Raw genomic sequence first — 222,028 nt, forward strand, 5'->3', positions numbered from 1 at the left:
ACCATAGCGTGCGGGAACCACCTGATCCCTTGCCGAACTCAGCAGTGAAACCGCTCAGCGCCGATGGTAGTGTGGGGCCTCCCCATGCGAGAGTAGGTCATCGTCAGGCACTTATTCTGAAACCCCGGCCATTGGTCGGGGTTTGGCATGAAAAACCCCGAGTTCATTAGAGCTCGGGGTTTTTTCATGCGCGGCCCGTGAAAGTGTCACCTGTTATCATGGCGTTGCGAATCACAACCGGAGATCGTACGTGACGCTGACCACCCCGGCCCTGCTCTTTCCCGCCATCTCGCTGCTGCTGCTGGCCTATACCAACCGCTTCCTGGTGCTCGCCCAGCTGATCCGCAAGCTGGCGGACGAGGAGCGTGACCGGCATCAGACCGGCACCGCCCGACAGATCGTGTTGCTGCGTCGGCGCATCTCCCTGACCAAGCGCATGCAGGTGGCGGGGGTGCTGAGCTTCCTGCTCTGTACGCTGTCGATGTTCGCGCTCTTCCTGTCGCTCGAACTGCTGGGCATGCTGCTCTTCGGCGTGAGCCTGGTGACCCTGTCCATATCGCTGATCTACTCGCTCTGGGAGGTGACCATTTCCACCAATGCACTCAATGTCCAGTTGCAGGATATCGAGGATCAGAGGAAGGGCACTTCCCCGGTGGCGCCCGAGGAGGCCAGCCCATGACAGTGCCCGGTGAGCTGCTGCTCTATTGTCGTCCGGGGTTCGAGCCGGACCTGGCGGCAGAACTCGCGGAGAAGGCCATGGCGCTCGGCTGGCAGGGAGAGGCCGACGTCAGCCCAGACGCCGGTTTCGTGCGCTTCATCGCCGCCGGGGATGCACCGGCCAATGCCCTGCATCGGGCATTGCCGCTGGAAAGCCTGGTGTTTGCCCGCCAGAGCCTGCTCGCGCTGCCGCCCCTTTCGCTTCTGCGCGAGGATCGCCTCACCCCGATCATCGAGCAGGTGGTGGCGAGCGGCTGGAGCTTCGATTCGGTCTGGCAGGAGACACCGGACACCAACGAGGCCAAGGCCCTCGCCGGCCTGATCAAGGCCCTGAAGCGGCCGCTGGAGTCGCTGCTCAAGAAGCGGGGCGCCCTGCGGCGCAAGGCCGGCGGGCGCCGGCTTCACCTGCTGTGGAGTGACGGGGACCGCGTGCAGCTGGGCATGAGCTTTCCCGGCAACCGCAGTGAACTCCTCGGGGGGATTCGCCGGCTGCGCTTTCCCCATCGTGCGCCCAGCCGCTCCACCCTCAAGCTGGAGGAAGCCTGGCACGAGTTCATCCCGCGAGATGAATGGGACGAGCGCCTGGGGGAGGGTATGCAGGCGGCCGACCTGGGCGCCGCCCCCGGCGGCTGGACCTGGCAGCTGGTGCAGCGCGGCATGCATGTCTATGCCATCGACAACGGCCCCATGGACAAGGGGTTGATGGCCACGGGGCTGGTGGAGCACCTGTGCGAGGATGGCTTCGTCTGGGAGCCGCCGGGTCGGCTCGACTGGCTGGTGTGCGATATCGTCGACAAGCCGTCGCGCGTGCTGTCGATGGTCCAGCGCTGGCTGGTGCGTCGCTGGTGCCGGGAGGCGGTCTTTAACCTGAAGCTGCCCATGAAACGGCGCTGGCAGGAGGTCTCCCGCTGCCTGTCGGGCCTAGAGTCGGCGCTCGCCGAGGCCGGCGTCCGTGCCGAGGTGGCGTGTCGCCACCTCTACCATGATCGCGAAGAGGTGACGGTACACGTGCGGATCCTGGACTGACGCTGATCCGCGAGCCGTCAGTGGGTCGTCGGCTCGTAGATGCGGATACGTTCCTCCTCGGTCAGCAGCGGCAGCAGGCTCTGCATGACCCGGGCGCGTGTCTCGCTTTGGTACCACTCCTTCCAGGCGCGCATGTCACGCCACTTGGTGATCATCAGACGGCGATCGCTGTGGCCAAGCTCGACGAGGCTCTCGCCGCCGACGAAGCCACGCGCGCCGAGAGAGTGGCGCATGGCCTCCCGGGCGGCTGCCTCGTATTCCTCCTCCAGGCCGGGCATGATACGACGTTCGATAATGATCTTGATCATCCGTTACTCCCTTACTTAACTGTCCTGCAACGAGGTCATCGATGGTTGATTCCGCGGATTCCCTGCCGGCCTGTGATGTGCAACTCGATACCACGGGGCTCTACTGCCCTGAACCGATCATGCTGATGCACAACAAGGTGCGTGACATGCACTCGGGAGAGGTGCTCAAGGTGATCGCCAGCGACCCGGCCACGACCCGTGACATCCCCAAGTTCTGCAGTTTCCTCGGGCATGAGCTCCTGCATCAGCAGGAAGACGACGGCCGCTACCTCTACTTTATCCGTCTCGGCTGAGCCGCGACCAGCCCGTCAGTCGGTCGACGAGTCAACGTCGCCGCCGGGCATGACCATCAGCGCCAGGGCCTCGAGGGTGGTGGGGTCCTCGTGGCGGATGCGGTTGGCGATCTGCCGCTGGAAGAAGTAGACCACCTGGTGGCGGCTGTGGCCGGGATAGAGGCAGGGGTCGCCGGGAAGGATCGGGGTGGTCTCGATCAGCCGCTCGTCGACGAGCAGGGCCTCCACGGTGCCGTCGCTGTAGAGGCGCCAGCCGAAGACCTGCTTCAGCTGCCAGGGAGCATCGCTCTCGTCCATGCACAGCGCATGGGTCCCCTGGGTCTCGGGCAGCTGCTGGATCAGCGTGGTCTCGTCGGTCTCCTCGTAGTCGAAGTAGGCGGCGGCGTGCTCGAGTTCCAGCACCTTGTGCTCGGGGGGCTGCTCGAAGAGCTCCTCGGTCTCCGGGTCGCGATAGCCGATGAAATGGCCATGCTCGGCGTCATCCAGGCGACGGCAGGGCGTGAGGGCCTCCATCCAGGGCACCAGGCCGACTACCTCGCCATCTTCCTGCAGCCCCCAGGCCAGCAGAGGCATGCCGTACAGGGTGTCGGTATCTGAGGCGAGCCGATAGACCATTTCCAGATTGTCCAGCTCGGGCGAAAGGCGAACCAACCGGCGCCGGGCCAGTTGACGTTGGCGCATGGCCTCGAGGTCGATGACCCGGGCGGAGCGGGGTGACTGCGGGATTCCCATGATGTCCCTCCAAGTGCTGCGTGGTCACGGCATCGGCCTGGTAAGCAGCGCACTGCGTCACTATTTATCTCATCAATAGCACAGAGTGATTGCCAAGGTTAAGTCCCGGCGGCTCATCTGCAGTGACGGGCGAGACGGTTGCGCAGTGCAGCGTGGCGCTCGCGGGCCGCCGCGAAGGCCGGCAGCGGGGCTTCGGGGGCGCTCAGCGACAGCCAGCGTCGCCGGTAGTCGGCCACCGCCGGCGGGGACGCCACATGCACCTCGAGGAGGGCGTCGATGGCCCCGAGCCAGTGCCGGGCGGCGCGGTCGAGGTCCTCCAGCCAGGTCGCCAGTCGGGTCGCCTCTGGCGATCCGGCCAGGCGGTCGGCCGCCCCGCGACAGGCTGCGCGGTCCTCGCGCCTCAGGGCGCCCTCGATCAGCGTCGAGGCCTCGGCCAGGCGCTGTTCGGCGAGCAGCAGGGTGCGCAGCAGCTCGGCAGACAGCGGGCGTTCCTGCAGGGTCTTGAGGTGGCCCTCGAGGGTGGCCGAATCGGCCATCCAGTCGCGGTCGAACTGATGCAGGGTCGTCTCGCGCAGGTAGCGCAGCGCGGCACTGCGCGGCTCGATCTCGTCGAGGGCCTCGGGGGAGAGGGGAGAGCTCGCCCGGGAGAAATTCTTGACCCACTCCTCGGAGGCAAACAGGGCGTTCCAGCTGACACGCGGCAGCTGGTCGGTCTTGGTGGCGGTGAGCCGGGCCAGGCGTTCACGGCCGTCATCGGAGAGGTTGTCCGGCACGTCGCCGTTCCAGCAGCCGCTCAGCCTGCGCCACAGCTGGAGTTCGTAGAGCCAGCGCTGGCTGGGGGCCGCCACCTTGCCGAGCTGGTTGTTGCGTGCCGCCACGAGGTTGGTGATATGGCACTCGCGCAGGGCATAGATGTCGAGCATGCCCTCGCGGGTCTCGGCGACTTCGAACAGCCGCTGGTCGTGTTCGGGGAAGGCCGCGATGTTGTCCGGGGTCGAGCGCGGCGGCGCCTCGAGCGAGACGGTCTCGGCGAGGCGCTGCTGGTAGTCGCTCAGCAGGGCCTCGCTGTCGCCCTCGCCGCAGCCGGCCAGCAGCAGTAACGGCAGCGCCATCAGCCTCCGGATCCCGCGGCGGCGGGATGCACGGCCGGCGTCACTCGGCAGGAATCTCGATCTGTCCATGGGTCGTCGCCTTGCTGATGCGCCTGAGTCGCTCGCCCAACAGCACGGCTGCCGTGGTCAAGCCGGCAATCAGGCCGATCCAGTAGCCGTACACGCCCAGCGGGCCGAGCCATCCGAACAGGCCATGTGCTCCCAGCCAGTGGCCTCCGCCGAGCCCCACCAGCCAGTAGGCCAGCAGGGTGATCAGCATGATGATGCGGGTGTCCTTGTAGCCGCGCAGGGCCCCGGCCAGGTTGACCTGCAGGGCGTCCGACACCTGGTAGAGCATCGCCAGGCCGACCAGCGTCAGGGTCAGGCGCTGCACCTCGCTGTCATGAGTATAAAGCCCGATCACCGGCTCGGCGGTGAGCCATAGCAGCAGGCTGTTGAGCCCCGCCACGGCCAGCGCCACCAGGATGCCATGCCAGGCCACCAGGCGGGCGGCATCGGGGCGGCCCTGCCCCAGGGTGTGGCCGACCCGCACGGTCAGGGCCATGCCCAGGGAGAGCGGCAGCATGAACAGGATCGAGGTGTAGTTGAGCGCCACCTGGTGCGCCGCCACGGTGATCTCGCCGAGGCTGGCGATGAACAGGGCGATCAGGGTGAACAGCGTCACCTCCACGAAGATCGCCACGCCGATGGGCACGCCCACGTGCAGCAGCTCGCCGATCAGCGGCCAGCGCGGAGGCGTGGGCGAATGCCACAGCGCGACGTCACCATAGGCCCTGGAGTGCCGGGTGTAGGCGATCATCGCCAGGCCCATCACCCACATGGAGAGCGCCGTGGCAATGCCGCAGCCCAGGGCGCCGAGGGCCGGCAGGCCTTGCACGCTGCCGGGTAGCCAGCCGCCGAACAGCCCCGCCAGCCCCTCGCCGCCGTAGATCAGCACGAAGTTGCAGGGGATGTTTACCCCGAGGCCGACCAGGCTGATCCACAGCGACGGTCGGGTATGGTTCATGCCGTCCGAGAAGGCGCGCAGCGCCTGGAAGAGCGCCACCCCGGGCATGCCGAAGGCCACGGCGGCCAGGTAGGCGGCGGCGCGCCCGGCGACCTCCTCGGGCACCGCCATCAGGCGAAAGATCGGCATCACCGTGAACCACAGCAGCGCCGCGGCGACCATGCCCAAGGCGAGGGCGATCCACAGCGCCTGGTGGACGCTGGGGCGAATCCCCGCCGTGCGGCCGCCACCCAGCAACTGGGCGACGATCGGCGTCAGTCCCATCAGGGTGCCGGTCATGAACAGCATCAGCGGCAGCCACAGGCTGGAACCCACCGAGACGGCCGCCAGGTCGGTGGCACTGAGTCGCCCGGTCATCATCACGTCGACGACGCTCATCCCGGCCTGGGCCAGCTGGGACCCGCAGATGGGCAGCGCCAGGCGCATCAGGGGGCGCGTTTCCTGGCGGCTGGTGGCCAGCAGACGTGAGGCGAACGAGGCCAAGGCAGCAGCTCCATGCGTCGAGGGTGAGTCGGCAGCGTCCGGCCCGGGACGAGCGCCGGCAGGCCGTCCAGTCTATCAGGAGGCAACGATTTTCGCGCCGCGCGGCCTTGCCTCTATAATGGCGCCCTTTACGCCTTCCAGGAGCCTGCGTGAGCCACCGACTCGAGGATGTCATTGCGCTGTTCGACGGTCTCTTCCTGCCCCGCTACCAAACCCGCCTGGTGCGCGGCGGAGACGAGCCGCTCTACCTGCCGGCAGACGAGGTCTCCCCCTGGCATCGGGTGATCTTCGCCCGCGGCTTCTACGCCAGCGCCCTGCACGAGGTCAGCCACTGGTGCATCGCCGGAGCCCGGCGGAGACGGCTCGAGGACTACGGCTACTGGTACCTGCCCGACGGCCGGGATGCCCGCCAGCAGCGCGTCTTCGAGGCGGTGGAAGTGGCGCCCCAGGCGCTGGAGCGGCTCTTGTCGCAGGCCTGTGGCCTGCCCTTCAACGTCAGCGTCGACAACCTGGGCGAGGTGGAGGTCGACCGCGAGGGCTTCCAGGCGCGGGTCGAGGCGCGGGCCGAGCGCTACCTGCGCGAGGGTCTGCCGGGGCGCGCGGCGGCCTTCCGGCAGACGCTGGCGGCCTTCTACCGGGAAGGGGCCAGCCTCGAGCAAGCCGTGGCGGCCGGGCACCGTCGGCTCGAGTCGGCAGGATCGCGGCCCCTCGGGGTGATCGACTAGGCTGTAGGGCAATGTCCCGCCGACCGGAGGCCGACCGTGGCCGACTCCCTGCCCCAGGAACAGCGCTTCCTCGCCGCCCTGCATGACGACACCTGGCCCGCCCCGTCACACGACGGCTCCCTGGAGGCGGCCGGGCTCGACACCGAGGGGCTCGTCGAGCTCTTCGAGTCCCAGTTGACCAGCCGCCACCTCGACCTCCAGGCCCGGCGGGTCCAGGCACGGGGCGAGGGCTTCTACACCATCGGCAGTGCCGGCCACGAGGGCAACGCCGCCATCGCCCGCGCCTTCCGCCCCGATGATCCCGCCTTCCTGCACTACCGCGATGCCGCCTTCCTGATCCAGCGCAGCCGCGCCGTGCCGGGCCAGACGCCGATCCGCGACCTGCTGCTGAGCTTCACCGCCTCGTCGGAGGACCCGATCTCCGGTGGGCGCCACAAGGTGCTGGGCTCCAGGGCGCTCAGCATCCCGCCGCAGACCAGCACCATCGCCTCCCACCTGCCCAAGGCGGTGGGGGCGGCCCACAGCCTCGGCCTGTGGCGTCGCCTGGGCGGTGGCGGCGAGTGGCCGCCGGACAGCGTGGTGATCTGCAGCTTCGGCGATGCCTCCTTCAACCACTCCACCGCCCAGGGCGCCCTCAATGCCGCGGGCTGGGCCGCCTGGCAGGGCGCGCCCATGCCGCTGGTGATGGTCTGCGAGGACAACGGCATCGGCATCTCCATGCCCACGCCGCCCGGCTGGATCGCCGCCAGCATGCGTGCCCGCCCCGGCTTCCACTATCTCGCCTGTGACGGTCTCGACCTGCTGGACACCTGGCAGGTGGCCCGCGAGGCGGCGCACCTCGCCCGCAGCCGTCGCCAGCCGGTGTTCCTGCACATGCACTGCGTGAGGCTGTTCGGCCATGCCGGCTCCGATGCACAGCAGGCCTACCTGTCGACCGCGCGCATCGAGGCCGACGAGGCCCGCGACCCGCTGCTGGTCAGCGCCGGGCTGCTGCGTCGCCACGGCGTGCTCTCCGTGGAGGAGATCGCCCAGCGCTACCGGGCGATCGGCGAGCGGGTGGCCCGGGAAGCCGAGGCGGTGATCCAGCGACCCAGGCTCGAGAGCGCCGCGCAGGTCATGGCGAGCATCGTGCCGCCGCCGCGCCCCGGCCGGCAGACCCCCTGGCAGGGGGAGGTCGATGCCACCCCGTCCCCCATGGCCAGGCTGATCAACCAGGCGCTGGCGAGGCTGATGACCCGCTACCCGCACCTGGTGATGGCCGGCGAGGACATCGGCCGCAAGGGCGGCGTCTACGGGGTCACCCAGCGCCTGCAGGCGCAGTTCGGCCCGCACCGGGTGATCGATACGCTGCTCGACGAGCAGAGCATCCTGGGGCTGGGGATCGGCCTGGCCCAGAGCGGCCTGGTGCCGATCCTGGAGATCCAGTTCCTCGCCTACCTGCACAACGCCGAGGACCAGCTGCGCGGCGAGGCGGCCACGCTTAGCTTCTTCTCCGCTGGCCAGTTCACCAACCCGATGGTGGTCCGAATCGCCGGGCTCGGCTACCAGAAGGGCTTCGGCGGCCACTTCCACAACGACAATGCCATTGCTGTGCTGCGCGACATTCCCGGGTTGCTGGTGGCCTGCCCGTCCAGCGGGGCCGAGGCGGTGGGGCTGCTGCAGGAGGCCGTCCGCCTGGCCGACGAGGAGCAGCGGGTGGTGGTGCTGATCGAGCCCATCGCCCGCTACCACGCCCGGGACCTGCTGGAGGAGGGGGATGATCGCGGCTGCTGCGCCGACCCGGGGCCGGACTACCGCCTGGCGGTGGGCGAGCTCGGCCAATGGGGGGAGGGACGCGACCTGGCCATCGTCAGCTACGGCAACGGGATGCACCTGTCACGGCAGGCGGCCACCCGCCTCGAGGCCGAGGGCATCGCGCTGCGCCTCATCGACCTGCGCTGGCTCACCGCCATCGACCACGATGCCCTGCATCGCCGGGTGGCGGATTGCTCGCGAATCCTGGTGGTCGACGAGTGCCGGCGGTCGGGCTCGCCGAGCGAGGAGCTGATCACCGGCCTGGTCGAGCGCGGCGTGGCGGGCCAGCGCCTGGCGCGGCTGACCGCCGAGGACAGCTTCATTGCCCTGGGGCCGGCCGCCACGGTCACGCTGCCCTCGGTGGCGGGTATCGTCGAGCGGGCCCTGGCGCTGCTGGGACGCTCGGGGGCGTAGTTGCCGTGGGGCCCCTCAGTCGTCGACGTCATCGCCGTCCAGCAGACGGCCATCGAAGGGACTGGCCTCGGGGGGTGCGACGCCCGGGGCGAGGCGCTGGTGCAGGTTGAGCATCACCGCCACCTCGTGCTCGGGGCGCAGTGGCTCGAGGCCCAGCTCGCCGAAGAGTTCGCCCCTTGCCCGGGCCCAACCGCCGGGCTCGAGGTCATCGTAGAGGCTCTCGGCCGGGGCCAGTTCGACGAAGGGGTCGAGGCCGTAGGTGTCGAAGAGTCGCGAGATCGTCGCCTCGTCATCACTCACGCCGGCCGTGAAGAGGGTTTCGCTGAAGTGGTCGTTCTCCAGCTCGCGAATAACGTCCAGCGGGCTTACGCCCATGCTGTTGAGCTCCTCCAGGCTGTACTCGCCCAGCGAGACCATCTCGCTGTCCAGCCAGTCGTCGTCCGGCTGGATCAGGGTGTGCTTGACCCGCCCGTCGGGCAGCGTCCAGGCGATGGCCAGCGGCAATCCGCCGTCCTCGCCGGTCTCGACGGCGATGAAGCCGGGGATCTCTTTGCTCTCGGGGCCGGCCATGTCAGGACTCCTCGTGTTCGGTGGCTGGGCGCGCCTCGCCTGCCGGCAGGCGGAAGAAGGCGAGCGCGGTCGCGGTGGTGGCACGGGCCAGTTCGGCCTCGTCCATGCCCCGCCAGTGGGCGATCTCCCGCACGATCCAGGGCAGCAGCGCCGGTTCGTGGCGTCTGCCCTTGAGTTTGGCAGGTAAATTGCGCGGCAGCAGGTACGGGCAGTCGGTTTCCACCATCAGCCGGTCCAGGGGGATCTCGTTGACCAGCTCGCGCAGGTGGTGGCCGCGACGCTCGTCGCACAGCCAGCCGGTCAGGCCGATATGCAGGTCCAGGTCCCGGTAGCCGTAGAGGGTCTCGCGGTCGGCAGTGAAGCAGTGCACCACGGCGTCGGGGATATCGTCTCGCCAGGCATGCAGCATCTCGCGCATGCGGCGCCCGGCGTCCCGCTCATGGAGGAACAGCGGCTTGCCGCTCTGGGCCGCCAGGCCGAGCTGGGCCTCGAAGGCACGCTCCTGCTCGGCGGGGGTGGAGAAGTTGCGGTTGAAGTCCAGGCCACATTCACCCACCGCCACCACCTCGGGCTGGCAGTGCAGGTCGCGCATCGCCCGCTCCAGCGCCGGGTCCCAGCGGCTGGCGTCGTGGGGATGCACCCCGGCGGTGGCGAAGAGCCCCGGGTGGCGGCGGGCCAGCGCCACCGCCTGTTCGGCATGCTCACGGTCGGTGCCGGTGAGGATCAGGGTGGTGACGTTCGCCGCCCGGGCGCGGGCCAGCACCGCCGGCAGGTCCCGAGCGAAACTGTCGTGGGTCAGGTTGGCGCCGATGTCTACCAGCGGCGCGGGCGAGGTGAAGCGCAGGGCCTCGGGCAGGACGTCGTCGCAGGTGTCGGTCGGGGCAACCAAGGCGGAACTCCTTCAGGGATCAGGCGCGTATTGTACCCGTCGCCACGCCGGGCCGGCCATGCGTTACACTAGCGCCCTTGATGAATGAAGAGGTGAGCGCGTGACCCTGCTACGTCTGGAACAGCTGCAACTGGCCTATGGTACCCAGGTACTGCTCAACGGCGCCGATCTGGTGCTGGAGAAGGGCGAGCGCCTCGCCCTGGTGGGGCGCAACGGCACCGGCAAGTCGACCCTGCTGAAGCTGGTGGCCGGCGAGGTCCAGGCCGATGGCGGCAACATCTGGCGCGCGCCGGGGTTGAAGATCGGGGTGCTCGCCCAGGAACTGCCGGATGCCACCGGCCAGACCATCTTCGACGTGGTGGCCCAGGGCCTGCCTGAGGCCGGTGAGTTGCTCTCCGAGTATCACCACCTGATCCACGACGAGGACCCGGACATGCGGCGCATGGCCGAGTTGCAGACGCGGATCGAGGCGATCGACGGCTGGTCGTTCCACCAGCGCATCGACGTGGTGCTGACCCGGCTGGGGTTGCCGCCCGACGCCGAGATGGCCGCGCTCTCCGGTGGCTGGCGCCGCCGCGTGGCGCTGGCCCGGGCGCTGGTCGCCGAGCCCGACCTGCTAATGTTAGACGAGCCCACCAACCACCTGGATCTGGACACCATCGCCTGGCTGGAAGAGCAGCTGCTGGACTTCAATGGCGCCGTGCTCTTCATCACCCACGACCGTGCCTTCCTCTCGAAGCTCGCCACGGCGATCCTCGAGCTCGACCGCGGCCGCCTGGGCCGCTACCCCGGGGATTATGCCGCCTACCAGGAGCAGAAGAACCACGAGCTGGAGGTCGAGGCCCGCGAGCATGCCGAGTTCGACAAGAAGCTCGCCCAGGAGGAGGCCTGGATCCGCCAAGGCATCAAGGCACGCCGCACCCGCAACGAGGGCCGGGTGAGGGCGCTGGAGCAGCTGCGCCGGGAGCGCAGCGAACGCCGCGAACGCCAGGGCAAGGCCTCGCTCGCCGTCGATAGTGGTGGGCGCAGCGGCAAGCGGGTGGTGGGTCTCGAGCACGTCACCCAGCGCTTCGGCGATGAGGTGGTGATCGACGACCTCAGCCTGGAGATCCAGCGCGGCGACCGCATCGGCTTCATCGGCCGCAACGGTGCCGGCAAGACGACGCTGCTCAAGATTCTGCTCGGCGAGCTCGATCCGACCGAGGGCAAGGTGCAGTTCGGTACCAAGCTGCAGGTGGCCTATTTCGACCAGCTGCGTGCCGGCCTGGAGCCCGAGAAGAGCGTCTACGACAACGTCGCCCAGGGCAGTGATCGCATCAGCGTGGGGGGGCGCGACCGTCACGTGATGAGCTACCTGCAGGACTTCCTGTTCACCCCCGAGCGGGTGCGCCAACCGGTCAAGGCGCTCTCCGGTGGCGAGTCCAACCGCCTGCTGCTGGCCAAGCTGTTCACCCAGCCGGCCAATGTCCTGGTGCTCGACGAGCCGACCAACGACCTCGACGTCGAGACCCTGGAACTGCTCGAGGAGCTGCTGCTCGACTTCGACGGCACCCTGTTGCTGGTCTCCCACGACCGTGCCTTCATGGACAACGTGGTGACCAGCGTGCTGGCCTTCGAGGGCCAGGGGCGGGTGCGCGAGTACGTGGGCGGCTACAGCGACTGGGTGCGCCAGGGTGGCCGGCTGCCCCCCGCGCCCTGGGAAGGGGCGGCGCGTCAACATGCCGAACCCGTGGCCCCGGCGGCGAGCGACACGTCGGCACCGGCCAGGGCGTCCTCCGGCGCGAGCTCGGCGAATCGGCCGGTCAAGCTCTCCTACAAGCTGCAGCGCGAGCTCGATGGCCTGCCGGCCGAGATCGAGCGCCTCGAGGGAGAGGTGGCCGCCTTCGAGGCACGGGTGGGCGACCCGGCCTTCTACCAGCAGGAGGCCGAGACCGTTTCGGCAACCCTGCAGTCGCTGAACGACACCCAGGCCACGCTGGAAGCGGCCATGGAGCGGTGGATGGAGCTGGAGGCGATGGCGGCCGGGGAGTGATACCGGGCACCGCATCCGCACGGCGATGGTCGCGGTGGTGGTCCGCCGTCGCCTCACCTGCGGGCATCAACACCAAAGAAGGCGCCCTCGGGCGCCTTCGCAGTGGAGCGGGGCGAGGCGCGTTATTCCTCGCTCTCCTCGCCCTTGGCGCCGACCCGCACGGCCAGCACGTCGCACTGGGCGCCGTGCAGCACGCCGGTGGAAGTGGAGCCGAGCAGGAGGGCGAAGCCATGGCGGCCGTGGGAGCCGACCACGATCAGGTCAACGTCATGCTCCTCGGCGAAGCGGTGGATCTCGGTGTCGGGCATGCCCACCACCACGTGCTGGTTCTCGCGGGGCACATGGGTGTCGGCGATTTCGGCCAGGCGCTGCTTGGCATGTTCGTCGAGCTGGTCCTGGATGCTGGTGAGGTCCATGGGGATGTCGCCGCCATAGGCGAAGCCCAGCGGCTCCAGGGTATGCATGATCGACAGCGTGGCCTGGTTGCGGTCGGCGATCTGCATCGCCCGCTCCAGGACCTTGTGGGAGTCCTTGGTCAGGTCGACGGCGACCAGGACATGGCGATATTCGTTGCTCATGGTGTGACTCTCCGTACAGCATCCAGCGTGTTGGGGGATGCTTCCACTCTAGGACGCCTTGCGTGACAAGACAACGACTTGCATCAAGATTCACAGGGAGAACCGCATGGCCTGGTTGATCATTCTTGTCTCGGTGATGCTGGTGATCTCACCGGCACTCTGGCTCAAGCCGAACCCGCGCCAGAAGCGGGTGGCACGGATGCGCACGGCCATGAACCGGGCTGGCGTCACCGTCAAGCTGGCCCGGCCACCGCTGCATGATATCAAGGGCGTCATGCCCCACTACCGTTGGCCCTATCCGCCGCAGCAGCCTGGGCCCGACTTCATGCTGGTGCGGGACACCGAGGCCGGACCGGCGCTCAAGCCGTTCCGGCATGGCTGGTACTGGCGCTTCGAACCGCTGCGGCCGCTGCCGGCGGGGGCCGAGGCGCCGCTCGAGGCGTTGCTGACGCGCCTGCCCCTGGATGCCCTGGTGCTGGAGTCGAACCGGACGGCTCTCGGCCTCTGGTGGTGGGAGTCACAGGATGCCGAGCGTTTCTCCCGCTACCTGGAGGACTTCACGGCCCTGCGCGACGCCCTGGCCGGGCATCCCGACTATCCCGGGAGGGACGTGCCCCTGGAGGGGCCGCGCGCCTGAGGGCGATCACTCCGCATCCTCGCGGGCCTGGATCGCCAGGCCGTTCTCCTCGATGCGCGACAGCAGACTCGCCAGCTGGCCGACCTCCGCATCGTCGAGGCTGGCCAGCATCTCGCTGCGCGCCTGGCTGACCACCGTATCGATCTGCTCCAGCAGCGGCGTGGCCTTGGGTGTCAGGTAGATGCGCTTGGTGCGGCGGTCCTGCTCGCAGCCGCGCCGCTCGATCAGCCCCTGCTCGGAGAGCTGGTCCAGGGTGCGGACCAGAGAAGGGGCCTCGACGCCGATGGCGCGGGCCAGGTCGCACTGCGGCTGGCCGTCACCGAGCTGCCAGAGGTGGTAGAGGGTGATCCAGCGGGTCTGGGTCAGGCCCAGCGGCGCCAGTCGCCGGTCGATGACCGCGCGCCACAGGCGCGGCACGCGGGACAGCTGGAAGCCGATGTTCTGGTGCATGGTCTGTGCATCCGGGAGAAGCCTGACCGGATTGTCCGAACCGGCGACGTGGAATGCAAGCAGGCTTATCATTGCAGGTCATCGGCCATCCCCGCGTCATCCTCTGCCTCGCCTGCCTCGCCTGCCTCGCCTGCCTCGCCTGCCTCGCCTGCCTCGCCTGCCTCGCCTGCCTCGCCTGCCTCGCCCTCGGCGTTTCTCGGTTCATCCGTCGAGTCTAACAGCGCCCGTCCCGCTGGGGTGAGCCGTCGGGACCTGCCATGATGTCGGTAGGGGCTTGACGTTCGGGCTCGGCTGCACCAAGCTGTCGAAAATCAAACGACCGTATGAATTTCTGTAGGGAGGTTCGTGGATGATCTATCAAGGCAATGCCATCACGGTGGCGCGCGGTCTCGAGGACGGGGGCGATGCCATCGCCACGCTCACCTTCGACCTGAAGGATGAGTCCATCAACACGCTCTCCAGCGCCGTGGTCGCGGAACTGGGCGAGGCCGTCGCGGCCATCCGCGCCGAGAAAGGCCTCGAGGGCCTGGTGATCGGCAGCGCGAAGGAGGCGTTCATCGTCGGTGCCGACATCACCGAGTTCCACGGCATGTTCGAGCAGGGCGCGGAGCAGATCGAGGCCATGCTCGAGCGGGTGCACGACATCTTCAATGCCATCGAGGACCTGCCGTTCCCCACGGTCACCGCCATCAATGGCCTGGCCCTGGGCGGGGGCTGCGAGATCACCCTGACCACCGACTTTCGCGTCATGGCCGAGTCCGCCAGGATCGGCCTGCCCGAGACCAAGCTCGGCATCCTGCCCGGCTGGGGCGGCTGCGTGCGCCTGCCGCGGCTCATCGGCGCCGACAACGCCATCGAATGGATCGCCGGCGGCACCGAGAACCGCGCCGAGGCCGCCCTCGAGATGGGGGCGGTGGACACCGTGGTGCCGGGCGAGCAGCTGCAGGCCGCGGCCCTGGACATCCTGGCCCGCGCCCAGGCCGGCGAGCTCGACTATCGGGCCCGCCGTGCCGAGAAGAGCGCGCCGCTCACGCTCGGCCCCATCGAGCAGATGATGACCTTCGAGACCGCCAAGGGCTACGTCAAGGGCAAGGCGGGGCCGCACTACCCGGCACCGGTGGAGGCGATCAAGGTGATCCAGAAGGGCGCCGGCGAGTCGCGCGCCCGGGCCCAGGCCATCGAGACCAAGGCCTTCGCCAAGCTGGCGCTCTCCGAGGTGGCCTTCAACCTGGTCGGCCTGTTCATGAATGACCAGGTGGTCAAGAAGAAGGGCAGCCAGTACGCGAAGCAGGCGCGGCCGGTCGAGCAGGCGGCGGTGCTCGGCGCCGGCATCATGGGCGGCGGCATCGCCTACCAGAGCGCCTCCAAGGGCACGCCCATCCTGATGAAGGACATCAAGGAGGAGGCCATCGAGCTCGGCCTCAAGGAGGCCCGCAAGCTCTTCGCCAAGCAGGTGGAGCGGGGCAAGCTCTCCACCGGGCAGATGGCCGAGAAGCTCAGCAACATTCGCCCGACCCTCTCCTATGGCGATTTCGGCCACGTCGACCTGGTGGTCGAGGCGGTGGTCGAGAACCCCAAGGTCAAGGGCAAGGTGCTGGCCGAAGTGGAAGAGGCGGTCGGCGAGGAGGCGATTCTTACCACCAATACCTCGACCATCTCCATCACCCGCCTGGCCGAGAACCTCAAGCGGCCGGAGAACTTCTGCGGCATGCACTTCTTCAACCCGGTGCACCGCATGCCCCTGGTGGAGGTGATCCGCGGCGAGAAGTCCTCGGATACCGCCGTCGCCGCCACCGTGGCCTACGCCCGTGCCATGGGCAAGACGCCCATCGTGGTCAACGATTGCCCGGGGTTTTTGGTCAACCGCGTGCTCTTTCCCTACTTCGGCGGCTTCAGCCAGCTGGTGGAGCAGGGCGCCGACTTCCAGCGCATCGACAAGGTGATGGAGACGTTCGGCTGGCCCATGGGCCCCGCCTATCTGCTCGATGTGGTGGGCATGGACACCGCGGTGCACGCTGGCGAGGTGATGGCCGAGGGCTTCCCGGAGCGGATGGCCGGCATGGCCGGTGAGCGGGGAGACGGCCAGGGCAAGAGCGCCATCCAGGTCATGGTGGAGAACGACCGCCTGGGCCAGAAGAGTGCCAAGGGCTTCTACGCCTACGAGGAGGATCGCAAGGGCAAGCCCCGGAAGGTCACCGACGAGGCCGCCATCACGCTGGTCAAGGGCGTGGCCGGGGAGCGCCGCGAGTTTTCCGATGAGGAGATCATCGCCCGCATGATGGTGCCGCTGTGCCTGGAGACCGTGCGCTGCCTGGAAGACGACATCGTCGGCAGCCCCGCCGAGGCCGACATGGCGCTGATCTACGGCATCGGCTTCCCGCCGTTCCGCGGCGGCGCGCTGCGCTACATCGATGCCATGGGCGTCGACGCCTTCGTCAGCCAGGCGGAGCGCCTGGCCGAGGAGCTCGGCCCGCTCTACGCGCCCACCGAGAAGCTGCGCCAGATGGCCGCCTCCGGCGAGACCTTCTATGCCAGCAAGGCCCAGGGCTGACGCGTCCCCAGGATATGCCACGCAACGGTCAGGACGTTCCGGACACTATTTAAGGAGTTATCGATGAGCTTGAATCCGAGAGACGTGGTGGTGGTCGACTGTGCCCGTTCCGCCATGGCCAGGGCGAAGCAGGGCGCCTTCCGCCATGTGCGCGCCGAGAACCTCTCCGCCGCGGTGATGCAGGCACTGTTCGACCGCAACCCGGGGCTCGACCCGGCCGAGGTCGACGACGTGATCTGGGGCTGCGTCAACCAGACCCTGGAACAAGGCATGAACATCGCCCGCAATGCGGCGATCCTCACCGGGATCCCGCACACCGTGCCGGCGCAGACGGTCAACCGCCTGTGCGGCTCCTCGATGAGCGCGCTGCACATCGCCGCCGCCAACATCCGGGCCGGCATGGGCGAGTTCTACATCATCGGCGGCGTGGAGCACATGGAGCATGTGGGCATGACCCATGGCGTCGACGTCAACCCGGCGGCCAGCAAACACGTGGCCAAGGCGGCTATGATGATGGGGCTGACCGCGGAGCTGCTGGGCAAGATGCACGGCATCTCCCGCCAGGAGCAGGACGCCTTCGGCGTGCGCTCGCACCAGCGGGCCCAGGCGGCCATGGAGAACGGCGGGTTCGACCGCGAGATCATTGGCATCGAGGGCCATGACGCGCGCGGCTTCCGGGTCCGGGTCGATCGCGACGAGGTGATCCGCGGCGACGCCAGCCTGGAGAAGATGGCCGAGCTCAAGCCGGCCTTCGACCCCCGCGGCGGCACCGTCACCGCCGGCACCTCCTCGGCGCTCTCGGTGGGGGCGGCCGGCATGGCGGTGATGAGCGGCGAGCGCGCCCAGGCCCTGGGCCTTGCGCCCATCGCCCGGGTGCTCTCCACCGGCCTGGCGGGCTGTGATGCCTCCATCATGGGCTACGGCCCGGTGCCGGCCTCGAAGAAGGCGCTGAAGAGCGCGGGCCTGACCATCGACGACATCCAGACCGTGGAGCTCAACGAGGCCTTCGCCGCTCAGGCGTTGCCGGTGCTCAAGGACCTGGGCCTGCGCGACGCCATGGACGATAAGGTCAACCTCCACGGCGGCGCCATCGCCCTGGGCCACCCGCTGGGCTGCTCCGGGGCGCGCATCAGCACCACCCTGCTCAACGTGATGCAGGAACGCGATACCACCCTGGGCCTGGCCACCATGTGCATCGGCATGGGGCAGGGCGTGGCCACGGTGTTCGAACGCCTCAGGTAACCCGCCCGGCCTGATAAGCGTCGCGGTGATACGCACAACGGCACCCCTCGGGTGCCGTTGTGCATTGCGCGCTCGAATCTCAGTCGGGACTTGCCGCGTCGTGCACGGCCAGGCGGGGTTGCGCGTGGCGTTCGGACATCATGCTTTCGGCCTCGACCCATCCCTGTTCGCGGTAGTAGCGCAGCGCCCCTTCGTGCAGAGGGGCGCTGAGCCCTTCCTGGATCATCGCCTGGGGCGTCAGCTCGCCCAGGGCGGGATGGGCCGCCTGGAAGCGTGCGAAGTTGTCGAACACGTTGGAGACCAGCCGGTAGACCAGGTCGGGGTCGGTGTCCGCCGTGGTGACCAGGGTGGCCTTGACCCCGAAGGTCTCCACTGCCTGCTGGTCCGGGCCGTAGAGGCCGGCGGGGATCGAGGCCCGCGTGAAATAGGGGTAGGCATCCACCAGCAGGTCAACGAAGTCGCCCTTCACGTCGACGATCTCGGCATCGCACAGCCGGATGGCCTGGGCCACCGAGGCGTTGGGATGGCCCACGGTATAGACCATGGCGTCGATGTTGCCGTGGCAGAGCTCCATGGACTGCTGGTCGGCCGGCAGGTCGTGGGTCTGGCGGAAGTTGGTGCGGCTCCAGCCCCGGGCATCCATCAGCCTGAGCATGGTGCCGCGCTGGCCGGAGCCCGGGTTGCCGATGTTCACCGAGCGCTGCTGCAGGTCCTCGAAGTCCCGAATCTCGGCATCACGGCGCACCACCAGGGTGAAGGGCTCGCTGTGCAGCGAGAAGACCGAGCGCAGCGCCTCGTTCGGGCCGTCATTCCGGAAGCCCTCGGTGCCCAGGGTGGCATACAGGTGCAGGTCCGACTGGGCCATGGCGAGCTGCAGGTCACCGCGTCGCAGCCCGCGCAGGTTGGCACTGGAGCCCTCGCTGGGCTGCGCCCGGCAGGGCGTCTCGACGACACGGCACAGCGCCCGGCCGACCACGTGGTAGACCCCGGCGGGGCTGGCGGTAGCGATGATCAGGGGGTCGTCGGCCTCTGCCGACGGCGGGTTCCAGAGGAACAGGCTGGTCAGGCCGATGCCCAGCAGCCTTGCGGTTGTTTTCATGACTCACCTCGCGTCAGTGAGTCGGCCAGAGGCACTCCAGGTCCAAGGGGGGCTGGGCGGAAGCCGAAAGGAGGGACTTCACATCGCGTCTGGTCGACGTGTCGTGTTGTTCTGTTGATCTTGTTGTTGTCTTGTTGTCGCGCGATCAGCCGATGCGGCGTTCGACAAGGCCCGAAAGTCCCTGAAATTGGACGGGCCTCCTCGAGGTATAGCAGCTGTTCAAGGATCGGAAGGGACTATCAACGGAATTTAATCGTATATGGTTAGAGCACGCCGGCGTCGAGTCCCGCAGCCATCGCCATGCCCAGCTCCTCCACCTGGTCGACGAACCCCTGCTGCCATTCGCCGCGCAGGAGCAGCGGTTCCTGCACCCACTTCCAGCGCAGGCCGGTGACGATCCCCTCCACGGCCCGGCGGGTGCCGGTGCCGTCATGGCCGGCGCGGATATAGAGGGCACAGGGCAGACCCTGTTTCTCCTCCAGCACCGGGTAGTAGCTGCGGTCGAAGAAGTCTTTCAAAGCGCCGCTCATGTAGCCCAGGTTCTCGGTGGTGCCGAGCAGGATGGCATCGCAGGCCAGCACATCCTCGGGGCCGGCCTCCAGCGGCGCCTTGACGGTGACCTCGACGCCCTCGATATCGGGATGGCGTCCCCCGCGCTCGGCCGCCTCGCGCAGCCGCAGGGTATTGGGCGAGGGGGCATGGGCGACGATCAGCAGGCGAGGCATGGCGGTCTCCCGGGTTGAGCTCGTGGCTGTCGGTCATCATGCCATGGTCAGGTGGCGTTGACAGGCGTCGAGCTTTCTCCGACGCTGAGTCAGCGCTGTCGCACCGTCACGCCGAAACGTTGACATCTTGAACATCCAGGGAGGTTGATCACCATGGCCTTTGCACTCTCGACCATGCAGCTCGAAAGCTCCGCCTTCGCGGCGGGGGGTGCCATTCCGACGCAACACACCGGCGAGGGGGACGACATCTCGCCGGCCCTCTCCTGGCAGGGCGCCCCGGAGGGCACCAAGGGCTTCGCGGTGATCTGCCACGACCCGGATGCCCCCCTGGTGCAGAACGGCAGCTACGGCTTCGTGCACTGGGTGCTCTACAACCTGCCGGCCTCCACCAGCGCGCTCAAGGAGGGTAGCGGCGAGGGCACCGCAGGGCTCAACGATTTCGGCAAGACCGGCTACGGGGGCCCCATGCCGCCCGACGGTCACGGGGTGCACCAGTACTACTTCTGGGTGCTGGCGCTGGACAAGGCCACCGACCTGCCGGGGGGCTTGTCGCTGCCCGAGCTGCTCAAGCAGGTCGAACCGCACCTGATCGGCATGAACCGCCTGGTGGGCACCTACCAGCGCGACTGATCCGGGCGGCGTTGCGTCGTCCCTGCCGAGCCAGAAAGCAAGCGAGCCCGCGTCGATCGTCGACGCGGGCTCGCGGCGTCTAACGCCCATGGCTCAGGTGACGGCCTCGCTCGGCGCCGGGGCGGCCACGTCGTGGTGGTCGATCACCAGGTACTCCAGTTCCTCGCAGAAGGCGTCCAGGGCCTCGCTGGTATGCCCCGGCCGGCGGTGCAGCTCGATCTCCACCTGCCCCAGGGGCGGCAGGCCTTCCGCTTCGCCGACGATGCGACACCCCTCGGGCACGCTGCGCGGGGTCTTCACCGTCATCGCCAGGCCCGCCTGGACCGGCAGGTTGATGCCGGTGGGCGACTGGCTGGAATAGTGGACCTCCCAGCGCCGCTCCTCGCGGCCCAGGGCCGAGAGGGCATGGGCGCGGAAGATGCATCCCTCCGGGTTGAGCGCCAGAGGCAGGGTCGCCCAGCCGGCCGGCGAGATGCCCTCGGCCACCACCCAGACCATCGGCTCCCAGCCGAGCAGCTGGCCCGACTGGGTCGGCAGGTGGCGGATCGACAGCACCACGTCCAGCAGCCCCTCCTGGAAGCGCTTCACCAGGCTGGCGCTCATGTCGCAGTGGATCTCCAGGCGCGTGTCGGGGAAGCGCTCGGCATAGCGGGGCAGCAGGGCGGGCAGGTAGGCGGCGGCCTGCTCCTCGGAGGTGGCGAAGCGGATCAGCTCGCCGCGTTGTGTCTCGCCCAGGGCCTCCCGGGCCTCGTCCTCGAGCTTGAGCATGTGACGGGCATAGGGCAGCAGTCGCTCCCCCGGGGCGGTCAGCAACACGCTGCGGCTGGTGCGCTCCAGCAGCGCCTGGCCCATCTGGTCCTCGAGACGCTTGATCTGCAGGCTCACCGCCGACTGGGTGCGGTGCAGCACCTTGCCGGCGGCGCTGAAGCCCTGGCACTCGGCCACGGTGACGAAGGTGCGAAGTAGCGCGGTATCCATGATCAATGAGCTCTTGAAATTAGTTGTATCTCAATCATTCATTTTTATTATGAATGAGGCGTCACTATGCTGTCCAACATGTACTCGAAACCGGAGCCATCAATGTCTGTGGACACCTCGGTCAACGCCAGCAACGCTTCCCTGCAAGGCCTCATCGACCTGGCCCGCTATCCCGTCGATGACCTGGACGGCGAGGCCGGCCGCGCCCTGATCGAGCAGTGCCGTCACCAGCTCGACGAGGACGGCTGCGTGGTGCTCAAGAATTTCGTCCCGCAGGACGCCCTGGCCCGGCTCGAGCGCGAGACCGAGCGCCTCTCGCCGGAGGCGCACTACAACCAGACCGAGACCAACCCCTACAACAGTGCCGGTGATCCCGAGAAACCGGCCCACCATCCGGTGAACCGCTTCGACGACCGCACCAACGGCTTCGTCGCCGGCGACCGCATCGATGGCGATACCATCATCCGCCAGGTCTACGAGCATCCCGGTTTCCAGCGCTTCATCGGCGCCGTGGTGGGCATGGAGCAGATCCACCAGTACGCGGACCCGCTGGCCGACCTGGTGGTCAACGTGCTGCGCGAGGGCTGCCAGCATCCGTGGCACTACGACACCAACGAGTTCATCGTCACCATGATGACCCGCCAGTCCCACGCTGGCGGCCGCTTCGAGTACGCCCCGGGCATCCGCAGCCCCGAGGGCGAGAACTTCGACGCGGTCGAGAAGGTGATCGACGGCGACCGCACGCGGCTCAAGAGCCTCGACCTGTCGCCCGGCGACCTGCAGGTGTTCTTCGGCCGCTACTCGTTGCACCGGGTCACCCCGGTGGAGGGCGACAAGGAGCGCCACACCGTGATCTTCGCCTACGCCAAGGAGCCGGGCTTCATCGGCCGCCCCGAGCGCGCCCAGCGCATCTTCGGGCGCATGGCGCCGATCCACGAAAGGCTGCTCAAGGACGGCATGAACCGCAGCGACAGCCTGGCCGACTGAGCCCCCGCCCTGAACCAACGCCTGGACCGCCACTTCCAGCGGCCAGGCCCCTGACGACACCCGCAAAGGCCTGACATGAGCATCGTCGAATCCGAGAAGCTGACCGATAACGAGCCCGATCAGATCCCCGTCGTCCCTTCGGCCCCCATGGCCAATGGCGACAGCATCCCCACCGCTTTCGACCCCAAGCAGCTGCGCGCCGGGCGCCTTGAGCGCCTGCGCGCCATGATGGCCGAGCAGGGCTATGCCGCCCTGGTGCTGTTTGACCCCAACAACCAGCGCTACGCCACCGGCTCGCGCAACATGTTCGGCTATTTCCTGCGCAACTCCTCGCGCTACATCTATGTGCCGCTGGACGGGCCGGTCATCCTCTTCGAGTACCCGGGCAGCGCCCACGTCTCCACCTGGCTGGAGACCATCGACGCCTCGCGCACCTCCAAGGTGGTCTGGTCGGCGGTGAACCAGCGCGACAACCTCTCCTCGGATCCCTTCGGCGTGGAGATCGCCGAACTGGTGGAGGAGCACGGCCGCGGCAACAGGAAGGTCGGCATGGACCGCTGTACACTGAACCTGGCCCGTTCGCTGGAGGCCCAGGGCCTCGATGTGTACGACTGCATGCAGGACACTCTGTACTGCCGGCGCATCAAGACTCCCGAGGAGATCGCCTGCCTGGCCCAGTCCATGGCCGCGAGCGAGGCCTCGGTGGCCGAGGTGGAGGCGGCCATCAAGCCCGGCGTCACCGAGAACGAGCTGTTCGCCATCATGTACGGCGAGGTGATCCGCGGCGGCGGCGAGTTCATCGAGACCCGCCTGCTCAACTCCGGGCCGCGCACCAACCCCTGGTTCCACGAGGCCAGCGACCGCAAGATCCGCCCCGGCGAACTGGTGGCGCTGGACACCGACACCATCGGCTGTCACGGCTACTACTCCGACTTCTCGCGCACCTTTCACGTCGGGCCGGGCCGGCCCAGCGCCTACCAGCGCGAGCTCTATCGCATGGCCTATGACCAGGTGCACCACAACATGGGCATCCTCAAACCCGGCATGAGCTATCGCGAGATCGCCGAGCAGGCCTGGAAGATCCCCGAGCGCTTCCTCGACCGGCGCTATCCCTCGATCATCCACGGGGTGGGCATGCACGGCGAGACGCCGCTGGTGGCGCACCACATGGATTTTGACCGCTTCTCCAAGGACGGCGTCCTCGAGCCCGGCATGGTGGTCTCGGTGGAGAGTTACATCGGCGAGGTCGGTGCCGCCGACGGCGTCAAGCTCGAGGAGGAGGTGCTGATTACCGACACCGGTATCGAGAAACTCAGCCGCTACCCCTTCGACGAGGCATTGCTCGGCCGTGAATTCTGAACCACAAGGACACGAGATGCAGACCCTGAAGACCGGCCCCGGCACTGAGAAGGGCCTCGACATGGGCGACCTGGCCAACGCCGCGCACCGCGACAAGGTTGCCGGTTATACCGAACAGGGCGAGGCTCCACGGCGCGTTGCCGATGCCATCGAGGTTGGCATGGTGGGCACCAACGTGCCGGCGCCCACGGTCTGATGACGTTGAAGTGGGCCGCGTGAATGCACTCGAAGGCGATAGATGCCTTGACAACTATCGCTGCCGGCTCAAAGCCGAAGCGGGCAACCCAGCAAACGAAGTCACATTGATGGACGGTGTTGAAGTGCGACCAAAGATTGCTTTGTTGTTCTGATCAATTCGATCGTGCTCGTTATTTGATCAACCGAGTCGGCACCCAGCGCAGAAAAGCCACCATCCCAAGCAGCTCCACCAGCGATTGCAGCACGATCACCACGACCGCTGCGCTCCAGGCTTCCGGCAAGGACAGTGCCAGTGGCAGCATGACGAAGGAGTTGCGTGTGCCCAGACTGAAGGTTAGCGTACGCCCCGTGGCAGCAGGGAGCCGGAACACCTGGCTGAGCAGTTTGCCGATGGCCGCGGCGACCACCAGGTAGAGCAAAAAGACCATCACGACCCGCCACAGCAAGGTGCCGTTTTCGATCACTAGGCTGACCTGGGAGCCGGCGATCAGGAATACCGCCAGTGCCAGCAGGGGGATGGGGAGCCAGCCCACCTCATCGATGATTCCCTTGATGGCGACGTGTCGCTCGGCCAACCGTTCGGTCAGCCAGGCCAGCACCAGAGGAGTGACGATCAGCCCAAGGAAGGCGGGCAGCAGGTGGCCCCCGGTAGTCAGTTCGATGGCCAGATCCCCCATGAACCACCACACATACACCGGCAGCATCAACAGCTGAACCAGCAGCAGCAAGGGGGCCGCTGCTATCGCCCGCGCGCTGTCTCCTCTACCCATATGGGCAAAACTGATAAACCAATCCGTGCAGGGGACCAGCAGCACCAGGAGTACGCCGAGCCGAATGGCGGGCTCCTCCGGCAACAGCAGTAGCAGGGCGCCGACGGCCAGCGGCATCAGCAGGAAGTTGCCTACCAGTAGCGCGGTCATGAAACGCCGGTCACGAAAGGCATGGCTCAGATGAAGCAGTGGCACCTGGGTGAAGGTGGTATAGAGCAGCACGCCCAGCAGTGGCCAGAGGAATGTCTCCCAGCCTTGAGTGATATCTGGCGAGTCCCACCCGATCGCCATGCCGATCAGAATGGCGATGAGATAGATCCAGACCTGATGCTGCTCCAGTGTGGCGCGCATGGTGTAAGCGATGGCCTCGTCGAGGGCGGAACTGCTACTGCGGCAAAAGGCCCATCAGCCTAGGTATCACCGGCAAGCCTTTCAAGGTCGGCAACCATGGCTTCCATGGGGTCGCTGTCGCGGATCAACAAGCGGGCCTCTCCCTGGTCATTGAAGGCGAAGACGGCGCTGGAGTGCGACACATCGTAGTTGCCGTTGCTGTCTTCTTCGCCGTACCCGTAGGTAACCCGATAGCGACGTGTCAACTCTTCGAGGGCCTCTTTATCACCCGTGAGACCGATGAACCGAGGACCGAAGGCATCGGTGTAGGTGCGGAGCGTCTCGGGGTCATCGCGGCGGGGATCCACCGAAACGAAAAGTACCTGGATGTCATCGCGGGCCGCCTCATCCATGCGTTGAGTGGCGGCGTCGAGGCGCGCGAGGGTGGTAGGGCAGACATCGGGACAGTGGGTAAAGCCGAAGAACAGCAGAGTGCTCTTGCCGAGGAATCGTTCGGCGTTCACGGTATTGCCATTCTCGTCGACAAGCTCGAACGCCAGGGGTGGCATCAGCCCGGAGATATCCTTGGTCTGCCATGCTTGTTCGCCGCATCCCACCAGCCATAGCGATGCGAATGCTGTCATGATCCATCGGCGCATCCTGCTACTCCTACTGTATTGTCGGTGATACGGCGCGAAACGTGATGCTCTGTTGCTGCCCGTTGGCGAAGAAAAGGGTTACCTCGATGTCGTCACCGATGGCGAGGGAGCGGGTACGCTTCATGAGCATGAGATGATACCCGCCCGGGGCGAACTCGATCTGCTCACCCGCCGCCAGTTCTATCTGGGCGACGGGCTGCATGCGGGTGACGCCATCCTGATTGACGGTGCGATGCATCATGACGTTGCCGAAGGCGGGGCTATCCGCCCCTGTCAGGGTGATATTCGTCTCACTGGGGTTCACAAGGATAAAGTAGCCCGCCGCGGGAAGATCTCCCGGCAACAGTCGCAGGCGAGCCTCGTTGACCTTCAATTCTGCAGCGGATAGCGTGCCGGACGTCCCGATCAGCAGCAGAAAGATCCCGCACCAGGGGCGCGCCATGCGCGGTAGCCTAGCGAGTGGGGTGAGTGACATAAGCGGCATCCTCATTACGGGCGTCACGGTTAAGCAAGCCGAGAATGATCAGAACCCCGATGGCACTCATCATCGTGGCCGGAATCCAGGTCAGTAGACCGCCGAGGCGCTGATCATCCAGGGGATCAAACGGCCAGGCACGGCCGCAAACCTCATAGACATCGAAAATCACCTCCTTGCCGAAGGCGATATAGGCGCCCAGGAGAATCTGCGGCGGGATCACCGCCAGCATAATGGCGATTCGCTTGCCATAGCCCAGACCGCCCTGTTGCGGCGAGCGGCGATCCAGGATCAGCCACCAGAACAGCAGGCCATCCAGCGCCATGCTCCAGTTCATCACCTGATAGAGATCAGCACTGAGCATGGCGTCGAAGTGAATCTCGGGAATCAGCCAGAAATAGATTAGCCCGACGAACAGCACGGGGGCGATCAGCGGATACTGAAGGGTCCGATAGACGGGGCGCAGCAGGCGCGTAGCCAGGCTCCGCCCGGGGAATTGCCTGATTCGCGTCGGTAGGCCATCGGCCAGTACCGGCAGGGGTGCGGCCAAGGCGATCAGGAAGGGGCCGGCGTGATGCAGTACCAGGTGCTGGGCCCGATGGGTAAAGAACATGTACTGGGCGAGGTAGTCGTAATGCGTCTGGGTGACGCCATAGATCGCCACGACCCCCAGCAGGTAGAGTAGGATTCGGCCCACGCCAGTGGCCTCGCCTCGCCGTTGGCGCTGCCGCAGGCCTCGCAGGTAGATCACGATGGCCAGCAGGCAGGTCGCAAACCAGGTCAGTGAGAACTCCCACGGCAGCAGGTAGCGCAGAGCGACGTCGAGCTCGATAGCCCTTCCCTCCCCAGAATTGGCACGCCAATAATGACCTTAGGGGCCAAACGTAGCGTGCGGCAAGGTGGGCCTGTAAACGCAGGCGTCACCGGTGTTCGCGCTTCTTTGCCAGTAGCCTCGCTCTCTCATGCCGCTGCGGTACCGTGCTGCTGGCTCGTCGGGGCGGTGCCGGGGGAAAAGCGATAGCCCAGCAGCCGCATGGCATTCAGGGTCACCAGCACGGTGGCACCGGTATCCGCCATCACGGCAATCCACATGCCGGTGATCCCCAGCGCCGTGGTGACCAGGAAGATGGCCTTGAAACCCAGGGCCAGCACCACGTTGGTCTTGACGTTGCGTAGGGTGGCGCGGGACAGATCGATCAGTTCGGCAATCCCGGTGACGCGGTTCTTGAGCAGTGCCGCATCCGCGGTTTCCAGTGCCACATCCGTGCCGCCGCCCATGGCGATACCCACCTCTGCCACGGCCAGTGCCGGCGCATCGTTGATGCCGTCGCCCACCTTGCCGACCGGGCCCCGGCCGGCGGCTTGCCAGTCGCGAACGCGCTGGGCCTTGTCCTCGGGCATCAGTTCGCCGTACGCCTCGATGCCCAGGCTGTCACCGATGGCCGCGGCGGTCCGGGCGTTGTCGCCGCTGAGCATTACCGCTTGCACGCCCAGGCGCGACAGCGCCGCCAGGCCATCGCGGGTATCTTCACGCGTTTCATCGCGCACGGCGATCAGGCCCAGCGGACGCTCGCCTTCGAAACGCTCACTTTCAACCAGGACGGCCAGGCTCTTGCCGGCTTCTTCGAGCTCGGCGATTCGGGCGCTGAACGCGTCATCGAGCGTGACCTGGTCTGCAAGGTGGCGAGGAGTGATCAAGCTCAGCTTACGCCCCTCGACCTGGCCGGCGATCCCACGCCCGGCCAGGGCCCGGCTGTCGCTCACCCTGGCCAGTGTCAGGCCAAGCTGCTCGGCCTGCGTCAGGATGGCCATGGCAATGGGATGACTGGAGTCACGCTCCAGCGTGGCCGCCAGCCTCAAGATCTCGTTTTCGCCCTGACCGGTGGCCCAATCTTCCACGTCGGTGACGGTTGGGGAGCCTTCCGTGAGCGTGCCGGTCTTGTCCAGGGCGATCAGGCGCAGCTTGCCTAGCTGTTCAAGCACCGCGCCGCCCTTGATCAGCAGGCCCCGACGGGCACCCGCCGAGAGACCTGCGGCGATCGCTGCGGGGGTCGAGATCACCAGCGCGCAGGGGCAAGCGATCAACAGCAGGGCCAGGGCGCGGTAGATGGATTCCGACCAGGCCATGCTCCAGACCAGCGGCGGCACCACCGCCATCAGCAGGGCGAGCCCGACCACCGCAGGCATGTAGTAGCGAGCGAAGCGGTCGATGAAGCGCGCCACCGGTGCCTTGGCGGCCTGGGCTTCCTCGACCAGGCGGATGACCCGGGCGATGGTGTTGTCCTCGGCGCCGCGTGTTACCTCTACCTCCAGGGCGGCATCGAGGTTCACCGTGCCGGCAACGATGTCATCGCCAGGCGCACGCGAGCGGGGCATGGATTCACCGTTCACCGGTGACTCATCCAGGTCGGATTCACCGGCCAGGATGCGACCATCGCAGGGAACGCGGTCGCCGGGGCGCACCAGCACTCGCTGCCCGGGCTTGAGAGAGGCAGCCGAGACCTCGCGGGTACCTCCCTCTTCCATCAGCCTCGCCGTTGACGGGGTCAGATCCGCCAGGGCCGAGATGCTGCGTCGCGCCCGTGAGGCGGCCACGCCCTCCAGTAGTTCACCCACGGCGAACAGCAAGACCACCACCGCCGCCTCGGCGGCGGCATCGATGGCCAGTGCGCCCAGGGCGGCGATGCTCATCAGCATCTCGATGGTGAAGGGGTTGCGCATCTTCAGCGCGCCCCAGGCGCCCTGTGCGATGGGCACCAGGCCGACCAGGGTGGCCGCCACGAAGGGCCAGTTGCCCAGGGTTGGCCAGACCCAGCGGAGGACCAAGGCCAGAGCCAGCAGGCCGCCTGTGACGAGCACCAGGCGTCCCTTGGCGGTTCGCCACCAAGGCGCTGGAGACGCATCTGCGTCATCCGTCTCATCATTGTCGGCAAGCTGGTAGCCGAGCTCGTTAAGGGTCCGCTCGATCGTCTCGTGAGAGGGCGCCGTGTGCTGTTGGGGATGGATCCTCACTGAACCGGTGACCGAGCTGGCCGACACCGCCTCGATGCCCTCCAGACGGCCCAGGGCGGCTTCGACCTTGCGCTCGCAGCCGCCACAGTCCATGCCCTCGATACGGAACCGATAGGGCTCACCAGCGGGAAGGTTTCGCGATTGATCGACCATGGAAATTCTCCAGGCATTCGTTCAGGGTCATGCCTCACAGGGTATTCCCTACAGCGACTAGAGGTTCAAGCCGTGATTGGAGACGCGCTCCGCCGCACGCTCTCGAGCCTGACGATCGAGGGAATGGCAAATGAATCGCCCTGCATCGGCTAAGCCTGGGGAGGTGGAGCGGGGAGTTGCCGGATAGCGAAGGTACGGTCTGCATCAGGAGATGGAATAAAGGCGGAGCGCTTCGATGGTCCTGTCTTGAAGCCTCATATCGGCACCAGAAAGGCCGTGGTGTACATGATCACCACCCCCAAGGCAAAACCGGCCGACGATATGCCTGAGACAAGGGAGTTCCCACTAGTCCCACTCATACGTCGCAAATAGTCTCCAACTTCCACCAAAACCTGCAGGATGGCACCAACACCAAGGCCGAGGAAGAGTGCCGACCAGTGAGGGGCAAATGCATAGGCACCCATCCAGATGCCCAACACCGCGGGCAAGCCGGCAACAGCGACCAGGCCCCCCCATACTCTGGCGGGTACGGGTTCGTGGGTCACAGGGGCGGCGATGGCAATCCCTTCTGTTAGATTATGCAGCGTAAAGCCTATCACCAGGAAGGTGCCGAGTGCCCCAGCACCGGCGGCGAAGGCCCCGCCGATGGCAAGGCCCTCACCAAGGTTGTGTAGACCGATACCCAGGGCAATATACCATGCGAGGATCCTGCCATTCGGCGGTCGACCGTGGCGCCGACCGATCGCCATCAGCATGAAGAAGGCCACCAAGGCCGCCAGCCAGACGGTAACTTGCCCCTGGAACAGAGAGGCCGCTTGTGCCCCCAACTCGAGCCCCGCGTCGAGGGTATCCACCAACAGGAAGGTGAGTAGTCCCAGCGTCAACGCCAGGACGAATTGAAATGCGTTCCGCCCGGCTCGTTGTAATGCAGGACGGAAGCACAGCCCCAACGCCACGGGAAATACCCCGACGAAGAGACCGAGCAGCCCGTATCCCGATAGTTGGCTGGCATTCAGCCGCGGTGTCGCCTCAGCCACCTCGATGGTGTGTCCAAACGTCATGCCGGTGTTGGTGACAAAGGTGATTTCGTGCAGCTCGTCTTCCACCCAAGAATAGGCAAGACGAACCCACGTCACCTCGCCTCGGGACAAGGCACCAGGAGGATCCAGGCTGAATCGCCAGTAAGCCCCGTCAACCATTACCTGTCCTATCCGCATGGACTCGGATCCCACCGCGCGTATTTTCAAGGCAATGCCGTCACCATCGAGCACCGTACGTTCCACCGTGAGCTCTTCCAATGGCGGTGGTGACACGCCAAGCAATGCGAGCGGATTCGCCAGTTGAAACAGTGCGATGGCCGCACCGAGTATCACCAGCGGAAGCAGCAGCGAGGACCACCGACGCAGATCCATCAGACCACCTCGAAATGGCTCATCCAACCGAGTTCCACGAATTCGCTCTGGTGAGCATGGAACATATACAGGCCCGGTTCATGATCGGAGAAGGAAAATTCCAGAATCCCGCGCTGCGCCTGACACTGCATTACCGTATCCACGGTGCGCAGGGTCGGCGTCAGCGTCGTCCCATGGTCATAATAATCGAAGAAATTCGCGTGCAGGTGCAGCGAGTTCACCGGATCGAATTCGGTGACGTTGATCAGATAGATCCGTACCGGTCGGTCACGCTGGATGCGGATTGGTCGATTGACATAGGCATGGGCAACGGTGTTGACCGCATAGACTTCGTTTTCCTCATCGAAGTTGGTGTCGAAGCCATTCATGACCATTACCAGCTCCTGCCAGCGCATATTTTCCGCACTGCCGAGCAGGCGTGATGAGGCTGCCACTCTGTGCTCAGCATGAAGCTCTGGAGCCGGATCGACGATGAAGGCGCCATACAAGCCCTTGTGTATATGACGTTTCAGCGGTACAGAATGACAATGATACAGATGGCAACCGAAGGGCTTGGCATCGAATTCATAGGTGAAGGACTCACCGGGCGCTACCTCTCCGGCTCCCGGGACGCCATCCATCCGCGCCGAGTGGATGCCATGAAAATGCAGGGTATGCGGGTGGCTGCCATAGTTGATGAAGCGGATACGAACGCGGTCTCCCTCGGTAACCCGCAGGGTCGGTCCAGGTACCCGACCGTTGTAGGTCCAAGCGGGGAAAAAGATCCCGGGTGCAATCTCGATCTCCTTGTCCACGGCAATGATCAGGAACTCCCGCAAGCGCCGTCCATCAGCCAAGCGGCTTGTCTTGCCTGTCGCCCAACTGGAAAGGATGTCACTCGGATCGAAGCCGTTTCGCACATGGTCTACCTCGCCCACCGTGACCATGCCTCCGGTACGACCCTCATGGGCGCCGGGATGATAAGCGCTTGTTCTCCCTGGACGCTCGGTCTCGGCGACAGCGGGTCGCAATGTTGTCACGCTAAGCGTCGAGGCCAGGCTCCAACCCCATGTCTTGAGGAAATCACGACGATTGAGGCGCGGTATCTTCATGGAAGTGTTTCCTGATTGCTTCCTTATCTGATCACACTATAGGATAGCCTATGAGAATAAGTATCAATGTTCTTAGCATCCGCTGTTAACGCCACTGAAAGCTGGCGGTGATTCGCCAGCTGGCCGCCGCAGTCCTGGCCGAATCCAGGGGGCACCTGCCTTGACGGACGCTTCCCCAGCGTGGCGACATCGGGTGATAACCCGGGATAGGAGAGAAGCCCGATGTGTGAGTTGCCACCGCTGAAGGTCTACTACGACGGCATCTGTCCCGGCTGCCGGCGGGATCGCGCCCGGTACGAGCGCTGGGCAGGGGAGGCCGGTCGTCAGGTGACGTGGTGCGACGTGACCGAGTACCAGGCGACGCTGCGCGAGAAGGGCGTCGACCCCCAGGCGGCGCTGCTCTCGCTGCATGTGGAGGAGGAGGGCGGGCGCATCGAAGAGGGTATCGACGCCTATGTGCTGCTGATGCGCCGGGTGCCACGCCTCAAGCCGCTGGCCTGGCTGATCGGCCTGCCGGGGCTCAAGCCGGCGCTGCGCTGGTGCTATGACCGCTGGGTGCGAAAGCGCCTGGCGCGAGAGGGGCGCCTGCCCTGAGCCGGTGCATGCAGCACGGGGTAGCATGCTCCTCGCCGGGTCTCGCTCAGCGCTCCTGCCGGGCCGACCAGTGACGCTGCATTTCGAGGAAGGTCAGCGAGGCCGACCAGGTGATCAGCATGAAGCCGGTCAGTGCCTCGGTGCCGGTGACGAAGCGGATAGGCCCTGTGGCAACGAGATCCCCATAGCCCAGGGTGGTGTAGGTGATCGCCGAGAAGTAGACGTAGTCCAGGAAGTCCATCGTCTCGCGGCCCACGACCTCTCCTGCCAGGGGGTGGGCGCTGAGCAGGGCCATGGCGGTGGCGAAGATCCATATCTCGACCACATGGGTGCAGAGCAATCCGACATTGAGCTTGAAGAAACGCCGGCGCAGGCTGCCGTGAGACTGCTCCAGGCGCCGCCAAAGTCGCAGCGATACCTCGTAGTGCAGCAGGATGCAGATCAAGACGGCGATCAGGGTGATGGCCACGGCCCAGAGGTGGCCGGCATCCAGGGCAGCATCGAGCACGGGCGGTGGTCCTTCTGTCGAGATGTGACAAGCCTAGCGCGATCCCGGGGCCGCCGTCACGGCTCGAGCCGCGCCCGAATGACGCCTCGGCGGGGCGCTGCTAGGATGGGCTATTCGTCACTCGTGTGACGCGCGGTCGGCAGGCCAACACCCGCCGCAAGGAAGGCTGTCATGAAGACGACCCATGCCACCCGGGCGGAAGCCCTGGACGATACCCTCTCGCCGCTCTCGCTCAAGCGGGTCGGCATCGACACCTACCGCGAGAGCGTGGCCTACCTGCACCGCGAGTGTGACCTCTATCGTGCCGAGGGCTTTCAGGCGCTCTCCAAGGTGGAGATCCGCGCCAACGGCCAGCGCATCCTGGCGAGCCTCAACGTGGTGGACGATGCCGCCATCGTCGACTGCCAGCAGCTCGGCCTCTCCGAGGACGCCTTCGATGCCCTGGGCGTGGAAGAGGGCCATCCGGTCAGCGTCTCCCAGGCGGAGCCCCCGGCGTCGATTCCCGCCCTGCACCGCAAACTCGCCGGCGAACGGCTCTCCCGGGACGACTTCCGGCACATCATCCGCGACATCGCCGAGCTGCGCTATTCCAAGATCGAGCTGACGGCCTTCGTGGTTGGCTGTGACCGCGGCGAGCTCGACCGCGAGGAGGTCTTCTACCTGAGCGATGCCATGAGCCGAGTGGGGCGCCGCCTCAACTGGCACGAGCATCCGGTGGTCGACAAGCACTGCATCGGCGGTATCCCGGGCAATCGTACGTCCCTGCTGGTAGTGCCCATCGTCGCCGCCCACGGACTGCTGTGCCCCAAGACGTCCTCGCGGGCCATCACCTCACCCTCGGGCACCGCCGACACCATGGAGGTGCTGGCCAACGTCGATCTGCCCTTCGATGTGCTGGGCGATATCGTGCGCACCCACCGCGGCTGCCTGGCCTGGGGCGGCACCAGCGAGCTCTCGCCCGCCGACGACGTGCTGATCTCGGTGGAGCGCCCGCTTTCCATTGATTCGCCGGGCCAGATGGTCGCCTCCATTCTCTCCAAGAAGGTAGCTGCCGGTTCCAGCCACCTGCTGCTCGATATCCCCGTGGGCCCCAACGCCAAGGTGCGCTCCATGCCCGAGGCGCGGCAATTGCGCCGGCTCTTCGAGTTCGTGGCCGGGTGCATGGGCCTGACCCTGGACGTGGTGATCACCGACGGCAGCCAGCCGGTGGGGCGCGGCATCGGTCCCGTGCTGGAGGCCCGCGATGCGATGCGAGTGCTCACCAACCACCGCGAGGCGCCCATGGACCTGCGCCTGAAGGCGCTGCGCCTGGCCGGGCGAATGCTGGAATTCGACCCGGACGTGCGTGGTGGCGCCGGTTTCGGCATCGCCCGGGACATCCTCGACGACGGCCGGGCTGCCGAGAAGATGCAGGCGATCATCGCGGCTCAGGGCGCCAAGCCCTTCGACCCGGACAACCCGCCGCTGGCCCCCCACAGCTTTGAAGTGCTGGCCGCGACGGACGGCGTGGTTACCGGCATCGACAACCTCAAGCTGGCGCGTATCGCCCGCCTGGCGGGTGCCCCCAAGGCGGCCGGCGCCGGGGTCGACCTGCTGATGCGCATCGGCGACCCGGTGGCCACGGGCCAGCCGCTCTATCGTGTCCATGCCGCCTATCGCAATGAGCTGACCTTCGCGCACCAGTCCACCGAGCGGGAGTCCGGCATCGCCATCGGCCGCGCCGAGGAGATCACCCGGCTCAACGTCGAGTTCTGAACAGGGAGGCCCGATGACCCGCGCACTGCTGCATTTCCCGGACGAAATGGCCCCCGCACGGCGCCTCGCCGAGGCGGCGGGCCTGCCCCCCCACGCCGTCGAGCGCCACCGCTTTCCCGACGAGGAGCTCAAGCTCCGACTTCCCTTCGCCGAGACGGGCGCCTTTCCCGAGACCCTGGTGCTCTATCGCAGCCTCGATCGGCCCAACGACAAGCTCGTCGAACTGCTGCTGCTGGCACGACACGCCCGACAGCAGGGCGTGACCCGCCTTGTGCTGGTGGCGCCCTATCTCGCCTACATGCGCCAGGACATCGCCTTCCACCCCGGCGAGATCGTCAGCCAGACCATCGTCGGTGGTTTCCTCGCCGAGCTGTTCGACGCCGTGATCACCGTGGACCCGCACCTGCACCGCATCGCGAGCCTCGACCAGGCGATTCCCCTTAAACACGCCATCGCGCTCTCCGGCGCCCCGCGCCTGGCCGAGCTGATCGCCGAGAAGCGTCACGACCCCCTGCTGCTGGGCCCGGACGAGGAGGCCCTGCAGTGGGTTCAGCAGGCCGCCGAGGTCACCGGCTTCGATGTTGGCACCTGTCGCAAGACCCGCAACGGCGACCGGAACGTACGGGTCGAGCTGCCGGACATCGAGGTCGCCGGCCGCCAGGTGGTGCTGATGGACGACGTGGCGAGCTCCGGCCACACCGTCGCCCGTGCCGCCGAGGCGCTGCTCGATGCCGGGGCCGCCTCGGTGGACGTGGCGATCACCCACGCGCTGTTCGCCGGCGATGCCCTGGCGGTGATCCAGGCCGCCGGCGTCGGTGAGGTATGGAGCACCGACTGCATCGCCCACGACAGCAACGCCATCGCCATGGCGCCGGTGCTCGCGGAGGCGCTGGCAGGGCTTTCAGAACGAGAAGGATGGGCAAGACAGGCCAGCCGCAGGCCCGGTAAGCGGTAGCCTACCGGGCGGGCCGCGCCGGATGCGCCTTCGGCGTATCCGGCCTACTCGCATGCCAGGTGTTTGCCAGGAGCGCTTATTTCTCTTTCTCCTGTTTCTCTTTCTCCTGGGCTTCCGGCTTGTCGCCGCCGCGGTGGGCGAGCGCCCCGGCCTGGTCCAGTCGCGGGTGGTTGTCGCGGAACTCGCGGTGCGGATCCGGCAGGGCGTCCAGCGCCTGCACGGTATGGGTGATGGCGTGGATCGCGGCCAGCACGTCCTTGGTGTAGCCGGTCTCGGAGATGGTGTGCATGTTGCGGATCGGGAAGCCGATCGAGGTGGCGACGCAGTCCACAGCGGCGAGCACCCCGGCCATGCCGTCGGTGCCGGTGTCGGGCCCCACGATGTCGCGCTGCATGGGAATGCCCCGCTCCCGGGCGGTGGTCTCGACGATCCGGTTGAGCTGTTCGCTGGCGATGGCGCCCACCGACAGGGTGAATCCCTTGCCCATCTCCAGCGGCTGCATGCGCCGATCTCCGATGCCGGGGGCGGCCACGTAGTCGTGGTTCACGTCCACGGCGATGATGGCGTCGGGGCGCAGTTCACCGGCCAGCACCCGACTGCCGAAGCGGCCGATCTCCTCGTAGCTGGCGATCGCGAACAGCACGCGCACCTGCTCGGTGCCGCCCGCCTCGGCGATCAGCCGCGCCACCTCGGCAGTGACGAAGCAGCCCAGGCCGTTGTCCAGGTAGGCGCCGTAGAAGGTGTCCGGGCTGAAGCCGGGGCGGATGGGCCGGTCGAGGAGGATCGAATCCCCGGGCCGCACGCCAAGGTTCTCCACCTGCTGCTTCTTGTTCTCGCCGTGGATCTGCAGGTCGAGGTAGATCTGCTCCTTCTTGATGCCCTTCTCGCCGGAGCGCTGCGCCGGGTCGGAGAAATGAATGGCGCCCAGCGCCTCCACGGTGCCGCCCTCGATGCGTCGGTAGCTACCGGGCGCCTCGGGGTCCTCGCTGAACAGCGTGACCTCGTGGCCGATCAGCACCGTGGGCAGGAAGGAGTCGGTGTTGATCCAGATCTTGCCGTCCTCGCCGATGGAGCGGACCTGCATGCGGATCTTGTCAGCATGGCCGATGATCATCACCTTGAAGAGATCGTCGCGGCCCGGGTGGGTGTCCAGCACCACGCCTGCGTGGCCCATGAACTGCTGCAGCTGCCAGCCGGCGGGGGCAAAGCTCTCGAAGTGGGGCTTGAGGACGCCGTAGGTCATGGCGGCCTCGAGCCCCACCGGGCTGGGCGCGGAGAGGATGCGCCGCATCAGGTCGAACTGCGGCTCGGGCATGGGGCTGTTCCAGGGCTTTGGCGTATCGCTCATGGCGTTCTCTCGCTCGTTCAGGAAGTGGGGGAAAATAGGGTAAGCGCATCAGCACTGGCGACGCATCCAGTAGCGCCGGCCCATCGGGCCCAGGTGCGCGTTGATCACCGGGGGCTCGTGGGCGTGGTCCTCGTGGTGATCATGCAGGGGCGGTTGCGGTGGCTCGTCGACACTCATCAGCCGGCGAATGCGCTCCTCCGTCGGCGGGTGGGTACGCAGCCAGTCGAACCCCGTGGGCGGATGACGGCCGAACAGCGTGGCCAGCCAGCGGCCCACGACGCCGAACCCGCCGGCCAGCAGGTAGCCGGGCACGGACAGAATCGGGGCCAGGCCCGCCATGATCAGCAGGGGCTGCAGGCCGTTCTTCATGCGGCTTCGCCAGAGTCGTTGTGTCCCGATCGGCATGGCGCCCTTCGTCACTCCCAAATCTCGGCAATGACCTCGCCGGTCTCCTCGCTCAGCCCCGTCTCCTGGAAGCCGAGGCTGGCGTAGAAGTCCCGGGCGACCTGGTTGGTGGCCACATAGCAGATCGCGATGCGCTCGAAGGGGCCCTGTGCCCGGATCTCGTCCAGCACGCACTGCATGGCCCGGTATCCGATGCCTCTGCCCTGGTGGTGTCGGTCGACCATGAGACGGAAAATGTTGTAGGCCGGCGGCTGGTCGTCGTGGTCGAAGGATTCGTACATGAGAAAGCCTACCACCTCCCCATCGCAATAGATGGCGCGAGGCCGGTAGGTCGGATGCAAGCTCGATTCGGCAATGGAATAGAGGTTGTCAGCGACATAGCCACGCTGTGATGCCGCGACCTCCAGCGCAATGACGGCCTCGAAGTTCTCGCGGATGACGTCCTTCAGTGCGATGTCCATCGCCTGCTCCTCCCGTTGGGGGGCATGACCCGTCGCATGGGGTGAGGCGTCGCGGTTGCTCAGCCAGGGCCCGGGGCACCGGGCTCCCCGGGGATCGGGATCGTCTGGTGCACCTCACCCAGCCGCGGGCTGCCGACCCGCACGGTCACCTCGCCCTCGCCCAGTATCACCCAGAGGATCGGGGTAGCGCCACCAGTCGGGCAGCGGGTCCTCCACCCGGCGCGGTAGCATCAGCCCGGGGTAGTCGGGAGACGCGACGAAATCGCCCGCCTCGCCGTGCCGTATTGCGCTGTCAGTATGGTGCATCCTTCGGGAACGGGATGTCGGCTTACCCGTCTCGGGCCGGCTGTGCCAAGCTGAAGCCAGGATGAATCACCCAGCGATGGGAGGCCCCATGAACGATCGGCGGCGCGAGGCGCTGGAGCACGAGCATCGCCCGGAGGTGATCGAGCGACGGCTGCGCGCCCCCTCAAGGCTCCGGCACCTGCCCGATGCCATCCTTGGCGGCATCGATGGCTGCGTGACCACCTTCGCCGTGGTCTCCGGGGCCTTCGGCGCGGGGTTCTCGTCCACGGTCGCGCTGGTGCTGGGGGTCGCCAACCTGCTCGCCGACGGCTTCAGCATGGCGGTCAGCAACTACGAGGCGATTCAGGCCCAGCGCGAACATGTCGACGGGGTGCGTCGCACCGAGAACCACCATATCGACGAGGTGCCGGAGGGCGAGCGCGAGGAGATCCGCCAGATCTTCCAGCGCAAGGGGTTCTCCGGCAAGACCCTGGAGCGGGTGGTGGAGACCATCTGCAGCGACCGCGAGGTGTGGGTGGAGACCATGGTCTCCGAGGAGCACGGCCTGCAGACCGTGGGGCTGAGCCCGCTGCGCTCGGCGCTGGCCACCTTCCTCGCCTTCCTGGTGGTGGGCGCCATGCCGCTGCTGCCCTATGCGATGCCGGGGCTGGATACCACCCGGCAGTTCCTGGCGAGCCTGGCGGTGGCCGGGCTGATGTTCTTCCTGATCGGCATGGGCAAGAGCCTGGTCTACCACCAGCCGGTGCTGACGTCGGGGCTGCGGACCCTGCTGATCGGCGGGGCCGCGGCGGGGCTGGCCTTCCTCACCGGCCACCTGGCGCAGGCGCTGTTCGGCGTGGCCCCGTAGCTCTCCCCTGACCACGTTGGGTTCAGTCGATTTGGTCTGCGGGGTCGCGCTGGCGACGAACCGGCCACCCGAGTCACTCACGAGCCTCGCGAGGGTGAGCGGGACGGGGTGGCCTGGTGGCTGGCATGCTCCGGCCAGGGCGGCGTAGGCTGGGTGGTACCGCCACGCTAGGGAGTCAACGAATGGATCGCTTCATGCAGGCCGCGCTTGAGGAGGCCCGCCATGGCCTCGAGGAGGGCGGCATCCCCATCGGCTCGGTGCTGGTGCACCGCGGAGTGGTCATCGGCCGTGGCCACAATCGTCGCGTGCAGCTGGGCAGCGCGGTGCTGCACGGCGAGATGGATGCCCTGGAGAACGCCGGGCGCCATCCGGCCGAGACCTACCGCGAGAGCATCCTCTACACCACCCTCTCGCCCTGCCCGATGTGCAGTGGCGCCATCCTGCTCTACGGCATCCCCAAGGTGGTGGTCGGCGAGAACCGCACCTTTCTGGGCGAGGAGGCCCTGCTGCGGGAGCGCGGCGTCGAGGTGGAGGTGCTCCAGGATCCCGAGTGCATCGCGCTGATGGAGGGCTTCATCGCCGCCTCGCCCGAACTGTGGCACGAGGACATCGGCGAGTAGCGCCTGCTCGCAAGGGCATGACGAGAATCATGCTGATCTGGGTCAAGTCGGCCGGGCAGGGCTGGACTACCTTTGAGGATGAGGCGGGCCTGCTCGAGGAGTGACAGCTGGTGATTGCCGGTATCCGGCTCCTCGAGTTCCCATGGGCCACGCCATTCCTGATCCGAATTGCTGACCTGCATCACAGGAGTCATCGCCATGGCCAAGAAAGCGTCCAAGGATGTCCCGGTCTCGACCGAGAAAACTTCCCAGCCGTCGGAGTCCCGGGCGATGAGCCCGTTCCGGGAGTTCGATCGGATGCTCGATAGTTTCTTCGACCGCGGCTGGATGCCCTCGCGCTGGGAGCATCCCCTCTGGCAGCGCTTCGCCGCCTTCGAGAAGGGCATGCCGAAGGTCGATGTCATCGACCGCGATGCCGAGGTGGTGGTGCGCGCCGAGGTCCCGGGCTTCGAGCGCGAGGAACTCGACGTCTCGGTGACCGACGGCGCGGTGACCCTCAAGGGCGATCACCGTGAGGAGAGCAAGAAGGAGGAGGGTGAGTACTTCCACTCCGAGATCTCCCGCGGTTCCTTCACCCGGACGGTGGCCCTGCCCAGCGAGATCGATGCCGACAAGGCGGCTGCCAGCTTCAAGAACGGCGTCCTCGAGCTGACGCTGCCCAAGCTCAAGCAGGCCAATCGCCGCAAGATCGAGGTCAAGTAACCATCCGGGATGACCGGCAGGCCCGGGACCCCGGCCTGCCGGCTCCCCTCGCGTGAGGGAACGACATGGATACCATCTGGGTAGTAGTCGCCGATCAGGCACGGGCACGGCTCTTCTCGGCGTCCGACCAGAGAGGGCCGCTGGAGGAGGTGGAGGACCTGGCCAATCCCGAGGGCCGCCTGCATGACCAGGACTTGAATGCCGACAGCCCGGGACGCGCCTTCGATTCCATGGGCGAGGGGCGCCATGCCATGGGCAAGCACCATTCGCCCAAGGAGCAGGAGGCGATCCGCTTCGCCCATGAGGTGGGGGAGCGCCTGGCGGTCGGCCTGCATGACGGCGCCTACCGACACCTGATCATCAGCGCCACGCCGCGCTTCCTGGGGCTGCTGCGCGAGACGCTGCCCGAGGATGTCGCGAAGCGCGTCGTGCTCGAACTGCACAAGGACCTCACGGCACTGAGCCGCGACGAGATCCGGGCCCACCTGCCGGAGCGACTGCCCCGGGCCCCGCTTTCCTCGCAGGGCTAGGGGCCGAGACCCGGGTACGGCACGATGGCCCTGACCGGCGGGTGCTCGAATGGCAAGCCGAGCAATGAAGCCGCTCAACTCATGTCGTGCCTGATGGCCCGTCCGGACCGGCGTCGGGTGGAGTGCTCGATGCATCCGGTTCGGTGACGAAGTCACTGCGATGGAAGGCCGCCGCGGCCTCCACCTCGACAAGACCGCGCAGGCCGGGTTCCCGTGGCTCATCGCCGGCCAGCACCTGGAGTACCGACCTGACGCCGCGTGACAGCGATATCAGGTTGTAGCCGCCTTCCAGCACGAAGACCAGCCTTCCTCCGCACTGCCGGCGTGCCAGGCGCTGCAGGATGCCGGTCATGGCGGAAAAACCGTCATAGGACACGTTCAGCGCCAGGTCATGGCTGTGGGGATCGAACCCTGTCGAGACCAGGATCAGGTCGGGACGGAACCACTCGGCCGCCGGTACCAGGATCTCGCGGAAGGCCTTGAGATAGGCGGCGTCGCCGGCATCGGCAGGCAGCGGCACATTGACGATGGCACCTTCCCCGAGGCCCACCCCGACCTCCTCGAGACTCCCCGTGCCGGGATAGAAGGGAGAGGCACGGTGGATATCGAAGAACAGCACATCCGGGTCGGCCCAGAAGATGTCCTGGGTACCGTTGCCGTGATGGGCATCCCAGTCGACGATCATGACCCGCTGACAGCCCAGCGCCGCCCGGGCATGGGCGGCCGCCACCGCCACGTTGTTGAAGAGGCAGAAGCCGCGGGCCCGCACCGGCTCGGCATGGTGGCCGGGGGGCCTGACCAGCGCGAAGCTGCTCTCGGCGCGCCCCGCTACCACGGCCTCGACGGCGGCGATCGCCGTGCCGGCGGCCACCTCGGCGGCATCGACGCTGCCGGGTGACACGGCCGTGGTATCCACGTCCAGCCAGGCGCTCTTGCCGCGCAGCTGGTAGATGCTGTTCAGGTAGGAGTTGGTGTGGACGCGCCCCAGTTGCTCGCGAGTGGCCGGCATGCCGGTCTCGAAGGTCACCCCGGGGAGCGGTTCGAGTTCCAGCAGGTGCCGGATGGCGGTGAGACGGGCGGGGTGTTCGGGATACTTCCAGGGGACGCCCAGGCCCGACAGCAGGGAGCGGACTCGCTTGTCCATGCGCCCCGGCAGGAAGGGCACCTCGATATCCGGTTCATGGGCCAGCATCCGCTCGTCATAGAAGGCGATCACGCTGTTCTGTTCGGCCACTGCAAGGCTTCCTGTTGTGCGCAACATACGGGCGAGACCTGGCTACAGCATATCAGGGGGATGGCACCGGGGGGGAGAATGGCCCGTCACATCAGCGCGCGGCATCGAGCAGGCGTTCCACCGCCAGCAACAGCTGGCGGCGCGGCTGGGCACCCTCGAGCACGCCGGCGTGCTCGCCATCCAGCGAGAAGCGCAGGCCCGGCACGCCGCCGATGGCGAGCTCCCGGGCGGTCTGCTGCTCGGCCCGTACCTGTTGACGAAAGTCGCCCTGGGCCAGGGCCTGGCCCAGGGCCTGGCCATCCAGCTCGAGCGGCTGCGCCACGCGGACCAGTGCCTCGGGGTCGGCCAGGTCGAGGCTCTCCTCGAAGAAGCCGCGGAACAGCGCCCTGCGCATGGCGCCGTCGGCCCCGGGCCGGACGACCTCCTGCGTCCGGGCCCAGGCACTGGCCTCGTGGGCCAGCCGCGAACGGGGCTGCAGGCGGGGCAGGCGCAGGGTCATGCCGCGCTCCGCGGCCATCGGATAGACCGCCCGTTCCCAGGTGTCGTGCAGGTAGTCGCCGTCGGGGTCGAGGGTCGGCTCGGGCTCGGGGCGCAGCTCGAAGGCGCGCCAGCGGATCGCCACGACGTCGCCGAAGTGCTCTTCCAGGGCGTCGAGCTCCGGGACCTCCAGGTAGCAGAAGGGGCAGACGAAGTCGCTGAAGACGTCGAGGGTGATGCGCGGCCGGGTCATCGGGCCTCCTGGGGCGTTGCGGCAGGGTACGACAGGGTAACAGCCGGTCGCCCACAGGCAACCCCGGCAGGAGGGGCGGGAAGGGCGGTCTCAGGCACTGCAGGCGGCGGGTTCGGCGCGAATGTGCAGGTGCACGGCGCAGGCGACCCGCAGCATGGAGGTGAGGTTGGGCACCGCACCCTTGGTCGCCATCACCTCGCCGTAGAGCTCGCTGATGAACTGCCCGGTGGAGAGCTGCTGGTCGTGGGCAAGGTGGTCGAGGATCTCCCAGAACTCGTTCTCGAGCCGCACGCTGGTCACGCTGCCCTGCAGGCGCAGCGAGCGGGTGGTGCATTCGTAGCGGTGGGGGTCGGTGGAGGCATAGACGTGGCACATGGTTTTCACTCCGCAGGAAACAAGGTGCCGGATCCGTCCCGGCTCGTTCGACCTTGCCTGCTGTGGCCACCCATGAGCATTAGACCATCGTCGATGTAGTAACCCGCTGTTACCCGGCCGACACCGCTTGCGCCTACTCTCAAGTTAGGTGGTCGGTACCTGGGCCACCCTACAACAAGAGGCAAGGCGCGGCTCACCTTCTGGGGGCGCTGCGCCATCCACCCCGGAGAGGTCAGCGATGAGTTCACCCAATATTTCCCGCCGCGTCTTTCTCAAGGCGAGTGGCGGCGTTCTGGCCGGCACCCTGGCCTTCGCCAGCGGCCCCATCGCGCTGCTGGCGCCCTCGCGCAGCTGGGCGATGCCGCTCGACAACCTGACGTCCCGCCAGGGCGAGGTCCTGCTGGCCGTCACGCGGCAGATCTTTCCCCATCCCGATCTCGAGGACGCCGTCTACGCCTATGTCGTAAAGAGCCTGGATCGCAAGACCCAGGCAGCGGATAACCTGGACCAGAGGAGCGTCCTGGGTCATACCCTTGACGAAGGCATCGCTGAGCTGGATGCCGCCGCCGGTGGTGACTTTCTGGCGCTGGACAATGCCGGGCGGCTCGAGCACCTCGCTCCCATGGCCGGCACGCCCTTCTTCGAGGCCATCCGTGGCGATGCGGTGGTCTCGCTCTACGACAATCCCCTGGCCTTCGCCCACTTCGGCTATGAGGGCGCGGAGGGCGACGGCGGCTACCTGACCAAAGGCTTCAATGACCTCACCTGGCTGCCTGACCCGCCCCAGCCCGAGGGCGGCTACCTGCCCTTCGAGGAACCCACGGCCTGACGGGGCCGCCGAGCGATCGACGACCAGAACAACAACGCATGTGGAGACGCCAAGATGGCAATGACCGACAACCAGAAGACCTTCGCCCACGACGACGACAGCGTCGTGTTGGTGATCGGATCGGGTGCCGGGGGCGGGACCCTGGCCAACGAGTTGGCCCAGCAGGGCATCGACGTGGTGGTGCTGGAGGCCGGTGCCCTGCACACGACCGGTGACTTCCTGGCCGACGAGTGGGCCTCCTTCGCCCAGCTCGCCTGGCTCGATCCCCGCACCACCTCGGGCAGCTTCCGCCTGGCCAGGGACTTTCCCAACCTGCCGGCCTGGATCGTCAAGTCGGTGGGTGGCACCACCGTGCACTGGGCGGGGGCGAGCCTGCGCATTCAGCCCCATGAGTTCGCGGCACTGACGAATTACGGAAATATCGAGGGTGCCAACCTGCTCGACTGGCCGCTCACCTACGACGACCTGGCCCCCTACTACGACCGCGCCGAACGGCGCATGGGGGTGACCCGGACCAACGGCAACAAGGGGTTGCCCGGCAACAACAACTTCAAGGTGATGTATAACGGCGCCAAGAACCTCGGCTATTCGTGCAACACCGGCCATATGGCCATCAACAGCGCACCGCGCGACGGACGTGCCGCCTGCCAGCAGCGCGGCTTCTGCTTCCAGGGCTGCACGACCGGCGCCAAGTGGTCGACGCTCTATACCGAGCTGCCGGAGGGGATTGCCACCGGCCACCTGGAACTTCGGCCCGAGTCTCACGTGGCGCGCATCGAGCACGATGACACTGGCAAGGTCACGGCGGTGGTCTACTTCGATGCCGCAGGCAAGGAGCAGCGTCAGAAGGCGCGGCTCGTGGCGGTGGCCGGCAACTCCATCGAGACGCCGCGCCTGCTGCTCAATTCGGCCAGCACGATGTTCCCGGAGGGGCTCGCCAACTCCTCGGGCCAGGTGGGACGCAACTACATGCGTCACATGACCGGCTCGGTCTACGCCACCTTCGAGGAGCCCGTGCACATGTATCGCGGCACCACCATGGCCGGCATCATCTCCGACGAGGCCCACCATGACCCCGCTCGAGGCTTCGTCGGTGGCTATGAGATGGAGACCCTGTCGCTGGGCCTTCCCTTCATGGCGGCCTTCCTCGACCCTGGTGCCTGGGGGCCACGCTTCACCGGCGCGCTCGACCAGTACGAGAACATGGCCGGCATGTGGTTGGTGGGCGAGGACCTGCCCCAGGAGAGCAACCGGATTACGCTCAACACCGAGGTGACTGACCGCTACGGCCTGCCGGTGGCCAACGTTCACTACGACGACCATCCCAATGACATCGCCATGCGCGAGTACGGCTACCGTCAGGGCGCCGAGCTCTACCGCTCGGTGGGCGCCAGGGACATCTACGAGGTGCCGCCGTATCCCTCGACCCATAACCTCGGCTCCTGCCGGATGAGCGAGCGACCCGAGGACGGCGTCTGCAATGGTTACGGCCAGGCCCACGAGATTCCCAACCTGTTCATCTCGGATGGCAGCCAGTTCACGACCTCTGCGTCGGAGAACCCCACCCTGACCATTGTCTCGCTGGCCATCCGCCAGGCCGAGCACATCGGCCAGCGGATACGGCAGGGCGAGGTCTGACGCGCGCCCGTGACGCGCCTGGCAGCATCAGGCGCGTCTCTCGTCAATTCACGTCATCGATCAAGGAGTTGCGACATGAGCTTTGCAGGTGAGCAGTATCCCGGCGTCCAGGCGCCGCCCCCCGAGGCCGAGGGCTTTCGCCTCAACCACACCATGCTCAGGGTCAAGGACCCCGAGGCATCGCTGGGCTTCTATACCCGGGTGTTCGGCATGCGCGTGCTGCGCCGGCTCGACTTCGAGGAGATGCAGTTCTCGCTCTACTTCCTGGCCCAGCCGGAAGCCGGCGAGGCTGTTCCCGAGGATGCGGGCGAGCGAACCGTCTGGACCTTCAGCCAGCGTGGCGTGCTGGAACTGACCCACAACTGGGGGACCGAGAGCCAGGAGGGTCGGATCTATCACGATGGCAATGCCGAGCCCCAGGGCTTCGGCCACATCTGCTTCTCGGTGCCGGACCTGGAGGCGGCCGAGGCCTGGTTCGACGCCAACCAGGTGGAGTTCGTCAAGCGCTCGGACCAGGGCAAGATGAAGGACGTGGTCTTCGTCAAGGATGTCGACGGCTACTGGATCGAGGTGGTCCAGGCTGATCGGCTCGCCGCCCTGGGCGACTGAGCCCGGCCTACCTGGCGGCAACGTTCTGGGCTTCCAGCTCGGAGGGGCGGCCCGCCATGGGCGCGCCCCGGCGATGGCCGGACTGGAGCGGCGGGGCCGGTCGGTGTAGGCTTGCCGCCCTCGTTCACAGCACAGGACCCGATCATGAGTGACCTGCCCAACTGCCCCGAGTGCGGCTCCGAATTCACCTACGACGACGGCCTCCAGCTCGTCTGCCCGGAGTGCGGCCACGAGTGGTCGAGGGATGCCGGTGCCGAGCCAGCCGAGGACGAGGCGGTGGTCCGCGATGCCAATGGCAACCCCCTGGCCGACGGCGACACCGTCACGGTGATCAAGGATCTCAAGGTCAAGGGCAGCTCCTCGGTGGTGAAGGTCGGGACCAAGGTCAAGGGCATCCGCCTGGTCGACGGCGACCATGACATCGACTGCAAGATCGAGGGCATCGGGGCCATGAAGCTCAAGTCCGGGTTCGTCAAGAAGGTGTGATACCCTCTCGCCACGACGGGAGGTGCCCCCCCATGGCCGAGGATTCACTCCACAAGGCTGATGCGGCCGCAAACGATGTCTCGCTCCGGGACAAGGTCGCGTTCCTGTCGAGTGCCCGGGCTTACCCCGGGTTCGAGGATGAGGTCGATGTCCGGGAGACCCACATGGCCTGGGTCTTCCTGGTGGGGGAGCGCGTCTACAAGCTCAAGAAACCCGTCGAGTACAAGCATCGTGATTGTCACTTCCTGCGCGACCGCGAGCTGCTCTGCCACGAGGAGGTCAGGCTCAACCGTCGCCTGGCGCCGGAGGTCTACCTCGGGGTGGCGGCCTTGCGGTTCGATCCCGCGGGCCGGCTGGTGCTCGATGGTGAGGGCGAAGTGGTCGACTGGCTGGTCGTGATGAAGCGGCTGCCCGAGCACCTCATGCTGGATGTGGCGCTATCTCGGGGCACCGTCACCGGGGCCAGCGTGACCCGGGTCGCTCGACGGCTCGCCGCCTTCTATCAGGGGCTCGAGCCGGTCGAGATGCCGGTAGCCTCCTACCTTGACCGTTTCAAGCGCGAGCTCGACCGCAACCGCGAGGTCATCGCCGATACCCGGTTCTCCCTGGCAAGCGATGGAGTGGCGGCCATGCTCGACCGTCTCGGCCGCCTGCTCGAGGAAGAGCCCGACCTGCTGGGGGATCGCCCTCGCCAGGGACGGATCGTCGAGGGGCATGGTGACCTGCGCCCCGAGCATGTCTGCCTCTCCGAGCCCCCCGTTGTCATCGATTGCCTCGAATTCAGCCGTCCCCTGCGGCTGGTGGACCCCTTCGACGAACTGTGTTTCCTGGGCCTGGAGTGCGAGCGACTCGGGGCTGCCTGGATTCTCGAGCGACTGGTCAGCGAATGCGCCCGGACGCTCCAGGACCGGCCAGAAAAGCGGTTGCTGGCCTTCTATACGGCCTATCGTGCCTGCCTCAGGGCACGACTGTCCCTTTGCCACCTGCTCGAGCCGGACCCGCGCACCCCGGAGAAGTGGGAGCCGCAGGCCAGGGAGTATCTGGCGTTGGGGCTGCGGGCCTGTCGTGAACTGGACTAGCAAAGAATCCGCATAGATGTCCTGCCACTCGGGCGGGGGGTGCTTGCTGGCGTTACGAAGGGCCCTCGAGCAGTTCGGTGAGCGAGCCATTCTCATGGACGCGGCGAATCGCCTCGGCAAAGAGCGGGGCGGCGCTGACCACCTCCAGGTGTCGGCTGGCCACCCCGGCATCGAGGCGGGTCGGCGGTACGGTGTCGGTAACGACGAGCTTTGTCAGCTGCGGGTCACTGACCACCCGGTCGGCATCACCGACGAAGAGGCCATGTGCCGCCAGGCCGTATACCTCCTTTGCGCCCCGGTCCAGGCAGGCCCGGGCGGCGCGCAGCAGGGTGCCGCCCGTGCTGATCAGGTCATCCACGACCAGCACCCTGGCCCCTTCGACCTCGCCGGTCAGCAGGGTGCCGCTGACCTTGCCCTCGCTGCGGCGTTTCTCCATGTAGGCCGAGCCGACCTCGCGACCCAGCATGGGCTCGAGCATTTCCCTGAAGCCCTGCGCTCGCTTCACGCCGCCCGGGTCGGGGGAGGCCACCACCACCGGCCCGTCGCCGCAGCGCTCCCGCATGTGATCGGCGAACAGGCGACGGGTATCGAGGGTATGGGTGGGGCAGCGGAAGGCGTTCTGGAAGGCCGCGGGATTGTGCACATCCAGTGTCATGACGGCGTCGATGCCCATGGCCTCCAGCAGCATGGCCAGATAGCGGGAGGTGAGCGGGTCGCGGGGCTTGGTCCGGCGATCCTTGCGCGCATAGGCCATATAGGGAATCACGGCAGTCACCCGCCGGGCTCCCGCGTCGCGGACGGTGCCCAGGAAGAACAGCAACCGGCAGAGCCGTTCGTTGACTCCCTGCTCCGGGTCGCCATTGAGGCTCTGCAGGACGTAGACATCCTCGCCACGCACGCTTTCCAGTGGTCGCGCCTTGTGCTCGCCGTCCTCGAAGTCGCGTTCCTCGTGTTCGGCAAGCGAGATGCCAAGCGCCTGTGCCACCTTCTCGCCGAAGGCTCGGCTGGGATTGAGGGAGAAGAGTTTCATGCCCTGCAGCATAGACGCTGGGTCCCGAACCTGGCGAGCACGCAGTTGGGTGGGGATCAGGAGCCGGAAGCGGACAGGCAGCTTGGCAGGCTCTCGCGCAGCGAATGGGGCAGGATGCCCAGGTCGTGGAAGCCGCCGATGTCCTCGTCGGCGACGTTGTCCGTCTGCATCAGGATCACCTGGTCGCGCGTCAACGGCGGGCCGGGCAGCCAGGCGGCCAGGGCCGCCATCAGTCGCCAGGCGAGGAAGGGGAGCGGCACCAGCGGCCGCTCGCGCTGCAGGTGGGCGAGCAGCGTCGCGAGGATCTCGCGGTAGCTCAGTACCTCGGGGCCGCCGAACTCGAAGAGGCGCCGTGCGGTGGCGGGGTGGCCGGTGAGCCGGGCGATGGCCCGCGCCACATCTGTTACATGTACCGGCTGCAGCCGGGTCGTGCCGCGACCGAAAAGCGGGACCAGCGGAAGCCGGGTGAGGCCCTCCAGGCCGGTGAGGAAGGCATCCCCGGGGCCGAACAGCACGCTGGGCCGCACGATGATCGCCTTGGGCATGGCCTGGAGTACCGCGTCCTCGCCCCGGGCGCGGGCCCGCACATAGGCCGAGGCCGAGTCGCGACGAGAGCCGATCCCCGAGACCAGCACCAGCCGCTCGATGCCCGCCGCCCGGGCTCGGCTGGCCAGCCGCTCGGCCCCCGTGACATGGATGGCCTCGAAGCTGGCGTCGCGTGTTTCCACATAGAGGCTGACGGCATTGACCACGGCGCTGGCGCCCTCGAGGGCCGCATCGATGCTCGCCTCGTCGCGCAGGTCGGCGGTGGCGAGTTCCACCGGATCGCCGTCTTCCAGCCAGGCGGGCAGGGCCGGGTGGCGGGCGGCGATACGCACCCCGCGGCCGGCCTCGACCAGCTCCCGGGCGATGGCGTCGCCGAGAAAGCCGGTGCCGCCGAAGACCGTGACCGGACCCTCGCGCATCATCGCCCTCCAGCGTGGCCGCTCAACGGTAGCCGGCCATCAGCTCGCGCACCAGCGGCGTATCGGCATCGCGGTGGGTGGGCAGCTCGAAGCGGGCCCGGGCGATGGCGGTGCGTGATAGCTCGGCGGTGATCAGCATCTCGCCTTCCTCGGCCTCGGCGAGCAACTCGCCGCGCGGGCCGAGGATGCGCGACCCGCCCCAGAAGTGGCTCTGGCCCTCGGGGCCGAAGCGGTTGGCCATGATCACCGGCGTGCCGTAGGTCATGGCGTAGAAGCGCACGTTCAGGGCCCAGTTCTGCTCGTTGGAGAAGTCATCGCTGACGATGCCCGAGGCCGAGTTGATCGGCGCGCAGAGCACCGTGGGACGGGGCAGCAGGGCGGCATGGACCAGTGCCGGGTTCCACAGGTCGGCGCAGATCAGCTGGGTGGCCGACCAGCCGGGGCGCACCGGGGTATGGGTGAGCGCGCTGCCGTGGGTGAACCACTTGCCCTCCTCGAGACCGCCGTAGGTGGGCAGGTTCAGCTTGCGGTGCACCGCGGCGATCTCACCGTCCTGGAGGATGGCCAGGGCGTTGTAGTACTCGCCGGGACTCGCTTCCTCGACGAAGCCCACCACCGTCTGCATCTCGCGGCAGGCCAGGGCCAGCTCGCGCAGGCGCGGGTCCTCCAGTGGCATGGCCACCTGCATCACCCGGCTGCCCAGGCCGTAGCCGGTCAGCGAGAGCTCGGGGAAGACCAGTAGCTCAACGCCTTGATCGCAGGCGTCCTGAATGGTGTCGAGATGCTGCGCCAGGTTGGCATCCACCTCGCCAAGGGTGGTGTTGATCTGGGCGGCGCCGACCCTGAGTCTGTCCTGATAGTGCATCTCATCCCCCTAGAAAGAGGGAAGGCCACCCGTGGGCGGCCTTCCTTGCCGTAGGCAATGGCCGGCATTATGCCAGCCATGTCGGGGCGCGTCACAGCAACTCGTTGTCCTCGAGGAAGGACTGGGACACGTCTTCGATGTTCTCCCGTTCGACGTCGACCCGTGCGTTGAGCTCGGCCATGGTCGCGTCGTCAAGCAGCGCCGACAGCGCGTTCATCTGCTCGGCGAGCTCGGGATTTTCTTCCAGGGTCTCCTGGCGCACCACCGGGGTCAGGGCATAGGCCGGGAAGTAGCCCTGGTCGTCCTCGAGGACTCGGAAGTCGAAGGCGGGGATGCGACCGTCGGTGGCGAAGACCAGGCCGACCTCGACATCGCCGTCGCGCAGGGCCGGGTAGACCAGGCCGGAGTCCATGCGCTTGACGTCGCCGCGGTCGACGCTGAAGTCATAGGCCTCCTGCAGCGGCCGCCAGCCGTCCTCGCGGGCATAGAATTCCGCGTTCAGGGCGAAGGTCAGCTCCTCGCCGTCATTGACCGCCTGGGCCAGGCCGGAGAGGGTGGCGATGCCACGCTCCTCGGCGTCCTCCTCGCGCATGGCCAGGGCGTAGGTATTGTTGGCATTGGAGGGCTCCAGCCATACCAGGCCCTTCTCGGCGTCGAGCTCCTTGACCCGCGCGTAGGTCTCCTCCGGCGACAGGCGCTCGGTGACGTCGTTGTAGTTGATCAGCGAGGTGCCGGTGTACTCCCAGTAGAGGTCGATCTGGCCATTCTCCTGGGCCTGTCGCAGCACGGCGGAGCCCATGCCGGAGCGATTCTCCACATCGTAGCCGAGCCCCTCCAGATACTGAGTGGTCATGTTGGAGAGGATCTGCTGCTCGGTGAAGTTCTTGCCCCCGACGGTGATCTCGGCGGCGCCGGCGGTGGTCATGGCACCGGCCAGGGCCAGGCCGGACAGGGTGGTCATCAGGCGTTTCATGGGGTCTTCTCCTCGTGTGCCTTGAAATGGTGTAGCACGTTTCGAATGATCAGGCGCGCGACGGGTTGACCCCGCGCGGCACCACTAGATAGGCGACGGTGGCGATCAGGGCATCGACGATGATCGCCAGCAGGGCGGTGGGGATGGCACCGGCCAGCATCATCACCGGATCGTACAGGTCGATGCCGGTGAAGATCAGCTCACCCAGCCCCCCGGCACCGATCAGGAAGGCCAGCGGCACGGTGCCCACGTTGATGGTCAGGGCGGTGCGCATACCTGCGAAGATCACGTAGAGGGCGTTGGGCAGCTCCACGCGGAGCAGGCGCTGGTTCGACGACATGCCAATGCCGGCGGCGGCCTCCATCAGCGCGGGATCGACCCCCTTGAGCCCGGTATAGGTGTTGCGGGTGATCGGCAGCAGGGTGGCGACGAACAGCCCGAAGACCGCCGGTACCGTGCCGATGCCCAGGAAGCTCATGGAGAGTGCCAGCACCGCGAGTGTGGGGATGGTGGTGCCGACGTTGAGCACCTGCATCAGCGATTCCGCCCAGCGGGTCATGCTGGGGCGCGACAGCACGATGCCCAGCGGGATGGCTGCCAGGATCGCCAGGCTGCCGGAGATCACCGTCAGCCACAGGTGCTGGACAGCCAGGTACTGCACGTCGGGCAGATAGAAGATGAAGTCATCGATGACCCCGGTCGATTGGCTCCACACCCCGGCGAAGAAGATCGTCACCAGCAGGAGTGCACGCAGGGCCCCTTTCAGGCTCTGGATGGGCATCGGCTCACTCCTTGACGGCGCTGTCGGGATTCCGGGTGGCGGCCTCGCGGGCACGGAAGCGTGAACCGAGGTGATGCGTCATGGCACGCTGGGTGATCTGGCCGCAGACACGACCGTCATCGTCCACGCAGGGCAGCCAGGTGGCGTCCTGAGAAAACATCAGCGAGGCGACCTTGCGCAGGTCGTCGTCCAGGGTCACCGTGCCCGGGACGTTCTCGTAGTGGTCACGACAGTAGCCCTTGGTGGTGCGCGCCTTGGCCCGGGTGATCAGGCCCACCGGCTGGCGCTGGTCGTTCACCATCAGGATGGCGTTCTGGTAGCCGTAGTCGTCGATGCGGGCCAGCGCCGTCTCCAGGGTGTCGCCGGGGCTCACCGTGGCGATCTCGTCGGAGACCACCTCGTGCACCTTGACCAGGTTGAGCCGCTTGAGCGCGCGGTCCTCGCCGAGGAAGGACTCGACGAAGGCATTCTTCGGCGCGGCCAGCAGGTCGTCGGGCGAGGCGTGCTGCACCAGCTTGCCCTCGCGGAATATCGCCACCCGGTCGCCCATCTTGATTGCCTCGTCGATGTCGTGGCTGACGAACATGATGGTCTTCTTCAGTTCCTGCTGCATCTTGAGGAACTCGTCCTGTATCACGGCCCGATTGATGGGGTCGATGGCGCCGAAGGGCTCGTCCATCAGCATCACCGGCGGGTCGGCGGCGAGCGCTCGAGCCACCCCGATGCGCTGCTGCTGGCCGCCGGAGAGCTCGCTGGGAAAGCGCTTGAGGAAGGCGTCGGGTTCCATGGAGATCATCGCCATCAGTTCCCGGGCACGCTCCCTGTAGCGCGCCTTGTGCCAGCCAAGCAGCTGGGGGACCACCGTGATGTTCTCCTCGATGGTCATGTTGGGGAACAAACCGATCTGCTGGATCACATAGCCGATGTTGCGGCGCAGGTCCTGGGTGTTCATGCCGGTGGTGTCCTCACCGTTGATGAACACCTTGCCGGAGGTCGGCTGCACGATGCGGTTGATCATCTTCAGGGTGGTGGTCTTGCCGCAGCCCGAGGGGCCGAGCAGGATGCAGATCTCGCCGCTGGGCACCTTCATGCTGATGTGGTCGGCGGCGACCACGGCGCCCTTGGGCGTGTCGAAGACCTTGGTCAGGTTATCGAGTTCGATCATTGGGATGTCCTTGTCGTCTCGGTCGTCAGGGGCTTGTCCTCAGGCGGTGGAGGTGTCGAGCTCCATGCCCCTGGGCGTCAGGCGCTTCTGAACGTAGAGCAGGCTGTAATCGACGATGATGGCCAGCAGGCTCACCGCCACGGCGCCGACGATCAGCTGGCGCGGATCCGACTGGGAGATTCCCCGGCTGATGAAGGTGCCCAGGCCTCCGGCGCCGATATAGGCGGCGATCGCCATCACGCCGATGTTGAGCACCACGGCGGTACGGACCCCAGCCATGATCACGGGTACCGCCAGCGGGATCTCCACCCGCCGCAGCCGCTGGTTCGGGCTCATGCCGATTCCCCGGGCCGCCTCGCGCAGGGCCGGGTCGACGTTGTTGATGGCGGTATAGGTGTTGCGAATGATCGGTAGCTGGGAGTAGAGCAGCACGGCGATGACCGCCGGCACATAGCCGATACCGTGGCCGATCAGGGAGAGCACTGGAATCATGATGCCGAACAGGGCAATGGAGGGGATGGTGACGATGATCGAGGCCACATACAGCACGATACGTGCGGCTTGCTCGTTCTTGGTGATGGCGATGCCGATCGGCACCCCGGTGAGGGTGGCAATCCCGACGGCCACGCCCACTAGGGAAATATGCTCGAGGCTCCGCGTGAGCAGCACGTCAATGTTGTCCAGTGCGTAAAGAATCAGTTCCACGTCGTTTCTCCTTGCGAGCCCCGGTCCCTTGGCAAGCATAGCCGCCGGGCAACGACCCTGCGGTGCCAAGGTGTGACGATGTTGCGGAAAGGGGCGAGGGGGGCGACGAATTGCCCCATGCGAGGCGTCACAGCATAGCAGAGCGCCCTATCTATTTGTTTTTCCGAGAATGAGGATGCGCAATGAGTCGAATTGGGAGTACTGATGCCTCCCGGGAAGCCGGCTGCGCCTGCTAGATCCTTCAAATGGGACTGATTATCGTTATTGTCGGCAACGTCCGTGAACGTGCTGCGATCCGCTCGATTTAGCGGCGGGGCTTCACATCAAAATCATACAGGACTAAAATGGTCCCCAATCGAATCTGAGGGGGAAATGCCCCCGGGGAGTCAGGCCTTGCTCAAGCTTTCGCGGCTGACCGACTACGCCGCCGTGGTGATGGCGCAGATTGCCCGTCACCCGGAGCAGCCCCAGGCCGCGGCGGAGCTCGCCGAGGCGGTCCAGCTGCCCCATCCCACGGTCAGCAAGACCCTGAAGATGCTGGTGCGTGCCGGGCTGCTGGAGTCGCGACGCGGCGCCCAGGGCGGCTACTCGCTGGCGCGTCCGGCGTCCCGGATCACCGCCAGCGACATCATCTCCGCCATCGAGGGGCCGGTGGCGATGACCGAGTGCAGCCAGGCCGGCGGCGACTGCGACCTGGCCGCCACCTGCGGGGTCGCCGACAACTGGCAGCGGGTCTCGCTGGCCATCCGCACCCTGCTCGACAGCGTGACCCTGGCCCACCTGGCCGACACCAGCCCGATCAAGCTGCCGGTGCAGCTGCCCATTCAGAGCGTGAGTCTGGCCGCCGAGGCCTGACGCACTCGAGCATTTCACTACCCGTGGCGAGCCTCGCTCGCCGACCCAACCGCCCGGGAGGGGACACATCATGGCAAGTCAGGAAATGGAACAGCTTGTCCGTCGCGAGTACAAGGAAGGCTTCGTGACCGACATCGAGAGCGACACGGTACCGCCCGGCCTGGACGAGAGCACCATCGCCTTCATCTCGAACAAGAAGGGCGAGCCGGCGTGGATGCTGGAGTGGCGCCTGAAGGCCTACCACCAGTGGCTGAAGATGACGCCGCCCTCCTGGGCTCACCTGGACTATCCGCCGATCGACTACCAGGCGATCTCCTACTACAGCGCGCCCAAGCGTGATGAGGACCGTCCCCAGAGCCTCGACGAGGTGGATCCCAAGCTGCTCGAGACCTACGAGAAGCTGGGCATTCCCCTGCACGAGCGGGCGGCGCTGGCCGGCGTGGCGGTGGATGCCGTGTTCGACTCCGTCTCGGTGACCACCACCTTCAAGGAGAAGCTTCACGAGGCGGGCGTGATCTTCTGTTCCATCTCCGAGGCGATCCGCGACTACCCGGAGCTGGTCCGGCAGTACCTGGGCAGCGTGGTGCCCCAGGGCGACAACTACTTCGCGGCGCTCAACTCGGCGGTGTTCACCGACGGCTCCTTCGTCTTCGTCCCGGAAGGCGTGACCTGCCCGATGGAGCTCTCCACCTACTTCCGCATCAACGCCGCCAATACCGGTCAGTTCGAGCGCACCCTGATCGTCTGCGAGAGCCGTGCCCAGGTCTCCTACCTGGAGGGCTGTACCGCGCCGCAGCGCGACGAGAACCAGCTGCATGCGGCGGTGGTGGAGCTGGTGGCGCTCGAGGATGCCTACATCAAGTACTCCACGGTGCAGAACTGGTACCCCGGCGACGAAGATGGCAAGGGCGGCATCTTCAACTTCGTCACCAAGCGTGGCGATTGCCGCGGCGACCGCTCGCGCATCAGCTGGACTCAGGTCGAGACCGGCTCGGCGATCACCTGGAAGTACCCCTCCTGCGTGCTGCGCGGCAAGGACAGCATCGGCGAATTCTACTCCGTGGCGGTGACCAACGGCCGCCAGCAGGCCGATACCGGCACCAAGATGATCCACATCGGCGAGGGCACCCGCTCGAGCATCATCTCCAAGGGCATCTCGGCCGGGCGCAGCAACCAGTCCTATCGCGGCCTGGTGAAGGTGGGTCCGCGGGCCAAGGGTGCGCGCAACTACACCCAGTGCGACTCGCTGCTGATCGGCGACCAGTGCGGCGCCCATACCTTCCCCTACCAGGAGATCGGCAACAGCACGGCCACCGTCGAGCACGAGGCGACCACCTCCAAGATCGGCGAGGACCAGCTCTTCTACTGTCAGAGCCGGGGCATCTCCGAGGAAGATGCGGTCAGCATGATCGTCAACGGCTTCTGCAAGGACGTCTTCCAGGAGCTGCCGATGGAGTTCGCCGTGGAGGCCGAGGCGCTGCTCAATGTCACCCTCGAGGGTGCGGTGGGTTAGGCGCCGCTCGCGCATTTCTCCGGATTCGCGAAAAGGTCAAAACATTCAAGGAGTCGCGCCGGCGGCTCACCACGAATCAAAGGTAGTCAACATGCTCGAAGTCAAGGATCTGCACGTCACGGTCGAGGGTTCCGAGATCCTCAAGGGCCTCAGCCTGACCATCAACGCCGGTGAAGTCCACGCCATCATGGGCCCCAACGGGGCCGGCAAGTCGACCCTCTCGGCGGTGATCGCCGGCAAGGACGGCTACCAGGTGACCCAGGGCTCGATCACCTTCGAGGGCCAGGACGTGCTGGAGATGGAGATCGAGGAGCGGGCCCGTGCCGGCCTCCTGCTGGGCTTCCAGTACCCGGTTGAGATTCCGGGGGTGAAGAACATCTACCTGCTCAAGGCAGCGCTCAACGCCCAGCGTGAGGCGCAGGGCCTGGGTGAGATCCCGGCACCGGCGTTCATGAAGCTGATCAAGGAGAAGGTCGCTTCCATGAAGATGGATACCAGCTTCCTGCAGCGTGCCGTCAACCAGGGCTTCTCCGGCGGCGAGAAGAAGCGCAACGAGATCCTGCAGATGCTGGTGCTGCAGCCGAGGCTCGCGATGCTCGACGAGATCGACTCGGGCCTCGACATCGACGCCATGAAGGTGGTCGCCGACGGCGTCAACTCGCTGCGCGCCGAGGACCGGGCCATCCTGCTGGTGACCCACTACCAGCGCCTGCTCGACTACATCGTGCCGGATCGCGTGCACGTGCTGGTCGATGGCCGCATCGTCAAGAGCGGCGATGCCGAGCTGGCCCGCGAACTCGAGAGCCGTGGCTATGACTGGGTGCAGGAGGAGACCGCCGCATGAGTGAAGAAGTGCAGAGCGATGTGAAACGTTTCCTCGACCGGCTGGACGAGCGCGTTGCCGAGCGCCTTGCAGCACAGGGAACTGAGCCGAGCTGGATCGCTGCCCGGCGCCAGGCGGGGGCCGCGCGCTTCGAGGCGCTGGGCTTTCCCCACCGGCGCATCGAGGCGTGGAAGTACACCGACGTGCGGGCCATCGCCCGCGGCGACTTTCGCCTGGCCACGGATGCCGACTTCTCCCCGGCCACGGCGGCGCGCCTGACCCTGCCCGTGGAGGCCCACCGCCTGACCTTCGTCGATGGCGTCTTTGCCCCGGCCCTGTCGAGGCTCGATGACCTGCCCGGCGGCGTGCAGCTGGTGCCGCTCTCCCGCGCGCTCGAGGAGAACCACGAGGCGGTGGGCGGCCCGCTGGGCCGGCTCACCGGGGTCGAGTTCTCACCCTTCGCGGCGCTCAACACCGCCTTCATGGAGGAGGGCGCCGTGCTTCGCCTGGCGCCGGGCACCGTGGTGGAGAAACCGATCATCCTGCAGTTCCTCTCCCGTGCGGGCGAGGCGCCGGTGATGAGCCACCCGCGCATCCTGCTCGAGATGGCCGGGCGCAGCCAGGCCACGGTCATCGAGCATCACGTGGGCGAAGAGCAGGCCGCCAACTTCACCAACCTGGTGGAGGAGATCATCCTCGATCGCGGTGCGATCCTCACCCACTACAAGCTGCAGGAGGCGCCGCTCGGTGACCTGCACGTGGCCAGCATCCACATCGAGCAGGCCCGCGACAGCCGCTACACCTCGTTCAATCTGAATCTGGGCGGCGGCCTGGTGCGCAACGACCTGGTGGCCGAGCTCAACGGCCAGGGGGCCGAGACCCACTTCAACGGCCTCTTTTACGGCCAGGGGCGCCAGCACGTGGACAACCACACCCTGGTCAACCACAACGCGCCCCACACCTTCTCCCACGAGAACTACAAGGGCATCCTCGACGACCGCGCCCATGGCGTGTTCAACGGCAAGGTGATCGTCAAGCGCGACAGCCAGAAGATCGAGGCCGAGCAGAGCAATGCCAACCTGCTGCTTTCAGACCGCGCCGAGATCGACACCAAGCCCGAGCTCGAGATCTACGCCGATGACGTCAAGTGCGCCCATGGCGCCACCACCGGCCAGCTCGACGAGGAGGCGGTGTTCGCCCTGCGCACCCGCGGCATCGACGCGCAGACGGCCCGTGGCCTGCTGACCCTGGCCTTCGCCGGCGAGGTGCTGGAGCAGGTCGACCTCGACGCCATCGCCGAGCGGGTCGAACTGGCCGTGGCGGGCAAGCTCCCCGAGCGCTTCAACCTGGCCGGCCTGGTGGAAACCGCCGCCGCCCTGAACGAGGAGTGAACCATGGCCGACTTCAGCGACCTGACGCTGGATGTGGCAAAGGTGCGACGCGACTTCCCGATCCTCGACCGGGAAGTCCACGGCAAGCCGCTGGTCTACCTGGACAACGCCGCCACCAGCCAGACCCCGCGGCAGGTGATCGCGATGTTCGACGACTACTACGCTCGCTACAACGCCAACATCCACCGCGGGCTGCATACCCTGGCCGACGAGGCCACGGCGGCCTTCGAGGGGACCCGCGAGACGGTGCGTGCCTTCCTGAACGCGGGCGAGGCCCGCGAGATCGTCTTCACCCGCGGCACCACCGAGGCGATCAACCTGGTGGCCAACAGCTGGGGGCGCGCCAACCTCGGCCCCGGTGACGAGGTGCTGATCTCGCGCCTCGAGCACCACTCCAACATCGTGCCCTGGCAGCTGCTGGCCGGCGAGCGGGGGTTCACCATCAAGGTGATTCCGGTGGACGAGCGCGGCGTGCTGGACATGGCGGCCTATCGCGACCTCGTCACCGAGCGCACCCGGCTGGTAGCGGTGAACCATGTCTCCAACGCCTTCGGCACCGTCAACCCGGTACGCGAGATGGCGCGGGTGGCCCACGAGCAGGGCGCGCGGATCCTGGTCGACGGTGCCCAGGCCGCACCCCACCAGACCATCGACGTGCGCGACATCGATGCCGATTTCTATGCCTTCTCGGGCCACAAGGTCTACGGGCCCACCGGCGTGGGCGTGCTCTACGGCAAGGCCGGGCTGCTCGAGGCGATGCCGCCCTGGCAGGGCGGCGGCGAGATGATCCGGACGGTCTCTTTCGAGACGCCCACCACCTTCGCCGACATCCCCCACAAGTTCGAGGCCGGGACCCCGGCCATCGCCGAGGTGATCGCCCTGGGGCGCGCCCTGCAGTGGGTCCAGCAGATCGGCCTCGAGCTGATCGGTGCCTGGGAGGCCCGGCTGCTCGAGCATGCCACCGAAGGCGTGCTGGGCATCGAGGGGCTGCGCGTGCTGGGGACCGCGCCGGACAAGGCGAGCGTGCTGTCGTTCGTGGTCGACGGGGCGCACGCTCAGGACATCGGGCTGCTGATCGACCAGCTCGGGGTGGCGATCCGCACCGGCCATCACTGTGCCCAGCCGCTGCTGGCCCAGTTCGGGCTGGACGCCACCTGCCGGGCATCCTTCGCCGCCTACAACACGCCCGAGGAGATCGAGGTCTTCGTCGAGGGGCTCGAGCGTGTCGTCGGCATGCTGCGCTGAGGTCTATCAAGGAGCGACATGAGCGATATCGAGCAGATTGCCACCCTCCACAAGGGCCAGCAGCTGCCCCTGCAGCGTGACGTGGAGGCGATCTCCATTCCCTTCGGCAAGACCGTGACCCTGCCGGAGGACAGCATCGTCAGCGTGATGCAGGCCAAGGGCAGCACGGTCAGCGTGGGCTTCGAGGGGCGCCTCTACCTGATCGAGGGGGCCAACCTGGATGCCCTGGGCCTCGAGGCGCTGCCGCGCCCGACCCTGCCCGAGGATGCCTCGGAGGACGAGATCGAGCAGTTCGTGTGGGACCAGCTGCGTACCTGCTTCGACCCCGAGATTCCGGTCAACATCGTCGACCTGGGTCTGGTCTATGGCTGTCGCATCGAGCGGCTGATCAGCGGCGAGCGCATCGTCACCATCCGCATGACCCTGACCGCGCCGGGCTGCGGCATGGGCGACGTGATCGCTGCCGATGCCCGCAACAAGGTCCTCGGTGCCCCGCAGATCAGCAAGGTCCATACCGAGATCGTCTTCGATCCCCCCTGGAGTCGTGAGATGATGAGCGACGAGGCCAAGCTGGAACTCGGAATGTTCTAGCGCCTCCTCCGGGGAGAGCGATGCACCGGCCATTCTGGAAGGTCTTCAAGGCGGTACTGATGTCGCTGGGAGCGCTTGCGCTGCTGGCGACGTTGCTGTTCGTGCTGGCCAATCTCTATGTGCTGGGCCGCACCCAGGGGAAGATCGAGGCCGAGCTGTCGCGCTGCGGCAGCGAGCCCGTGGGCATCGTCTTCGGCACCTCCCACTGGACGCGCAGCGGGGCGCGCAATCCACACTTCGAGGGGCGCATGGGCGCCGCCGCCCAGCTGATCCATCTCGGGCGGGTCGACCACCTGCTGATCTCCGGCGACAACAGCACCCGTTACTACAACGAACCGGTGACCATGTGGCGTGACCTGCGCGACCGCGACGTGCGCGACGCGGACATGACCCTTGACTATGCCGGCTTCAGTACCTTCGACACCCTGGCGCGGGCGCGAGACGTGTTCGGCGTGGAGCGGGCGCTGCTGATCACCCAGGACTGGCACCTGCCGCGGGCGCTGTTCATCGGCGAGGCGCTGGGGCTCGAGGTGAGGGGCTGTGCGGCGCCCGAGCGCGTCGTGGCCGGGCTCTGGCGGCTCAAGCTGCGCGAGTGGGTGGCGCGGGTGGCCACCCTGGGGGATCTCTACCTGTGGGAGCGCGAGCCGCATTTCCTGGGGCCGCTCGAACCCCTGCAGATCATGCCGCGGGAGCGTGACCGCCTGCGGCTCCCGTCGGGGATGTTCAGCGCTTCGGATGCTGCTTCTGAAGACGATACAGCTCGCGGATCAGCGCTCGACAGCCCATCCAGCACTCCTCGATGACCGGCTCCATCGGCTCGGGCAGGGGGTGGGTGAACAGCGTCGAGAGCGACTGCATCAGCACCCGCTCCTGTTCCAGCAGCTCGCCGATCACCACCTGGCTTTCGTTGCCGACGAAGCTCTTCAGCCGGCTCCACAGCCACATGTAGTCGTCGCGCTCGACATCGGCGTCGCGGGGCAGCAGGTTGAGGTGTTTGCGCGACAGCTCCTGGAGCTTGTGCATCGACGTCGCCCGCGCCTCGTAGTGGGGTTTCAGGCTGTCGCGCAGCGCGGGACGCAGGCGCTCCAGGTTGTCCTGAAAGTAGTCGATGCTATCAGCCATCGCCTCTAGGGCGCTGTCCATCGCCACCTGGCGATTGTCGAGAAACATGAGCGGTCACCTCCTCCGGTGACGCAGATTGTGGGGCTGTCGCCGCCCATTTGCCACCCCCGGGGATCAATAATTTGCCGCTTCCCCGTTAGCCTTTGGGCTGAGGATTCAGCCCCTGGGGCGAGGCGGGACCTTGCGGCGCGGGGCGGCATTCTTCTCCAGGTGCTCGATGACCAGCCCGGCGATGTCCTTGCCGGTGGCCGTCTCGATGCCCTGCAGCCCCGGCGAGGAATTGACCTCCATGATCACCGGGCCGTGGTTGGAGCGCAGCAGGTCGACGCCGGCCACCCGCAGCCCCATGGCCTTGGCGGCGCGGATCGCCGTGGAGCGCTCCTCCGGGGTGATGCGGATGACGCTGGCACTGCCACCGCGATGCAGGTTGGAGCGGAACTCGCCCTCGGCGGCCTGACGCTTCATCGAGGCCACCACCTTGTCGCCGATCACGAAGCAACGGATATCGGCGCCCTTCGCCTCCTTGATGTACTCCTGCACCATGATGTTGGCCTTCATGCCCATGAAGGCCTGGATCACGCTCTCGGCGGCCTGGTTGGTCTCGGCCAGCACCACGCCGATGCCCTGGGTGCCCTCCAGCAGCTTGATGACCAGCGGGGCGCCCCTGACCATGGTGATCAGGTCGGGAATGTCGTCCGGGGAGTGGGCGAAGCCGGTGATCGGCAGTCCCAGCCCCTTGCGCGACAGCAGCTGCAGCGAGCGCAGCTTGTCGCGGGAGCGGGTGATGGAGACGTTGTCGTTGAGCACATAGGTGCCCATCATCTCGAACTGGCGCAGAACCGCACAGCCGTAGAAGGTGATCGAGGAGCCGATGCGCGGGATCACCGCGTCGAAGGGCTCGAGCTCCTTGCCCTTGTAGTGGATCGAGGGGTGGTGCGAGGCGATGCTCATGTAGCAGCGTAGGGTATCGACCACCCGTGCGGTGTGGCCGCGCAGCTCGGCCGCCTCGATCAGGCGCCGCGTGGAGTAGAGGTTGCGGTTGCGGGACAGCAGCGCGATATGCATTCGGGGCTCCAGGGTCGATGGCCGGGAAGGGTCAGGGTTCGCCATGCAGGAAGGCCACGCCGGGCGCCACCAGCAGGCGGCGCAGGGCCCGACGGCCCAGCAGCATGGGGTGGCGCATGTCGCGGCGGTCGGTCAGGCTCAGCTCCACCGGGAACGCCAGGCTGCCCAGCTGCATCGTCGTGCGGATCACGTAGCGCCATTCGGCCTGGCCGTTGGAGCTGGTCACCCGCCGGCGGTCATGCAGGTGCATGCGGTGGACGTGGGACGGCGTGCCGGGGCCACCGCTGCGGGTCGTGAAGCCGACCCAGAGATGGCCATCCTCCTCGTAGGATTCGATGTCCTCGGCATGCAGCGCCGAGGTCCGGGCGCCGGTATCGGCCTTGGCGCAGAGCGTCAGGTGCAGTTCCGGCAGGGTGACCATCTCGCGGCGGCCGATCACCGCCTTGGGCGTGTAGGGCAGTTCTTTCATCATTTCCTCCCAGGTCTCTGCACTCAACGTGACAGGCCGGCCAGACGGCGGCCGATGGCGGAGTCCGCCCCGGCCTCGCGCAGCGTCATCAGCAGCGGCAGGCGCAGTCGCGGGATCAGCGCCAGGTCACGGGCCACAGCCGTGAAGTCGGCCCCGGGGATCTCGGCCAGGCGGTTGAGGAAGCGGGGCAGGCGCTCGGCATCCTCCAGGTGGTGCCAGCCGCGTCCGGCGATGGCCGCCAGCAGGTCGGGGCCGCAGGCGTCCGGGTCATCGAGCAGCACGTCGAACCAGGAGCCGGCCAGCTCGCTCGAGGCGCCGCCCATGGCCCGCACGCAGGCGCAGAAGGTCTCGATGTCCCCGGCGCGGCCCGCCGCTTCTCCGCGACGGCGCAGGGCGCGGGCCAGGTCGTCGGCAATCGCCACATGCTCCAGACAGTAGCACAGCGAGGTCAGCACCTCGCCGGGCAGGGTGTCGAGGCGCGCGGCCAGCGTTCGGCTCGTGTCCGCGTCCAGGCGCACCGCGACATCGGCCAGGCCCTGCAGGCCCAGAGCGCGCCAGTCGATCGCCTGTTGCCCGGTCAGGTAGGCCTCGGCCGGCTCGAAGTGCTGGCTGGCGGGAAGGCCCGCATCCCGGCTGGCGCGCGCATGCAGCACGGCCTGGAAGGGCAGCCTGGGGCTGAAGGCCAGGGGGTTGTCCTGCATCAGGTTGTCGATCCCGGCACTCTGCGTGCGCCCCAGGTCCTGCACGCTGTGGCCGAGGGTCTCCAGCAGGCGCTGCACGAAGGCGTCCCGCGGGGCCGGGTCGAGATGGCCCTGCTCGTCCAGCGGCAAGGCCAGGAACCAGATCAGTGGGTCCTCCAGGTCGCCCAGGCGGAACACCATGGCCAGGCGTGCCGTTCCCCGCCAAGGTGCCGGCCAGGCCAGATCGCCGGCCTCGAAGGCGGCCAGGGTGTCGAGCGAACAGGGCTCGACCCGGCGGCCCAGGTGGTAGAGCCTCACCTCGGCACCGCTGCGCAGGAAGAAGTCGTGAAGGCTGTGGATCGGTTGCATGCTGTCTCCCGGTCAGGAACCGTGCACTCTACCGCGGTGTCGGGGTGCTGTCAGCCGCCCGTGAGGGTCGTCGTCGCGACCCGTCGTTGGTCAGTTGTTGACCAGTCTGCCCCACGGCCCATGGGAAGCGGCCAGGGGAGATCTTTCCAACGTTTATCCACAGGCCCGTTCAGGATATCTGTGCACTGTGCACAAGGCGGGTAACGGGGACGCTTCCGGATGGGCCAAGGCCCGCGGGGTGGCCAGCGGCGGGGCCGAACGGGGATAATGGCCCCACATGCACCGAAGAGATTGCTCATGACCGTTCACGACGAACTCGGCGCCGCCCTGCGCGAGCTCGAGGCCACCATGAAGGCCGCCGACCTGTGGCGCATGGAGCGACCCGACCCGGAGGCCTACCGCAGCGTCCAGCCGTTCTGTATCGACACCATGACGCTGCCCCAGTGGCTGCGCTTCGTGCTCATCGTGCGCCTGGAGGCCCTGGTCGAATCGCGCTCGCCGATGCCATCGACGTGCGACGTGGCGCCCGCGGTGGAGGCCTGGCTGACGCAGGAGGGCGCGCGCGCCAGCGACCGGCTGCTGCTATGTCGCGTGGTTGAGGAGATCGACCGCCTGGTCACCGAGAACTGAGCCATGCCCTGGTCCTTCGCCTACGGCAGCAACATGAATCCTGGCCGGGTCGCGGCTCGCATCGGCTCTGCCCGCCGGGCGAAGTGGCTCGGCGGTGGAGGCGGTCACCGGGCTCGACGAGGCGACCCTGGTAGAGTTGGATCTTTCGCGGCATTCGCCTCGCTAGGCGCCTGAAGGCACCGAACGCAATGAGGCCCGCCGAATGGCGGGCCTCGTGGTGTCGGGCGGAGCGATCAGAAGCGGAAGCTGAGGCCCGCCATCACCACCACCGGGTCGATCTCGACCGTGCCGATGTCGTCACCGTCGAGGCTGGCATCGGTATCGATATCCAGGTACCAGGCGGCGGCGTTGAGCGCCCAGTGGTCGTCGATCAGCAGGTCGACGCCCAACTGGCCGGCGGCGCCCCAGGAGTCATCCAGCTCAAGGTCACCGCCGCCCACGATCTCTTCATCGGAGAACGTGGTGTAGTTGACGCCGATGCCGGCATAGGGCTGGACGCGGGCCGCGGTGCCGCCCAGCGGGTAGTACTGCACGGTCAGGGTCGGCGGCAGATGGTCGGTGGAGCCGGTAACAGCCCCGTCGGCGATGTTGAAGTTGTGGTCGAAGGGCTCGGCCGCCAGCAGCTCGACGCCCAGCTTGTCGGTGAAGCGATAGCCCAGGGTAAAGGCAAAGGCGCTATCGTCCTCGACATCGATCTCAAGATTGTCTGCGGTGAGTTCGCCGTTGTCGCTCTTGGGCTCGACCTTGGCCACGCCCACGCGGGTGAAGAAGTCGCCGGCGCCGTAGGCGAAGGCCTGGGTGCTGGCGGCGGTGAAGGCGGCCGCCGCGATGCCGGCGGCGAGCAGGGTGGGGAGGGCGGTCTTGTGCATGGGTCGACTCCTGGTTGACGAAGGTGCGGCCGCTTGCCGCAACGGAACATGCCGGCAGTCTATCGCGGCAGGGGTGGGGAGTTATTGATCCAGCGCAAGGGTCGGTTGTCAGTGCCATGAAGGTGCGAAAGGTAAGACGCCAGGGGCGGTGGCATGCCGCGCTGGGAACTCGCATCCTGGCCGTGAATCGTCTTGACTGGGAGCAGGCGACAAGGAGAGCCGAGATGGAGATCAAGATACGTCGACGCCTGCCCGGCGTGACCCTGGGGGCGATGCTGCTGGCGGCGGCGCTGGCGCTGTGGCTGCTGTGGCAGCCCGCCCTGATCAGCACGCTGCCGATGGGGCTACGCCTGCCGCTGATCGGGCTGGGCGTCTGGGCACTGGGCGCGGCCTTCATGGCACCGATGGGGCTGGAGGCGCGCCAATACTGGCTGCGGCGGATGACCACGCCCCCCTGGAGCCTGGTGGCGCTCGGTGCCTTCACCCTGGTGCTGCTGGTCCGGGCGGCCATGGCCTGATCCGTCGCGACGGGCAGCGCCGCTTTCGAGCAGAAGGCCAGCCAGAAACGAGAAAAGCCGCCCGAAGGCGGCTTTTCTGCGTGTGCGCCAGACAGTCGCGGACAGCGATGCCTGTCGCCCCGATAACGGCAAGGGCTCCCGCAGGAGCCCTTTCTTTACCTTCAGTGCGTTAGACGCGCTCTCGCGCTCTGTTAGCGAGTGATGTGCTGATACTCACCGGCGTCGGCAGTCACGCTGCTCACCACCAGGATGGCGATGAAGGAAGCGATGAAGCCAGGAATGATCTCGTACACGCCGGGTCCCCCCATGAACTCTCCGTTCCAGCCCAGTGAGATCCAGAGCATGACGGTGAGGGCACCCACCACCATGCCCGCGAGGGCGCCAGCCCCATTGGTGCGCGGCCACATCAGCGACAGGATAATGAGCGGGCCGAACGCCGCACCAAAGCCTGCCCAGGCGTTACTGACCAGCCCCAGAACCTTGGAGTTCGGATCGGATGCAATGATGGCGGCAACCAGACCCACCAGTACGACACAAGCCCGGCCGATGGCGACGACCTCCTTTTCCCCAGCCTTTTTACGCAGGAACAGGCGGTAGAAGTCCTCGGTCAGCGAGGAAGACGACACCAGGAGCTGGCTGGAAATGGTGCTCATGATCGCAGCGAGCAGTGCCGCATAGAGGAAGCCGGTAACCAGCGGATGGAACAGCAGGTCCGCCAGGATGATGAAGATCGTTTCCGGATCTTCGACATTCATGCCGTTGCGTACTGCATAGGCACGCCCGAAGATGCCAAGAGAGATCGCGCCGATCAAGGAGATGAGCATCCAGCTCATGCCGATGTTACGGGCAATCGGAACATCCTTCTGAGACCGGATGGCCATGAAGCGCACGATGATGTGCGGCTGCCCGAAGTACCCCAGACCCCAGGTCACCGCAGACAGCCAGCCGACAATGGTCAGTCCCTCCGTCCACGAGAGTAGCGTAGGATCGACCTCGTTCAGGGTTTGTGAGGCCTGGGAGAAACCCCCGCCACCTTCGCCAAAGAGCACCACCGCCGGCATGATCACCAGGGCCAGCATCATGATGCAGCCCTGCACGAAGTCCGTCATGCTCACGGCCAGGAAGCCGCCAACTACCGTATAGGCAAGCACCACGCCCAGTGTGATGACAACGCCCGACGCATAGTCACTCATGCCACCAATGTTGAGAACGCCGGCAAACGCACTTTCGAACAGCTTACCGCCTGCCACCAGGCCAGAGGCCGTGTAAACCGCGAAGAAGATCACGATGACGATAGCGGATACCGTTCTCAGCGGAATGGCCTGAGTCGGGAACCGGTTCCCGAGGAATTCCGGAATGGTTATCGCATCATTATAGTGAAGCGTCTGCTCGCGAAGGCGGGGTGCGACCAGCGTCCAGTTGAAGAACGCACCCACGAGCAGGCCGATACCGATCCAGGCAGACCCCAGCCCCGATACGAACATCGCCCCGGGGAGGCCCAGCAGCAACCAGCCACTCATGTCCGACGCGCCGGCCGACAGGGCCGCCACTTGTGGGCTGAGGGCTCGGCCACCCAGCATGTAATCCTCAGAGGTGGACGTGGACTTGCGCATGGCATAAAAGCCGATGGCGATCATGAGCGCAAAGTAAGCGAAGAGACTGATCCAAACGCCAGTAGCCATAAAAACTTCTCCCGTTTATTGGGCCGGATGTAGCTCCGACATCTTGTTGGTAGGCGTGCCGGCCAGAACACTGGTGGCGAGCACCACGATCGGGTCGGGCGCTAGCGTGAGGCCGTTATTGGCATTGTTTTCAATCATTAGGGGGTTCCTTCAGTTTCTTGTTGATGATGAGTGAGGTTCACTCGTCTCCCAGCGCAAGCAGTGACGCATTGCCACCCAGGGCGGCGGTATTAACGGTCACTGTCTTCTCGGTGGCGAAGCGCAGCAGGTAGTGCGGCCCGCCGGCCTTGGGTCCGGTGCCGGAGAGACCCTGGCCGCCGAATGGCTGAACGCCGACCACGGCACCGATGATATTGCGGTTGACGTAGACATTGCCAACACGAACCTTCCGGGCGATCTGCTCGGCGAAGGATTCGTTGCGACTGTGCACGCCGAAGGTCAGGCCATAGCCCCGCCCGTTGATGGCGTCGACCACCCGGTCGATCTCGCTGGCCTTGTAGCGCACGATGTGCAGCACGGGGCCGAACTGCTCGCGCTCCAGCGCCTCGATGCCATCGATCTCGAAGGCCGCCGGCGCAACGAAGGTGCCGTCGGCGGTCTGTGCCGGATCCAGCCGCGTTTCGGCCACCAGGCGACCCTCGCCCTTGAGTCTGTCGATATGGGCGGTGAGTCCCTGGCGGGCGTCTTCGTCGATCACCGGGCCCACGTCGGTGCCCAGGTCGCGCGGGTCGCCGACCTGCAGCTCGTCTATGGCCCCTCTCAGGATCTCGATGACCCGGTCGGCCACGTTCTCCTGGAGGTAGAGCACCCGCAAGGCCGAGCAACGCTGGCCGGCACTCTGGAAGGCCGAACGGACTGCGTCCACCACCACCTGCTCGGGCAGGGCGGTCGAATCGACGATCATGGCGTTCATGCCGCCGGTCTCGGCGATCAGCGTGGGCAGGGGGGCATTGTCGCGGGCGGCCAGGGCGCGGTTGATGATCTGGGCGGTGTCGGTGCCACCGGTGAACACGACCCCGGTGATGCGCGGGTCGCTGGTCAGCACGCTGCCCACGGTGGGACCGTCGCCCGGCAGCAGCTGTACCACGTCACGGGGCATGCCGGCCTCAAAGAGCAGTTCGATCACCCGATGGGCGATCAGCGAGGTCTGCTCGGCGGGCTTGGCGAGCACGGTGTTGCCGGCCACGGCGGCGGCGACCAGCTGGCCGCAGAAGATCGCCACCGGGAAGTTCCAGGGACTGATGGCGGCGAACACCCCCTTGCCGCCCATCATCAGGTCGTTGGACTCGCCGGTCGGCCCGGGCAGGCGGGTCGGTTCGGCGAAGAGCTCCTCGGCCTTCATGGCGTAGTAGCGGCAGAAGTCCACCGCCTCGCGCACCTCGTCGATGCCATCAGTGAGCAGCTTGCCGCCTTCCCGGGAGCAGAGCGTCATCAGCTCGGCCATGTGTTCTTCCATCAGGTCGCCGAGGCGCCGCACGATGGCGGCGCGTTCGGCCACGGGCGTGGCCTCCCAGCGCGGGAAGGCGGCCCAGGCGGCGTCCAGGGCCTTGCCGGCCTGCTCTCTGGTGGTCCACTGGATGGTGCCGACCTGGTGGCGGCGGTCGTAAGGGCAGGTCACCTCATGGGTATTGGCCGGGTCGGCCTTCACCTCGAAGGCCAGCAGGGGGGCGGCCTGCCAGGTCTTGTCCATGGTCGTCGCCATGGCGTCCATCAGCGGCTGGTACTGGCTGCGAATGTTGAGGTCGAACCCGCGGGAGTTGCGACGCTTGGGTCCATAGATGTCGGTCGGCAGCGGAATCTGCGGGTTCGCGTAGCTGCCGTATTGGCGCAGGGTATCCACCGGGTGCACGCAGAGCGACTCCACCGGCACCTTGGGATCCACCAGCTGGTGCACGAAGGAGGAGTTGGCGCCGTTCTCCAGCAGGCGGCGCACCAGGTAGGGCAGCAGCTCCTTGTGGGCCCCCACCGGCGCATAGATGCGGCAATAGGTGCCCTCGGGGGCGCGCTTGAGGGCGGCATCATAGAGCGCCTCGCCCATGCCATGCAGGCGCTGGAACTCGAAGGCGCGGGTGGCCTCGTTGGCCAGCTCGAGGATGGTGCTGATGGTATGGGCGTTGTGGGTGGCGAACTGCGGGAAGATGCGCCCGCGGGTCTCGTCGGAGAGCAGGAAGCGGGCGCAGACCAGGTAGGCGACGTCGGTGGAGGCCTTGCGGGTGAAGACCGGGTAGCCGTCGACGCCGAGCTGCTGGGACTCCTTGACCTCTGTGTCCCAGTAGGCCCCCTTGACCAGCCGCAGCGGGATCTCGTCGCCCTGGGACTCGGCCAGGCGATTGATGTAGTGCAGCACCGGCAGGGCGCGCTTGGCGTAGGCCTGCACCACCAGGCCGAAGTGGCCCCAGCCCTTGCAGGTCTCGCTCTCGTAGACGGCGCGGAACACCTCCAGGGAGATCTCCAGGCGGTCGACCTCCTCGGCGTCGATGGTCACCGCGACGTTACGCTCGCGGGCCAGGGCGGCGAGTTCACGCACGCTGTCGACCAGTTCACGCAGTACCTGCTCGCGGCGGCCGAACTCGTAGCGCGGGTGCAGGGCCGAGAGCTTGATGGAGACCGACGGCGAGGGGGTCTTCGAGGACAGCGTCTTGCTGGTCTTGCCGACCTGTTCGATGGCGCGGGCATAGTCCTCGAAATAGCGCTTGGCATCGGCGCGGGTGCGGGCGGCCTCGCCGAGCATGTCGTAAGAGTAGGTGTAGCCCTTGTCGAACAGCGGCTTCGAGCGCTTCAGCGCCTCGTCGATGTCACGGCCGAGCACGAACTGCCTGCCCATGATCTTCATGGCCTCGACCATGGCGCGGCGGATCACCGGCTCGCCCATGCGGTTGACCATCTTGTTGATGAAGCTCGACGGCTTGCCCTCGCGTGGCTTGTCCATGGTCACCACGCGCCCGGTCATCAGCAGGCCCCAGGTGGAGGCGTTGACCATCCAGGACTCGCTCTTGCCGATGTGGGCCTGCCAGTCGGCGGGGCCCAGCTTGTCCTCGATCAGGGCATCGGCGGTGGCCTTGTCGGGGATGCGCAGCATGGCCTCGGCCAGGCACATCAGCATCAGCCCCTCGTGGGTGTCCAGGCTGTACTGCTGGAGCAGTTCGTCGATGGTGTCGACGGCGGTCTCCATCTCGCGGACTTCGCGCACCAGCTCGGCGGCCTTGCCGGCGATGCGCCGGAAGTCTTCGTTGTCGGCATCGAGGACCTTGACCAGTTCGCCGACGAAGGCATTCTCGTCGACGATGTAGTGGTCACTGATGCGTACGAAGAGAGTGTCGAGCTCCTGGCGCCAGGTGCTGGCGTCGAGCATGTTGTTGGCGTTGAGCATCTAGGTCCCCTGGTTGTCACCCGTCGTCAGAGGGCAGGACCCGGCCGCTATGGCGAAGAGTTGCAGGCGGGCGCGGGGCATTCAATGAGGGTAGGGCGGTAGGCGCTGTCTTGCTTGCCGAAATCCCGGCCCGATTTCACGATTCCACGGTTTTTGGCCGCGGCAGGATTGAAGTTTCGACCTTCGTCTAGCGACATGGGGCGGGCGAAGCGAGCCGTTGGCCCTGGACGCGGCGCAACTGGCTGGGAGGGTGACCGAAGGCCTGGCGGCAGGCCCGCGACAGGGCGCTCTGGCTGGTGAAGCCGGTCAGGGCGGCGATCTCGGAGAGCGGCAGATGGCTCTGCTTCAGCATCTGCCTGGCGCAATCCAGTCGGCGGCGCATCACGTACTGCCAGGGGGAGAGGCCCGTGCGTTGGCGGAAGCGTTCGCTGAAGTGCGTCTCGCTCAGGCAGGCCACGGCGGCCAGGTCGGCCACGCGCAGTCGGCTGCCCAGGTGGTGGTCGATGAAGCGGTCGAGGGCAGCCAGGTCGAGGGCGCGACCCGGCGCCGGCGACTCGGCAGCCAGCCGGGCATGCAGGGAGCCCAGCAGGGTGCCGGCCAGACGCTCGTTGTGGATGGGGTCGATGGGCGCCTGGCGAGAGAGCAGGCTCAGTTCCTGGAGCAGGAAGTCCAGGTAGTGGCGCAGCGAGGTGTCGAGCGCAAAGAAGCGCGGGGCATCGAACAGCCGCACCAGTTCGTGGTGATGCCCGGTGACCGCGAAGGCATCGCTGGGCAGGTCGAGGATCAGCTGGCGGTTGTCGCCGGTCCCGGCATAGTGGTGCAGGTGGTTGGCCGGCACGATACATCCCGAGCCGGCCGCGATGGAGCCCCCGAGCCCCTCGATCTCGAACTCCGCCTCGCCGCGTAGGCCGATCACGATCTGATGGAAATCGTGGGCATGGTGGTGGATCGCGGTGTCGAGCGGGATCTGGCGGATGGCACTGGTCATGGATGGCCTCCGGCTGGGCATGTCAGGGGCATGACACCACAGTCTACCGGATGCTTCATCAACGCTGGGCTCAGTCCTGGCGGCGCTGCAGCGAGGTATGCGCCGCCAAGTGGTCGCGGAGTGCCGCGAGTTCCTCCTGGCCGATGGTGTCGAGCAGCGGCTTGCCGCGGGTCACACGGCCATGTCGCCCGTGTTCGTCCATCAAGCGCTGGGCGCGGCGACGGATCCCGTCCAAATAGTCGTTATGCCGGATCGGGTAGCCGATGATGGTGTTCCATTCGGTCTCGCCGACGCGACTCTCCAGGGCCTTGTCGAATAGCTCCAGCAGGTGCTCGGGCTCGGTGCGGTAGCGCGGAGTCCCGGAGAGCATCAGCAGGGCGATCATGCCGCCGAAGATGACCAGGCAGACGACGAGGACCAGCAGGAACAGGGCCATGGTTCGCGACTCCGGATGGCCGGGCCCGGTCGCTGCCGGGCCCGGTGGTGCGCGGGGTGTCAGGGCATCGGGATGTCGAGGATCTGGCGGGCCTGCTGCCAGGTGGCGACAGGTCGACCATGTTGCTCGCACATCTCGGCGACGCGTTGGACAAGGGCCGCATTGGAGGGTGCCAGGGTGTCCTTGTCAAGGCGCACGTTGTCTTCCACTCCCGTACGGGTATAACCAACGGCGGCGATCGACCCCTCGTTGAGGGTCTCCTGGTGGGCGCCTATCTCGGCGCCGCACCACCGGGAGTCAGGTGCCATGCTCGACACGCATCCTTTTTTGATGGTATTTGCTCGGCAGCGCGCTTGTGATGCTAACGGAAAAAAAATCAATAGCTTATGGCCATCGAGAATGGCATGGCGCAAGGCGAGGAAAGAAAGCGGTGCGGGTAGGGTGGGCCTGGAGCGGGTGAAGGGAATCGAACCCTCGTCTTAAGCTTGGGAAGCTTCTGCTCTACCATTGAGCTACACCCGCGAGGCGATTTCGATAGTAAAACCAATCGGTTAGCCTTTGCAAGCCGTTGCGGAAGTTTTTTGCTTCCTCCCCGCTAAGTCGCTGTTTTTCTCTGTCTTACCGATAGGTATAAGAGGTTGGTGCGCCCGGAGAGCGTCCCGTCACCGATATTTTATGACTGCCTGACGAACTTTTCTCCGTGGCGCTGTCTGAATGAGCGTAGGCAGCAACGCGATAGCAGTCGCTAACACTGTTGCCTCAGCTTGCACTTTCGATTTTGCCGCCCCATGCCTCATGGGGCGGCTTTTCTTTGTCGCCGCCCCTTTCCGTATCCCGGAAACGACGACACCCGGCGCCGGGCCGGGTGTCCAGGGAGAGGGGCAGGGCGGTTCAGGTGTGGCGCATGCGCAGCAGCGCGCTGAGCACGTCGCGGCGGGTGACGATGCCCACCAGTCGGCCTTGCTCGACCACCGGGTAGACCTTGGGCTTGGCGCCGAGCATCTCCTGGGCCAGGTCGGTGATGCTCTTGTTGGGCGGTACCGAGAGCACCTCGTTGCGCATCAGTTCCCGAACCAGCGGCGGCTCATCGTTGAGGTAGGAGCTTTCCAGCACCTTGCCCATCACGTCCTGTTCGGAGATGAAGCCGATCAGGTGGTCCCGCTCGTCGACCACGGGCACCCCGGGCAGGCGATGCAGCGCCAGGCCCTCGGCCAGGGTGGAGACCGAGGTCTTGCCGGTGACCCGGTAGCAATCGCGGGACATGATCTCGCGCACGATGGTAGGGGCCTTGTTGGGCATGGCGTGTCTCCTTGTGCCGGACAGTAATGGCCTGGGCTGCAGCCAGCGTTCGCGATGCCAGGCACGGGCCGCAGCCGTATCTCGTCTCCAGCATAGCCGACTCGCGGGAATCGCCGGTACGCGAGCCGCCAACGTTTCTCCACGCTGGCCAGGGCCTTGGGCCAGCGGTCGGGAACCCGGCCTCGGTTACCGGTTCCAATGTGTCACACTCTGGAGAACACGGGCCGGCCGTGGCGCCGGCATGCAACGATCAATGGAGCTGCCTCATGGATGCTCGGGAGTACATGGCCAGAAAGGGGCTGGACGGCGAGCGTGACCAGGAGCGCCCCAACACCCTGGAGGAGAAGGCCTGGTCGCGGGCACGGGAAGCCGGGGAACACCGCCCCCGTGCGGGGACACCCTTCGACTGGGAGGAGTGGGAGCGCTACCACGAGACCCTGGCCGAAGGCGCCGGCACCCTCGACCAGAAGATCGACCACGAGGCTCATCGCCGGGCGCTCGAACACGAGTCCCGGGAGGCCGTTCAGCACTTCACCCCGGCGGCGGGCGACCGGGCCCGGGTCGACCGGACACCGGCATCGTCTGAGCGGGACGAAGGGCAGGCGCCGGCCGCCGAGCCGCGGCTCGGCCTGCATGTCCTGGCGGTGCTGCTGCCGCCGCTGGCCGTCGGTCTCTCGCAAGGTGGCAAGGGGCGGGTGGCGGCCAGCCTGGCACTGACCCTGCTGGGCTGGCTGCCCGGGGTCGTGCATGCGCTGTGGTGGCTGCGCCGCGCCCCGCATTGATGGGGCGGATCACGCCGACGGGCTTTGTTCTGCGCCCACGCCGGGTATAATCGGTGTCAACTCACTAATCAGCAGGAGTTGACCTTGGGTCTTCTCGTCGGTGTCACCGCCCTCTGGGCGTTCTCGTTCTCGTTGATCGGCGTCTACCTGGCCGGCCAGGTGGACAGCTACTTCGCGGTCCTGATGCGGATCGGTTTGGCGACGCTGGTCTTCCTGCCGTTCCTGCGGCCCTCGCTGCTGCGCGGCCGCCAGCGGCTCGCGCTGATGGGGCTGGGGGCGGTGCAGTTGGGCGTGATGTATATCTTCTTCTATCAGTCCTTCCTGCTGCTCTCGGTGCCGGAGGTGCTGCTGTTCACCATCTTCACGCCGATCTACATTGCCCTGCTCGACGATGCCCTCTTCGGGCGCTTCACGCCCTTCTATCTGGTGACCGCATCGCTGGCGGTGCTGGGCGCGGCGATAATCCGCTACCAGGGTCTCGATAGCGGTTTCTGGACGGGCTTCCTGGTGGTCCAGGGGGCCAATCTCTGCTTCGCCCTGGGGCAGGTGGGCTATCGGCGCCTATCGGCGGGCCTGCCCGCCTCGCTGCCCCGTCACAGTGTGTTCGGATGGTTCTACCTCGGCGCGCTGGCGGTGGCCGTGCCTGCCTTCGCGCTGCTGGGCAATGCCGCGGCACTGCCGGCTTCCGGGGTCCAGTGGGGCGTGCTGCTGTGGCTGGGGCTGGTGGCCTCGGGCCTGGGCTACTTCCTGTGGAACCTGGGGGCCACCCGGGTCGATGCCGGAGCCCTGGCGATCATGAACAATGCCCTGATCCCCGCCGGCCTGCTGGTCAACCTGGTGATCTGGAACCGCGATGCCGACCTCGCGCGCCTGGGACTGGGGGGGGCCATCATCGTCGGCTCGCTGGCGCTCAACGAGTGGTGGCTGAAGCGCCGCAGCCTCAAGGCAGCCTGACCAACGCGTTTGCCCGCCTCGTGGCCAGTCGCCATACTGAGCGGCCGCGAAGCGAGAGGCCTGCGCATGCCAACCTTCAAGAACATCGGTCTGATCGGTCGCCTGGGCAGTGCCAATGTGGTCGACACCCTCAAGCGCCTGATCCGCTTCCTCGACGCCGGTGGCTATCATGTCATCATCGAGGACAGGACCGCCACGGTACTGCTTGACCATGGCCATCCCGAGGCCAGTCGACGCCTGCTCGGCGAGCTCTGCGACCTGGTGATCGTGGTCGGTGGCGACGGCAGCCTGCTCGGCGCCGCCCGTACCCTCTGCCACAGCGGCACCCTGGTGCTGGGCGTCAACCGCGGTCGCCTGGGCTTTCTCACCGACATCTCGCCCGACGAGATCGAGGCGCGTGTCGGCGAGGTGCTCGAGGGCCGCTATGAGCTCGAGGAGCGCTTCTTGCTGGATGCCGAGCTCTACCGGGGCGACGTCCAGGTCGGCAATGGCGATGCCCTCAACGAGGTCGTGCTGCATCCGGGGAAGGCGGTGCGCATGATAGAGTTCGAGCTGTTCATCGACGACCAGTTCGTCTACAGCCAGCGCAGCGACGGCCTGATCATCGCCACGCCCACCGGCTCCACGGCCTATGCGCTCTCCGGCGGCGGGCCGATCATGCATCCCAAGCTCGATGTCATCACCCTGGTCCCGATGTTCCCGCATACCCTGTCGAGCCGCCCCATCGCCATCGATGCCGCCAGCGAGATCCGCATCCATATCGGCGAGACCAACCAGACCTATCCGCATATCAGCTGCGATGGCCAGACCCGCGCGGTGGCCAAGCCCGATGATGTGCTGGTGATCCGGCGCAAGCCCCGGCGGGTGCAGCTGGTCCATCCGCTGGGCCACAACTTCTACGAGGTCCTGCGCAGCAAGCTGGGCTGGAGCAATCGCCTGGGGGACTGAGGTGAGGAGAGCGACGTGAGCATGCAAGGTGGCCTCGAAGGCTACGACCTGATCGGCGATGTCCACGGCTGCGGTGCGACCCTGGGCTCACTGCTCGAGCGGCTTGGCTACCATCGACGTGGCGGCGTCTATCGCCATCCGCGCCGCAAGGTGATCTTCCTCGGTGACCTGATCGACCGGGGGCCGCGCATCCGCCTGGCGGTCAGCATCGCCCGGCGGATGGTCGAGGAGGGGGAGGCCCACATCGTCATGGGCAACCACGAGGTCAATGCCCTGGCCTACTGCCATCGAGCCCCGGGCGGCCTGGGGCGCGAGTGGCTGCGCGAGCACACGCCGCGCCACAATCGCATCATCCAGGAGACCCTGGAGCAGTACCGCGACCATCCCGAGGAGTGGGAGGAGGCGCTCGCCTGGTTCCTGGACATTCCCCTGTGTCTCGAACTCGACGGCCTGCGGGTGGTGCATGCCTGCTGGGACCCGCCGCTGGTGGAGGCGCTGCGCCGCGAGCATCCCGACGGCCGCATCGATGAGGCGTTCCTGGCCGCCTCTGTCGTGCCGGGAACCCTGGAGTTCCGCATCCTCGACCGCCTGACGCGGGGCACCCACCTGCCCCTGCCGGAGGGCATGGAGATCCAGTCGGGCGACGGCTTCACCCGGCGCAGCTTCCGGGCCCACTTCTGGGCCCGGCAGCCGCAGACCTGGGGCGACGTCATCTTCCAGCCGGACAACCTGCCCGATGACCTGGAGCGTCGCGAGCTCTCCGCGGAGGAGCGTTTGCGACTGAGTTACTATGGGCCCGAGCAGCCGCCGCTGTTCATCGGCCACTACTGGTGCGAGGGTATCCCGGCCCTGCCTGCCGCCAACGTCGCCTGCCTGGACTACAGCGCGGTCAAGTTCGGTCGCCTGGTGGCCTACCGCTGGAGCGGTGAGCCGACCCTCGATGCCAATCACTTCGTGTGGGTCCGCGTGCCTCGCGAGGAAGAGGCCCGGCCGCAGCCCTGGGAGATCGATTTCGATTGATACAATTCATTACAAGAAAGTCATGTCATCGGGCTGAACTCTCGCCCACCCACGCCATCAGAGTAGGTGTTCCCTTGAATGATCCCTTGCTCTTGTCCGGCGGCCCCCTCCGCCGGACTTTTTCTTTGTGTGGCCTGCACGCGCCGTCACGCCGGGCTCGTCACCTGCTGGAGAGGCCATGTACCGGGTAATCCTGCTGCCCCACGATGTCGACACCCGTGAGCTGCGGCGTGCCCTGTGGGCCCATCGCATCGGCCACCGCGTCACCGAGGAGAGCGAGGGGCAGGTGCTGTGGCTGGTCGACCCCGAGCAGCACGAGGCGATGCTCAGGCTGCTAGAGCACTGGCGGCAGGGCGAGCCGCTGATGCCCGAACAAACGCCGGCCGCGAGGCGCTCGCCCGGCGAGCTGCTCGGCCCCTTTCGCCAGGTGCCGGTGACGTCCCTCGCGCTGGTGCTGTGCCTGATGGTCTTCGCCGCCATGGGGGTACTCGGCGACCGCGTGGTCGCGGCGCTGACCGTCGTGCCGGTGGTCGTGGCCAATGGCGGCCTGGCCTTCGGCAACCTCGGTGAGGCGCTCGCCTCGGGCCAGGTATGGCGGCTGCTGTCACCGGCCTTCCTGCACTTCGGCTGGATGCACCTGATCTTCAACATGCTGTGGCTCTGGTACTTCGGTCGCCAGGTGGAGGCGCTGCAGGGCAGCAGGCGGATGTTGACGCTGTTGCTCGTCGCCGGCATCGGCGCCAACCTGGCCCAGTACGCCGCGGGGACCGTGCTGTTCGGCGGCATGTCCGGCGTCGATTTCGCGCTGCTGGCCTATGTCTGGCTGATGTCGCGCCGCGCGCCGCGCAGCGGCTTCTTCGTGCCCCAGATGCTGGTGGTCTTCATGCTCGGCTGGCTGGTCTTCGCAATGACTGACATGGCCGCCATGGTCGGGTTCGGCAACGTGGCCAACGAGGCGCACCTGGGCGGGCTGGTCGTGGGCCTGGCGCTGGGCTGGTATCATTCCGGCCGCGCCCGCCGTCAATCCTGAGAGACCCCGTCATGAGCGAGATGTCCTTCGATCGCATGATCCAGCAGATGACCCCCTCCATCTACGAGAGCCTCAAGCGGGCCGTATCGCTGCGCAAGTGGCCGGATGGCCGGATGCTGACGGCCGAGCAGACCGAGCTGTGCCTCGAGGCGGTGATGCGCTATGAGGCGGAGAACCAGGTGCCCGAGGAACAGCGGGTCGGCTACCTTCAGCGACGCACCTGCGGCAGCGCCAGCAGCGGGGTTGACGTGCCCCCCGAACGGGCCGGCCTGGCCCGGGATGCCAGCCGTGACTGAGCCGATCGATACTGCCACGGTGGTTCAGGGTTGCCTGAACAAGATGGCTGTCGAACCAGGGACTCCGGCCCGCTACATGCTGCGCGCCGGCGAGGCGAGAATCGACCTCAATGCCTGTCTCGGCAAGCCCTTGCGGCTGGAATGGACCGGGGCCATCGCCTGCACGCACTGTGGCCGGGCCACCCGGAAGAGCTTCGCCCAGGGCCACTGCTACCCGTGTTTCAAGCGGCTCGCCCAATGCGACACCTGCATCATGAAGCCGGAGCTCTGCCATTTCTTCGAGGGCACCTGTCGCGAGCCCGATTGGGGCGAGCGTCACTGCTTCCAGCCCCATGTGGTCTATCTGGCCAACGCCTCGGGCCTCAAGGTGGGCATCACCCGCTCAAGCCAGATGCCGACCCGCTGGCTCGATCAGGGCGCCGTGCAGGCGCTGCCGATTCTCGAGGTGGACACCCGCCAGCAGTCGGGGTTCGTGGAGGTGCTGTTCAAGGAGGAAGTCTCCGACCGCACCAACTGGCGGGCCATGCTCAAGGGCGACACCCTGGCCCTTGACCTGGTGGCCGAGCGGGACCGCCTGCTGGCGCGCCTGGAGGCTGGCCTGGCCAACCTGCGCGAACGCTTCGGGGCCGACGCCATCCGCCTCCTCGACGAGGCGCCGCTGAGCTTCGACTATCCGGTGCTGGCGTTTCCCGCCAAGGTGGTCTCCCACAATCTCGACAAGAATCCTGTGGTGGCCGGCATCCTGCTGGGCATCAAGGGCCAGTACCTGATTCTCGACAGTGGCGTGATCAACCTGCGCAAGTTCACCGGCTACGAGGTCAAGGTCGCCGCCTGATCCCTGCGCTATGCTTCTGGTACCCCAGGCATTTTTCTGCAGGAGAGCAACCGATGAGCGAGTCCATGCGTGCCATGTGCCTGCATGCCCCGGGCAGGCCACTCGAACTGGAGCGGGTCGCGCGCCCCGTGCCCGGGCCCGGTGAGGTCGAGGTGCGCGTGCTGGCCTGCGGGGTCTGCCGGACCGACCTTCATGTCCTCGATGGCGATCTCACCGAGCCCCGCCTGCCGCTGATCCCGGGCCACGAGATCGTCGGTGAGGTGACGGCGCTGGGGGAGGGCGTCCAGGCGCCGGCCCCGGGAACGCGGGTCGGGGTGCCCTGGCTGGGCTGGACCTGCGGCGAGTGCGAGCCCTGCCGGGCCGGTCGCGAGAACCTCTGCGAGCGGGCCGAGTTCACCGGCTACACCCGCGATGGTGGTTACGCGGAGTACTGCGTGGCCGATGCCCGCTACTGCTTTCCCCTGGATGTCGAGGATGCCCAGGCCGCCGCCCCGCTGCTGTGTGCCGGCCTGATCGGCTATCGCACCTGGCGGCTGGCCGGTGGCGAGGCGAACCGCCGGCTCGGCATCTATGGCTTCGGTGCCGCGGCACACATCCTCGCCCAGCTCGCCGTCGCCCGGGGGCAAGCGGTCTATGCCTTCACGCGCCCCGGGGACACCCAGGCCCAGGCGTTTGCCCGTCGCCTGGGTGCCGTCTGGGCCGGCGGCAGCGACGAGGCCCCGCCCGAGCGCCTGGACGCCGCCCTGCTCTTCGCTCCGGTGGGTGAGCTTATCCCCACGGCACTGGCCGCGGTGCGTCCCGGCGGGGCGGTGGTCTCCGGGGGCATCCACATGTCCGATATTCCTTCCTTTCCCTACCGCCTGCTCTGGGAAGAGCGCTCGGTGAAGTCGGTGGCCAACCTGACTCGCCGCGATGGCGAGGAGTTTCTGACGCTCGCGCCCGAGGTGCCCATCAACACCGAGACCCAGGCCTACCCGCTGGAACAGGCCAACCAGGCACTGGAGGATCTGCGCGAGGGGCGCCTCTCCGGGGCCGCGGTGCTGATTCCCTGAACCGTTCCCTGACCCGGTGGCCCACGCCGAGTCTGTTCTCGAGGTGTCAATCGAACAGATCTCCCTGGGCATGGGGCGGTCGGAAGGCCGAGGTATCCAGTCTCTGGGCCGCCTCGGCCGCCGGGTCATTGAGGCCGAAGCGGCGGCAGGCCTTGCGGAAGCGTTGCTCCAGCAGCTCCGCGAACACCCCCTCGCCGCGCATGCGCTTGCCGAAACGCGAGTCGTAGTCCGCGCCGCCGCGGTACTGGCGGATGAGGCTCATCACCTTGCTGGCCCGTTCGGGGTAATGCGTCTCAAGCCACGACTCGAACAGCGGGGCGACCTCCCGGGGCAGGCGCAGCAGCATCCAGCCGGCGGTGGTGGCTCCGGCGTCCGCGGCGGCCTCGAGCAGGCGTTCGAGCTCGTGGTCGGTCAGCCCCGGAATCACCGGCGAGACCAGGGCACCCACCGGAATGCCGGCGTCGGCCAGGGTGCGGATCACTCTGAGCCTCGTGGACGGGGAGGCGGCCCGCGGCTCCAGGGTTCGCTTCAGCTCGGTATCGAGGCTGGTGAGGCTGACCATCACCCGCACCAGGCGCTGTCTGGCCAGGGCCCGCAGCAGGTCGAGGTCGCGCAGGATCAGCCCGCCCTTGGTCACCAGGGTCACCGGATGGCGGCACTCGAGCAGCAGCGACAGGATGGCGTGGGTGGTGGTGTAGCGGGCTTCCAGGGGCTGGTAGGCATCGGTGTTGCCGGCAAGATTGATGGAGCGGCACTGGTGGCCGGGCCTGCACAGCTCTTCTCGCAGTCGCTCGACCAGCCCGGTACGGGCGATCAGCCGGGTCTCGAAGTCCAGACCCGGCGAAAGATCCCAGTAGGCATGGCTCGGCCTGGCGAAGCAGTAGATGCAGCCATGCTCGCAGCCACGATAGGGGTTGATCGAGCGGTCGAAGGGCAGGTCGGGGGAGCTGTTCCAGGACAGCGCGCTGCGAGTGCGTTCCTCGCGCACCTCGGTGGCCAGGCTCGTCGGCGACTCCTCCTGCCACCAGCCGTCGTCGACCGGCTCGCTGGTGGTCGGGGCGAAGCGGTTGTGGGGGTCGAAGGTGGCGCCGCGGCCCTTGCGCGCCACCCCGTCGCAGTTCGGCTGATGGACCATCGGGGGTGCCTGTTTGCTGTATTTATAAACAGTATATGTGCACAGTGATGGCCTGTCAGCTCATCGGCAAATCGGCTGCGCCAGGTCAACCTGGCGCATGATGCGCGTTGACGCTTCATCGGAGGGTTGCTAGCTTACGCGCACTCTCAGGTGCTGGTGGATGCTTCTGCCAGTGAAACGGGAAGTCGGTGATCTCATTCCGACGCTGCCCCCGCAACGGTGATCGAGGAAAGAACGGCCATCACGCCACTGTGTTGCTGCACGGGAAGGCGGTCGTTCGGGACGTCGGGCCTGCTTCATGCCCGGCACTCACTCGTCAGCCCGGAGACCGGCCCGAGAGTTCATGCCGAGTTGCGGTGGGCAACCTCGAGGCAGGGCCGGCGCCACTTTTCCGTTTGTCCTTCTTCCTCGACCCCTTGCCGCCTCGGCGCTCAATACGCCATCACGCCGTGCGGGTGAGTACGGTGAGCAAGGGACACACCATGAAAACCAGACACCACGCCGTCCAGGGCCTGGCCGCCGTTGGCCTCGCCGCACTTCCGCTGGCCGTCCACGCCCAGACCGATAACACCGACCAGACCCTCGATCTCAATCCCATGGTGATCACCGCGGCGCTGGCGCCGCGTACCGCCGACCAGAGCCTCTCCTCCGTTACCGTGATCGACGAGGCCACCCTGCGCCGCCAGGATCCCGCCAGCATCACCGATGTGCTGCGTGGCCAGCCCGGGGTGGATGTCAGCACCAGCGGGAGCTTCGGCAAGCAGAGCAGCGTCTTCATCCGCGGGACGGGCAGCAATGCCAATGTGCTGCTGATCGACGGGATCCGTCTTCGCTCGGCGACCACGGGGGCGGCCTCCTGGGAGTTCCTGGATCCGCGCATGTTCGAGCGTGCCGAGATCGTGCGCGGGCCGCGTGGCAGCCTCTACGGTGCCGATGCGGTGGGGGGCGTGGTCCAGTTGTTTACCCCGGAAGGGGAAGAGGGCGAGCCCATGCCGAGTATTTCGGTGGGCGGCGGCTCCTTCGAGACCCAGCGATACAGTGCCAGCCTCTCCGGCGCCGAGGACGGCACCCGCTACCACTTCGCCGCGAGCCGTTTCGATACCGAGGGCGCACCGGTGCGCCGCGATGGGGACGACAAGGGGTATGACAATACCAGTGGCCTGGTGAGGCTTTCCCATACCTTCGAGAGTGGAGGGGAGGTCGGCATGCTAGCGCTGCGCTCTAAGGGGAGTACGGAGTTCGATAGCTTCGGTGCTCCGGCAGAAGATGATTTTGTACAGCAGGTGGCGGGAATCTATGGTGAACTTCCGGTCACCGATATTTGGCGCAGCCGCCTGACGCTAAGCGAGTCACGGGACGAGCGCGATACGGTGGCGCCAACTTATACAGCCTTGTATGAGACTCAAACTCGAACTGCACGCTGGGAAAATACCTTGTACGTGGGAGTCCATGAACTTGTTGCAGGAATCGAACATAGTGAAGACAGTGTCAGCAGCAGTGCAGACTATGACGAGGATAGTCGAGACAACACGTCGGTCTTCGCTCAAGGCTTGCTGGACTTTACACCGCTATCCCTTCAGGCCAGCCTTCGTCATGACGACAACGAGGCCTATGGCGAGGAAATCACCGGTAGCCTGGCGCTCGGTTACGATTTGGACGACTCCCACACGCTGAGAGCGAGTTACGGGACGGCATTTAGAGCACCCACCTTTAATGATCTGTATTTCCCCGGTTTCGCGAATCCAGATCTGGAAGCGGAAACATCCGAAACTTTTGAATTGGGGATCCATGGCCAGTATGACGCCTGGTTCTGGGATCTTGCCGCCTACCAGACCGATATCGAGAATCTGATAGACAATGTGGATACAACGGGAGATGGCTGGGTCGACACTCCCGAAAACATAGCTGAGGCACGTATCCGAGGTGCAGAACTGTCCGCCGGTACCGAGATCGATGACTGGACCCTTCAGGCGGCACTGACCTATACCGACCCGGAAAACCGGAGTGGTGAGAATGCCGGCAACCGACTTGCCCGCCGTGCCACCCAGAGCCTGCGCTTCGATGTCGACCGAGAGCTGGGGGACTGGTCGCTGGGCGGCTCCTGGATCGCCCAGAACCATCGCTACAACGATTCCGACAACGAGCAACGCCTAGCCGGCTTCGGCATCGTCAACCTGCGCGCCGGCTGGGAGTTTGCGCCGATGTGGTCTGCCCGTCTGACAGTCGATAACGCCCTGGACAAGGAGTATGAGACCGCGAAGGACTTCATCAATGCCGGCCGGGCGGCCTTTGTCAGCGTTCACTTTGGCCAGTAGGACCTCGTCAGTGCCCCGCCGTCTGTTCGGCTGGCCTGGGCTCTGGTTCGCGCTGCTGTGCGGCCTGGCCGGGCAGGCGTTTGCCGATGAGGTCTGCGCCATCGATGATACCGACCGCGAGGTCTGTCTGGCGGCGCCGGCCGAGCGGATCGCCGCGTTGTCCCCCGGCGCCACCGAGCTGCTTTTCGCCGCCGGGGCGGGGGAGCGGGTGGTGGCGGTGGTGGATCACAGCGACTATCCGCCCGAGGCCAGCGAGCTGCCCACGGTGGGCAGTCATGCCCGCCTGGACCTGGAGCGGTTGGTGGTCCTGCAGCCGGACCTGGTGATCGGCTGGGTCACCGGCAATCCCGCCGAACAGGTGGAGCGCCTCGAGCGGCTGGGGGTGCCGGTGTTCCGCATCGAGCCTCGGGACTTCGAAGGCATCGCCTCGGCCCTCGAGCGGCTGGCGCGTCTGGCCGGCAGCGAGGCGCAGGGACGCCTGGCCGCCGAGCGTTTTCGCCAGGGGCTCGCTGAGCTGGCGGCGCGCCATGCAGCCGCGCCTCCGGTGCCTGTGTTCTACCAGGTGTGGGACGCGCCGTTGATGACCGTCAACGACGACCATCTGATCGGCAAGGCGATCACGCTGTGTGGCGGCGTGAACATCTTCGGCGGCTTGTCGCGACTGGTGCCGCGCATCGACGATGAGGCCCTGCTGGCGGCCGATCCCGAGGTGATCCTCGCCGGTGGGCGGGGGGAGGAGAACCGCAGCTGGCTGGAATACTGGCAGCGCTTTCCCGAGCTGACGGCGGTGGCCCGTGACAACCTCTTCTTCGTGCCCCCGTCACTGCTCCAGCGCCCCACGCCGCGCCTGCTCGAGGGCAGCCGGCGGCTCTGTGACAGGCTGGAGGTGGCCCGTGGGCGGCGCTAACCCGAGCCAAGGCCAAAGTGCCAGGGCCCACGGGCACCTCACGCCGGGCCAGCTGGCGTTGCCCCTGGGCGTGCTGGCCGCGCTCGCCCTGGCCGCCCTGGTGCTCGCCGTTGCCCTGGGCAGCGCCGATGTATCCCTGGGGGAGAGCCTCGCCGTGCTGGCGGGCGGTGGCGAGGTCCTGTCACGCACCCTGATCCTTGAGCTGCGCCTGCCGCGGGCCCTGGCCGCCTTTGCCACCGGCGGCCTGCTGGCAGTGGCCGGTGCCCTGATGCAGGTGTTGCTGCGCAACCCGCTGGCGGACCCCTATGTGCTGGGGCTTTCCGGCGGCGCAGCGGTGGGCGCCCTGCTGGCGATGCTGGCGGGGCTGGGCAGTGCCCTGATCTCGGGATCGGCCTTTGCCGGCGCCCTGACGGCGACCCTGCTGGTGTTCGGCCTCGCCCATGGGACCGGCAGCTGGACCCCCTCGCGGCTGCTGCTCACCGGGGTGGTCGTCGCGTCCGGCTGGGGGGCTTTGATCACTCTGATCCTGTCGCTCAGCCCGGCCCGGCAGCTGCCGGGCATGCTCTACTGGCTGATGGGCGACCTCGCCCATGCGCGGGGCCCCGGCGCCGCGCTGGGCCTGCTGGCCCTCGTCTGCCTGCTGGTGGTGCCCCTCGGGCGAAGCCTCAACGTGCTGGCCCGGGGCGGGCTGCAGGCCGCGGCCCTGGGCGTGGCGGTCCGGCGCCTGGAGTGGCTGATCTACCTGCTGGCGAGCCTGGTCACCGCCGTGGCGGTGACGACGGCGGGGAGCATCGGCTTCGTGGGGCTGGTGGTGCCGCACATGCTGCGCCTGGTGCTGGGCAACGACCAGCGGCTGATCCTTCCCGCCTGTGCCCTGGCCGGCGGCACCCTGCTGGTGCTGGCCGATACCCTGGCGCGGACGGTGATCGCCCCCGAGCAGCTTCCGGTGGGGGTGATCACCGCCCTGCTCGGGGTGCCGACCTTCCTCTACCTGCTGCATCGGAGCCGCTGATGAGTCGCCTGGAGACCCGCGGGTTGGTCATCGATATCCCGGGCCGCGACGGGGGAGATCCCCTGGACCTTGCCGTGCTGCCGGGCCAGGTGTGGGGGGTGCTCGGCCCCAATGGCGCGGGCAAGACCACCCTGCTGCATACCCTGGCCGGACTGCGCTCGCCGCGGGTCGGCCGGGTGGAGGTGGATGGCGTGCCCTTGACGCGCCTGCGCCGCCGCCGACGGGCCCAGTGCCTGGGGCTGGTCTTCCAGGAGCATCACGACGGCTTCCCCGCTACGGTGGAGGAGAGCGCCCTGATCGGCCGCCATCCCTGGCTTTCCCCGTGGCGGATGGAAACCGCCGAGGACCTGGCACTGGCCCAGCGTGCCCTGGCGCGGCTCGACCTGGCCGCGCTGGGCGGTCGCCAGGTGGCCACGCTCTCGGGTGGTGAACGCCAGCGGCTGGCGATCGCCACCCTGCTGGCCCAGGATCCGGGCGTCTGGCTCGCCGACGAGCCCACCAATCATCTGGACCTTCACCACCAGGTGGCGGTGATGCGGCTGCTGGCCGAGCAGGCGGCCGGCGGCCGCGCCGTGATGATGTGCCTGCATGACCTCAACCTGGCCGCTCGCTGGTGCGATCACCTGCTGTTGCTCTATCCGAACGGTGAGGCCTGCTGGGGCCCGGCGGAGAGCATGCTGGTCCCCGCGGCCCTCGAACGGCTCTATGGCCAGCGCCTGGCCAGTGCCGAGGTGGAGGGCTCGAGGGTGTTCGTCGCCGTTCCCTGAAGCCTGGTGCCGGGCCAGCTCAGGCGGGCAGGTGGCCGGCGAAGCGCGCCGGGTCGTCGCTGATCACCGCCTCGACGCCCCATTGCCAGCGCGGGGCGAAGGCGGTGGGATCGTTGGCCGTGTAGCAGAGCAGCCGGTAGCCCGCCGCGACGACCTCGCGAACGCGTGCCGGCTTGAGGCGCTTCCAGTCGGCATGCACGCTGTAGGCCTGCACCGGTTCGCAACGCCGCCGCCAGTCGCGGGAGATGCCCTCGAAGAGCACGCCCAGCGCAAGCGTCTCGGGCCCGGCCAGCGCGCGTGCAAGGGCCAGGGCGGTGTCGTTGAAGGAGGAGACCAGGCACCGCGCCGGTGGCAGTGCCTCCATCACCGCGGGCAGGGCGGTTTCCACCAGAGCCCGGGGGTCCCGGCCGCGATTCACCTTGAGCTCCAGGTTCACCCCCATCTCGAGCTCGTCGAGCAGGATGAGCATCTCCTCGAGGGTGGCCATGCGCTCGCCCAGGAAGTCATCGCCGAACCAGCTGCCCGCGTCGAGCCGGCGGGCCGCGGCCAGGTTCAGGTTGGCCAGTCGGCCGCGGCCATCGGAGCAGCGCCGGATGTTGGCGTCGTGCCAGATCACCGGTGTCCCGTCGCCGAGCAGCTGCACGTCCAGCTCCACCCAGGAGACGCCCGCGGCGTGGGCGGCGCGCACGGCGGAAAGCGTGTTCTCCGGAGCGTGGGCGGAGAGGCCGCGATGGGCGATCAGGCGGGGCAGGGGGATGTCGGGATAGGGCATGCACAGTCGTCCTGGTCAGCGAGGCGCCGTCCACTGGCGGCGAGGAAGCGGCCTACAGCGTATCGCCATCCGCCATGGACTGGATATGGTAGGCTGCGCGATTTCGACGCCGGTGATGGTGCCGGACCCGACGATGCGAGGACAGTGAGATGAGAGTCGTGCATATCAACAATCCCCGGCAGCGCGAGGCCTGCCTCGCTCGCCTGTGTGCCGAGGCCTATGGCCAGGAGGCGGGTCTCCGGCCGCTGGCGACCTTCGCCGGCACCTTGGGGGTGCTGGTCAAACAGGAGGCGGCCAGGGTGCTGGCGCTGGTGGATGACCAGTCGCATCCCGTGGCGCTGGCCCTGCTCGTGCTCGATGAGCTCGGCAGCAGCATGACCGTGATGCTGCTGGCCGAGCTTGACCAGGACCCGCAACAGGAGGGCGTGGTGCGGCCGGCCGAGCGCCTGGTCGCTGAGCTGGCGCTCAAGGCCCCCCTGCGGGTCGATGCCGTGGACGCCGAGCAGGTGGCTCGCTTTCGCGACGCCGGGATCACGCGCTGGCTGGACGGCAAGGCCGGGGTGCGGATCGGGCTGGGCCCCAAGCATCCGGCCACGTCTGTCGAGGACCTGCCTCGGGCCTTGACCTTCGACGAGGAGGCGGTAATCCAGTCCTTCAAGCGCGACCGCCCGCAGTTCGATGACTACAAGGCGCGCTTCATCCGCGGCCTGGAAACCTTTCCCGCCACGCTCTGACCGCGGCGCGACTTGACCCTGGGCAGCCACGGCGCTTGACTGGTGGGCCCATCCCGCAGGCAGCACAAGGAAAGCACTCCCATGGCCAAGCGCATCCAGTTCGCCCGTACCGGCGGGCCCGAGGTCCTTGAACTCGTCGACGTCGCCCCGGCCGAGCCGGCGCCCGGTGAGGTCCGCGTCAGGAACCAGGCCGTCGGCCTCAACTTCATCGACATCTACTTCCGCACCGGCCTCTATCCGGCGCCGTCGCTGCCCTCCGGCCTGGGCACCGAAGGGGCCGGCGTGGTCGATGCAGTGGGCGAGGGCGTCACCCATCTCAAGGCGGGGGACCGGGTCGCCTATGCCCAGGGGCCGCTGGGCGCCTATGCCGAGCAGCATGTGCTACCGGCGGAGAAGGTGGTCGCGCTGCCCGCCGCCATCGACATCGAGACCGCCGCCGCCAGCATGCTCAAGGGGCTGACCGTGCAGTACTTGCTGCGCCAGACCCACGAGCTCAAGGGCGGCGAGACGATCCTCTGGCACGCCGCTGCCGGGGGCGTGGGCTCCATTGCCTGCCAGTGGGCGAAGGCGCTGGGCGTGAAGCTGATCGGCACCGTGAGCTCGCCGGAGAAAGCAGCACTGGCCGAGCGTAACGGTGCCTGGGCGACCATCGACTATTCGCGCGAAGACGTCGTCGAACGGGTGCGCGAGCTGACTGGCGGCGCCATGTGCGACGTGGTCTATGACTCGGTGGGAAAGGACACCTGGGAGACCTCGCTGGACTGCCTGAAGAAGCGCGGGCTGATGGTCAGCTTCGGCAACGCCTCGGGCGCCGTGGAGGGGGTCAACATCGGCATCCTCAACCAGAAGGGGTCGCTGTTCGTCACCCGGCCGAGCCTCAACGGCTATGCCGACACCCGCGAGCGGCTGGAGTGGATGGCCGGCGAGCTCTTCGAGATGCTGGAGAGCGGCAAGGTGAGGGTCGATATCGCCCAGCGCTACCCGCTGGCGGAGGCCGGAAAGGCCCAGGAGGCCCTCCAGGGGCGCCAGACCACCGGGTCCACCATCCTGCTGCCCTGAAGGCCTGCGGGCAGCGCCAAGCTGCAAGCGCCGAGCGCCCAGCTGCTCAGTGACGGGCGGCAGGTGTTGAGGTAGACAACGAGAACCCCCGCCGGATGTCGAGTCCGGCGGGGGTTCTTCGTTGACGCCGCTAGCGTAGAGGCATCAACTTGCGGCGCTCGGCGCTCGGCGCTCGGCGCTCGGCGCTCGGCGCTCGGCGCTCGGCGCTCGGCGCTCGGCGCTCAGCCGTTCTCTACATAGGCCCCCATCTCCCGCATCCGCGACTCGAAGCGTGCCACGTTGTCGACCAGGTCGTCGGGACCGAAGGCCACACACTCGGCCAGCAGCACCTCGATCAGGGTGATCGCCGAGAGGATCGAGGGGAAGAAGTGCGGCGTGGCATTGGCCACCGGGAAGGTGATGCTGGCGCCGGGGACCAGCGGCGAGCGCAGGGTGTCGGTGACCACGATGGCATTCACGCCGTTGGCGCGGGTGATCTCCAGGGCGCGCATGGTCTCGGCACAGTATGGCTCGAAGCCGAAGGCGATCACCACGTCCCCCTCGCCGAAGGGGGCCAGCTCGGTGAGCAGGCCGCCCTCCTGCCCGCGGATGAGGTGGATGTCGGGCATGGCGATGCGCCCCACGTAGGCGAAGTGGTAGGCGCAGGCGAAGGTGTCGCGAAAGCCGACCACCGCCACCTTGCCGGCGCCCAGCAGTAGCCGGGCCGCCTCGCGGACCTTCTTCTGGTTGTCGGCGGTGAACAGCCGGCCGATGTTGTCGAAGGCCGCGTCTCCCACGTCCAGGAACACCTGATCGTCGGTCTGGCTGGCCAGGCTGCGCAGCTGGCTGGCCCGCCCCGAGAGTTCCACCGGGCCGGCCTGTACCGCCGACTGGAACACCTCGCGAAACTGCTCATAGCTCTCGAACTCGAGCCGCTTGGCCAGTCGCATCAGCGTCGAGGGGGTGACCTCGGCGGCGGCAGCCGACTTGCGGATCGACTGGAAGGCGATCTCCACCGGGTGTTCCAGCACGTAGCCGGCGGCCAGCTTGAGCTGCGGGCTCAGTTCCGGATAGGCCTCGGCCAACTGCTGGTTGACGGCATCCAGTCCCGCCGGGGCCTCCAGCGCAGCATCCGGGCTCGGGGTCTGCGGTTCCAGCACGCGGTTCTCCTCAGCTGTTCATGTTGATGGCATCCGCCCATCGCGCAAGCGCGCATTGTACCGCAAGCGGACCGGTATGAATGAAACGACTGTGTCTCATGACAAAAATAATGGCACATATGTGTTGACGCCTGTCGGGACCTTCGTCTAGGATTTCCGCAAAACAGGCGTGCCTCATTGTCATGGTGACTGATACGTTTGTTTCGTCTATCGTCAACCACGCCCAGGAACCACCGAACCCGACATGAGCCACTCCGCCAAACATCCCGCCTACGAGACCCTGATCACCCAGCGCCACGGCCAGGTGATGGAGATCCGCTTCAACCGGCCCCATCGCCTCAATGCCGTGGTCGAAGCGCTGTATACCGAGCTGCTCGATGCCCTCGCCGTCGCCTCCGCCGATGTCGATATCCGTGCCGTGATCCTCACCGGCGAGGGGCGCGCCTTCTGCGTCGGCGCCGACATGAAGGAGCATGGCAGTGCCAAGCGTTCGCTGTTCCAGCGCCGCCAGTACCTGCAGCTGGGCAACGACGTCTGCGAGGCGATCCTGCGCCTCAACAAGCCCGTCATCGCCGCCGTCAACGGCTATGCCCTGGGGGCCGGCGCCGAGATGGCGGTCTCCTGCGACTTCATCCTGATGGCCGACGACGCCCAGATCGGCTTCCCCGAGACCAGCATCGGCACCTGCGTGGGTGGCGGCGTCTCCAAGCTCCTGCCCGAGCTGGTAGGCCTGGCCCAGGCGCGCCGGCTGCTCTTCACCGGCCGACGCATCGATGGCGAGGAAGCCGCCCGCATCGGCCTGGCAACCTCCAGCTGGACCACCGACTCCCTGCTCGACGAGGCCCGGGCCCTGGCCGGCGAGCTGGCGAAGCAGGCGCCGGTCTCCATCGCCATGCTCAAGCGGCTGGTCAACCAGGGCAGCGACACGAACCTGGAGAGCCAGTTGCAGCAGGAGCTCGATGCGGTCTTCACCTGCTCCACCACCGAAGACTGGCAGGAGGGCGTCGACGCCTTCGCCGAGAAGCGCGCGCCCCTGTTTCAAGGGAAATGAGTCCAGGGCAAGTAATCCCGATCTCTCGTGCCCGGCCATTCCCCGGGCCCGTTGTCACCGTTCAACGACCCTTGCGGTCAAGGTCAGCAGCACATGAATCCCATCGAAGGACACCTCCCGACCCGCAGCCCGCTGCACGACATCCTGGCGCCCACCGGCATCGCGGTGATCGGTGCCTCCGCCGACCCCACCAAGCGGGGCTACAAGGCCATGGTCGGCCTGATCAAGGACGGCTATCGCGGCGACATCTATCCGGTGAACCCCAAGGCCGACCTGATCCTCGGGGTCAAGGCCTGGCCCTCGGTCACGGCGATCCCCGGCAACCCGGAGCTGGCGCTGATCTGCACGCCGGCGCCCACGGTGCCCGGGCTGATCGCCGAGTGTGGCCGCCGCGGCATCAAGGGGGCGGTGATACTGGCCAGCGGCTTTGCCGAAGTCGGCGGGGAAGGTGCTGCCCTCGAGCGCGAGATGATGGCCAAGGCCGAGGCGCACGGGGTGCGCATCATCGGCCCCAACACCTCCGGCATCTTCAACCTGCACCACCGGATCAACCTGCTGGCGCTGGACAACGTCAAGCCGGGCGACGTGGGTATCATCTCCCAGTCTGGCAACATGCTGCTGTCGCTGGCCCTCGAGGCCCAGCACAACGGCCAGGTGGGCTTCTCCACCTACGTGGGCCCCGGCAACCAGAGCGACATCGGCTTCAACGACTACCTGCGCTACCTGGGCGAGGATGAGCACACCCGGGTCGCCACCCTCTACGTGGAGGGCTTCCGGGACGGCCGCAAGTTCCTCGAGGTGGCCCGTGACGTCACCGCCATGAAGCCGGTGGTGGTCTACAAGTCCGGCTCCACCGAGCAGGGCCAGAAGGCCGCCAGCTCCCACACCGGGGCCCTGGCCGGCAGCTACGCCATGACCGTGGACCTGCTCAGGCAGTCCGGGGTCAGCGTGGTGCAGTATTCCGACGAGATCCTGCCGGTGGCCGAGGGCCTGGGGCTGCTGCAGAAGTCCCGCGGCAAGCGGGTGGCAGTGATCTCCGACGGTGGCGGCCAGGCCACCATCGCCTCCGACCGCCTGGCCGAGGCGGGCCTGGAGCTCGCCGAGCTCTCCGAAGCCACACGCCAGAAGCTGCGCGAGGTGCTCTTCCCCCAGGCATCTACGGTCAACCCGGTCGACGTGGCCGGCTCCACCGATGCCAACCCCTCGCTGCTCGCCACCTGCATGGAGATCGTCGCCGCCGACGACAACGTCGACAGCGTCTTCCTGGTGGGCATGTTCGGCGGCTACAGCATCCGCTTCGCCGAGTCGCTGCTGGGCGACGAGATGCGTGGCGCCGAGGCGATGGTGGATCTGTCCAATGCCACCGAGAAGCCGCTGGTGATCTACAGCCTCTATACGCCGATCAAGCCGCCGGCGCTGCGTCGCCTGCACGAGGCGGGCCTGCCGGTCTATGCCTCCATCGAGCAGTCGGTCCGGGTGCTCGCGGCGCTGGGCGAGCGCGGCCAGTACCTGGCGCAGTCGCATGGCCAGTCCCGCGAGACGCCGGTGGAGGCCCGTCTCGAGCTTACCGCCATGTTCCGGCAGGCCCGGGCCGAGGGGCGTGACCTCTTCGAGTACGAGGCCAAGCAGCTGCTGCGCGATCACGGCGTCGATGTGCCGCTGGAACTGGTGGTGCGCAACGAGGCGGAGCTGGCCGAGGCGGCGAGCCGGTTTGCAGGAGAGAGTGGCGAGACGCCGCTGGCCATGAAGGTGGTCTCGAAGGACATCCTGCACAAGTCCGACGCCGGCGGCGTGATGCTCAACGTGGTGGGCGAGGCTGCCATGCAGGATGCCCGCGAGGCGATCCTTGAATCCTGTATGGCCTACGACGCCAATGCCGAGATCGAGGGCGTGCTGGTGGCGCCCATGGCGAAGAAGGGCGTGGAGGTAATCGTCGGGGTGATCCGCGACCCGATCTTCGGCCCGGTGCTGATGTTCGGCCTCGGCGGCATCTTCGTCGAGATCCTCGAGGACGTGGCCTTCCGCGCCATTCCGCTGTCGCGCCACGACGCCCGCTCCATGGTGGAGCAGATCAAGGCGAAGCGGATCCTCGAGGGGGTGCGCGGCGAGTCCGCCGTGGACAAGGAGGCGCTGGTCGAGCTGCTGCTCAAGGTGTCGAGCATCGTCGCCGCCTACCCGGACCTCAAGGAGCTCGACCTCAACCCGGTGATCGTCAATGCCGACGGCTATGCGGTGGTGGATGCCCGGGTTATCGTCGACCGTGACAGCGATGCCACCGACAAGGACGCCCGAGCATGAGCATGAGCCTGCCGTCACTGACCGATGCCCGCCTGACGCTTGAGGGACGGGTGGCCACCCTGACCCTGGACCGCCACGACGTGCGCAATGCCCTGACCGGCACTGCCCTGGTGGATGACATCGTGGCCGTGGCCGACTGGGTCAATGCCTGCGACGAGGTCTCCGTGCTGGTCATCACCGGGGCGGGCTCGGCGTTCTCCGCGGGAGGCAACGTCAAGGACATGGCCGAGCGCGACGGCGACTTCGCCGGTGACGTGGCCGAGGTCGCCAGCCGCTACCGGCGTGGCATCCAGCGTATCCCGCTGGCTCTGCAGGGCGTGGAGGTGCCGATCATCGCCGCGGTGAACGGCCCGGCGATCGGGGCCGGCTTCGACCTGGCCAACATGGCCGACGTGCGCATCGCCTCCCGCAAGGCCAAGTTCGGCGAGACCTTCCTCACCCTGGGCATCATCCCCGGCGACGGCGGCGCCTGGTTCATGCAGCGCCTGATCGGCTACCAGCGTGCCTTCGAGCTGACGCTCTCCGGCCGGGTGATCGACGCCGAGGAGGCGAAGGCGTATGGCATCGTGCTGGAGGTCACCGAGCCCGAGGCGCTGCTCGAGCGGGTCGGCGAGATGGCCGGGCAGATGGCGGCCCAGCCGCCCAAGGCGACGCGCCTGACCAAGCGGCTGATGAAGATGGGCAGCCGCATGGAGCTGCCCGACTTCCTCGACCTCTGTGCGAACTTCCAGGGCATGTGCCATAACGAGCCCGAGCACCTCGAGGCCGTCAATGCCATGCTGGAGAAGATGGCCAGGAAGTAGGCGTTGCGGCCAGTCAATCTGCGCAGAGCCCGGCATCGGCCGGGCTCTGCGCATCCGGTCGGGGGCGAAAGGTCTGGCTTTTCTGTCCCGCGGCTGATGTGCTTGAATCTCCATGAAGGGACAGGGAGGTGTCATGGCCGACAGCACGCTGGTCTTCATTGTCCTGGGGCTGACGCTTGCCGCCTTCGTCTGGGGGCGCTTCCGCTACGACCTGGTGGCGCTCTCGGCGTTGCTGGGCTCGGTGATCCTGGGGCTGGTGCCGGGCGATGTTGCTCTGTCGGGACTGGCTTTCATCGTGATCGTGGGTTGAATCATTAACCTCAGGCAAAATCTAGCTCCCAGGAATGTACTAATGACCATCGAAATCGCGCTCGTTTTTCTGATTACAGCTGGTGGACTATATCTGTTCGCCTCACAGAAACTACCGATCGATGTCACTGCCATGACCATCTTGACCACCGTGATGGCCATTCCTCAGCTTTTCCATTCGCAGTGGCTTATGGAGAGAGGGGTCGACCTGAAGTCTTCATTTCCGAGCATATCCGAAAGCCTGTCGGGTTTTTCCAGCACGGCAACGGTGACGGTGTTGTGTATGTTCATCCTGTCGGGCGGCATCCAGCGTTCGGGAATGGTCAATCTGCTGGCCAAGAAACTTATACCCCTGATCGGCAATTCCGAGACGCGACAGATTATTGTCGTGGGCGTGATGATCGGCTTGGTATCAGGTTTCATCAATAATACGGCTGCGGTGGCAATGGCCATCCCGCTGATGCTGAATCTTGCCAGAAACAGCGATTTCAAGGCCTCCCGGGTGCTGATCCCTCTCAGTTTCTTCGGCATGATGGGCGGCACGTTGACGCTGGTCGGTACCTCTACGAATATCCTGACCTCTTCCATTCTCGCCGATGCCCCGTCGTTCGGCCGGCCGCTGATGATGTTCGAGTTCACACATATCGGCACTCTGGTCCTCCTTAGCGGACTGGTCTACTTCCTGTTTATCGGGCGCTGGCTCTTGCCAAAGGAGGATGCCAACCCGGTGGTCAACGAAGAGGAACAGGAATTCGTCACTGAACTCACGGTTAACCATGACAGCAAATTGGTCGGCAAGACGCTGGAAGATGCAAATTTCGAGGCTATCAGCGGCGTAGAGGTCAAGCGGCTGATCCGTGGTGGAAAGACCTGGACCGATAAGGCGACCGAAACTGAAATAAAGCCTGATGACGTCATCATAGTCTGTACTTTCGCGCACCAGATCATGGATCTGATCAAGGAAGACGGGGTAGATGTGCTTTCAGAATTCAACGATAGCGGTAAGGCACGCACCGATACTCAGGTGGTACAGGTGCTGCTGCGCAACCGGCTGCTGTTCGACGGACGCAAGGCGAGTAAAGTAGATCTCTGGAGGCGTTTCAATGCGCACCTGATCGGCCTGGGTACCAATGAAGTGACTTCCACGCGCCTGGCTGACCAGGAACTCCATGTCGGGGAGGTCGTCTTGCTCGACATCTCGAAAACCGCCCTGAAACGGCTGCAGAGGAGTTACGATGTCGTTCTGCTCGATCAGTTCGAGGATGAATTCAGCTCACGCCGCATGATCACCGCCGGTGGCATCGTGGCAGCCGTGATCTTCCTGGCGGTTCTGACGCCGATGCCTATCGTGCTGACTGCGATCGCTGGCGTTATCGCCATGGCCGTGACAGGTTGCATCCCCTATCAGGAGATGTATGAGGATGTTTCCTGGAGTGTGATCTTCCTGCTCGCCGGTGTGATTCCCCTGGGTATCGCGATGACCAAGTCCGGGGCGGCCGACTGGGCGGGTTCCCTGATCGCCCAGTATGCGGGGGCCTGGCACCCTATATTCATCCTGATGGCCTTGTATGCCATGACCACGGAGCTAACTGAGATCGTCAGTAACAATGCGTCCGCCGTGATACTGGTGCCGGTTGCCATCTCGCTGTCCCAGCAACTGGCACTGGAGCCACTGGCCCTGGTGATGGCCATCATGTTCGCGGCATCGACCAGCTTCCTGTCGCCTATTGGTTATCAGACCAATACCATGATTTATGGCACGGGGGCGATGAAGTTCACCGATTTTGCGCGCGTGGGTGCGCCACTGAACCTGATGCTGATGGTGGTAACGAGCTGCGCGATCTACTGGACAATCTAAGTCGTTCTCCACGCGCCGCCTATCTTTTCGCCGAAGAAACCCTCACCGGCAATGCCACCTCCTTTCCGATGTATTCTCCTCTTGAAGATGGCATTGACTCGCGCGGGCTGGTTGATGTGCTTCAGGCGGCGTTATGGCGCGGTACCTGGCTCTTGTCGATGACGAAGGCATCGTACTCGAAGTCGTCCACGCTGAGCAGTTCGAGTACCTCGGCCTCGCGCTCGCGCATGAAGGTGGCGTCTTCCTCGGAGATCAGCCCCTTCTCCCGTGCAGCCTCCACCTTCTGCTCGGGGTGCAGGGCGTCAGCCGGCAGCTCGCCCTTGGCATGGGCCTTCTGGACCTGGCGGTAGAGTTTTTCGGCGCGCTCCTGGGTGGCGAGCAGGGCGTTGTAGTGGGCCAGCGGGTTGTCGCGGCTGCCGTCGTTCTCCTGCCAGGTGGTTTCCAGCAGGTAGCGGCGCAGCGCCGTGTCGCGGGAGACGGCTTGGGCGATCTCGCGGGTCAGGTCATCCTGGGGGCGCTTCCAGCGGCGCCCGGCGGGCATGACCACGACGCGCAGCAGCCGACCCAGGGCACGGCTCGGCAGGTTGTCGAAGAGCTCGTCCAAGGCCTGCTCGGCACGACCCAGCAGGAAACGGCAGCCATAGTGCAGCAGGGCGGCCTCGCCCTCGACCTTGTCGCCCTCGTGCCACTGCTTGAGCGTCATCGAGGCGAGGTAGAGGTTGGAGAGCACGTCGCCCAGGCGCGCCGAGAGCATCTCCCGCTGCTTGAGGGTCGAGCCGAGGCTCGCCATGGCGGCATCGGCGCACAGCCCGAAGCCGGCGGAGAGGCGGGCGACATCCCGGGCATAGGGCGCGGCGACCTCGTCGAAGGGCACGCCTGGCCGGCCGAGTCCCAGGCCCTGGGTGAGAGCACGGGCGGCGTTGCCGAAGATCAGCCCAGCATGGCCGAAGAAGGCGCGGTCGAAGGCTGGCAGGTCGTCGGCCTCCTTGGCGGCCAGCTCCTCGAGCACGTAGGGGTGGCAGCGGATCGCCCCCTGGCCGAAGATCATCAGGTTGCGGGTCATGATGTTGGCGCCTTCCACGGTGATCGCCACCGGGTTGGCGCTGTAGCCTATTCCTAAGTAGTTGCGCGGCCCCAGGGTCACCGCCTTGCCGCCGTGGATGTCCATGGCGTCGCTGAGAATCTGGCGCTGGAACTCGGTGAGCTGGCTCTTGAGGATCGCCGAGGGCACCGCCGGCTTCTCGCCGTGGTCGATGGTGTTGGCCGTCTGGTAGACCGCGGCCCGGGAGACGTAGGCCAGCGCCGCCATGCGCGCCAGGGGCTCCTGGACCCCCTCCATCTCGGCCACCGGCACGTTGAACTGGCGACGGATACGGGCGAAGCCGCCGCTCCAGCCCAGGGCGTAGCGGGCGGTCCCGGTGGCGCCGGAGGGCAGGGTGATGCAGCGGCCGATGGAGAGGCACTCCACCAGCATACGCCAGCCCTGGCCGATCATCTCGGGTCCGCCGATGATGGTATCGAGCGGCACGAAGACGTCCTTGCCCTTGATGGGGCCGTTGAGGAAGGGGCTGCCGATGGGGTGGTGGCGGCGGCCGATCTCCATGCCCGCGGTGTCGCGCGGAATCAGCGCCAGGGTGATGCCGCGATCGCTCTCCTCGCCCAGCAGGTGGTCGGGGTCGAAGAGCCGGAAGGCCAGGCCCACCACGCTGGCGATGGGCGCCAGGGTGATCCAGCGCTTCTCGAAGTTCAGGCGCAGGCCCAGCACCTCCTCGCCGTCGACCTCCTGCCGGCAGACCACGCCGGTATCGGGGAGGGCCGTGGCGTCACTGCCGGCACGGGGGCCGGTGAGGCCGAAGCAGGGGATCTCGCGCCCGTCGGCCAGCCGCGGCAGGTAGTGGTCCTTCTGGGCCTCGGTGCCGTACTTGAGCAGCAGCTCGCCCGGGCCCAGGGAGTTGGGCACGCCCACCGTGACCATCAGCGTCTCGCTGACCGAGAGCTTCTGCAGGACCAGCGACTGGGCCTTGGCGGAGAAGCCGAGGCCGCCGTACGCCTGGGGGATGATCATGCCGAAGAAGCCTTCCCGCTTGAGGTAGTCCCAGAGTTCCTGGGGCAGGTCGGCGCGCTCCCGGGCGATCTCCCAGGCGTTGCACATGCCGGCGGCCACGCTGCACTGGTGGTCAAGGAAAGCCTGCTCCTCCGCCGTGAGCCCCTCATCGTGGAAAGCGAGCAGCGTCTGCCAGTCGGGGCGCCCGGTGAAGAGTTCGCCGTCCCAGGCCACGGTGCCGGCCTCGAGCGCCGTGCGTTCGGTCTCCGAGACTCGGGGCGCGACCTTCTTGAACAGGGCGAAGAGGCGCGGCGAGAGCCAGCGGATCCGCAGGGCGGGCAGGCCCGCCACGGCCACCCCGGCGGCGGCCAGGAGCAGCAGCACGCCGAGCGCCGGCGAGCCCAGCAGCAGGCCGGCGAGGCCCGGCACGGCCAGCGCGCCGAGGGCGGGCAGGGCGCCGGCCTCGCGGCGCAGCACCGCGAACAGGCCGACGATGGCCGCGAGCAGCAGGATCAGGGTGAGCATGGGGAGACTCCGGTTGTTGTCGACGGCAAGAATTCGAACAGATGTTTGAATTCTTGCAGACTAGCCCACTTCGGTGCAACCGGCCAGTGGCGCGACTCGTAGTTAAAGCTTTCAGCAAGAGCGAGAGGCGCCGGAAAAGCCTCGAGCGTGGTAGTCATCCGCGATGGTCTGTAATCCAAAAACGCCCCGCGCTGCAGGGCAGGGCGGGGCGCATGGGAGCCGAGGCACTGGCGCTGTCAGTCGAGGCGGCGCTGGGGCTCGCCGCGGGCGGGGGTGTCACCCGCCACGTAGTAGGGGGCGTCCGAGCGCGGCAGGGGCTCGCGGCCGCGAATCCTGTCGGCGATCTTCTCGGCGAGCATGATGGTCGGCGCGTTGAGGTTGCCGGTGGGGATCATCGGAAACAGCGAGGCGTCCACGACCCTGAGCCCCGCCACGCCGTGCACCCGGCCCTGGCCGTCCACCACGGCATCGTCGCCCTCGCCCATGCGGCAGCTGCCGCAGGGATGGTAGGCGGTCTCGGCATGGGCCTTGACGAAGGCATCCAGCTCGGCGTCGGAGGCCACGTCCGGCCCCGGCGAGATCTCGCGGCCGCGATAGGGGTCGAAGGCGGGCTGAGCGATGATCTCGCGGGTCAGGCGGATGGCATCGCGGAACTCCTGCCAGTCCTTCTCCCTGGACATGTAGTTGAAGAGGATGCTCGGCGCGGCCTCGGGGTCGCGCGAGGCCAGGCGGATGCGGCCGCGGCTCTCGGAGCGCATGGAGCCCACGTGGGCCTGGAAACCGTGAGCCTGCACCGCGCTCTTGCCGTTATAGCTGATGGCGATGGGCAGGAAGTGGTACTGCAGGTTGGGCCACTCCTCCTGGTCATTGCTGCGGATGAAGCCCGCCGCCTCGAACTGGTTGCTCGCCCCCACGCCCTTGCCCAGGAAGAGCCACTCGGCGCCGATCTTTGGCTGGTTGACCCACTTCAGCGCCGGGTAGAGCGAGATCGGCTGGGTGCACTCGTACTGGATGTACATCTCCAGATGGTCCTGGAGATGGGTGCCGACGTTGTCGTTGACGTGCACCGGGGGAATGCCGAACTCGTCCAGGACCGCCTTCGGCCCGATGCCGGAGCGCTGGAGGATCTGCGGCGAGGCGATGGCCCCGCCGCACAGGAGCACCTCGCGGCGGGCGCGGGCCTGGCGCGGCTCGCCCTTGCGATCGCCGTTGAGAAAGTAGCGCACGCCCACGGCACGCTTGCCCTCGAACGCGATGACGTCGGTGAGCGCGCGGGTTTCGATGGTCAGGTTCGCCCGCCCCTTGGCCTGGTCGAGGTAGCCGCGGGCCGTGGAGGCACGCCGACCGTTCGGGGTGACGAAGCGGTCCATGGGACCGAAGCCCTCCTGCTGGTAGCCGTTGACGTCCTCGGTCTCCGGGTAGCCGGCCTGCTTGCCCGCCTCGATAAAGGTCCGATAGAGGGGGTTGTTGCCCTCTTTCGGGGTGGTGACACTCACCGGCCCGTCGCCGCCATGGTAGTCATCGGCGCCGATGTCGCGGGTCTCGGACTTCCGGAAGTAGGGCAGGCAGTTGGCGTAGCACCAGTCCGCAAGGCCCGGCGCCTTGGCCCAGTGGTCGTAGTCCAGGGCGTTGCCGCGGATGTAGCACATGCCGTTGATCAGCGAGGAGCCCCCCAGCCCCTTGCCACGGCCGCACTCCATGCGTCGGCCATCCATGTGCGGCTCGGGGTCGGTCTCGAAGGCCCAGTTGTAGCGCTTGCCCTGCAGCGGATAGGCCAGCGCCGCCGGCATCTGAGTGCGGAAGTCGAAGCGGTAGTCGGGGCCACCGGCCTCGAGCAGCAGCACCGAGACATCTTCGTCTTCGGTCAGGCGCGTGGCCAGCACGTTGCCGGCCGACCCGGCGCCGATGATGATGTAGTCGAATTCGCGGATCTGGGACATGGAGTCTCCCGAGGCAATATCTATACGGGGCTGTTCCGGCGGCAGGCCTTCGCGAGGGCGCTGTGAACGCATCCCTGGGCGCTACCGATGCCGTCCCTGGCATAGGACCCTCGCTACGACCTGCCCCCGGCGCCCCGGCAGGTGGGGTAGGTAGGCGGCACTAGAGGTGACGGAAGGCTTAGAACACCGATTCGAAGGGGCCCATCTCGATCTGCACCGACTTGGTCTGGGTGTAGTGGGCCAGGGTCTCGAGGCCGTTCTCGCGGCCCACGCCGGACTGCTTGACACCGCCCACCGGCATCTCGGCGGGGGACTCGCCCCAGGTATTGATCCAGCAGATGCCGGCCTCGAGGCGATGGATCACCCGATGGGCGCGGTTGAGGCCCTCGGTGAAGACCCCGGCGGCCAGGCCGTAGTGGGTGGCATTGGCGCGCTCGATGACCTCCTCCTCATCGTCGAAGGCGAGGATCGCCATTACCGGGCCGAAGATCTCCTCGCGCACGATGCGCATCTCGTCCGTGCAGTCGGTGAACACCGTAGGGGCCGCCCAGGCGCCTCTTGACCATTCGACCCCGCCGTGCTCGCCCTGGTCCCAGGCCTCGCCGCCGGCCAGCACCGTGGCTCCTTCCAGCTTGCCCAGGGCGATGTAGGAGAGCACCTTTTCCTGGTGCTCGAAGCTCACCAGAGGGCCGAAGTTGACGTTCGGGTCCAGCGGGTCGCCGGCGCGGATGCGCGCCACGCGCTCGGTGATCTTCGCCTCTAAGGCTTCCTTCACCGAGCCCTCGACGAAGACCCGCGTGCCGTTGGTGCAGATCTGCCCGCTGGAGTAGAAGTTGGCCATCATGGCGGCGTCGGCGGCGCGATCCAGGTCGGCGTCGGCGAAGACGATCAGCGGCGATTTGCCGCCCAGTTCCATGGTCACGTCCTTGAGGGTGGAGCCCCCGGCGGCGGCCATCACCTTCTTGCCGGTGCCCACCTCGCCGGTGAAGGAGATCTTGTCGATGCCGGGATGTCCGGTCATCAGCGCACCGACGCGGCCGTCGCCGTGGACGACATTGAAGACGCCGTCGGGCAAGCCGGCCTCGGTGAAGACCTCGGCGAGCTTCATGACGGTGAGCGGAGTGACTTCGCTGGGCTTGAAGACCACGGCGTTGCCGGCGGCCAGCGCCGGGGCAGTCTTCCAGCAGGCGATCTGGATGGGGTAGTTCCAGGCGCCGATGGCGCCGATCACGCCCAGTGGCTCGCGGCGCGTATAGACGAAGGAATCCTCGCGCAGCGGGATCTGGCTGCCCTCGATGGCGGGTACCAGGCCGGCGTAGTACTCGAGAACGTCGGCGCCGGTGACGATGTCCACCGCGGCCGTCTCGCTGATCGGCTTGCCGGTGTTGCGGGTCTCGAGTTCGGCGATCTCATCGTTGCGTTCACGGAGCAAGGCCACGGCGCGATTGAGGATGCGGCCGCGCTGCATGCCGGTCATCGCCGCCCAGGTCCGCTGGCCCTTGCGGGCAGCGGCCACGGCGGTGTCCACGTCGGCCTCGGCGGCCTGCTGCACCTCGGCGAGCGGTGAGCCGTCGAAGGGGTTGACCACGGTGAAGGTCTCGCCGGAAGTGGCGGCGGTGTGACGGCCGTCGATGTAGAGGGTCTGGGTGTCCAGAGATGGCATGTGGCTATCCCTTCAAGAAGAAGTTGTGTGTTGGGTATCCAGCAGGCGATCGAGATAGTCCCGGGCCAGAAGGCGCGCCTCGTCGCTGTCCAGGCCTTCGTGGGTCAGGGCGCCGCGTAGCCAGAGGCCATCGATCAGCGCGGCCAGCGCTCGGGCACAGGCGCGGGCCTTGTCACGGGGCATCACGCGGCGGAACTGGTGGCAGAGGTTGGCGTAGAGGCGCCGGTCATTGACCTGCTGCAGGCGCGCCAACTCCGGCTTGTGCATGCTGCTGGCCCAGAAGGCCAGCCAGGTCTTGGCCACCGGCCCGGTGACCTGGCTGCGGTCGAAGTTGCCGTCGATGATGGCGCCGATGTGGTCCCGGGGGCTCGTGGTGGAGAGCTCGCGGCGCCGCGCCGCCACCGCTTCGCCAAGATCGCTGAGGATCTGGCGCATGGTGGCTTCCAGCAGGCCGTCCTTGCCGCCGAAGTAGTGGCTGATGATGCCGGCGGATACGCCCGCGTGGCGGGCAATACGCATCACCGTGGCATCGGCCAGGCCGACCTCGTCGATCGCCGCCATGGTGGCCTTGATCAGTTGCTGGCGGCGGATGGGTTCCATTCCAACCTTGGGCACCGTTGCTGGCTCCTTTCCCGGGGAATTGATCTTGCAACCACCACATGAAGCATGGTTACCATGTGCACAGCTTGCCAGACCTTTATTGAACGTTCAATCAATAAAGGTCTGGCAGACCAACCCGCTGACCGGTGGTACTGCCACTGCGGCTATACTTCAAGTCCCACAAGAGGAGTGTCTTCATGCTCACCCGCAACCTGAATCGTCGCCTGACCCTGGGGCTCGGCGCCGCCGCCCTCGGTCTCTCCGTCTCGCCGCTGCAGGCCGCCGAGCCCGAGAGCTGCGAGACCGTACGCTTCGCCGAGGTCGGCTGGACCGACATCACCGCGACTACCGCGCTCACCACCGAGGTACTCGAGGCGCTGGGCTACGACACCCGTATCGATACCGTCTCAGTGCCCATCGCCTACCAGGGCATGAAGAACGGCGACTTCGACGTCTTCCTGGGCAACTGGATGCCCTCCATGGCATCGATCAGTGACCCCTACGTTGAGGATGGCGATATCGATCGCCTGGGGGCCAACCTCGAGGGCGCCAAGTACACCCTCGCGGTACCGCAGTATGTCCACGATGCCGGCGTCACCTCGGTGGCCGATCTCGCCGAGCATGCCGAGCAGTTCGACAGCCGGATCCACGGCATCGAGGCCGGCAACGACGGCAACCAGCTGATCCAGCAGATGATCGACGATGACGCCTTCGGCCTGGGCGACTGGCAGCTGATCGACTCCAGCGAGGCCGGCATGCTCGCCGAGCTGAGTGCCCGGGTGCCGGAAGAACAGTGGATGGTGTTCCTCGGCTGGGAGCCGCATCCGATGAACACCAACTTCGACATGGCCTACCTGGAAGGTGCCGATGATTACTTTGGCCCCGACCTCGGCGGCGCCACCGTCTACACCAACACCCGTAGCGGCTATGTCGAGGAGTGTGCCAACGTCGGTGCGCTGCTGGAAAACCTCGAGTTCACCCTCGAGATGGAGAACCAGCTGATGGGTGAGATCATGGACGCGGGCTCCGATCCCCGCGATGCCGCCCGTGCTTACCTGCAGGCCAACCCCGAGGTCCTGGAGGCCTGGCTCGAGGGCATCGAGACCCGTGAGGGCGAGCCGGCGCTGCCGGCGGTCAAGCGCGCCCTCGACATCGAGGCGTGAGGGCGCGCGCGGGCTTGCCATGCGGCGGGCCCGCGTGCATAATCCTTCCCCGTTGCCCGGCCTCGGCCGGGCAAGCCGTTGATAAGGCTACGTAGCTCAGCTGGTTAGAGCACATCACTCATAATGATGGGGTCCCCTGTTCGAATCAGGGCGTAGCCACCAGGACACACAAAAAAACGCCCGCCAGGCCTCGCCCTGGCGGGCGTTTTTTGTGTGTCCCGGTGCTCCTCGCGAGGGGGCAGAATGCCAATCCCCGCTTGACCTTGCGGGCCCGATCCGTATAATACTGCCCGTGCTTGAGGTCGTTCCCCGATAGCTCAGTTGGTAGAGCAAATGACTGTTAATCATTGGGTCGCAGGTTCGAGTCCTGCTCGGGGAGCCAGCTTCGCTCATGCGGCGAAGGATCTCGTGAATGTGAAGAGCACAGTGCGGCATGCGGTCATTCCCCGATAGCTCAGTTGGTAGAGCAAATGACTGTTAATCATTGGGTCGCAGGTTCGAGTCCTGCTCGGGGAGCCAACCGCTCCTAACTGCCTGCCGCATCATCCTGCATCGTTCCCTGATAGCTCAGTTGGTAGAGCAAGTGACTGTTAATCACTGGGTCACAGGTTCGAGTCCTGTTCGGGGAGCCAGTCCTGTCTGGCCGTCATCCCTTCTCATCTTGCCTGTCGCACCGATGCCTCGCCGGCTTCTGGCCGGGTAGCGTCTGCCCTTTATCACGCCGCATTGTCACCGGGGCCGCCTGCGGCCTGATGTCTGCCGCCGTGGCGCTTGCCTGCGAGGCGAGCAGACAAGGACGCCGGGCTCGAGGCCCGGCGTCGCATGTCGCACCCGCTGACAGGGGAGGGGAGGTCAGCTGCCTTTCGCGTAGCGCCAGGTGCCCTCGAGCTGGGTGTAGTCGAGCAGGATCTGGGCCGTCTCCAGGATCTGGACGCGGTCGACCGGTTCCTCGTCGCGCGCATCGTTTTCGGTATCCGCCTCGTCGCGGGCATCGACCCACTCCTCCAGCGGGTCCAGGCCAAGGGCGCGTCGGCGCTGGTTCTCCAGGGCGAGCTGTTCGGCCTCCCGGGCTTCCACCTCGCGCTGGCGCTGCTCGCGATTGAGGCTGACGCTGGTGTGCTGCTCGCGAAGTCGGCTGGCCAGCGCTGACTGCTGCTCGAGGTAGTGGAAGTTCGGCTGCTGTTCGGCACGCTCGCGATGGCGGCTGCGAAGCGTCTCCAGGTACTGTCGGGGCTCGCCGTAGGTGCGATACTGCACCTCGCGCACCGTGTCCCATTCCAGGGCGTTGTCGAGGCTGCTCTCGCCGATCAGTTGCGGGTCGATCAGGCTCGGGAAGCGGATGTCCGGCTCCACGCCACGGTGCTGGGTGCTTTCCCCGGAGATGCGGTAGAACTTGGCGCGGGTCAGCTTGATCTCGCCATGACTGAGCTCGTTGAGAGTCTGGACCGTGCCCTTGCCGAAGGTGTCGGTGCCCACCACCAGGCCACGGCCGTAGTCCTGGATGGCCCCGGCGAAGATCTCGGAGGCCGATGCCGAGAGGCGGTTGACCAGCACGGCCAGCGGGCCGTCGTAGAGGGTGCCGCTCTCGGTATCGCCGTAGAGGCTGATGCGGCCGCGGGCATCGCGGACCTGGACGGTGGGGCCGCGGTCGATGAACAGGCCGATCAGCGAGTTGGCTTCCTGCAGGGCGCCGCCGCCGTTGTTGCGCAGGTCGAGCACGATGCCCTCGACGCCCTCGGCCTGGAGTCGCTCCACTTCCTTGGACACGTCGCGGGTGGTGCTGCGGTAGTCCTCCTCGCCGGCCTGCCAGGCATCGAAGTCCACGTAGAAGGTGGGGATCTTGATTACCCCGAGGCGGTGGGTGCCGTCGTCCCGCGCGATCTCGACTACCTCGCCCTGGGCGGCCTGGTCCTCCAGGTCCACGGTGTCGCGGGTGATCTCGATGACCTTGGAGCGCGTCATGTCGACGGCCTGGGCGGGCACCACGTCGAGACGCACCACCGAGCCCTTGGGGCCGCGAATCATGTCGACCACGTCATCGAGGCGCATGCCCACCACGTTGACGATCTCCTTGCCCTCCTGGCCCACGCCGACGATGCGGTCGGCCGGCTGCAGGGCCCCGGCCCGCTCGGCGGGGCCACCCGGCACCAGGCTCGATACCTTGACGTACTCGCCGTCGGCCTGGAGCAGGGCGCCGATGCCCTCCAGGGAGAGGCGCATCTGGATATCGAAGGATTCGCCCTGGCGCGGCGAGAGGTATTCGCTGTGGGGGTCGATGCTGCCGGTCACCGCCGACATGAAGAGGCCGAAGACATCCTCGTCGTTGGTCTGGCGCAGGCGCGACAGCTGCCCCTCGTATCGCTGGCGCAGGGTGGCTTCCACCTGCTCGGCGTCCTGGTCGCTGATGGCCAGGGTCAGGGCGGCGTTCTTTAGCCGCTTCAGCCACAGCTCGTCCAGGGCCGCCTCCCGGCCGGCCCAGGGGGCTTCCTTACGCTCCAGCTCCAGGCGCTTGTCGCTGTCGAAGGAAAAGTCGATGCCCTCGTCGAGTCGGTCGAGCAGCCATTCGAAGCGTGACTCGGCGCGCTCGTGGTAGCGCTGATAGAGGGCAAAGGGGCGTGCCAGGTCGCCGTCGAGCAGCGCCTCGTCCATGCCCGTTTCCAGGTCGCGGAACGTGGCCACATCGCGGTCGAGCAGGTAGGCGCGCTGGCTATCGAGGATGTCCAGGAAGCGCGAGAAGGCCCGCCGTGACCAGTCGTCGTCGAGGCTGACATCTGCATAATGGCCATAGCGCAGCGACTCGGCCACTTCCACGGCCACCTGGCGCTGGGCGTCGCTCGGCTCGACGGCGGCCAGTAGTGGCGTGGCCAGCAGCAGGGCCAGGACCGCTGAACGCCCAAGGGTGACTAACAGGCTCATCGATGAAGCACTCCCCGATTCGTGTACACTCACTCTCAATCCAGACCTCGACTCGGTCGTCGAGTTGCATGGACCGACAAATCATTGTATCAGCTTGGTCGTGCCGCCAAGACCCCTGAAATGCCCCGCGATAGAGGAATTCCATGTCCCAGGATGCCCGACTCGAGCGCCTGCTCGACTTCCTGCGTCGATCCCCCACGCCCTGGCATGCCACGGCCAACATGGCCAGGCGCCTGGAAGAGGCCGGCTACCGGCGTCTCGAGGAGACCGAGGCCTGGCGGCTGTCGCCCGGCGAGCGTGTCTACGTCACCCGCAACGACTCCTCGATCGTCGCCCTGCAGCTGCCCCGCGAGTCACTCACGGCGCTGCGCCTGGTCGGTGCCCATACCGACAGCCCCGGCCTGCGCCTCAAGCCCAACCCCGCGCAGAGCGCGGCGGGCTGGCTCCAGCTCGGCGTCGAGGTCTACGGCGGGGCCCTGCTGGCGCCCTGGTTCGACCGTGACCTGGGGCTCGCCGGGCGGGTGCACCTGCGCCACGCCGACGGCCGCATCGAGGGTGTGCTGCTCGACGTGGAGACGCCGCTGGCGATCATCCCGAGCCTGGCCATCCATCTGGATCGCGAGGCCAACAACGGCCGTGCCATCAATGCCCAGACCGAGATGGCCCCGGTTCTCCTGCAGGGCGGGGAAAAGCCCGACCTCGAGCGGCTGCTCGCGGGCTGGGTCGCCGAGCAGCACGGCCTCGAGGACGTCGAGCTCCTCGACTTCGAGCTCGCCTTCCGCGACATGCAGCCGCCGTCACGGGTCGGCGTCGACGGCGAGCTGATCGCCGGTGCCCGCCTCGACAACCTGCTCTCCTGCTTTATCGGCCTGGAGGCCCTGCTGGAGAGCGACGGCCAACAGGGAGCGGTGCTGGTGGCCAACGACCACGAGGAGGTAGGCAGCGCCAGCGCCTGCGGCGCCCAGGGGCCCTTCCTCCGCGACGTGCTGCGGCGGGTGAATGCCCAGCTCGGCGAACCCGGCGACGAGGGCTTCATCCGCCTGGTTCAGGCCTCGCGGCTGATCTCCTGCGACAACGCCCACGCCCTGCATCCCAACTTCCCGGACAAGCACGATGCCGGCCACGGCCCGGTACTCAACGGCGGGCCGGTGATCAAGGTCAACGCGAGCCAGCGCTATGCCACCAACAGCGCCACGGCGGCGCTGTTCCGGGATCTCTGCCGCGCGGCCGAGGTGCCGGTGCAGAGCTTCGTGACCCGGGCCGACATGGGCTGCGGCAGCACCATCGGCCCCATCACCGCCACCGAGCTCGGCGTGCCGACCCTGGACGTGGGCGTGCCCCAGTGGGCCATGCACTCGATCCGCGAGACCGCCGGCGCCCGGGACGTGGAGTCCCTGACGCGGGTGCTGACCGCCTTCTTCGATCGCCCCGAACTGGTCTAGAGCGGTATGGTATAGAGGAAGACGAAAAAACCCGGCGCCAGGGGCGCCGGGTTTTCGGTATCTGGTGGCTACGCCCTGATTCGAACAGGGGACCCCATCATTATGAGTGATGTGCTCTAACCAGCTGAGCTACGTAGCCGAACAACGGGGGCGAAGTCTATGGAGTTTGCCCCCTCGGGTCAAGGCCTGCGTGTCTCAGACATTGAAGCGGAAGTGGATCACGTCGCCATCCTGTACGATGTACTCCTTGCCCTCCAGGCGCCACTTGCCGGCGTCCTTGGCCCCCTGTTCGCCGCCCAGCGCGACGAAGTCGTCATAGGCGATGACCTCGGCGCGGATGAAGCCCTTCTGGAAGTCGGTGTGGATCACCCCGGCCGCCTCGGGAGCGGTGGCCCCGACCTTGACCGTCCAGGCACGGACTTCCTTCACCCCCGCGGTGAAGTAGGTCTGCAGGCCCAGCAGGGCATAGCCGGCGCGGATCACCCGGTCGAGACCGGGCTCTTCCATGCCCATCTCGTCGAGGAACATGGCGCGCTCCTCGTCCTCCAGCTCGGCGATCTCGGCCTCGAGCTGATTGCACACCGGCACCACCACGGCGCCTTCCTCGGCGGCGATCTCGTTGACTACCTCGAGGTAGGGATTGGCCTCGAAGCCGTCCTCGTTGACATTGGCGATGTACATGGTGGGCTTGAGGGTCAGGAAGCCGAAGCTCTTGAGCTGTTGCTTCTCCTCCTCGTCGAGGCCGACGCTTCGCAGCGGCAGGCCCTCGGCCAGGTGGGGCTGGATGCGCTCGAGGATCGCCTTGGTGGCAATGGCCTCCTTGTCGCCGCCCTTGGCCACGCGTACCAGGCGCTGGATGGCGCGCTCGACGGTGTCGAGGTCGGCCAGCGCGAGCTCCATGTTGATGATCTCGATATCGGCCCGCGGGTCGACCTGGTTGGCCACGTGGATCACGTTGTCGTTGTCGAAGCAGCGCACCACATGGGCGATGGCCTGGGTCTCGCGGATATTGGCCAGGAACTTGTTGCCCAGCCCCTCACCCTTGGAGGCGCCGGCCACCAGGCCGGCGATGTCGACGAACTCCATGGTCGTGGGCAGTACCTTCTGTGGCTTGACGATCTCGGCCAGCCGGTCGAGGCGCGGGTCGGGCATCGGCACGATGCCGACGTTGGGCTCGATGGTGCAGAAGGGGAAGTTCTCGGCGTCGATGCCGGACTTGGTCAGCGCATTGAACAGCGTGGACTTGCCGACGTTGGGTAGGCCGACGATACCGCAGTTGAAACCCATGGGATCTTCCTGGAAAGCGTGTTCGGGAATGGAGAATGGCCGGCATTCTACGCGACCAAGTGGTAAGCCATAAGCTGTAAGCCGTAAGAAAACCATCCCGGCCAGCAGTCGGGGTGACTTACAGCTTAACGCTTCAAGCATACAGCTAGCTTTTCCGCGTCAGGCGGAAAAGCTGTGCAGCCGGTTCATGGCCTTTGCCCAGTCGCCGGCCATGGCTTGGGGCAGGGTGGCCAGGCATTCGTCGATGGCGGCGTCGATAGCGCTACGCTCGGTCTTGCCGGGCCGACCCAGCACGTAATTCGTCACCTGACGGCTATCGCCGGGATGACCGATGCCGATGCGCAGGCGATGGAAGGCCCGGTCGTTGCCCAGGGCGCGGATGATGTCGCGCAGTCCGTTGTGCCCGCCGTGCCCGCCGCCGGTCTTGTAGCGTGCCGTGCCCGGCGGCATGTCGAGCTCGTCGTGGGCCACCAGCAGCTCGTCCGGTGCCAGCTTGAAGAACTGGCAGAGGGCCGCCACGGCGCCGCCGCTGCGGTTCATGAAGGTGGTGGGCTCGAGCAGGTGCAGCTCCTGGCCGTCGAGCCTCACCCGCGCGTGCAGGCCCAGGAACTTCCTGTCGGGGCGCAACTCGCCGCCCGCCGCCCTCGCCACGGCCTGCACTAGCCAGGCACCGGCGTTGTGGCGGGTGGCCTCGTAGTCGGCCCCGGGGTTGCCCAGGCCGATGATCGCCTTGACCTGGCTCATCTCGTGTCTCCAAAAAAAATCAAGCGCCGAGGCGCTTGATCGATGAAAGGAGGGCCATGCCGCGCATGGCCCCCGGCAGGCGCGATTACTCGGCGCTGCCTTCGCCTTCTTCGCCCTCGGCGGCTTCACCGCCTTCCTCGTCCTCTTCCGTACCGCGGACCTTGGGCTTGGTGATGCTCAACACGGCGTTGTCGTGATCCTCGCCATGGCTGAGCGCGACCAGGGTCACGCCGGCCGGCACGTTCAGGTCGGAGAGGTGCAGGGTGGTGCCCAGCTCGACTTCGCTGATGTCGATCTCCAGGAAGTCGGGCAGGTCCTTCGGCAGGCAGCTGACTTCCACCTCGTTGGAGAGCACATGGAGCTCACCGCCCTCGTCCTTGATGCCCTTGCACTGGTCCTCGCCCACCACGTGCAGTGGCACGCGCAGGGAGATCTCGTGGGTGGCATCGACCCGCAGGAAATCGGCATGGGTGATGAGCGGCTTGTAGGGGTGACGCTGCAGGTCACGCACCACCACCTGCTGGGCCTTGCCATCCACGTGAAGGTTGATCACGGAAGAGAAGAACGCCTCGTCTTCCAGCGCCTTGTAGAAGCTGGTCTTGTCGACGGCAATGGGCTGCGGCGCCTGCTCACCACCATAGATGATGGCCGGCACCTGTTCGTTCGCACGACGCAGGCGGCGGCTCGCACCTTTCCCCAGGTCGTTGCGAACGCTGGCATTGAGTGTGTAATCGGACATGGAATTGCCTCTTTCTGGAAGTAAGGAAAGCGCCGTGGCCCGCGACCAGACCACGACGTTTCCGGGAGCCCCGCAGGGCATGTGTCCCGCGCCTCGTCCCACCGAGCGAGTCCCGGCGGGCCCGCGTTCAGTGGAACATGGCGCTGACGGATTCCTCGTTGCTGACCCGGCGGATCGCCTCGGCGATCAGTCCGGCGACGCTGAGCTGGCGGATCTTGCCGCTGCGCCGCGCGATCTCGGAGAGGGGGATGGTGTCGGTCACCACCACCTCGTCGAGCACCGAGCCGGTAATGTTGTCCACCGCCGGGCCCGACAGGATCGGGTGGGTGGCGTAGGCGACCACGCGTCGGGCGCCCCGGGCCTTGAGGGCCTCGCCGGCCTTGCACAGGGTGCCGGCGGTATCGATCATGTCATCCACCACCACGCAGGTGCGGTGCTCGATCTCGCCGATGATGTGCATCACCTGGGCCTGGTTGGCCGAGGGGCGACGCTTGTCGATGATCGCCAGGTCGGCGTTGAGCTGCTTGGCGATGGCGCGGGCCCGCACCACGCCGCCGACGTCCGGCGATACCACCACCAGGTCGTCGTAGTTCTGGCGCTCGATGTCGTCGAGCAGGATCGGCGAGCCGTAGACGTTGTCCACCGGCACGTCGAAGAAGCCCTGGATCTGGTCGGCGTGCAGGTCCATGGTCATGACCCGGTCGACGCCGGCCTTGACCATCATGTCGGCGACGATCTTGGCCGAGATCGGCACCCGCGCGGAACGCACGCGGCGGTCCTGGCGAGCGTAGCCGAAGTAGGGCACCACGGCGGTGATCCGGGTGGCGGAGGCCCGGCGCAGGGAGTCCACCATCAGGATCAGTTCCATCAGGTTGTCATTGGTCGGTGCACAGGTGGACTGCAGGATGAACACATCCTTGCCGCGCACGTTCTCGTTGATCTCGACCGCGACCTCGCCGTCGCTGAACTGGCCGACCGTGGCATTGCCCAGGTAGGTGTCCAGACTCTCGGCGACCTTTCGGGCGAGTTCGGGATTGGCATTCCCGGCGAAAACCATCAATTTTGACACGCGCAGCCACCTTTGCTGTGTTGGGTCTTCAGGGATTCGGGTCGATGGTTGTTCCGGGGTGTTCAGGGATGCCTCGGCGCCCGTGGGCGGGTGAGGGTCATCGACCCAGCGCAGCATGGAGAGGTGAGCGATTCAGCCCGTGGGCCTTGAAGGCTTGCCAGCCCTCGGGCGTCTCGGCCAGGAGTTGGTCGGCCTGCGCCTCGCTGCCGAGCCGGGCAAAGACACAGGCGCCGGTGCCGGTCAGCATGGTCGGCGCTCGGGTCGCCAGCCAGTCGAGCGCATGCGCCACCTCGGGATACAGTTCCCGGACGGTGGGCTCGCAGTCGTTGCTCCAGCTCTCCGCTCCCCCCTGCAGTGCGCGCGCCATGGTAATCGGGGGGGTGTGGCGTGTCAATTGCGGCGCCCCGAACACCGCCGCGGTGGCGACCGTCACGCCCGGGTGGATCACCACGAACCAGGGAGTGTCGAGCGCGACCGGGGTGAGGCGTTCGCCGACCCCCTCGGCCCAGGCGGCACGGCCATGCACGAACACCGGGACGTCGGCTCCCAGGGCGAGGCCGAGGCCGGCCAGGTGCGCGAGGCCGAGGCCGAGTCCCCAGAGGGCATCCAGGCCGAGCAGGGTGGTAGCGGCATCCGAGCTGCCGCCGCCGAGCCCCCCGCCCAGGGGTAGACGTTTCTCGAGGTGGATGTCCGCGCCCAGGCGGCAGCCGCTCTCGGCCTGCAGCAGGCGAGCGGCGCGCACGACCAGGTTGTCCTCGGCCGCCACCTCGGGCAGGCGGGGGGAGAGGCGGATCTCGCCGTCCTGACGGCCGCGCAGGGTGAGGGTGTCGCCGTGATCGAGGAACTGGAACAGCGTCTGCAGCGTGTGGTAGCCATCCGGCCGGCGGCCGGTGATGTGCAGCAGACGATTGAGCTTGGCCGGCGCCGGTAGCACCAGCGCCTCGGCAAGGGGAGGGGGCCGTGGCATGTCAGTCGTCGAGGGCCGGGCGCCAGTCGGTGACCACCAGGGTGACCCGCAGGTCGTCATAGGTCATCACCAGGCGCCTGGGCAGCCAGAGGTCGGCGACGCGCACCCAGTCGCGGTACGCGATCTCCCAGCCATCCTGCTCGAGGCGAAGCGGGAAGCCCAGTTCGTCCTTCTCCAGTCGGTGGGCGCTGTCGTCCGCCGGCAGGCCGCGGATCCAGTCGGAGAGTGCGCTGACCGGCAGCGACCAGCCCAGCTGCTGTTCCATCAGTGCCTCCGGGGTCTCGGCCTCGAAGCGCCCCTCGGCGGTGGTCAGCGAGAAGCGCCCCTCGCGTCCCTCCAGGGTGCTGCGCCCGCTGCCGAAGGGCCCGCTGATCAGCAGCCGGTAGTAATGGGGGTGCTGGCTCCAGTCCAGGTTGGCGCTGGTGGAGTCCTCGGGGGTGCGCAGGCCGGCCTTGCCCACCAGTATCCAGGTGTCGAGTTCGGCCAGGCGCTCGGCCTGGGCCTGCCACTGGCCCGCGGCGCGTTCGCCCTCGGGAGCGGGCGCCCGGCCGGCACAGCCGGCCAGCAGGGCCAGGGCGAACAGGGGGATCAGCAGTCGCGGCAGTGTCGTCATGGCGAGTTCCGTTCGTCAGGGTCAGTCGTCACGCCCGGGAACGCCGAGCTCTGGGTAGCGTTGCAGCAGTTCGTCGATCAGCGGGCGCTCCTCGAAGCGTCGCTGGGATTCCTCGAGCAGGTCGCGTGCGCGCTCCTCCTGGCCCAGCGCCCAGAGCACCTCGATGAGGTGGGCGGCGATCTCTTGGTCGGGCATCGCCGACCAGGCGCGCTCGAGCCAGGGCAGGGCGCCCTCGGGGTCGCCCTGGCGGTAGCGGACCCAGCCCTGGCTGTCGAGGATCGCCGGGTTGCCCGGTTCGAGGGCGTGGGCCCGCTCGATCAGCTCGCGTGCCTCCTCCAGACGGCCCTCGAGGTTGGCATCGGCGAGGGTGTAGCCCAGGGCGTTAAGGGCATGGGCGTTGTCCGGGGCGGCCTCGATGACATGGCGAAGGTCCGCCTCCATGGCGGCGAGGTCACCGTCGGTGAAGGCACGCATGGCCCGCTGGTAGCGCAGCTGCTCGTCGTCGGGGCGCCGGGAGAGCTCACTGTCGAGCAGGGCATCGGCCTGCTCGTCGAGTCCCGCCTCGTCGAGCAGCTCGACCTCCAGGGAGACCAGTTCGCTGTAGTAGGTCTCGTGGCGCAGCCGCTCGAGGCGCAGGAAGGTGCGCGCGTCGAGCAGCCGGTCATCGGCGATCAGCATCCGAGCCGCACTCAGGCGGGCGTTCAGGAACTGCTCGCCCTCGGGCACCTGGCGATAATAAAGCAGGGCGTTGTCCACCTCGTCCTCCTCCTCGGCGATGGCGCCCAGCAGCAGGAAGGCCAGCGGCGGGGCCTCGTCATCGCCGACCAGAGGCAGCAGCAGGCGGCGCGCCGGGGGCAGGTGCTCCTCCTCCAGGAACAGCCGTGCCAGGCCGAGGCGAAGCTCGGGATCGTCACCGTGGTCGTCGAGCAGGGCGTCGGTGGTGGCCTCGGCGGCCTCGATGCGGCCCAGCCGGATCTCGGCGCGCGCCAGCAACAGCATCAGGCGCGGGTCGCCCGGTGCCACCTCCAGGCCGCGCCGCGCCGCCGACCGAGCGCTCGCCGGATCGTCGGCCTCCAGCGCCAGGCGGGCACGGATCTGCCATAGCTCGGGAAGCTCCGGAGCCGCCCGGGCCAGTCGCGCCAGGCGTTGCTCGGCCGCCCCGCGCTCGCCGGTGGCGGCCTCCAGCAGGGCGGTGGCCAGTTCGCTGTCGTGGCGTGTCTCGTCGAGGTTGGCCAGGTGTTCACGCATCCTCGCCAGCAGTGGTGCCGGGTCGGTCCCGGCCTCGAGGGCGCTCTCCACGAAGCCGGTCAGCTCCTCCTGGGCGCCACGCGAGATGGCGGCCAGGCGTTGCGCCAGGGCGGCGTCCCAGTCGCCGCGCTGGATGGCGAGGCTGGAGAGCAGGCGCGCGGGAGCATCGCTCTGGGGGGCCAGGGCCTGCCAGCGTCGTGCGGTGTCCTCGAGCAGCCGGGCATCCTCGCTGAAGCGGGCGGCCAGGGTGGCGCGCTCGGCGAGGGCCGCGGAGCCGTAGCGCTCGGCGACGTCGAGAAAGCCGCGGGTGGCACGCGGATAGTCGCCGCGCTGTCCGGCCAGCTCGGCCTCCAGCAGGCCCGAGAGGCTGTCGGCATCCAGGCCGCGGGTGACCGGGGGCGCATCCGCCATCGGGTCCTCGGCGGGTTCGGCGGCCGAGGAGGCCCCCGGCATGCCTTGGCAGCCGGCGAGCAGAGTCGCCAGCACCAGCGGCGCCAGGGGGAAGCGGCGAGTGATTCGGGGGAGCGTTACGCGGGGCATGCGCGTCTCGTGCCAAAGGACGAGTGGCCAGCATAACGGCTCGCCTCCCCCGGGCAAAGCATGATCCTGATCACGGGATGCCATTGCGCCCCGGATGGGTGGCCTGTGGTAGAATGCGGCGCTTCGAGGATGGGCGGTCCGCGTCGGCGGACATCACCACTGCGCCCCTGCCGGAACCACGACTCGCGAAGACCCCGAACGCATGACGCTTCTTGCCCTGGGAATCAACCACCGGACTGCCACCATCGAGGTGCGCGAGCAGGTCGCCTTCTCGCCGACTCAGCTTGAGGCGGCGCTGGTCGAGCTGCGTGCCCTGCCGGAGGTGCGCGAGGCGGCGGTCCTTTCCACCTGCAATCGCACCGAGCTCTACTGCGTCACCGATGCCGTCGGCGAGCGCGAGATCCTCGACTGGCTGGGTCGTTTCCATGGGCTGAGGGTGGAGGACCTCACGCGCTGTGCCTATCACTTCCACGAGAATGACGCGGCCCGACACCTGATGCGGGTGGCGGTGGGGCTGGACTCCATGGTGCTGGGCGAGCCGCAGATACTGGGCCAGCTCAAGGAAGCCTACCAGACGGCCCGCCGGGCCCGTGGCCTGGGCGGTGAGCTGGAGTGCCTGTTCCAGAACACCTTCGCCGTGGCCAAGCAGGTACGCACCGAGACGGGCATCGGTCGCAACCCGGTGTCGGTGGCCTATGCGGCGGTGAGCCTGGCCAGCCGTATCTTCGGCGACTTCACCCGCTCGCGAGCGCTGCTGATCGGCGCCGGCGAGACCATCGAGTTGGTGGCGCGCCACCTTCACGAGGCCGGCGTGCGCCGGCTCACCGTGGCCAACCGCACCCGCGAGCGGGCCGAGGCGCTGGCCGGCCCGCTGGGCGGCGAGGCGATCACCCTCGATGCGATCCCCGAGGCCCTCGTCGAGGCCGACATCGTGATTTCCTCCACCGCCGCGCCGCTACCGATCCTCGGCAAGGGCATGGTCGAGCGGGCGCTGAAGAAGCGCCGCCATCGCCCCGTCTTCATGGTCGACATCGCCGTGCCCCGGGATATCGAGCCCGAGGTGGGCGAGCTCAGCGATGTCTTCCTCTACACCGTCGATGACCTCCAGGAGGTCATCGAGGAGAACCGCCGGCATCGCCAGGTGGCCGCCGACCAGGCCGAGTCGTTGATCGAGCACGGCGTGGGCAACTGGCAGCACGAGCGGCGGATCCGCAGCGGCGGCGAGCTGATCCGCGACGTGCGCGCCCGCGGCGAGGCCATGCGCGAGCTCTCCGAGCAGCAGGCCCTGGCGCGCCTGGCCCGCGGCGAGGACCCCGAACTGGTGATCCGCCGCCTGGCCCACCAGCTGACCAACCGGCTGATGCACCGTCCCACCGTGGCGATGCGCGAGGCGGCCTCCCTGGAGCGTCGCGACCTGCTGGAGGCCGCCACCGCCCTGCTGCTGGATGAATCCACCGACCACTCCCGATAGGATGCGCCGATGAAAGCCACCCTGCGCCAGCGCCTCGATGCCTTCGTCGAGCGCTTCGAGGAGCTTTCCGCCCTGCTGGCGGAGCCCGAGGTGATCAGCGACCAGACCCGCTTCCGCGACTACTCGCGGGAATATGCCGAGCTCGAACCCCTGGTGGAGGCCTGGCGCGAGTATCGCGCCGTGGAGGCCGACATCGCCTCCGCCGAACAGTTCCTCGGCGATGCCGACGCCGAGATGCGCGAGCTGGCCGAGCTCGAGCGGGACGAGGGGCGCGACAGGCTGGAGGCCCTCGAGGTCCGGCTCAAGCAGCTGCTGGTGCCGAAGGACCCCGACGACCGGCGCAACGTCTTCCTCGAGATCCGCGCCGGCACCGGCGGCGACGAGGCGGCGCTGTTCGCCGGTGACCTCTTTCGCATGTACTCGCGCTACGCCGAGCAGCACGGCTGGAAGGTGGAGGTGGTGAGTGCCAGCCATGGCGAGCAGGGCGGCTACAAGGAGATCATCTCGCGGGTCAGGGGCGAGGGGGTCTATGCCCGGCTCAAGTTCGAGTCCGGCGCCCACCGGGTGCAGCGCGTGCCGGCCACCGAGTCCCAGGGGCGCATCCACACCTCCGCCTGCACGGTGGCGGTGATGCCCGAGGCCGACGAGGTGGGCGACATCGATATCGACCCGGGCGACCTGCGGGTCGACACCTTCCGCTCCAGCGGGGCCGGCGGCCAGCACGTCAACACCACCGACTCCGCGATCCGCATCACCCACCTGCCCAGCGGCGTGGTGGTGGAGTGCCAGGAGGAGCGCAGCCAGCACAAGAACCGCGCCAAGGCGATGTCGCTGCTCGCCGCGCGGCTCAAGCAGTCGGCCGTGGCCAGCCAGCGGCAGCAGCAGGCCGATGCCCGGCGCAGCCTGGTGGGCTCGGGTGATCGCAGCGAGCGCATCCGGACCTACAACTTCCCCCAGGGCCGGGTCACCGATCACCGCATCAACCTGACGCTCTACAAGCTCTCCGAGGTGGTCAGCGGCGAGCAGCTCGACGACGTGATCGAGCCGCTGATCCACGAGTACCAGGCCGAGCAGCTGGCGGCCCTCCAGCAGGACGCCGGATGACCCTCGACGCTCTGCTGGCGCGGGCGGCTCGGCGCCTCGTTGATGCCGGCTCGCCGAGCGCACGGCTCGATGCCGAGGTGCTGCTCTGCCACGTGCTGGGCGTCGATCGCACCTGGCTCTACACCTGGGGCGACCGCGAGGTGCCGGTCTTCGAGCGGGCCCGCTTCGAGGCGCTGCTGGCGGCGCGCGCCGCCGGCCAGCCGGTGGCCTACCTGACCGGTGAGCGCGAGTTCTGGGGGCTGCGGCTTTCCACCTCGCCGCACACCCTGATTCCCCGCCCCGATACCGAGCGGCTGGTGGAGGCGGCCCTGGCGCATGGTGCCTCCCCGCAGGGACGGCTGCTGGACCTCGGCACCGGCACCGGCGCCATTGCCCTGGCCTTCGCCAGCGAGCGACCCGGCTGGTCGGTGGTCGGCATCGACCTTAGCCCGGAGGCGGTGGCCCTGGCCCGGCACAATGCCGAGCGCCTCGCCATCGGCAACGTCGACTTCCGTGCGGGAGACTGGTTCGCGGCGCTGGACCGCGAGGCCGGCGGCGAGCGCTTCGCGCTCATCGTCTCGAACCCGCCCTATATCGCCGCGGACGACCCGCACCTGCGCCAGGGTGACCTGCGCTTCGAGCCGCACAGCGCCCTGGTGGCCGCCGAGCAGGGGCTGGCCGACCTGTGCCACCTGGTGGGCGAGGCCCGTGCCCACCTCGTCCCCGGTGGCTGGCTGCTGCTCGAGCATGGCCATGGCCAGGGGGAGGCGGTGCGCGACGCCCTCGCCGCGGCCGGCTATGGGGAGGTCGCGACCTTACGCGATTTCGGCGGTCACGACCGGGTCAGCCTGGGGCGTCACGTTGAGGGCGAGACTGGAGGGGAGGGGGCGTGATGTGGTACATCTTGGTCAGTAAAAAACGCCACGTCTCGTTGACTTTGCATTCATGAAACCCAAGACCCGCTCGCTCGACCGCATCGACCTCAAGATCCTGCGCTGCCTGCAGGAGAACGCCCGCATCTCCTATGTCGACCTGGCCTCACGGGTCGGGCTTTCCACCACGCCCTGCCTGGAGCGTGTCAAGCGTCTGGAGCGCGCCGGCATCATTCGCGGCTACAAGGCCCTGCTCGATCCCCGGGCGCTCAAGGCCAACCTGCTGGTGTTCGTCGAGATCAGCCTGGAGACCCAGTCGCCGGCGGTGTTCGACGAGTTCCGTCGCGCCGTGGCCAAGCTGCCGCAGATCCAGGAGTGCCACCTGGTGTCGGGGCAGTTCGACTACATCCTCAAGTGCCGGATTCCCGAGATGTCCGCCTATCGCCAGCTGCTCGGCGACGTGGTGCTGACCCTGCCCGGGGTGAAGGAGTCCAAGAGCTATGTGGTGATGGAGGAGGTCAAGGAGGACTTCAGCCTCCACGTACCCGAGATCGAGGAGTTCGAGGAGAAGTGAGCCCCGCGATGGATGACCAGGCCCTGCTGCGCTATAGCCGTCAGATCATGCTCGACCCGATCGACATCGACGGCCAGGAGCGGCTGCTGGCCGGCCACGCCCTGGTGGTCGGCGCCGGCGGGCTGGGCTCGCCGGTGGCCCTCTACCTGGCGGCCGCGGGCCTCGGCCGGCTGACCCTGGCCGACGCCGACCAGGTCGAGCTCTCCAACCTGCAGCGCCAGATCGCCCACGCCACCGCCGACCTCGGTCGCAACAAGGCCGAGTCGGCCCGGGAGGCGGCGCTCGCCCTCAATCCCGGCTGCGCCATTCAAGCGATCACCGAGCATCTCGACGGCGCGGCGCTGGCGCGGGCGGTCGCCGAGGCGGACGTGGTGCTCGACTGCACCGACCGCTTCTCCAGCCGCTATGCCATCAACGCCGCCTGCTGTACGGCGCGGGTACCGCTGGTCTCCGGGGCGGCGATCCGCTTCTCCGGCCAGCTCGCCGTCTTCGATGCCCGCGACCCCGACTCCCCCTGCTATGCCTGCCTCTATCCGCCTGGGGGAGGGGAGAGTGGGGAGAGTGGGGAGGGCGACGAGGCGCTCAGCTGTGCCGAGAGCGGTGTGGTCGCGCCGCTGGTGGGGCTGATCGGCAGCTTCCAGGCACTGGAGGCGATCAAGCTGGTCAGCGGCGCCGGCACGCCCCACCGCGGGCTCTCCACCTTCGACGGCCTCGGCGGCCAATGGCGCCACTTCCGGGTGCCCCGCGACCCCGCCTGTCCGGTCTGCTGCCCGGCCTGAGGCGAGGTCGATGGTCGATGCTCCCCGGGGCTGCTCGTCACGCCAGCCGGTCCAGGGTCGTGGCCACGGCATCGAAGAGCCGCTCGAGCTCCGTCTCCGTGCTGGCGAAGGGTGGGCCGAACTGCAGGGTGTCGCCGCTGTAGCGCACGTAGAAGCCCGCCTCCCACAGCGCCAGGTGGGCATCCCGCGGGCGGATGGTCGGGTCACCGTCGCGGGGAGCGAGCTGCACGGCCCCGGCCAGGCCGTGGTTGCGGATATCCACCACATGAGGACGGCCCCTGAGGGCGTGGAGCTTCTCCTCGAACGCCGGGGCGATGGCTCGTACCTGGCCGGGGAAGTCCTCGCGCTCGAACAGATCCAGGGTCGCCAGCGCCGCGGCGCATGCCACGGGATGGGCGCTGTAGGTATAGCCGTGGGGGAACTCGATGGCATGCGCCGGCCCGCCTCCCGCCGTGAAGGTGTCGAAGATCTCGCGGGAGGCGATCACGGCCCCCATGGGCACCGCGCCGTTGGTAAGCTGCTTGGCCACGTTCATGATGTCCGGGGTGACGCCGAAGGCCTCGGCCCCGGTACGCGCCCCGGCGCGGCCGAAGGCGGTGATCACCTCGTCGAAGATCAGCAGGATGTCGTGGGCGGAGCAGATCTCGCGCAGCCGTTCCAGATAGCCCACCGGCGGCACGATGACCCCGCCCGAACCGGACATGGGCTCGACGATCACCGCGGCGATGTTTGAGGCGTCGTGCAGGGCGATCTGGTCGAGCAGGGCGTCGGCGAGCTCCGCCCCGCTCTCCGCCTGGCCGTGGGTGAAGGCGAGTGCCGGCTGGAGAGTGTGGGGCAGGTGGGTGACGTCCAGCAGCTGGCCGTAGGGCTTGCGGTTGGCGCCGATCCCGCCGAGGCTGGTGCCGCCCACGTTGACGCCGTGGTAGCCCTTGGCGCGGCCGATCAGCCGGGTCTTCTCCGGGCGCCCCTGGAGTCGCCAGTAGGCACGCGCCATCTTCACGGAAGTGTCAGCGGACTCGGAGCCGGAGTCGGTGAAGAACACGTGGTCCAGCCCCGGCGGGGTCAGCGTCGCCACCCGTTCGGCCAGCTCGAAGGCCAGCGGGTGAGCGACCTGGAAGCCCGGGGCGTAGTCCAGCCGGCCCAGCTGGGCCGCCACCGCCTGCTGGATTTCGGCGCGGTTGTGGCCGGCGCCGCAGGTCCAGAGCCCGGAGAGGGAGTCGAACAGTCGCCGTCCGCGGTCGTCGATGAAGTGGCGTCCCTCGGCGGCCGTGATCACCCGCGGATGGGCATGGAAGTCGCGGTTGGCGCTGAACGGCATCCAGTAGTGGTGGTTCAGCGGGCTGGCTCCCTTGCCGTTCTCGACGGCATGGGGGGTAGGGGCAGTCGACGTCTTCATGGTGGTCTCCTCGGTCGGGGCGTGGTCTTGATGAGAGGATGGGGGGTGTGTCGAGTCGATGAAAGGGATTTCTGCTGAGCCTTGCGTGCTGAGCCACGCCTGGGTGATGGTGATTAATTGACGACACCTGCCTGGATTTGCGGATGCCTGCCTGACGTTCACCTGTCTTTTCTTTCTGTGACTTTCGTTATTTTACTTTGGAAACAAAGTTTTGTGAAAATATCGTGGAGTTGCCATCTGATCTCGTGTGGAGCCCGGCATCCTTCAAGGTATTAAATACTTGACAGCTGTTGTGGTGCTGGTGTCAAACTGAGGTGGCCTGCCCGGGCCCGTTCGCCGGGCGAGTGATCCAATAACAACCAGCGCACCGCGCATCACAGACAGGTGTCACGCATGACGACCCCGCCACCACCACCCGCCTCCTGGTATCGCGACTCCATCGCCGTCGAGCTCGGTGACTGCCCTCCGCTCGAAGGCGAGGTGCGGGCCGATGTCTGCGTGGTCGGCGGCGGCATCACCGGCTGCTCGGCGGCACTGCACCTCGCCGAGCGGGGTTACTCGGTGGTGCTGCTGGAGGCCGGGCAGATCGGGCATGGCGCCTCCGGGCGCAGCGGGGGGCAGATCCTCCCCGGCCTGGGTACCGACATCGGCACCGTGGAGAAGGCCCTGGGCCGAGAGCGTGCCCGGGACATCTGGGAGATGAGCCGCGAAGCGGTTCGCCTGACCGCCGAACTGGTCGAGCGCCATGCGATTCCCTGCGAGTTGGCCTGGGGCTACCTGCATGCCGCGGTCAAGCGGCGCCACGTGCACGAACTCGAGGCCTTTCGCGAGCGCATGGCGCGCGATTACGGCTACTCGGCGCTCACCATGCTCCAGGGCGATGCGCTGCGCGAGCATGTGGCGACCGAGGCCTATCCGGCCGCCCTCCACGATGCGGAGGGCGGCCACCTGCACCCCCTCAATTACACCCTGGGCCTGGCGCGGGCGGCCCGCCAGGCCGGGGTGACCATCCATGAGCGAAGTGCCGCCGTGGAGATCCGCCACGGTCAGCCGGTCAGCGTGATCACCGCCGCGGGCCGTGTGACTGCCGACTTCGTTGTGCTGGGTACCAACGCCTATCAGGCTGGCCTCGTGCCCGAGCTCTCCGGCCGCATCATGCGCGCCGCCAACTACATGATCGCCACCGAGCCGCTCTCGCCCGAGCGGGCGGCTCGGGTGCTGCCCCGCAATGATGCCCTGTCGGATGCCAACTTCGTGCTCGACTACTATCGGCTCTCGGCCGACCGGCGCCTGATCTATGGTGGTGAGGTCAGCTACGACGGTCGCGAACCGCGAGGCCTCGAGGCGCGCATGGACGCCAAGATCGCGCGGATCTTTCCCGTGCTCAAGGGCGTGCGCATCGACTACCGCTGGGGCGGGGACGTGGCCATCACATTCGATCGGGCGCCCGACTTCGGCCGGCTTGGCAGCAACGTCTATTACGCTCAGGGCTACTCCGGACATGGAATGGCCCTGGCGGGGCTGGCGGGCAAGCTGTTGGCCGAGGCTATCGCCGGGCAGAGCGAACGCTTCGACGTCTTTGCCTCCATGCCCCACCGGCACTTTCCGGGCGGTGCCCTGCTGCGCAAGCCCCTGCTGGTGCTGGCCACCAACTTCTACAAACTGCGAGACCGGCTGTGAACCGGGCCATCGAGAACCGAGAGGGCACGCCCATGAGCGACACCATCGCGACGGAAGCCACCGAGTCACCGGGAGCGCGCCCGGCTGGGGAGACGACGCAAGCCGAGGCGACCCGAGAGGCCTCCTCCATCGAGATGAAGGGCCTGCACAAGCGCTTCGGCCGCGACACCGTGGCACTGGACGGCGTGGATCTGACCATCGAACCTGGCGAGTTCTTTACCCTGCTCGGCCCCTCGGGCTGTGGCAAGACGACCTTGCTGCGCATCCTCGCCGGCCTCGAGGAGGCCGACGATGGCCGCCTCGCCATCGGCGGCAGGGACATCACCGAGGTGCCGCCCCACAAGCGCAGCGTCAATACCGTCTTCCAGTCTTACGCGCTCTTCCCGCATCTGTCCGTACGCGAGAATCTGGCTTTCGGCCTCAAGATGCGCGGCATGTCCCCCGCGAGACGCGAGGCCCGTGTGGCGAAGATCGCCGAGTTCATCCAACTGGGCGATCTGGTGGACCGTCGCATCGACCAGCTCTCCGGTGGTCAGCGCCAGCGCATCGCACTTGCCCGCGCCCTGGTCAACGAGCCCGACGTGCTGCTGCTCGACGAACCCCTCTCGGCCCTGGACGCCGGCCTGCGTAGCCAGTTGCAGGTGGAGCTCTTGCGCGTCCAGAAGCGGCTGGGGATGACCTTCGTCTTCGTCACCCACGACCAGCAGGAGGCGATGGTGATGTCGGATCGCATCGCCGTGCTGAACGGCGGGGTCATCCAGCAGGTCGGGCCGCCTCGCCAGGTCTACGAACATCCGGTGAATGCCTTCGTCGCCCGTTTCATGGGCCACGACAACCTCTACCCGATTACCGCTCGCGACGGCGACCGGCTGACCACGTCGCTGGGCGAACTCACCGCCGAGGAGGCCGGGCAGGGCGAGCTCTTGCTGATCCGTCCCGAGACCCTGGACCTGCTGCCCGGCGAGGTGGCGGGCGAGAACCACCTGCCCGCCGTGGTAAGCGAGCGGCTCTACCGCGGCAGCCATGCCGAGTATCGCCTCGAGATCGGCGCAAGCACCCTGCAGGCAACCCTCAACAACCGGGGCAGGCACCTGCCCGAGGTGGGGGACCGGGTCACGGTCTCGGTGGCCCCCGAAGACCTTGTCACCCTGAGCGAGTGAGGAGACGCACATGGCCTACACCGGCGTAACGCCCTCCGCCCGCAGCCGTGGCATGGTGCGGGAATCACGGCACCTGCTGTTCACCGTGGCCCCGGGGGCCACCTGGATCGTCATCTTCCTGGTGCTGCCCAGCGCCTACCTGATGGGCGTGGCCTTCATGACCAACGGCCCCTATGGCCTGCCGGAGATGCCGCTGTCGCTGGAGTCCTTCCGGCGCCTGGCGGGCTTCGGTTTCCTGGGCTGGAGCCCCGGCAACCTCTATACCCTGCTGCGCTCGCTGTGGCAGACGCTGGTTTCCACCGGCCTGGTGGTGGTCGTCGCCTATCCCATCGCCTACTACATCAGCACCTGCCGCGCCAGATGGCGGCCGATCATGCTGCTGCTGGTAGTGGTGCCGAGCTGGACCAACCAGGTGATCCGCACCTTCGGCTGGATGAACCTGCTCGCCCCGGGCACGCCGCTGTCCAACCTGGCCGAGAGCCTCGGTTTCATTGCCCCCAACATGGGGCTCTACCCGTCGAACTTCGCGGTGACCCTGGGCCTGGTCTACAACTTCCTGCCGTTCATGGTGTTGCCGCTCTACGCCGCCTTCGAGAAGCTCGACACCGCCCAGGTGGAGGCCGCCCAGGACCTCTTCGCCTCGCCGGTGCGGGCCTTCTGGCACGCCGTCTTCCCCCAGACCCTGCCGGGGCTGCTGGCCGGCATCGTGCTGGTGGCGATCCCTGCCTTCGGCATGTACGTGATCCCCGAGCTGCTCGGCGGCGGCAAGGGCATGATGCTCGGCAACCTGGTGGCCAACCAGTTCGCCGGCGGGGCCAACTGGCCGCTGGGCGCGGCTGGCGCGATCCTGATGCTGATCGCCACCTTCGTGGGGCTGTTCGCCATGCGTCGCATCGGCAAACGCCTGGGTGGCGGCGAGGAGGTGGTGATATGAGAAAGCGCACGCTCAAGCGCGGCCTGACCGGCTTCTGGTGGTTCACTCTGGCCTTCCTGTATCTGCCGCTCGCCGTGGTGGTGCTGTTCTCCTTCAATGCCTCCAACAGTGCGGCCACCTTCACCGGCATCTCGCTGCGCTGGTATGGCCGCCTGATGGGCAACGAAGAGATCCTCTCGGCCTTCGCCAACAGCATGATCCTGGCGATCACTTCGTCGGTGATCGCGCTGGGGGTCGGCTGCCTGATCGGCTACGGCATGTATCGCCATCGCCACCGCAAGCTGGGGTGGCTGATCGTGCTGATCTACCTGCCCATCGTGCTGCCCGACATCGTCTTCGGTATCTCGGAGATGACCTTCTTCGTGCAGATCCATCGCCTGACGGGATTGCTGCAGCCGGGCCTCGGCACCATGATCATCGCCCACATCACCTTCCAGATCCCCTTCGTGGCGCTGATCGTCTACTCGCGCTTCGTGGGTCTGGATCCGACGCTCTTCGAGGCCGCCAAGGATCTCTACGCCACGCCGGTCAAGCGGGTCGTGCATTTCATGCTTCCGACCATCAAGCCAGCGTTGATCTCGGCGTTCTTCCTCTCCTTTACGCTGTCGGTGGATGACTTCGTGATCAGTTTCTTCACCGCGGGGCCGGAGAGCGCGACCCTGCCCATCTACATCTGGGGAGCGATCAAGAAGGGCGTGTCGCCCGAGATCAATGCCATCGCCACGCTGATGATCGGCGCGGTGGCCCTTGCCGCCCTCATCAGTCTGGTGTTCAGCCGTCGCCGGCAGGCATGAGCCGGCCAACCCTTCCCTTAGGGGAAACGAGGAGAGTCCGAGATGACAATCAACAAGACCGCACTTGCCCTGTCCGTCGGCGCTGCGTTGCTGGCCGGCAGCGTCCAGGCCCAGGAGAACAAGCTTTACCTGTTCAACTGGACCGAATACATGGACCCCGAGATCATCGAGGCCTTCGAGGAGAAGTACGACGTCGACGTCGTGCAGAACTACTTCAACTCGCTGCCCGAGATGTTCGCCAAGCTCAATGCCGGCGGGGTCTCGCAGTACGACATCATCGTGCCGTCCAACTACTATGTGCCGCGTCTGATCCAGACCGGCCTGGTGCAGAAGCTCGACAAGTCGAAGCTCGATAATCTCGACAACGTCATGCAGCAGTTCCAGGATCCGGCCTACGACCCGGGGGCCGAGTACACCGCCCCCTACCAGTGGGGCACCACCGGGGTGGTCTACAACACCGAGACCTTCCCAGACGCGCCCAAGAGCTGGTCGCTGCTGTTCGATCCCGAGGTCAATCCCGACCATCCCTTCGCCCTGATGGGCGATGGCCAGGTGAGCCTCGGTGGCGCCTGCGCCTACCTGGGGCACGGCTACGACTGCACCGATCCTGAGGCCTGGAAGGAGGCCGCGCGCCTGCTGATCGACACCAAGGGGCGCGACACCTTCAGCGGCTTTACCGATGGCACCCCGGCGCTGCAGCAGCTGGCCCGCGGCGTCACCCATGTGGGGCTCTCCTACAATGGCGACTACCTCTTCTTCAAGGATGAGAACCCGGAGTCCTTCGAGAACCTCGCGTTCATGATCCCCGACGAGGGCGCCGAGATGTGGGTGGACTCGATGCTCATCCCCGCCAAGGCCCCCAACCCGGACATGGCGCACAAGTTCATCGACTTCATCCTCGACGCCGAGGTGGGCGCCCAGCTCTCCAACTACAACTACTACGCCAGCCCCAATGCGGCCGCCAAGCCCTACCTGGACGCGGTGCTGATCGAGCCGCCTGTCCAGCCCAGTGAGGCGGACATGGAGCGACTGCGCTTCACCCCCAGCCTGGAAGGCGATGCCCTGCAGACCTTCCAGCAGCTGTGGTCCGAGGTCCAGTCTCGCTGAGCGCAGGGCCCCCGGCATCGGGCCGGGGGCTCGCCATTCCGAGCAAGGAAATTTCCCATGAGTAACCGACAGGAGCAGCCGCTCCTCAACGACTGGTTCCAGAGTTACGGCATCACCGAGGTCGAGTGCCTGGTCAGCGACCTGACCGGCATCCTCAAGGGCAAGATCATGCCCGCCGGCAAGTACCTCAACGGTGGCCGCCCGCGGCTTCCCGACTCGATCTTCATCCAGACCGTCACTGGCGGCTATCCGGACGACGAGGACATCCGCTTCTGGAATCCCGCCGAACGGGACATGGAACTGGTGCCCGATGCGAATGCCATCTATCTGGTGCCCTGGGCCGAGGATCCCACGGCACAGATCATCCATGACTGCTTCTACCTGACCGGCGAGCCGGTGGAGCTGGCGCCACGTTATGTGCTCAAGCGGGTGCTGGAGCTCTATGCCGCTCGCGGCTGGACGCCGGTGATCGCCCCGGAGGTGGAGTTCTACCTGGTCAAGACCAATACCGACTCCGACTACCCCCTGGAGCCGCCGATCGGTCGTACCGGTCGCCAGGAGAGCAGCCGCCAGTCGTTCTCCATCGACGCGGTCAACGAGTTCGATCCGCTGTTCGAGGAGATGTACGACTACTGCGAGGCCATGAACCTGGACCTCGACACCCTGATCCACGAGGAGGGGGCCGGTCAGATGGAGGTCAACTTCCAGCACGGCGACCCTCTCTATCTGGCCGATCAGGTCGTGATGTTCAAGCGCACCCTGCGTGAGACCGCGCTGCGCCACGGCATGTATGCCACCTTCATGGCCAAGCCCATGGCCAATGAGCCGGGCAGCTCCATGCATATCCACCAGAGCCTCCTCGACGCCAAGGATGGGCACAATGTCTTCGCCGACGCGGACGGCCAGCCCAGTAAGCTATTCCACCACTTCATCGGCGGCCTGCAGCGCTACCTGCCCGCGGTGATGCCGCTGCTGGCGCCCAACGTCAACTCCTACCGCCGGCTGATGCGCACCGAGACCAGCGGCTCGGCACCGATCAATGTGGAGTGGGGCATGGACAACCGCACGGTGGGGCTGCGGGTGCCGGTCTCCACCCCCGAGGCGACGCGGGTCGAGAACCGTCTGGCGGGCGCGGATGCCAACCCCTACCTGGTGATGGCGGCGTCGCTGGCCTGCGGCTATCTGGGCCTGATGGGACACCTCGAGGCGCGCCCGCCGATGGTGGGCTCCGCCTGGTCCGGCGGCAACAAGCTGCCCGACGACATCGGCCCGGCGCTGGACCTGCTGCACGACAGCCAGCCCCTGGCCGACATCCTCGGCGAGCGCTTCATCCATAGCTACCTGGCGGTCAAGCGTGCCGAGCATCGCGCCTACTTCCAAGTCATCAGCTCCTGGGAACGCGAGCATCTGTTGTTGAGGGTATGACCCATGTCCATGTCATTAATCAGTGATCACGCCGCGTCCTGGTACGCTGCCACCGCCAACGCCGCACCCGAGCGAGCTGCCCTGGAGGGCGAGGTAGCCTGCGACGTCTGCGTGGTGGGCGCCGGCTTCACCGGTATTTCCGCCGCCTTGCACCTGGCCGAGTGTGGCCTCTCGGTGGTGGTGCTGGAAGCGGTGAGGGTCGGCTATGGCGCCTCGGGTCGCAATGGTGGCCAGATCGTCAACAGCTACAGCCGCGACCTGGACGTCATCGAGGAGAAGTACGGCGCCGATACTGCCCGAGCCCTGGGCGACATGGCCTTCGAGGGCAACCGCATCATCCGCGAGCGGGTCGAGCGCTACGCCATCGACTGTGACCTCAAGGACGGCAATCTCTTCGCCGCCTGCAACGTCAGGCAGATGCAGGGGCTGCGCGAGCACAAGGCGCTGTGGGAGCGCTATGGCTATCGGGAGCTCGAACTGCTGGAAGGCGAGGCAGTGACGCGCGAGGTCAACTCCCAGCGCTACACCGGCGCCCTGGTGGACCACGGCGGCGGCCACCTGCACCCGCTCAACCTGGTGCTGGGCCAGGCGGCGGCCGTCGAGTCGCTGGGCGGGCGCATCTTCGAAGCGTCGCCGGTCACTGGCGTGGAGCACGGCGAGCCGGTGCTGGTGCGCACCGCCCGCGGCCGCGTGAGGGCCGAGCGGGTGGTGATGGCCGGCAATGCCTACCTCAAGGGCGTGCTGCCGGAGATCGAGGGCCGGTCGATGCCCTGCGGCACCCAGATCATCACCACCGAGCCGCTGGGCGAGGAGCGGGCCCGCGCCCTCATCCCCAATGGCCTGGCGGTGGAGGACTGCAACTATCTGCTCGACTATTACCGCCTCACCGCCGACAACCGACTGCTCTATGGCGGTGGCGTCAATTACGGCGGCAGCGACCCGGCCGACATCGAGGGTGTCATCCGGCCCAAGTTGCTCACGACCTTCCCGTCGCTCGACGACGTCAAGGTGGACTTCGCCTGGAGCGGCACCTTCCTGATGACGCTCAACCGCCTGCCGCAGTTCGGGGTGGTCAACGACAACGTCTACTATGCCCAGGGCTACTCGGGGCACGGCGTCACCTGTACCCACCTGGCCGGGCGGCTGATCGCCGAGGTGATGACGGGGCGCGAGGAACGCTTCGATGCCTTCGCCGGCCTGCCCCAGCTGCCGTTTCCCGGCGGCCGCCTGCTGCGGGTACCGCTGTCGGCCATCGGCGCATGGTACTACCAGACCCGCGACAAGCTCGGGGTCTGAGCACCCCCCCGTGCCTTGCCTCGGCGTTGGCCTCCTTGAACCCGGGACAACGATCGATCCGTATAACGATCGAATACCAGGCGAGGAGCTGGCGATCAGGTGAACTTGCGGAAGAAATGGGTCATGTCGAACAATTCATCCAGTCGTTCATAGCGATCACGGGCTTCGGGCCAGCGCTGCTCCTGGACGGCGGCGATCATGGTTTCCAGCAGCATCATGGTCGCCACGCTGGAATCCCATCCTGAGGGAATCTCACCCCAGCAGTTGAAGGTGAAGTCGGCCAGTGACGAGATGGGGGATCCCCACTGATCGGTGAATAGCACCACTCGCACGCCGCGCTTGCGCACCATTTCCGTGAGGCGCAGCAGGTTGGTCTCATAACGCCGGATATCGAAGATCAGCAGGGTTTCACCCGGCTCCATGTCCAGTACGTAATGTGGCCACGTGCCCGAAGACGAGGTCATGTGGGTCACGCGGGGGCGCACCGCCTGGAAATGCGTGAAGGCATAATCGGCGAGCGCCTGGGTGATGCGCCCGCCGACAATGTAAAGCCGTCGGTCGGTATCGGCCAGTTGGCTGGTTGCCTGATCGAAGCGTTCCGTCTCGATATGCGCAAAGGTCTGCTGCAGGTTGCTCGTGACCGCCTGAGCGAACCGGTTCAGCAGATGCGTTTCGGGGGCTTCGGATGACCAGTTGGCGCGCCTCTGGGTGGGCCCGACCCCCGTTGCCTCCAGCTCGCGCAAGAGGGCCTTGTGGAACTCCGGATAGCCCTTGAACCCCAGCTTCTTGACCATCCGCGCCACCGTGGGAGATGACACGCCCACCTTGCTCGCCACGATAGTGATCGAGGCGAGGCCTGCCGCTGGGTAGTTGTCGAGCAGCGCGTTGGCAAACTTTCGTTCCGACTGCGTCAGCGCCGGGTAATGCTGCCGGATCAGTTCGCGCACGGTGGAGGTAGAGTCGGTGGTCGTCATAACGCCCCCTTCATAACGAGTCCTCCGGCTATGCCCGGGCCTTCGATTGCGGCTGCGGATCGACGTGGAAACGGTATTTGAAGAAATATTGACACAGTGGCTTTTCGACGTCTATATCTTTACAGGACCGTGGAGGAGTCCTGATGGCCAGCAAAATCGAGCAGTCGTCCCCGAGCGTCGAGATCCACAATCGTCAGGCCAACGGCCCTGTCGTTATCCTCTGTGAGCATGCTTCACATCATATACCCGAGCCATATCATGACCTTGGTCTGAATCCCGCGCATCGGTGCAGTCATGCGGCATGGGATCCCGGCGCCCGCGCCGTGGCCGTGAAGTTGTCGGAGATGCTGCATGCACCGCTGGTGGCGAGCCGGATCTCGAGGCTTGTTTACGACTGCAATCGCCCCCCCGAGGCAGCCAGCGCGATGCCTCAGCGCGTGGAAATCATCGACGTGCCGGGCAATCACAAGCTGACCGCAGCGCAGCGTTCTGCCCGGGTCGAGGCGTTCTATCGTCCGTTTTGCGACGCCGTGACGAGCGTGCTGGTAGAACGAGAAGCGCACGATATCCCGACGGTGCTGATCACCATTCACAGCTTCACACCGAACTTTCATGGTCGGGTCCGTGCGGTCGAGATCGGCATTCTCCATGATGCCGACCAGCGGATGGCCGATGCGATGCTGGCGCATTCCCAACTCCTGCCGCATCGAAGGATTCAGCGCAACGTCCCTTATGGGCCCGAGGATGGCGTGACCCACTCCCTGAAGCTCCATGGTATCGACAACGGGCTGGCGAATGTGATGATCGAGATTCGCAATGACCTGCTGGCCACGCGGGAAGGGGAAGACACCTTGGCCAGGGAGTTGTCGCAGCTGATCCTGCCCGCGCTGGTCACCCTGGGATTCGAGCCATCGCCCCGGGAGGGCAAGCCAGATGCCTAGGGCCATCCTGATCTATATCAGTGCCATCGATGCGATGAACCGCGTTATCGGTCGAATGGCGATGTACCTGATATTTGTCCTGATGGGGGTGCTGCTGTGGTCATCGGCCTCCAAGGTGTTCATGACACCATCGATGTGGACGCTGGAAACCGCGCAATTCGTCATGGTGGCGTATTTCGTGTTGGGTGGACCCTACTCGATCCAGCTGGGGTCGAATGTTCGCATGGACCTCTTCTATGGTGAATGGAGCCCGAAAACCAAGGCATGGGTCGATGCCATCACGGTCTTCTTCCTGATCTTCTATCTCGGCGTCCTTCTCTATGGCGGCCTGGTGTCGACGGCATATTCGCTTGGGTACTTTGGTAGTGAGCCATTCACTTTCTTCCTCGATCTCATCGGTACCTTCTTCACCGAGGGTCCGTCAGCGGCTGGAGAGGAGCTTGGCTTCATGGAGCGAAGTCCTACGGCTTGGCGGCCCTGGTTGTGGCCCATCAAGACGGTACTTTGTCTCGGAGTGTTTCTGATGATCCTTCAATCTCTTGCCGAGTTTTTCAGGGATATCGGCCGTCTCCGCGGGGTGATCGACTGATGCCGTATGAGATGATCGCAATCGTGATGTTCAGCGCGATGATGCTGATGCTGCTCACTGGTCAGCGTGTGTTTGGCGCTATCGGATTTGTCGGGGCGTTAGCGGGTGTCCTGTTGTGGGGGACCGGTGGGGTCGATATTCCATTCTCATCCGCGATGAAGTTGATGAAATGGTATCCACTACTGACCCTTCCGATGTTCATCTTCATGGGCTATGTGCTGTCTGAAAGCCGTATTGCAGATGACCTTTATCGGATGTTCCATGTCTGGATGGGGCCGGTCAGGGGTGGCCTTGCCATCGGCACGATCGGGTTGATGGTGCTCATCTCGGCCATGAACGGGTTGTCGGTGGCCGGGATGGCGATTGGCGCCACCATCGCCTTGCCCGAATTGCTGCGGCGGGGCTATGACAAGATCATGGTCACTGGCGTCATCCAGGCGGGCTCCAGTCTCGGGATTCTCGTGCCGCCTTCGGTGGTGCTGGTGCTGTATGCGATGATCGCGCGCCAACCCGTGGGGCAGCTGTGGCTTGCCGGGGTGTTGCCGGGGCTGATGATGGCGACGCTGTTCATCATCTATATCTATGTCCGTTGCCGCCTGCAGCCATCTCTGGGCCCCGTCCTGCCCGCCGAAGAGCGCGATGTGTCCCTTTCCGAGAAGCTACGTCTGCTGAGAGCCGGTTTGCTGCCGCTGGCGATCTTTGCGGTGATGATGGTCCCCTTCGTCAAGGGCTGGACATCACTGGTCGAGAGTTCGGCTGTCGGGGCGATGGCCGCGTTACTGGCCGCAACGCTCAAGGGGCGAATGACGCGCAAGGTGTTCGAGGTGTCGGTACGACAGACGCTGGCCATCTCCTGCATGTTCATGTGGATCATCCTAGCCGCGCTCGCCTTTGGTGCCATCTTCGACGGGCTGGGCGCGGTCAAGGCCATCGAGGACCTGTTCACCGCTCGCCTGGGGCTGTCGCCCTGGATGATCCTGATCCTGATGCAGCTCAGTTTCATCGTGATGGGCACCTTCTTGGACGATACTGCCATGCTGGTGATCGTGGCGCCGCTTTATGTGCCGCTGGTCGATGCGCTTGGTTTTGATCTGATCTGGTACGGGGTGCTCTACACGATCACGACACAGATCGCCTACATGACGCCACCGTTTGGTTATAACCTGTTTTTGATGCGTGCCATGGCGCCGCCCGAAATTGGGCTTCGCGATATTTACTGGTCGATCCTCCCCTTCGTATTGGTGATGACGGCTGCCCTGAGCCTGGTGATGGTCTTTCCGCAAATCGCACTCTGGCTTCCGGGCTACATTTATGGGAGTTGACCACAGCGGGAATGAACAACAAGAGCCTCACCAAGGGCCGAATCCATGTCACATCCGGTAGTTAACACCAGGAGAGCGAGAAAATGACAACAAGACGCAAGTTTCTGATCACGGCCGCGACCGGTGCTGCCATCGCGCCGCTGGCTTCAAGGGTCATGGCCCAGTCGTCGTCCGAGCCCGCCATCACGTGGCGCATGCAGACCTATGCCGGTGCCGCCTTGGCCGAACATGTCGCCAAGCCTGCCATCGACCTGTTCAACAGGATCGCCGGGGATCGTATGCAGATCGAGCTGTACTATGCCGATCAGCTGGTGCCGACGGGCGAACTCTTCCGGGCGATGCAGCGCGGCACCATCGATGCTGTGCAATCGGACGACGATTCGATGGCATCTCCCACCGAGGTCGCCGTCTTTGGTGGGTATTTTCCCTTTGGCTCACGTTACAGCCTCGATGTGCCGGTGCTGTTCAACCAGTATGGGCTCAAGGAAATCTGGGAGGAGGAGTATGCCAAGGTCGGTGTCAAGCATGTCAGTGCCGGCGCCTGGGATCCGTGCCATTTCGTCACCAAGGAGCCGATTCGCAGCCTCAAGGATCTGGAGGGAAAGCGCATCTTTACCTTCCCCACCGCGGGGCGCTTCCTGTCGCAGTTCGGCGTGGTACCGGTAACCCTGCCTTGGGAGGATATCGAGGTTGCCGTACAGACCGGCGAGCTGGACGGCATAGCCTGGTCCGGTATCACCGAGGATTACACGGTGGGTTGGGCCGATGTCACCAACTACTTCCTGACCAACAACATCTCGGGTGCCTGGATCGGGCACTTCTTCGTCAACATGGAGCGCTGGGAAGAGTTGCCTGAAGATCTCAGGCTGCTGTTCGAGGTGTGCTGTGAACAGTCCCACTATTATCGCCAGCATTGGTATTGGGGCGGCGAGGCCAGTCTGCGCGTCCATGGTGACAAGCTGGAACTTACCACGATTCCCGATGCCGAGTGGGATCAGGTGGAAAATGCCGCTCATGAATTCTGGAACGAAATTGCGGCGCAATCCGAGACCAAGGCCAAGGTGGTCGAGATCTTCAAACAATACAATGCCGATATGCGCAAGGCTGGCCGGCCCTATCGCTACAGCGATGCGTGACCAGATCACATGCCCCGGCGCATGCCGGGGCATTCCGCTTGGGAAAGGTTCCTGACTGAGCGCTGGGCCTTGATATCTTGATGCGATGAGGAGCGTCGGTAATGACCAACGCGCTGGCTTTGGATGCCCTGGAGGACCTGAAGGCCAAGGTGGGGAGTGGTGAAGTGGATACGGTGCTCGTGTGCATCGTCGACATGCAGGGGCGCCTGATGGGCAAGCGACTCCATGCGCGTCACTTCGTGAATGATGGTTGGGACGAGACGCATTGCTGCAACTATCTGCTGGCCACCGATCTCGAGATGGAAACGCCTGATGGCTATGCCAGCACCTCCTGGAGGGCCGGCTATGGTGATTATGTCATGAAGTCGGACCTCGCCACGCTACGACCCGTGCCATGGCTTGATGGCACGGTCATGGTGCTGTGCGATGTGCTGGATCATCACACCCATGCCCCGGTGCCCCATTCGCCGCGCGCCATTCTCAAGCGCCAGCTCGCACGGCTGGACGAGATGGGGTTCGACGCGGTAATGGCAACCGAACTGGAGTTCTTCCTGTTCGAGAAGAGTCTCGACGAAATTCGCAAGAATGGGTTCCGCGATATCGAGCCGATCAGTGGATATAACGAAGACTATCACATCTTCCAGACCACCAAGGAGGAGCACGTATTGCGCCCACTTCGCAACCATCTATACGCGGCTGGCATCCCTGTAGAAGGTACCAAGGGTGAAGCCGGCTCGGGTCAAGGGGAGCTCAATATCCGCTATGCGAAGGCACTCGATACGGCGGATTATCATACCATCGCCAAGCATGCGACCAAGGAGATTGCTTGGCAGCAGGGGCGCGCGGTAACCTTTCTGCCTAAATGGCATCACGACCATTCGGGTAGTTCCACCCATATCCACCAGTCGCTGTGGCAGGGGGGCTACCCCACCTTCTTTGACGAAAGCGATGTGCATGGCATGTCCCCGCTGATGAAGCATTACCTGGCCGGCTTGCTCAAATACGCGGCTGACTATACCTACTTCCTGGCCCCTTATATCAACAGCTATAAGCGTTTCCAGAAGGGCTCCTTCGCTCCCACACGTACGGTTTGGTCGGTTGACAATCGCACCGCGGGGTTTCGTCTGTGCGCCGATAACACCCAGGCGGTGCGTATCGAGTGTCGCATCGGTGGGTCAGACTTGAACCCCTATCTGGCCATGGCCGGACAGCTGGCTGCCGGCATCAAGGGAATCGAGGAACGGCTGGAATTGCCCCCACCCGCCGAGGGTGACACCTATGAAGGAGAGACTGGCCTGATCCCGAAAAACCTGCGCGATGCCATGCAGGCCCTGAAGGATTCCGCCATGCTGCGCGAGGCCATGGGGGATGACGTGGTCGATCACTATACCCGTGCCGCCGAAGTGGAGCTGGAAGACTTCGCACGGGTGGTGACCGATTACGAGGTGGCACGCGGCTTCGAGCGTTCATGACGAGAGCCCATGACGAGAGCTCATGACGAGCCCGTTACGAGAGCCCGGTGACATCGGGGGCCTGGCGGACGAGAGCTGCCGGAGCGCACCTTCCACAAACTGGAGAAGACGATGGGTCACATTCTGACATGTATCTCACCGATCGACGGGTCGGTCTTCGCCGAGCGTGACGCCCTGTCGCCCGAGGCCGCGCAACAGGCGGCCGCACGGGCGCGGTCGGCTCAGGCGAGCTGGGCCGCACGGCCTATCCGGGAGCGTATCGAACTGGTTCGGGCCGGCATCGCCGCCGTGGGTGGCATGAATGACGAGGTGGTGCCGGAGCTGGCGCACATGATGGGCCGCCCGGTTCGTTATGGTGGCGAGTTCGGCGGCTTCGAGGAGCGTGGTGGCCACATGGCGACCATTGCCGAGGAGGCGCTGGCCGATATCGCGGTGGGTGAGGATGCCACGGTCAAGCGCTATATCAAGCGCATCCCACACGGCGTGGTGCTGGTGGTGGCACCCTGGAACTATCCCTACATGACGGCGATCAATACGGTGGCGCCGGCGCTGATTGCGGGAAACACGGTACTGCTGAAACATGCCACCCAGTCCCTGCTGGTCGGCGAGCGAATGGCGCGTGCCTTCCATTCGGTCGGCGTGCCCGAGGATGTGTTACAGAATGTTTTTCTGGATCACGATACCACCTCGGCCTTGATCGCCGATCGGGCATTCGATTTCGTGAACTTTACGGGTTCCGTGGGCGGCGGGCGCACCATGGAACAGGCGGCAGCTGGCACCTTTACCGGGCTTGGCCTGGAGCTGGGCGGCAAGGATCCGGGCTATGTCATGGACGACGCCGACCTCGATGCAGCGGTCGCGACCCTGATCGACGCAGCGATGTTCAACTCGGGGCAATGCTGCTGCGGGATCGAGCGCATCTACGTGCATGAGAGCCTTTATGAGGCCTTCGTCGAAAAGGCAGTGGCGATCGTCGAGGGCTACAAGCTGGGCAATCCTCTGGCCGCCGATACGGATATAGGCCCGATGGCAAATATCCGCTTTGCCAAGGAGGTTCGTGACCAGATTGATGAGGCCTTGGCCGCCGGTGCGAGGGCCCATATCACGCAGAAGCTCGAAGATGACGGTGGCGCCTATCTGACCCCGCAGATCCTGACCCAGGTGACCCATGACATGCGCGTGATGCGCGATGAGAGCTTCGGTCCGGTGGTCGGCATCATGAAGGTGGCGGGAGATGATGAGGCGATCCAACTGATGAACGACAGCCGGTTCGGCCTGACGGCCAGCCTGTGGACGGCCGATATCGAGCGCGCCCAGCGTGTGGGTGACCGCGTCGAGACCGGTACCGTGTTCATGAACCGCGCGGATTACCTTGACCCGGGCCTCTGTTGGACCGGCTGCAAGGATACGGGCCGCGGCGGCGGCTTGTCGGTGATCGGCTACCACAACCTGACAAGGCCAAAGTCCTACTACCTGAAGAAGGTGACGAAATGATGCTGACGGGAAACTGGACCTATCCCACCGCCATCAGATTCGGCGCGGGCCGTCTCGATGAGTTGCCCGAGGCCTGTGCCGAGGCGGGCATCACCCGTCCTCTGCTGGTGACGGACCGAGGCCTGGCCGATCTGCCGATCACCCGGGCCGCGCTGGACATCCTCGAGGCATCAGGCCTTGGCCGTCGTCTGTTTGCCGAGGTCGACCCCAACCCGAATGAACAGAACCTGGAGGCAGGGGTCGAGGCCTACCGGGCGGGGGGCCATGACGGGGTGATTGCGTTCGGCGGCGGCTCGGGGCTGGATCTGGGCAAGATGGTAGCCTTCATGTCCGGCCAGACGCACCCGGTGTGGGATTTCGAGGATATCGGCGACTGGTGGAGGCGGGCCGATGCCGATGCGATCGCGCCCATCGTGGCGGTGCCCACTACCGCCGGGACCGGTGCGGAAGTGGGCCGGGCCAGCGTCATTACCAACTCCCGAACCCATGAGAAGAAGATCATCTTTCACCCCAAGGTGTTACCCACTGTGGTGCTCTGTGATCCCGAACTGACGGTAGGCATGCCCAAGCCGATCACCGCCGGTACCGGGCTGGATGCCTTTGCCCACTGCGTCGAGGCGTTCTCGAGTCCGCATTATCACCCGATGAGCCAGGGCATCGCGCTGGAAGGCATGCGGTTGGTCAAGGATTACCTGCCGCGCGCCTATGCCGACGGCACGGATCTGGAGGCACGTGCTCACATGATGAGCGCGGCGATAATGGGCTCCACCGCGTTTCAGAAAGGGTTGGGGGCCATCCATGCGATGAGCCATCCCATCGGCGCGGTGTTCAACGCCCACCACGGCACCACCAACGCGATCTGCATGCCGGCGGTGCTCGAGTTCAACGCCGACAAGATCCGCGCGCGATTCGACATGGCGGCCGATTACCTGGGTATCGAAGATGGCTTCGATGGTTTCAGGGCTTTCGTGCAGGAGCTCAACGATCAGATGGGCATCCCACGCACCCTTTCGGAGATCGGCGCCACACCTGACCGCATCGACGATCTGGCCGAAATGGCCATTCAGGATCCCAGCTGTGGCGGGAACCCGGTGACGTTGACTGTCGAGGATCTCAAGGCGCTGTTCCGCCAGTGTATGTGACTGTCGCTCGACAATATGCACTCTTCTCAGCCCCTTGGGAGCCAGCGCCACCCGTTTACCCCCTGTGACTGCAGAGGTCAGTACAGTCCCGTGATCTCGCCGTTGTCGTCGATATCGAGCCGCGTGGCGGCCGGCGAGGCGTTGAGCCCGGGCAGGGTGCGGATGTCGCCGGCCAGGGCGTAGACGAAGCCGGCACCAGCGGAGAGTCGCACCTCGCGCACCGGCAGCCGCCAGCCGGTCGGGGCGCCGAGCCGGCTCGCATCGTGGGACAGCGACATGTGTGTCTTGGCGATGCACACCTGAAAGGACCCGTACCCCTGGCGCTGCCAGGCCTCGAGCCGCTCCCGGGTGCCGGGGGCGAAATCGACCCCCTCGGCGCCGTAGAGGCGCGTGGCGATGCGCTCGATCTTCTCCGCCAGGGCCATCTCGGCGGAATAGAGGAAGTGGAAGCCGTTGCCGGCCTCGTTGGCCTCGTCAATCGCCTCGATCAGCGCCTCCGCGAGGGCCAGGGCGCCCTCGCCGCCGTCGCGCACATGGCGGGAGACCTCGGCGCGTACCCCCACCGAATCGCATAGCTCGCGGATGGCGGCGTATTCGCTGGGGTGGTCGCCGGGGAAGGCATTGATCGCCACCACGGGCGAGAGGCCGTGGGCGCGCACGTTGTCGATCTGCTTGAGCAGGTTGGCGCCGCCTTCCCGGACCTCGTCGGGGGACTCCGTCAGCAGCGAGTCGGGCAGCGGCTGTCCGGGCACCACCCGGTGGCGGCCGCTGTGGTACTTCAGCGCGCGCACCGTGACCACCAGCACCGCGGCATCGGGGACGAGGCCCGAGGCCCGGCACTTGATGTTGAAGAAGCGCTCGGCGCCCATGTCGGCACCGAAGCCCGCCTCGGTGACCAGGAAGTCGCCGGCGTGCAGGCCGATGCGGTCGGCGACGATCGAGGAGTTGCCGTGGGCGATGTTGCCGAAGGGGCCGGCGTGGATCAGCGCCGGGGCGTGCTCCAGGGTCTGCAGCAGGTTGGGCTTGAGCGCCTCCTTGAGCAGCACCGTCATGGCGCCGGCGGCGCCGATCTGCTCGGCGGTGACCGGCTCGCCGTCGCGGTCCAGGCCCACGATCAGCCGGCCCAGGCGGCGGCGCAGGTCGGCCAGGGAGTCGGCCAGCGCCAGCACCGCCATCACCTCGGAGGCGGCGGTAATCTCGAAGCCGCCCTGGCGGGGCACGCCGTCGCCGCGCCCGCCGAGACCCAGTACAAGATGCCGCAGGGCGCGGTCGTTGAGGTCGATGACCCGCTGCCAGCACACCTCGCGAGGATCCAGCTCGGGCTCCAGGCGATGGTGCAGGTGATTGTCGACCATGGCCGCGAGCAGGTTGTGGGCCGCGCCCACCGCGTGAATGTCGCCGGTGAGATGGAGGTTAATGCGCTCCATGGGCAGCACCTGGCTGTAGCCGCCGCCGGTGGCGCCGCCCTTGAGCCCCAGGGTGGGGCCCATGGAGGGCTGTCGCAGGGCCACGGTAGCGGTGTGGCCGAGCCGCTGCAGCCCCTGCACCAGGCCGATGGCGGTGGTGGTCTTGCCCTCGCCGGGCGGGGTCGGGGTCATCGAGGTCACCACCACATAGCGTCCTCGCGGGCGCTCGGCCAGGGTCGCCACGGCCGCCAGGTCGAGCTTGGCGATGCCGCGGCCGTAGGGCTCCACCGCCTCGCCGGGTAGACCCAGGCGATGGGCGATCTCCTCAATGGGCCAGAGGCGCACCGCGCGGGCGATGCTCAGGTTGTCGGCGGGCCGGGATGGGGCCTGCTGGGTCGCTTGGGGTGCCATCACCGTCTCTCCTCCTGGGCGTCGGCGGATCATGCCTCGCATCTCGTTCAGTATCGTGCGCCTGACGCTGCCCTCTTGCCTGTCGACGTCCGCGGCCTTGGGCGCAGCGACACGCGGCGTAAACTCGCTGCCCTTGCCGAGGGTCGAAGGGATGGACTATTCCTGATGACAACGTCGCCCGGCCGAGCGCCGGCGAGGGGAAGGAGGGGTGATGGAAGCTCCCGTACCGGCCAAGGACCACCATGACATCGGTTTCCTGCTGCTGCCGGGCTTCTCCCAGCTCGCCTTCTCCGCGGCGCTGGAGCCGTTGCGCATGGCCAACCACCTGGCCGACCGACCCCTCTATACCTGGCACCTGGTGAGCGCTGACGGTACTGCGGTGACGGCCAGCAACGGCCTGGCCATGGCGGTGGATCAGGCGCTGGAGCCCATGCCGGCCCTGGACCTGCTGCTGGTGTGCGGTGGGGTCGAGGTGCAGCGCCACGACGATCGCGCGACCCTGTCCTGGCTGCGGCGCCTGGCCGAGCGACACATCCCCTTGGGGGCGGTGTGCACCGGCGGTTATGTGCTGGCCCGTGCGGGGCTGCTCGACGGCTATCGCTGCACCCTGCACTGGGAGCATATCGGCAGCCTGCACGAGGCGCGGCGCTTCCCCGCGGTGACCTTCACCTCCCAGCTCTTCGTCATGGATCGCGACCGCTACACCTGTTCGGGCGGCATTGCCCCCCTGGACATGATGCTCAACCTGATCGGCCGCCAGCAGGGGCTGGCCGTGGCCGAGGCGATCGCCGAGGAGTTCATCCACGAGCGCATCCGCGGCGTGGGCGACCGCCAGCGCAGCCCGCTGCGGGTGCGCCTGGGCCACAGCCATCCCAAGCTGGAGGAGGTGGCCACCCTGATGGAGGCCAACCTCCAGGAGCCGCTGGCCCTGGACGAGCTGGCCCGCTATGCCGGGCTGTCGCGACGCCAGTTGGAGCGGCTCTTTCAGCGCTATGTGGGCTGCTCGCCGCTCAAGTACTACCTCGAGCTGCGCCTGGCCCGGGCGCGGCTATTGCTGCAGCAGACCCATATGCCGATCACCGAGGTGGCCCTGGCCAGCGGCTTCGTCTCGCCGCCGCACTTCACCAAGTGCTACCACGACCATTTCGGCCACTCGCCGAGCGGGGAGCGCAAGCGCCGCCACGACCGCCAGGCCGATCTGGCATCGCCGCCCGGCGATCGGACGCTGGACGGCTGAGCCCTCAGCCGCGCGGCCGGGCGTTGTCCGGATCGTAGAGTGGCCGGTAGCCCACCGCTGCCACCCGCATCGGATAGTGCTCGGCGAAGTACTCCAGCAGCAGGGTGCGCCCCTCCTCGGCATAGTCGACGGGCAGATAGCCCAGGGCGATGTTGCGCCCGATGGATGGCCCGTAGGCGATGCTGGTCACGTAGGAGCGTCGGCCCAGGGCGTCCACCGGCACCTCGCCGCTCTCGGGGTCGAGCAGCGGCGACTGGCCGACCGGGAAGCGCTGGGTGCCGGCGGCATCATGGTGATCCTCCATCACCAGGGTACACAGGGTGGCCGGCTGGCCGTGCCGTTCGCGCTGTTCCAGGTAGGCGGCCTTGCCGTGGAAATCCGCGGCCTTGACCCTGGGCCGTGCAAGGCCCGCTTCGACGAGGTTGTAGTCGGTGAGCAGGTCGACGTTCTGCAGGCGCAGGCTCTTCTCCAGGCGGCGGCTGTTGGCGTAGGCCTCGATGCCCACCGGCGTGACCCCGGCTTCGAACAGCCGATCCCAGAGCGCCAGACCGTAGCTGAAGGGCACATAGAGCTCCCAGCCCTGCTCGCCCACGTAGGAGATGCGAAAGGCCCATGCCGGCAATCCCTGGATGCGGATCTCGCGGGCGGTGGCGAAGGGGAAGCGGGCGTCTTCCAGGCCCTCGGGATCGTCCGCCAGGGCCTGCAGGGTACGCCGGGCGTTGGGGCCCCACAGGCCCAGGGTGGCCAGGCCGTCGCTGCGATCCTCCAGGTGCCAGCGGGTCAGGCCGGCCGCCTCGGCGCGGCGGGTGATCCACATCAGGTCGCGGTGGCCGGTGTCGCCGCCGCAGATCACCCGCCAGGCGTCCCTGGCCAGGCGCACGATGGTGAGGTCCGAGTGGACGCCGCCGGCGGCATCGAGGAAGTGGGTATAGACCCCCTTGCCGACGGGGGTGTCGCCGCCCACCCGGGCCACCGAGAGCCACTCCAGCAGCGCCTCGGCATCGCGGCCCGCGATATCGTAGATGGCGAAGTGGGAGAGGTTGATCATGCCCACGTCGTCGGACAGCGCCAGGTGCTCGGCATTGGATACCCGCCAGAAGTGGCGGGCGTCCCACTCGGCCGGACGCTCGGGCACCCGCTCGGCATAGCGCTCCAGCAGCGCCTCGTTGGCAGCGTAGCCGTGGGCGCGCTCCCAGCCGGCGGCCTCCATGAAGTGGCCGCCGAGCGCCTTCTCGCGGGGCCAGAAGGGGCCGCGGCGCAGGTCGCGGCCGCTCTCGAAGGGCTCGCGGGGGTGCACCGGCGGGTCGTAGATCTTGCGGGCGATCTCCCGGCAGCGGCCCAGGACGTGGTGGGGCGTCTTCTGCACCGGGTAGAAGCGCGCGATGTCGATGCCGCAGGGGTCGAGCTCGGGGCGGCCATGGGTCAGCCAGTCGGCGAGCAGCTTGCCCATGCCGGGGCCGTCCTTGACCCAGACGGCCTCGCAGAACCACAGGCCGCGGGTCTCCGGCGACTCGCCCACCAGGGAGCCGCCGTCCGAGGTGACCGAGAGCAGGCCGTTGAAGGAGTGCTTCTCGTCCCAGCCCAGTTCGCCGAGCACGGGGGCGAGTTCGATGGCCCGCGCGAAGGCCTCGGCCACCTGGTCCAGCTCGAGGTCGCGCATGGAGGGCGAGAGGCGTGCCCGGTCGCGCGGGAGGATGGCGCGAGGATCCACCAGCCGCGGCTCGCGGGACTCATAGTAGCCCCACTCCAGCTGGCCGCCCTCGGTGCTGGTCGGGTCGCCGGTATCGCGCAGGTAGGCGGAGTTGCCCTGGTCGCGCAGCAGCGGGTAGCCGATCTCCTTGCCGGTGCCGGCGAAGGTCTCGAAGGGGCCGAAGAACAGCAGCGGATGCTCCACTGGCATCAGCGGCAGGGCCGCGCCACCCATGGCGGCGGGGATCGGCCCCCAGATGCCCGAGGTGATGATCACCCGCGGGGTGGCGACATAGCCCCTGGGCGTCTCGACGCCGCACACCCGGCCGTCCTGGACGTCGATATCCAGCGCCGGGGTCTCGGCGAAGGCGCGCAGCTGGCCGCCCGCCACGGCGCGTTCGATCAGCTCGCCGGCCACCCGCTGGGAGCGCGGGATCACCAGGCCGGCGTCGGGGTCCCACATGCCGCCCAGCACCTGGTCGCGGTCGAGCAGGGGAAAGCGTGCCACCACCTCGTCGGCATTTACCATGCGGACGTTGGTGCCGAAGGCCTTGCCCGAGGCGACCTTGCGCTGCAGTTCGGCCAGGCGCGCCTCGTCGCCGACCCGGGCGATCTCCAGGCCGCCGACCTTGTGGTAGTGCCCCAGGGCCTCATAGAAGCGCTGGCTGTAGGTGGTGGTGTAGCAGGAGAGCCGATCGTGGGCGGTCATGAAGCAGAAATCGGAGGCGTGGGCGGTGGAGCCGATGTCCGAGGGGAGGGCGGAGGTCTCGAGCCCCACCAGGTTCGTCCAGCCCTGCTCGATCAGGTGGTGGGCCACCGAGGCGCCGACGATGCCGCCCAGGCCGATGATCACCGCGTCTGCCTGCGAGGGTAGGGTCGCCATGGTCGTCCTCCTCATTTCGAGGGTTTCCCGCAGGATAAGGCAGGCCCCGGGCGGCACGCTGTCCCGCGGCGACGCCCCCTTGCCTGGCGGCGACAGGCCGCGGCCGGCCCTGTCGCCCACGCCAAAGAGCGGGGCGTCCATGGCGAGATGGGCCGTCGCCACCGGGGCTAGTGTCGAAGGCAAGGGCGGCCGGCGGGCGCCGGTCCCCGCCAGCGAGACAGGGGAGGAGACGGTCATGTCCCAGGCCATTGAGAGCATCCAGAGCACTCAGAACACCCCATCGGCACCGGAGATCCTGCTCTATCCGCGCATCCGCAAGTCGCCGTTCTTCTATGCCTCGCGGCGACACGGGGTGCGCAAGTACAGCGTCTATAACCACCACTACCATCCGCGCCTCTACACCGATCCGGTAGACGAGTACTGGGCCCTGGTGCAGGGCGTGACCCTGTGGGACGTCGGCGTCGAGCGCCAGATCGAGATCGCAGGCCCCGACGCCTTCGCCTTCACCCAGCGGCTGGTCCCCCGGGATATGCGTCATTGCCAGGTGGGGCAGTGCAAGTACGTCTTCGTCACCGCCCCCGACGGCGGCATCCTCAACGACCCGGTACTGCTGCGTGTCGAGGAGAACCGCTTCTGGCTCTCGCTGGCCGACAGCGACATCCTGCTATGGTGTCGCGGCCTGGCGGTCAATTCCGGCCTCGACGTCACCCTCCAGGAAGTGGACGTGGCGCCGGTGCAGGTCCAGGGGCCGAAGGCCAAGGCGGTGATGGTGGACCTGTTCGGTGAGGCGGTGCTGTCGATGCCCTACTACCACCTGATGGAGGCCGAGCTCGACGGCATGTCGTTGGTGATCTCGCGCACCGGCTACTCCGGGGAGATCGGCTACGAGATCTACCTGCGCGAGGCCAGCCGCTTCGGCGAGGCGCTCTGGCAGCGGGTCTTCGAGGCCGGCCGCCCCCACGACATGCAGGTGATCGGCCCCTGCCACATCCGCCGCATCGAGGGCGGCATCCTCGCCTTCGGCTGCGACATCTGGTACGACACCAACCCCTTCGAGGTGGGCATGGGCTACGACTGGATGGTCGACCTGCGTGGCGACGACGACTTCATCGGCCGCGCCGCCCTGGAGCGCATCAAGGCCGAGGGGGTGTCGCGCAAGCTGGTGGGGGTGGAGATCGACGGCCCGAGCGTCGGCTACTTCACCGACGGCGCGATGATCGATGTCTTCCCGGTGTTCGCGGCGCACGGCGAGCGGATCGGCAAGGTGACCTCGGCCACCCGCTCGCCGCGCCAGGAACGCAACATCGGCTACGCCATGGTGCCGTTCGAGTACACCGAGCTGGGCACGCCGCTGCGCATCGAGGCCAATACCGGCCCCCAGGACGCCGTGGTGGTGGAGAAGCCCTTCCATGATCCCAGCAAGGCAATTCCCAAGGGATAAACCGCCATGAACGATGCCAATCGGGCCGTCCTGACGGCGGCCCTCGCCCGCCCCGTCTGGCAGGCGAGCCGCTACGAGCTGTTGCCCATCACCGGCCTGCAGGACACGGCCCGGGCCCTGCCGTACGGCGCCGTGGTCACCGTGACCTGCTCGCCGCGCCACGGACTCGAGCGCACCCTGGCGGCCAGCGAGTGGCTGGTCGGGCGGGGCTTTCGGGTGGTGCCGCACCTCGCCGCCCGGATGGTGCACGACCGCGCCCACCTGGAGCGGCTGTTGGGGCGCGTGGCGGCGCTGGGCATCGATGACGCCTTCGTGGTGGGCGGCGACGCCGAGCGAGCGGTGGGGGCCTACCCCCACGGACTGGCGCTGCTCGAGGCCATGGCCGGCCTGACGCTGCGCCCGGCGCGCCTCGGCGTGCCCGCCTATCCCGAGGGTCACCACCGCATCGAGGCGGCCGACCTGCAGCGTGACCTGGAGGCCAAGGCGGCGCTGGCCGACTACGCCGTGACCCAGCTGTGCTTCGAGGCGAGGCCGCTGCTGGCCTGGCGCGAGCGGCAGCGGCGGCTCGGCCTGCCGCTGCCGGTCCATGCCGGCATTCCCGGGGTGATGGAGCCCAGACGACTCCTCGCCATCGCCCTGCGCCTGGGGCTGGGCCCCTCGGTGCGCGCCCTGCGCCGCCAGTCGGGCTGGATGGCACGGCTGCTGAGGCCCTCGCCCTACTATCCCGATGCCCTGCTGGAGGGGGTGGGGCCGGTCCTGGGCGATCCCGGTGCCGGCTTCGTCGGCCTGCATGTCTTCACCTTCAACCGGGTCGCCGCCACCCGCCGCTGGCTGGAGACACGTCAGGACCTGATGCCCGATCGGCCGGCGGTCGATGCGCCGAATGCCCAGCTCGTCACCTCCGCCAGCGAGCCGCTGGCTTGACCGCCGTGGCTGTCTCCATCGGGCGACAGCCAGGGAGAGAATGTGGAAGCCGTCTCCCTCGCCACCTCGAGAGGGCATGTCGGCCTATACTGGACCTCGTCGGGTGGTGCCGGATTGCGCGACCCCTCTCATCGCCCCAAGCCGTCATGGTCACTCACGCCTGGAGTCCGATGGTATTTCAGCAGTGGCGTCCCGCGCCCTTCAGGAGGTGACAGATGAGCAAATCGATCGTGGTGGGGTCTACCCTGGCCGTGCTGGGGCTGGGCGGGCTGGCCTTCGGAGCCTGGCAGATCCAGGACCAGCAGCGCGGCCCCGAGTACGCCGAGATTACCAGCGTGGAGACCCTGACGCGCACCGTGGAGACCCCCCGCGAGGTGTGCGAGCAGGTGGTCGTGCAGCTGCCACCGGAAGCCCCGACGGGGCAGGGCGCCAGCCGTGATCCCCATCGCGTGGTGGGCACCGCCGCCGGGGCCATCGTCGGCGGCCTGCTCGGCAACCAGGTCGGCGGCGGCAGCGGCAAGAAGATAGCCACGCTGGCCGGGGCCATCGGCGGCGGCTTGGCCGGCCGTGAGGTCCAGGAGCGCGTGGAGGCACGCCAGCATGCCCAGGCGGCACAGTCCCAGCCGCGTACCACCACCCGCCAGGAGTGCCGTACCGTGGTCGACACCCGTCAGGAGACCGAGGGCTACCAGGTCACCTGGCGCCACGGCGAGACGGTGCAGACCAGCCGCCTGGACAACCCGCCCCAGGGCGACCGGGTGCTGATCGAGGAGGGGCAGCCGCAGTGGAGTGCCGTCTCCTCGCAAGGTGGCTGAAGGAGCGCCATCTCGTCATGAAAGACAGCGCCCCGGCCATCACTGGCCGGGGCGCTGTCGTTGTCGGGGGCAAGGCGCCTCAGGCGTCCGCCGGTTGATCGCGTTGGCGGTGGCCGTGCTTGAGGTCGCAGGGAATGGCGTATTTCTCGACACGTTCGCGAATGATGCGCTGGCCGCGCCAGCGGAGATCCCAGACGAAATCGGCGGCCTCATCGCCGAGGGTGCGACGCATCTGGCGGCGCATGGCGTCCTCGCCGGACAGGCTGCCGGTGACCTGGCCGCCGTTGCGTCCACTGGCCCCCCAGCCGATCTTGTTCGCCTCGATCACCGCCACCCGATAGCCCCGCTCGCTCAGCTCGACGGCCGTGGCCACGCCCGTGAAGCCGCCACCCACGATAGCGACGTCGACCCGGTGATTGCCCTCGAGAATGGGGTAATCGGATTTCCTGATGACGGACGCAGAATAGTAGGACGGGGGCGCGACTGGGTCATGACAATGCTCGCTGCAAGGTGTGATCACACTCTCAGGGCCTCATGGAGGTAGCAACCGGGTGATGGGCGGAGCTGCATATGAGTCTGTTTGGGGTATGGTGACGTGACCCTGGCCCTGTCCCTGGGAGACAGGGAAGGGTTCTGCCACGCCATCGCCGTCGATATCGAACAGGGGATGCGTCTCCTCGAGTAGGCCTGCCGGGTCGCGCGATCGGTGTCGTGACGGCACGACAACGCTCTCCCGGTGACCATGGAGTCGAGGGCACTCGAGGTCACACGTGGCGCAGGTACCAGTCGTACTCGAGCTTGCTGACCGCCTGCAGGGCCTGGTCGCGCTCGGCACGGCGATTGGCCAGGAAGACCGCGAGGAAGTCCGCGCCCAGTGCCTCGGCCAGGGGCTCGCTCTGCTCCAGCAGGTCCAGGGCCTGGCACCAGCTGTTGGTCAGGCTGGGTGCGGCCTGGTCATAGGCGTTGCCGGTGATGGCCGGCGGTGGCGTCAGCCGCTGCTGCAACCCATGGTCGATGGCCCCGAGCAGGGTCGCCAGCAGCAGGTAGGGGTTGACGTCGGCGCCGGCCACCCGGTGCTCGATGCGCCGCGCCGCATTGGGTCCCGAGGGGATGCGCAGCGCCACCGAGCGGTTGTCGTAGCCCCAGGTGGGGGCCATCGGCACATAGAGCCCGGGCTGGAAGCGGCGGAAGGAGTTGAGGTTGGGGGCGAAGAGCGCCATGGAGGCCGGCATCAGCTCGAGCAGCCCGGCCACGGCGTGCTGCATCCGCGGCGTGCCGAGCGGGGCGCCGTCCTCGGCCGCGAAGACGTTATTCCCCGCCTCGTCGAGCAGGCTGATATGGACATGGGTGCCGTTGCCGGCCTCCTGGCCATAGGGCTTGGCCATGAAAGTGGCCTCAAAACCATGGTGCAGGGCCACGCCCTTGATCAGGCGCTTGAGCAGCACCGCGCTGTCGCAGGCCGCGAGGGCATCATCGCAGTGGATCAGGTTGATCTCGAACTGTCCCGGGGCGCACTCCTTGAGGGCGGTATCCAGCGGCAGCCGCTGGGTCCGGGCGGCGGCATGGATCTCCTCTAGCAGGTCGGCATACTCGTCGAGCTCGTTGATCGAGTAGAGCTGGCTCTGCGCGGCGCGCTCGCCGGTCGCCGGCGAGCAGGGCGGCTGGACCATGCCCAGGGGGTCCCGGCGGCGATCGACGAGACTGAACTCCATCTCCACGGCCACCACCGGCGTCAGCCCGGCGCGGAGGAAGCGCTCCAGCACCCGGGCGAGCACCTGGCGCGGGTCGGCGAAGAAGGGCGCCCCGTCGGCCTCGGTCATGGTCATCAGCAGCTGCGCCTGGCGGGCGTCGCGCAGCCAGGGGCTCGGCATCAGGCTGCCCGCCACCGGGCGGCAGACCCGATCGCTGTCGCCGATCGAGAGGCCCAGACCCGTGGCCTCGATGGTGTTGCCCAGGATGTCCAGGGCGAACACCGAAGCGGGCAGGTTGACCCCGTCGCGGAAGGCCTTCTCGAGGTTGTCGCGGGGGATGCGCTTGCCGCGCAACACGCCGTTCAGGTCGCTGATCAGCAGGTCAATGCTGTCGACGTCGGGATGGCGGTCGAGGAAGTCGCGGGCTTCATCGGCAGAGGAGGGCATGGGGCCACCTATCGGCTGTGGGTCATTGTTCGATGGCTGTCATCTTTGAATCACACGTCTATGTTGTCAAATCTTTTACGCATGGTGGTGGGTGCTGATGGCTACAGGATCATCGATATCTCTTTCTTTTCAATAAAAAACAATGGGTTGATGGGTATGGGCGCCGGCCGGGCTTCGGCGGGGGTTGGCAAGGTTAATCAACGACGTTATGTTGAGCAAAGCATAACAATCATCATGCGTGTTCCAAGGAGACTGCCATGCGCACTCGACCCCTGGTAGGCGTGATCGCCTGTCGGCGCGAGGTGGAAGGCCACCCCGCGCACATGGTCACCGACAAGTACCTCTCCGCCCTGCGCGACTATGGTCTGGCGCCGGTGATCCTGCCGGTGTGGGAGGACGCCGTGGAGAGCGAGCTGCTGGCGTCGCTGGACGGCCTGCTGCTCACCGGCAGCTACACCAACGTGGAGCCGCAGCGTTACGGGGCCGAACGTGCCCCGGAGAACACCCGGGATGACCCCCATCGCGATGCCGCGGCGCTGGGCTGGATTCCCGCCGCCCTGGACCTGGGGCTGCCGCTGCTGGGCATCTGTCGCGGCTTCCAGGAGCTCAACGTGGCCTTCGGCGGCACCCTTCACCAGGCGGTGCAGCGGGTGCCGGGCATGCTTGACCATCGTGAGCCGGAAGGCGACCGCGAGGCGAAGTATGCCCCGAGCCACGACATCACCCTGGTGCCCGGCGGACGGCTCGCCGCGCTCTACCCCGAGCCGCTGTCCCGCGTCAATTCGCTGCACCAGCAGGGCATCGCCGAGCTGGGGCCGGGGCTCGTCGCCGAGGCCGTGGCCCCGGATGGGCTCGTCGAGGCGATCTCGGTGACCGGTGCTCCTGGCTTCGCCCTGGCGGTGCAGTGGCACCCCGAGTGGAAGCCCTGCGAGCACCCGCTGTATGACGCCCTGTTCCGGGCCTTCGCCGCGGCCTGCGACGTCCATTGCGGTGCCCGCATCCCGTCACCCGCCGTCGACGCCTGAACTCGTCGACCCGACCCGGAGAGCCAGCATGTCGCAGTCGCTTCAGGCACTGGATCGTGCCCACCACCTGCACCCCTTCACCGACTTCAAGGCACTGGGCGAAGAGGGCAGCCGCCTTATCGAACGCGCCGAAGGGGTCTACATCTTCGACGCTGAGGGCAACCGGATTCTCGATGGCATGGCGGGCCTGTGGTGCGTCAACCTGGGCTACGGGCGCGAGGAGCTGGTCACGGCCGCCACCGAGCAGATGCGCCGGCTGCCCTACTACAATACCTTCTTCAAGACCACGCACCCGCCGGCGGTGAAGCTCGCCGAGAAGCTCTGCGCGCTGGCGCCGGCGCACCTCAACCACGTCTTCTTCACCGGCTCCGGTTCCGAGGCCAACGACACCGTGCTACGCATGGTGCGCCGCTACTGGGCGCTGAAGGGCAGGCCGGAGAAGCAGTGGGTGATCGGCCGCGAGAACGGCTTCCACGGCTCCACCGTGGCCGGCATGAGCCTGGGCGGCATGGCGCCCATGCACGACCAGGGCGGCCCCTGCGTGCCGGGCATCACCCATGTGCGTCAGCCCTACTGGTTTGGCGAGGGTCGTCCCGAAGGCCAGGATCCCGAGGCCTTCGGCCGTGAGTGCGCAGTGGCCCTCGAGGCGAAGATAGAGGAGTTGGGGGAAGATCGGGTGGCGGCATTTATCGCCGAGCCGGTGCAGGGCGCCGGCGGTGCCATCATGCCGCCGGCGAGCTACTGGCCCGCCGTCAAGGCGGTCCTGGCACGATACGACATCCTGCTGGTGGTCGATGAGGTGATCTGCGGCTTCGGTCGCCTCGGCGAGTGGTTCGGCAGCGTCCACTTCGATCTCGCCCCCGACCTGGTGCCCATCGCCAAGGGGCTTTCCTCCGGCTACCTGCCGATCGGCGGGGTGCTGGTCGGCGATCGGGTCGCCGACACCCTGATCGAGGAGGGCGGCGAGTTCTTCCACGGCTTTACCTACTCGGGTCACCCGGTATGTGCCGCGGTGGCGCTGAAGAACCTGGAGATCATGGAGGCCGAGGGCGTGGTCGAGCGGGTGCGCGACGACCGGGGGCCCTACCTGGCGCGTCGCTGGGCCACGCTCGCCGACCATCCGCTGGTCGGCGAGGCCCGCTCGCTGGGGCTGATGGGGGCCCTGGAGCTCATCGACCCTGCCAGCGGCGAGCGCTTCGACAAGGCCCTCGCCGCCGGCAACCTGTGCCGCGACATCAGCTTCCGCCATGGCCTGGTGATGCGCTCGGTGGGTGATACGATGATCATCGCCCCACCTCTGGTGATCACCCGCGAGCAGATCGATGACCTGGTGACCCTGGCCCGCGAGGCGCTGGACGAGACCGCCCGGTGCCTGGCGCCGCGGGTCGCCTGCGAACCGCAACCCGAGGAGAGACCCGCATGAGCCGTCCCGACAAACCCAAGACGCTGGCCGACTGGCAGGCCCTGGCCGCCGACCTGACCCTCGAGTCGCGTGCCTTCATCGACGACGCCTTCGTCGATGCCGAGAGCGGTGAGACCTTCGACACCCTCAACCCGGCCACCGGCGAGCGCCTGGCTCGGGTCGCCAGCTGCGACGGCCCCGATGCCGAGAAGGCGGTGGGCTATGCCCGCGCGGCCTTCGACGGCGGCGCCTGGTCGCGCCTGGCGCCGGGGCGGCGCAAGAAGGTGCTGCTGCGCCTGGCCGACCTGATGGAGGCCAACAAGCACGAGCTGGCGCTGCTCGATACCCTGGACATGGGCAAACCGGTGAATAGCTCGTTGGGCGACATGGCCGGGGCCATCGGCTGCCTGCGCTACCAGGCGGAGTGCATCGACAAGCTCTACGGCGAGGTCGCCCCCACCGGCGAGGAGACCCTGGCGCTGGTGCTGCGCGAGCCGCTGGGGGTGGTGGCCTCCATCGTGCCCTGGAACTTCCCGCTGATGATGACCGCCTGGAAGATCGCCCCGGCGCTGGCCGCCGGCAACAGCGTCATCCTCAAGCCCTCGGAGAAGTCGCCGCTCTCGGCGTTGCGCCTGGCCCAGCTGGCCCAGGAGGCGGGCCTGCCCCGCGGGGTCTTCCAGGTGCTGCCGGGCTTCGGTCACACCGTCGGCAAGGCGCTGGCGCTCTCCATGCAGGTCGACTGCCTGGCCTTCACCGGCTCCACCGGGGTGGGCAAGCAGCTGATGCAGTACGCCGGCCAGTCGAACCTCAAGAAGGTGTTCCTGGAGTGCGGCGGCAAGAGCCCGAACCTCGTCTTCGCCGACTGCAAGGACCTGGACGGGGTGGCCCAGCACGCCGCCGAGGCGATCTTCCACAACCAGGGCGAGGTGTGCATCGCCGGTTCCCGCCTGCTGGTGGAGAACTCGATCCGCGAGGCCTTCGTCGAGAAGGTGCTGGCCGCCGCCGAGGGGATGCAGCCCGGCGACCCGCTCGACCCGGAGAGCTTCATGGGGGCGATCGTGGATGAAACACAACATCGGCGCGTCATGGACTATATCCGCCGCGGGGTGGAGGAGGGCGCCCGGCTGCGCACCGGGGGCCAGGCGCTGGAGGGGAAGGGGCTGTTCATCTCGCCGACGGTGTTCGATGGCGTGACCCCGGCGATGGCCATCGGCCGCGAGGAGGTCTTCGGGCCGGTGCTCTCGGTGTTCGGCTTCGACAGCGAGGAGGAGGCCGTCGCCATGGCCAACGACAGCGACTTCGGCCTGGCCGCGGGCCTGTGGAGCCAGGACATCGACCGCATCATGCGCGTGACGCGGCGGCTGGCCTCCGGCCAGGTGTTTGTCAACAACTGGGCCGGTGGTGACCAGACGGTCCCCTTCGGCGGGGTCAAGCAGTCAGGCAATGGCCGGGACAAGTCCCACCACAGCCTGGAGGAATACTCCGAGCTCAAGATGGTATGGATGTCGCTTTCGACCTGATGAAAACGCTCTCGGTCTTCGTGTACGAAAATTTATAAGTGTACAACTATTGCATCGCTTTATGCCGGCGAGACGCGTAGCCTGTCGGGACATTCCCGGCAGGAGCCACCGCCATGTTCGGACTCTTCAAGAGCGATCCCTCCAAGAAGCTGCAGAAGACCTACGAGCGCAAGCTCGAGCAGGCCATGCTGGCCGCCCGAAACGGCGACATGCGCGCCAACGCCTCGCTGACCGAGGAGGCGGAGGCGCTGCGCGAGGAGATAGAGAAGCTGAAGGGCGCCTGAGGCGGCGGGTCAGAAGGTCCGCGCCGGGGTGGCGCAGCTGACCAGCCGGCAGGGCTCGCGGCCTGGATTGCGGAAGCGGTGGGGGACGTTGGTGTCGAAGTAGTAGGCCTCGCCGACCGTGAGCAGACGCGTCTCGGCGCCGATGGTGATCTCGATTTCGCCCTCCAGTACCACGCCGGCCTCCTCGCCCTGGTGGGCGATCATCTCGCGGCCGGTATCGGCGTCGGGCGGGTAGGTCTCGATCATGAAGGCCAGGGCGCGGCTGGCGCGGTTGGCGCCTACCAGCTTGTAGATGACATCACCCGAGCCCACGTCGGCCAGCTCGTCGGCCGAATAGAACACCTGGTTGCGACTCTCCAGGTCCATGGTGAAGAAGTCCCCGACGCTCATCGGAATGGCGTCGAGGATCTTCTTCAGCGAGCTGACCGAGGGGCTCACCTTGCCCTGCTCGATCAGCGACAGGCTGGAGTGGGTGACGCCGCAGCGCTTGGCCAGCTCGCGCTGGGAGATGCCCTTCAGGGTGCGCAGGGCACGCAGGCGCGCGCCGACATCGTCTGCCATGGGTCGTCCTTTGAAATCGGGGGGGCGGGCGCGAGGCCCGCCCCGATGCTCAGCACAGGGCGTCGAGCTTTTCCTTGAGCAGGTCGTTGACCTGCTGGGGATTGGCGGTGCCCCGGGAGGCCTTCATCACCTGGCCGACGAAGTAGCCGATCATCTTGCCACGCTTGTCGGGTTCGGCATCCCGGTATTGCGCCACCTGGGCGGGGCTGTCGGCGATCACCCGGTCGATCATCGCCTCGATGGCGCCGGTGTCGGTGACCTGCTTGAGTCCCTTGGCCTCGATCACCTCGTCGGCGGATTGGCCCTCGCCGTTCCACAGCGCCTGGAAGACCTGCTTGGCGGCCTTGCCGTTGATGGTGTCATCCATCACCCGACTGACCAGCTCGCCGAGCTGGGTCGCCGAGACCGGGCTGTCCTGGATCGGCAGGCCCTCGCGGTTCAGCGCGCCGGAGAGCTCGCCCTGGACCCAGTTGGCGGCCAGCTTGGCATCGCCGCAGACCTCCTTGACCGCCTCGAAGTACTCGGCCATCTCGCGGCTCGCCGAGAGCACCCCGGCGTCATAGGCGGAGAGCCCCAGCGCCGTCTGGAAGCGGGCGCGCTTGTCGGCGGGCAGCTCCGGCAGGTGGTCGCGCAGGTAGTCGACATAGGCCCGATCGAGCACCACCGGCAGCAGGTCGGGGCAGGGGAAGTAGCGGTAGTCGTTGGCCTGCTCCTTGGTGCGCATGCTGCGGGTCTCGTCGCGCTCCGGGTCGAACAGGCGGGTCTCCTGGACCACCTCGCCGCCGTCCTCGAGCAGCTCGATCTGGCGCTCCACCTCGAAGGCGATGGCGCGCTCGACGAAGCGGAAGGAGTTGACGTTCTTGACCTCGGCGCGGGTGCCGAAGCTCGCCTGGCCCCGCGGGCGCACCGAGACATTGACGTCGCAGCGCATCGAGCCCTCGGCCATGTTGCCGTCCGAGATGCCCAGGTAGGTGACGATCGAATGAATGGCCTTGAGATAGGCCGCGGCCTCCTTCGCCGAGCGCATGTCCGGCTCGGAGACGATCTCCAGCAGCGGGGTGCCGGCGCGGTTCAGATCGATGCCGGTCATGGCGTGGCCCCTGCCGTTGGCAAAGGTTTCGTGCAGCGACTTGCCGGCATCCTCCTCCAGGTGGGCGTGATGCACGCGGATGCGCTTGGTCGCGCCATCCCCCAGGGTGATCTCCACCTCGCCGGAGCCGACGATGGGGTGATACATCTGGCTGGTCTGGTAGCCCTTGGGCAGGTCCGGGTAGAAGTAGTTCTTGCGGTCGAACACCGAGACCTCGGGGATCTCGGCGTGGATCCCCAGTCCGAACAGCACAGCCATGGCCACCGCGGCCTCGTTGAGCACCGGCAGCACGCCGGGCAGCCCCAGGTCCACGGCGCACGCCTGGCTGTTGGGCTCGGCACCGAAGGCGGTGGAGGCGCCGGAGAAGATCTTCGACTTGGTGGCGAGCTGGACGTGGACCTCCAGCCCGATCACGGTTTCCCATTGCATCAGAGGGTCTCCTCGGCAAGCGCGGGACGACGCAGGTGCCAGTCGGTGGCCTGCTGGAACTGGTGGGCGACGTTGAGCAGCCGCGCCTCGGCGAAGTGGGTGCCCAGTATCTGCAGGCCCACGGGGCGGCCTTCCGCAGGGCGGCGTTCCGTGGGGCGGCCTTCCGCGGGGCGGCCTTCCGTGGGGCGGCCTTCCGCGGGGCGATGGCCCACGAAGCCGGCCGGCACGCTGATGCCGGGGATGCCCGCCAGATTGATGGCGATGGTGTAGATGTCCTGCAGGTACATCGAGACCGGGTCCTTCTTCGCCCCCAGGTCGAAGGCCGGGGTCGGCGAGGCCGGCCCCATCAGCACGTCGACCTCGTCGAAGGCGTCGAGGAAGTCCTGGCGGATCAGCCGGCGGACCTGCTGGGCCTTCTTGTAGTAGGCATCGAAGAAGCCCTCGGAGAGGGTGTGGGTGCCCATCAGGATGCGCCGCTTGACCTCCTCGCCGAAGCCCTCGGCCCGCGAGCGCTTGTAGAGGTCGGTCAGGTCGGCGGGGGCGTCGCAGCGGTGGCCGAAGCGCACGCCGTCATAGCGCGCCAGGTTGGACGAGGCCTCCGCCGGGGCGATGACGTAGTAGGCCGGGATGGCGTAGTGGGTGTGCGGCAGGCTGACCTCGCGCACCGTGGCGCCCAGCGACTCGTAGACGCGGATCGCCTCGCGCACGGCGCCCTCCACCGCGGGGTCGAGGCCGTCGCCGAAGTATTCCCGGGGCAGGCCGATCTTCAGCCCGGCCAGGGGGGCGTCGAGCTCCTCGGTGTAGTCGGGCACGCCGCGGGCCACGCTGGTGGAGTCGCGCGGGTCATGGCCGGCGATGGCGCCGAGCAGGCGGGCGCAGTCCTCGGCGCTGCGTGCCATGGGGCCGGCCTGGTCGAGGCTCGAGGCATAGGCGATGATGCCGTAGCGCGAGACCCGTCCGTAGGTGGGCTTGAGGCCGGTGATGCCGCAGAAGGCGGCCGGCTGGCGGATCGAGCCGCCGGTGTCGGTGCCCATGGCGGCGGGTACCAGGCCCGCGGCCACGGCGGCGGCGCTGCCCCCGGAGCTGCCGCCCGGCACGGCGTCCCGGTCCCAGGGATTCTGCACTGGCCCGAAGAAGCTGTTCTCGTTGGAGGAGCCCATGGCGAACTCGTCCATGTTGGTCTTGCCCAGGCTCACGGTGCCGGCGGCCTTGAGCTTCTCGACCACGGTGGCGTCGTAGGGGGCGACGAAGTTGTCGAGCATCTTCGACCCGGCACTGGTCTTGACGCCCGTGGTGCAGAAGAGGTCCTTGAGCGCCAGGGGGACGCCGGTCAGCGGGCCGGCCTCGCCGGCGGCGCGGGCGGCATCGGCACGGTCGGCGGTTGCCAGGGCCTGCTCGGCGGTCACGGTGATAAAGCTGTTGAGGCCGCCGTCGAGGTGGTCGATGCGCGCGAGCAGCGCCTGGGTGAGCTCGCGGCTGGAGAACTCACCGGTCGCGAGGCCGGTGGCGAGTTCCGTCAGAGTCTTGTCATGCATGGGCCCTGGGCTCCGTGATGGCTTGCCGGAAACGGATGGGAGTGGCACGGGTCATTCGACGACCCGCGGGACCAGGTAGAGGCCCTGCTCCACCGCCGGGGCGCAGCGCTGGAAGCGGTCGCGCTGGTCGGTCTCGGTGACCTCGTCGGCGCGCAGCCGCTGGGTGGTCTCCAGGGGGTGGGCCAGCGGTGCGACCCCCTCGGTGTCCAGGGTCTGGAGCTGGTCGACCATCGCCAGGATGCGGCCCAGGTCGTCCAGGTAGTGGGCGGCCTCGTGATCGTCCAGGCCGAGCCGGGCCAGGTGGGCGGCCCTGAGAACGTCTGCGTGTTCAAGCGCCATGATCGGATGTCCTCGACAGGGAGTGGAGTCTGGGAAATGACCGCAGAAGGTATCACATCCGCCGCCTCGCTGGCAGGTCCGGGAATGCCGCGCGCCGCGGGACTTTGCTTGCTGCCGGGGGGCCGCGGTGATACCGTTTGCGTCCGCACAGGGTTCCCGGACTGCACTAGGTAACGACTCCATGTTCAAACGCTTGAGGGGGCTGTTTTCCAGCGATCTGTCGATCGATCTGGGGACGGCCAATACGCTGATCTATGTCCGCGGTCGCGGCATTGTGCTCGATGAGCCATCGGTCGTGGCGATTCGCCAGTCCGGCAACATGCGCAGCGTGGCCGCGGTGGGGGCCGATGCCAAGCGCATGCTGGGTCGCACCCCCGGTAACATCACCGCCATCCGCCCGATGAAGGACGGTGTGATCGCCGATTTCACCGTCACCGAGCAGATGCTGCAGTACTTCATCCGCAAGGTTCACCAGAGCACCTTCCTGACGCCGAGCCCCCGCGTGCTGGTCTGTGTGCCCTGCATGTCGACCCAGGTCGAACGCCGTGCCATCAAGGAGTCCGCCGAGGGCGCCGGCGCCCGCGAGGTGTTCCTGATCGAGGAGCCCATGGCGGCCGCCATCGGTGCCGGCCTGCCAGTAGATGAGGCCCAGGGCTCGATGGTTGTCGACATCGGCGGCGGCACCAGCGAGATCGCCATCATCTCGCTCAACGGCGTGGTCTACTCGGAATCCATCCGCGTCGGCGGTGACCGCTTCGACGAAGCGATCACTGCCTACGTGCGCCGCCACTACGGCAGCCTGATCGGCGAGGCCACCGCCGAGCGGATCAAGGAAGAGATCGGCTGCGCCTATCCGGGCGGCGAGCTGCGCGAGATCGACGTGCGCGGCCGCAACCTGGCCGAGGGGATCCCGCGCAGCTTCACGCTCAACTCCCACGAGATCCTCGACGCCCTCCAGGAGACCCTGGGCTCCATCGTCGCTGCGGTGAAGAGTGCCCTCGAACAGTCGCCACCGGAGCTCGCCTCCGACATCGCCGAACGCGGCCTGGTGCTGACCGGCGGCGGGGCGCTGCTGCGCGATCTCGACAAGCTGATCGCCGAGGAGACCGGACTGCCGGTGATCGTCGCCGAGGACCCGCTGACCTGCGTGGCCCGGGGCGGTGGCAAGGCCCTGGAGATGATCGACCAGCACACCTTCGAGTTGCTGTCCAGCGATTGACCCGGGGGGACGCCCTATCAAGCCGCTGTTCTCGCATGGACCGCTGCCGGGCTATCGCATGCTGTTGTGCGTGATCCTGGCGTCGGCGCTGATGTTCGTCGACACGCGCTTCACCCGCATGGAGCCCGTGCGGACCCAGCTCTCGACCCTGGTGGCGCCCGTTCAGTGGCTGGTCAGCCTGCCCAGCGATGTCCTCAACTGGGCCTCGCTGGCACTCTCCGACCAGCGCGCCCTGGTGGACGAGAACCGTCGCCTGCGCAAGCAGATACTGACGCTGTCGCATCGGGTGCAGCGCATGGCGAGCCTCACCGCCGAGAACGTGCGGCTGCGGGAACTGCTCGCGGCCACCCGCCAGCGCGACATGCCCTACATCACCGCCGAGCTGCTGTCGCTCGACCCCGACCCCTTCACCCACCAGATGGTCATCGACCGTGGCCGCCGAGACGGTGTCTACGTCGGCCAGCCGGTGCTGGATGCCTCGGGGCTGGTCGGCCAGATCACCGCCACCTCGGCCTATTCCAGCCGGGTACTGCTGCTGGCCGATGCCAGCCATGCCCTGCCGGTGCAGATCAATCGCAACGGGCTGCGCTTCATCCTCCAGGGGGCGGGTAGCTACGATGCCCTCAACGTCATGCATGTGCCTGACACCGCCGACATCCGCGAGGGCGACCTGCTGACCACCTCGGGGCTGGGCGAGCGCTTCCCGCCGGGCTACCCGGTGGCCAGGGTCTCGGCGGTGGTCCATGACCCGGGCGAGCCCTTCGCCCGGGTCACCGCCGCGCCGGTGGCACAGCTGCAGCGCTCACGGCACTTTCTGCTGCTGTTTCCGCCCGCGCCGCCCGCCGCCCCCCCCGAGGGCGAACTGGCTGCCCCGGCCCTCGAGGCGGCCCGTCGCACCGGCACGGCGGCGGCCGACGAGGAGACGCCCTGATGGCCACATTCCCGCCCGCCAACCTGCTGTGGATCTGGGTGACCCTGCTGCTGGCCCTGTGCCTGCAGGTGATGCCGCTGGCCGATGGCTGGCAGGTGTGGCGCCCCGACTGGCTGGGGCTGATGCTGATCTACTGGTGCATGCGCGAGCCGCTGCGGGTCGGCGTCTTCCACGGCTTCGTGCTGGGCCTTCTGGTGGATCTCATCGAGGGCGCGCCGCTGGGACAGAATGCCCTGCTGCTGTCGCTGCTGGCCTTCCTCTGCGCGCTGGTCTATGCGCGCTTCCGGGCCTATTCGCTGGTCCAGCAGGCGGTGCTGATCTTCGTGCTGCTGGGCATGGTCCAGCTGGCCGAACAGTGGCTCAGGGCCCTGTTCGGGCCCTTCTCGATGCACCTCTCCTTCCTGCTCTCCGCGCTGATCGGGGCCGTGCTCTGGCCCTGGTTTACCACCCTGTTCGTGGCGCTGGGCCGCCGCCTCGCCGGCAACTGACCCTCATGCCCCCCGCTCCGGAGCTGCCATGACCCCCGACACCGTGCTGTGCCTGGCCTCGGCCTCGCCGCGTCGTCGCGACCTGCTCGCTTCGATCGGCGTGGTGGTGGAGGTGCGCCCCGTGGACATCGACGAGACCCCGAGATCCGGCGAGGCGGCGCACGACTATGTGCTCCGCCTGGCCCGGGAGAAGGCGCTGGCCGGTGCCTGCCTCTCCGCGCACCCCGCCCTGGGCTCGGATACCGCCGTGGTGTGCGACGGCGCGATCCTCGGCAAGCCGGCGGGGCGCGAGCAGGCCGCGGCCATGCTGCGGGGGCTATCCGGTCGTGCCCACGAGGTACTCACCGGCGTGGCGGTCACTGGCCCCGCCGGGCTGCTGACGGCCTGCGTGACCACCCGCGTCTTCATGCGCGCGATCACCGCCGCCGAGCTTACCGCCTACTGGGCCACCGGGGAGCCGGCGGACAAGGCCGGCGGCTATGCCATCCAGGGCCTGGCCGCGGTGTTCGTCGAGCACATCGAGGGCAGCCACTCGGCGGTGGTGGGGCTGCCGCTCTTCGAGACCGCCGAGCTGCTGGCCCGGCAGGGCGTGCCGCTCTGGAACGGGGCTCTCCCGAGCGGGCCTATGTCATAATGGTGGCAGACTTTTCTGGACAAGGATTTCCGCATGAGCGGTGAAGTACTCATCAACCTGACGCCGATGGAAACCCGTGTCGCCGTGGTGGAGAACGGCGTGCTGCAGGAGGCCTTCATCGAGCGGGCCCGACGCCGTGGCATCGTCGGCAACATCTACAAGGGCAAGGTGGTACGCGTGCTGCCGGGCATGCAGGCCGCCTTCGTCGACATCGGCCTGGACCGTGCCGCCTTCATTCATGCCCACGAGGTGATGCCTTCCGGCACCCCGGCCGACGAGCAGGTCTCCATCGCGGCGCTGCTGCATGAGGGCCAGGCCCTGGTGGTGCAGGTGACCAAGGACCCGATCGGCTCCAAGGGGGCGCGGCTGACCACCCATCTCTCGGTGCCCTCGCGCTACCTGGTCTACATGCCCGATTCGCCCCACCACGGGGTCTCCCAGCGCATCGAGGACGAGATGGAGCGCGAGCGCCTGCGCGGCCTGGTCGAGGCGGCCGGCACCGAGCAGCAGCTGGAGGTGACCGGCGGCTTCATCGTGCGCACCGCCGCCGAGGGCGTCGGCGTCGAGGAACTCGCCGCCGACATGCACTTCCTGCTGCGTCTGTGGCGGCGGGTCAGCGAGCGCAAGGTGACCGCGCCGGCCCCCGGTGTGGTCTACGACGACCTCCCCCTGTTCATGCGCACCCTGCGCGACGTCATGCGCGACGATATCGAGAAGGTGCGCATCGACTCCCGGGAAAATTACGTCAAGCTGATCGAGTTTGCCGAGGAGTTCATGCCTGCGGCGGTGGAGCGTATCGAGCACTATGCCGGCGAGCGGCCGATCTTCGACCTGTTCAGCGTCGAGGACGAGATCCAGAAGGCGCTGGGGCGCAAGGTGCAGCTCAAGTCGGGCGGGTATCTGGTCATCGACCCCACCGAGGCGATGACCACCATCGACGTCAACACCGGCGGCTACGTGGGCCATCGCAACCTCGAGGAGACGATCTTCAAGACCAACCTCGAGGCCGCCACCGCGATCGCCCGCCAGCTGCGGCTGCGCAACCTCGGCGGCATCATCATCATCGACTTCATCGACATGGATGACACCGAGCATCAGCGTCAGGTGCTGCGCATGCTCGAGAAGTCGCTGGAGCGCGATCACGCCAAGACCAAGTGTACCGGCGTCACCGAGCTGGGCCTCGTCCAGCTGACCCGCAAGCGCACCCGGGAGAGCCTGGAGCAGACGCTGTGCGAGCCCTGTCCGACCTGTGCGGGCCGCGGCACGCTCAAGACCCCGGAGTCGGTCTGCTACGAGGTCTTCCGCGAGATCCTGCGCGAGGACCGGGCCTACAGTGCCGAGACCTATGCCGTGCTGGCCTCCCAGGCGGTGGTGGATCGCCTGCTCGACGAGGAGTCCGCCGCGGTGGCCGACCTGGAAGAGTTCATTGGCAAGCCGATCCGCTTCCAGGTGGAGATCCACTACTCCCAGGAGCAGTACGACATCGTGCTGATGTGAGCCCATGTCCTTGACCCGCCTGGTCTCTCGCTGGCTGTTGACCCTGGTGGCGCTGCTGCTGTCGCTGCTGGCGGTGCTGACCCTGATGCTGCGCCTGCTGCCGGTGCTGCTCGAGGAGCAGGCGCCGCGACTGGAGCGCCTGCTCTCGGCGCGCTTCAATGCGGTGGTCGAGCTGGACGAGTTGACGGTTGGTCTGCAGCGGCTGGATCCGCACCTGGCGATCGACGACCTGCTGATCCGCTCCCGGGAGGGGCTGGGGCATGTCCCCTTGCTCGAGGTGAAGCGGGCGCAGCTGCGCCTGGACAGCCTCGCCAGCCTGGCCGCCGGGGTGCCCCTGGTGGCTGATGCCCGGGTACAGGGCGTGACCGTGCACCTCTACCAGGATCCGGCCGGACGCTGGCACTGGCCAGCGCCCGCGGAGCTTCCCCCCGAGCTGGTGCCCGAGGCCGCCTTCGACCTCGATCGCCTCGACTTCTGGGTCGGCATGTTGCTGCGCCAGAGTGCCTGGGTCGAGGACGTCAGCCTGGTGCTGCATGGCCGCAAGGAGCGTGCCGTGCTCAAGGCGCCGCGCCTGGTGATGACCGGGGACGCGCGCCGCACCCACCTGGAGGGCGAGGTGCTGGTGGAGGGGCAGCGGGGGCAGGCCATCCGGGCGGTGATGGAACTGGTCCCCGGGCCCTCGGGACTGCGCGACTTCAGCGCGGCCCTGCAGGCCGAGATGCGCCTGGACAGCCTGCTGGGGCTGTCCGAGGTGCTGGGTTATGGCGACGCCCTGCGCCTGGAGGCCGCCAGCGGCGAGGCGCGCCTCTGGGGCCGCTGGCATCGGGGCGCCCTGGCCGACCTGCGCCTCGACATCGAGGCCCCCCTGCTGGCCCTCGCCCAGCCCGAGTCCGCCGCCGACGAGACGTCACCGTCGGCCATCGTGCTTAACCGAGTGACGGCCCGCGGCCAGTGGCTGCGCGAGGCGTCGGGCTGGCAGGGCTGGCTCGAGGGCGATGCGCGCAGCGCCGACTGGGCCCGCCCCGAGGGAGATGGCGAAGCAGCAGCCACCGGGCCGGCCGTGCCTCGCTACTGGCATGTTCGCAGCCGCGACGATGGCTGGTGGCTCAACACCAGCGAGTTTGACCTCGGGGCCCTGGCCGCCTGGCGCGACCGGCTGCCACTGCCCGAGGCCCTGGCGCGGGTGCTCGACAGCCTGGACCCGCGCGGACGGGTCACCGCCCTGGGGCTGGGCCGGGAGGGCGGCGACTGGATCGCCCGGGCCTCGGCAACCGAGGTGGCGGTGTCCCCCTGGCAGCACGCCCCCGGGGGCGGCCCCCTGGATGTCTGGGTGACCTCGCGGGGCCTCAGAGGCCACGTCGAGTTCGCCGGCCGCGACAGCCGGCTGCACTTTCCGCGGGTGTTCGGCGCGCCCATGGCGCTCTCCCGGGCCAGCGGCGTGATCGACTGGGCCTACGATGGCCCGCGCAGCTTCGTCAGCGGGCGCGAGCTCGAGGTCGTCTGGAACGGGGCAACGGTCGAGGGAGGCTTCGGGCTGTCGGTGGGCGGTGGCCAGCGCGGCGGCTTCGGTCTCCAGCTCGACTTCCGCGAGGTGGACGCCGTCGACACTCCCCTGATCGACTGGCTGCCGGTGGGCGTGCTGGGGCCGGAGCTCGCCGACTGGCTGGCCGGCGGGCTGGCCGGCCGGGTGCCCGAGGGCTCACTGCGCCTCCATGTGCCCTTGAGCGGTGAAGGCGAGCAGACCTCGCCATCCCTGCAACTGGACCTGGCCGTGGAGGAGGGTCGCCTGCCCTTCGCGCCCGGCTGGCCGGCCCTCGAGGAGGTCAGCGGGCGCCTGCGGATGGAAGACGGGACCCTGACGGCGGAGGTGGACCGCGCCGAGAGCCTGGGGGTCGAGGCGCGTGCCGGCGAGGTGCGCCTGGCGGACGAGCGTCTGGAGGTGAATGGCGAGCTCGAGGCCTCGGCCGCGGCGCTGCGCCGCTACCTGCTGGCGCTGCCCGTCGAGGGGATGGCGGCGGTGGAGGACTGGCAGGGCGAGGGCCGAGCGTCTGGTACCCTGGACCTGTCGCTGACCCTGGGCGAGCCCGAGTCCCTGGCCCTGGACATCGCCACCGAGGCGGACTTCCCGAGGCTCGTCCATGCCCCCTTGCAGCTGGTGTTCCGCGATCTCCAGGGCCCGCTCGCCTGGCATCAGCGCGGCGAGGAGGGCGGCCTTGAGGGGCGCCTGGCCGGGCGACTGCTGGGCGGGCCCGTGACCAGCGAGATCGACACCCTGGCCGGCGGGCTCGACCTCGCCGGCACGGCCAAAGTTCAGGCCATCGCCGAGTGGAGTGGCATGCCGGGCCTCGGCGGCCTGATGGAGGGCCAGCTGCCCTGGCAGGGGCGCCTGGCGATCGGCGACCAGGGCGCCTCGCTGCGCCTCGACAGTGGCCTGGAGGGGCTGGCGATCTCCCTGCCCGAGCCGTTGGGCAAGCGCCGCGAGGCACGCCTCCCCTTGCAACTGACCTTCGATCTGGCCCAGGGCCGCCTCGATGGCCGCCTGGGCGACCGGCTGGGCCTGCGCTGGCGCGAGCTCGACGGTGGCGCCTCCGGGCAGGGACAGGCATGGCTGGGCCGCCGGCCGGACGCCTGGCCCCGCGGGCCCGGCTGGAGCGTCGCGGCCTATCAGCCGCGCCTGCCGGTGGCCGACTGGGCCCGTGCACTGTCGCCATTGATCGCCCAGAGCGGCCGCAGCCAGGGCGGCAGTGCCGGGCCGGCGGCGCTCTCCTCGCTAGCCATCGAGACCGACTGCCTGCAGGTCCAGTCACGCTGCCTGGGGTCGCTGGCCATGGAGGGCGGTGCCCGCGGCGGGGGCTGGGAACTTTCGCTGGATGGCAGCCTGGCCAGCGGGCACCTGTCGTATCGGCCCGCTCTGAGAGACTCCCTGGATATCACGCTGGAGCGGCTGGCGCTGGACGCCCTGGTACCGCCGGCCAGCGGCAGCGGCCGGCTGCTGGACGAGCTCGATGTGCCGCCCGAGGCGACCCCCCTGCCGGACGGCCTCGAATCCTTGCCCGACGGCCGGCTGCGGATCGCCGAGATCACCTGGCAGGGGCAGCGCCTCGGCCCCTTCAATGGGCGCTGGCGGTCGGCGGCCGACCGGCTGGTGGTCGATCCCCTGGGTCTGACGCTGGGCCAGATCAGCGCCCATGGCAACCTGGTGTGGGAGGCGAGCGGGGCCGGGGACAGCCTGACCCGGGCACGGCTCGACCTGGATGGTCGGGACCTGGGCACTGCCCTGGCGGTGCTTGGCCAGCCGGTGGCCGTGCGCAGCGCCGAGACCCGGGTGACGAGCCAGCTGGCCTGGCCGGGGGCGCCCTGGCAGTTCGCCCTGGCCCGCTCCCGGGGCAGTCTCGAGGTGGCGCTGCGCGACGGGCGCTTCGTCAACATCGAGTCGCCCTCGGCGCGGGTCGTCGGCCTGCTCAACGTCGACAACCTGCTGCGTCGGCTGCGGCTCGATTTCTCCGATGTCACCGGCCAGGGGACCGCCTTCGATCGTGTCACCGGTGCCGCTACCCTGTATGGTGGAGTGCTGGAAACCCGCGGTCCGGTGGAGATCGAAGGGCCGGCGACCCGCTTCACCCTGGACGGCAGCGTCGACCTGGCGCGTCGGGAACTCGACCAGCGCCTGGCCGTCACCGTCCCGGTGAGCAGCAACCTGCCGTTGGCGGCAGTGCTGGCCGGCGCCCCGGTGGTCGGCGGCGCCCTGTACCTCGCCGACAAGCTGTTCGGCGACGCCATCGACCGCGTGACCCGAATCCACTATCGCGTGCAGGGCCCCTGGACCTCGCCGCGGATCTCTCTGGAAAGTGCCGAATGACATCACAGACTCACGCCATGCTCGACGAGGCCTCCGCTGTCCTGCTGACGCCCGGCGGCCTCGACCTCGCGGCCCTGGATGACGGGCTGGGCCACGCCATGGGGCCGGGCATCGACTATGCCGACCTCTACTTCCAGCGCAGCTGGCACGAGGGCTGGGTGCTGGAGGACGGCGAGGTCAAGGAGGCCAGCTACAACATCGATGGTGGCGTCGGGGTGCGCGCCCTGGCCGGCGAGAAGACCGGCTTCGCCTATTCCAACCAGATCACCGTCGATGCCCTGGCCGAGACCGGACGCACTGCCGCCGGCATCGTGCGCCGCGGCGAGCGACGGGCGGCGGCGCCGGGCGTGGCCATGGCCAGCCAGGCCCGCTATGCCGGGGTCGATCCGCTTACCGGCCTCTCCGCCGAGGACAAGATCGCCATGCTCAAGCTCGCCGACCGGGTGGCCCGGGCGGCGGATCCCTCGGTGGCCCAGGTCAGCGCCTCGCTCACCGGAGTCCACGAGGTGGTGCTGGTGCGTGCAAGCGATGGCACCCTGGCGGCGGACATTCGCCCGCTGGTGCGCTTCAATGTCAGCGTGATCGCGGTGCGCAACGGACGCCGTGAACGGGGCAGCGCCGGCGGTGGCGGCCGCTATGCCATGGTGCGACTGCGCGACGAGAACGTCGCCGAGCGCTATGCCAAGGAGGCGGTGCGCCAGGCACTGGTCAACCTGGAGGCCGTTGCGGCGCCGGCCGGCCAGATGCCGGTGGTGCTGGGCCCGGGCTGGCCGGGCATCCTGCTCCACGAGGCGGTGGGCCATGGCCTGGAGGGGGACTTCAATCGCAAGGGCAGCTCGGCCTTCGCCGGGCGGATCGGCCAGCGGGTCGCCTCACGCGGCGTCACCGTGGTCGACGATGCCACCCTCGACGACCGGCGCGGCTCGCTCTCCGTCGATGACGAAGGGACCCCGGGCCAGAGCACCACCCTGATCGAGGACGGCATCCTGACCGGCTACATGCAGGACAAGCTCAATGCCCGGCTGATGGGCATGGCGCCGACCGGCAACGCGCGGCGCGAGTCGTTCGCCCACCTGCCGATGCCGCGCATGACCAACACCTACATGCGCGCCGGCAACGATGACCCGGCGGACATCCTGAAGAGCGTGCGCCGCGGGATCTACGCGGTGAGCTTCGGCGGCGGCCAGGTGGACATCACCTCCGGAAAGTTCGTCTTCTCGGCAAGTGAGGCCTACCTGATCGAGGACGGCAAGATCACCGCGCCGGTCAAGGGGGCGACCCTGATCGGCAACGGCCCCGAGGCCATGGGCCGGGTCTCGATGATCGGCCACGACATGGAACTCGACACCGGCATCGGCGTCTGCGGCAAGGAGGGGCAGGGCGTGCCGGTGGGCGTGGGACAGCCGACGCTCAAGCTCGACGAACTGACCGTGGGGGGAACCCAGTCATGACCCCTTCGGGGAGCTGTAAGCTGTAAGCTTGAAGAGCGCCGCTTCGCGGCTGGAAGCGGGAAGAAGTCATGGTTTGACGGGGCTTTGGTAACTTCCAGCTTCCGGCTTAAAGCTTCCAGCTTCAGAGGCCGGCGGTATCGCGAATCAGCCGGAAGAGTCGGCGAGCGTTGGTCGGGGGCTTGTCCTGCTCCCGCTCGCGGCGAGCATTGCGGATCAGCTGGCGCAGGGCCTGACGATCGACCTCGGGGAACTCGTCGACGAAGGTCTCCACGGCGTCGTCGCCCTCGTCGATCAGCCGGTCGCGCCACTTCTCGAGGCGATGAAAGGCATGATCGCGGCGCAGCGTCTCGTTCTCGATCGCGTCGAACACCGCCTGGATGCCGTCGAGATCTTCGCCGCGCATCAGCTTGCCGACGTACTGCATGTGGCGGCGGCGAGCCTCGCGGGCCTTGATGCGTGCCGTCTCCTCGATGGCATGCAGCAGGTCGTCGGAGAGCGGGAAACGGGCGCGCTGGGCATCGCTCATGGCGATGATCTGCTCGCCGAGCTGCTGCAGGGCCTGCATCTCGCGCTTGATCTGGGACTTGCTGGGCCGCTCGTCGGCCGGGGAGAGGTCATCCTGGGTCATGCCGGTTCCACTTCAGTCGGGATCGAATTGCGCACTAGTATATCAGCCCGCGGCACGGGGCTGGACAATGCACCATCGACAGGGCCGGCCCGATGGCCGACCAAGTGAGGAGAGACGTTCATGACACAGGCTTTCGATGCCGCCGCGCAGCAGACCCTGCTGGAGAGTCGCGCCCGGACGGCCCTGGACCTGGCCCGTCGGCTGGGGGCCGATGCCTGCGAGGTGGGGGCCAGCGTCGACCAGGGCGTCGGCGTCAGTGTCCGCGAGGGCGAGGTGGAGACGGTCGAGCTGTCGCGGGACCAGGGGATCGCCGTGACCGTCTATGTGGGGCAGCGCAAGGGCAGTGCCTCCTCCAGCGACGCCGGCGAGGCCTCGGTGCGTGCCGTGGTCGAGAAGGCCCTGGCCATCGCCCGTCACACCGGCGAGGATCCGGCCTCGGGCCTGGCCGAGGCGCGACGGATGGCCAGCGAGCTGCCGGACCTCGATGTCCACCATCCGTGGCCGCTGTCCATCGATGCGGCCACCGATCTGGCCCTGCGCTGCGAGTCGGCCGGCCGCGGCATGGCGGGCATCAAGAGCTCCGACGGGGCCAGCCTCTCCAGCGGCGAGGGAGTGCGCGTCTATGCCAACAGTCACGGCTTTCTGGGCAGCCAGCGCGGCAGCCGCCATTCGCTCTCCTGCATGCTGATTGCCGAGGACGAGAACGGCATGCAGCGCGACTATGACTACACCAGCGCCCGGGACCCACGCGATCTGGCCGCCGCCGACGCGGTGGGCGAGAGTGCTGCTCACCGCACGCTGCGACGCCTGGGTGCCCGTCGGCCGGTCACCGGGCGGATGCCGGTGCTCTTCGACCCGACCCTCGCCAGTGGCCTGATCGGCCACCTGATGGGGGCGATCGCCGGAGGCGCCCTCTATCGCCAGGCCTCCTTCCTGTGCGATCGGCTCGATACTCCGCTCTTTCCCGAGTGGTTCAGCCTCGGTGAGCGGCCCATGGAAGTCGGCGCCATGGCGAGCTCGCCGTTCGACGGCGACGGCGTGCAGACCCGCGACAATGTCTTCGTGCGCGACGGCCGCCTGGCCAGCTACATGCTCTCGGCCTACAGTGCCCGGCGGCTGGGCCTGGAGACGACCGGCAATGCCGGGGGGGCGCGCAACCTGCGCATCACCGCACCGCTGGAGAGCCGCGAGGCGCTGCTCGCCCGCATGGGCCGCGGCGTGTTGGTCACCGAGCTGATGGGGCAGGGGGTCAATGGCGTGACCGGCGACTACTCCCGTGGCGCCGCCGGTTTCTGGGTCGAGGACGGCGAGATCCAGCATCCGGTGGAGGAGTTCACCATCGCCGGCAACCTGGAGACGATGTTCCAGGGCCTGGTCGGCGTCGGCGACGATATCGATACTCGCGGCAGCATCCATACCGGCAGCTGGCTGGTCGACGAGATGATGGTGGCGGGTGGCTGACGCCGTCAGCCGTCCTCCTCGAAGCGGGCCTCGAAGAGTCGGGTGATCGCCTCGAGGGCCGCCTCGGCGTCCTGCCCTTCGGTGCAGACCTCGAGCTCGGTGCCGTAGGGGGCGGCGAGTATCAGCAGCGACATGATGTTGTCGGCATCGGCCTGTTGGCTACCGCGGCATACGGTGACCCGGGCGGCGAAGGGCTGGCAGCATTGCACCAGCTTGGTGGCGGCGCGGGCATGCAAGCCGCGCCGGTTGGTCAGGGTCAGCTTGCGACTCGGCACGCGTCAGGTTCCTTCCTGCTCTTGTTTATCCCCGGCCACGTCCTGGTCGGCGGGGAGGGTGATTTGCACCCTTAGTTCACGATGGCGCAGCCGCACTCCGGCATGCCGGCTCGCCAGCTGATCGGCGAGGCGTTCGGCCAGGTAGACCGAGCGGTGCTGGCCGCCGGTGCAGCCGATGGCCACGGTGAGGTAGCTGCGCTGGCTGGCCTGGTAGTGCGGCAGCCAGCGCTCCACCCAGGCGAGGATGTCGTCGAGCATCTCGCCGACGATCGGGTAGCCGTCGAGGAAGGCGATGATGCTAGGGTCGCGCCCGGTGGCATCACGCAGCGCCGGATCCCAGTAGGGGTTGGGCAGGCAGCGGGCATCGAAGACGATGTCCGCATCGAGCGGCACGCCGCGCTTGAAGCCGAAGGACTCCACGGTCAGGGTCATCCGCTCGGCGCGGTGGCCGGCGACCTGGTCGGTGATGCGCCCCCGGAGATCGTGCACCGAGAGGCGCGTGGTGTCGATCACCAGGTCGGCGAGGTCGCGGATCTCGGAGAGGGAGTGCTCCTCGGTATCGATCGCCTCGGCAAGGGTCATGTCGCTGCCGCGGGTCAGGGGGTGTCGGCGGCGGGTCTGGGAGTAGCGTTCGAGGAGCACACGCACGTCGGTGGTCAGATAGACCACTTGGCAGTCGACCCGGCGGCCCCGCAGCTCCTCGAGCAGCTCGGGAAAGCGCTCCAGGGCCGCGGGCAGATTGCGGGCATCGATGCTGACGGCGATCGAGGAGCGCAGCGAGCGGTCATCCTGCAGTTCATCGACGAGCGGACCGAGCAGCATGGCCGGCAGGTTGTCGATGGCGTAGTAGCCCAGGTCTTCCAACGCCTGCAGCGCGATCGACTTGCCGGAGCCTGACCGGCCACTGATGATCACAAGCTGCATGCGGGTCTCCTGGTCGTGGGTATGGCCGGGCAGAGGCCCCCTAGGCGGGAGGGCTCAGCCGGCCGAGGCCTGTCGTCGGATCGCCTCTGTGAGGCGTTCATGGAGTTCGCGCTGGCTGGTGCTGTGACGCAGCCCGGCCCGGGTGTCGGCATCGTTCATCACGCTGGCGACTTGGCCGAGCAGGGCCAGGTGGGCCTCGTCGGCTTCCTCGGGCACCAGCAGCACGAACACCAGGTCGACCGGCTCACCGTCGATGGCGTCGAAGTCCACCGGTTCGGCCAGCTTGAGGAAGCCGGCGATGGGGGCCTTGCAGTGGGGGTTACGGGCATGGGGAATGGCGACCCCGTGGCCGATACCGGTACTCCCCAGCCGCTCGCGCCCGATCAGCCGGCTGAAGACCTCCTGGCTGTCGAGACTGGGCGTGTTCTGGGCGATGAAGGTGCTGAAGAACTCCAGCACGCGTTTCTTGCTCCCTCCAGGCACATCGAAGAGGGTGCGCTCCGGGGGCAGGATGGCGTCCAGTGTCATGACGGAATCAGCGGGCACCGGCGCCCTGGGCGCGGGCCTGGGCCTTTTCCTTGTGCTTGACCAGTTGGCGATCGATCTTGTCGGCCAGCGCATCGATGGCCGCGTACATGTCGTTGTCCATGGCTTCGGCATGCAGTTCGGCACCGGCAGCATGCAGGGTACAGGCCGCCTGCTGGCGCTCCTTCTCCACGGAGAGGGTGACCTGCACGTTGGTGATATTGTCGTAGTGGCGCTCCACGCGGGTGAGCTTTTCTTGCACATAGTCACGCAGGGCGTCGGTCAGTTCCACATGATGGCCGGTGATGTTGACTTGCATGACACGCTCCTTGCTCTTTCGGGTTATGGGTCGATTGTAACCCTTTTTGCTGTTCTGCATAGCCCCTCGACCGAGGGGATTCGAAAGGCGCATGACCGGCGTCATTTCAACCGCTTGCGGCCACGCGAGAGGAGGAAGTCCGGGGCCTGCGGGAGCGCCTCAACGCAGCCGCTTGCGTTCGCTGGAGGAGGGGATGCCCATCGCTTCGCGGTACTTCGCGATCGTGCGCCGCGCGACGCTGATGCCGGCTTCGTCGAGCAGAGTGACCAGCTTGCTGTCGGAGAGGGGTTTGCGAGGCGGCTCGTCCTGGATCAGCTTGCGCAGGCGCGCGCGGATGGCGGTGCTGGAGTGGGCATCGCCCTCGCTGCCGCTGCCCCCCACCTGGCTGGAAAAGAAGTACTTGAGCTCGAACATTCCGCGCGGGGTGTGGATGAACTTCTGGGTGGTGACCCGCGAGATAGTCGATTCGTGCATCTCCACGACCTGGGCGATGTCGGCCAGGATCAGCGGCTTCATCGACTCCTCGCCGCGCTCCAGGAAGTCGAGCTGGCGCACCATGATCTCGCGGCCCACGCGCAGCAGGGTGTCGTTGCGGCTGGAGAGGCTCTTCATCAGCCAGCGCGCCTCCTGCAGGTGGTCCTTGAGGAACTGGTTGTCCTCGCTCTTGTCGGCCCGTCGGATCAACGCGGCATAGTCGGGCTGGATGCGCAGCCGCGGCATGGCCTCCGGGTTGAGTTCCACCTGCCAGCCATCGCGGGTGTGGCGGGCGATGAGGTCGGGGATGACATAGGCGCCATCGCTATCGGAGAAGGCGCTGCCGGGGCGCGGGTCCAGGGAGCGCACCCGCTTGATCACCGTGTTCAGGGCGTCGTCGTCGAGGCCGAGCCGGCGCTTGAGCAGGCGGCGATCGTCGCCGGCGAGCGCCTCTAGGAACTGGCGGATCAGGCGGCGGGCCTGCGGCAGCAGCGGGGTGGTGTCGGGCAGGGCAGCCAGCTGCAGCATCAGGCACTCGCGCAGGTCGCGGGCGAAGACCCCCGTGGGCTCGAACTGCTGCAGGCGCAGCAGCACCTGCTCGACTTCGCGGGTCTTGAGGCCGTCGAGGCCCTGGGCCCTGAGGCCGTCACGGATATCCTCCAGGGGCTGGGTCAGGTAGCCGTCGCCGTTGACGCCGTCGATCAGGCTTTCGGCGATGTGCAGCTGGCGTGCGTCCAGGTCGGTCATGGCCAGCTGCCAGGCCAGGTGGCCCTGGAGGCTCTGGCCCGATGCCTGGCGCTCGAAGTCCGGGCCCTCGCCACTGCCGCCGGTGGGCGCGGTGCCGAGGTCCTGGTAGGTGTCGGACCAGTCGCTGTCGGTGCTGAGTTCGTCGGGGATCTCGCTGGCCCACTCCTCGTCGGTCGCCTCGCTCACCGCCTGCTCGCCGAAGTCATCCTCGACCTCGAGCATCGGGTTGGATTCCAGCGCCTGCTGGATCTCCTGGCGCAGGTCCAGGGTCGAGAGCTGCAGCAGCGCGATGGCCTGCTGCAGCTGGGGGGTCATGGTCAGCTGGGTACCGACACGCAGTTGCAGGGACGCCTTCATGGCCATGAGACGAGTGCCCTCGACTTGCCGAAAACCCCAACCCTAGCCGCTGGTCGGGGGGCTTGCAAGCGCAAAAATGCAACAATCGTGCCATGCGCAATCTTCATGCCGTCGCGGAATAACGACAGATATATCAGGTGACTGTGGTCAGAGACGGAAGTCCTCGCCCAGGTAGACCTCGCGGACCCGCTGGTCGGCGAGGATCGTTTCAGGATCTCCATTGGCGATGATGCGCCCGTCACCGACGATGTAGGCGGTATCGCAGATGTCCAGGGTATCGCGGACGTTGTGGTCAGTGATCAGCACCCCGATGCCGCGGGCCTTGAGCTGGCGGATGATGCCCTTGATCTCGCCCACCGAGATGGGATCGACCCCGGCGAAGGGTTCGTCGAGCAGGATGAAGGCGGGCTCCGTCGCCAGCGCACGGGCGATCTCGACCCGGCGGCGTTCGCCCCCGGAAAGGCTCATGCCGAGGTTGTCGCGGATATGCGTCACGTGGAAGTCCTCGAGCAGCTGCTCGAGATGGTCCCTGCGAGCGGCGCGGTCGAGCTCCTTGCGGGTCTCGAGGATCGCCATGATGTTGTCGGCGACCGACAGCTTGCGAAAGATCGAGGCCTCCTGGGGCAGGTAGCCGATGCCGGCCCGTGCCCGCTCGTGCATGGCCGCCGTGGAGAGGTCGAGGTCGTCGATACGGACTTCCCCGGCGTCGGCCCGCACCAGTCCGACGATCATGTAGAACGAGGTGGTCTTGCCGGCCCCGTTGGGGCCGAGCAGCCCGACGATCCGGCCCTGCTCGATGGAAAGGCTGATGTCCTGCACCACCCGGCGTCGCTTGTAGCTCTTGGCCAGATGGAGGGCGCTCAGGGTCTTCATCACTGGCCGTCCTGCTGCTCGGGTTCCAGGGTCATGCGTACGCGCTGGCGTTCATTAACGCCCTCGGCCTCGGCGCGCGCCTGGACCACGCGACGGTCGAGGAAGTATTCCAGGTAGCCGCCGTCGAAGGTATCGCCGCTCTGATGCAGCTCGGCCCGGTCGATCAGCTCGATGCGGCGCTCGGCGACATGGTAGACGATGGTGCGCCCCCAGCCGCGGACCAGAGGCTCGTCCGGGGCGGGCTTCTGCTCGATGTAGGCGCGCTCGCCGGTGGCGGTGGCGCGAGCCAGTTGGCCCTGGTCGTTGCGCTGGATCTCCACCCGGGCGCCGGTCAGCTGCATGCTGCCCTGGCGGATGTCCACGTCGCCGGTGTAGACGGCGGTACCGGCACGATCATCGAGGTCGAGACGGTCGGCCGTCACCTCGACCGGGGCGCTGGCATCGCCCTCCAGGGCCAGGGTTGGTGCACTGCCCATCAGCAAGCCGACCATAGCAAGGGTCAGCAAGGGGGCTAAGGGGGGGGGCGTCATGACTCGGGCTCCTCGCGGGTGTCGGGCGGATGGTGGCCGCGTACATTGTCGGTCAGCCGGGCGCGGTTGTCATGGATCCAGGCGTCGAAGTGCTCGCCACGCATCCGCTGGGGCGGCTGGCGCAGCTGGGCCGGGGTGTCGCTCCAGGCATGGCCGCTGTCGGCGTCGAAGTGGAGCACCTCGGTGTCGAGCTGCCAGCGCTCGGCGGGGGCCAGGAGTCGTGCATTGCCGGAGAGGGTCAGTGGGTTGCCGCCCGTCCCCAGGGTGCCGCGCTCTCCGCTGGCCAGCCAGACCCGTCCCGAGTCGTCCAGCAGCCGTCCCTGCGGCTGCTCCAGACGGGTGACGTCGTCATGCGGGGTGTGGGTCAGGCGCGGCGAGTCGAGCCGCTGGTGGGGGCGTCCTTGGGCATCGAAGCGGGTCAGCCTGGCGTCTTCCAGGTAGTAGTCCGGCTCGCCGGCCTCGCCCCCCGGCACGGGGCCGGGGAGCGGGGTGTCGCGCAGGTCGAGCAGCGCCAGTCCGCCGCCCAGGGCGAGCAGCAGCAGCAACAGGCCGGTGCGAAAGCCAGGGCGCGGCAAGCGCATGGCTCAGGTCGTGCCGTGCAGGTAGGTGTCGAGTACGGCGTCCCAGTGCCCCTGGGCCTGGAGCAGGGTGTCGCAGATCTCGCGCACTGCGCCATGGCCACCCACGGCTTCGGTAACCCAGTCGGCATGCTGGCGGATATAGGCCGGCGCGCCAGGCACGCTGATGCCGACTCCGGCGCGTCGGATGGCGGCCACATCAGGCATGTCGTCGCCGCAGTAGGCGACCTGCTCGAGCTCCAGCCCCAGGCCGCGGCACAGCTCGCGCAGCACGCTGAGCTTCTTCTCGGCCCCCTGGAAGACATGCTTGACGCCCAGCGCGGCGGCACGCTGGCTGACCATCGGCGAATCGCGGCCGGTGATCAGCGCCACCACGATGCCGGCACGCTGCGCCAGCTTGATGCCATGGCCATCGTGAGTGTGGAAGGCCTTGATCTCGACGCCATCGGCCTGGAAGTAGAGGCGTCCATCGGTGAGTACGCCGTCCACGTCCAGGGCGAGCAGGCGGACGCGGCGCAGGCGGTCGATGAGTTGGCTGTCGAGCGGAGGGGAATCGAGGCTCATGGTGTCTCCAGCAGTCTGGGGCTTGGGGTGGGCGTAAAGGGCGTCAGATGACGCCGCTGGCGAGCAGATCATGCATGTGCAGGGCGCCGACCGGGCGGCCGTCGGCATCGACCACGGCCAGCGCCGAGATGCGGTTGTCCTCCATGATGCGTACCGCCTCGGCGGCCAGGGTGTCCGGGGCGATGCGCTTGCCGGGCCGGGTCATGACATCGTCGACGGTGAGGCCCGAGAGGTCACTGTGCTGGTCGAGGGTACGGCGTAGGTCGCCGTCGGTGTAGACCCCGGCCAGGTGTCCGTCGGCGTCGACCACGCAGGTGAAGCCCAGCCCCTGGCGGGTGATCTCCAGCAGGGCATCACGCAGCGGGCTGCCCAGGTCGACCCTGGGCAGTCGAACGCCTTCGTGCATCAGATCGGCGACCCGCAGCAGCAGGCGCTTGCCCAGGCTGCCGCCGGGGTGGGAGAGGGCGAAGTCCTCGGCGGTGAAGCCGCGTGACTCGAGCAGCGCCACGGCCAGGGCGTCGCCGAGCGCCAGGGCGGCGGTGGTGGACGAGGTGGGGGCCAGGTCCAGCGGACAGGCCTCGCGCTCGACGCCGGCATCCAGGTGGGCGTCGGCATGGCGGCCGAGGGTCGAGCCCGGTCGGCCGGTCATGCTGATCAGCGGCGTGCCCATGCGCTTGAGCAGGGGCAGCAGGGCGGTGACCTCGGCGGTCTCGCCGGAATGGGAGAGGGCCAGCACCACATCGCCGGGGGTGATCATGCCTAGGTCGCCGTGGCTGGCCTCGCCGGGATGCACGAAGAAGGCCGGTGTGCCGGTGCTGGCCAGGGTGGCGGCGATCTTGCCGGCAATATGGCCCGACTTGCCCATGCCGGTGACCACCACGCGTCCGCGGCAGGCCAGGATCAGCGCGCAGGCGTGGTCGAAGGCATCGTCGAGGCGTCCGGCCAGGGCGGCGATGGCCTGCTGTTCCAGTTCCAGGGTGCGGCGGGCACTCTCGCGCAGGAGGGATGTGCCGGCCGCCGGGGGAGCGTCATGGGTCATGGCGGTGATTGTTGCCCGTTGTGGGGTTTCACTCAAGGGTCAGCCGACGGCGGAGGGGCCGGCAATGCCGAGCCAGGCCAGATAGCCGGCATAGCTCATCACCAGCAGGCCCCCGGGCAGGCGCCCCAGGTGGCCGCGGCGGTTCCACAGCAGCAGCGCCCCCAGGGCCAGGGTCAGCAGCAGCATTACCGGGTAGTCGCGACCGGCCGCGGCGGGGTCCGTGGCGCCCGGGGCCAGCAGCGCCGGCACCGGAAGCACGGTCAGCATGTTGAAGAGGTTGGAGCCGATGACGTTGCCGATGGCCAGGTCGTGGTGGCGCTTGAGGGCGCTGGCCAGGCAGGCCGCCAGTTCCGGCAGGCTGGTGCCGATGGCCACCACGGTCAGCCCGATCGTAAGCTCGCTGACGCCGAGTCCTCGGGCCAGCTCGCTGGCGCCCCACACCAGGGCGCGCGAGCTGGCCACCATGATCACCAGCGTGGCCACCAGCCAGCCCAGGGCCTGGCCCATTGGCATGCCGGGGATCTCGCCGGCACTCTCGTCATCGGGGGTGTCGGCGCGGAACAGCCACCACAGGCTGAACACCAGCAGCACCAGCAGCAGCACGCCGTCGAAGCGCTCGAGGTGGCCGTTGGCCAGGGCGTAGCCGGCCAGGCCCGTGGCGCCAAGCAGCAGCGGCAGCTCGCGGCGCACGATGGAGAAGCGCACCGGGATCGGCACCACCAGCGCCGTCACGCCCAGCACCAGGGCAATGTTGGCGATGTTGGAGCCCAGCGCATTGCCGATGGCCAGGTCAGGCGCGCCATCGAGAGAGGCCATCACCGAGACCACGATCTCCGGTGCTGAGGTGCCCAGCGAGACGACGGTCATCCCCACCAACAGGGTGCTCATGCCAGCCCGCCAGGCGGTGGCGGCGGCGGCACCGACGAAGCGGTCGGCACTCCATAGCAGGCCGACGAAGCCGAGCATGACGATCAGCAGGGGGAGAAGCATGGCGAGATCCGGGACGGTGAGTGGCGGGCGCACATTGAACATGTCGGGCCCGGGCGGTGCAAGACGCGCGGGACGCTGGCGCCGCGGGGCATGGTTAGGATACGATGTTCGATAATATTTTCGAGGATGGTAAAACGATGACGGACTCGCCCTTCGTGGAAGTGGAGAGCCTGCACTTCTCGCGCGGCGAGATGGACATCTTCCGCGGCATCGATCTGGTCATCCCGCGCGGCCGGATCACGGCCATCATGGGCCCCAGTGGTACCGGCAAGACTACCTTGCTCAAGATGATCGGCGGTCAGCTGACCCCCGATGCGGGGCATGTTCGCATCGATGGCCAGGACGTCCATGCGCTGTCGCGCAAGGCGCTGTTCGTGCTGCGCCGACGCATGGGGATGCTGTTCCAGAGCGGGGCGCTGTTTTCCGATATTGATGTCTACGAGAACGTGGCCTTCCCGCTGCGGGTGCATACCGACCTGCCCGAGGCAATGATCCGTGACGTGGTGCTGATGAAGCTGCAGGCCGTCGGGCTGCGCGGGGCCCGGGGGCTGATGCCCTCGGAGCTTTCCGGCGGCATGGCCCGCCGGGTAGCGCTGGCACGCGCCATCGCCCTGGACCCGGAGCTGATCCTCTACGATGAGCCCTTCGCCGGCCAGGACCCCATCTCCCTAGGCGTGCTGGTGCAGCTGATCAAGCGCCTCAACGAGGCCCTGGGACTGACGGCGGTGATCGTATCCCACGACATCAAGGAGACCCTGAGCATCGCCGACTACGTCTACGTGATCGCCGATGGCCAGGTGATGGCCCATGGCACGCCGGCGAGCCTCGATGCGGACCTCGATCCCCGGGTCAGCCAGTTCATGCACGGCGAGCCCGACGGGCCGGTGCCCTTCCATTACCCGGCGATGGATTTCCATGCCGATATCCTGGGCAGCGGGGGACCGCGATGATCGACCGCATTCAACATCTGGGCCGGCAAGGCTGCGCTCTGCTGGAGTCGCTGGGTCGCGCCGGGATATTCCTCGGCCAGTCGGCGGTGGGGGTGCCGTCCCGCGAGGGCCTCCACCTCTGGGTGCGGCAGATGCACTTTGTCGGCGTGATGTCGCTGGCCATCGTGCTGGTCTCGGGGCTGTTCATCGGCATGGTGCTGGCCCTGCAGGGTTACACCATCCTGGTCGACTTCGGGGCCGAACAGGCGCTGGGGCAGATGGTAGCCCTCTCCCTGCTGCGCGAGCTGGGACCGGTGGTGGCGGCGCTGCTGTTTGCCGGCCGTGCCGGCTCGGCCCTGACCGCCGAGATCGGCCTGATGAAGGCCACCGAGCAGCTGACCAGCATGGAGATGATCGGCGTCGACCCGCTGCGGCGCGTGGTCGCGCCACGACTCTGGGCCGGCTTTGTGGCCCTGCCTTTGTTGACCATCGGTTTCAGCGCGGTGGGCGTCTGGGGCGGCCAGCTGGTCGGGGTCGAGTGGCTCGGCGTCTTCGAGGGCTCCTACTGGGGTAACATGCAGGCCAGCGTCGGGTTTGTCGATGATGTCGGCAACGGCCTGATCAAGAGCCTGGTGTTCGCCCTGGTGGTGACCTGGATCGCGGTGTTCCAGGGCTATGACCTGATCCCCACCTCGGAAGGTATCTCGCGAGCCACCACCCGCACGGTGGTCTATTCCTCTCTGGCGGTACTGGGCCTGGATTTCGTGCTCACCGCCCTGATGTTCGGAGAGCTTTCCTGATGTTCGGAGCAAACGGATGAAGCGCAGCAAGACGATGGAGCTCGGGGTCGGCCTGTTCATGCTGGCCGGCATCCTGGGCCTGGTGTTTTTGGGGTTGAGGGTCAGCGGCCTGAGCCTCGCCCTGCCCAGCGAGACCTTCCGGCTGGAAGCCAACTTCGCCAATATCGGCGGCCTCAAGCCGCGGGCGCGGGTGACGATGGCCGGTGTCACGGTGGGGCGGGTCGAGGCCATTGAGCTGGATACCGACTGGTACGATGCGCGAGTGGTGATGGAGCTCGATGGCCAGCTGGAAGGCCAGCTCCCGGAGGACAGCACTGCTGCCATCCTTACCGCGGGCCTGCTGGGGGAACAGTATATCGGGCTCTCGGTGGGCGGCGCGCCCGAGACCCTCGCCGATGGCGATACCCTGCGCGATACCCAGTCTGCCCTGGTGCTCGAGGAGCTGATCCAGCAGTTCGTGTCCAGCATGGCCAAGGAGTGAACGAGATGAAGAAGATGATGAACCTACGCGCGCTGTTCGCCGGGCTCGGCCTGCTGGTGCTGGCATTGCCGTTGCTGGCCGCGCAGCACGATCAGCGCCCTGAGCAGATGATCCGCGACAGTATCGACGAGCTGATGACGCGGATTGAGGGGCGCGAGGCCTATTTCGCCGACCACCTCGACGAGCTCGAGGCGATCGTCGACGACAGCCTCGAGGACGTGGCCGATTTTCGCTATATCGGCGCCAGCGTGATGGGGCGCTACTTCAGCAACGCCACGCCGCAGCAGCGGTCGCGCTTCGTCGAGACTTTCCGCAAGACGTTGATCGACACCTACGCCAAGGGTCTGGTCACCTTCGACTATCGCGAGATTCGGGTGCTCGACAACCAGCAGACCTCGCGCTACGAGGACCAGGCCAGCGTGGCCATGGAGGTGGTGGCCAACGACGGCAGCGTCTATCCGGTCAGCTATTCGCTGCGCCTGGACGACGGCCAGTGGAAGGTAGTCAACGTGATCGTCAACGGCATCAACCTGGGGCTCACCTTCCGCAACCAGTTCGACCAGGCGATGCGCGACCAAAATCGCGACTATGACGCGGTCATCGATGACTGGGCGCCCGAGCTTGCTGTCGAGGAACTGGAAGAGGGCGGCAGCGCATGAGCGTGCTGCTCGAGCATAACGGGGCCCGCCTCGAGGCCGGTGATGCCGTGCTGACGGTCACCGGCGAGGTGGGCTTCGAGGGGGCCTCGGCGATGGCTGAGGCCGGCAGCGCCTGGCTGGCCGAGCGGTCGGCCGGCAGCGAGGTGGCCTTCGACCTGAGCGGTGTTGGCCGGGTCAGCAGCGCGGCGCTCAGCGTGCTGCTGGAGTGGACCCGTCAGGCCCGTGATGCCGGCGTCGAGGTGTCCACCGTGCGCCTCTCGGTTCCCCTCGAGCGCCTGACCCGGGTCGCCGGGCTGGATACTTTGCTGCCGGTCGCCGCCTGAGCCGCACCTCCCTTCCCATCGCCAAGCGCGGTGCTTTTCTTTACCATGTGCTGCCATGAGATTTCCGCTGCCGGGGCCACGGCGTGGCCGTTGGCAGCGTGCCCCCGACGAATCGACGAACCACAGGAGTGCCGGTGCCATGCAACCGAGCGAAGTGAAGGCGCTGCTCGAGAGCCGACTCGACGGCTGCGAGTTCCATATCCAGGGCGAAGGCTGCAACTTCCAGGTGGTGGCCGTGGGCGAGGTCTTCGAGGGGCTCTCGCCGGTCAAGCGCCAGCAGATGATCTATGGCGCGCTCTCCGAGGAGATCGCCTCCGGCGCCCTGCATGCGGTGAGCATCAAGACCTATACCCCGCAGCAGTGGCAGGCCGCCACCGACAACCAGGGGGCCTGACGGTCGACCTTCCATGGACAAGCTGATCATTACCGGCAATGGCCCCGTCGACGGCGAGGTCTGGGCCAGCGGTGCCAAGAATGCCGCCCTGCCGATCCTCTGCGCGACCCTGCTGGCCGACGAGCCGGTGACCATCGGCAATCTGCCGCACCTGCAGGACATCACCACCACCTTGGAGCTGCTCGGCCACATGGGCGTCGAGGCGGTAATGGGCGACAGGATGTGCATTCAGCTTGACGGCGCCCAGGTCGCCGACTGTCACGCGCCCTACGAGCTGGTCAAGAAGATGCGCGCCTCGATCCTGGTGCTCGGTCCGCTGTTGGCCCACTTCGGCCATGCGGACGTCTCGCTGCCCGGCGGCTGTGCCATCGGCTCGCGCCCGGTGGACCTGCACATCCGCGGCCTCGAGGCCATGGGGGCCGAGATCAGCGTCGAGGCCGGCTACATCCGGGCACGGGTCGATGGCCGACTGCACGGCGCTACCATCTTCTTCGATACCGTCACCGTGACCGGCACCGAGAACCTGCTGATGGCGGCGACCCTGGCGGACGGCACCACGGTGCTGGAGAACGCCGCCCGGGAGCCCGAGGTGGTCGACCTGGCCGAGTGCCTGAACAAGATGGGCGCGAAGATTCGCGGCCACGGCACCGACACCATCGTCATCGAGGGCGTCGAGCGGCTGCACGGCGCCTACCATGACGTCATGCCCGACCGCATCGAGACCGGCACCTTCCTGGTGGCGGCCGCGCTCTCCCGGGGGCGGGTGCGGGTGCGCAACACCCGCGCCGACATCCTCGATGCGGTGCTGGCCAAGCTCGAGGAGGCGGGAGCCACCATCACCACCGGCGAGGGCTGGATCGCGCTCGACATGCAGGGCCGGCGGCCGAAGGCGGTCAACGTGCGCACCGCGCCCTATCCGGCCTTTCCTACCGACATGCAGGCTCAATTCGTGGCGATGAACGCGGTGGCCGAGGGCACCGCCCGGGTGGTGGAGACCATCTTCGAGAACCGTTTCATGCACGTGCAGGAGCTCAACCGCATGGGGGCCGACATCGCCCTGGAAGGCAACACCGCGGTGATCACCGGGGTCGAGACCCTCTCCGGAGCACCGGTGATGGCCACCGATCTGCGCGCTTCCGCCTCGCTGGTGATCGCGGCGATGATGGCCGAGGGCGAGACCCTGGTCGACCGGATCTACCATATCGACCGCGGCTACGAATGCATCGAGGAAAAACTGCAGCTGCTGGGCGCGCGCATCAGGCGCATCCCCGGCTGAGCCGACCTACAGGCGAGACCATGAGCAAGCAACTGATTCTGGCCCTCTCCAAGGGCCGCATTCTCGACGAGACCCTGCCGCTGCTGGCCGATGCCGGCATCGCCCCGGTCGAGGACCTGGGCAAGAGCCGCAAGCTGCTGTTTGATACCAACCTGCCGGATGTCAAGCTGGTGGTGATCCGGGCCACGGACGTGCCGACCTATGTGCAGCTCGGGGCAGCGGATCTTGGCGTGGCCGGCAAGGACGTGCTGCTCGAGCACGGCGTCGAGGGCCTCTACGAGCCCCTCGACCTGGAGATCGCCCGCTGCCGGCTGATGACCGCCGGCGTCACCGGGGCCGAGCCGGCGCGGGCCCGCCGGCGGGTGGCCACCAAGTTCGTCAACGTGGCGCGCCGCTGGTATGCCGAGCAGGGGATCCAGGCCGAGGTGATCAAGCTCTACGGTGCCATGGAACTGGCTCCGCTGATGAACCTGGCCGACGAGATCGTCGACATCGTCGATACCGGCAATACCCTTAGGGCCAACGGCATGGAGCCGCGCGAGCTGATCGCCCCGGTCAGCACGCGGCTGGTGGTTAACAAGGCGGCGATGACCATGAAGCACGAACGCCTGAAACCGCTCATCGCCCGCCTGCGCGAGGCGGTGGCGGCGCGTCGCGATAGCCTTGCCGTGTCGGCTCCATAGCCACGCCTGTCTTGCCCGCGGCCCGACGCCGCGGCAGTCTCACAGACAACGAGCCCCGTTTCGAGAGGAAGCCACTGCCATGAGCCAATCCCCCACCGATGGCGTCGAGATCGCCCGGCTGTCGACCTCGCAGGCCGACTTCGATCGCCGCCTGGCCGACCTGCTGGCCTGGGAGGGGGTCTCCGATGCCGCGGTCCAGCAGCGCGTCGACGAGATCCTCGCCGCTGTCAAGGCCCGGGGCGATGCGGCCCTGGTCGAGTACTCGAATCGCTTTGACCGACTCGCCGTCTCTTCCATGGCCGAGCTGACCCTGAGCGAGGGCCGGCTACGCCAGGCCTTCGAAGGCCTGCCGGCCGACCAGCGCGAGGCCCTGACGAGCGCCGCCGAGCGCATCCGCGCCTACCACGAGCGCCAGAAGCCGGCCTCCTGGCACTACACCGAGGCCGACGGCACCGTGCTGGGCCAGCAGGTCACGCCCCTGGATCGCGCGGGCATCTACGTGCCGGGCGGCAAGGCGGCCTACCCCTCCTCGGTGCTGATGAACGCCATTCCTGCTCATGTGGCCGGGGTGCGCGAGATCGTCATGGTGGTGCCGACCCCCGATGGCATCCTCAACGAGCTGGTGCTGGCCGCCGCTTATCTCGCCGGCGTCGACCATGTCTTCACCATCGGCGGCGCCCAGGCGGTGGCGGCCCTGGCCTTCGGCACCGAGACGGTGCCGCGGGTGGACAAGGTCGTCGGCCCGGGCAACATCTACGTGGCGACCGCCAAGCGGGCGGTGTTCGGCCAGGTGGGCATCGACATGATCGCCGGCCCCTCGGAGATCCTGGTGGTCTCGGACGGCGGTACCGACCCGGACTGGCTGGCCATGGATCTCTTCTCCCAGGCCGAGCACGACGAGGATGCTCAGGCGGTGCTGGTGAGCTGGGACCTCGAGCACCTGCAGGCGGTGGAGGCGTCGATCGAGCGGCTGCTGCCGACCCTGGAGCGCGCCCCCATCGTGCGCGAGTCGCTGGCCCGCCGCGGTGCGTTGATCCACTGCCAGGGGCGTGACGAGGCGCTGGCGCTGATCAACCGCATCGCCCCGGAGCACCTGGAGCTCTCTGTGGCCAATCCCGAGGGCTGGCTGCCGGAGGTGCGCCATGCCGGGGCCATATTCATGGGGCGCTATACCGCCGAGGCGCTGGGCGACTACTGCGCCGGCCCTAACCACGTGCTGCCCACCTCGGGGACGGCGCGCTTCTCCTCGCCGCTGGGGGTCTACGACTTCCAGAAGCGCTCCTCGATCATCCACTGCTCGGCACAGGGTGCCGGGGAACTCGGCAAGGTCGCCTCCACGCTGGCCAGGGGCGAGTCGCTCACCGCCCATGCCCGTTCGGCCGAGTATCGCCTCAAGGCGTGACGCCCCGGTGAGCGGGGGAGGCGCATGATTGCCCCCATGACAGCAGAGGGCCCCGCCGACTGGCGGGGCCCTCGCGTCGTTGGGGGGCGTCACTCCCCGTCGGGGCGGCGCGGCTCCGGGGTCGGGCGCTCGCCGAGCTCGATGGTCACCTCGCGGCGCTCGCCGCCACGCACCACCGTGAGTGGCAGGCGGGTGCCGGGCGCCATCGCGGCGAGGTCACTCATGGTGCGCCGGGGATCGAGCACCGGCTGGCCGTCGACCTCCAGCAGCACGTCGCCGGGCTGCAGGCCCGCGCGGTCGGCGGGGCCGTCCGGCACCACGCCGGCGATGATCACCCCGGCCGGCGTCTGCAGGCCGAAGGAGGCGGCCAGCTCCTGGTTGAGCTCCTGGGCCTCGATGCCCATCCAGCCGCGGATGACGCGCCCGCGGGTGACCAGCTCCTCGAGGATGTTGCGGGCCAGGTTGGCGGGGATCGCGAAGCCGATGCCCTGGGAACCGCCGGAGCGCGAGAAGATGGCGGTATTGATGCCGACCAGGGCGCCCTCGGCGTTGACCAGCGCGCCCCCCGAGTTGCCGGGGTTGATGGCGGCATCGGTCTGGATGAAGTCCTCGTAGGCATTGAGCCCCAGGTGGCTGCGCCCGGTGGCGCTGATGATGCCCATGGTCACCGTCTGGCCGACGCCGAAGGGGTTGCCGATGGCCAGCGAGACGTCGCCCACGGCGACCTCGGTGGTGTCGGTCAGCTCCATTACCGGCAGCGACTCCAGGTCGATGCGCAGCACGGCGAGGTCGCTCTCGGGGTCGGTGCCGATCACTTCGGCCAGGGTCTCGCGACCGTCGCGCAGGGCGACCTGGATCTGGTCGGCGCCGCGGATCACGTGGTGGTTGGTCAGCACGTAGCCATCGTCACTGACGATGACCCCGGAACCGAGGCTGGAGAGCATGCGCTGGCGGCTGGGCAGCTCGTCACCGAAGAACTGGCGGAAGAAGGGGTCCGACATGAGGGGGTGCTCCTCCCGCTCGACCACCCGGGTGGAGTAGATGTTGACGACCGCCGGCGCGGCACGCTCCACCGCCTGCGCATAGCTGGTACGCCCCTGCTGGCGAGTGAGGGGCTCGGCCTGGCGCACCTCCGGGGCCTCGCGGGACTGGGTCTCGCGGGGCTGGGTCTCGTCTTCGGACTGTACCAGCCCCGGCGTGGCGGGGGCTGTCGGCGGCGGGGCCGGTCGGCCGATCAGCTGCGGGAAGGCATTGAGCAACACGATGGCCGCCAGCACACCGATGAGGACGGGCCAGAGGTAGGGGAGCAGGGTGCGTCGCATGCAGCGGGGGTCCTTGTCGACGGTGCTGGATCGCGGGCTATCCTCCCGCTGTTACACTGGGCGGATTGTAACATTGCCAACCCGACAGCGCCCGGAGGCTGCATGACGAATCGAGACGACCTGGTCGCCGCCTGCGACCGACTGCTGGAGCCCGAACGCTTCAAGGACTACACCGTGAACGGCCTGCAGGTGGCCGGCACCGAGCGAGTCACGCGGGTCATGACCGGGGTGACCGCCTGCCAGGCCCTGCTCGATGAAGCTGCGGCCTGGCAGGCCGACCTCGTGCTGGTGCATCACGGCTACTTCTGGAAGAACGAGCCGGTCACCATTACCGGCATCAAGCGTCGGCGCCTGGCGACGCTGCTGGCCGACGACATCAACCTCTTGGCCTATCACCTGCCACTGGATGCCCACCCCGAGCTCGGCAACAACGCTGAACTTGGCCGCCGGCTAGGCTTCACCGTGACGGGCTGCGCCGACGGCGAGCTTGGCCAGGGGCTGGTGTGGCTGGGTGAGCCGCGGCCGGGTCTCGACGCCGCCGGCCTGGCCCGCGACGTCGGGGCGTGCCTGGACCGCGAGCCGCTGCTGATCGAGGCGCCGGGGGACGGCGAGATTCGCCGTGTCGCCTGGTGCACCGGCGGGGCCCAGGACATGATCGCCGTCGCCCGGGAGGCCGGGGCCGATGCCTTCATCTCCGGCGAGATCTCCGAACGCACCACCCATCTGGCCCGCGAGATGGGCATCCACTACCTGGCGGCGGGCCACCATGCGACCGAGCGTTACGGGGTTCAGGCCCTGGGCGAGTGGCTCGCGGCCGAGTTCGGTCTCGAGCATCGCTTCGTCGACATCGATAACCCCGCCTGAGCAGAACGCGCACCCCAGAGCAGTCGAGTCGAGGATGAGCATCCGGCGAGAGGGCAGGCTCAGTAGCGCGGCGGCTGGGGGGCGGCGGCCTCGTCGCCGCTCTTGAGGCCGAAGTCCTCGGAGAGGGTGCCGCGGTTGCCGTCGGCGTAATCCCGGGGCACGGCGGGCTCCGTCGTGGTCGTGGCGGTGTCGGGGGAGACGGCGTCCATGGCCTGGCGGCGCAGCGAGCGGGCGCCAAGGCGGTCTCTGGCCTCTTCGGCTTCCTGCTCGAGGCCCTGGCTCTCGCGGTGCAGGCTCTCGGCGAGCCGAGCGATACGTTCGATGCTGTCGCCCATGCCGTCCTTGAATTCCGCCAGTTCGCGCTCGCGCTCGGCGAGACGCTGGCGCAGGCGCTGGGTGTTGCCGGCGCTGGCATTGAGCAGGTGGTAGCCCAGTGCGCCGATGCCGATGCCGGCCAGCAGGCAGGCGATGGCCAGCACCCAGTTGATGTTGGTCTCGTCCACGTTGTGCGTTCTCCCTGGAGCGTTGGACGACATGCCGCGCGAGGCGCGGGTATCGTCATCTGGCCGGACTCGATCCGGGCGCCCATTATAGGGGCGACGCGGTACGCCGGGTCAACGCGGTGGCCGGCGATGCCAAGTGAGGTCGGGAAGCGTATAATGCCCCGCGAACGTCCCGAGTACCGGCCCTCAGGAATCCCCATGAGCGAGACGCACCCCCCCACGGCTTCCCGCAATGCGCGGCGCCCCGAGACGCCGATGACCCGTTACCAAGCGGACCTCGAGCGCCACGGTTTCCAGCCTGACGCCGCCCAGGCGCAGGCGGTGAAGCACCTGCAACGTCTCTATGACGAGCTGGTGGCCACCCCGCCCTCCCGGGTGGTGCCGCCGAAGCGCGGTGGCGGGCTCAAGTCACGTATGGCAGGCCTGTTCGGCCGGCGCGATCGCGAGGAGCCATCCGCGCCGGCGCTGCCCGCGATCCATGGGCTCTACTGCTGGGGTGGGGTGGGGCGTGGCAAGACCTACCTCATGGATGCCTTCTTCGAGACGCTGCCCTTTCCCGAAAAGATGCGCACCCACTTCCACCGCTTCATGCAGCGGGTGCACAACGAGCTCGAGCACTACAAGGGCGAGCGCAACCCGCTGACGCTGATCGCCGCCAAGTTCGCGGCCGAGGCCCGGGTCATCTGCTTCGACGAGTTCTTCGTCAAGGACATCACCGATGCCATGATCCTGGCCAACCTGCTCGAGTCGCTCTTCGCGCACGGCGTGGTGCTGGTGGCGACCTCGAACATCGTCCCCGGGGAGCTCTACAAGGATGGCCTGCAGCGCGCCCGCTTCCTGCCGGCCATCGACCTGCTCGAGCGTCACTGCGAGGTGGTCAACGTGGATTCGGGGATCGACTACCGCCTGCGCGCCCTGGAGCGCGCCGAGATCTTCCATGCCCCGCTGGACGACGAGGCCGAGGCCGAACTGGCCCGCAGTTTCCGCGAGATCGCCGGCCACGAGGGCGAGGCGGGGGCGCCGATCGAGATCAATCGTCGTGTGCTGCATGCCCGCCGGCTGCATGACGACGTGGTGTGGTTCGAGTTCAGCGAGCTCTGCGATGGCCCCCGTAGTCAGAACGACTACATCGAGCTGGCCCGCGAGTTCCACAGCGTGCTGGTCTCCAACGTCACGCGCATGGGGGCCTCCCAGGACGACCAAGCCAGGCGCTTTATCAACATGGTCGACGAGTTCTACGACCGGGGCGTCAAGCTGCTGATGTCCGCCGAGGTGCAAGCCGAGCAGCTCTACCGCGACGGTCGCCTGGAGTTCGAGTTCCAGCGCACCCTCTCGCGGCTCCAGGAGATGCAGTCCCACGACTACCTGGCACTGCCGCACAAGCCTTGACCCGGCCCGGCTTCTCCGGGGGTCTTAAGCCGTAAGCTTGAAGCTGGAAGAAAAACCTTGAGCCAAATGCCATCGGTAGCATGCTGGCTTCGAGCTTGCGTGCGGCATTGCCTTGACGATGACGGCTCGTGTAGAATGCGCGCTCGATCGACTGTTGCCTCGCCCTTAGGGAGCAGGCAACCAAGAAAAATAGGGACGGTTCCATGCCGGACGCCCGGCGGCAGAACCCAATACATCAAATGGTGATTCATCCATGAAGACGTTCACTGCCAAACCGCAGTCCGTCCAGCGCGACTGGTTCGTCGTCGATGCTACGGACAAGACGCTCGGCCGTCTGGCCACCGAGATCGCTCGTCGCCTGCGCGGGAAGCACAAGCCGGAATACACCCCGCATGTTGATGGCGGCGACTACATCGTCGTGATCAATGCCGAGAAGGTCCAGGTCACCGGCAACAAGGCCCGCGCCAAGACCTACTACCGCCATACCGGCTACCCGGGTGGCCTGCGCTCCATGAATTTCGAGAAGATGATCGCCCACGCACCGGAGCGTGTCATCGAGTCGGCCGTCAAGGGCATGTTGCCGAAGGGTCCCCTGGGTCGTGCCATGTATACCAAGCTGAAGGTCTACGCCGGCACCGAGCATCCGCACGCTGCCCAGCAGCCGCAAGCACTGAACATCTGAGGGAATCTTCGCCATGACACAGCAGTATTACGGTACCGGGCGCCGCAAGACCTCTACCGCCCGCGTTTTCATGAAGCCGGGCACCGGCAAGATCACCGTCAACAGCCATGAGCTGGACCAGTATTTCGGCCGCGTCACTGGTCGCATGGTGGTTCGCCAGCCGCTCGAGCTGACCGAGACCCTCGGTCAGTTCGACGTCTACGTCACCGTCAAGGGTGGTGGTGGTTCGTCCCAGGCGGGTGCCATCCGTCACGGCATCACCCGTGCCCTGTTGGACTACAATGAGGACTTCCGCGGCCAGCTGCGCGAAGCGGGCTATGTCACCCGTGACGCCCGTCAGGTCGAGCGCAAGAAGATCGGCCTGCGCAAGGCGCGTCGTCGCCCGCAGTTCTCCAAGCGCTGATACGCCTCGTATCGCCGCACGAAAACGCCCAGGTCCAGCGACCTGGGCGTTTTTTGTTCTGGATCAAGAATTTGTCGTCAGGTTTCCCGCTTGCTAAGGGAACCTTTCCTTGTGCGGGGCGACACGATTTTTTACCATACACTGCATTTGGTATCCGTGGTCGCGGGGGATTCACTGCTCGTGATGGAACAACGGGTAAGCTGATGGGAGAAACCTGAAAATGGCAGATAACGGCGTAAACAAGGGTCGGCGCCGTTTCCTCGTAGGTGCCACCACCGTCGTGGGTGCGGTGGGTGCCGTCGGGGTTGCGGTCCCCTTTGTGGCTTCCTGGCAGCCGAGTGCCAGGGCAAAAGCGGCGGGTGCCCCCGTCCAGGCCGACGTGTCGAAGCTCGAACCCGGGCAGCGCATGACCGTCGAGTGGCGGGGCAAGCCGGTATGGATCCTCAATCGCTCTCCGGAGATGATCGAGCGTACCAAGTCTATCGAGGCCGACCGGCTGGTTGACCCACAGTCCGAAGTGCCCCAGCAGCCCGCCTACATCGAGGGTCTGCTGCGCTCCATCAAGCCGGAAATCGGCGTGATCGTCGGCATCTGCACTCACCTGGGCTGCTCACCGCTGTTCAAGCCCGAGCCGGATGCCGAAGGGGTCGGCGTGGATGACTGGCCGGGTGGCTTCTTCTGCCCCTGTCACGGTTCGCGCTTCGATCTGGCCGGTCGGGTGTTCCGCAACGTGCCGGCACCAGCCAACCTCGAAGTGCCGCCTTACCGTTTCGACAGCGATGTGCTGATCACTGTCGGCGAAGATGAGGAGACTGCCTGATGGCTAACCCCAACAAGGTCAAGGCGGAGCGCGGCTTGATGCGCTGGGTCGATGACCGCTTCCCGGCCACCCAGATGTGGCAGGACCACATGGCACAGTATTACGCGCCGAAGAACTTCAACTTCTGGTATTTCTTCGGTTCGCTGGCGCTACTGGCGCTGGTCAACCAGATCCTCACCGGTGTCTGGCTGACCATGAGCTACAATCCCACCGCCGAGGGCGCCTTCGCCTCGGTCGAGTACATCATGCGTGACGTGGAGTTCGGCTGGCTGATCCGCTACATGCACTCCACCGGCGCGACGGCCTTCTTCGTGGTGGTCTACCTGCACATGTTCCGCGGGCTGCTCTACGGCTCCTACAAGGCGCCCCGCGAGCTGGTGTGGATCTTTGGCATGGCCATCTACCTGGCGCTGATGGCCGAGGCCTTCATGGGCTACCTGCTGCCCTGGGGGCAGATGTCCTACTGGGGCGCCCAGGTCATCATCTCGCTGTTCTCGGCGATTCCGGCCATCGGGCCCGACCTGACCCAGTGGATCCGTGGTGACTTCCTGATATCGGGTATCACCCTCAACCGCTTCTTCGCCCTGCACGTGGTGGCGCTGCCGATCGTCATTCTGGCGCTGGTGGTGCTGCACATCATCGCCCTGCACGAGGTCGGGTCCAACAATCCCGACGGCATCGATATCAAGAAGAAGAAGGACGAGGCCGGCAAGCCGCTGGACGGCATTCCCTTCCATCCGTATTACACGGTGAAGGACCTCGTCGGCGTGGCGGTGTTCCTGTTCGTCTTCTGCGTGGTGATCTTCTACTTCCCCGAGGGCGGCGGCTATTTACTCGAGAGCCCCAACTTCGAACCGGCCAACCCGCTGAAGACCCCTAATCACATCGCGCCGGTATGGTACTTCACGCCCTTCTACGCGATCCTGCGTGCGATCACCTTCTCGCTGTTCGGCCTCGAGGCCAAGTTCCTCGGTGTCATCGCGATGGGTGGGGCGATTGCCATCCTGTTCGTGCTGCCTTGGCTCGATCGCAGCCCGGTGCGCTCCATACGCTACAAGGGCTGGATGTCCAAGGTCATGCTGGCGCTGTTCGCGATCAGCTTCGTGGTCCTGGGTGTGCTCGGGGTACTGCCGGTCACCGAGGGGCGCACGCAGCTGTCCCAGTTATGTACCGTCATCTACTTCGCCTTCTTCCTGCTGATGCCGTTCTACACCCGGCTGGAGAAGACCAAACCCGTTCCGGAAAGGGTGACTGGCTAATGAAAAAGCAACTGTTCGCACTGCTCTTCGCGCTGGTGCCGATGGTCGGGTTCGCTGCCGGAGGCGGTGGCGTCCATCTGGAGGAGATGACCCCGGACCTTGAGGACAAGGCCTCCCTGCAGAACGGCATGAAGCTCTTCGTCAACTACTGCATGGGCTGCCACTCCCTGAAGCACCAGCGCTTCGCGCGTGCCGCCGAGGACCTGGATATTCCCCAGGACCTGGTCGAAGGTAACCTGATCTTCTCCTCGGACCTGGCCTTCAATGACCAGATGCATATCGCTATGAACAGTGGCGATGCCGAGGCCTGGTTCGGTGCCCCGCCGCCCGATCTGACCCTCGAATCGCGCTTGCGCGGCACCGACTGGATCTACTCCTACCTGCAGAGTTTTTACAAGGACCCCGGCACCAGCACTGGCGTCAACAACAAGGTCTTCCCGCTGGTGGCCATGCCCAACGTGCTGGAGCCGCTGCAGGGTGTGCAGGAGAAGGTCTGCGCCGCGACGGACAAGCCGGTCGAGGGGGCCGAGCTCGATCCCCTGACCGGCAAGTACCAGTCCTGCGAAACCCTGCAGATCACCCAGCCCGGCGAACTGGAGCCTGCGGAATTCGAGGAGGCGGTCTACGACCTGACCAACTTCCTCGCCTACGTGGGCGAGCCGTCCAAGCTGCAGGCGCAGTCGCTGGGGCCGAAGGTGCTGATCTTCATCTTCATCTTCGGGGTTATCTCCTACTTGCTCAAGCGCGAGTACTGGCGCGACGTTCACTGATCCGTCAGTGACGGTCGTCCACGGGGGCGCATGGTCGAGGGCCATGCGCCCCTCGTGGTCTCTGCCCGATACCGGGCAGCACGATGGCCCTCAAGGCGGGGCTGGTCGTGTTATCATCTCGGCACGAACTGATGCGAGGATTGTTACATGGGTGTAGTGGCCAAGCGGTCGTCGATGATCTTCTATTCTGGAGGGGGTGACCATTACAGTCATCGTGTGCGAATCGTGCTCGCCGAGAAGGGTGTGGCCGTCGATATCGTCGAGGTGACCGACGAGCAGCACCCCGAGGAACTCGCCGACCTCAACCCCTACAACAGCGTGCCCACGCTGCTCGATCGCGACCTGGTGCTCTACGAGTCCAAGGTGATGATGGAGTACCTCGACGAGCGTTTCCCGCATCCGCCGTTGCTACCCGTCTATCCCGTGGCGCGTGCCAAGAGCCGCCTGTGGATGCACCGCATCGAGCGTGAATGGTGTCCGCTGGTCGAGCAGATCCAGCGCGGCGCGAAGAAGGACGCCGAGAAGGCCCGCAAGGAGCTGCGCGAGAGCCTGGTCGGTATCTCGCCGATCTTCGAGGACATGCCCTATTTCATGAGTGAGGAGTTCACCCTGGTGGACTGTTGCCTGGCCCCGATCCTCTGGCGCCTGCCGGTGCTGGGTATCGAGCTGCCCGAGAAACAGGTCAAGCCGCTGATGAGCTACATGGAGCGTGTGTTCGGCCGCGATGGCTTCAAGGCAGCCCTCAGCGAAAGCGAACGCGAGATGCGCCCCTGAACTTCGACCCGGTGTAGACCGGGTCCCCGGCCCAGGAGGGCCAAACGATGCAATCGAGCCGTCCCTATATTGCCAGGGCCCTTTACCAGTGGCTGCTGGACAACGACCTGACTCCCTACATCGTCGTCGATGCCGAGCAGGCGGGGGTCGAGGTCCCCCGCCAGTTCGTGCAGAACGGCCAGATCGTGCTGAACCTGGCACCCACCGCCGTGCGTGACTTTGCCATGGAGAACGCAGCGGTGAGCTTCTCGGCGCGTTTCGGCGGCCGTCCCATGCAGGTGATGGTGCCCATCGAGGCGCTGATCGCGATCTACGCCCGAGAGAGCGGCGTGGGCATGGTGTTCGGTCATGAGCCGGTGATTCCGGTCGAGGCCGCCGAGGCGGAGGAGAAGGAGCCCCGGCTCAATGAGGTGGAGAGTGCCGATGACGCTCCATCGGAAGAGGATCAAGGCGACGAGGCGCCGCCGCGCAAGGGGCGTCCCTCGCTGCGGGTCATCAAGTGATCCGCTAGTGATCGGGTTGCCGCTCTCCCCGGAGGCGGGTCATCAACGCGAAACGGCAGGCCAGTGGCCTGCCGTTTCGCGTTCCGGAGGGTGCTCAGTCCAGGTAGTCGAAGACCTTGACGATGCGCTGCATGCCGCCGACGTTGGAGACGGCCTGGATGATGCGCTCTGCCTCGTTGCGAGTGACGATACCCATCAGGTAGACGCTGTTGTTCTCGACGATCACCCGGATGCGCCCCGAGTCGATCTCCTGGTTGGCCGCCAGGCTGGTACGGATGCGGGTGCTCAGCCAGGTGTCGGCGAGGCGCTGGCTGGCCGGCAGGTTGGCGGCGATGGAGAGCTCGTTGTGCACCTCGCGCACGTTGCGCACCTTATCGGCGACCTGCTCGGCCTTCGCCTTGAGTTCATCGCTGGGCACCTGGCCGGTGAGCAGCACCACGCCGTTGAAGCTGTCGACATTGATGCGGGCATCGCCCAGCCGGGCATCGGTGCGGCCGAGGTTGTGGCCAATCTTGGTCTCGATGCTCTCGTCCTCGACCTGGGTGCCGAAGGTGCGCTCGCCGTAGTTCTCGTCGATGGTTCCGGGGGTGGTGACGCCGGTCACGGTGGTGCAGCCGGCGAGGCCGAGGCCGAGGGTGAGCAGCAGGGGGGTAAGAAGGGACTTCCTGGTCATGGGGGTCACTCGCTTGTACCGAAGAGTTGTTCGTCGATCAGGTCGCACAGGCAGTGGATCGCCAGCAGGTGGACCTCCTGGATGCGTGCCGTGGACGTCGCCGGCACCCGAATCTCGCAGTCGTCCTGGCCCAGCAGCGAGGCCATGTCGCCGCCGTCCCGGCCGGTCAGAGCCACCACCGTCATGTCGCGGTCGTGGGCGGCCTGGATGGCCTGAATGACATTGGCGGAATTGCCGCTGGTGGAGATCGCCAGCAGGATGTCGCCGGGCTGACCCAAGGCACGGATCTGCTTGGAGAAGACCTCGTTGTAGCTGTAGTCATTGGCGATCGAGGTCAGGGTCGAGGTGTCGGTGGTCAAGGCCAGGGCCGGCAGGCTGGGGCGCTCCCGCTCGAAGCGGTTGAGCAGCTCCGACGAGAAATGCTGGCTGTCCCCGGCGCTGCCGCCGTTGCCGCAGGCCAGGATCTTGCCCTCGCTGACCAGGCACTGCACCATCATCTGGCTGGCCACCTCGATGAAGGGCGGCAGCACCTCACTGGCGTAGGTCTTGGTGTCGATGCTGGCATTGAAGTGGCCGAGAATGCGCTGCTGGAAATCCATGCGGGGTTCCTGGTCCTTATTCGCAGAGGGGTTTGACCGGTCAGGACGCTTCGAAGGCATCCGCCACCCATTCGATCTCTAGGTTGGGGGGCGTGCCAGTCACGGCCAGCACATCGAAGCGGCAGGGACATGATAGCCCGTTGCGCTGGAGATAAAAACGCGCCGCCCGGATCAGACGGCGCTGTTTGGTGGCGGTGACGGTTTCCAGCGGGTGCCCGTGGCGGCGGTCGGCGCGGTGGCGGACCTCGACGAACACCAGCACCTCGCCGTCGCGCATCACCAGGTCGATCTCGCCGCCCTTGGCATGCTGGTTGCTGGCCTTCAGGGAGAGCCCGCGTGCCATCAGCCAGCGCGCGGCGAGCTGCTCGATGGCGCCGCCGCGGGCGCGAGCGTCACGGGGCCCGGTCATCGCCGAACACCCCCGGGGTCAGCATGGGCTGGGGCACGCCGTTGACGAAGCGGGCCCAGGGCAGGCGGCGCTGGATGCGGCCATCCTCGCCGGCGCTCAGGGTGCCGGTGGCGCCGAACAGTTCAATGCCACCGATGGCTTGCAGTTGTGGCAGGCGAGTGGCCAGCTCGTAGGCATCCACGCCCATGGCCATCAGCCGGAACAGGGCGGGGTCGGACTCCTCGCGCAGCCGGCGATAGCTTTCGAGGAAGGGCAGGGCCTCGACGCCGCCCACGGCCGCATCGGGAATCTGCCAGGGGATATCGGCGAACAGCACGTCGTCCAGGTCGTGATCCAGGCGGGGCTGCAGGCGGCCCTCGAAGAGGTGGGAGGTGGCATAGATCGGCAGGTCGCCGCTGTCGTAGTAGTCCAGCGTCGGCGGTACCTGGCGGGCATAGTCCGGCAGGGCCAGCAGGAACAGCATGTCCGGCCGGGGGTTGGTCACGGCCCGGCGGGCGCTCTCGGTGGCCGGGGCCTCGGGGTTGTAGCGTACCGCGTTGGCGATCTCGCCCCCGCGGTCACGCCAGGCGCTCCAGAAGGCCTCGCCAACGCGGCGTCCCCAGTCGTTGTCCGGGACCAGCAACGAGGCCAGGCGGTGGCCGTCGACCCAGGCACGAGAGGCGGCCTGGCGGGCCTCGTCCTCGGCAGACAGGCCGTACTGGAAGAGCCCCAGGGCCTGGTTGTGCTCGCCGCGGCCGTAGTTGAGCGCCAGGGTCGGCAGGGGGACCCGATCGCGCCTCTCCAGCTCGCTGACGGCATCCTTGTCCAGCGGGCCGATCACCACCTGGGCACCACGCTCGCTGGCCTCCCGGTAGAGCGCCTCCAGATCGCCGTGACTGCTGTCGAGGAAGGTCAGGCGGGCGCCACTGTCGACGCCCTCGAGGTGGTGGGTGCGGATCCCCTCGCGGATCGCCTCGGCAATGCCGGCGAGCGGCCCGGACTCGGGGAGGAAGATCGCGATATGGCTGACCTGCTGGCCGCGCAGCTCACCCAGGGCGGTGATCTCGCCGGGCAGGCGTCGCGCCGCCGGGTGGCCGCGATGGCGCTCGCGCCAGTCCTCCAGGCGCGCGAAGAGCCGCTGGATGTCGCCGCCACTGGAGCGCACCAGCTCGGCCAGGGCCGCCCATCCCCGGGTCAGGTCGCCGCCCTCCTCGCGCAGGCTGGCCAGTGAGCCGCCGTCCAGTCGCGAGAGCTGGTCCCAGATCGGGTCGTTGAGGTCCTCGCGCTGGGTCTCGGCCTGGACGCGAATCAGGGCCTGGGCGGCGGCGCGGGGCTCGTCGACCTTGGCCAGTGCCATCCCTAAGCGTTCACGCAGGGTCAGGGAGGCCTCGCGAGGCAGGTCGACCTCGTCGAGCAGCTGCCCGGCCTGGATCACCGCCCAGGGGTCCCCCTCGGCCTCGCCCAGCTCCGAGAGCAGCAGCGCCCAGCGGGTCCGTGCCTGGCGCTCCAGCCGACTGTCGTCGATCTCCTTGGCGACCTCCAGTGCCTGGGTGCGGCTTCCCTGGCGTGCTAGGATGTCGGCCGCCTCCAGGCGCGACAGGGCGGCCTGGCCGGGCGCCTGCTGCTCGGCCTGCTGCAGCAGGCGCTGTGGATCACCGTTGGCCTGTCGCTCGATGATGCCCGGCTGGAAGCTGCAGCCCGCAAGCAGCAGTGCGGTGAGTGCGGCGGCCAGCGGGCCGCGAAACGAGATCTTCATGAATCCTTCCTTGTCCCCATGTCCGAGAGCACCCCAGGGAGCCGAGATGTCCGATACGCCTGCCGGTTCATTGTACGTCGTCGCCACGCCCATTGGGAATCTGGACGATCTGAGCCCTCGGGCCGCCCGGGTGTTGGGGGAGGTGGCGGTGATCGCCGCCGAGGATACCCGCCACAGTGGCCGCCTGCTGCGCCACCTGGGCCTGTCGCGGCCGATGCTCTCGCTGCATGAACACAACGAGGCCGCGCGGGTCGACGCCCTGGATGCCCGCCTCGTCGCCGGGGAGGATATCGCCCTGGTCAGTGACGCCGGCACGCCGCTGATCAGCGATCCCGGCTTCGTGCTGGTGCGCGAGCTGCGTGCCCGCGGGCGTCGCATCGTGCCGGTCCCGGGGCCCTGTGCCTTGGTGGCGGCCCTGTCGGCGGCGGGGCTGCCCACCGACCGCTTCCTTTTCCAGGGCTTCTTGCCGGCGAAGGGGGGCGGTCGCCGGGGGCGGCTGGAGGCGCTGGCGACCCGCGAGGAGACCCTGGTGTTCTACGAGTCTCCCCACCGCATCCGTGACACCCTGGCGGACCTGACTGCCACCCTCGGAGCACGCCGGGTGGTGCTGGCCCGTGAGCTGACCAAGGCCTTCGAGACCTTCCTGGACGGCAGCGCCGCTGAGCTGCTTGAGCGCATGGACGGGGATCCGGACCAGGCGCGTGGCGAGTTCGTGGTGATAGTGGCCGGGGCTCCTCCTCGCGGCGACGTAAATGCCTCGACGGTGGAGGCCGATGCACTGCTTTCGGCCCTGCTCGAGGAGGGGGTGGGGGTCAAGCAGGCGGCCGCCGTGGCGGCGCGGATGCTGGGCGGTGCCAAGAAGGTCTGGTATGGCCGGCTGCAGGCGCTCAAGGACGGGCATTGAGGCAGGGGGAGGGCACTGGTATCCTTGCCCCGGGAGTTGGCCAGACAGTCGCCGCCGCTCTGGCCTTCGGGCCGGGGCGGGGGAGGAAAGTCCGGGCTCCACAGGGCAGAGTGCCAGGTAATGCCTGGGCGGCGTGAGCCGACGGAAAGTGCAGCAGAGAGCAGACCGCCTACGTCTCCCTCGGGAGGCCGGCAAGGGTGAAAGGGTGCGGTAAGAGCGCACCGCGCGCCTGGCAACAGAGCGTGGCACGGTAAACCCCACTCGGAGCAAGACCAAATAGGAACCCCATGACGTGGCCCGCGTCGGGTTCGGGTAGGTTGCTTGAGGGCCCTGGTGACACGGCCCCTAGAGGAATGACTGTCCACGACAGAACCCGGCTTATCGGCCGACTCCCTTTATTCGAATACTGCCGTTTCGTACGGCCCCTCAGCCCCTCGAACGAGAGTCACATGCCGTCATCCGCCCCTGAACAGCCCGCCCGCGGCTTTCGCCATGCCAGCGTGCTGCTCGATGGCGCCGTGGAGGTGCTGGTCCACGACCCCGAGGGCGCGTACCTGGACGGTACCTTCGGCCGCGGTGGCCATTCGCGCGCCATCCTCGCGCGGCTGGCCCCCGAGGGCCGCCTGCTGGCCATCGATCGCGACCCCCAGGCCGTCGCCGAGGCCGTGGCCATCGACGACCCACGCTTCACCATCGAGCAGGGCGAGTTCGCCCGTCTCGGCGAGATCGCCGATCGCCACGGCCTGCATGGCCGGCTGGCCGGCGTCCTGCTCGACGTGGGGGTCTCGTCACCCCAGCTCGACGATCCCGAGCGGGGCTTCAGCTTCCTGCGCGACGGCCCCCTGGACATGCGCATGGACCCCACCCGCGGCGAGAGTGCCGCGGGCTTCCTGGCGCGGGCCAGCGAAGGCGAGATCGCCGCTGTCTTCAAGGCCTATGGCGAGGAGCGCTTCGCCCGCCGCCTGGCCCGAGCCATCGTGGCGCGGCGCGCCGAGCGCCCCTTCGCGCGGACCGCGGATCTCGCCGAGGTGGTCAAGGTCGCCCATCCCGCCTGGGAGAAGGGCAAGCACCCGGCGACCCGGGTCTTCCAGGCCCTGCGCATCCAGGTCAATGGCGAGCTGGAACAGCTCGATACCGCCCTCGAGGCGGCGCTGGAGGCCCTTGCTCCGGGCGGCCACCTGGTGGTGATCAGCTTCCACTCGCTGGAAGACCGCCGGGTCAAGCGCTTCATTCGCGACCACGTGCGTGGCGACATCGACCTGCCGCGCGGCATCCCGATCCGCGACGACCAGCTCAAGCGGCGCCTGGCGTCGCTGGGCAAGGCGCATCGTCCCTCTGCCGAGGAGGTCGAGGAGAACCCCCGTGCGCGCAGTGCGGTGATGCGTGTGGCGCGCAAGCGATACTGAGGTCGGTCATGGCACAGGGGCGATCCGCGGCAACCTCCTCGTTCGGCTGGCCCCTTCGCCTGGGGGCATCGCCGCGGCTGCTGCTGGTCGCCTTGCTGCTGACGGCCTGCCTGGGCTCGGCCCTGGCGGTGATCACCACCAGTCACCTGATCCGTGGCCAGTATGCCCGCCTGCAGCAGCTCGAGCGCGAGCAGCAGCAGCTGCAGACCGAATGGGGACAGTTGCTGCTCGAGGAGAGCGCCTGGTCCTCGCCCGCCCGCATCGAGCGCCTGGCCCAGGAGCGCCTGGAGATGCGCCTGCCCGACATCGACGAGGTCGAGGTCATCCGGCCATGAGCGCCGACCCCCGCAGCGGTGTGACGCCGCGTCGGCCGCCGCCCATGGCACCCATGGGCCGGCTGCGCTACGGGGTGATGATGACGCTGGTGCTGGCGGGGCTGGCGCTGCTGACCGGCCGCATCATCGACCTGCAGGTCTTCGACCGTCCCTTTCTGCAGGGGCAGGGCGATGCCCGTACCCTGCGCACCGACACCATCCCCGCCCATCGCGGCATGATCACTGACCGCCACGGCGAGCCGCTGGCCATCTCTACCCCGGTGGTCACCCTCTGGGCCAATCCCCAGGACCTGCCGGCCGACGACATCCAGCGCCTGATGCTGGCCAGGGCCCTGGGCCAGGAGCTGGATGCGCTCAACGAGCGCATCACGCGCTACGCCGAGCGCGAGTTCATGTACCTCCGCCGTCGCATGACGCCGGAGGCGGCCCAGCAGGTGCTGGACCTGCGCATTCGCGGCGTCCACGCCCGGGAGGAGTACAAGCGCTACTACCCGGCGGGGGAAGTGACCGCGCAGTTGCTGGGGGTGACCAATATCGACGACCTGGGTCAGGAGGGTCTGGAGCTGGCCTACCAGCATCACCTCGCCGGGGTGCCCGGCAAGCGCCGGGTGCTCAAGGATCGCCGCGGCCGCCTGGTGCGCGACCTGGCGCTGCTGCAGGAGGCCCAGCCGGGGGGGAATCTGACCCTGGCGCTGGATCAGCGCCTCCAGTACATGGCCTATCGCGAGCTCAAGGCGGCGGTGGCCGAGCATGACGCCGATGGCGGCATCGTGGTGATGCTCGATGCCCGCAGTGGCGAGGTGCTGGCCATGGCCAACCAGCCCTCCTACAACCCCAACAATCGCGCCGGACTCGACACCCAGGGGTTGCGCAACCGGGCCATCGTCGACACCTTCGAGCCTGGGTCGGTCATCAAGCCGTTGGCGATGGCCGCCATGATCGAGAGCGGCAAGGTGCCGCTGGATACGGTGGTCGATACCTCGCCGGGCTGGATGGTCATCGACCGTTTCACCATCAAGGACATCGGCAACTACGGCAAGCTGACCCTGTCCGGTATCCTCGAGAAGTCCTCGAACATCGGCATGTCCAAGCTGGCGCTGCGTCTGGACGACCCGGTAGTGCCGGCGACCTACCGGGCCGTGGGCTTGGGGCAGAGCCCGGGGACCGGCTTCCCTGGCGAAGCGACCGGCAGTATCCCGGCCCCGGTGCGTTGGTCGAGCAGCCAGTGGGCGGCCCTCGCCTACGGGTACGGCCTCTCGGTCTCGGCGCTGCAGCTGGCCAGTGCCTACACGGCGATTGCCAACGACGGCCGGCGCCTGCCGCCTTCGCTGCTCAAACTCGGCCAGGCGCCGGCCGGCGAGCCGGCCATCGACCCGGGCGTGGCGCGGCGGATCCTGGGGATGATGGATAAGGTCGTCGAGCCCGGCACCGGCGCCCGCCGGGCACTGGTGCCGGGCTACCGGGTCGCCGGCAAGACGGGGACCGTGCGCAAGACCGATGCCGGCGGGTATCAGGAGAAGGTCTACCGCGGCCTGTTCGTCGGCATCGCCCCCGTCTCGGACCCGCGCATCGTCACGGTGGTGATGATCGATCACCCGCGGGGCGACAGCTACTACGGCGGGGCGGTGGCGGCGCCGGTCTTCTCGCGGGTGGCCGGCAATGCCCTGCGCCTGCTGGACGTGCCACCGGATGCCCGGGAGCCGGATTCATGAGCGCAAGCCCTGGGGAGGAAATGCGATGCAGCTGACCGCCGAGCGACTCGAGACGGGCCTGGTCGGGCTCTGGCCCGGCTGTCGCCGTGCCCTGGCGGATATCACCCTGCCGGAGGCCGTCCGGCTGGTGCTCGACAGCCGTCGACTGACCGCGGGCGACGTCTTCGTAGCGGTGCCGGGGGTGGCGGCCGACGGCCGCGACTTCATCCCGGCGGCCCTCGAGGCCGGCGCCTCGCTGGTGCTGGCCCATGACGACGGTGCCCCCGGGCCCGACGACCCCCGGGTGCTGTGGCTGACGGGGCTGCGCGAGGCCCAGGGCGAGCTGGGCCAGGTCCTGTTCGCCGTGCCCCGGGACCTGGCGCTGGTCGGGGTCACCGGCACCAACGGCAAGAGTTCGGTGACCCACTACCTGGCAGAGCTGAGCCAGGCCCTCGGGGTGGACGCCGGCCTGGTCGGCACCTTGGGGCACGGCCGGCCGGGGCGCCTGGCGGCCGGCCGGCTGACCACGCCGGGCCCCCTGGCCCTGCAAGCCGCACTGGGCGAGCTGGCGGCCGACGGCGTGCGCCGGGTGGCCATGGAGGTCTCCTCCCATGCCCTGGAGCAGGGCCGCCTCGATGGCTGTCGCGTGCATGCGGCAGTGTTCACCAACCTCAGCCGTGACCACCTGGACTACCACGGCAGCATGGCGGCCTATGCCGCTGCCAAGGCGCGGCTGTTCCGTCGCCATGAGCTCGAGCTCGCGGTGGTCAACGGGGACGACCCGCTAGCGCGCCTGATGCTCGCCGGCGTGCATCGCCACGTGCGGGTGCTGGGCGTGGGGCAGGATGCGTCGGTGACCCTGCGCGTCATCGACTGGGTGCCGCATGCCGAGGGTCAGCGGGCGCTCATCGCCACGCCGGAAGGGGAGCGGGTGCTCGAGCTCGGGCTGATGGGCCGCTTCAACCTGGACAACGTGCTGCTGGCCATGGCCACCCTCTTCGGCCTGGGCCATTCCCTGGAGGCACTCTTCGCGGCGGCGGCCGACCTCGCCCCGGTGCCCGGTCGCATGCAGTGCCTGACGCGGCCGGGCGGCCCCACGGTGGTCATCGACTATGCCCATACCCCGGACGCCCTCGACAACGCCCTCTCGGCGCTGCGGGCCCACCTGCCGGGCGACGGCCGGCTGTGGTGCCTGTTTGGCTGCGGCGGCGACCGCGACGCCGGTAAGCGCCCGTTGATGGCCGCCGTCGCGCGGCAGCGGGCCGACCGGCTGGTGGTCAGCGACGACAACCCGCGCAGCGAGGACCCGGCCGCGATCCGTGCCCAGATCCTCGCGGGCCTGGGCGATGCGCTGTCACGCGAGGTGCTCGAGGTCGACGGTCGCGGCGCGGCCATCGCCCGGGTGCTGGCCGAGGCCGCACCGGACGACGTGATCCTGATCGCCGGCAAGGGCCACGAGGCCTACCAGGAAGTGGCCGGGGTGCGCCAGCCCTTCTCGGACCTGGCCGAGGCCGAGCGGGCGCTGGATGCCCGTAGTGCCGCGGCGGGCGCTGAAAAAGGCGCGGGGAAGGAGGCCCCATGAGCCGCTGCGGTCTGACGACCCTGGCCGAGGTGGCCGAGGCCCTGGGCCTGCCGGCCCCGGCCGTCGACCTGCCGATCGGCGCGATCGTCACCGATACCCGGCGGCTTACCCCTGGTAGCCTGTTCGTAGCGCTCGCCGGCGAGCGCTACGATGCCCACGACTTCGTGACCCAGGCGCGCGAGGCGGGCGCCGTGGCGGCCGTGGTCGAGAGGACAGTGGAGCGGCCGATGGCCAGCTCGTTCTCCCAGCTGGTGGTGGCCGACACCCGGCTGGCCCTGGGGCTGCTGGCGCGTGCCCGGCGGCGAACCTGGGGCGGCCCCCTGGTCGCCGTGACCGGCAACAGCGGCAAGACCACGGTCAAGCAGATGCTGGCGACCCTGCTTGAGCAGAGCGGGTCGACGCTGGCCACCCAGGGCAACTTCAACAATGACATCGGTGCGCCCCTCACCCTGCTGGCGCTGGAGCCCGGGCACCGCCAGGCGGTGGTGGAGCTGGGCGCCAATCATCTCGGCGAGATCGCCTGGACCACGGCCCTGGCCGAGCCCCGAGTGGCGGTGATCACCAACGTCACCGGGGCCCACGTGGGCGAGTTCGGCGGTCTGGGCCGGATCGCCCAGGCCAAGGCGGAGATCCTGGCCGGCCTGCCGGCCGATGGCGTGGCGGTGCTCAATCGCGACGATGCCTTCTTCGCCACCTGGGCGAGCCTGGCGGCGCCCCGCGAGGTGCTCGACTTCGGCCTGGATCCGCGGGCGCGCCTGAGAGGTGAGACGCTGGCCTGCGACGCTCTCGGGCGCTATGCTTTCACGCTTGTCCTGGACGGTCGCGAGCTCGGACGCATTAGCCTGGCGCTGCTGGGACGCCATAACGTGGCCAATGCCCTGGCGAGCGCAGCCGCGGCCCTGGCGATGGGGCTCTCTGAGGGCGAGGTGCTGGCCGGACTCGAAGAGGTGGCTCCGATGTCGGGCCGCCTGAATGTTGTCGAGGGCCTTCGTGGCGCTCGGTTGCTGGATGATACTTATAATGCCAACCCCGGTGCGGTAAAGGCAGCGCTCGATGTTCTGGTGACGCTGCCCGGGCCGCACTGGTGCCTGCTGGGTGCCATGGGAGAACTGGGGGGCGAGTCCGACCGGCTGCATGCCGAGCTCGGACACTACGCGCGGGAACGGGGAATCGATTTCCTGGGCACCCTCGGTGAGCCGGCGAGGCCGGCCAGCCGGGCCTTCGGCGAAGGCGGGGTCCATTTCGACGATAGGAAGGCGCTGATGCGCCACGTCCTCCACCATCTACCGCCCGCGGCCAGCGTGCTGGTCAAGGGCTCACGCAGTGCCGGCATGGAACACGTCGTGGCGGCACTGCGTGCGGATGCTTCAAGGTGAACGCGATACATGCTGCTCTTTCTGGCTGATTTCCTGGCGCAATTCCAGACTGCCTTCAACGTCTTCAACTACCTGACCCTGCGCATGATCCTGGGGACCCTGACTGCCCTGGTGCTCTGCCTGTGGCTCGGGCCGGTGATGATCCGCCGCCTGGTGGAGCGCCAGATCGGCCAGGCGGTGCGCGACGACGGCCCCCAGTCCCACCTCTCCAAGGCCGGCACCCCCACCATGGGCGGCGCGATGATCCTGATGGCCATCGCCGTGAGCACCCTGCTGTGGGGCGACCTCACCAACCACTACGTGTGGCTGGTGCTGGCGGTGACCCTGGGCTTCGGCGCCATCGGCTGGGTGGATGACTACCGCAAGGTGGTGGAGAAAAATCCCCGAGGCTTGCCGGCACGCTGGAAATACTTCTGGCAGTCGTTGATCGGCGTGGCGGCTGCGGTGCTGCTCTACGTCACCGCCGCCTCACCGGTGGAGACCAGCCTGATCGTGCCGCTGTTCAAGGAGTTCGTGCTGCCCCTGGGGGTGTTCTACATGGTGCTCACCTACCTGGTGATCGTCGGCAGCTCCAATGCCGTCAATCTCACCGACGGCCTCGATGGCCTGGCGATCATGCCCACGGTGCTGGTGGCCATGGGCCTGGCGGTATTCGCCTATGCCACCGGCAACACCGTGTTCGCCGACTACCTGCAGATTCCCTTCATCCCCGGGGCGGGCGAGCTGGCCGTGTTCTGTGCCACCATTGCCGGCGCCGGTCTGGGGTTTCTGTGGTTCAACACCTACCCGGCCCAGGTCTTCATGGGCGACGTCGGGGCCCTGGCACTTGGGGCCGCTCTTGGCGTGGTGGCGGTGATCGTGCGCCAGGAGATCGTGCTGTTCATCATGGGCGGCATCTTCGTCATGGAGACCGTCTCGGTGATCCTGCAGGTGGGCTCCTACAAGCTCACCGGGCGGCGCATCTTCCGCATGGCGCCGTTGCACCACCACTACGAGCTCAAGGGCTGGCCGGAGCCGCGGGTCATCGTGCGCTTCTGGATCATCACCGTGGTGCTGGTGCTGATTGGCCTGGCCACCCTCAAGGTCCGCTGATCCCCAGGGGTCGCGTCGCCATCCGCAAGGAGCTCAACATGGTCAAGGTGCCGAAGGGAACGACGCTGGTGGTCGGGCTCGGGCTCTCCGGGCGGGCCATCTGCCGACACCTTGGCCGGCTCGGTGTGCCCTTCATGGTCGCCGATACCCGCACCACGCCGCCGGGCCTGGCGGACTTCCACGCCGCCCACCCGGGCATCGAGATCCACTGCGGGCCGCTCACCGGCCTGGATCTCTCCGCGGTGGAGGAGGTGGTGGTCAGCCCCGGCGTCGACCCGCACACGCCGGGTCTCGAAGCGTTGGCGGGGCGCACCCGCGAGGCCACCGGTGAGCCGGCGCTGGTGGGGGAAATCGCGCTCTTCGTGCGCGCGGCCCGAGCGCCCATCGCTGCCATCACCGGCTCCAACGCCAAGTCCACCGTGACCACCCTGGTGGGCGAGATGGCCCGCGAGGCCGGGGTGCGGGTGGCGGTGGGCGGCAACCTGGGGACCCCGGCGCTCGACCTGCTCGAGGCGGCACCCGATGCCGAGCTCTTCGTGCTGGAGCTCTCCAGCTTCCAGCTCGAGACCACGCCCTCGCTCGGCGCCGAGACGGCCGCCTTCCTCAATCTCTCCGAGGACCACCTGGACCGCCATGGCGACATGGCCGGCTACCGGGCCGCCAAGCAAGGCATCTTCCGCGGTGCCCGGCACGGCGTGGTCAATGCCGAGGACCCGCGGACCTGGCCGGAGGGGCCGCTGCCGGCCCTGGACCGCTTCACCACCCGGGCCCCCGAGGGCAACGACTGGGGCATCGCCCGGCGCGCCGACCGTGACTGGCTGATGCACGGGGACGAGCCGCTGCTGCCGGCCGCCGAGATGCGCCTGCCGGGGCGGCACCACCAGGCCAACGCCCTGGCGGCGCTGGCCATGGGCCATCGCCTGGGCCTTCCGCTCTTGGCCATGATCGAAGTGCTGCGGCGTTTCCCCGGCCTGCCCCATCGTGGCGAGCTGGTGGCACAGGTCGCAGGGGTGCGCTGGATCAACGACTCCAAGGGCACCAACGTCGGCGCCACCCTGGCCGCCCTCGAGGGGCTCGGGCCGACCCTCGAGGGGCGCCTGATCCTGCTCGCCGGCGGGGTGGGCAAGGGGGCCGATTTCCACCCCCTGGCGGCGCCCCTGGCGCGTTACGGCCGCGAGGCGATCCTCTTCGGTCGGGATGCCGATCAGCTGGAGCAGGCCCTGCATGGCCGGCTGCCGGTGACCCGGGTCGAGGACCTGCAGGCTGCCCTGGCGCGGGCGGTGGAAATCGCCCTGCCCGGGGACTGTGTGCTGCTGTCGCCGGCCTGCGCCAGTCTCGACCAGTTCACCGACTACCAGGCCCGCGGCGAGGCCTTCCGCGGCGCGGTGCTCAAGCTGGCGGAGGCGACCCCATGAACCGGCTATCCCGCCTGCGCCAGCGGCTGAGCACCGCCGATCACGCCTTCGATGGCTGGCTGGTGTTGGCATCTTTCGCGCTGCTGTTGATCGGCTGGGTGATGGTGACCTCGGCGTCCAGCGAGGTGGCCTCGAGCCTCACCGGCAATGCCTGGTATTTCAGCCTGCGGCACGGCTTCTTCCTGCTGGTGGCGCTGGCCGCCGGGGCGCTGGCCCTGCGGGTGCCGCTGGCCTGGTGGAAGGCCAACGGCCCGCTGCTGTTGCTGGTGGGGCTGGTCCTGCTGCTGCTGGTGTTGCTGGTGGGGCGCGAGGTCAACGGCAGCCGGCGCTGGCTCTCCGTGCCGGGTCTGCCCTTCAACCTGCAGGCATCCGAGGTCGCCAAGTTCTGTCTGATCGTCTACCTGGCCGGCTACCTGGAGCGCTTCCTGCCCCTGGTGCGTCGCCAGTGGGGAGCCTTCCTGCGCCCCCTGGCGGTGATGGCGGTGATCGCGGGGCTACTGATCCTCGAGCCCGACTACGGTGCCGTGGTGGTAATGACCGGTGCGGTGATGGGCATGCTGCTGATGGCCGGTGCCCCTTGGGGGCGCTTCCTGGTGCTGCTGCTGCTGGTGGGCGCCCTCGGGGCGCTGGCCGCCGTGGCCGAACCCTATCGGATGGCGCGCCTGACCAGCTTCGCCGATCCCTGGGCCGACCAGTTCGCCAGTGGCTACCAGCTGACCCAGGCGCTGATCGCCTTCGGGCGCGGGCACTGGCTGGGCGTGGGGCTGGGCAACAGCGTGCAGAAGCTGTTCTACCTGCCGGAGGCCCACACGGACTTCGTCTTCGCGGTGCTGGCCGAGGAGCTCGGTCTGCTGGGCGCCATCGCCGTGGTGGGGCTCTTCGCCCTGCTGATCTGGCGGGCCATGGCGGTGGGGCGGCGGGCCGAGCTGGCCGGCCTGGCCTTTGCCGCCTACCTCGGCTACGGCTTCGCCCTGCTCATCGGGGCCCAGGCCTTCATCAATATCGCCGTGAGCACCGGGATGCTGCCCACCAAGGGGCTGACCCTGCCGCTGCTCAGCTATGGCGGCTCGAGCCTGGTGGTGAGCTGCGTGATGATGGCGCTGCTGCTGCGTGCCGACATCGAGACCCGCCTGGCCCGTCGCCGGGCCGGGCCCACGGCTTCCCGGGCGCCCTCGTCCGGCAGCACACAAGGACGCGCAACATGAGTCGACGCGAGGGACGTCGTGTCCTGATCATGGCCGGCGGTACCGGCGGCCACGTCATTCCGGCCCTGTCGCTGGCCCGCGGGCTGGAGGCGCGGGGCGTGCAGGTCGCCTGGCTGGGCAGCCCGCGCGGGATCGAGAACCGTCTGGTCCCCGCGGCCGGCATCCCGCTGCATCACATCGCGGTGAGTGGGCTGCGCGGCAACGGCCTGGCCGGCTGGCTGCTGGCCCCCTTCAACCTGGTCCGCGCGGTATGGCAGGCGGGCCGGGTGATCCGCGACGTCGATCCTCAGCTGGTGGTGGGGCTGGGCGGCTTCGCCAGCGGGCCCGGCGGCCTGGCGGCCTGGCTGGCCCGCCGGCCCCTGGTCATCCACGAGCAGAACGCCGTGGCCGGCCTGACCAACCGGGTCCTGTCACGCCTGGCGCGCCGCGTCTATGCCGCCTTTCCCCAGGCCTTCCCCGGCCGGGCCGAGGTGGTCGGCAACCCGGTGCGCGATGAGATTGCCCGCCTCGGCGAGGCCCCGCGGCGTGCAGGCGAGATGGCCGGGCGGCGCCTGCGGCTGCTGGTGGTGGGCGGCTCCCTGGGGGCGCAGGCCCTCAACGAGCGGCTGCCCGAGGCCCTCGCCCGGCTGCCCGAGGCCCGTCGCCCCGAGGTGCGCCACCAGGCCGGCCGCGACAAGGACGCGATGACCCGCGAGGCCTATGAGGTCCGGGGCGTGGCCGCCGAGGTGACGGCCTTTATCGACGACATGGCCGGCGCCTACGCCTGGGCCGATCTGGTGGTGTGTCGGGCCGGCGCCCTGACCGTGGCGGAGCTGGCCGCCGCGGCCAAGCCGGCGCTCTTCGTGCCCTTTCCCCACGCGGTGGACGACCACCAGACGGCCAACGCCCGGGCGCTGGTCGACGAGCAGGCGGCGCGACTGATGCCCCAGCAGGAGATGAGTGCGGCGACGCTGGCCGAGTGCCTGGTGTCGCTGCTGGACCCCGACACTCTCGCCACCATGGCGGCACGGGCCCGTGGCTGTGCCCATCTCGATGCCGTCGAGCGCCTGGTGGCCGGTTGCATGGAGACAGGCTTTGAGCGATGAGACCCTCGGACCGGTTCCCGGTCAGGCCACGCCCCCGCACCCCGGACGGGGGCTGGGCATGCGTCGAATCCGGCGCATCCATTTCGTCGGTATCGGCGGTGCCGGCATGTGCGGCATCGCCGAGGTGCTGGCCAACCAGGGCTATACGGTCAGCGGCAGCGACCTGAAGGCCTCCCCGGTGGTAGCCCGCCTGCGCCAGTGCGGCATCCGCGTGGCCATCGGCCATGCCGCCGAGCATGCCGCGGACGCCGATGTGGTGGTAGTCTCCACCGCGGTGGACGAGGCCAACCCCGAGATCCGCTGGGCCCACGAGCATCGCGTGCCGGTGGTGCGCCGGGCCGAGATGCTCGCCGAACTGATGCGCTTCCGCCACGGCATCGCCGTGGCCGGCACCCACGGCAAGACCACCACCACCAGCCTCACCGCGACCCTGCTGGGCGAGGGTGGGCTGGATCCCACCTTCGTGATCGGCGGGCGGTTGACCAGTGCCGGCACCAATGCGCGGCTGGGGGAGGGCGACTACCTGGTGGCGGAGGCCGACGAGTCGGATGCCTCCTTCCTGCACCTGCAGCCCATGGTGGCCATCGTCACCAATATCGATGCCGACCACATGGCCACCTACGGCGGCGACTTCGAACGGCTCAAGGGCACCTTCATCGAGTTCCTGCATAACCTGCCGTTCTACGGCCTGGCGATCCTGTGCATCGACGATGCGCACGTGCGTGGCCTGCTCGACCGCGTCAGCCGCCAGTTCGTCACCTACGGCTTCAGCGAGGATGCCGACTACCGCATCGAGGGCTTCGTCCAGCAGGCCGGCGAGGTGCACTTCACCGCGGCGCGTCCCGAGGGACTGGCGCCGCTCGAGGTGCGCCTGGCCATGCCGGGTCGCCACAATGCGCTCAATGCCCTGGCGGCGATCGCCGTGGCCAGCGACGCGGGGGTCGACGACGCCGCTATCCTGCGGGGCCTGGCGAGCTTCGAGGGGGTGGGGCGACGCTTCCAGGTGCATGGCCACTACCCGGCCCCCCAGGGCGGGGGCGAGGTGATGCTGGTGGACGACTACGGCCACCATCCCCGCGAGGTGGCTATGGTGATCGACGCGGTGCGGGCCGGCTGGCCCGCGCGGCGCCTGGTGATGGTCTACCAGCCGCACCGCTATTCGCGCACCCGCGACCTCTACGAGGACTTCGTGCGGGTGCTGGCCGGGGTCGACACCCTGCTGTTGCTCGACGTCTACAGCGCCGGGGAGGCGCCGATTCCCGGGGCCGACGGGCGCACTCTGGCGGGCTCGATACGCCAGCGCGGGGCGGTCGACCCGATCTTTGTCCAGGACAAGAGCGAGCTGCCGGGGCTGCTCGCCCGGGTGCTGCGCCCCGGCGATATCCTGATCACCCAGGGGGCCGGCGACGTGGGCGGCATCGCCCAGCAGCTGGCCGATGCCGCCCTGGCACTCGACGAGGTGGCGCTATGACGGCGGACATGACCGGCCAGGACCGGGTGGTGGTGCTCTTCGGCGGGCAGTCCGCCGAGCGCGAGGTGTCGCTGAAGAGCGGTACCGCCGTGCTCGCGGCCCTGACGCGGTCGGGGGTGGCGGCCATTGGCTACGATCCCGCCGAGGGCGGACTGGTGGGGCTGGAAGCCCTGGCTCCCGATCGGGTGTTCATTGCCCTGCACGGCCGAGGTGGCGAGGACGGCACCCTGCAGGGGGCACTGGAACTGCTGGGCATCCCCTACACCGGCAGCGGTGTGCTCGCCTCGGCGCTGGGCATGGACAAGCAGCGCACCAAGCTGATCTGGCAGGCGCTGGGCCTGCCGACCCCGGAGAGCGTGATGCTCGGCCCCGAGGCCGACTGGGCGGCGGTGGTCGAGCGCCTCGGTCTGCCGCTGATCGTCAAGCCGGTCCATGAGGGCTCGACCCTGGGCATCAGCATCGTCGAAAGCCGCGATGCGCTGGAGGCGGCCTACCGCGATGCCGCCCGCTTCGATGCGCGGGTGATGGCCGAGCGTTTCGTCGAGGGGGAGGAATATACGGTGTCGCTGCTCGCGGGCGATGTCCTGCCGGCGATCCGCGTCGAGGTGCCCAGCGGCTTCTACGACTACGAGGCCAAGTATCTCTCCGACGAGACCCGCTACCATCTGCCGTGCGGTCTCTCCGCCGACGAGGAGGCCGAGCTCGCCGCACTCAGTCAGGCGGCCTTCGAGGCCATCGGCGCCGAGGGATGGGGGCGGGTCGACGTGATGCGCGACGCCGAGGGGCGCTTCTGGCTGATCGAGGTCAATACCGTGCCGGGGATGACCGACCACAGCCTGGTGCCCCAGTCGGCGGCCCATGCCGGCATCGACTTCGATGCCCTGGTGCTGCTCATCCTCGCCACGGCCGGGGAGCGGTACTAGCCCATGGCAGCGCGTGGAAGCTTCGTCGGCGTGCTCCTGCTCGCCCTGCTGCTGGGTGCCGGGGGGCGGGCGCTGTGGGTCTGGCTCGACCGGCCCATCGAGCGTGTCTCGGTGGGGGGCGAGCTTCACCACGTCAGTGCCGACTACCTGCGCAGCCAGCTGGCGCCACTGATCCAGGGGCAGACCTGGCTTGCCGTCGATCTGTCCACGCTGCGTCAGAAGGCCCGGGAGATCGGCTGGCTGGCTGAAGTGCGTGTCAGCCGCGAGTGGCCCGATGCACTGACGTTTGACCTGGTCGAGCAGGTGCCGGTGGCGCGCTGGAACGACGCGCGTCTGCTCAACCCCGAGGGCGACCCTTTCGCCTTCGGTCCGCTGGCGCCGCCCGCCGACCTCCCGGACCTGGCCGGCCCGCCCGGCAGCGGGGCCGAGGTGCTGGGCTACCATGCCCGGCTCGCCGCGCAGTTCGCCACCCAGGGAATCGAGGTGCGCCAGCTGCGGCTGGAGCCCCGCGGGGCCTGGCGCTTCCAGCTCGATAGCGGCGTCTGGGTGATGCTCGGTCGCAACGATCGCCCCGCCCGCCTGGGACGCCTGGCCGCCGCCTGGCAGCGCGAGCTGGGTCCTCTGGCATCGCATATCCGCTACATCGACCTGCGATATCCCAACGGCGTCGCCGTGGCCTGGCACGGACAGACCGAGCCGGTGGAGGACGAGTCATCGGCGGAGAGCTGAAGGCTTCAGGCGACAATTCGGTTGCCCCGGCGGCATTTCGGGTGTTTCTTTCGTGACAAATTCGCCGTATCGTGACGGGTGTTTCGGCAATCGGGCTGGTGGAACAACGAAAGTTGTTCCTATAATTGGCCCAGGCCGACTTTTCAGGATTAATCTTCCCCTTCGGGGTCAGGTTCGAGGAGACTTCCCGACTCATGGCAGGTCCATCCAATGCGTCCAATATGGTAGTCGGGCTGGATATCGGAACATCCAAGGTCGTGGCGATCGTGGGGCAGCCCACCGACGATGGCGGGATCGAAATCGCCGGTATCGGCTCACACCCGTCACGCGGCATGAAGAAGGGCGTGGTGATCAACATCGAGTCCACGGTGCAGTCCATCCAGCGTGCCGTGGAGGAGGCCGAGTTGATGGCCGGTTGTGAGATCCATTCGGTCTATGTGGGCATCGCCGGCAGCCATATCAGCTCGATGAATTCCGACGGCGTGGTGGCCATCAAGGAGCGCGAGGTCGCCTCCTCCGACATCGACCGCGTCATCGACTCCGCCCGGGCCCGGGCCATCTCGGAAGGCCAGCGCGTGCTGCATGTCCTCCCCCAGGAATTCGCCATCGATACCCAGGGTGGTATCCGTGAACCGCTGGGTATGTCCGGGGTGCGCCTCGAGGCACGGGTTCACCTGGTCACCGCCGCCCTCAATGCCGTCCAGAACATCGAGAAGTGCGTGCGTCGCTGTGGACTCGAAGTGGATTCGATCATCCTCGAGCAGCTGGCCTCTAGCCATGCCGTCCTCACCGAGGACGAGCGCGAGCTCGGCGTCTGCATGGTGGACATCGGCGGCGGCACCACTGATATCGCGGTCTTTACCGAGGGTGCCATCCGCCATACTTCGGTAATTCCCATCGCCGGCGATCAGGTCACCAACGACATCGCCATGGCGCTGCGCACGCCCACGCAGCATGCCGAGGAGATCAAGGTCAAGTACGCCTGCGCCCTGACCCAGCTGGCCTCCAGCGATGAGATGATCAAGGTGCCCAGCGTGGGCGACCGGCCGGCCCGGGACCTCTCCCGCCAGTCGCTGGCCGAAGTGGTCGAGCCGCGCTACGAGGAGCTCTTCACCCTGGTGCGTGACGAACTGCGTCGCAGCGGCTACGAGGATCTCGTGGCCGCCGGCGTGGTGCTCACTGGTGGCACCTCGCGCATGGAGGGGGTGGTCGAGCTGGCCGAGGAGATCTTCCACATGCCGGTCCGCATCGCTTGCCCGCAGAACGTGCGCGGGCTGGCCGACGTGGTACGCAATCCGATTTATTCGACGGGTGTCGGTCTGCTGCATTACGCTCTACGGGAAACCCGTCAAGGGCATGGCCGTCAGGGGCCTGGGGGTATCATTCCGGCGCAACCGAGGCGTGACGACATTACCCGGCGTGACGCAGGGGAAGGGATTCCGGCGCTGGCAAGGATCAAGGGCTGGTTCAAAGGCAATTTCTGACAGGGCCGCGGTCGCGGTCCAGGAGACGGGACTTATGTTCGAACTGGTAGATAGCGCACCCTCAAGCAGTGCGGTCATCAAGGTCATCGGTGTCGGGGGTGGTGGCGGCAATGCCGTCAACCACATGGTCGAGAGCAACATCGAGGGCGTCGAGTTCATCTGCGCCAATACCGATGCCCAGGCCCTCAAGCGGGTCGCCGCCAAGACCGTGCTCCAGCTCGGCAGCGAGATCACCAAGGGTCTCGGGGCCGGCGCCAGCCCCGATGTCGGCCGCCAGGCCGCCATGGAGGACCGCGAGCGTATCGCGGAACTGCTGAGCGGAGCCGACATGGTCTTCATCACCGCCGGCATGGGCGGCGGCACCGGGACCGGGGGCGCGCCCGTGGTTGCCCAGGTGGCCAAGGAGCTGGGTATCCTCACCGTGGCGGTGGTAACCCGTCCCTTCCCCTTCGAGGGCCCCAAGCGCATGCGTGCCGCCGAGGAGGGCATGAAGGAGCTCTCCGAGCACGTCGACTCGCTGATCACCATCCCCAACGAGAAGCTGCTCTCGGTGCTGGGCAAGAGCGCGACCCTGCTCACTGCCTTCAGTGCGGCCAACGACGTGCTGCTGGGCGCCGTGCAGGGCATCGCCGAGCTGATCACCAGCCCCGGCATCATCAACGTCGACTTCGCCGACGTGCGCACCGTGATGTCCGAGATGGGCATGGCGATGATGGGCACCGGCGGGGCCACCGGTGAGAACCGTGCCCGCGAGGCCGCCGAGAAGGCCATCCGCAGCCCGCTGCTCGAGGACATCGACCTGCACGGTGCCCGCGGCATCCTGGTCAACATCACCGCCGGCCCGGACCTCTCCATCGGCGAGTTCAATGATGTGGGTGCCACCGTCCAGGAGTTCGCCTCCCAGGACGCCACCATCGTGGTCGGCACCTCCATCGACATGGACATGACCGACGAGTTGCGCGTCACCGTGGTCGCTGCGGGGCTCGAAGGCAACAAGGCGCAGAAGCCCGCCTCTCGCGAGACCGCCCGTCGTGTCGAGGCCGGCAGCTATCGCCAACGACCGCAGGCGGCTGCCAGTCGCGGCCAGGCCGCGGCGTCCAGGACCGAGGCCCCGGAGGCGCCGCGGCCGCAGCCGGAGAAGCGCAAGTCCCAGGAGCTCGACGACTACCTGGACATTCCGGCCTTCCTGCGGCGCCAGGCCGATTGATCCGCGCTATCACGGGGATAGAGGACGCCGGGTGAGCTTTCTTTGTTGAAACGTCCGTTCGGTGTTATAGTGAACGGTGTTTGATAACCAATGACTGCCTGGCGACCGACCATGATCAGACAACGTACCTTGAAGAACGTCATCCGCGCCACTGGCGTCGGCCTGCACTCCGGCAAGAAGGTCTACCTGACCCTTCGGCCGGCACCGGTGGATACCGGTATCGTCTTTGTGCGTACCGACCTGGAGCCCGAGGTACAGATCCCGGCGCGCGCCGAACATGTCACCGATACGACGCTGTGCACCGCGCTCTCCGCGGGCGGGGCCAAGGTCGCCACCGTCGAGCACCTGATGTCGGCCTTCGCCGGACTGGGTATCGACAACGCCTACGTCGACGTGAGTGCGCCCGAGGTGCCGATCATGGATGGCAGTGCGGGACCCTTCGTGTTCCTGATCCAGTCGGCGGGCATCGCCGAGCAGGCCGCCCCCAAGAAGTTCATCCGCATCAAGCGCGAGATCGTGGTGCGCGAGGACGACAAGGAGGCGATCTTCCTGCCCCATCAGGGCTTCAAGGTCTCCTTCGCCATCGACTTCGACCATCCAGTCTTTGAGGACCAGTCCCAGACCGCCATGGTGGACTTCTCCACCACCTCCTTCGTCAAGGAGGTGTCGCGGGCCCGGACCTTCGGCTTCATGCGGGACCTGGAGTATCTGCGCGCGAACAACCTGGCGCTGGGTGGCAGCCTCGATAACGCCATCGTGGTTGACGACTACCGCATCGTCAACGAAGGCGGGTTGCGCTATGACGACGAGTTCGTCAAGCACAAGGTGCTCGATGCCATCGGCGACCTCTACCAGCTCGGCCATAGCCTGATCGGCGAGTTCCGCGGAGTGAAGTCGGGCCATGCGCTGAACAACCAGCTGTGCCGTGCCTTGCTGGCCCAGCCGGATGCCTGGGAGCTCGTCACCTTCGAGGGCGAGTCCGAGACGGCGCCGATCTCCTACTCCGCGCCGGCCATGGCCTGACCCGGACTGCGTCCGGAGCCGTAAGCTTGAAGCTGGAAGAAAAACCGCCTCCAGGCACTTGCCATGGGGGCGGTTCGTTTTATGTGGCGTTCCAGCTTACGGCTGACGTTCGGCGTGGGCCGCCAGCCGCTCCAGGGCGCTCTTGAGCCCCGGGTCGTCGACATCTTCGGCACAGCTGGAGATCTCGTCGGCGGCCTTTTCCGGCAGGTGGCGAACCTGGCGCAGGGGAGGGCGGGCCGGTCGCACCGGGCGGACCTTGAGGGTGAAGCCAGTCACTGCCTCGAAGCCGGGCAGTTGGTGCAGTAGCTGTAGCAGGCGAGGCTGCTCATAGCGCAGCCGGGTCAGCCAGACGGCGCGGTCGGTGATCAGGGCCAGCCGCCCCTGGTGATAGCCGCCGACGAAGAGGTGCTCGCGCATCTCCTCGGGCAGGTGGTCGCGCAGGTGACGCTGAGCGCGCTCGATCAGGGTGGCCATGCGCATCAGCGATCCCAGCTCGCCGCGACCTTCCAGCAGCCGGGACATGGGCTGTGCTCTGAACCGCTTAACCTTTATACTCATCAGCTTGGTTCTCGGGGGCCGCGCCCCTGACGTTACGCGTCGGCCGCCAATCTAGGGCGGCCGTTGAACATCCAGAGCCTAGCACGCACGGGAGGCCGTCGACAGCATGCCAGCCGCCATCACCGACAACGGCGCCGGATCTCACGGGAGCCGGCACTGGCGCCGCACGACTCGCTGGTGGCTTGCCGGGTTGCTGGTGGGATGCCTGCTGCCGGCCAGCCTGGCCCAGGTCGAGTCCCTGCGCCCCGTCGAGCGTGCCGCCCAGATCAGCATCCTGGTGCCGGCGCTGCTGCGCGTGCGCTCCCACCTGCATGCCCGTCGTCGCGCCTTGGTGCGCTGGGTCCGGCGAGCCGCCCGCTGGCCGAGGGTGGGGGCGAGGGGCGTTGCCTTTTCCGCCCTCGCGCCCTGCCACCCGGTTGCCGCGCATGATGTCCTGACGCGTCGTGGCCCTCCCGGCCTTTGCTGACGAGACCGCCCGGAGAGGTCGCGGGCCTGCCGTCCGCGACGCGATGCCACACGCTGCCACTGGACCCTTCATGATCAACAACCTGTTACGCAAGGTCGTCGGCTCCAAGAACGACCGCGACGTCAAGCGCATGAGCCGTCAGGTGACGGATGTCACCGGCCTGGAGAACGAGCTGGAAGGCCTCGATGAGACGGCCCTGCGGGCCCGCACCGAGGCGCTGCGCGAGCGCCTGGAGGGCGATGAATCCCTCGATACGCTGCTGCCGGAGGCCTTCGCCACGGTGCGCGAGGCCAGCAAGCGCGTCATGGGGATGCGCCATTTCGATGTGCAGATGGTCGGCGGCATCACCCTGCACCGCGGACGCATCGCCGAGATGAAGACCGGCGAGGGCAAGACGCTGGTGGCGACCCTGGCGGTCTACCTCAATGCCCTGCCGGGCAAGGGCGTGCACGTGGTCACGGTCAACGACTACCTGGCGCGCCGCGATGCCGAGTGGATGCGTCCGCTCTACGAATTCCTGGGCCTCTCGGTGGGCGTGATCTTCTCCGGGCAGACGTCGGAGGAGAAGCGCCACGCCTACGCCTGCGACATCACCTACGGCACCAACAACGAATTCGGCTTCGACTATCTGCGTGACAACATGGCCTTCTCACTGGAGGAGAAGGTGCAGCGCGAGCTGCACTTCGCCATCGTCGACGAGGTCGACTCCATCCTGATCGACGAGGCGCGGACACCGCTGATCATCTCCGGGGCGGTGGACGAGAACACCGAGCTCTACCGCGTCGTCGACCGTCTGGCGCTGAACCTCGTGGCGTGCAGCGACGAGGAAGACCCGGAGAGCGGCGATTTCATCCTCGACGAGAAGCAGAAGCAGGTGGAAGTCACCGAGGCCGGCCACCGCAAGATCGAGGATCTGATGCGTGGCGAGGGGCTGCTGGGCGAGGAGGAATCCCTCTATGCGGCCCAGAACCTCAGCCTGCTGCAGCACATGCACTCGGCGCTGCGCGCTCGCCATCTCTATCACCGTGACGTGGATTACATCGTCAACGATGGCCAGGTGGTGATCGTCGACGAGCACACCGGCCGCAGCATGCCGGGGCGTCGCTGGTCGGAAGGCCTGCATCAGGCGGTGGAGGCGAAGGAGGACGTGCCGGTGCAGCGCGAGAGTCAGACGCTGGCCTCGACCACCTTTCAGAACTACTTCCGCCTCTACGACAAGCTCTCCGGCATGACCGGCACCGCCGACACCGAGGCCTTCGAGTTCCGCCAGATCTATGGCCTCGACGTGGTGGTGATTCCCACCAATCGTCCGCTGATTCGCCAGGACCTCAACGACCTGGTCTACCTCACCGCCGAGGAGAAGTTCGAGGCGATCATCGAGGACGTCAAGGCCCAGACCGAGGCCGGACGCCCGGTGCTGGTGGGGACCGCGTCCATCGAGACCAGCGAGTATCTGGCCGACCTGATGAAACGTGCCGGCATGCAGTTCAACGTGCTCAACGCCAAGCAGCACCAGAGCGAGGCGGAGATCATCGCCCAGGCCGGTCGCCCCGGGGCCGTCACCATCGCCACCAACATGGCCGGCCGCGGCACCGACATCGTGCTGGGCGGCAACTGGGAGGCCGAGGCTGCCAAGCTGGAGAACCCGTCCGAGGCCCAGGTCGAGCAGCTCAAGGCCGAGTGGCAGGCCCGCCACGAGGCGGTGCTCGAGGCCGGCGGCCTGCACGTGACCGGCTCCGAGCGTCACGAGTCGCGGCGCATCGACAACCAGCTGCGCGGGCGCGCCGGTCGTCAGGGGGATCCCGGCTCGACGCGCTTCTTCCTCTCGCTGGAAGACAACCTGATGCGCCTGTTCGGCTCCGATCGGGTGCAGCGCATGATGAAGGCCCTGGGGCTGGAGCGCGGCGAGGCGATCGAGCACAAGATGGTCTCGAATGCCGTGGAACGCGCCCAGAAGAAGGTCGAGGGCCGCAACTTCGACATCCGCAAGCAGCTGCTCGAGTATGATGACGTGGCCAACGACCAGCGTCGGGTCATCTACGAGCAGCGCAACGAGATACTGGCCGCCGAGGACGTCTCCGACAGCGTCATGGGCATCCGCGAGGAGGTGCTGGACCTCGCCATCAGCGAGTTCGTGCCGCCCCAGAGCCTGCCCGAGCAGTGGGACCTGGCCGGCCTCCAGGATCACCTGAAGAGCGAGTTCAATCTCGACGCATCGGTGGTCGACTGGGCCGAGCAGGACGAGCGCTTCCACGAAGAGCAGCTGCGCGAACGGCTGCAGGTGATGCACCGCGAGGCCTACGAGGCCAAGGTGGCGGAGGCCGGCGAGGCACTGATGCGCCGTTTCGAGAAGCAGGTGATGTTGCAGGTGCTCGACACCCGCTGGAAGGAGCACCTGCAGTCCATGGATCACCTGCGTCGGGGGATCCACCTGCGGGGCTATGCCCAGAAGAACCCCAAGCAGGAGTACAAGCGCGAGGCCTTCGAGCTGTTCCAGAACCTGCTGACCAACATCAAGGCCGACGTGACCCGCATCCTCAGCCATGTCCAGGTGCGCCGTCCCGAGGAGGTCGAGGCCCTGGAGCGCCAGCGCCGCGAGGCGCTGGATCGCGAGAAGGCCAGTGCGGCGAGCCGTCACGACGCGCCGTCGATGGCGCCCGGCGAGCAGGACGAGGCCCCGACTGCCCCGGGGGCCGACGGTCGCCCGTTGCGCCGCGAGGGCCCCAAGGTCGGCCGCAATGATCCCTGCCCCTGCGGGTCGGGGAAGAAATACAAGCAGTGCTGCGGCAAGCTGAGCTAACGGGCTACGGGCTACGGGCTACGGGCTATGGGCTGAGGGCTACGGACCCCGAGTCAGAGGGTACTATG

The 222,028-nt window shown here is 67.4% G+C and carries 214 protein-coding genes, 6 tRNA genes, 1 rRNA gene, 1 other RNA gene and 1 riboswitch; of the genes, 132 read left to right on the plus strand and 90 right to left on the minus strand.

Features of this window, described 5'->3' with window-relative positions; genetic code table 11:
- The 3 genes from rrf to rlmM all read left to right on the plus strand — a co-directional run.
- Positions 1-109 (plus strand): 5S ribosomal RNA (rrf, locus tag OP498_RS01935); the annotation flags it as partial.
- 141 nt (positions 110-250) lie between these two features.
- Positions 251-679 (plus strand): DUF2721 domain-containing protein, encoded by a 429-nt coding sequence (locus OP498_RS01940; protein WP_280546400.1) that lies wholly within the window; start codon positions 251-253, stop codon positions 677-679.
- Positions 676-1,743, plus strand: a complete 1,068-nt coding sequence (gene rlmM, locus OP498_RS01945; RefSeq protein WP_280546402.1) for a 23S rRNA (cytidine(2498)-2'-O)-methyltransferase RlmM — start codon at positions 676-678, stop codon at positions 1,741-1,743. The genes OP498_RS01940 and rlmM overlap by 4 nt, the downstream gene beginning before the upstream one ends.
- A 17-nt stretch (positions 1,744-1,760) precedes the next feature.
- On the opposite strand, the gene OP498_RS01950 is transcribed toward rlmM, so the two are convergent.
- Positions 1,761-2,051 carry an antibiotic biosynthesis monooxygenase gene (locus tag OP498_RS01950; RefSeq protein WP_106228982.1) on the minus strand — a complete coding sequence of 97 codons (291 nt, stop codon included), beginning with the start codon at positions 2,049-2,051 and terminating at the stop codon, positions 1,761-1,763.
- Between the two features lie 41 nt (positions 2,052-2,092).
- Between OP498_RS01950 and tusA the strand changes: the two genes are divergently transcribed.
- A complete protein-coding gene (tusA, locus tag OP498_RS01955) occupies positions 2,093-2,344 on the plus strand; it encodes a sulfurtransferase TusA (RefSeq protein WP_280546413.1) in 252 nt (83 codons plus the stop codon).
- Between the two features lie 15 nt (positions 2,345-2,359).
- On the opposite strand, the gene OP498_RS01960 is transcribed toward tusA, so the two are convergent.
- The 3 genes from OP498_RS01960 to OP498_RS01970 all read right to left on the minus strand — a co-directional run bounded on the left by OP498_RS01960 (position 2,360) and on the right by OP498_RS01970 (position 5,677).
- Positions 2,360-3,076: a hypothetical protein gene (locus tag OP498_RS01960; RefSeq protein WP_280546415.1), complete on the minus strand. Its 717-nt coding sequence runs from the start codon at positions 3,074-3,076 to the stop codon at positions 2,360-2,362.
- A gap of 113 nt (positions 3,077-3,189) precedes the next feature.
- A complete protein-coding gene (locus OP498_RS01965; protein ID WP_280551894.1) occupies positions 3,190-4,257 on the minus strand; it encodes a DUF3080 family protein in 1,068 nt (355 codons plus the stop codon).
- The gene (locus tag OP498_RS01970) at positions 4,229-5,677 is read right to left on the minus strand and encodes an MATE family efflux transporter (protein WP_280551897.1); all 1,449 of its coding nucleotides are present in this window, start codon (positions 5,675-5,677) and stop codon (positions 4,229-4,231) included. The genes OP498_RS01965 and OP498_RS01970 overlap by 29 nt, the downstream gene beginning before the upstream one ends.
- Positions 5,678-5,826: 149 nt before the next feature.
- Between OP498_RS01970 and OP498_RS01975 the strand changes: the two genes are divergently transcribed.
- Positions 5,827-6,402 carry an elongation factor P hydroxylase gene (locus OP498_RS01975; RefSeq protein ID WP_280551900.1) on the plus strand — a complete coding sequence of 192 codons (576 nt, stop codon included), beginning with the start codon at positions 5,827-5,829 and terminating at the stop codon, positions 6,400-6,402.
- Between the two features lie 36 nt (positions 6,403-6,438).
- Positions 6,439-8,610 carry a thiamine pyrophosphate-dependent enzyme gene (locus OP498_RS01980; protein WP_280546423.1) on the plus strand — a complete coding sequence of 724 codons (2,172 nt, stop codon included), beginning with the start codon at positions 6,439-6,441 and terminating at the stop codon, positions 8,608-8,610.
- Positions 8,611-8,625: 15 nt separating this feature from the next.
- On the opposite strand, the gene OP498_RS01985 is transcribed toward OP498_RS01980, so the two are convergent.
- Positions 8,626-9,180 (minus strand): hypothetical protein, encoded by a 555-nt coding sequence (locus OP498_RS01985; RefSeq protein WP_280546424.1) that lies wholly within the window; start codon positions 9,178-9,180, stop codon positions 8,626-8,628.
- A 1-nt stretch (position 9,181) separates the two neighbouring features.
- Positions 9,182-10,069 (minus strand): TatD family hydrolase, encoded by an 888-nt coding sequence (locus OP498_RS01990; protein ID WP_280546426.1) that lies wholly within the window; start codon positions 10,067-10,069, stop codon positions 9,182-9,184.
- 100 nt (positions 10,070-10,169) lie between these two features.
- Here OP498_RS01990 and OP498_RS01995 point away from each other — a divergent pair, with 100 nt between their 5' ends.
- Positions 10,170-12,101, plus strand: a complete 1,932-nt coding sequence (locus tag OP498_RS01995; protein ID WP_280546428.1) for an ATP-binding cassette domain-containing protein — start codon at positions 10,170-10,172, stop codon at positions 12,099-12,101.
- Between the two features lie 122 nt (positions 12,102-12,223).
- Here OP498_RS01995 and OP498_RS02000 read toward each other — a convergent pair whose 3' ends face one another.
- Positions 12,224-12,679, minus strand: coding sequence for a universal stress protein (locus OP498_RS02000; protein ID WP_280546430.1), 456 nt, complete (start codon positions 12,677-12,679; stop codon positions 12,224-12,226).
- A 106-nt stretch (positions 12,680-12,785) separates the two neighbouring features.
- On the opposite strand from OP498_RS02000, the gene OP498_RS02005 reads away from it, so the two are divergent.
- Positions 12,786-13,316, plus strand: a complete 531-nt coding sequence (locus tag OP498_RS02005) for a preprotein translocase subunit YajC (protein ID WP_280546432.1) — start codon at positions 12,786-12,788, stop codon at positions 13,314-13,316.
- A gap of 6 nt (positions 13,317-13,322) precedes the next feature.
- Here OP498_RS02005 and slyA read toward each other — a convergent pair whose 3' ends face one another.
- A complete protein-coding gene (gene slyA, locus OP498_RS02010) occupies positions 13,323-13,766 on the minus strand; it encodes a transcriptional regulator SlyA (protein ID WP_280546434.1) in 444 nt (147 codons plus the stop codon).
- A 349-nt stretch (positions 13,767-14,115) separates the two neighbouring features.
- On the opposite strand from slyA, the gene fadB reads away from it, so the two are divergent.
- Both fadB and fadA read left to right on the plus strand, forming a co-directional pair.
- On the plus strand, positions 14,116-16,317 hold the full coding sequence (fadB, locus tag OP498_RS02015; RefSeq protein WP_280546436.1) for a fatty acid oxidation complex subunit alpha FadB: 2,202 nt from the start codon (positions 14,116-14,118) through the stop codon (positions 16,315-16,317).
- A gap of 63 nt (positions 16,318-16,380) precedes the next feature.
- Entirely contained in the window at positions 16,381-17,559 is a 1,179-nt protein-coding gene (gene fadA, locus OP498_RS02020; RefSeq protein WP_280546439.1) for an acetyl-CoA C-acyltransferase FadA, read from the plus strand.
- Positions 17,560-17,638: 79 nt separating this feature from the next.
- Here fadA and OP498_RS02025 read toward each other — a convergent pair whose 3' ends face one another.
- Both OP498_RS02025 and OP498_RS02030 read right to left on the minus strand, forming a co-directional pair.
- On the minus strand, positions 17,639-18,658 hold the full coding sequence (locus OP498_RS02025) for a TAXI family TRAP transporter solute-binding subunit (RefSeq protein WP_280546441.1): 1,020 nt from the start codon (positions 18,656-18,658) through the stop codon (positions 17,639-17,641).
- A 263-nt stretch (positions 18,659-18,921) separates the two neighbouring features.
- Positions 18,922-19,383, minus strand: a complete 462-nt coding sequence (locus tag OP498_RS02030; protein WP_280546444.1) for a flavodoxin family protein — start codon at positions 19,381-19,383, stop codon at positions 18,922-18,924.
- Between the two features lie 153 nt (positions 19,384-19,536).
- Between OP498_RS02030 and OP498_RS02035 the strand changes: the two genes are divergently transcribed.
- A complete protein-coding gene (locus OP498_RS02035) occupies positions 19,537-20,013 on the plus strand; it encodes a YbhB/YbcL family Raf kinase inhibitor-like protein (protein ID WP_280546445.1) in 477 nt (158 codons plus the stop codon).
- Between the two features lie 93 nt (positions 20,014-20,106).
- Here the strand turns inward: OP498_RS02035 and OP498_RS02040 are convergent, their stop codons facing one another.
- Complete coding sequence (locus tag OP498_RS02040) at positions 20,107-20,991, minus strand: LysR family transcriptional regulator (protein WP_280546447.1); 885 nt, start codon at positions 20,989-20,991, stop codon at positions 20,107-20,109.
- A gap of 102 nt (positions 20,992-21,093) precedes the next feature.
- Here OP498_RS02040 and OP498_RS02045 point away from each other — a divergent pair, with 102 nt between their 5' ends.
- From OP498_RS02045 to OP498_RS02055, 3 genes are all read left to right on the plus strand, one after another.
- On the plus strand, positions 21,094-21,978 hold the full coding sequence (locus OP498_RS02045) for a hypothetical protein (protein WP_280546450.1): 885 nt from the start codon (positions 21,094-21,096) through the stop codon (positions 21,976-21,978).
- Positions 21,979-22,053: 75 nt separating this feature from the next.
- Positions 22,054-23,337: a Xaa-Pro peptidase family protein gene (locus tag OP498_RS02050; protein WP_280546451.1), complete on the plus strand. Its 1,284-nt coding sequence runs from the start codon at positions 22,054-22,056 to the stop codon at positions 23,335-23,337.
- 16 nt (positions 23,338-23,353) lie between these two features.
- Positions 23,354-23,533: a hypothetical protein gene (locus OP498_RS02055; RefSeq protein WP_280546452.1), complete on the plus strand. Its 180-nt coding sequence runs from the start codon at positions 23,354-23,356 to the stop codon at positions 23,531-23,533.
- A gap of 172 nt (positions 23,534-23,705) precedes the next feature.
- Here OP498_RS02055 and OP498_RS02060 read toward each other — a convergent pair whose 3' ends face one another.
- The 7 genes from OP498_RS02060 to OP498_RS02090 all read right to left on the minus strand — a co-directional run bounded on the left by OP498_RS02060 (position 23,706) and on the right by OP498_RS02090 (position 31,437).
- Entirely contained in the window at positions 23,706-24,656 is a 951-nt protein-coding gene (locus tag OP498_RS02060; protein WP_280546455.1) for an arsenic resistance protein, read from the minus strand.
- Between the two features lie 59 nt (positions 24,657-24,715).
- Positions 24,716-25,294: an SCO family protein gene (locus OP498_RS02065; RefSeq protein WP_280546457.1), complete on the minus strand. Its 579-nt coding sequence runs from the start codon at positions 25,292-25,294 to the stop codon at positions 24,716-24,718.
- Positions 25,295-25,304: 10 nt separating this feature from the next.
- On the minus strand, positions 25,305-25,736 hold the full coding sequence (locus OP498_RS02070; protein WP_280546460.1) for a copper chaperone PCu(A)C: 432 nt from the start codon (positions 25,734-25,736) through the stop codon (positions 25,305-25,307).
- 10 nt (positions 25,737-25,746) lie between these two features.
- Positions 25,747-26,601 (minus strand): cytochrome c oxidase assembly protein, encoded by an 855-nt coding sequence (locus OP498_RS02075; RefSeq protein ID WP_280546762.1) that lies wholly within the window; start codon positions 26,599-26,601, stop codon positions 25,747-25,749.
- Positions 26,602-26,729: 128 nt separating this feature from the next.
- Complete coding sequence (locus OP498_RS02080; RefSeq protein ID WP_280551902.1) at positions 26,730-28,934, minus strand: heavy metal translocating P-type ATPase; 2,205 nt, start codon at positions 28,932-28,934, stop codon at positions 26,730-26,732.
- Positions 28,935-29,188: 254 nt separating this feature from the next.
- Positions 29,189-30,346, minus strand: a complete 1,158-nt coding sequence (locus OP498_RS02085) for a hypothetical protein (protein WP_280551904.1) — start codon at positions 30,344-30,346, stop codon at positions 29,189-29,191.
- Complete coding sequence (locus OP498_RS02090) at positions 30,346-31,437, minus strand: multicopper oxidase domain-containing protein (protein WP_280546466.1); 1,092 nt, start codon at positions 31,435-31,437, stop codon at positions 30,346-30,348. The genes OP498_RS02085 and OP498_RS02090 overlap by 1 nt, the downstream gene beginning before the upstream one ends.
- A gap of 222 nt (positions 31,438-31,659) precedes the next feature.
- Between OP498_RS02090 and OP498_RS02095 the strand changes: the two genes are divergently transcribed.
- Positions 31,660-32,031 carry a DCC1-like thiol-disulfide oxidoreductase family protein gene (locus OP498_RS02095; protein ID WP_280546469.1) on the plus strand — a complete coding sequence of 124 codons (372 nt, stop codon included), beginning with the start codon at positions 31,660-31,662 and terminating at the stop codon, positions 32,029-32,031.
- 46 nt (positions 32,032-32,077) lie between these two features.
- On the opposite strand, the gene OP498_RS02100 is transcribed toward OP498_RS02095, so the two are convergent.
- Positions 32,078-32,539: a potassium channel family protein gene (locus OP498_RS02100; protein WP_280546472.1), complete on the minus strand. Its 462-nt coding sequence runs from the start codon at positions 32,537-32,539 to the stop codon at positions 32,078-32,080.
- A 171-nt stretch (positions 32,540-32,710) separates the two neighbouring features.
- Here OP498_RS02100 and OP498_RS02105 point away from each other — a divergent pair, with 171 nt between their 5' ends.
- Positions 32,711-34,294 (plus strand): thymidine phosphorylase family protein, encoded by a 1,584-nt coding sequence (locus tag OP498_RS02105; RefSeq protein ID WP_280546474.1) that lies wholly within the window; start codon positions 32,711-32,713, stop codon positions 34,292-34,294.
- 13 nt (positions 34,295-34,307) lie between these two features.
- Complete coding sequence (locus OP498_RS02110) at positions 34,308-35,249, plus strand: ribose-phosphate diphosphokinase (RefSeq protein WP_280551907.1); 942 nt, start codon at positions 34,308-34,310, stop codon at positions 35,247-35,249.
- Positions 35,250-35,325: 76 nt separating this feature from the next.
- On the opposite strand, the gene OP498_RS02115 is transcribed toward OP498_RS02110, so the two are convergent.
- The 3 genes from OP498_RS02115 to OP498_RS02125 are packed head-to-tail and all read right to left on the minus strand — an operon-like array spanning position 35,326 to position 37,463.
- On the minus strand, positions 35,326-36,597 hold the full coding sequence (locus OP498_RS02115; RefSeq protein ID WP_280551909.1) for a M20/M25/M40 family metallo-hydrolase: 1,272 nt from the start codon (positions 36,595-36,597) through the stop codon (positions 35,326-35,328).
- Positions 36,598-36,645: 48 nt separating this feature from the next.
- Positions 36,646-37,002 carry a hypothetical protein gene (locus OP498_RS02120; RefSeq protein ID WP_280551911.1) on the minus strand — a complete coding sequence of 119 codons (357 nt, stop codon included), beginning with the start codon at positions 37,000-37,002 and terminating at the stop codon, positions 36,646-36,648.
- Between the two features lie 11 nt (positions 37,003-37,013).
- A complete protein-coding gene (locus OP498_RS02125; RefSeq protein WP_280551913.1) occupies positions 37,014-37,463 on the minus strand; it encodes a GNAT family N-acetyltransferase in 450 nt (149 codons plus the stop codon).
- A gap of 394 nt (positions 37,464-37,857) precedes the next feature.
- Between OP498_RS02125 and OP498_RS02130 the strand changes: the two genes are divergently transcribed.
- From OP498_RS02130 to OP498_RS02145, 4 genes are all read left to right on the plus strand, one after another.
- Complete coding sequence (locus OP498_RS02130) at positions 37,858-38,616, plus strand: VIT1/CCC1 transporter family protein (RefSeq protein ID WP_280551915.1); 759 nt, start codon at positions 37,858-37,860, stop codon at positions 38,614-38,616.
- A 182-nt stretch (positions 38,617-38,798) separates the two neighbouring features.
- Positions 38,799-39,236 carry a nucleoside deaminase gene (locus tag OP498_RS02135; protein ID WP_280546481.1) on the plus strand — a complete coding sequence of 146 codons (438 nt, stop codon included), beginning with the start codon at positions 38,799-38,801 and terminating at the stop codon, positions 39,234-39,236.
- 198 nt (positions 39,237-39,434) lie between these two features.
- The gene (locus tag OP498_RS02140) at positions 39,435-39,938 is read left to right on the plus strand and encodes an Hsp20/alpha crystallin family protein (protein WP_280546483.1); all 504 of its coding nucleotides are present in this window, start codon (positions 39,435-39,437) and stop codon (positions 39,936-39,938) included.
- 65 nt (positions 39,939-40,003) lie between these two features.
- Positions 40,004-40,468, plus strand: coding sequence for a host attachment protein (locus OP498_RS02145; protein ID WP_280551918.1), 465 nt, complete (start codon positions 40,004-40,006; stop codon positions 40,466-40,468).
- A gap of 79 nt (positions 40,469-40,547) precedes the next feature.
- Here OP498_RS02145 and OP498_RS02150 read toward each other — a convergent pair whose 3' ends face one another.
- The 3 genes from OP498_RS02150 to OP498_RS02160 form a co-directional block, all read right to left on the minus strand.
- Entirely contained in the window at positions 40,548-41,702 is a 1,155-nt protein-coding gene (locus OP498_RS02150) for a histone deacetylase (protein ID WP_280551922.1), read from the minus strand.
- A 91-nt stretch (positions 41,703-41,793) separates the two neighbouring features.
- A complete protein-coding gene (locus OP498_RS02155; RefSeq protein ID WP_280551929.1) occupies positions 41,794-42,432 on the minus strand; it encodes a DsbA family protein in 639 nt (212 codons plus the stop codon).
- Between the two features lie 90 nt (positions 42,433-42,522).
- A complete protein-coding gene (locus OP498_RS02160) occupies positions 42,523-42,807 on the minus strand; it encodes a ribbon-helix-helix domain-containing protein (RefSeq protein WP_280546489.1) in 285 nt (94 codons plus the stop codon).
- Positions 42,808-43,045: 238 nt separating this feature from the next.
- Here OP498_RS02160 and OP498_RS02165 point away from each other — a divergent pair, with 238 nt between their 5' ends.
- The 5 genes from OP498_RS02165 to OP498_RS02185 all read left to right on the plus strand — a co-directional run bounded on the left by OP498_RS02165 (position 43,046) and on the right by OP498_RS02185 (position 47,448).
- The gene (locus tag OP498_RS02165) at positions 43,046-43,636 is read left to right on the plus strand and encodes a twin-arginine translocation signal domain-containing protein (protein WP_280551931.1); all 591 of its coding nucleotides are present in this window, start codon (positions 43,046-43,048) and stop codon (positions 43,634-43,636) included.
- Between the two features lie 54 nt (positions 43,637-43,690).
- Positions 43,691-45,274: a GMC family oxidoreductase gene (locus tag OP498_RS02170; RefSeq protein WP_280551933.1), complete on the plus strand. Its 1,584-nt coding sequence runs from the start codon at positions 43,691-43,693 to the stop codon at positions 45,272-45,274.
- A 75-nt stretch (positions 45,275-45,349) separates the two neighbouring features.
- Positions 45,350-45,883, plus strand: coding sequence for a lactoylglutathione lyase (gene gloA, locus OP498_RS02175; RefSeq protein ID WP_280546492.1), 534 nt, complete (start codon positions 45,350-45,352; stop codon positions 45,881-45,883).
- A gap of 144 nt (positions 45,884-46,027) precedes the next feature.
- Positions 46,028-46,369 carry a zinc ribbon domain-containing protein YjdM gene (locus OP498_RS02180; RefSeq protein WP_280546494.1) on the plus strand — a complete coding sequence of 114 codons (342 nt, stop codon included), beginning with the start codon at positions 46,028-46,030 and terminating at the stop codon, positions 46,367-46,369.
- Positions 46,370-46,401: 32 nt separating this feature from the next.
- Complete coding sequence (locus OP498_RS02185) at positions 46,402-47,448, plus strand: phosphotransferase (RefSeq protein WP_280551934.1); 1,047 nt, start codon at positions 46,402-46,404, stop codon at positions 47,446-47,448.
- A 52-nt stretch (positions 47,449-47,500) separates the two neighbouring features.
- Here OP498_RS02185 and OP498_RS02190 read toward each other — a convergent pair whose 3' ends face one another.
- From OP498_RS02190 to OP498_RS02220, 7 genes are all read right to left on the minus strand, one after another.
- Positions 47,501-48,478, minus strand: a complete 978-nt coding sequence (locus tag OP498_RS02190; protein ID WP_280551936.1) for a ribose-phosphate pyrophosphokinase — start codon at positions 48,476-48,478, stop codon at positions 47,501-47,503.
- Between the two features lie 56 nt (positions 48,479-48,534).
- Positions 48,535-49,443, minus strand: a complete 909-nt coding sequence (locus tag OP498_RS02195; protein ID WP_280551938.1) for a complex I NDUFA9 subunit family protein — start codon at positions 49,441-49,443, stop codon at positions 48,535-48,537.
- Positions 49,444-49,465: 22 nt separating this feature from the next.
- On the minus strand, positions 49,466-50,308 hold the full coding sequence (locus OP498_RS02200; RefSeq protein WP_280546499.1) for a nitrilase-related carbon-nitrogen hydrolase: 843 nt from the start codon (positions 50,306-50,308) through the stop codon (positions 49,466-49,468).
- A 91-nt stretch (positions 50,309-50,399) separates the two neighbouring features.
- Positions 50,400-51,281, minus strand: a complete 882-nt coding sequence (locus OP498_RS02205; RefSeq protein ID WP_280546500.1) for a glycine betaine ABC transporter substrate-binding protein — start codon at positions 51,279-51,281, stop codon at positions 50,400-50,402.
- Positions 51,282-51,330: 49 nt separating this feature from the next.
- Positions 51,331-52,062, minus strand: a complete 732-nt coding sequence (locus OP498_RS02210) for an ABC transporter permease (protein WP_280546502.1) — start codon at positions 52,060-52,062, stop codon at positions 51,331-51,333.
- Positions 52,063-52,066: 4 nt separating this feature from the next.
- On the minus strand, positions 52,067-53,227 hold the full coding sequence (locus tag OP498_RS02215; protein ID WP_280551939.1) for an ABC transporter ATP-binding protein: 1,161 nt from the start codon (positions 53,225-53,227) through the stop codon (positions 52,067-52,069).
- A gap of 39 nt (positions 53,228-53,266) precedes the next feature.
- The gene (locus OP498_RS02220; protein WP_280551941.1) at positions 53,267-53,932 is read right to left on the minus strand and encodes an ABC transporter permease; all 666 of its coding nucleotides are present in this window, start codon (positions 53,930-53,932) and stop codon (positions 53,267-53,269) included.
- 393 nt (positions 53,933-54,325) lie between these two features.
- On the opposite strand from OP498_RS02220, the gene OP498_RS02225 reads away from it, so the two are divergent.
- The 7 genes from OP498_RS02225 to OP498_RS02255 all read left to right on the plus strand — a co-directional run bounded on the left by OP498_RS02225 (position 54,326) and on the right by OP498_RS02255 (position 61,153).
- A complete protein-coding gene (locus OP498_RS02225) occupies positions 54,326-54,787 on the plus strand; it encodes an SUF system Fe-S cluster assembly regulator (RefSeq protein WP_280551943.1) in 462 nt (153 codons plus the stop codon).
- Positions 54,788-54,857: 70 nt separating this feature from the next.
- On the plus strand, positions 54,858-56,300 hold the full coding sequence (gene sufB, locus OP498_RS02230; RefSeq protein WP_280546508.1) for a Fe-S cluster assembly protein SufB: 1,443 nt from the start codon (positions 54,858-54,860) through the stop codon (positions 56,298-56,300).
- Positions 56,301-56,391: 91 nt separating this feature from the next.
- Positions 56,392-57,144, plus strand: coding sequence for a Fe-S cluster assembly ATPase SufC (gene sufC / locus OP498_RS02235; protein WP_280546510.1), 753 nt, complete (start codon positions 56,392-56,394; stop codon positions 57,142-57,144).
- Positions 57,141-58,514, plus strand: a complete 1,374-nt coding sequence (gene sufD / locus OP498_RS02240; protein ID WP_280551945.1) for a Fe-S cluster assembly protein SufD — start codon at positions 57,141-57,143, stop codon at positions 58,512-58,514. Before sufC ends, sufD begins: the two co-directional genes overlap by 4 nt.
- Positions 58,515-58,517: 3 nt before the next feature.
- Positions 58,518-59,759 (plus strand): cysteine desulfurase, encoded by a 1,242-nt coding sequence (locus OP498_RS02245; protein ID WP_280551947.1) that lies wholly within the window; start codon positions 58,518-58,520, stop codon positions 59,757-59,759.
- Positions 59,760-59,777: 18 nt separating this feature from the next.
- Positions 59,778-60,350 carry a putative Fe-S cluster assembly protein SufT gene (sufT, locus tag OP498_RS02250; protein WP_280546516.1) on the plus strand — a complete coding sequence of 191 codons (573 nt, stop codon included), beginning with the start codon at positions 59,778-59,780 and terminating at the stop codon, positions 60,348-60,350.
- A gap of 20 nt (positions 60,351-60,370) precedes the next feature.
- Positions 60,371-61,153, plus strand: a complete 783-nt coding sequence (locus tag OP498_RS02255; protein ID WP_280551950.1) for an ElyC/SanA/YdcF family protein — start codon at positions 60,371-60,373, stop codon at positions 61,151-61,153.
- Here OP498_RS02255 and OP498_RS02260 read toward each other — a convergent pair.
- The 4 genes from OP498_RS02260 to OP498_RS02275 form a co-directional block, all read right to left on the minus strand.
- Complete coding sequence (locus OP498_RS02260) at positions 61,074-61,520, minus strand: hypothetical protein (RefSeq protein ID WP_280546518.1); 447 nt, start codon at positions 61,518-61,520, stop codon at positions 61,074-61,076. The two genes, OP498_RS02255 and OP498_RS02260, sit on opposite strands and share 80 nt — an antisense overlap.
- 108 nt (positions 61,521-61,628) lie before the next feature.
- Positions 61,629-62,537 (minus strand): 30S ribosomal protein S6--L-glutamate ligase, encoded by a 909-nt coding sequence (gene rimK, locus OP498_RS02265; RefSeq protein ID WP_280551952.1) that lies wholly within the window; start codon positions 62,535-62,537, stop codon positions 61,629-61,631.
- A gap of 31 nt (positions 62,538-62,568) precedes the next feature.
- Complete coding sequence (locus tag OP498_RS02270) at positions 62,569-63,006, minus strand: RimK/LysX family protein (protein ID WP_280546521.1); 438 nt, start codon at positions 63,004-63,006, stop codon at positions 62,569-62,571.
- A gap of 23 nt (positions 63,007-63,029) precedes the next feature.
- Positions 63,030-64,055: a DUF3549 family protein gene (locus OP498_RS02275; protein ID WP_280551953.1), complete on the minus strand. Its 1,026-nt coding sequence runs from the start codon at positions 64,053-64,055 to the stop codon at positions 63,030-63,032.
- 297 nt (positions 64,056-64,352) lie between these two features.
- Between OP498_RS02275 and OP498_RS02280 the strand changes: the two genes are divergently transcribed.
- On the plus strand, positions 64,353-64,685 hold the full coding sequence (locus OP498_RS02280; RefSeq protein WP_280551954.1) for a YqcC family protein: 333 nt from the start codon (positions 64,353-64,355) through the stop codon (positions 64,683-64,685).
- Positions 64,686-64,918: 233 nt separating this feature from the next.
- Here the strand turns inward: OP498_RS02280 and OP498_RS02285 are convergent, their stop codons facing one another.
- Positions 64,919-65,554, minus strand: coding sequence for an OmpW family outer membrane protein (locus OP498_RS02285; protein ID WP_280551956.1), 636 nt, complete (start codon positions 65,552-65,554; stop codon positions 64,919-64,921).
- Positions 65,555-65,778: 224 nt separating this feature from the next.
- On the opposite strand from OP498_RS02285, the gene OP498_RS02290 reads away from it, so the two are divergent.
- A complete protein-coding gene (locus OP498_RS02290) occupies positions 65,779-66,072 on the plus strand; it encodes a hypothetical protein (RefSeq protein ID WP_280551958.1) in 294 nt (97 codons plus the stop codon).
- A gap of 191 nt (positions 66,073-66,263) precedes the next feature.
- Here OP498_RS02290 and putP read toward each other — a convergent pair whose 3' ends face one another.
- The 8 genes from putP to OP498_RS02330 form a co-directional block, all read right to left on the minus strand.
- The gene (gene putP, locus OP498_RS02295) at positions 66,264-67,754 is read right to left on the minus strand and encodes a sodium/proline symporter PutP (RefSeq protein ID WP_280551960.1); all 1,491 of its coding nucleotides are present in this window, start codon (positions 67,752-67,754) and stop codon (positions 66,264-66,266) included.
- A 15-nt stretch (positions 67,755-67,769) separates the two neighbouring features.
- A complete protein-coding gene (locus tag OP498_RS02300) occupies positions 67,770-67,892 on the minus strand; it encodes a hypothetical protein (protein WP_280546528.1) in 123 nt (40 codons plus the stop codon).
- Positions 67,893-67,932: 40 nt separating this feature from the next.
- On the minus strand, positions 67,933-71,124 hold the full coding sequence (gene putA, locus OP498_RS02305) for a bifunctional proline dehydrogenase/L-glutamate gamma-semialdehyde dehydrogenase PutA (RefSeq protein ID WP_280551962.1): 3,192 nt from the start codon (positions 71,122-71,124) through the stop codon (positions 67,933-67,935).
- A gap of 187 nt (positions 71,125-71,311) precedes the next feature.
- A complete protein-coding gene (locus OP498_RS02310; protein WP_280551964.1) occupies positions 71,312-72,112 on the minus strand; it encodes an AraC family transcriptional regulator in 801 nt (266 codons plus the stop codon).
- Between the two features lie 70 nt (positions 72,113-72,182).
- Positions 72,183-72,548: a hypothetical protein gene (locus OP498_RS02315; RefSeq protein ID WP_280551967.1), complete on the minus strand. Its 366-nt coding sequence runs from the start codon at positions 72,546-72,548 to the stop codon at positions 72,183-72,185.
- A 59-nt stretch (positions 72,549-72,607) separates the two neighbouring features.
- Complete coding sequence (locus OP498_RS02320) at positions 72,608-72,856, minus strand: 3-keto-5-aminohexanoate cleavage protein (RefSeq protein ID WP_280551969.1); 249 nt, start codon at positions 72,854-72,856, stop codon at positions 72,608-72,610.
- Positions 72,857-72,996: 140 nt separating this feature from the next.
- Positions 72,997-73,070: transfer RNA gene (locus OP498_RS02325), tRNA-Gly, on the minus strand.
- Between the two features lie 369 nt (positions 73,071-73,439).
- On the minus strand, positions 73,440-73,847 hold the full coding sequence (locus OP498_RS02330) for a CBS domain-containing protein (RefSeq protein ID WP_280546534.1): 408 nt from the start codon (positions 73,845-73,847) through the stop codon (positions 73,440-73,442).
- A gap of 266 nt (positions 73,848-74,113) precedes the next feature.
- Between OP498_RS02330 and OP498_RS02335 the strand changes: the two genes are divergently transcribed.
- From OP498_RS02335 to OP498_RS02370, 8 genes are all read left to right on the plus strand, one after another.
- Positions 74,114-74,629, plus strand: coding sequence for a YqaE/Pmp3 family membrane protein (locus OP498_RS02335; protein ID WP_280551971.1), 516 nt, complete (start codon positions 74,114-74,116; stop codon positions 74,627-74,629).
- An 84-nt stretch (positions 74,630-74,713) separates the two neighbouring features.
- A complete protein-coding gene (locus OP498_RS02340; protein ID WP_280551973.1) occupies positions 74,714-75,583 on the plus strand; it encodes a DMT family transporter in 870 nt (289 codons plus the stop codon).
- A gap of 66 nt (positions 75,584-75,649) precedes the next feature.
- Positions 75,650-76,531, plus strand: coding sequence for an NAD(+) kinase (locus OP498_RS02345; protein ID WP_280546548.1), 882 nt, complete (start codon positions 75,650-75,652; stop codon positions 76,529-76,531).
- A gap of 21 nt (positions 76,532-76,552) precedes the next feature.
- The gene (locus OP498_RS02350) at positions 76,553-77,551 is read left to right on the plus strand and encodes a metallophosphoesterase (RefSeq protein ID WP_280552458.1); all 999 of its coding nucleotides are present in this window, start codon (positions 76,553-76,555) and stop codon (positions 77,549-77,551) included.
- Between the two features lie 178 nt (positions 77,552-77,729).
- Positions 77,730-78,581, plus strand: coding sequence for a rhomboid family intramembrane serine protease (locus OP498_RS02355; RefSeq protein WP_280546549.1), 852 nt, complete (start codon positions 77,730-77,732; stop codon positions 78,579-78,581).
- A gap of 11 nt (positions 78,582-78,592) precedes the next feature.
- Positions 78,593-78,877 (plus strand): DUF1315 family protein, encoded by a 285-nt coding sequence (locus OP498_RS02360; RefSeq protein WP_280546550.1) that lies wholly within the window; start codon positions 78,593-78,595, stop codon positions 78,875-78,877.
- Positions 78,861-79,712, plus strand: a complete 852-nt coding sequence (locus OP498_RS02365; protein WP_280546551.1) for a DUF2797 domain-containing protein — start codon at positions 78,861-78,863, stop codon at positions 79,710-79,712. The genes OP498_RS02360 and OP498_RS02365 overlap by 17 nt, the downstream gene beginning before the upstream one ends.
- 53 nt (positions 79,713-79,765) lie before the next feature.
- The gene (locus OP498_RS02370; RefSeq protein WP_280546552.1) at positions 79,766-80,764 is read left to right on the plus strand and encodes a zinc-dependent alcohol dehydrogenase family protein; all 999 of its coding nucleotides are present in this window, start codon (positions 79,766-79,768) and stop codon (positions 80,762-80,764) included.
- Between the two features lie 46 nt (positions 80,765-80,810).
- On the opposite strand, the gene OP498_RS02375 is transcribed toward OP498_RS02370, so the two are convergent.
- On the minus strand, positions 80,811-81,899 hold the full coding sequence (locus OP498_RS02375; RefSeq protein ID WP_280551975.1) for a PA0069 family radical SAM protein: 1,089 nt from the start codon (positions 81,897-81,899) through the stop codon (positions 80,811-80,813).
- A gap of 131 nt (positions 81,900-82,030) precedes the next feature.
- A riboswitch (cobalamin riboswitch) is annotated at positions 82,031-82,251 on the plus strand.
- A 130-nt stretch (positions 82,252-82,381) separates the two neighbouring features.
- On the opposite strand from OP498_RS02375, the gene OP498_RS02380 reads away from it, so the two are divergent.
- The 4 genes from OP498_RS02380 to OP498_RS02395 are packed head-to-tail and all read left to right on the plus strand — an operon-like array spanning position 82,382 to position 86,900.
- Positions 82,382-84,214 carry a TonB-dependent receptor gene (locus tag OP498_RS02380; protein WP_280551977.1) on the plus strand — a complete coding sequence of 611 codons (1,833 nt, stop codon included), beginning with the start codon at positions 82,382-82,384 and terminating at the stop codon, positions 84,212-84,214.
- Positions 84,215-84,266: 52 nt separating this feature from the next.
- The gene (locus tag OP498_RS02385) at positions 84,267-85,121 is read left to right on the plus strand and encodes a cobalamin-binding protein (protein WP_280552460.1); all 855 of its coding nucleotides are present in this window, start codon (positions 84,267-84,269) and stop codon (positions 85,119-85,121) included.
- Positions 85,122-85,173: 52 nt separating this feature from the next.
- A complete protein-coding gene (locus OP498_RS02390; protein WP_280552462.1) occupies positions 85,174-86,133 on the plus strand; it encodes an iron ABC transporter permease in 960 nt (319 codons plus the stop codon).
- Positions 86,133-86,900 carry an ABC transporter ATP-binding protein gene (locus OP498_RS02395; RefSeq protein ID WP_280546556.1) on the plus strand — a complete coding sequence of 256 codons (768 nt, stop codon included), beginning with the start codon at positions 86,133-86,135 and terminating at the stop codon, positions 86,898-86,900. Before OP498_RS02390 ends, OP498_RS02395 begins: the two co-directional genes overlap by 1 nt.
- Before the next feature lie 19 nt (positions 86,901-86,919).
- On the opposite strand, the gene OP498_RS02400 is transcribed toward OP498_RS02395, so the two are convergent.
- Positions 86,920-87,672 carry a glycerophosphodiester phosphodiesterase family protein gene (locus OP498_RS02400; RefSeq protein WP_280551979.1) on the minus strand — a complete coding sequence of 251 codons (753 nt, stop codon included), beginning with the start codon at positions 87,670-87,672 and terminating at the stop codon, positions 86,920-86,922.
- A 149-nt stretch (positions 87,673-87,821) separates the two neighbouring features.
- On the opposite strand from OP498_RS02400, the gene OP498_RS02405 reads away from it, so the two are divergent.
- On the plus strand, positions 87,822-88,406 hold the full coding sequence (locus OP498_RS02405) for a hypothetical protein (RefSeq protein WP_280546559.1): 585 nt from the start codon (positions 87,822-87,824) through the stop codon (positions 88,404-88,406).
- A gap of 81 nt (positions 88,407-88,487) precedes the next feature.
- The gene (locus OP498_RS02410; RefSeq protein WP_280546560.1) at positions 88,488-89,465 is read left to right on the plus strand and encodes an NADPH:quinone reductase; all 978 of its coding nucleotides are present in this window, start codon (positions 88,488-88,490) and stop codon (positions 89,463-89,465) included.
- 221 nt (positions 89,466-89,686) lie between these two features.
- Here the strand turns inward: OP498_RS02410 and OP498_RS02415 are convergent, their stop codons facing one another.
- A complete protein-coding gene (locus OP498_RS02415) occupies positions 89,687-90,604 on the minus strand; it encodes a MurR/RpiR family transcriptional regulator (RefSeq protein ID WP_280551981.1) in 918 nt (305 codons plus the stop codon).
- A 244-nt stretch (positions 90,605-90,848) separates the two neighbouring features.
- Between OP498_RS02415 and OP498_RS02420 the strand changes: the two genes are divergently transcribed.
- The 5 genes from OP498_RS02420 (at position 90,849) to OP498_RS02440 (ending at position 96,923) form a co-directional block, all read left to right on the plus strand.
- Positions 90,849-91,655, plus strand: a complete 807-nt coding sequence (locus OP498_RS02420) for an enoyl-CoA hydratase/isomerase family protein (protein ID WP_280546562.1) — start codon at positions 90,849-90,851, stop codon at positions 91,653-91,655.
- Positions 91,656-91,748: 93 nt separating this feature from the next.
- Complete coding sequence (locus tag OP498_RS02425) at positions 91,749-93,953, plus strand: acetate--CoA ligase (protein WP_280546565.1); 2,205 nt, start codon at positions 91,749-91,751, stop codon at positions 93,951-93,953.
- Positions 93,950-94,756 (plus strand): enoyl-CoA hydratase-related protein, encoded by an 807-nt coding sequence (locus OP498_RS02430; RefSeq protein ID WP_280546567.1) that lies wholly within the window; start codon positions 93,950-93,952, stop codon positions 94,754-94,756. Before OP498_RS02425 ends, OP498_RS02430 begins: the two co-directional genes overlap by 4 nt.
- Positions 94,757-94,889: 133 nt before the next feature.
- Positions 94,890-95,066 carry a hypothetical protein gene (locus tag OP498_RS02435; protein WP_280546569.1) on the plus strand — a complete coding sequence of 59 codons (177 nt, stop codon included), beginning with the start codon at positions 94,890-94,892 and terminating at the stop codon, positions 95,064-95,066.
- A gap of 42 nt (positions 95,067-95,108) precedes the next feature.
- The gene (locus OP498_RS02440; RefSeq protein ID WP_280551983.1) at positions 95,109-96,923 is read left to right on the plus strand and encodes an SLC13 family permease; all 1,815 of its coding nucleotides are present in this window, start codon (positions 95,109-95,111) and stop codon (positions 96,921-96,923) included.
- A 121-nt stretch (positions 96,924-97,044) separates the two neighbouring features.
- On the opposite strand, the gene OP498_RS02445 is transcribed toward OP498_RS02440, so the two are convergent.
- The 4 genes from OP498_RS02445 to betI all read right to left on the minus strand — a co-directional run bounded on the left by OP498_RS02445 (position 97,045) and on the right by betI (position 103,710).
- A complete protein-coding gene (locus OP498_RS02445; protein WP_280551985.1) occupies positions 97,045-99,492 on the minus strand; it encodes an acyl-CoA dehydrogenase in 2,448 nt (815 codons plus the stop codon).
- A 236-nt stretch (positions 99,493-99,728) separates the two neighbouring features.
- Positions 99,729-101,432 carry a choline dehydrogenase gene (gene betA / locus OP498_RS02450; protein ID WP_280551987.1) on the minus strand — a complete coding sequence of 568 codons (1,704 nt, stop codon included), beginning with the start codon at positions 101,430-101,432 and terminating at the stop codon, positions 99,729-99,731.
- A 178-nt stretch (positions 101,433-101,610) separates the two neighbouring features.
- On the minus strand, positions 101,611-103,095 hold the full coding sequence (betB, locus tag OP498_RS02455; RefSeq protein WP_280551989.1) for a betaine-aldehyde dehydrogenase: 1,485 nt from the start codon (positions 103,093-103,095) through the stop codon (positions 101,611-101,613).
- A gap of 12 nt (positions 103,096-103,107) precedes the next feature.
- On the minus strand, positions 103,108-103,710 hold the full coding sequence (gene betI / locus OP498_RS02460) for a transcriptional regulator BetI (RefSeq protein WP_280551991.1): 603 nt from the start codon (positions 103,708-103,710) through the stop codon (positions 103,108-103,110).
- Between the two features lie 182 nt (positions 103,711-103,892).
- On the opposite strand from betI, the gene OP498_RS02465 reads away from it, so the two are divergent.
- From OP498_RS02465 to OP498_RS02485, 5 genes are all read left to right on the plus strand, one after another.
- Positions 103,893-104,858, plus strand: coding sequence for a choline ABC transporter substrate-binding protein (locus tag OP498_RS02465; protein WP_280551993.1), 966 nt, complete (start codon positions 103,893-103,895; stop codon positions 104,856-104,858).
- A gap of 85 nt (positions 104,859-104,943) precedes the next feature.
- Positions 104,944-105,020, plus strand: a tRNA-Met gene (locus tag OP498_RS02470).
- A 144-nt stretch (positions 105,021-105,164) separates the two neighbouring features.
- Positions 105,165-105,240, plus strand: a tRNA-Asn gene (locus OP498_RS02475).
- 61 nt (positions 105,241-105,301) lie between these two features.
- Positions 105,302-105,377: transfer RNA gene (locus OP498_RS02480), tRNA-Asn, on the plus strand.
- Between the two features lie 37 nt (positions 105,378-105,414).
- A tRNA-Asn gene (locus OP498_RS02485) sits at positions 105,415-105,490 on the plus strand.
- 220 nt (positions 105,491-105,710) lie between these two features.
- Here the strand turns inward: OP498_RS02485 and OP498_RS02490 are convergent.
- Complete coding sequence (locus tag OP498_RS02490) at positions 105,711-107,774, minus strand: carboxy terminal-processing peptidase (RefSeq protein ID WP_280546581.1); 2,064 nt, start codon at positions 107,772-107,774, stop codon at positions 105,711-105,713.
- Between the two features lie 143 nt (positions 107,775-107,917).
- On the opposite strand from OP498_RS02490, the gene OP498_RS02495 reads away from it, so the two are divergent.
- Positions 107,918-109,216 carry a M18 family aminopeptidase gene (locus tag OP498_RS02495; protein WP_280551995.1) on the plus strand — a complete coding sequence of 433 codons (1,299 nt, stop codon included), beginning with the start codon at positions 107,918-107,920 and terminating at the stop codon, positions 109,214-109,216.
- A gap of 62 nt (positions 109,217-109,278) precedes the next feature.
- Here OP498_RS02495 and OP498_RS02500 read toward each other — a convergent pair.
- From OP498_RS02500 to OP498_RS02535, 8 genes are all read right to left on the minus strand, one after another.
- Positions 109,279-109,355, minus strand: a tRNA-Met gene (locus tag OP498_RS02500).
- 56 nt (positions 109,356-109,411) lie between these two features.
- On the minus strand, positions 109,412-110,503 hold the full coding sequence (gene ychF, locus OP498_RS02505; RefSeq protein WP_280552327.1) for a redox-regulated ATPase YchF: 1,092 nt from the start codon (positions 110,501-110,503) through the stop codon (positions 109,412-109,414).
- 159 nt (positions 110,504-110,662) lie between these two features.
- The gene (gene pth / locus OP498_RS02510; protein ID WP_280552330.1) at positions 110,663-111,247 is read right to left on the minus strand and encodes an aminoacyl-tRNA hydrolase; all 585 of its coding nucleotides are present in this window, start codon (positions 111,245-111,247) and stop codon (positions 110,663-110,665) included.
- Positions 111,248-111,332: 85 nt separating this feature from the next.
- Positions 111,333-111,986: a 50S ribosomal protein L25/general stress protein Ctc gene (locus tag OP498_RS02515; RefSeq protein WP_280552332.1), complete on the minus strand. Its 654-nt coding sequence runs from the start codon at positions 111,984-111,986 to the stop codon at positions 111,333-111,335.
- 127 nt (positions 111,987-112,113) lie between these two features.
- Positions 112,114-113,043, minus strand: a complete 930-nt coding sequence (locus tag OP498_RS02520; protein ID WP_280546766.1) for a ribose-phosphate pyrophosphokinase — start codon at positions 113,041-113,043, stop codon at positions 112,114-112,116.
- 109 nt (positions 113,044-113,152) lie between these two features.
- Positions 113,153-114,022, minus strand: a complete 870-nt coding sequence (ispE, locus tag OP498_RS02525; protein WP_280552334.1) for a 4-(cytidine 5'-diphospho)-2-C-methyl-D-erythritol kinase — start codon at positions 114,020-114,022, stop codon at positions 113,153-113,155.
- A gap of 1 nt (position 114,023) precedes the next feature.
- Positions 114,024-114,635: a lipoprotein insertase outer membrane protein LolB gene (lolB, locus tag OP498_RS02530; RefSeq protein WP_280552336.1), complete on the minus strand. Its 612-nt coding sequence runs from the start codon at positions 114,633-114,635 to the stop codon at positions 114,024-114,026.
- A gap of 21 nt (positions 114,636-114,656) precedes the next feature.
- Positions 114,657-116,423, minus strand: a complete 1,767-nt coding sequence (locus OP498_RS02535; protein ID WP_280552339.1) for a tetratricopeptide repeat protein — start codon at positions 116,421-116,423, stop codon at positions 114,657-114,659.
- Between the two features lie 202 nt (positions 116,424-116,625).
- On the opposite strand from OP498_RS02535, the gene hemA reads away from it, so the two are divergent.
- From hemA to moeB, 5 genes are read left to right on the plus strand one after another with little or no spacing between them, the layout of a single operon-like run.
- A complete protein-coding gene (gene hemA / locus OP498_RS02540) occupies positions 116,626-117,894 on the plus strand; it encodes a glutamyl-tRNA reductase (protein ID WP_280552341.1) in 1,269 nt (422 codons plus the stop codon).
- Positions 117,895-117,903: 9 nt separating this feature from the next.
- The gene (gene prfA / locus OP498_RS02545) at positions 117,904-118,998 is read left to right on the plus strand and encodes a peptide chain release factor 1 (RefSeq protein WP_280546592.1); all 1,095 of its coding nucleotides are present in this window, start codon (positions 117,904-117,906) and stop codon (positions 118,996-118,998) included.
- Entirely contained in the window at positions 118,995-119,870 is an 876-nt protein-coding gene (prmC, locus tag OP498_RS02550) for a peptide chain release factor N(5)-glutamine methyltransferase (RefSeq protein ID WP_280552343.1), read from the plus strand. Before prfA ends, prmC begins: the two co-directional genes overlap by 4 nt.
- A 52-nt stretch (positions 119,871-119,922) precedes the next feature.
- Positions 119,923-120,423 carry an Lrp/AsnC ligand binding domain-containing protein gene (locus OP498_RS02555; RefSeq protein WP_280552346.1) on the plus strand — a complete coding sequence of 167 codons (501 nt, stop codon included), beginning with the start codon at positions 119,923-119,925 and terminating at the stop codon, positions 120,421-120,423.
- 8 nt (positions 120,424-120,431) lie between these two features.
- Complete coding sequence (moeB, locus tag OP498_RS02560; protein ID WP_280552348.1) at positions 120,432-121,202, plus strand: molybdopterin-synthase adenylyltransferase MoeB; 771 nt, start codon at positions 120,432-120,434, stop codon at positions 121,200-121,202.
- A 37-nt stretch (positions 121,203-121,239) separates the two neighbouring features.
- Here moeB and OP498_RS02565 read toward each other — a convergent pair whose 3' ends face one another.
- A complete protein-coding gene (locus tag OP498_RS02565; protein WP_280546597.1) occupies positions 121,240-122,598 on the minus strand; it encodes an aspartate aminotransferase family protein in 1,359 nt (452 codons plus the stop codon).
- A gap of 393 nt (positions 122,599-122,991) precedes the next feature.
- Here OP498_RS02565 and OP498_RS02570 point away from each other — a divergent pair, with 393 nt between their 5' ends.
- Genes OP498_RS02570 through OP498_RS02600 form a run of 7 tightly spaced genes read left to right on the plus strand, consistent with a single transcriptional unit; the run spans position 122,992 to position 130,994 of the window.
- A complete protein-coding gene (locus tag OP498_RS02570; RefSeq protein ID WP_280546598.1) occupies positions 122,992-124,278 on the plus strand; it encodes an FAD-binding oxidoreductase in 1,287 nt (428 codons plus the stop codon).
- Between the two features lie 32 nt (positions 124,279-124,310).
- A complete protein-coding gene (locus OP498_RS02575) occupies positions 124,311-125,438 on the plus strand; it encodes an ABC transporter ATP-binding protein (RefSeq protein ID WP_280552350.1) in 1,128 nt (375 codons plus the stop codon).
- 10 nt (positions 125,439-125,448) lie between these two features.
- Positions 125,449-126,372, plus strand: a complete 924-nt coding sequence (locus OP498_RS02580) for an ABC transporter permease (RefSeq protein WP_280546600.1) — start codon at positions 125,449-125,451, stop codon at positions 126,370-126,372.
- Positions 126,369-127,166 (plus strand): ABC transporter permease, encoded by a 798-nt coding sequence (locus tag OP498_RS02585; RefSeq protein WP_280546602.1) that lies wholly within the window; start codon positions 126,369-126,371, stop codon positions 127,164-127,166. The genes OP498_RS02580 and OP498_RS02585 overlap by 4 nt, the downstream gene beginning before the upstream one ends.
- Positions 127,167-127,208: 42 nt before the next feature.
- Positions 127,209-128,273 (plus strand): spermidine/putrescine ABC transporter substrate-binding protein, encoded by a 1,065-nt coding sequence (locus OP498_RS02590; RefSeq protein ID WP_280546604.1) that lies wholly within the window; start codon positions 127,209-127,211, stop codon positions 128,271-128,273.
- 57 nt (positions 128,274-128,330) lie between these two features.
- On the plus strand, positions 128,331-129,698 hold the full coding sequence (locus OP498_RS02595) for a glutamine synthetase family protein (RefSeq protein WP_280546606.1): 1,368 nt from the start codon (positions 128,331-128,333) through the stop codon (positions 129,696-129,698).
- Between the two features lie 3 nt (positions 129,699-129,701).
- Positions 129,702-130,994 (plus strand): FAD-binding oxidoreductase, encoded by a 1,293-nt coding sequence (locus tag OP498_RS02600; RefSeq protein ID WP_280552352.1) that lies wholly within the window; start codon positions 129,702-129,704, stop codon positions 130,992-130,994.
- 95 nt (positions 130,995-131,089) lie between these two features.
- Here OP498_RS02600 and OP498_RS02605 read toward each other — a convergent pair whose 3' ends face one another.
- On the minus strand, positions 131,090-131,968 hold the full coding sequence (locus tag OP498_RS02605; protein ID WP_280552355.1) for a MurR/RpiR family transcriptional regulator: 879 nt from the start codon (positions 131,966-131,968) through the stop codon (positions 131,090-131,092).
- A 143-nt stretch (positions 131,969-132,111) separates the two neighbouring features.
- Here OP498_RS02605 and OP498_RS02610 point away from each other — a divergent pair, with 143 nt between their 5' ends.
- From OP498_RS02610 to OP498_RS02640, 7 genes are all read left to right on the plus strand, one after another.
- Positions 132,112-132,909 (plus strand): N-formylglutamate amidohydrolase, encoded by a 798-nt coding sequence (locus OP498_RS02610; RefSeq protein WP_280552358.1) that lies wholly within the window; start codon positions 132,112-132,114, stop codon positions 132,907-132,909.
- Positions 132,902-133,498, plus strand: coding sequence for a TRAP transporter small permease subunit (locus OP498_RS02615; protein ID WP_280546614.1), 597 nt, complete (start codon positions 132,902-132,904; stop codon positions 133,496-133,498). The genes OP498_RS02610 and OP498_RS02615 overlap by 8 nt, the downstream gene beginning before the upstream one ends.
- On the plus strand, positions 133,498-134,820 hold the full coding sequence (locus OP498_RS02620; RefSeq protein WP_280546615.1) for a TRAP transporter large permease subunit: 1,323 nt from the start codon (positions 133,498-133,500) through the stop codon (positions 134,818-134,820). Before OP498_RS02615 ends, OP498_RS02620 begins: the two co-directional genes overlap by 1 nt.
- Positions 134,821-134,903: 83 nt before the next feature.
- Complete coding sequence (locus OP498_RS02625) at positions 134,904-135,956, plus strand: TRAP transporter substrate-binding protein (RefSeq protein WP_280546616.1); 1,053 nt, start codon at positions 134,904-134,906, stop codon at positions 135,954-135,956.
- Positions 135,957-136,057: 101 nt separating this feature from the next.
- Entirely contained in the window at positions 136,058-137,428 is a 1,371-nt protein-coding gene (locus tag OP498_RS02630; protein ID WP_280552360.1) for a glutamine synthetase family protein, read from the plus strand.
- 111 nt (positions 137,429-137,539) lie between these two features.
- A complete protein-coding gene (locus OP498_RS02635; protein WP_280552362.1) occupies positions 137,540-138,922 on the plus strand; it encodes an aldehyde dehydrogenase family protein in 1,383 nt (460 codons plus the stop codon).
- Positions 138,919-140,064: an iron-containing alcohol dehydrogenase gene (locus tag OP498_RS02640; protein ID WP_280552365.1), complete on the plus strand. Its 1,146-nt coding sequence runs from the start codon at positions 138,919-138,921 to the stop codon at positions 140,062-140,064. Before OP498_RS02635 ends, OP498_RS02640 begins: the two co-directional genes overlap by 4 nt.
- A 77-nt stretch (positions 140,065-140,141) precedes the next feature.
- Here the strand turns inward: OP498_RS02640 and OP498_RS02645 are convergent, their stop codons facing one another.
- Complete coding sequence (locus OP498_RS02645; RefSeq protein WP_280546623.1) at positions 140,142-141,881, minus strand: formate--tetrahydrofolate ligase; 1,740 nt, start codon at positions 141,879-141,881, stop codon at positions 140,142-140,144.
- Positions 141,882-142,092: 211 nt separating this feature from the next.
- Here OP498_RS02645 and OP498_RS02650 point away from each other — a divergent pair, with 211 nt between their 5' ends.
- Positions 142,093-143,118: a GlxA family transcriptional regulator gene (locus OP498_RS02650; protein ID WP_280546624.1), complete on the plus strand. Its 1,026-nt coding sequence runs from the start codon at positions 142,093-142,095 to the stop codon at positions 143,116-143,118.
- A gap of 4 nt (positions 143,119-143,122) precedes the next feature.
- On the opposite strand, the gene OP498_RS02655 is transcribed toward OP498_RS02650, so the two are convergent.
- Positions 143,123-145,690, minus strand: a complete 2,568-nt coding sequence (locus tag OP498_RS02655; protein ID WP_280552368.1) for an FAD-dependent oxidoreductase — start codon at positions 145,688-145,690, stop codon at positions 143,123-143,125.
- 235 nt (positions 145,691-145,925) lie between these two features.
- Between OP498_RS02655 and OP498_RS02660 the strand changes: the two genes are divergently transcribed.
- The 3 genes from OP498_RS02660 to OP498_RS02670 all read left to right on the plus strand — a co-directional run bounded on the left by OP498_RS02660 (position 145,926) and on the right by OP498_RS02670 (position 148,870).
- Positions 145,926-147,131 carry a glycine cleavage T C-terminal barrel domain-containing protein gene (locus OP498_RS02660; protein WP_280552370.1) on the plus strand — a complete coding sequence of 402 codons (1,206 nt, stop codon included), beginning with the start codon at positions 145,926-145,928 and terminating at the stop codon, positions 147,129-147,131.
- A gap of 6 nt (positions 147,132-147,137) precedes the next feature.
- Positions 147,138-148,055, plus strand: a complete 918-nt coding sequence (locus OP498_RS02665) for a methylenetetrahydrofolate reductase (protein WP_280552372.1) — start codon at positions 147,138-147,140, stop codon at positions 148,053-148,055.
- Between the two features lie 215 nt (positions 148,056-148,270).
- Entirely contained in the window at positions 148,271-148,870 is a 600-nt protein-coding gene (locus OP498_RS02670) for a glycine zipper 2TM domain-containing protein (RefSeq protein WP_280552374.1), read from the plus strand.
- A 79-nt stretch (positions 148,871-148,949) separates the two neighbouring features.
- Here the strand turns inward: OP498_RS02670 and OP498_RS02675 are convergent, their stop codons facing one another.
- Both OP498_RS02675 and OP498_RS02680 read right to left on the minus strand, forming a co-directional pair.
- Positions 148,950-149,390 carry an FAD-binding oxidoreductase gene (locus OP498_RS02675; protein WP_280552376.1) on the minus strand — a complete coding sequence of 147 codons (441 nt, stop codon included), beginning with the start codon at positions 149,388-149,390 and terminating at the stop codon, positions 148,950-148,952.
- Between the two features lie 244 nt (positions 149,391-149,634).
- Positions 149,635-151,008 (minus strand): glutamine synthetase family protein, encoded by a 1,374-nt coding sequence (locus OP498_RS02680; RefSeq protein ID WP_280552378.1) that lies wholly within the window; start codon positions 151,006-151,008, stop codon positions 149,635-149,637.
- A 257-nt stretch (positions 151,009-151,265) separates the two neighbouring features.
- On the opposite strand from OP498_RS02680, the gene OP498_RS02685 reads away from it, so the two are divergent.
- From OP498_RS02685 to OP498_RS02700, 4 genes are all read left to right on the plus strand, one after another.
- Positions 151,266-152,033: a gamma-glutamyl-gamma-aminobutyrate hydrolase family protein gene (locus OP498_RS02685; RefSeq protein ID WP_280552380.1), complete on the plus strand. Its 768-nt coding sequence runs from the start codon at positions 151,266-151,268 to the stop codon at positions 152,031-152,033.
- Positions 152,034-152,061: 28 nt separating this feature from the next.
- Positions 152,062-153,456, plus strand: coding sequence for an aspartate aminotransferase family protein (locus tag OP498_RS02690; protein WP_280552382.1), 1,395 nt, complete (start codon positions 152,062-152,064; stop codon positions 153,454-153,456).
- Entirely contained in the window at positions 153,453-154,955 is a 1,503-nt protein-coding gene (locus tag OP498_RS02695; protein ID WP_280552384.1) for an aldehyde dehydrogenase, read from the plus strand. The genes OP498_RS02690 and OP498_RS02695 overlap by 4 nt, the downstream gene beginning before the upstream one ends.
- A gap of 113 nt (positions 154,956-155,068) precedes the next feature.
- A complete protein-coding gene (locus tag OP498_RS02700; RefSeq protein WP_280546637.1) occupies positions 155,069-155,239 on the plus strand; it encodes a DUF6435 family protein in 171 nt (56 codons plus the stop codon).
- A gap of 9 nt (positions 155,240-155,248) precedes the next feature.
- On the opposite strand, the gene OP498_RS02705 is transcribed toward OP498_RS02700, so the two are convergent.
- From OP498_RS02705 to gatC, 4 genes are read right to left on the minus strand one after another with little or no spacing between them, the layout of a single operon-like run.
- Positions 155,249-155,800 carry a cupin domain-containing protein gene (locus OP498_RS02705; RefSeq protein ID WP_280546639.1) on the minus strand — a complete coding sequence of 184 codons (552 nt, stop codon included), beginning with the start codon at positions 155,798-155,800 and terminating at the stop codon, positions 155,249-155,251.
- A gap of 49 nt (positions 155,801-155,849) precedes the next feature.
- Positions 155,850-157,319 (minus strand): Asp-tRNA(Asn)/Glu-tRNA(Gln) amidotransferase subunit GatB, encoded by a 1,470-nt coding sequence (gene gatB, locus OP498_RS02710; RefSeq protein ID WP_280552386.1) that lies wholly within the window; start codon positions 157,317-157,319, stop codon positions 155,850-155,852.
- Positions 157,319-158,854, minus strand: coding sequence for an Asp-tRNA(Asn)/Glu-tRNA(Gln) amidotransferase subunit GatA (gene gatA, locus OP498_RS02715; RefSeq protein WP_280552388.1), 1,536 nt, complete (start codon positions 158,852-158,854; stop codon positions 157,319-157,321). Before gatA ends, gatB begins: the two co-directional genes overlap by 1 nt.
- Before the next feature lie 51 nt (positions 158,855-158,905).
- Positions 158,906-159,193, minus strand: a complete 288-nt coding sequence (gene gatC / locus OP498_RS02720) for an Asp-tRNA(Asn)/Glu-tRNA(Gln) amidotransferase subunit GatC (RefSeq protein WP_280546645.1) — start codon at positions 159,191-159,193, stop codon at positions 158,906-158,908.
- 181 nt (positions 159,194-159,374) lie between these two features.
- Here gatC and OP498_RS02725 point away from each other — a divergent pair, with 181 nt between their 5' ends.
- Genes OP498_RS02725 through tldD form a run of 7 tightly spaced genes read left to right on the plus strand, consistent with a single transcriptional unit; the run spans position 159,375 to position 169,272 of the window.
- Positions 159,375-160,412: a rod shape-determining protein gene (locus tag OP498_RS02725; RefSeq protein WP_280546646.1), complete on the plus strand. Its 1,038-nt coding sequence runs from the start codon at positions 159,375-159,377 to the stop codon at positions 160,410-160,412.
- 16 nt (positions 160,413-160,428) lie between these two features.
- Positions 160,429-161,343: a rod shape-determining protein MreC gene (gene mreC, locus OP498_RS02730; protein WP_280552464.1), complete on the plus strand. Its 915-nt coding sequence runs from the start codon at positions 160,429-160,431 to the stop codon at positions 161,341-161,343.
- A complete protein-coding gene (mreD, locus tag OP498_RS02735) occupies positions 161,343-161,831 on the plus strand; it encodes a rod shape-determining protein MreD (RefSeq protein WP_280546647.1) in 489 nt (162 codons plus the stop codon). Before mreC ends, mreD begins: the two co-directional genes overlap by 1 nt.
- Before the next feature lie 28 nt (positions 161,832-161,859).
- On the plus strand, positions 161,860-162,465 hold the full coding sequence (locus OP498_RS02740; RefSeq protein ID WP_280552390.1) for a Maf family protein: 606 nt from the start codon (positions 161,860-161,862) through the stop codon (positions 162,463-162,465).
- Positions 162,466-162,498: 33 nt separating this feature from the next.
- On the plus strand, positions 162,499-163,962 hold the full coding sequence (rng, locus tag OP498_RS02745; protein ID WP_280546650.1) for a ribonuclease G: 1,464 nt from the start codon (positions 162,499-162,501) through the stop codon (positions 163,960-163,962).
- Positions 163,963-163,966: 4 nt separating this feature from the next.
- Positions 163,967-167,821 carry an AsmA-like C-terminal region-containing protein gene (locus tag OP498_RS02750; RefSeq protein WP_280552392.1) on the plus strand — a complete coding sequence of 1,285 codons (3,855 nt, stop codon included), beginning with the start codon at positions 163,967-163,969 and terminating at the stop codon, positions 167,819-167,821.
- Positions 167,818-169,272: a metalloprotease TldD gene (gene tldD / locus OP498_RS02755; protein ID WP_280546654.1), complete on the plus strand. Its 1,455-nt coding sequence runs from the start codon at positions 167,818-167,820 to the stop codon at positions 169,270-169,272. Before OP498_RS02750 ends, tldD begins: the two co-directional genes overlap by 4 nt.
- Before the next feature lie 121 nt (positions 169,273-169,393).
- On the opposite strand, the gene yjgA is transcribed toward tldD, so the two are convergent.
- Positions 169,394-169,900, minus strand: coding sequence for a ribosome biogenesis factor YjgA (gene yjgA / locus OP498_RS02760; RefSeq protein WP_280546655.1), 507 nt, complete (start codon positions 169,898-169,900; stop codon positions 169,394-169,396).
- Positions 169,901-170,020: 120 nt separating this feature from the next.
- On the opposite strand from yjgA, the gene pmbA reads away from it, so the two are divergent.
- Positions 170,021-171,361 carry a metalloprotease PmbA gene (pmbA, locus tag OP498_RS02765; protein ID WP_280546656.1) on the plus strand — a complete coding sequence of 447 codons (1,341 nt, stop codon included), beginning with the start codon at positions 170,021-170,023 and terminating at the stop codon, positions 171,359-171,361.
- A 5-nt stretch (positions 171,362-171,366) separates the two neighbouring features.
- Here pmbA and OP498_RS02770 read toward each other — a convergent pair whose 3' ends face one another.
- From OP498_RS02770 to OP498_RS02820, 11 genes are all read right to left on the minus strand, one after another.
- Positions 171,367-171,636: an HPr family phosphocarrier protein gene (locus OP498_RS02770; RefSeq protein WP_280546657.1), complete on the minus strand. Its 270-nt coding sequence runs from the start codon at positions 171,634-171,636 to the stop codon at positions 171,367-171,369.
- A 3-nt stretch (positions 171,637-171,639) separates the two neighbouring features.
- Positions 171,640-172,560 carry an RNase adapter RapZ gene (rapZ, locus tag OP498_RS02775; RefSeq protein ID WP_280546658.1) on the minus strand — a complete coding sequence of 307 codons (921 nt, stop codon included), beginning with the start codon at positions 172,558-172,560 and terminating at the stop codon, positions 171,640-171,642.
- A 54-nt stretch (positions 172,561-172,614) separates the two neighbouring features.
- The gene (locus OP498_RS02780) at positions 172,615-173,088 is read right to left on the minus strand and encodes a PTS sugar transporter subunit IIA (RefSeq protein ID WP_280546660.1); all 474 of its coding nucleotides are present in this window, start codon (positions 173,086-173,088) and stop codon (positions 172,615-172,617) included.
- Between the two features lie 7 nt (positions 173,089-173,095).
- Entirely contained in the window at positions 173,096-173,404 is a 309-nt protein-coding gene (gene raiA / locus OP498_RS02785) for a ribosome-associated translation inhibitor RaiA (protein ID WP_280546662.1), read from the minus strand.
- 159 nt (positions 173,405-173,563) lie between these two features.
- Positions 173,564-174,988, minus strand: coding sequence for an RNA polymerase factor sigma-54 (locus tag OP498_RS02790; RefSeq protein WP_280546664.1), 1,425 nt, complete (start codon positions 174,986-174,988; stop codon positions 173,564-173,566).
- A 141-nt stretch (positions 174,989-175,129) separates the two neighbouring features.
- Entirely contained in the window at positions 175,130-175,855 is a 726-nt protein-coding gene (gene lptB / locus OP498_RS02795) for an LPS export ABC transporter ATP-binding protein (RefSeq protein ID WP_280546665.1), read from the minus strand.
- On the minus strand, positions 175,855-176,385 hold the full coding sequence (gene lptA / locus OP498_RS02800) for a lipopolysaccharide transport periplasmic protein LptA (RefSeq protein WP_280546667.1): 531 nt from the start codon (positions 176,383-176,385) through the stop codon (positions 175,855-175,857). The genes lptB and lptA overlap by 1 nt, the downstream gene beginning before the upstream one ends.
- Positions 176,382-176,966, minus strand: coding sequence for an LPS export ABC transporter periplasmic protein LptC (gene lptC, locus OP498_RS02805; protein ID WP_280546669.1), 585 nt, complete (start codon positions 176,964-176,966; stop codon positions 176,382-176,384). Before lptC ends, lptA begins: the two co-directional genes overlap by 4 nt.
- Positions 176,967-176,969: 3 nt before the next feature.
- The gene (locus tag OP498_RS02810; RefSeq protein WP_280552394.1) at positions 176,970-177,527 is read right to left on the minus strand and encodes an HAD hydrolase family protein; all 558 of its coding nucleotides are present in this window, start codon (positions 177,525-177,527) and stop codon (positions 176,970-176,972) included.
- Positions 177,528-177,570: 43 nt separating this feature from the next.
- A complete protein-coding gene (locus OP498_RS02815) occupies positions 177,571-178,566 on the minus strand; it encodes a KpsF/GutQ family sugar-phosphate isomerase (protein WP_280552396.1) in 996 nt (331 codons plus the stop codon).
- Positions 178,567-178,605: 39 nt separating this feature from the next.
- Positions 178,606-179,556, minus strand: a complete 951-nt coding sequence (locus tag OP498_RS02820; RefSeq protein ID WP_280552399.1) for a calcium/sodium antiporter — start codon at positions 179,554-179,556, stop codon at positions 178,606-178,608.
- Between the two features lie 137 nt (positions 179,557-179,693).
- Here OP498_RS02820 and OP498_RS02825 point away from each other — a divergent pair, with 137 nt between their 5' ends.
- The 9 genes from OP498_RS02825 (at position 179,694) to hisD (ending at position 186,503) form a co-directional block, all read left to right on the plus strand.
- Positions 179,694-180,506 carry an ATP-binding cassette domain-containing protein gene (locus tag OP498_RS02825; RefSeq protein ID WP_280546674.1) on the plus strand — a complete coding sequence of 271 codons (813 nt, stop codon included), beginning with the start codon at positions 179,694-179,696 and terminating at the stop codon, positions 180,504-180,506.
- Positions 180,503-181,285 (plus strand): lipid asymmetry maintenance ABC transporter permease subunit MlaE, encoded by a 783-nt coding sequence (mlaE, locus tag OP498_RS02830; protein WP_280546675.1) that lies wholly within the window; start codon positions 180,503-180,505, stop codon positions 181,283-181,285. Before OP498_RS02825 ends, mlaE begins: the two co-directional genes overlap by 4 nt.
- Before the next feature lie 16 nt (positions 181,286-181,301).
- A complete protein-coding gene (mlaD, locus tag OP498_RS02835) occupies positions 181,302-181,766 on the plus strand; it encodes an outer membrane lipid asymmetry maintenance protein MlaD (RefSeq protein ID WP_280546676.1) in 465 nt (154 codons plus the stop codon).
- Positions 181,767-181,771: 5 nt separating this feature from the next.
- On the plus strand, positions 181,772-182,425 hold the full coding sequence (locus tag OP498_RS02840) for an ABC transporter substrate-binding protein (protein ID WP_280546677.1): 654 nt from the start codon (positions 181,772-181,774) through the stop codon (positions 182,423-182,425).
- A complete protein-coding gene (locus tag OP498_RS02845; RefSeq protein WP_280546679.1) occupies positions 182,422-182,748 on the plus strand; it encodes an STAS domain-containing protein in 327 nt (108 codons plus the stop codon). The genes OP498_RS02840 and OP498_RS02845 overlap by 4 nt, the downstream gene beginning before the upstream one ends.
- Before the next feature lie 139 nt (positions 182,749-182,887).
- Positions 182,888-183,142 (plus strand): BolA family protein, encoded by a 255-nt coding sequence (locus OP498_RS02850; RefSeq protein WP_133635911.1) that lies wholly within the window; start codon positions 182,888-182,890, stop codon positions 183,140-183,142.
- Positions 183,143-183,155: 13 nt separating this feature from the next.
- The gene (gene murA, locus OP498_RS02855; RefSeq protein ID WP_280546682.1) at positions 183,156-184,418 is read left to right on the plus strand and encodes a UDP-N-acetylglucosamine 1-carboxyvinyltransferase; all 1,263 of its coding nucleotides are present in this window, start codon (positions 183,156-183,158) and stop codon (positions 184,416-184,418) included.
- Positions 184,419-184,438: 20 nt separating this feature from the next.
- Positions 184,439-185,101 (plus strand): ATP phosphoribosyltransferase, encoded by a 663-nt coding sequence (hisG, locus tag OP498_RS02860; RefSeq protein ID WP_280546683.1) that lies wholly within the window; start codon positions 184,439-184,441, stop codon positions 185,099-185,101.
- 79 nt (positions 185,102-185,180) lie between these two features.
- Positions 185,181-186,503 carry a histidinol dehydrogenase gene (gene hisD / locus OP498_RS02865; protein WP_280546685.1) on the plus strand — a complete coding sequence of 441 codons (1,323 nt, stop codon included), beginning with the start codon at positions 185,181-185,183 and terminating at the stop codon, positions 186,501-186,503.
- A gap of 89 nt (positions 186,504-186,592) precedes the next feature.
- On the opposite strand, the gene OP498_RS02870 is transcribed toward hisD, so the two are convergent.
- Positions 186,593-187,825 (minus strand): Do family serine endopeptidase, encoded by a 1,233-nt coding sequence (locus OP498_RS02870; RefSeq protein ID WP_280552402.1) that lies wholly within the window; start codon positions 187,823-187,825, stop codon positions 186,593-186,595.
- 102 nt (positions 187,826-187,927) lie between these two features.
- Between OP498_RS02870 and OP498_RS02875 the strand changes: the two genes are divergently transcribed.
- Positions 187,928-188,689 (plus strand): Nif3-like dinuclear metal center hexameric protein, encoded by a 762-nt coding sequence (locus OP498_RS02875; protein WP_280552404.1) that lies wholly within the window; start codon positions 187,928-187,930, stop codon positions 188,687-188,689.
- A 59-nt stretch (positions 188,690-188,748) separates the two neighbouring features.
- Here OP498_RS02875 and OP498_RS02880 read toward each other — a convergent pair whose 3' ends face one another.
- A complete protein-coding gene (locus OP498_RS02880) occupies positions 188,749-189,192 on the minus strand; it encodes a DUF1043 family protein (RefSeq protein ID WP_280552406.1) in 444 nt (147 codons plus the stop codon).
- Between the two features lie 198 nt (positions 189,193-189,390).
- Here OP498_RS02880 and zapE point away from each other — a divergent pair, with 198 nt between their 5' ends.
- From zapE to OP498_RS02920, 8 genes are all read left to right on the plus strand, one after another.
- Entirely contained in the window at positions 189,391-190,581 is a 1,191-nt protein-coding gene (gene zapE, locus OP498_RS02885; protein ID WP_280552408.1) for a cell division protein ZapE, read from the plus strand.
- 253 nt (positions 190,582-190,834) lie between these two features.
- Positions 190,835-191,263: a 50S ribosomal protein L13 gene (gene rplM, locus OP498_RS02890; protein ID WP_280546691.1), complete on the plus strand. Its 429-nt coding sequence runs from the start codon at positions 190,835-190,837 to the stop codon at positions 191,261-191,263.
- Positions 191,264-191,276: 13 nt separating this feature from the next.
- A complete protein-coding gene (gene rpsI / locus OP498_RS02895) occupies positions 191,277-191,666 on the plus strand; it encodes a 30S ribosomal protein S9 (RefSeq protein WP_280546692.1) in 390 nt (129 codons plus the stop codon).
- 220 nt (positions 191,667-191,886) lie between these two features.
- Positions 191,887-192,486, plus strand: a complete 600-nt coding sequence (gene petA, locus OP498_RS02900) for a ubiquinol-cytochrome c reductase iron-sulfur subunit (protein WP_280546693.1) — start codon at positions 191,887-191,889, stop codon at positions 192,484-192,486.
- Positions 192,486-193,745 carry a cytochrome bc complex cytochrome b subunit gene (locus OP498_RS02905; protein ID WP_280552410.1) on the plus strand — a complete coding sequence of 420 codons (1,260 nt, stop codon included), beginning with the start codon at positions 192,486-192,488 and terminating at the stop codon, positions 193,743-193,745. The genes petA and OP498_RS02905 overlap by 1 nt, the downstream gene beginning before the upstream one ends.
- Positions 193,745-194,515, plus strand: a complete 771-nt coding sequence (locus tag OP498_RS02910; RefSeq protein WP_280552412.1) for a cytochrome c1 — start codon at positions 193,745-193,747, stop codon at positions 194,513-194,515. Before OP498_RS02905 ends, OP498_RS02910 begins: the two co-directional genes overlap by 1 nt.
- A gap of 147 nt (positions 194,516-194,662) precedes the next feature.
- Positions 194,663-195,289 carry a stringent starvation protein SspA gene (gene sspA / locus OP498_RS02915; RefSeq protein ID WP_280546696.1) on the plus strand — a complete coding sequence of 209 codons (627 nt, stop codon included), beginning with the start codon at positions 194,663-194,665 and terminating at the stop codon, positions 195,287-195,289.
- 47 nt (positions 195,290-195,336) lie between these two features.
- Entirely contained in the window at positions 195,337-195,792 is a 456-nt protein-coding gene (locus OP498_RS02920) for a ClpXP protease specificity-enhancing factor (RefSeq protein ID WP_280546697.1), read from the plus strand.
- Positions 195,793-195,886: 94 nt separating this feature from the next.
- On the opposite strand, the gene OP498_RS02925 is transcribed toward OP498_RS02920, so the two are convergent.
- Genes OP498_RS02925 through OP498_RS02940 form a run of 4 tightly spaced genes read right to left on the minus strand, consistent with a single transcriptional unit; the run spans position 195,887 to position 199,208 of the window.
- Positions 195,887-196,465 (minus strand): BON domain-containing protein, encoded by a 579-nt coding sequence (locus OP498_RS02925; protein WP_280552414.1) that lies wholly within the window; start codon positions 196,463-196,465, stop codon positions 195,887-195,889.
- Positions 196,466-196,470: 5 nt separating this feature from the next.
- Complete coding sequence (locus tag OP498_RS02930; RefSeq protein ID WP_280546699.1) at positions 196,471-197,064, minus strand: phosphoheptose isomerase; 594 nt, start codon at positions 197,062-197,064, stop codon at positions 196,471-196,473.
- A 40-nt stretch (positions 197,065-197,104) separates the two neighbouring features.
- Complete coding sequence (locus tag OP498_RS02935) at positions 197,105-197,473, minus strand: YraN family protein (protein WP_280552417.1); 369 nt, start codon at positions 197,471-197,473, stop codon at positions 197,105-197,107.
- Positions 197,457-199,208 carry a penicillin-binding protein activator gene (locus tag OP498_RS02940; RefSeq protein ID WP_280552419.1) on the minus strand — a complete coding sequence of 584 codons (1,752 nt, stop codon included), beginning with the start codon at positions 199,206-199,208 and terminating at the stop codon, positions 197,457-197,459. Before OP498_RS02940 ends, OP498_RS02935 begins: the two co-directional genes overlap by 17 nt.
- A 46-nt stretch (positions 199,209-199,254) precedes the next feature.
- Here OP498_RS02940 and rsmI point away from each other — a divergent pair, with 46 nt between their 5' ends.
- The 17 genes from rsmI (at position 199,255) to lpxC (ending at position 218,136) form a co-directional block, all read left to right on the plus strand.
- Positions 199,255-200,112 (plus strand): 16S rRNA (cytidine(1402)-2'-O)-methyltransferase, encoded by an 858-nt coding sequence (gene rsmI, locus OP498_RS02945; RefSeq protein WP_280552420.1) that lies wholly within the window; start codon positions 199,255-199,257, stop codon positions 200,110-200,112.
- Positions 200,113-200,144: 32 nt separating this feature from the next.
- Positions 200,145-200,509: RNase P RNA component class A (gene rnpB / locus OP498_RS02950), an RNA gene on the plus strand.
- Between the two features lie 52 nt (positions 200,510-200,561).
- On the plus strand, positions 200,562-201,518 hold the full coding sequence (gene rsmH, locus OP498_RS02955; RefSeq protein WP_280546704.1) for a 16S rRNA (cytosine(1402)-N(4))-methyltransferase RsmH: 957 nt from the start codon (positions 200,562-200,564) through the stop codon (positions 201,516-201,518).
- An 8-nt stretch (positions 201,519-201,526) separates the two neighbouring features.
- A complete protein-coding gene (gene ftsL, locus OP498_RS02960; RefSeq protein WP_280546705.1) occupies positions 201,527-201,853 on the plus strand; it encodes a cell division protein FtsL in 327 nt (108 codons plus the stop codon).
- Positions 201,850-203,565, plus strand: coding sequence for a penicillin-binding transpeptidase domain-containing protein (locus OP498_RS02965; RefSeq protein ID WP_280546706.1), 1,716 nt, complete (start codon positions 201,850-201,852; stop codon positions 203,563-203,565). The genes ftsL and OP498_RS02965 overlap by 4 nt, the downstream gene beginning before the upstream one ends.
- Positions 203,566-203,590: 25 nt before the next feature.
- Complete coding sequence (locus OP498_RS02970; protein ID WP_280552422.1) at positions 203,591-205,126, plus strand: UDP-N-acetylmuramoyl-L-alanyl-D-glutamate--2,6-diaminopimelate ligase; 1,536 nt, start codon at positions 203,591-203,593, stop codon at positions 205,124-205,126.
- Positions 205,123-206,502, plus strand: a complete 1,380-nt coding sequence (gene murF, locus OP498_RS02975; RefSeq protein ID WP_280546708.1) for a UDP-N-acetylmuramoyl-tripeptide--D-alanyl-D-alanine ligase — start codon at positions 205,123-205,125, stop codon at positions 206,500-206,502. The genes OP498_RS02970 and murF overlap by 4 nt, the downstream gene beginning before the upstream one ends.
- A gap of 9 nt (positions 206,503-206,511) precedes the next feature.
- The gene (mraY, locus tag OP498_RS02980) at positions 206,512-207,594 is read left to right on the plus strand and encodes a phospho-N-acetylmuramoyl-pentapeptide-transferase (protein ID WP_040187547.1); all 1,083 of its coding nucleotides are present in this window, start codon (positions 206,512-206,514) and stop codon (positions 207,592-207,594) included.
- 38 nt (positions 207,595-207,632) lie between these two features.
- Entirely contained in the window at positions 207,633-209,009 is a 1,377-nt protein-coding gene (gene murD, locus OP498_RS02985) for a UDP-N-acetylmuramoyl-L-alanine--D-glutamate ligase (protein WP_280546709.1), read from the plus strand.
- Positions 209,006-210,214, plus strand: a complete 1,209-nt coding sequence (ftsW, locus tag OP498_RS02990; RefSeq protein ID WP_280546711.1) for a putative lipid II flippase FtsW — start codon at positions 209,006-209,008, stop codon at positions 210,212-210,214. Before murD ends, ftsW begins: the two co-directional genes overlap by 4 nt.
- The gene (gene murG / locus OP498_RS02995) at positions 210,211-211,299 is read left to right on the plus strand and encodes an undecaprenyldiphospho-muramoylpentapeptide beta-N-acetylglucosaminyltransferase (protein WP_280552424.1); all 1,089 of its coding nucleotides are present in this window, start codon (positions 210,211-210,213) and stop codon (positions 211,297-211,299) included. Before ftsW ends, murG begins: the two co-directional genes overlap by 4 nt.
- 58 nt (positions 211,300-211,357) lie before the next feature.
- Positions 211,358-212,770, plus strand: a complete 1,413-nt coding sequence (gene murC, locus OP498_RS03000; protein WP_280552465.1) for a UDP-N-acetylmuramate--L-alanine ligase — start codon at positions 211,358-211,360, stop codon at positions 212,768-212,770.
- Positions 212,767-213,693, plus strand: a complete 927-nt coding sequence (locus tag OP498_RS03005; RefSeq protein ID WP_280552426.1) for a D-alanine--D-alanine ligase — start codon at positions 212,767-212,769, stop codon at positions 213,691-213,693. Before murC ends, OP498_RS03005 begins: the two co-directional genes overlap by 4 nt.
- A 3-nt stretch (positions 213,694-213,696) precedes the next feature.
- Positions 213,697-214,422: a cell division protein FtsQ/DivIB gene (locus tag OP498_RS03010; RefSeq protein ID WP_280546716.1), complete on the plus strand. Its 726-nt coding sequence runs from the start codon at positions 213,697-213,699 to the stop codon at positions 214,420-214,422.
- 194 nt (positions 214,423-214,616) lie between these two features.
- Positions 214,617-215,906, plus strand: coding sequence for a cell division protein FtsA (gene ftsA, locus OP498_RS03015; protein ID WP_280546717.1), 1,290 nt, complete (start codon positions 214,617-214,619; stop codon positions 215,904-215,906).
- Positions 215,907-215,940: 34 nt separating this feature from the next.
- A complete protein-coding gene (gene ftsZ, locus OP498_RS03020) occupies positions 215,941-217,113 on the plus strand; it encodes a cell division protein FtsZ (RefSeq protein ID WP_280552428.1) in 1,173 nt (390 codons plus the stop codon).
- Positions 217,114-217,224: 111 nt separating this feature from the next.
- Positions 217,225-218,136 carry a UDP-3-O-acyl-N-acetylglucosamine deacetylase gene (gene lpxC, locus OP498_RS03025; protein ID WP_280546719.1) on the plus strand — a complete coding sequence of 304 codons (912 nt, stop codon included), beginning with the start codon at positions 217,225-217,227 and terminating at the stop codon, positions 218,134-218,136.
- 96 nt (positions 218,137-218,232) lie between these two features.
- Here lpxC and OP498_RS03030 read toward each other — a convergent pair whose 3' ends face one another.
- Positions 218,233-218,658: a DciA family protein gene (locus OP498_RS03030; RefSeq protein WP_280546721.1), complete on the minus strand. Its 426-nt coding sequence runs from the start codon at positions 218,656-218,658 to the stop codon at positions 218,233-218,235.
- 142 nt (positions 218,659-218,800) lie between these two features.
- On the opposite strand from OP498_RS03030, the gene OP498_RS03035 reads away from it, so the two are divergent.
- Both OP498_RS03035 and secA read left to right on the plus strand, forming a co-directional pair.
- Positions 218,801-219,160, plus strand: coding sequence for a hypothetical protein (locus tag OP498_RS03035; protein ID WP_280552430.1), 360 nt, complete (start codon positions 218,801-218,803; stop codon positions 219,158-219,160).
- 70 nt (positions 219,161-219,230) lie between these two features.
- The gene (gene secA / locus OP498_RS03040; RefSeq protein WP_280546724.1) at positions 219,231-221,960 is read left to right on the plus strand and encodes a preprotein translocase subunit SecA; all 2,730 of its coding nucleotides are present in this window, start codon (positions 219,231-219,233) and stop codon (positions 221,958-221,960) included.
- The last annotated feature ends 68 nt before the right edge of the window (positions 221,961-222,028 follow it).

Source organism: Halomonas sp. 25-S5 (genome assembly GCF_029889845.1).
In the GTDB taxonomy this organism is placed as follows: Bacteria; Pseudomonadota; Gammaproteobacteria; order Pseudomonadales; family Halomonadaceae; genus Halomonas.

Excerpts from the sequence above, each read along its gene's own strand:
- gatC (WP_280546645.1), bottom strand. The coding sequence starts at position 159,193 with ATGGCGCTTGAACACGCAGACGTTCTCAGGGCCGCCCACCTGGCCCGG.
- rimK (WP_280551952.1), bottom strand. The coding sequence starts at position 62,537 with ATGCATATCGCGCTGCTGTCCCGCAACCGCAACCTCTACTCCACGCGG.
- OP498_RS02690 (WP_280552382.1), top strand. The coding sequence starts at position 152,062 with ATGTCGCAGTCGCTTCAGGCACTGGATCGTGCCCACCACCTGCACCCC.
- OP498_RS02740 (WP_280552390.1), top strand. The coding sequence starts at position 161,860 with ATGACCCCCGACACCGTGCTGTGCCTGGCCTCGGCCTCGCCGCGTCGT.
- OP498_RS02275 (WP_280551953.1), bottom strand. The coding sequence starts at position 64,055 with ATGCAACCGATCCACAGCCTTCACGACTTCTTCCTGCGCAGCGGTGCC.
- OP498_RS02360 (WP_280546550.1), top strand. The coding sequence starts at position 78,593 with ATGAGCGAGATGTCCTTCGATCGCATGATCCAGCAGATGACCCCCTCC.
- OP498_RS02160 (WP_280546489.1), bottom strand. The coding sequence starts at position 42,807 with ATGTGCCACGTCTATGCCTCCACCGACCCCCACCGCTACGAATGCACC.
- OP498_RS02030 (WP_280546444.1), bottom strand. The coding sequence starts at position 19,383 with ATGCCTCGCCTGCTGATCGTCGCCCATGCCCCCTCGCCCAATACCCTG.
- OP498_RS02320 (WP_280551969.1), bottom strand. The coding sequence starts at position 72,856 with ATGGCACCTGACTCCCGGTGGTGCGGCGCCGAGATAGGCGCCCACCAG.
- rpsI (WP_280546692.1), top strand. The coding sequence starts at position 191,277 with ATGACACAGCAGTATTACGGTACCGGGCGCCGCAAGACCTCTACCGCC.
- OP498_RS02665 (WP_280552372.1), top strand. The coding sequence starts at position 147,138 with ATGAACGATGCCAATCGGGCCGTCCTGACGGCGGCCCTCGCCCGCCCC.
- OP498_RS02750 (WP_280552392.1), top strand. The coding sequence starts at position 163,967 with ATGTCCTTGACCCGCCTGGTCTCTCGCTGGCTGTTGACCCTGGTGGCG.
- OP498_RS02290 (WP_280551958.1), top strand. The coding sequence starts at position 65,779 with ATGGAGATCAAGATACGTCGACGCCTGCCCGGCGTGACCCTGGGGGCG.
- OP498_RS02375 (WP_280551975.1), bottom strand. The coding sequence starts at position 81,899 with ATGGTCCATCAGCCGAACTGCGACGGGGTGGCGCGCAAGGGCCGCGGC.
- OP498_RS02595 (WP_280546606.1), top strand. The coding sequence starts at position 128,331 with ATGAGTAACCGACAGGAGCAGCCGCTCCTCAACGACTGGTTCCAGAGT.
- ftsW (WP_280546711.1), top strand. The coding sequence starts at position 209,006 with ATGAACCGGCTATCCCGCCTGCGCCAGCGGCTGAGCACCGCCGATCAC.
- OP498_RS02350 (WP_280552458.1), top strand. The coding sequence starts at position 76,553 with ATGCAAGGTGGCCTCGAAGGCTACGACCTGATCGGCGATGTCCACGGC.
- OP498_RS02285 (WP_280551956.1), bottom strand. The coding sequence starts at position 65,554 with ATGCACAAGACCGCCCTCCCCACCCTGCTCGCCGCCGGCATCGCGGCG.
- murC (WP_280552465.1), top strand. The coding sequence starts at position 211,358 with ATGCGTCGAATCCGGCGCATCCATTTCGTCGGTATCGGCGGTGCCGGC.
- OP498_RS02790 (WP_280546664.1), bottom strand. The coding sequence starts at position 174,988 with ATGGCCATGAAGGCGTCCCTGCAACTGCGTGTCGGTACCCAGCTGACC.
- OP498_RS02035 (WP_280546445.1), top strand. The coding sequence starts at position 19,537 with ATGGCCTTTGCACTCTCGACCATGCAGCTCGAAAGCTCCGCCTTCGCG.
- OP498_RS02580 (WP_280546600.1), top strand. The coding sequence starts at position 125,449 with ATGGCCTACACCGGCGTAACGCCCTCCGCCCGCAGCCGTGGCATGGTG.
- rplM (WP_280546691.1), top strand. The coding sequence starts at position 190,835 with ATGAAGACGTTCACTGCCAAACCGCAGTCCGTCCAGCGCGACTGGTTC.
- OP498_RS02515 (WP_280552332.1), bottom strand. The coding sequence starts at position 111,986 with ATGTCCGATTACACACTCAATGCCAGCGTTCGCAACGACCTGGGGAAA.
- mlaD (WP_280546676.1), top strand. The coding sequence starts at position 181,302 with ATGAAGCGCAGCAAGACGATGGAGCTCGGGGTCGGCCTGTTCATGCTG.
- OP498_RS02245 (WP_280551947.1), top strand. The coding sequence starts at position 58,518 with ATGGCCGACTTCAGCGACCTGACGCTGGATGTGGCAAAGGTGCGACGC.
- slyA (WP_280546434.1), bottom strand. The coding sequence starts at position 13,766 with ATGCACCAGAACATCGGCTTCCAGCTGTCCCGCGTGCCGCGCCTGTGG.
- OP498_RS02780 (WP_280546660.1), bottom strand. The coding sequence starts at position 173,088 with ATGACACTGGACGCCATCCTGCCCCCGGAGCGCACCCTCTTCGATGTG.
- putP (WP_280551960.1), bottom strand. The coding sequence starts at position 67,754 with ATGGCTACTGGCGTTTGGATCAGTCTCTTCGCTTACTTTGCGCTCATG.
- OP498_RS02180 (WP_280546494.1), top strand. The coding sequence starts at position 46,028 with ATGAGTGACCTGCCCAACTGCCCCGAGTGCGGCTCCGAATTCACCTAC.
- OP498_RS02495 (WP_280551995.1), top strand. The coding sequence starts at position 107,918 with ATGTCCCAGGATGCCCGACTCGAGCGCCTGCTCGACTTCCTGCGTCGA.
- sufT (WP_280546516.1), top strand. The coding sequence starts at position 59,778 with ATGAGCGATATCGAGCAGATTGCCACCCTCCACAAGGGCCAGCAGCTG.
- OP498_RS02000 (WP_280546430.1), bottom strand. The coding sequence starts at position 12,679 with ATGAGCAACGAATATCGCCATGTCCTGGTCGCCGTCGACCTGACCAAG.
- OP498_RS02090 (WP_280546466.1), bottom strand. The coding sequence starts at position 31,437 with ATGAAGATACCGCGCCTCAATCGTCGTGATTTCCTCAAGACATGGGGT.
- OP498_RS02655 (WP_280552368.1), bottom strand. The coding sequence starts at position 145,690 with ATGGCGACCCTACCCTCGCAGGCAGACGCGGTGATCATCGGCCTGGGC.
- OP498_RS01965 (WP_280551894.1), bottom strand. The coding sequence starts at position 4,257 with ATGGACAGATCGAGATTCCTGCCGAGTGACGCCGGCCGTGCATCCCGC.
- OP498_RS02215 (WP_280551939.1), bottom strand. The coding sequence starts at position 53,227 with ATGATCGAACTCGATAACCTGACCAAGGTCTTCGACACGCCCAAGGGC.
- OP498_RS02650 (WP_280546624.1), top strand. The coding sequence starts at position 142,093 with ATGGAAGCTCCCGTACCGGCCAAGGACCACCATGACATCGGTTTCCTG.
- OP498_RS02875 (WP_280552404.1), top strand. The coding sequence starts at position 187,928 with ATGACGAATCGAGACGACCTGGTCGCCGCCTGCGACCGACTGCTGGAG.
- moeB (WP_280552348.1), top strand. The coding sequence starts at position 120,432 with ATGGATGACCAGGCCCTGCTGCGCTATAGCCGTCAGATCATGCTCGAC.
- OP498_RS02845 (WP_280546679.1), top strand. The coding sequence starts at position 182,422 with ATGAGCGTGCTGCTCGAGCATAACGGGGCCCGCCTCGAGGCCGGTGAT.
- OP498_RS02625 (WP_280546616.1), top strand. The coding sequence starts at position 134,904 with ATGACAACAAGACGCAAGTTTCTGATCACGGCCGCGACCGGTGCTGCC.
- gatA (WP_280552388.1), bottom strand. The coding sequence starts at position 158,854 with ATGCATGACAAGACTCTGACGGAACTCGCCACCGGCCTCGCGACCGGT.
- OP498_RS02570 (WP_280546598.1), top strand. The coding sequence starts at position 122,992 with ATGACGACCCCGCCACCACCACCCGCCTCCTGGTATCGCGACTCCATC.
- OP498_RS02965 (WP_280546706.1), top strand. The coding sequence starts at position 201,850 with ATGAGCGCCGACCCCCGCAGCGGTGTGACGCCGCGTCGGCCGCCGCCC.
- OP498_RS03010 (WP_280546716.1), top strand. The coding sequence starts at position 213,697 with ATGGCAGCGCGTGGAAGCTTCGTCGGCGTGCTCCTGCTCGCCCTGCTG.
- OP498_RS02055 (WP_280546452.1), top strand. The coding sequence starts at position 23,354 with ATGCAGACCCTGAAGACCGGCCCCGGCACTGAGAAGGGCCTCGACATG.
- OP498_RS01985 (WP_280546424.1), bottom strand. The coding sequence starts at position 9,180 with ATGGCCGGCCCCGAGAGCAAAGAGATCCCCGGCTTCATCGCCGTCGAG.
- OP498_RS02195 (WP_280551938.1), bottom strand. The coding sequence starts at position 49,443 with ATGCGCGAGGGTCCGGTCACGGTCTTCGGCGGCACCGGCTTTCTCGGC.
- OP498_RS02355 (WP_280546549.1), top strand. The coding sequence starts at position 77,730 with ATGTACCGGGTAATCCTGCTGCCCCACGATGTCGACACCCGTGAGCTG.
- OP498_RS02310 (WP_280551964.1), bottom strand. The coding sequence starts at position 72,112 with ATGACCAGTGCCATCCGCCAGATCCCGCTCGACACCGCGATCCACCAC.
- sufC (WP_280546510.1), top strand. The coding sequence starts at position 56,392 with ATGCTCGAAGTCAAGGATCTGCACGTCACGGTCGAGGGTTCCGAGATC.
- OP498_RS02870 (WP_280552402.1), bottom strand. The coding sequence starts at position 187,825 with ATGCGACGCACCCTGCTCCCCTACCTCTGGCCCGTCCTCATCGGTGTG.
- zapE (WP_280552408.1), top strand. The coding sequence starts at position 189,391 with ATGAGCGAGACGCACCCCCCCACGGCTTCCCGCAATGCGCGGCGCCCC.
- fadB (WP_280546436.1), top strand. The coding sequence starts at position 14,116 with ATGATCTATCAAGGCAATGCCATCACGGTGGCGCGCGGTCTCGAGGAC.
- tusA (WP_280546413.1), top strand. The coding sequence starts at position 2,093 with ATGGTTGATTCCGCGGATTCCCTGCCGGCCTGTGATGTGCAACTCGAT.
- OP498_RS03005 (WP_280552426.1), top strand. The coding sequence starts at position 212,767 with ATGACGGCGGACATGACCGGCCAGGACCGGGTGGTGGTGCTCTTCGGC.
- OP498_RS02300 (WP_280546528.1), bottom strand. The coding sequence starts at position 67,892 with ATGATTGAAAACAATGCCAATAACGGCCTCACGCTAGCGCCCGACCCG.
- OP498_RS02465 (WP_280551993.1), top strand. The coding sequence starts at position 103,893 with ATGCTCACCCGCAACCTGAATCGTCGCCTGACCCTGGGGCTCGGCGCC.
- OP498_RS02155 (WP_280551929.1), bottom strand. The coding sequence starts at position 42,432 with ATGACCCGGCCGCGCATCACCCTCGACGTCTTCAGCGACTTCGTCTGC.
- pth (WP_280552330.1), bottom strand. The coding sequence starts at position 111,247 with ATGAGCCAGGTCAAGGCGATCATCGGCCTGGGCAACCCCGGGGCCGAC.
- OP498_RS02400 (WP_280551979.1), bottom strand. The coding sequence starts at position 87,672 with ATGCCCTATCCCGACATCCCCCTGCCCCGCCTGATCGCCCATCGCGGC.
- prfA (WP_280546592.1), top strand. The coding sequence starts at position 117,904 with ATGAAAGCCACCCTGCGCCAGCGCCTCGATGCCTTCGTCGAGCGCTTC.
- OP498_RS02125 (WP_280551913.1), bottom strand. The coding sequence starts at position 37,463 with ATGGACATCGCACTGAAGGACGTCATCCGCGAGAACTTCGAGGCCGTC.
- OP498_RS01960 (WP_280546415.1), bottom strand. The coding sequence starts at position 3,076 with ATGGGAATCCCGCAGTCACCCCGCTCCGCCCGGGTCATCGACCTCGAG.
- prmC (WP_280552343.1), top strand. The coding sequence starts at position 118,995 with ATGACCCTCGACGCTCTGCTGGCGCGGGCGGCTCGGCGCCTCGTTGAT.
- betA (WP_280551987.1), bottom strand. The coding sequence starts at position 101,432 with ATGTCCCAGATCCGCGAATTCGACTACATCATCATCGGCGCCGGGTCG.
- OP498_RS01950 (WP_106228982.1), bottom strand. The coding sequence starts at position 2,051 with ATGATCAAGATCATTATCGAACGTCGTATCATGCCCGGCCTGGAGGAG.
- OP498_RS02695 (WP_280552384.1), top strand. The coding sequence starts at position 153,453 with ATGAGCCGTCCCGACAAACCCAAGACGCTGGCCGACTGGCAGGCCCTG.
- OP498_RS02060 (WP_280546455.1), bottom strand. The coding sequence starts at position 24,656 with ATGCGCGCCACACTGGAGCAGCATCAGGTCTGGATCTATCTCATCGCC.
- murD (WP_280546709.1), top strand. The coding sequence starts at position 207,633 with ATGGTCAAGGTGCCGAAGGGAACGACGCTGGTGGTCGGGCTCGGGCTC.
- rng (WP_280546650.1), top strand. The coding sequence starts at position 162,499 with ATGAGCGGTGAAGTACTCATCAACCTGACGCCGATGGAAACCCGTGTC.
- OP498_RS02145 (WP_280551918.1), top strand. The coding sequence starts at position 40,004 with ATGGATACCATCTGGGTAGTAGTCGCCGATCAGGCACGGGCACGGCTC.
- sufD (WP_280551945.1), top strand. The coding sequence starts at position 57,141 with ATGAGTGAAGAAGTGCAGAGCGATGTGAAACGTTTCCTCGACCGGCTG.
- OP498_RS02925 (WP_280552414.1), bottom strand. The coding sequence starts at position 196,465 with ATGACCAGGAAGTCCCTTCTTACCCCCCTGCTGCTCACCCTCGGCCTC.
- OP498_RS02410 (WP_280546560.1), top strand. The coding sequence starts at position 88,488 with ATGGCCAAGCGCATCCAGTTCGCCCGTACCGGCGGGCCCGAGGTCCTT.
- OP498_RS02255 (WP_280551950.1), top strand. The coding sequence starts at position 60,371 with ATGCACCGGCCATTCTGGAAGGTCTTCAAGGCGGTACTGATGTCGCTG.
- OP498_RS02610 (WP_280552358.1), top strand. The coding sequence starts at position 132,112 with ATGGCCAGCAAAATCGAGCAGTCGTCCCCGAGCGTCGAGATCCACAAT.
- OP498_RS02825 (WP_280546674.1), top strand. The coding sequence starts at position 179,694 with ATGACGGACTCGCCCTTCGTGGAAGTGGAGAGCCTGCACTTCTCGCGC.
- lpxC (WP_280546719.1), top strand. The coding sequence starts at position 217,225 with ATGATCAGACAACGTACCTTGAAGAACGTCATCCGCGCCACTGGCGTC.
- OP498_RS02430 (WP_280546567.1), top strand. The coding sequence starts at position 93,950 with ATGAGCATGAGCCTGCCGTCACTGACCGATGCCCGCCTGACGCTTGAG.
- pmbA (WP_280546656.1), top strand. The coding sequence starts at position 170,021 with ATGACACAGGCTTTCGATGCCGCCGCGCAGCAGACCCTGCTGGAGAGT.
- OP498_RS02210 (WP_280546502.1), bottom strand. The coding sequence starts at position 52,062 with ATGCCCATCCAGAGCCTGAAAGGGGCCCTGCGTGCACTCCTGCTGGTG.
- OP498_RS02930 (WP_280546699.1), bottom strand. The coding sequence starts at position 197,064 with ATGGATTTCCAGCAGCGCATTCTCGGCCACTTCAATGCCAGCATCGAC.
- lptC (WP_280546669.1), bottom strand. The coding sequence starts at position 176,966 with ATGCGCTTGCCGCGCCCTGGCTTTCGCACCGGCCTGTTGCTGCTGCTG.
- OP498_RS02085 (WP_280551904.1), bottom strand. The coding sequence starts at position 30,346 with ATGGATCTGCGTCGGTGGTCCTCGCTGCTGCTTCCGCTGGTGATACTC.
- OP498_RS02270 (WP_280546521.1), bottom strand. The coding sequence starts at position 63,006 with ATGAAAGAACTGCCCTACACGCCCAAGGCGGTGATCGGCCGCCGCGAG.
- OP498_RS02660 (WP_280552370.1), top strand. The coding sequence starts at position 145,926 with ATGTCCCAGGCCATTGAGAGCATCCAGAGCACTCAGAACACCCCATCG.
- OP498_RS02705 (WP_280546639.1), bottom strand. The coding sequence starts at position 155,800 with ATGGCAGACGATGTCGGCGCGCGCCTGCGTGCCCTGCGCACCCTGAAG.
- OP498_RS02940 (WP_280552419.1), bottom strand. The coding sequence starts at position 199,208 with ATGAAGATCTCGTTTCGCGGCCCGCTGGCCGCCGCACTCACCGCACTG.
- OP498_RS02585 (WP_280546602.1), top strand. The coding sequence starts at position 126,369 with ATGAGAAAGCGCACGCTCAAGCGCGGCCTGACCGGCTTCTGGTGGTTC.
- OP498_RS02315 (WP_280551967.1), bottom strand. The coding sequence starts at position 72,548 with ATGGCCCTGTTCCTGCTGGTCCTCGTCGTCTGCCTGGTCATCTTCGGC.
- OP498_RS02050 (WP_280546451.1), top strand. The coding sequence starts at position 22,054 with ATGAGCATCGTCGAATCCGAGAAGCTGACCGATAACGAGCCCGATCAG.
- OP498_RS02200 (WP_280546499.1), bottom strand. The coding sequence starts at position 50,308 with ATGCACTATCAGGACAGACTCAGGGTCGGCGCCGCCCAGATCAACACC.
- OP498_RS03035 (WP_280552430.1), top strand. The coding sequence starts at position 218,801 with ATGCCAGCCGCCATCACCGACAACGGCGCCGGATCTCACGGGAGCCGG.
- OP498_RS02435 (WP_280546569.1), top strand. The coding sequence starts at position 94,890 with ATGGCCGACAGCACGCTGGTCTTCATTGTCCTGGGGCTGACGCTTGCC.
- gatB (WP_280552386.1), bottom strand. The coding sequence starts at position 157,319 with ATGCAATGGGAAACCGTGATCGGGCTGGAGGTCCACGTCCAGCTCGCC.
- lptB (WP_280546665.1), bottom strand. The coding sequence starts at position 175,855 with ATGAAGACCCTGAGCGCCCTCCATCTGGCCAAGAGCTACAAGCGACGC.
- secA (WP_280546724.1), top strand. The coding sequence starts at position 219,231 with ATGATCAACAACCTGTTACGCAAGGTCGTCGGCTCCAAGAACGACCGC.
- OP498_RS02905 (WP_280552410.1), top strand. The coding sequence starts at position 192,486 with ATGGCTAACCCCAACAAGGTCAAGGCGGAGCGCGGCTTGATGCGCTGG.
- OP498_RS02110 (WP_280551907.1), top strand. The coding sequence starts at position 34,308 with ATGACCCGCGCACTGCTGCATTTCCCGGACGAAATGGCCCCCGCACGG.
- OP498_RS02920 (WP_280546697.1), top strand. The coding sequence starts at position 195,337 with ATGCAATCGAGCCGTCCCTATATTGCCAGGGCCCTTTACCAGTGGCTG.
- OP498_RS02590 (WP_280546604.1), top strand. The coding sequence starts at position 127,209 with ATGACAATCAACAAGACCGCACTTGCCCTGTCCGTCGGCGCTGCGTTG.
- OP498_RS02600 (WP_280552352.1), top strand. The coding sequence starts at position 129,702 with ATGTCCATGTCATTAATCAGTGATCACGCCGCGTCCTGGTACGCTGCC.
- OP498_RS02130 (WP_280551915.1), top strand. The coding sequence starts at position 37,858 with ATGAACGATCGGCGGCGCGAGGCGCTGGAGCACGAGCATCGCCCGGAG.
- sspA (WP_280546696.1), top strand. The coding sequence starts at position 194,663 with ATGGGTGTAGTGGCCAAGCGGTCGTCGATGATCTTCTATTCTGGAGGG.
- OP498_RS02935 (WP_280552417.1), bottom strand. The coding sequence starts at position 197,473 with ATGACCGGGCCCCGTGACGCTCGCGCCCGCGGCGGCGCCATCGAGCAG.
- OP498_RS02140 (WP_280546483.1), top strand. The coding sequence starts at position 39,435 with ATGGCCAAGAAAGCGTCCAAGGATGTCCCGGTCTCGACCGAGAAAACT.
- OP498_RS03030 (WP_280546721.1), bottom strand. The coding sequence starts at position 218,658 with ATGTCCCGGCTGCTGGAAGGTCGCGGCGAGCTGGGATCGCTGATGCGC.
- murF (WP_280546708.1), top strand. The coding sequence starts at position 205,123 with ATGAGCCGCTGCGGTCTGACGACCCTGGCCGAGGTGGCCGAGGCCCTG.
- raiA (WP_280546662.1), bottom strand. The coding sequence starts at position 173,404 with ATGCAAGTCAACATCACCGGCCATCATGTGGAACTGACCGACGCCCTG.
- OP498_RS02700 (WP_280546637.1), top strand. The coding sequence starts at position 155,069 with ATGTTCGGACTCTTCAAGAGCGATCCCTCCAAGAAGCTGCAGAAGACC.
- rlmM (WP_280546402.1), top strand. The coding sequence starts at position 676 with ATGACAGTGCCCGGTGAGCTGCTGCTCTATTGTCGTCCGGGGTTCGAG.
- OP498_RS02330 (WP_280546534.1), bottom strand. The coding sequence starts at position 73,847 with ATGCCCAACAAGGCCCCTACCATCGTGCGCGAGATCATGTCCCGCGAT.
- sufB (WP_280546508.1), top strand. The coding sequence starts at position 54,858 with ATGGCAAGTCAGGAAATGGAACAGCTTGTCCGTCGCGAGTACAAGGAA.
- OP498_RS02630 (WP_280552360.1), top strand. The coding sequence starts at position 136,058 with ATGACCAACGCGCTGGCTTTGGATGCCCTGGAGGACCTGAAGGCCAAG.
- OP498_RS02420 (WP_280546562.1), top strand. The coding sequence starts at position 90,849 with ATGAGCCACTCCGCCAAACATCCCGCCTACGAGACCCTGATCACCCAG.
- OP498_RS02445 (WP_280551985.1), bottom strand. The coding sequence starts at position 99,492 with ATGCTCACCCTGATCCTGCTGCTCGCGGCCATCGTCGGCCTGTTCGCG.
- OP498_RS02620 (WP_280546615.1), top strand. The coding sequence starts at position 133,498 with ATGCCGTATGAGATGATCGCAATCGTGATGTTCAGCGCGATGATGCTG.
- rapZ (WP_280546658.1), bottom strand. The coding sequence starts at position 172,560 with ATGCAGCTTGTGATCATCAGTGGCCGGTCAGGCTCCGGCAAGTCGATC.
- murG (WP_280552424.1), top strand. The coding sequence starts at position 210,211 with ATGAGTCGACGCGAGGGACGTCGTGTCCTGATCATGGCCGGCGGTACC.
- hemA (WP_280552341.1), top strand. The coding sequence starts at position 116,626 with ATGACGCTTCTTGCCCTGGGAATCAACCACCGGACTGCCACCATCGAG.
- OP498_RS02040 (WP_280546447.1), bottom strand. The coding sequence starts at position 20,991 with ATGGATACCGCGCTACTTCGCACCTTCGTCACCGTGGCCGAGTGCCAG.
- gloA (WP_280546492.1), top strand. The coding sequence starts at position 45,350 with ATGAGCTTTGCAGGTGAGCAGTATCCCGGCGTCCAGGCGCCGCCCCCC.
- rsmI (WP_280552420.1), top strand. The coding sequence starts at position 199,255 with ATGTCCGATACGCCTGCCGGTTCATTGTACGTCGTCGCCACGCCCATT.
- OP498_RS02405 (WP_280546559.1), top strand. The coding sequence starts at position 87,822 with ATGAGAGTCGTGCATATCAACAATCCCCGGCAGCGCGAGGCCTGCCTC.
- OP498_RS02820 (WP_280552399.1), bottom strand. The coding sequence starts at position 179,556 with ATGCTTCTCCCCCTGCTGATCGTCATGCTCGGCTTCGTCGGCCTGCTA.
- OP498_RS02970 (WP_280552422.1), top strand. The coding sequence starts at position 203,591 with ATGCAGCTGACCGCCGAGCGACTCGAGACGGGCCTGGTCGGGCTCTGG.
- OP498_RS02070 (WP_280546460.1), bottom strand. The coding sequence starts at position 25,736 with ATGGCGCGCCCCTGGTGCGGGATCTTTCTGCTGCTGATCGGGACGTCC.
- OP498_RS02910 (WP_280552412.1), top strand. The coding sequence starts at position 193,745 with ATGAAAAAGCAACTGTTCGCACTGCTCTTCGCGCTGGTGCCGATGGTC.
- OP498_RS02645 (WP_280546623.1), bottom strand. The coding sequence starts at position 141,881 with ATGGCACCCCAAGCGACCCAGCAGGCCCCATCCCGGCCCGCCGACAAC.
- OP498_RS02520 (WP_280546766.1), bottom strand. The coding sequence starts at position 113,043 with ATGGTTTTCGCCGGGAATGCCAATCCCGAACTCGCCCGAAAGGTCGCC.
- hisG (WP_280546683.1), top strand. The coding sequence starts at position 184,439 with ATGAGCAAGCAACTGATTCTGGCCCTCTCCAAGGGCCGCATTCTCGAC.
- OP498_RS02810 (WP_280552394.1), bottom strand. The coding sequence starts at position 177,527 with ATGAGCCTCGATTCCCCTCCGCTCGACAGCCAACTCATCGACCGCCTG.
- putA (WP_280551962.1), bottom strand. The coding sequence starts at position 71,124 with ATGCTCAACGCCAACAACATGCTCGACGCCAGCACCTGGCGCCAGGAG.
- OP498_RS02535 (WP_280552339.1), bottom strand. The coding sequence starts at position 116,423 with ATGCCCCGCGTAACGCTCCCCCGAATCACTCGCCGCTTCCCCCTGGCG.
- ftsZ (WP_280552428.1), top strand. The coding sequence starts at position 215,941 with ATGTTCGAACTGGTAGATAGCGCACCCTCAAGCAGTGCGGTCATCAAG.
- hisD (WP_280546685.1), top strand. The coding sequence starts at position 185,181 with ATGAGCCAATCCCCCACCGATGGCGTCGAGATCGCCCGGCTGTCGACC.
- OP498_RS02640 (WP_280552365.1), top strand. The coding sequence starts at position 138,919 with ATGATGCTGACGGGAAACTGGACCTATCCCACCGCCATCAGATTCGGC.
- OP498_RS02380 (WP_280551977.1), top strand. The coding sequence starts at position 82,382 with ATGAAAACCAGACACCACGCCGTCCAGGGCCTGGCCGCCGTTGGCCTC.
- OP498_RS02120 (WP_280551911.1), bottom strand. The coding sequence starts at position 37,002 with ATGCCGATCGGGACACAACGACTCTGGCGAAGCCGCATGAAGAACGGC.
- OP498_RS02205 (WP_280546500.1), bottom strand. The coding sequence starts at position 51,281 with ATGAAACGCCTGATGACCACCCTGTCCGGCCTGGCCCTGGCCGGTGCC.
- OP498_RS02280 (WP_280551954.1), top strand. The coding sequence starts at position 64,353 with ATGACCGTTCACGACGAACTCGGCGCCGCCCTGCGCGAGCTCGAGGCC.
- OP498_RS02555 (WP_280552346.1), top strand. The coding sequence starts at position 119,923 with ATGAAACCCAAGACCCGCTCGCTCGACCGCATCGACCTCAAGATCCTG.
- OP498_RS02025 (WP_280546441.1), bottom strand. The coding sequence starts at position 18,658 with ATGAAAACAACCGCAAGGCTGCTGGGCATCGGCCTGACCAGCCTGTTC.
- OP498_RS02605 (WP_280552355.1), bottom strand. The coding sequence starts at position 131,968 with ATGACGACCACCGACTCTACCTCCACCGTGCGCGAACTGATCCGGCAG.
- tldD (WP_280546654.1), top strand. The coding sequence starts at position 167,818 with ATGACATCACAGACTCACGCCATGCTCGACGAGGCCTCCGCTGTCCTG.
- mreD (WP_280546647.1), top strand. The coding sequence starts at position 161,343 with ATGGCCACATTCCCGCCCGCCAACCTGCTGTGGATCTGGGTGACCCTG.
- OP498_RS02425 (WP_280546565.1), top strand. The coding sequence starts at position 91,749 with ATGAATCCCATCGAAGGACACCTCCCGACCCGCAGCCCGCTGCACGAC.
- OP498_RS02335 (WP_280551971.1), top strand. The coding sequence starts at position 74,114 with ATGGATGCTCGGGAGTACATGGCCAGAAAGGGGCTGGACGGCGAGCGT.
- mraY (WP_040187547.1), top strand. The coding sequence starts at position 206,512 with ATGCTGCTCTTTCTGGCTGATTTCCTGGCGCAATTCCAGACTGCCTTC.
- OP498_RS02440 (WP_280551983.1), top strand. The coding sequence starts at position 95,109 with ATGACCATCGAAATCGCGCTCGTTTTTCTGATTACAGCTGGTGGACTA.
- OP498_RS02115 (WP_280551909.1), bottom strand. The coding sequence starts at position 36,597 with ATGAGCGATACGCCAAAGCCCTGGAACAGCCCCATGCCCGAGCCGCAG.
- OP498_RS02490 (WP_280546581.1), bottom strand. The coding sequence starts at position 107,774 with ATGAGCCTGTTAGTCACCCTTGGGCGTTCAGCGGTCCTGGCCCTGCTG.
- OP498_RS02725 (WP_280546646.1), top strand. The coding sequence starts at position 159,375 with ATGTTCAAACGCTTGAGGGGGCTGTTTTCCAGCGATCTGTCGATCGAT.
- betB (WP_280551989.1), bottom strand. The coding sequence starts at position 103,095 with ATGCCATCTCTGGACACCCAGACCCTCTACATCGACGGCCGTCACACC.
- OP498_RS02365 (WP_280546551.1), top strand. The coding sequence starts at position 78,861 with ATGCCAGCCGTGACTGAGCCGATCGATACTGCCACGGTGGTTCAGGGT.
- OP498_RS02080 (WP_280551902.1), bottom strand. The coding sequence starts at position 28,934 with ATGGTCGATCAATCGCGAAACCTTCCCGCTGGTGAGCCCTATCGGTTC.
- OP498_RS02635 (WP_280552362.1), top strand. The coding sequence starts at position 137,540 with ATGGGTCACATTCTGACATGTATCTCACCGATCGACGGGTCGGTCTTC.
- OP498_RS02565 (WP_280546597.1), bottom strand. The coding sequence starts at position 122,598 with ATGAAGACGTCGACTGCCCCTACCCCCCATGCCGTCGAGAACGGCAAG.
- OP498_RS02105 (WP_280546474.1), top strand. The coding sequence starts at position 32,711 with ATGAAGACGACCCATGCCACCCGGGCGGAAGCCCTGGACGATACCCTC.
- OP498_RS02185 (WP_280551934.1), top strand. The coding sequence starts at position 46,402 with ATGGCCGAGGATTCACTCCACAAGGCTGATGCGGCCGCAAACGATGTC.
- OP498_RS02165 (WP_280551931.1), top strand. The coding sequence starts at position 43,046 with ATGAGTTCACCCAATATTTCCCGCCGCGTCTTTCTCAAGGCGAGTGGC.
- OP498_RS02260 (WP_280546518.1), bottom strand. The coding sequence starts at position 61,520 with ATGTTTCTCGACAATCGCCAGGTGGCGATGGACAGCGCCCTAGAGGCG.
- OP498_RS02815 (WP_280552396.1), bottom strand. The coding sequence starts at position 178,566 with ATGACCCATGACGCTCCCCCGGCGGCCGGCACATCCCTCCTGCGCGAG.
- OP498_RS02170 (WP_280551933.1), top strand. The coding sequence starts at position 43,691 with ATGGCAATGACCGACAACCAGAAGACCTTCGCCCACGACGACGACAGC.
- ispE (WP_280552334.1), bottom strand. The coding sequence starts at position 114,022 with ATGCCACGGCCCCCTCCCCTTGCCGAGGCGCTGGTGCTACCGGCGCCG.
- OP498_RS02045 (WP_280546450.1), top strand. The coding sequence starts at position 21,094 with ATGTCTGTGGACACCTCGGTCAACGCCAGCAACGCTTCCCTGCAAGGC.
- petA (WP_280546693.1), top strand. The coding sequence starts at position 191,887 with ATGGCAGATAACGGCGTAAACAAGGGTCGGCGCCGTTTCCTCGTAGGT.
- OP498_RS02680 (WP_280552378.1), bottom strand. The coding sequence starts at position 151,008 with ATGCCCTCCTCTGCCGATGAAGCCCGCGACTTCCTCGACCGCCATCCC.
- OP498_RS02095 (WP_280546469.1), top strand. The coding sequence starts at position 31,660 with ATGTGTGAGTTGCCACCGCTGAAGGTCTACTACGACGGCATCTGTCCC.
- OP498_RS02370 (WP_280546552.1), top strand. The coding sequence starts at position 79,766 with ATGAGCGAGTCCATGCGTGCCATGTGCCTGCATGCCCCGGGCAGGCCA.
- ychF (WP_280552327.1), bottom strand. The coding sequence starts at position 110,503 with ATGGGTTTCAACTGCGGTATCGTCGGCCTACCCAACGTCGGCAAGTCC.
- OP498_RS02670 (WP_280552374.1), top strand. The coding sequence starts at position 148,271 with ATGAGCAAATCGATCGTGGTGGGGTCTACCCTGGCCGTGCTGGGGCTG.
- OP498_RS02850 (WP_133635911.1), top strand. The coding sequence starts at position 182,888 with ATGCAACCGAGCGAAGTGAAGGCGCTGCTCGAGAGCCGACTCGACGGC.
- OP498_RS02575 (WP_280552350.1), top strand. The coding sequence starts at position 124,311 with ATGAGCGACACCATCGCGACGGAAGCCACCGAGTCACCGGGAGCGCGC.
- yjgA (WP_280546655.1), bottom strand. The coding sequence starts at position 169,900 with ATGACCCAGGATGACCTCTCCCCGGCCGACGAGCGGCCCAGCAAGTCC.
- mlaE (WP_280546675.1), top strand. The coding sequence starts at position 180,503 with ATGATCGACCGCATTCAACATCTGGGCCGGCAAGGCTGCGCTCTGCTG.
- fadA (WP_280546439.1), top strand. The coding sequence starts at position 16,381 with ATGAGCTTGAATCCGAGAGACGTGGTGGTGGTCGACTGTGCCCGTTCC.
- OP498_RS02840 (WP_280546677.1), top strand. The coding sequence starts at position 181,772 with ATGAAGAAGATGATGAACCTACGCGCGCTGTTCGCCGGGCTCGGCCTG.
- OP498_RS02190 (WP_280551936.1), bottom strand. The coding sequence starts at position 48,478 with ATGAAACTCTTCTCCCTCAATCCCAGCCGAGCCTTCGGCGAGAAGGTG.
- OP498_RS02395 (WP_280546556.1), top strand. The coding sequence starts at position 86,133 with ATGAGTCGCCTGGAGACCCGCGGGTTGGTCATCGATATCCCGGGCCGC.
- lptA (WP_280546667.1), bottom strand. The coding sequence starts at position 176,385 with ATGACGCCCCCCCCCTTAGCCCCCTTGCTGACCCTTGCTATGGTCGGC.
- OP498_RS02345 (WP_280546548.1), top strand. The coding sequence starts at position 75,650 with ATGCCAACCTTCAAGAACATCGGTCTGATCGGTCGCCTGGGCAGTGCC.
- OP498_RS02135 (WP_280546481.1), top strand. The coding sequence starts at position 38,799 with ATGGATCGCTTCATGCAGGCCGCGCTTGAGGAGGCCCGCCATGGCCTC.
- ftsA (WP_280546717.1), top strand. The coding sequence starts at position 214,617 with ATGGCAGGTCCATCCAATGCGTCCAATATGGTAGTCGGGCTGGATATC.
- lolB (WP_280552336.1), bottom strand. The coding sequence starts at position 114,635 with ATGACGACACTGCCGCGACTGCTGATCCCCCTGTTCGCCCTGGCCCTG.
- murA (WP_280546682.1), top strand. The coding sequence starts at position 183,156 with ATGGACAAGCTGATCATTACCGGCAATGGCCCCGTCGACGGCGAGGTC.
- OP498_RS02005 (WP_280546432.1), top strand. The coding sequence starts at position 12,786 with ATGGCCTGGTTGATCATTCTTGTCTCGGTGATGCTGGTGATCTCACCG.
- rsmH (WP_280546704.1), top strand. The coding sequence starts at position 200,562 with ATGCCGTCATCCGCCCCTGAACAGCCCGCCCGCGGCTTTCGCCATGCC.
- OP498_RS02065 (WP_280546457.1), bottom strand. The coding sequence starts at position 25,294 with ATGCGCCGATGGATCATGACAGCATTCGCATCGCTATGGCTGGTGGGA.
- OP498_RS02685 (WP_280552380.1), top strand. The coding sequence starts at position 151,266 with ATGCGCACTCGACCCCTGGTAGGCGTGATCGCCTGTCGGCGCGAGGTG.
- OP498_RS02615 (WP_280546614.1), top strand. The coding sequence starts at position 132,902 with ATGCCTAGGGCCATCCTGATCTATATCAGTGCCATCGATGCGATGAAC.
- ftsL (WP_280546705.1), top strand. The coding sequence starts at position 201,527 with ATGGCACAGGGGCGATCCGCGGCAACCTCCTCGTTCGGCTGGCCCCTT.